This is a genomic window from Maridesulfovibrio bastinii DSM 16055, assembly GCF_000429985.1.
In the GTDB taxonomy this organism is placed as follows: domain Bacteria; phylum Desulfobacterota; class Desulfovibrionia; order Desulfovibrionales; family Desulfovibrionaceae; genus Maridesulfovibrio; species Maridesulfovibrio bastinii.
Map to the genome: position 1 here is coordinate 1,049 of NZ_KE387016.1, position 191,159 is coordinate 192,207.

Annotated in this window: 174 protein-coding genes, 4 tRNA genes, 1 pseudogene, 2 CRISPR repeat arrays and 1 riboswitch; of the genes and pseudogenes, 124 read left to right on the top strand and 55 right to left on the bottom strand. The window is 42.1% G+C overall.

Translation table 11 applies throughout. The features are described 5' to 3' along the window. The first annotated feature begins 1 nt into the window (after window position 1). Window positions 2-270: a CRISPR direct-repeat array (repeat unit 28 nt; unit sequence TTTCTAAGCTGCCTATCCGGCAGTGAAC). Between the two features lie 343 nt (window positions 271-613). The 8 genes from cmr1 (at window position 614) to cas1 (ending at window position 11,231) form a co-directional block, all read left to right on the top strand. After that, window positions 614-1,846, top strand: a complete 1,233-nt coding sequence (gene cmr1 / locus G496_RS0117420) for a type III-B CRISPR module RAMP protein Cmr1 (RefSeq protein WP_027180396.1) — start codon at window positions 614-616, stop codon at window positions 1,844-1,846. After that, window positions 1,843-3,627: a type III-B CRISPR-associated protein Cas10/Cmr2 gene (gene cas10, locus G496_RS0117425; protein ID WP_027180397.1), complete on the top strand. Its 1,785-nt coding sequence runs from the start codon at window positions 1,843-1,845 to the stop codon at window positions 3,625-3,627. The genes cmr1 and cas10 overlap by 4 nt, the downstream gene beginning before the upstream one ends. Continuing rightward, on the top strand, window positions 3,620-4,840 hold the full coding sequence (locus tag G496_RS0117430; RefSeq protein WP_027180398.1) for a type III-B CRISPR module-associated Cmr3 family protein: 1,221 nt from the start codon (window positions 3,620-3,622) through the stop codon (window positions 4,838-4,840). Before cas10 ends, G496_RS0117430 begins: the two co-directional genes overlap by 8 nt. A gap of 3 nt (window positions 4,841-4,843) precedes the next feature. Continuing rightward, complete coding sequence (gene cmr4, locus G496_RS0117435; RefSeq protein WP_027180399.1) at window positions 4,844-5,779, top strand: type III-B CRISPR module RAMP protein Cmr4; 936 nt, start codon at window positions 4,844-4,846, stop codon at window positions 5,777-5,779. Further along, window positions 5,772-6,170, top strand: coding sequence for a type III-B CRISPR module-associated protein Cmr5 (gene cmr5 / locus G496_RS0117440; RefSeq protein ID WP_027180400.1), 399 nt, complete (start codon window positions 5,772-5,774; stop codon window positions 6,168-6,170). The genes cmr4 and cmr5 overlap by 8 nt, the downstream gene beginning before the upstream one ends. 3 nt (window positions 6,171-6,173) lie before the next feature. Next, window positions 6,174-7,580, top strand: a complete 1,407-nt coding sequence (gene cmr6 / locus G496_RS0117445; protein WP_027180401.1) for a type III-B CRISPR module RAMP protein Cmr6 — start codon at window positions 6,174-6,176, stop codon at window positions 7,578-7,580. Between the two features lie 306 nt (window positions 7,581-7,886). Beyond that, a CRISPR array of direct repeats spans window positions 7,887-8,205; the repeat unit is 37 nt; unit sequence CTCAAAAGAGGTTTCCGATCTGGATCGGGTTTTGACA. Window positions 8,206-8,328: 123 nt separating this feature from the next. After that, window positions 8,329-8,607: a CRISPR-associated endonuclease Cas2 gene (cas2, locus tag G496_RS20240; RefSeq protein WP_034633809.1), complete on the top strand. Its 279-nt coding sequence runs from the start codon at window positions 8,329-8,331 to the stop codon at window positions 8,605-8,607. After that, a complete protein-coding gene (gene cas1 / locus G496_RS0117455; protein WP_027180402.1) occupies window positions 8,607-11,231 on the top strand; it encodes a CRISPR-associated endonuclease Cas1 in 2,625 nt (874 codons plus the stop codon). Before cas2 ends, cas1 begins: the two co-directional genes overlap by 1 nt. 612 nt (window positions 11,232-11,843) lie before the next feature. Here cas1 and G496_RS0117460 read toward each other — a convergent pair. The 4 genes from G496_RS0117460 to G496_RS0117475 all read right to left on the bottom strand — a co-directional run bounded on the left by G496_RS0117460 (window position 11,844) and on the right by G496_RS0117475 (window position 14,879). Continuing rightward, entirely contained in the window at window positions 11,844-12,314 is a 471-nt protein-coding gene (locus tag G496_RS0117460) for a hypothetical protein (RefSeq protein WP_156900696.1), read from the bottom strand. 213 nt (window positions 12,315-12,527) lie between these two features. Further along, entirely contained in the window at window positions 12,528-12,776 is a 249-nt protein-coding gene (locus G496_RS0117465) for a CRISPR-associated protein Csx3 (protein ID WP_027180404.1), read from the bottom strand. Between the two features lie 267 nt (window positions 12,777-13,043). Then, window positions 13,044-13,130, bottom strand: a tRNA-Leu gene (locus tag G496_RS0117470). Between the two features lie 54 nt (window positions 13,131-13,184). Beyond that, entirely contained in the window at window positions 13,185-14,879 is a 1,695-nt protein-coding gene (locus G496_RS0117475) for a YcaO-like family protein (protein ID WP_027180405.1), read from the bottom strand. A gap of 146 nt (window positions 14,880-15,025) precedes the next feature. Between G496_RS0117475 and G496_RS0117480 the strand changes: the two genes are divergently transcribed. Then, the gene (locus G496_RS0117480) at window positions 15,026-15,694 is read left to right on the top strand and encodes a TVP38/TMEM64 family protein (protein ID WP_027180406.1); all 669 of its coding nucleotides are present in this window, start codon (window positions 15,026-15,028) and stop codon (window positions 15,692-15,694) included. A 25-nt stretch (window positions 15,695-15,719) separates the two neighbouring features. Here G496_RS0117480 and G496_RS0117485 read toward each other — a convergent pair whose 3' ends face one another. From G496_RS0117485 to G496_RS0117495, 3 genes are read right to left on the bottom strand one after another with little or no spacing between them, the layout of a single operon-like run. Next, window positions 15,720-16,280 carry an arylesterase gene (locus tag G496_RS0117485; RefSeq protein WP_027180407.1) on the bottom strand — a complete coding sequence of 187 codons (561 nt, stop codon included), beginning with the start codon at window positions 16,278-16,280 and terminating at the stop codon, window positions 15,720-15,722. 3 nt (window positions 16,281-16,283) lie between these two features. Further along, window positions 16,284-16,817: a hypothetical protein gene (locus G496_RS0117490; protein WP_027180408.1), complete on the bottom strand. Its 534-nt coding sequence runs from the start codon at window positions 16,815-16,817 to the stop codon at window positions 16,284-16,286. An 18-nt stretch (window positions 16,818-16,835) separates the two neighbouring features. Further along, entirely contained in the window at window positions 16,836-17,453 is a 618-nt protein-coding gene (locus G496_RS0117495; protein WP_027180409.1) for a recombination-associated protein RdgC, read from the bottom strand. 255 nt (window positions 17,454-17,708) lie between these two features. On the opposite strand from G496_RS0117495, the gene G496_RS0117500 reads away from it, so the two are divergent. The 3 genes from G496_RS0117500 (at window position 17,709) to G496_RS20245 (ending at window position 18,941) form a co-directional block, all read left to right on the top strand. Further along, window positions 17,709-17,912, top strand: coding sequence for a hypothetical protein (locus G496_RS0117500; protein WP_027180410.1), 204 nt, complete (start codon window positions 17,709-17,711; stop codon window positions 17,910-17,912). 80 nt (window positions 17,913-17,992) lie between these two features. After that, window positions 17,993-18,364, top strand: coding sequence for a hypothetical protein (locus G496_RS0117505; RefSeq protein ID WP_027180411.1), 372 nt, complete (start codon window positions 17,993-17,995; stop codon window positions 18,362-18,364). A 163-nt stretch (window positions 18,365-18,527) separates the two neighbouring features. Continuing rightward, on the top strand, window positions 18,528-18,941 hold the full coding sequence (locus G496_RS20245) for a response regulator (RefSeq protein WP_051295136.1): 414 nt from the start codon (window positions 18,528-18,530) through the stop codon (window positions 18,939-18,941). 56 nt (window positions 18,942-18,997) lie between these two features. On the opposite strand, the gene G496_RS0117515 is transcribed toward G496_RS20245, so the two are convergent. Further along, window positions 18,998-19,966 (bottom strand): D-2-hydroxyacid dehydrogenase, encoded by a 969-nt coding sequence (locus tag G496_RS0117515; protein ID WP_027180412.1) that lies wholly within the window; start codon window positions 19,964-19,966, stop codon window positions 18,998-19,000. Window positions 19,967-20,049: 83 nt separating this feature from the next. Then, the gene (locus tag G496_RS20250; RefSeq protein WP_051295137.1) at window positions 20,050-20,574 is read right to left on the bottom strand and encodes a PilZ domain-containing protein; all 525 of its coding nucleotides are present in this window, start codon (window positions 20,572-20,574) and stop codon (window positions 20,050-20,052) included. Window positions 20,575-20,768: 194 nt separating this feature from the next. Here G496_RS20250 and G496_RS21315 point away from each other — a divergent pair, with 194 nt between their 5' ends. After that, window positions 20,769-20,912: a hypothetical protein gene (locus G496_RS21315; protein ID WP_169725777.1), complete on the top strand. Its 144-nt coding sequence runs from the start codon at window positions 20,769-20,771 to the stop codon at window positions 20,910-20,912. An 87-nt stretch (window positions 20,913-20,999) separates the two neighbouring features. Here the strand turns inward: G496_RS21315 and rfbA are convergent, their stop codons facing one another. Further along, window positions 21,000-21,875: a glucose-1-phosphate thymidylyltransferase RfbA gene (rfbA, locus tag G496_RS0117530; RefSeq protein ID WP_027180413.1), complete on the bottom strand. Its 876-nt coding sequence runs from the start codon at window positions 21,873-21,875 to the stop codon at window positions 21,000-21,002. Window positions 21,876-22,034: 159 nt separating this feature from the next. Here rfbA and G496_RS0117535 point away from each other — a divergent pair, with 159 nt between their 5' ends. From G496_RS0117535 to G496_RS0117555, 5 genes are all read left to right on the top strand, one after another. After that, window positions 22,035-22,736, top strand: coding sequence for a DUF1614 domain-containing protein (locus G496_RS0117535; RefSeq protein ID WP_034633813.1), 702 nt, complete (start codon window positions 22,035-22,037; stop codon window positions 22,734-22,736). Window positions 22,737-22,772: 36 nt separating this feature from the next. Continuing rightward, complete coding sequence (locus G496_RS0117540; RefSeq protein WP_027180415.1) at window positions 22,773-23,552, top strand: MogA/MoaB family molybdenum cofactor biosynthesis protein; 780 nt, start codon at window positions 22,773-22,775, stop codon at window positions 23,550-23,552. A gap of 114 nt (window positions 23,553-23,666) precedes the next feature. After that, on the top strand, window positions 23,667-25,079 hold the full coding sequence (locus tag G496_RS0117545) for a TolC family protein (protein WP_027180416.1): 1,413 nt from the start codon (window positions 23,667-23,669) through the stop codon (window positions 25,077-25,079). A 106-nt stretch (window positions 25,080-25,185) separates the two neighbouring features. Further along, on the top strand, window positions 25,186-25,404 hold the full coding sequence (locus G496_RS21650; protein WP_425411677.1) for a dual CXXC motif small (seleno)protein: 219 nt from the start codon (window positions 25,186-25,188) through the stop codon (window positions 25,402-25,404). Between the two features lie 11 nt (window positions 25,405-25,415). Then, on the top strand, window positions 25,416-26,336 hold the full coding sequence (locus G496_RS0117555) for a lytic murein transglycosylase (RefSeq protein ID WP_034633815.1): 921 nt from the start codon (window positions 25,416-25,418) through the stop codon (window positions 26,334-26,336). 9 nt (window positions 26,337-26,345) lie between these two features. Here the strand turns inward: G496_RS0117555 and G496_RS0117560 are convergent, their stop codons facing one another. Beyond that, a complete protein-coding gene (locus G496_RS0117560; protein WP_027180418.1) occupies window positions 26,346-27,455 on the bottom strand; it encodes a glycosyltransferase family 4 protein in 1,110 nt (369 codons plus the stop codon). A 72-nt stretch (window positions 27,456-27,527) separates the two neighbouring features. Between G496_RS0117560 and G496_RS20255 the strand changes: the two genes are divergently transcribed. Further along, window positions 27,528-28,433 (top strand): glycosyltransferase family 2 protein, encoded by a 906-nt coding sequence (locus G496_RS20255; RefSeq protein WP_051295138.1) that lies wholly within the window; start codon window positions 27,528-27,530, stop codon window positions 28,431-28,433. Window positions 28,434-28,528: 95 nt separating this feature from the next. On the opposite strand, the gene G496_RS0117570 is transcribed toward G496_RS20255, so the two are convergent. Further along, window positions 28,529-28,891 (bottom strand): molybdenum cofactor biosynthesis protein MoaE, encoded by a 363-nt coding sequence (locus G496_RS0117570; protein WP_027180419.1) that lies wholly within the window; start codon window positions 28,889-28,891, stop codon window positions 28,529-28,531. A 29-nt stretch (window positions 28,892-28,920) separates the two neighbouring features. Between G496_RS0117570 and G496_RS0117575 the strand changes: the two genes are divergently transcribed. The 3 genes from G496_RS0117575 to G496_RS0117585 all read left to right on the top strand — a co-directional run bounded on the left by G496_RS0117575 (window position 28,921) and on the right by G496_RS0117585 (window position 33,128). Further along, the gene (locus tag G496_RS0117575) at window positions 28,921-31,551 is read left to right on the top strand and encodes a tetratricopeptide repeat protein (RefSeq protein WP_027180420.1); all 2,631 of its coding nucleotides are present in this window, start codon (window positions 28,921-28,923) and stop codon (window positions 31,549-31,551) included. Window positions 31,552-31,593: 42 nt separating this feature from the next. Continuing rightward, window positions 31,594-32,025 carry an NUDIX domain-containing protein gene (locus G496_RS0117580; protein ID WP_027180421.1) on the top strand — a complete coding sequence of 144 codons (432 nt, stop codon included), beginning with the start codon at window positions 31,594-31,596 and terminating at the stop codon, window positions 32,023-32,025. 68 nt (window positions 32,026-32,093) lie between these two features. Next, window positions 32,094-33,128, top strand: a complete 1,035-nt coding sequence (locus G496_RS0117585; protein ID WP_027180422.1) for a VgrG-related protein — start codon at window positions 32,094-32,096, stop codon at window positions 33,126-33,128. On the opposite strand, the gene G496_RS0117590 is transcribed toward G496_RS0117585, so the two are convergent. Together G496_RS0117590 and dksA are read right to left on the bottom strand one after the other, a co-directional pair. Continuing rightward, complete coding sequence (locus tag G496_RS0117590; RefSeq protein WP_027180423.1) at window positions 33,129-34,640, bottom strand: NFACT RNA binding domain-containing protein; 1,512 nt, start codon at window positions 34,638-34,640, stop codon at window positions 33,129-33,131. It lies immediately after the preceding gene. A 19-nt stretch (window positions 34,641-34,659) separates the two neighbouring features. Beyond that, window positions 34,660-35,022, bottom strand: a complete 363-nt coding sequence (gene dksA, locus G496_RS0117595) for an RNA polymerase-binding protein DksA (RefSeq protein WP_027180424.1) — start codon at window positions 35,020-35,022, stop codon at window positions 34,660-34,662. Window positions 35,023-35,411: 389 nt separating this feature from the next. Between dksA and G496_RS0117600 the strand changes: the two genes are divergently transcribed. The 13 genes from G496_RS0117600 (at window position 35,412) to G496_RS0117660 (ending at window position 47,150) form a co-directional block, all read left to right on the top strand. After that, a tRNA-Gly gene (locus tag G496_RS0117600) sits at window positions 35,412-35,486 on the top strand. Window positions 35,487-35,493: 7 nt separating this feature from the next. Then, a tRNA-Cys gene (locus tag G496_RS0117605) sits at window positions 35,494-35,568 on the top strand. Window positions 35,569-35,573: 5 nt separating this feature from the next. Beyond that, window positions 35,574-35,648 (top strand) — tRNA-Gly (locus G496_RS0117610). Window positions 35,649-35,938: 290 nt separating this feature from the next. After that, window positions 35,939-36,772: a heterodisulfide reductase-related iron-sulfur binding cluster gene (locus G496_RS0117615; RefSeq protein ID WP_027180425.1), complete on the top strand. Its 834-nt coding sequence runs from the start codon at window positions 35,939-35,941 to the stop codon at window positions 36,770-36,772. A 263-nt stretch (window positions 36,773-37,035) separates the two neighbouring features. Then, window positions 37,036-37,758 carry a class I SAM-dependent methyltransferase gene (locus tag G496_RS0117620; RefSeq protein WP_027180426.1) on the top strand — a complete coding sequence of 241 codons (723 nt, stop codon included), beginning with the start codon at window positions 37,036-37,038 and terminating at the stop codon, window positions 37,756-37,758. After that, window positions 37,758-39,488, top strand: a complete 1,731-nt coding sequence (locus tag G496_RS0117625) for a YcaO-like family protein (protein ID WP_027180427.1) — start codon at window positions 37,758-37,760, stop codon at window positions 39,486-39,488. The genes G496_RS0117620 and G496_RS0117625 overlap by 1 nt, the downstream gene beginning before the upstream one ends. A gap of 193 nt (window positions 39,489-39,681) precedes the next feature. Next, the gene (locus tag G496_RS0117630) at window positions 39,682-39,999 is read left to right on the top strand and encodes a TusE/DsrC/DsvC family sulfur relay protein (RefSeq protein WP_027180428.1); all 318 of its coding nucleotides are present in this window, start codon (window positions 39,682-39,684) and stop codon (window positions 39,997-39,999) included. A gap of 185 nt (window positions 40,000-40,184) precedes the next feature. Continuing rightward, window positions 40,185-40,415, top strand: coding sequence for a 50S ribosomal protein L31 (gene rpmE, locus G496_RS0117635; RefSeq protein ID WP_027180429.1), 231 nt, complete (start codon window positions 40,185-40,187; stop codon window positions 40,413-40,415). A gap of 257 nt (window positions 40,416-40,672) precedes the next feature. Continuing rightward, window positions 40,673-41,578 carry a DUF1385 domain-containing protein gene (locus G496_RS0117640; protein ID WP_034633820.1) on the top strand — a complete coding sequence of 302 codons (906 nt, stop codon included), beginning with the start codon at window positions 40,673-40,675 and terminating at the stop codon, window positions 41,576-41,578. An 18-nt stretch (window positions 41,579-41,596) separates the two neighbouring features. After that, window positions 41,597-42,670, top strand: a complete 1,074-nt coding sequence (gene prfA, locus G496_RS0117645) for a peptide chain release factor 1 (protein WP_027180431.1) — start codon at window positions 41,597-41,599, stop codon at window positions 42,668-42,670. Between the two features lie 62 nt (window positions 42,671-42,732). Further along, window positions 42,733-43,587 carry a peptide chain release factor N(5)-glutamine methyltransferase gene (prmC, locus tag G496_RS0117650; RefSeq protein ID WP_034633822.1) on the top strand — a complete coding sequence of 285 codons (855 nt, stop codon included), beginning with the start codon at window positions 42,733-42,735 and terminating at the stop codon, window positions 43,585-43,587. A 172-nt stretch (window positions 43,588-43,759) separates the two neighbouring features. Further along, entirely contained in the window at window positions 43,760-44,683 is a 924-nt protein-coding gene (gene lpxC, locus G496_RS0117655) for a UDP-3-O-acyl-N-acetylglucosamine deacetylase (RefSeq protein ID WP_027180433.1), read from the top strand. 325 nt (window positions 44,684-45,008) lie between these two features. Beyond that, a complete protein-coding gene (locus tag G496_RS0117660) occupies window positions 45,009-47,150 on the top strand; it encodes a methyl-accepting chemotaxis protein (protein ID WP_027180434.1) in 2,142 nt (713 codons plus the stop codon). Between the two features lie 85 nt (window positions 47,151-47,235). On the opposite strand, the gene G496_RS0117665 is transcribed toward G496_RS0117660, so the two are convergent. The 14 genes from G496_RS0117665 to G496_RS0117730 form a co-directional block, all read right to left on the bottom strand. Continuing rightward, window positions 47,236-47,742 (bottom strand): response regulator, encoded by a 507-nt coding sequence (locus G496_RS0117665; RefSeq protein ID WP_027180435.1) that lies wholly within the window; start codon window positions 47,740-47,742, stop codon window positions 47,236-47,238. 168 nt (window positions 47,743-47,910) lie between these two features. Beyond that, window positions 47,911-48,738, bottom strand: coding sequence for a hypothetical protein (locus G496_RS0117670; RefSeq protein WP_027180436.1), 828 nt, complete (start codon window positions 48,736-48,738; stop codon window positions 47,911-47,913). A 5-nt stretch (window positions 48,739-48,743) separates the two neighbouring features. After that, window positions 48,744-49,154, bottom strand: a complete 411-nt coding sequence (locus G496_RS0117675; protein ID WP_027180437.1) for a hypothetical protein — start codon at window positions 49,152-49,154, stop codon at window positions 48,744-48,746. A 33-nt stretch (window positions 49,155-49,187) separates the two neighbouring features. Continuing rightward, entirely contained in the window at window positions 49,188-49,517 is a 330-nt protein-coding gene (locus tag G496_RS0117680) for a hypothetical protein (protein WP_027180438.1), read from the bottom strand. Between the two features lie 3 nt (window positions 49,518-49,520). Beyond that, entirely contained in the window at window positions 49,521-50,267 is a 747-nt protein-coding gene (locus G496_RS0117685; RefSeq protein ID WP_027180439.1) for a flagellar basal body-associated FliL family protein, read from the bottom strand. Between the two features lie 109 nt (window positions 50,268-50,376). Further along, the gene (locus G496_RS0117690; RefSeq protein WP_027180440.1) at window positions 50,377-50,760 is read right to left on the bottom strand and encodes a chemotaxis response regulator CheY; all 384 of its coding nucleotides are present in this window, start codon (window positions 50,758-50,760) and stop codon (window positions 50,377-50,379) included. Window positions 50,761-50,773: 13 nt separating this feature from the next. After that, a complete protein-coding gene (locus G496_RS0117695; protein WP_027180441.1) occupies window positions 50,774-51,562 on the bottom strand; it encodes a FliA/WhiG family RNA polymerase sigma factor in 789 nt (262 codons plus the stop codon). Next, a complete protein-coding gene (locus G496_RS0117700; protein WP_027180442.1) occupies window positions 51,504-52,331 on the bottom strand; it encodes a MinD/ParA family protein in 828 nt (275 codons plus the stop codon). Before G496_RS0117700 ends, G496_RS0117695 begins: the two co-directional genes overlap by 59 nt. 86 nt (window positions 52,332-52,417) lie before the next feature. After that, window positions 52,418-53,509 (bottom strand): flagellar biosynthesis protein FlhF, encoded by a 1,092-nt coding sequence (locus G496_RS0117705; RefSeq protein ID WP_027180443.1) that lies wholly within the window; start codon window positions 53,507-53,509, stop codon window positions 52,418-52,420. Between the two features lie 12 nt (window positions 53,510-53,521). Further along, a complete protein-coding gene (gene flhA / locus G496_RS0117710; RefSeq protein ID WP_027180444.1) occupies window positions 53,522-55,612 on the bottom strand; it encodes a flagellar biosynthesis protein FlhA in 2,091 nt (696 codons plus the stop codon). A gap of 54 nt (window positions 55,613-55,666) precedes the next feature. Then, window positions 55,667-56,728: a flagellar biosynthesis protein FlhB gene (flhB, locus tag G496_RS0117715; RefSeq protein WP_027180445.1), complete on the bottom strand. Its 1,062-nt coding sequence runs from the start codon at window positions 56,726-56,728 to the stop codon at window positions 55,667-55,669. Between the two features lie 9 nt (window positions 56,729-56,737). Further along, the gene (fliR, locus tag G496_RS0117720; RefSeq protein ID WP_027180446.1) at window positions 56,738-57,550 is read right to left on the bottom strand and encodes a flagellar biosynthetic protein FliR; all 813 of its coding nucleotides are present in this window, start codon (window positions 57,548-57,550) and stop codon (window positions 56,738-56,740) included. Window positions 57,551-57,747: 197 nt separating this feature from the next. Continuing rightward, a complete protein-coding gene (locus G496_RS0117725; protein ID WP_027180447.1) occupies window positions 57,748-58,653 on the bottom strand; it encodes a M23 family metallopeptidase in 906 nt (301 codons plus the stop codon). A 73-nt stretch (window positions 58,654-58,726) separates the two neighbouring features. Further along, a complete protein-coding gene (locus G496_RS0117730) occupies window positions 58,727-59,476 on the bottom strand; it encodes a tRNA lysidine(34) synthetase (RefSeq protein ID WP_027180448.1) in 750 nt (249 codons plus the stop codon). Window positions 59,477-59,729: 253 nt separating this feature from the next. On the opposite strand from G496_RS0117730, the gene G496_RS0117735 reads away from it, so the two are divergent. From G496_RS0117735 to moaC, 4 genes are read left to right on the top strand one after another with little or no spacing between them, the layout of a single operon-like run. Next, the gene (locus tag G496_RS0117735) at window positions 59,730-60,971 is read left to right on the top strand and encodes a DUF4340 domain-containing protein (RefSeq protein ID WP_051295139.1); all 1,242 of its coding nucleotides are present in this window, start codon (window positions 59,730-59,732) and stop codon (window positions 60,969-60,971) included. A 43-nt stretch (window positions 60,972-61,014) separates the two neighbouring features. After that, window positions 61,015-61,233, top strand: coding sequence for a DNA-directed RNA polymerase subunit omega (gene rpoZ, locus G496_RS0117740; protein ID WP_027180450.1), 219 nt, complete (start codon window positions 61,015-61,017; stop codon window positions 61,231-61,233). Between the two features lie 9 nt (window positions 61,234-61,242). Further along, entirely contained in the window at window positions 61,243-62,358 is a 1,116-nt protein-coding gene (gene dnaJ / locus G496_RS0117745) for a molecular chaperone DnaJ (protein ID WP_027180451.1), read from the top strand. A 2-nt stretch (window positions 62,359-62,360) separates the two neighbouring features. Beyond that, entirely contained in the window at window positions 62,361-62,840 is a 480-nt protein-coding gene (moaC, locus tag G496_RS0117750; protein ID WP_027180452.1) for a cyclic pyranopterin monophosphate synthase MoaC, read from the top strand. Between the two features lie 78 nt (window positions 62,841-62,918). Here moaC and G496_RS0117755 read toward each other — a convergent pair whose 3' ends face one another. Next, the gene (locus G496_RS0117755) at window positions 62,919-63,887 is read right to left on the bottom strand and encodes a UDP-glucuronic acid decarboxylase family protein (protein ID WP_027180453.1); all 969 of its coding nucleotides are present in this window, start codon (window positions 63,885-63,887) and stop codon (window positions 62,919-62,921) included. Window positions 63,888-64,038: 151 nt separating this feature from the next. On the opposite strand from G496_RS0117755, the gene G496_RS0117760 reads away from it, so the two are divergent. From G496_RS0117760 to G496_RS0117825, 14 genes are all read left to right on the top strand, one after another. Further along, window positions 64,039-65,370, top strand: a complete 1,332-nt coding sequence (locus G496_RS0117760; protein ID WP_027180454.1) for a two-component system response regulator — start codon at window positions 64,039-64,041, stop codon at window positions 65,368-65,370. A 627-nt stretch (window positions 65,371-65,997) separates the two neighbouring features. Beyond that, on the top strand, window positions 65,998-66,375 hold the full coding sequence (locus G496_RS0117765) for an NADH-quinone oxidoreductase subunit A (RefSeq protein WP_027180455.1): 378 nt from the start codon (window positions 65,998-66,000) through the stop codon (window positions 66,373-66,375). Beyond that, window positions 66,354-66,890 (top strand): NADH-quinone oxidoreductase subunit B, encoded by a 537-nt coding sequence (locus tag G496_RS0117770; protein ID WP_027180456.1) that lies wholly within the window; start codon window positions 66,354-66,356, stop codon window positions 66,888-66,890. The genes G496_RS0117765 and G496_RS0117770 overlap by 22 nt, the downstream gene beginning before the upstream one ends. Next, complete coding sequence (locus tag G496_RS0117775) at window positions 66,890-67,417, top strand: NADH-quinone oxidoreductase subunit C (protein WP_051295140.1); 528 nt, start codon at window positions 66,890-66,892, stop codon at window positions 67,415-67,417. Before G496_RS0117770 ends, G496_RS0117775 begins: the two co-directional genes overlap by 1 nt. Window positions 67,418-67,478: 61 nt before the next feature. After that, window positions 67,479-68,630 carry an NADH-quinone oxidoreductase subunit D gene (locus G496_RS0117780; protein ID WP_027180458.1) on the top strand — a complete coding sequence of 384 codons (1,152 nt, stop codon included), beginning with the start codon at window positions 67,479-67,481 and terminating at the stop codon, window positions 68,628-68,630. 19 nt (window positions 68,631-68,649) lie between these two features. Next, a complete protein-coding gene (nuoH, locus tag G496_RS0117785) occupies window positions 68,650-69,621 on the top strand; it encodes an NADH-quinone oxidoreductase subunit NuoH (RefSeq protein ID WP_027180459.1) in 972 nt (323 codons plus the stop codon). 12 nt (window positions 69,622-69,633) lie between these two features. Beyond that, the gene (locus tag G496_RS0117790; RefSeq protein ID WP_027180460.1) at window positions 69,634-70,191 is read left to right on the top strand and encodes a 4Fe-4S binding protein; all 558 of its coding nucleotides are present in this window, start codon (window positions 69,634-69,636) and stop codon (window positions 70,189-70,191) included. 2 nt (window positions 70,192-70,193) lie between these two features. Then, on the top strand, window positions 70,194-70,709 hold the full coding sequence (locus tag G496_RS0117795; protein WP_027180461.1) for an NADH-quinone oxidoreductase subunit J family protein: 516 nt from the start codon (window positions 70,194-70,196) through the stop codon (window positions 70,707-70,709). A gap of 7 nt (window positions 70,710-70,716) precedes the next feature. After that, the gene (gene nuoK, locus G496_RS0117800; RefSeq protein ID WP_034633859.1) at window positions 70,717-71,013 is read left to right on the top strand and encodes an NADH-quinone oxidoreductase subunit NuoK; all 297 of its coding nucleotides are present in this window, start codon (window positions 70,717-70,719) and stop codon (window positions 71,011-71,013) included. A gap of 4 nt (window positions 71,014-71,017) precedes the next feature. Then, the gene (locus tag G496_RS0117805; protein WP_027180463.1) at window positions 71,018-72,511 is read left to right on the top strand and encodes a monovalent cation/H+ antiporter subunit D family protein; all 1,494 of its coding nucleotides are present in this window, start codon (window positions 71,018-71,020) and stop codon (window positions 72,509-72,511) included. 11 nt (window positions 72,512-72,522) lie between these two features. Further along, entirely contained in the window at window positions 72,523-72,780 is a 258-nt protein-coding gene (locus G496_RS0117810; RefSeq protein ID WP_034633830.1) for a hypothetical protein, read from the top strand. Beyond that, complete coding sequence (locus tag G496_RS0117815) at window positions 72,773-74,545, top strand: Na(+)/H(+) antiporter subunit D (protein ID WP_027180465.1); 1,773 nt, start codon at window positions 72,773-72,775, stop codon at window positions 74,543-74,545. Before G496_RS0117810 ends, G496_RS0117815 begins: the two co-directional genes overlap by 8 nt. Before the next feature lie 15 nt (window positions 74,546-74,560). After that, window positions 74,561-76,099, top strand: coding sequence for a complex I subunit 4 family protein (locus G496_RS0117820; protein WP_027180466.1), 1,539 nt, complete (start codon window positions 74,561-74,563; stop codon window positions 76,097-76,099). A gap of 18 nt (window positions 76,100-76,117) precedes the next feature. Then, window positions 76,118-77,542, top strand: coding sequence for an NADH-quinone oxidoreductase subunit N (locus G496_RS0117825; protein WP_027180467.1), 1,425 nt, complete (start codon window positions 76,118-76,120; stop codon window positions 77,540-77,542). 351 nt (window positions 77,543-77,893) lie between these two features. Here the strand turns inward: G496_RS0117825 and G496_RS20765 are convergent, their stop codons facing one another. Further along, window positions 77,894-79,234, bottom strand: a complete 1,341-nt coding sequence (locus tag G496_RS20765) for a S1C family serine protease (RefSeq protein WP_051295141.1) — start codon at window positions 79,232-79,234, stop codon at window positions 77,894-77,896. A gap of 623 nt (window positions 79,235-79,857) precedes the next feature. Here G496_RS20765 and G496_RS0117835 point away from each other — a divergent pair. The 6 genes from G496_RS0117835 (at window position 79,858) to G496_RS0117860 (ending at window position 88,053) form a co-directional block, all read left to right on the top strand. Further along, window positions 79,858-80,838: an AAA family ATPase gene (locus G496_RS0117835; protein WP_027180468.1), complete on the top strand. Its 981-nt coding sequence runs from the start codon at window positions 79,858-79,860 to the stop codon at window positions 80,836-80,838. 4 nt (window positions 80,839-80,842) lie between these two features. Then, window positions 80,843-82,153, top strand: coding sequence for a vWA domain-containing protein (locus G496_RS0117840; protein WP_027180469.1), 1,311 nt, complete (start codon window positions 80,843-80,845; stop codon window positions 82,151-82,153). A 35-nt stretch (window positions 82,154-82,188) separates the two neighbouring features. Further along, window positions 82,189-82,647 (top strand): hypothetical protein, encoded by a 459-nt coding sequence (locus G496_RS0117845; protein WP_027180470.1) that lies wholly within the window; start codon window positions 82,189-82,191, stop codon window positions 82,645-82,647. Window positions 82,648-82,783: 136 nt separating this feature from the next. Further along, window positions 82,784-83,344, top strand: a complete 561-nt coding sequence (locus G496_RS0117850; RefSeq protein ID WP_027180471.1) for a type I restriction enzyme HsdR N-terminal domain-containing protein — start codon at window positions 82,784-82,786, stop codon at window positions 83,342-83,344. A gap of 327 nt (window positions 83,345-83,671) precedes the next feature. Continuing rightward, window positions 83,672-85,018 (top strand): NADP-specific glutamate dehydrogenase, encoded by a 1,347-nt coding sequence (gdhA, locus tag G496_RS0117855; protein WP_027180472.1) that lies wholly within the window; start codon window positions 83,672-83,674, stop codon window positions 85,016-85,018. A gap of 83 nt (window positions 85,019-85,101) precedes the next feature. Then, window positions 85,102-88,053, top strand: coding sequence for a PEP/pyruvate-binding domain-containing protein (locus G496_RS0117860; protein ID WP_245577951.1), 2,952 nt, complete (start codon window positions 85,102-85,104; stop codon window positions 88,051-88,053). 53 nt (window positions 88,054-88,106) lie between these two features. Here the strand turns inward: G496_RS0117860 and G496_RS0117865 are convergent, their stop codons facing one another. Together G496_RS0117865 and G496_RS20265 are read right to left on the bottom strand one after the other, a co-directional pair. After that, window positions 88,107-91,184, bottom strand: coding sequence for an efflux RND transporter permease subunit (locus tag G496_RS0117865; RefSeq protein WP_027180474.1), 3,078 nt, complete (start codon window positions 91,182-91,184; stop codon window positions 88,107-88,109). Then, on the bottom strand, window positions 91,181-92,335 hold the full coding sequence (locus G496_RS20265; RefSeq protein ID WP_051295142.1) for an efflux RND transporter periplasmic adaptor subunit: 1,155 nt from the start codon (window positions 92,333-92,335) through the stop codon (window positions 91,181-91,183). The genes G496_RS0117865 and G496_RS20265 overlap by 4 nt, the downstream gene beginning before the upstream one ends. A gap of 378 nt (window positions 92,336-92,713) precedes the next feature. Here G496_RS20265 and G496_RS0117880 point away from each other — a divergent pair, with 378 nt between their 5' ends. The 12 genes from G496_RS0117880 (at window position 92,714) to G496_RS0117935 (ending at window position 105,956) form a co-directional block, all read left to right on the top strand. Continuing rightward, window positions 92,714-94,516 carry a DegV family protein gene (locus G496_RS0117880; RefSeq protein ID WP_027180476.1) on the top strand — a complete coding sequence of 601 codons (1,803 nt, stop codon included), beginning with the start codon at window positions 92,714-92,716 and terminating at the stop codon, window positions 94,514-94,516. Window positions 94,517-95,048: 532 nt separating this feature from the next. Further along, complete coding sequence (locus G496_RS0117885; RefSeq protein ID WP_027180477.1) at window positions 95,049-95,777, top strand: amino acid ABC transporter ATP-binding protein; 729 nt, start codon at window positions 95,049-95,051, stop codon at window positions 95,775-95,777. A gap of 47 nt (window positions 95,778-95,824) precedes the next feature. After that, window positions 95,825-96,640, top strand: coding sequence for an ABC transporter substrate-binding protein (locus G496_RS0117890; RefSeq protein WP_027180478.1), 816 nt, complete (start codon window positions 95,825-95,827; stop codon window positions 96,638-96,640). A gap of 95 nt (window positions 96,641-96,735) precedes the next feature. Next, on the top strand, window positions 96,736-97,437 hold the full coding sequence (locus G496_RS0117895; RefSeq protein ID WP_027180479.1) for an amino acid ABC transporter permease: 702 nt from the start codon (window positions 96,736-96,738) through the stop codon (window positions 97,435-97,437). 12 nt (window positions 97,438-97,449) lie between these two features. Continuing rightward, window positions 97,450-98,145 carry an amino acid ABC transporter permease gene (locus G496_RS0117900; protein WP_027180480.1) on the top strand — a complete coding sequence of 232 codons (696 nt, stop codon included), beginning with the start codon at window positions 97,450-97,452 and terminating at the stop codon, window positions 98,143-98,145. Window positions 98,146-98,385: 240 nt separating this feature from the next. Beyond that, the gene (gene deoC / locus G496_RS0117905) at window positions 98,386-99,051 is read left to right on the top strand and encodes a deoxyribose-phosphate aldolase (RefSeq protein WP_027180481.1); all 666 of its coding nucleotides are present in this window, start codon (window positions 98,386-98,388) and stop codon (window positions 99,049-99,051) included. Then, a complete protein-coding gene (locus tag G496_RS0117910) occupies window positions 99,044-99,724 on the top strand; it encodes a precorrin-8X methylmutase (protein WP_027180482.1) in 681 nt (226 codons plus the stop codon). The genes deoC and G496_RS0117910 overlap by 8 nt, the downstream gene beginning before the upstream one ends. Window positions 99,725-99,870: 146 nt before the next feature. Further along, window positions 99,871-102,684: an EAL domain-containing protein gene (locus G496_RS0117915; RefSeq protein ID WP_051295143.1), complete on the top strand. Its 2,814-nt coding sequence runs from the start codon at window positions 99,871-99,873 to the stop codon at window positions 102,682-102,684. A 322-nt stretch (window positions 102,685-103,006) separates the two neighbouring features. Further along, complete coding sequence (locus tag G496_RS0117920; protein WP_027180484.1) at window positions 103,007-103,339, top strand: 4Fe-4S dicluster domain-containing protein; 333 nt, start codon at window positions 103,007-103,009, stop codon at window positions 103,337-103,339. A 5-nt stretch (window positions 103,340-103,344) separates the two neighbouring features. Next, window positions 103,345-104,496, top strand: a complete 1,152-nt coding sequence (locus G496_RS0117925; protein WP_027180485.1) for a 2-oxoacid:acceptor oxidoreductase subunit alpha — start codon at window positions 103,345-103,347, stop codon at window positions 104,494-104,496. A 2-nt stretch (window positions 104,497-104,498) separates the two neighbouring features. Further along, window positions 104,499-105,335 carry a 2-oxoacid:ferredoxin oxidoreductase subunit beta gene (locus G496_RS0117930; RefSeq protein WP_027180486.1) on the top strand — a complete coding sequence of 279 codons (837 nt, stop codon included), beginning with the start codon at window positions 104,499-104,501 and terminating at the stop codon, window positions 105,333-105,335. Continuing rightward, window positions 105,336-105,956, top strand: a complete 621-nt coding sequence (locus G496_RS0117935; protein WP_027180487.1) for a 2-oxoacid:acceptor oxidoreductase family protein — start codon at window positions 105,336-105,338, stop codon at window positions 105,954-105,956. Window positions 105,957-106,085: 129 nt separating this feature from the next. Here G496_RS0117935 and G496_RS20770 read toward each other — a convergent pair whose 3' ends face one another. The 5 genes from G496_RS20770 to G496_RS0117960 form a co-directional block, all read right to left on the bottom strand. Further along, the gene (locus G496_RS20770) at window positions 106,086-106,724 is read right to left on the bottom strand and encodes a hypothetical protein (protein ID WP_051295144.1); all 639 of its coding nucleotides are present in this window, start codon (window positions 106,722-106,724) and stop codon (window positions 106,086-106,088) included. Continuing rightward, window positions 106,702-108,270, bottom strand: coding sequence for a sigma-54-dependent Fis family transcriptional regulator (locus G496_RS0117945; RefSeq protein ID WP_027180488.1), 1,569 nt, complete (start codon window positions 108,268-108,270; stop codon window positions 106,702-106,704). The genes G496_RS20770 and G496_RS0117945 overlap by 23 nt, the downstream gene beginning before the upstream one ends. 202 nt (window positions 108,271-108,472) lie before the next feature. Next, window positions 108,473-109,060 carry an indolepyruvate oxidoreductase subunit beta gene (locus G496_RS0117950; RefSeq protein WP_027180489.1) on the bottom strand — a complete coding sequence of 196 codons (588 nt, stop codon included), beginning with the start codon at window positions 109,058-109,060 and terminating at the stop codon, window positions 108,473-108,475. After that, window positions 109,061-110,908, bottom strand: a complete 1,848-nt coding sequence (gene iorA / locus G496_RS0117955; RefSeq protein WP_027180490.1) for an indolepyruvate ferredoxin oxidoreductase subunit alpha — start codon at window positions 110,906-110,908, stop codon at window positions 109,061-109,063. Window positions 110,909-110,930: 22 nt separating this feature from the next. Next, window positions 110,931-111,581, bottom strand: a complete 651-nt coding sequence (locus G496_RS0117960) for a tetratricopeptide repeat protein (RefSeq protein WP_027180491.1) — start codon at window positions 111,579-111,581, stop codon at window positions 110,931-110,933. Between the two features lie 309 nt (window positions 111,582-111,890). Here G496_RS0117960 and G496_RS0117965 point away from each other — a divergent pair, with 309 nt between their 5' ends. Then, the gene (locus G496_RS0117965) at window positions 111,891-113,147 is read left to right on the top strand and encodes a glutamate-5-semialdehyde dehydrogenase (RefSeq protein WP_027180492.1); all 1,257 of its coding nucleotides are present in this window, start codon (window positions 111,891-111,893) and stop codon (window positions 113,145-113,147) included. 75 nt (window positions 113,148-113,222) lie between these two features. Beyond that, a complete protein-coding gene (gene nadD / locus G496_RS0117970) occupies window positions 113,223-113,879 on the top strand; it encodes a nicotinate (nicotinamide) nucleotide adenylyltransferase (RefSeq protein WP_027180493.1) in 657 nt (218 codons plus the stop codon). Between the two features lie 4 nt (window positions 113,880-113,883). On the opposite strand, the gene G496_RS0117975 is transcribed toward nadD, so the two are convergent. Next, complete coding sequence (locus tag G496_RS0117975; RefSeq protein ID WP_027180494.1) at window positions 113,884-114,894, bottom strand: glycosyltransferase family 9 protein; 1,011 nt, start codon at window positions 114,892-114,894, stop codon at window positions 113,884-113,886. A gap of 275 nt (window positions 114,895-115,169) precedes the next feature. Here G496_RS0117975 and G496_RS0117980 point away from each other — a divergent pair, with 275 nt between their 5' ends. The 23 genes and pseudogenes from G496_RS0117980 to corA all read left to right on the top strand — a co-directional run bounded on the left by G496_RS0117980 (window position 115,170) and on the right by corA (window position 138,028). Next, on the top strand, window positions 115,170-116,228 hold the full coding sequence (locus G496_RS0117980; protein WP_027180495.1) for a hemolysin family protein: 1,059 nt from the start codon (window positions 115,170-115,172) through the stop codon (window positions 116,226-116,228). 17 nt (window positions 116,229-116,245) lie between these two features. Beyond that, window positions 116,246-116,659 carry a cytochrome c maturation protein CcmE gene (locus G496_RS0117985; protein ID WP_027180496.1) on the top strand — a complete coding sequence of 138 codons (414 nt, stop codon included), beginning with the start codon at window positions 116,246-116,248 and terminating at the stop codon, window positions 116,657-116,659. An 85-nt stretch (window positions 116,660-116,744) separates the two neighbouring features. Further along, complete coding sequence (locus tag G496_RS0117990; RefSeq protein ID WP_027180497.1) at window positions 116,745-118,631, top strand: heme lyase CcmF/NrfE family subunit; 1,887 nt, start codon at window positions 116,745-116,747, stop codon at window positions 118,629-118,631. A gap of 11 nt (window positions 118,632-118,642) precedes the next feature. After that, window positions 118,643-119,323, top strand: a complete 681-nt coding sequence (locus G496_RS0117995) for an ABC transporter ATP-binding protein (RefSeq protein WP_027180498.1) — start codon at window positions 118,643-118,645, stop codon at window positions 119,321-119,323. After that, a complete protein-coding gene (locus G496_RS0118000) occupies window positions 119,317-119,994 on the top strand; it encodes a heme exporter protein CcmB (protein ID WP_027180499.1) in 678 nt (225 codons plus the stop codon). The genes G496_RS0117995 and G496_RS0118000 overlap by 7 nt, the downstream gene beginning before the upstream one ends. Before the next feature lie 52 nt (window positions 119,995-120,046). Beyond that, window positions 120,047-120,712, top strand: coding sequence for a cytochrome c biogenesis protein CcsA (ccsA, locus tag G496_RS0118005; RefSeq protein ID WP_027180500.1), 666 nt, complete (start codon window positions 120,047-120,049; stop codon window positions 120,710-120,712). 21 nt (window positions 120,713-120,733) lie between these two features. After that, the gene (locus G496_RS21005) at window positions 120,734-120,880 is read left to right on the top strand and encodes a CcmD family protein (protein WP_084407609.1); all 147 of its coding nucleotides are present in this window, start codon (window positions 120,734-120,736) and stop codon (window positions 120,878-120,880) included. Next, window positions 120,864-121,505, top strand: a complete 642-nt coding sequence (locus tag G496_RS0118015; RefSeq protein WP_051295145.1) for a tetratricopeptide repeat protein — start codon at window positions 120,864-120,866, stop codon at window positions 121,503-121,505. The genes G496_RS21005 and G496_RS0118015 overlap by 17 nt, the downstream gene beginning before the upstream one ends. Before the next feature lie 557 nt (window positions 121,506-122,062). Further along, window positions 122,063-123,259: a branched-chain amino acid ABC transporter substrate-binding protein gene (locus G496_RS0118025; protein ID WP_027180502.1), complete on the top strand. Its 1,197-nt coding sequence runs from the start codon at window positions 122,063-122,065 to the stop codon at window positions 123,257-123,259. 237 nt (window positions 123,260-123,496) lie between these two features. Then, window positions 123,497-124,399 (top strand): branched-chain amino acid ABC transporter permease, encoded by a 903-nt coding sequence (locus tag G496_RS0118030; protein WP_027180503.1) that lies wholly within the window; start codon window positions 123,497-123,499, stop codon window positions 124,397-124,399. Between the two features lie 58 nt (window positions 124,400-124,457). Further along, a complete protein-coding gene (locus tag G496_RS0118035) occupies window positions 124,458-125,681 on the top strand; it encodes an ABC transporter permease subunit (protein ID WP_027180504.1) in 1,224 nt (407 codons plus the stop codon). Then, window positions 125,674-126,474 carry an ABC transporter ATP-binding protein gene (locus G496_RS0118040; protein ID WP_027180505.1) on the top strand — a complete coding sequence of 267 codons (801 nt, stop codon included), beginning with the start codon at window positions 125,674-125,676 and terminating at the stop codon, window positions 126,472-126,474. Before G496_RS0118035 ends, G496_RS0118040 begins: the two co-directional genes overlap by 8 nt. Continuing rightward, window positions 126,467-127,174 (top strand): ABC transporter ATP-binding protein, encoded by a 708-nt coding sequence (locus G496_RS0118045; protein WP_027180506.1) that lies wholly within the window; start codon window positions 126,467-126,469, stop codon window positions 127,172-127,174. Before G496_RS0118040 ends, G496_RS0118045 begins: the two co-directional genes overlap by 8 nt. 285 nt (window positions 127,175-127,459) lie before the next feature. Then, complete coding sequence (gene guaB, locus G496_RS0118050) at window positions 127,460-128,917, top strand: IMP dehydrogenase (RefSeq protein WP_027180507.1); 1,458 nt, start codon at window positions 127,460-127,462, stop codon at window positions 128,915-128,917. Between the two features lie 15 nt (window positions 128,918-128,932). After that, entirely contained in the window at window positions 128,933-130,480 is a 1,548-nt protein-coding gene (gene guaA / locus G496_RS0118055) for a glutamine-hydrolyzing GMP synthase (RefSeq protein WP_027180508.1), read from the top strand. Window positions 130,481-130,635: 155 nt separating this feature from the next. Beyond that, a complete protein-coding gene (gene tatB, locus G496_RS21010; RefSeq protein ID WP_027180509.1) occupies window positions 130,636-131,067 on the top strand; it encodes a Sec-independent protein translocase protein TatB in 432 nt (143 codons plus the stop codon). A 167-nt stretch (window positions 131,068-131,234) separates the two neighbouring features. Beyond that, window positions 131,235-132,005 (top strand): annotated as a pseudogene (gene tatC / locus G496_RS0118065) (twin-arginine translocase subunit TatC); the annotation flags it as partial. Between the two features lie 240 nt (window positions 132,006-132,245). After that, window positions 132,246-132,833, top strand: a complete 588-nt coding sequence (gene hisB / locus G496_RS0118070; protein ID WP_027180511.1) for an imidazoleglycerol-phosphate dehydratase HisB — start codon at window positions 132,246-132,248, stop codon at window positions 132,831-132,833. Beyond that, on the top strand, window positions 132,833-133,489 hold the full coding sequence (locus G496_RS0118075) for a hypothetical protein (protein WP_027180512.1): 657 nt from the start codon (window positions 132,833-132,835) through the stop codon (window positions 133,487-133,489). Before hisB ends, G496_RS0118075 begins: the two co-directional genes overlap by 1 nt. After that, window positions 133,486-134,217, top strand: coding sequence for a 1-(5-phosphoribosyl)-5-[(5-phosphoribosylamino)methylideneamino]imidazole-4-carboxamide isomerase (gene hisA, locus G496_RS0118080; RefSeq protein ID WP_027180513.1), 732 nt, complete (start codon window positions 133,486-133,488; stop codon window positions 134,215-134,217). Before G496_RS0118075 ends, hisA begins: the two co-directional genes overlap by 4 nt. Before the next feature lie 9 nt (window positions 134,218-134,226). Then, complete coding sequence (locus G496_RS0118085; protein ID WP_027180514.1) at window positions 134,227-134,433, top strand: heavy-metal-associated domain-containing protein; 207 nt, start codon at window positions 134,227-134,229, stop codon at window positions 134,431-134,433. Between the two features lie 238 nt (window positions 134,434-134,671). Beyond that, on the top strand, window positions 134,672-136,945 hold the full coding sequence (locus G496_RS20780; RefSeq protein ID WP_051295146.1) for a mechanosensitive ion channel domain-containing protein: 2,274 nt from the start codon (window positions 134,672-134,674) through the stop codon (window positions 136,943-136,945). Between the two features lie 24 nt (window positions 136,946-136,969). Then, window positions 136,970-138,028 (top strand): magnesium/cobalt transporter CorA, encoded by a 1,059-nt coding sequence (gene corA / locus G496_RS0118095; protein ID WP_027180515.1) that lies wholly within the window; start codon window positions 136,970-136,972, stop codon window positions 138,026-138,028. Window positions 138,029-138,043: 15 nt separating this feature from the next. Here corA and G496_RS0118100 read toward each other — a convergent pair whose 3' ends face one another. The 7 genes from G496_RS0118100 to G496_RS0118130 all read right to left on the bottom strand — a co-directional run bounded on the left by G496_RS0118100 (window position 138,044) and on the right by G496_RS0118130 (window position 146,548). Then, entirely contained in the window at window positions 138,044-138,385 is a 342-nt protein-coding gene (locus G496_RS0118100) for a cupin domain-containing protein (RefSeq protein WP_027180516.1), read from the bottom strand. A gap of 128 nt (window positions 138,386-138,513) precedes the next feature. Further along, window positions 138,514-139,977, bottom strand: a complete 1,464-nt coding sequence (gatA, locus tag G496_RS0118105) for an Asp-tRNA(Asn)/Glu-tRNA(Gln) amidotransferase subunit GatA (RefSeq protein ID WP_027180517.1) — start codon at window positions 139,975-139,977, stop codon at window positions 138,514-138,516. 35 nt (window positions 139,978-140,012) lie between these two features. Next, window positions 140,013-140,297, bottom strand: coding sequence for an Asp-tRNA(Asn)/Glu-tRNA(Gln) amidotransferase subunit GatC (gene gatC / locus G496_RS0118110; RefSeq protein ID WP_027180518.1), 285 nt, complete (start codon window positions 140,295-140,297; stop codon window positions 140,013-140,015). Between the two features lie 87 nt (window positions 140,298-140,384). Further along, entirely contained in the window at window positions 140,385-142,406 is a 2,022-nt protein-coding gene (locus tag G496_RS0118115; protein ID WP_051295147.1) for a penicillin-binding protein activator, read from the bottom strand. 223 nt (window positions 142,407-142,629) lie between these two features. Next, entirely contained in the window at window positions 142,630-144,546 is a 1,917-nt protein-coding gene (gene dnaK, locus G496_RS0118120; RefSeq protein ID WP_027180520.1) for a molecular chaperone DnaK, read from the bottom strand. An 87-nt stretch (window positions 144,547-144,633) separates the two neighbouring features. Beyond that, window positions 144,634-145,203, bottom strand: coding sequence for a nucleotide exchange factor GrpE (gene grpE / locus G496_RS0118125; RefSeq protein WP_027180521.1), 570 nt, complete (start codon window positions 145,201-145,203; stop codon window positions 144,634-144,636). Between the two features lie 136 nt (window positions 145,204-145,339). Beyond that, on the bottom strand, window positions 145,340-146,548 hold the full coding sequence (locus tag G496_RS0118130) for an aminopeptidase (protein ID WP_051295148.1): 1,209 nt from the start codon (window positions 146,546-146,548) through the stop codon (window positions 145,340-145,342). A gap of 301 nt (window positions 146,549-146,849) precedes the next feature. Here G496_RS0118130 and G496_RS0118135 point away from each other — a divergent pair, with 301 nt between their 5' ends. Then, the gene (locus tag G496_RS0118135; protein WP_027180523.1) at window positions 146,850-147,083 is read left to right on the top strand and encodes a FeoA family protein; all 234 of its coding nucleotides are present in this window, start codon (window positions 146,850-146,852) and stop codon (window positions 147,081-147,083) included. Window positions 147,084-147,087: 4 nt separating this feature from the next. Next, window positions 147,088-149,271: a ferrous iron transport protein B gene (gene feoB, locus G496_RS0118140; protein WP_027180524.1), complete on the top strand. Its 2,184-nt coding sequence runs from the start codon at window positions 147,088-147,090 to the stop codon at window positions 149,269-149,271. A gap of 130 nt (window positions 149,272-149,401) precedes the next feature. On the opposite strand, the gene clpB is transcribed toward feoB, so the two are convergent. The 6 genes from clpB to coaE all read right to left on the bottom strand — a co-directional run bounded on the left by clpB (window position 149,402) and on the right by coaE (window position 158,285). Continuing rightward, window positions 149,402-152,008, bottom strand: coding sequence for an ATP-dependent chaperone ClpB (gene clpB / locus G496_RS0118145; protein WP_027180525.1), 2,607 nt, complete (start codon window positions 152,006-152,008; stop codon window positions 149,402-149,404). Window positions 152,009-152,166: 158 nt separating this feature from the next. After that, window positions 152,167-152,481, bottom strand: a complete 315-nt coding sequence (locus G496_RS0118150; protein ID WP_027180526.1) for a chaperone modulator CbpM — start codon at window positions 152,479-152,481, stop codon at window positions 152,167-152,169. 56 nt (window positions 152,482-152,537) lie between these two features. Further along, entirely contained in the window at window positions 152,538-153,533 is a 996-nt protein-coding gene (locus G496_RS0118155; RefSeq protein ID WP_027180527.1) for a DnaJ C-terminal domain-containing protein, read from the bottom strand. Between the two features lie 214 nt (window positions 153,534-153,747). Then, the gene (locus G496_RS0118160; RefSeq protein ID WP_027180528.1) at window positions 153,748-155,532 is read right to left on the bottom strand and encodes an SLC13 family permease; all 1,785 of its coding nucleotides are present in this window, start codon (window positions 155,530-155,532) and stop codon (window positions 153,748-153,750) included. Between the two features lie 11 nt (window positions 155,533-155,543). Then, complete coding sequence (locus G496_RS0118165; protein WP_027180529.1) at window positions 155,544-156,272, bottom strand: rhomboid family intramembrane serine protease; 729 nt, start codon at window positions 156,270-156,272, stop codon at window positions 155,544-155,546. A gap of 360 nt (window positions 156,273-156,632) precedes the next feature. Further along, window positions 156,633-158,285 carry a dephospho-CoA kinase gene (coaE, locus tag G496_RS0118170; RefSeq protein ID WP_027180530.1) on the bottom strand — a complete coding sequence of 551 codons (1,653 nt, stop codon included), beginning with the start codon at window positions 158,283-158,285 and terminating at the stop codon, window positions 156,633-156,635. Between the two features lie 196 nt (window positions 158,286-158,481). Between coaE and upp the strand changes: the two genes are divergently transcribed. From upp to cobI, 15 genes are all read left to right on the top strand, one after another. Then, on the top strand, window positions 158,482-159,108 hold the full coding sequence (upp, locus tag G496_RS0118175; RefSeq protein ID WP_027180531.1) for a uracil phosphoribosyltransferase: 627 nt from the start codon (window positions 158,482-158,484) through the stop codon (window positions 159,106-159,108). 38 nt (window positions 159,109-159,146) lie between these two features. Next, the gene (locus G496_RS0118180; protein ID WP_027180532.1) at window positions 159,147-160,385 is read left to right on the top strand and encodes a uracil-xanthine permease family protein; all 1,239 of its coding nucleotides are present in this window, start codon (window positions 159,147-159,149) and stop codon (window positions 160,383-160,385) included. Window positions 160,386-160,600: 215 nt separating this feature from the next. Further along, on the top strand, window positions 160,601-161,629 hold the full coding sequence (mnmA, locus tag G496_RS0118185; RefSeq protein WP_027180533.1) for a tRNA 2-thiouridine(34) synthase MnmA: 1,029 nt from the start codon (window positions 160,601-160,603) through the stop codon (window positions 161,627-161,629). A gap of 237 nt (window positions 161,630-161,866) precedes the next feature. After that, window positions 161,867-162,508, top strand: coding sequence for a phosphatidylserine decarboxylase family protein (locus G496_RS0118190; RefSeq protein ID WP_027180534.1), 642 nt, complete (start codon window positions 161,867-161,869; stop codon window positions 162,506-162,508). Window positions 162,509-162,581: 73 nt separating this feature from the next. Next, window positions 162,582-163,349 carry a CDP-diacylglycerol--serine O-phosphatidyltransferase gene (pssA, locus tag G496_RS0118195; protein ID WP_027180535.1) on the top strand — a complete coding sequence of 256 codons (768 nt, stop codon included), beginning with the start codon at window positions 162,582-162,584 and terminating at the stop codon, window positions 163,347-163,349. A gap of 142 nt (window positions 163,350-163,491) precedes the next feature. Further along, window positions 163,492-165,039 carry a 2-isopropylmalate synthase gene (locus G496_RS0118200; RefSeq protein ID WP_027180536.1) on the top strand — a complete coding sequence of 516 codons (1,548 nt, stop codon included), beginning with the start codon at window positions 163,492-163,494 and terminating at the stop codon, window positions 165,037-165,039. Beyond that, the gene (gene leuC / locus G496_RS0118205) at window positions 165,032-166,291 is read left to right on the top strand and encodes a 3-isopropylmalate dehydratase large subunit (protein WP_027180537.1); all 1,260 of its coding nucleotides are present in this window, start codon (window positions 165,032-165,034) and stop codon (window positions 166,289-166,291) included. The genes G496_RS0118200 and leuC overlap by 8 nt, the downstream gene beginning before the upstream one ends. A 64-nt stretch (window positions 166,292-166,355) precedes the next feature. Next, window positions 166,356-166,856 (top strand): 3-isopropylmalate dehydratase small subunit, encoded by a 501-nt coding sequence (locus G496_RS0118210; protein ID WP_027180538.1) that lies wholly within the window; start codon window positions 166,356-166,358, stop codon window positions 166,854-166,856. Between the two features lie 74 nt (window positions 166,857-166,930). Then, a complete protein-coding gene (gene leuB / locus G496_RS0118215) occupies window positions 166,931-167,998 on the top strand; it encodes a 3-isopropylmalate dehydrogenase (RefSeq protein ID WP_027180539.1) in 1,068 nt (355 codons plus the stop codon). 94 nt (window positions 167,999-168,092) lie between these two features. Then, complete coding sequence (locus G496_RS20280; protein ID WP_034633841.1) at window positions 168,093-169,463, top strand: MATE family efflux transporter; 1,371 nt, start codon at window positions 168,093-168,095, stop codon at window positions 169,461-169,463. A 29-nt stretch (window positions 169,464-169,492) separates the two neighbouring features. Beyond that, window positions 169,493-169,682: riboswitch (cobalamin riboswitch) on the top strand. Window positions 169,683-169,790: 108 nt separating this feature from the next. Then, window positions 169,791-170,690 carry a sirohydrochlorin cobaltochelatase gene (locus tag G496_RS0118225; RefSeq protein ID WP_051295149.1) on the top strand — a complete coding sequence of 300 codons (900 nt, stop codon included), beginning with the start codon at window positions 169,791-169,793 and terminating at the stop codon, window positions 170,688-170,690. Window positions 170,691-170,707: 17 nt separating this feature from the next. Beyond that, entirely contained in the window at window positions 170,708-171,766 is a 1,059-nt protein-coding gene (locus tag G496_RS0118230) for a FecCD family ABC transporter permease (protein ID WP_027180541.1), read from the top strand. Continuing rightward, window positions 171,766-172,584, top strand: coding sequence for an ABC transporter ATP-binding protein (locus tag G496_RS20285; protein ID WP_051295150.1), 819 nt, complete (start codon window positions 171,766-171,768; stop codon window positions 172,582-172,584). Before G496_RS0118230 ends, G496_RS20285 begins: the two co-directional genes overlap by 1 nt. Beyond that, the gene (locus tag G496_RS0118240) at window positions 172,466-173,383 is read left to right on the top strand and encodes an ABC transporter substrate-binding protein (RefSeq protein ID WP_245577952.1); all 918 of its coding nucleotides are present in this window, start codon (window positions 172,466-172,468) and stop codon (window positions 173,381-173,383) included. The genes G496_RS20285 and G496_RS0118240 overlap by 119 nt, the downstream gene beginning before the upstream one ends. Before the next feature lie 3 nt (window positions 173,384-173,386). Further along, window positions 173,387-174,097 carry a precorrin-2 C(20)-methyltransferase gene (cobI, locus tag G496_RS0118245; RefSeq protein ID WP_027180543.1) on the top strand — a complete coding sequence of 237 codons (711 nt, stop codon included), beginning with the start codon at window positions 173,387-173,389 and terminating at the stop codon, window positions 174,095-174,097. On the opposite strand, the gene G496_RS0118250 is transcribed toward cobI, so the two are convergent. Further along, window positions 174,094-174,366: a GIY-YIG nuclease family protein gene (locus tag G496_RS0118250; RefSeq protein ID WP_034633844.1), complete on the bottom strand. Its 273-nt coding sequence runs from the start codon at window positions 174,364-174,366 to the stop codon at window positions 174,094-174,096. The two genes, cobI and G496_RS0118250, sit on opposite strands and share 4 nt — an antisense overlap. Before the next feature lie 198 nt (window positions 174,367-174,564). Here G496_RS0118250 and G496_RS0118255 point away from each other — a divergent pair, with 198 nt between their 5' ends. From G496_RS0118255 to G496_RS0118275, 5 genes are all read left to right on the top strand, one after another. Next, the gene (locus G496_RS0118255; RefSeq protein WP_027180545.1) at window positions 174,565-176,562 is read left to right on the top strand and encodes an ABC-F family ATP-binding cassette domain-containing protein; all 1,998 of its coding nucleotides are present in this window, start codon (window positions 174,565-174,567) and stop codon (window positions 176,560-176,562) included. A 2-nt stretch (window positions 176,563-176,564) separates the two neighbouring features. Further along, on the top strand, window positions 176,565-176,969 hold the full coding sequence (locus tag G496_RS0118260; RefSeq protein ID WP_027180546.1) for a (deoxy)nucleoside triphosphate pyrophosphohydrolase: 405 nt from the start codon (window positions 176,565-176,567) through the stop codon (window positions 176,967-176,969). Between the two features lie 53 nt (window positions 176,970-177,022). Further along, on the top strand, window positions 177,023-177,895 hold the full coding sequence (gene metF, locus G496_RS0118265; protein ID WP_027180547.1) for a methylenetetrahydrofolate reductase [NAD(P)H]: 873 nt from the start codon (window positions 177,023-177,025) through the stop codon (window positions 177,893-177,895). A 52-nt stretch (window positions 177,896-177,947) separates the two neighbouring features. After that, on the top strand, window positions 177,948-178,976 hold the full coding sequence (locus tag G496_RS0118270; RefSeq protein ID WP_027180548.1) for an aspartate-semialdehyde dehydrogenase: 1,029 nt from the start codon (window positions 177,948-177,950) through the stop codon (window positions 178,974-178,976). Between the two features lie 201 nt (window positions 178,977-179,177). Further along, window positions 179,178-180,119 (top strand): aminotransferase class IV, encoded by a 942-nt coding sequence (locus G496_RS0118275; RefSeq protein ID WP_027180549.1) that lies wholly within the window; start codon window positions 179,178-179,180, stop codon window positions 180,117-180,119. Window positions 180,120-180,168: 49 nt separating this feature from the next. Here G496_RS0118275 and G496_RS0118280 read toward each other — a convergent pair whose 3' ends face one another. Then, window positions 180,169-180,822 carry a CatA-like O-acetyltransferase gene (locus G496_RS0118280; protein ID WP_027180550.1) on the bottom strand — a complete coding sequence of 218 codons (654 nt, stop codon included), beginning with the start codon at window positions 180,820-180,822 and terminating at the stop codon, window positions 180,169-180,171. A 101-nt stretch (window positions 180,823-180,923) separates the two neighbouring features. Between G496_RS0118280 and G496_RS0118285 the strand changes: the two genes are divergently transcribed. The 3 genes from G496_RS0118285 to G496_RS0118295 are packed head-to-tail and all read left to right on the top strand — an operon-like array spanning window position 180,924 to window position 184,534. Continuing rightward, entirely contained in the window at window positions 180,924-182,612 is a 1,689-nt protein-coding gene (locus G496_RS0118285) for a CgeB family protein (protein ID WP_027180551.1), read from the top strand. Next, window positions 182,609-184,255, top strand: a complete 1,647-nt coding sequence (locus G496_RS0118290; RefSeq protein ID WP_027180552.1) for a glycosyltransferase family 2 protein — start codon at window positions 182,609-182,611, stop codon at window positions 184,253-184,255. Before G496_RS0118285 ends, G496_RS0118290 begins: the two co-directional genes overlap by 4 nt. 48 nt (window positions 184,256-184,303) lie before the next feature. Further along, complete coding sequence (locus G496_RS0118295; protein WP_027180553.1) at window positions 184,304-184,534, top strand: YgdI/YgdR family lipoprotein; 231 nt, start codon at window positions 184,304-184,306, stop codon at window positions 184,532-184,534. Window positions 184,535-184,604: 70 nt separating this feature from the next. Here G496_RS0118295 and G496_RS0118300 read toward each other — a convergent pair whose 3' ends face one another. Continuing rightward, window positions 184,605-186,788 (bottom strand): glutamine synthetase III family protein, encoded by a 2,184-nt coding sequence (locus tag G496_RS0118300; RefSeq protein ID WP_027180554.1) that lies wholly within the window; start codon window positions 186,786-186,788, stop codon window positions 184,605-184,607. 611 nt (window positions 186,789-187,399) lie between these two features. Continuing rightward, entirely contained in the window at window positions 187,400-188,059 is a 660-nt protein-coding gene (locus G496_RS0118305) for a nitrite/sulfite reductase domain-containing protein (protein ID WP_027180555.1), read from the bottom strand. A 324-nt stretch (window positions 188,060-188,383) separates the two neighbouring features. Here G496_RS0118305 and glnH point away from each other — a divergent pair, with 324 nt between their 5' ends. From glnH to G496_RS0118320, 3 genes are all read left to right on the top strand, one after another. Then, window positions 188,384-189,130: a glutamine ABC transporter substrate-binding protein GlnH gene (gene glnH, locus G496_RS0118310; RefSeq protein ID WP_027180556.1), complete on the top strand. Its 747-nt coding sequence runs from the start codon at window positions 188,384-188,386 to the stop codon at window positions 189,128-189,130. 262 nt (window positions 189,131-189,392) lie between these two features. Further along, the gene (locus G496_RS0118315) at window positions 189,393-190,061 is read left to right on the top strand and encodes an amino acid ABC transporter permease (protein ID WP_027180557.1); all 669 of its coding nucleotides are present in this window, start codon (window positions 189,393-189,395) and stop codon (window positions 190,059-190,061) included. Between the two features lie 4 nt (window positions 190,062-190,065). Next, a complete protein-coding gene (locus G496_RS0118320) occupies window positions 190,066-190,791 on the top strand; it encodes an amino acid ABC transporter ATP-binding protein (protein ID WP_027180558.1) in 726 nt (241 codons plus the stop codon). The last annotated feature ends 368 nt before the right edge of the window (window positions 190,792-191,159 follow it).

The window sequence follows — 191,159 nt, forward strand, 5'->3', positions numbered from 1 at the left end:
ATTTCTAAGCTGCCTATCCGGCAGTGAACCTGTTGTCTGAAAGGTAATAGATTCATCTGCTTTTCTAAGCTGCCTATCCGGCAGTGAACTTGATTGGGAACTTAAAGAAAGGTTTAATAAAATTTCTAAGCTGCCTATCCGGCAGTGAACTGTCTGTGATTTTTCAATTATTAAAAACGGTTTTTCTAAGCTGCCTATCCGGCAGTGAACATACTCAGGGAGTTTAACAGATTCGATTCGGATTTCTAAGCTGCCTATCCGGCAGTGAACTAGAGTAGTTTATCTATTCTTCGTTAGAAATCAAAGGGTATGACCCAAATAGTAAAAAAAACCTTTTTTTACTATTTTTTATAACATACTTAATTTTATGATTTAATTTTAATGCTTAAAAAAAGGGTTAAAAGTATAAATTGAATATCGTCAATAGGCATTCTTTGGCCGTGAATAATCCCCTTAGCACTGGAATTCATATCAACTATTTAAAGTTAGTTTGTTAGTGCTGTGATTATTTACTCTCTTATAGAAATACTGGATATTTATAGTCCTCTGTTATATTGGAAATTATCTAGTCGACTTTAATGTGGTATTAACTCCTTCGAATTATGGAGGGATAATGAGAGATAGTTTTTTACAAAAATTACCTGGATTCAACTCTAAGTGCAGTAAAATAATCACAAAAGATTTTAAATTTGAATTGATCACACCTATGTTTGGTGGTGATGCTGAGTCATGGAAATTAAATTTGAATGCTCCTGTGCGTGCTCAGTCTATCAAGGGCCAGCTTAGGTTCTGGTGGCGGACGATGCAGAATGAGACTGATTCATCAAAGCTGCTTGAACTTGAAAATGCTTTGTGGGGCGGCACTACAGAGAAAAAAGGTAAAGAAGTTCGTTTGAAATCAAAGGTCCAAATTGCCATTTTTTTCTATAAGAAGCGTTACGAAGGCAAAAAAGCTATAGATTGCATTCCTAAATATGTCGCTTTTCCAGCAGAGCGGAGTAATACTGACGCTTTATGCATTACTGATTTAAATTTTAAATTGCGTATTTCCTACCCAAATTCTGCCGGAATAGAGAAAGATGTCCTTAAGACTCTGAAGCTCTGGACCCTATTTGGTGGCGTGGGAGCACGGACAAGGCGTGGATGTGGTTCATTATACTGTGAAGAATTGCTGAAAGGCTTCAAAGAAGCGCAAGATATTAATAATTTTATCAAGGAAATAGGTGGTGATCCAGCTCCAATCGAATATAGTAGACTGGCATGTTCATTATTAGCCGTTAATATTTCCAGTAATAGTACTACTTCAGCATGGGAAGAGATCATAAATAATTATAAAGATTTCAGGCAGGATCGACGGCTTAAAAATGGAAATAAGTTCGGCCGTTCATATTGGCCTGAACCTGACGCAATTCGTATTCTTACAAAAAGAAATTCTCCACTACATGCTCCAGCACATCCTGATAAAGTTTGGTTTCCACGGGCAGCCTTCGGATTACCAATAATTACCAAATTTAATCAGGATGGTAATGGTAAGGGGGATCCTGATGTGGTTGAACTTCATCCAAAAAATGCTCCACGCTGGCCTTCTCTTGTGATTATTAAGGTCATTAAGCTCTCATCTTGTATCTTAAAAGTTGTTTTGGTTTTAAATCAGGCTTTCCCAGATGGTTTAAAATTAGAATATTCAAATGATAATGATAGGAAAAAATGGCCAAAGATTAAAGCCATTCCATCAACTGCGCATCCTGACAATTACGTGAATAAAGTCATGAGAACGAACCATCCTTTAAATGGTGATTTTGTTTACAAGGCCCTCTTCGATGAACTTGGAGTTAATGAAATATGAGCGATACACTTTTACTCATCAGCATAGGTCCGGTGCAGGATTTTATTGCATCGGCTAGAAAACTTAGAGATTTGTGGGTTGGCTCCAGAATGTTGTCTGAATTTTCAAAAACTGTTGCCCGTACTTTAGCCGAAAATGGAGCCGATCTGATTTTTCCAGCACCGGAAAGAATGGAAGAATTAGTTAATGGTTCTGAACTTATTGTTGCTAATAAAATTTTGGTTTCTGTGAATAGCCCGGAAGAAGCAGACAGAATTCAGCAGGAGGCTCGCCAAGCCTGGCAGGCTCATTTCAATTCTTTGGGGGAAAGTACTCGCTCTGTGCTTGAGAGTGAATTTAATCAAATCTCGATAAATTTGAATGTGTTTGATGCTGAATTACGTGATTATGGTGAATTTTACGCCGCTTGGACACCAATTGCAGAATCTTATCAAGACGCACGAGCAAGAGTTGAGAGTTTGCTTGCAGCGAGAAAAAACTTCAGAGCATTTAAAGCTCCAGAATGGAATGGATTCAAAACACCTAAAAGCAGCTTGGATGGAATGCGTGAAAGCGTATTTATGGAAAAGCCTCATGAGATAATCGGTTTGCTTAAAAGAAATGAACATCTTGATGCTATCGGCTGCATTAAGCGTTTTGGCTTTTTGGCGAAAGGAGTTGAGAATAAATATTTTTCTGATCTCGCTGAAATGGCATTAATCCCATGGATTATTGGAGCGGAAAATGGAGATATTTCTCATATCGATTTAATTGAAAAATTTCAGAACTCATTCCCTGATAAAATAAAAGTATGCAGAGGTAAAAGATTAACTGTTGGAAATTTATCTCTGAATGTTGATGCAGAGAAGTTTTTCAGCGATCGCGCAAAACTTGATGAACTGTATGGTAATAATGCAAAAAATATCTGGGATTGTAGGGATGAGATGTTTAAAAAGTATGGCAAGCCATCCCCATACTCAGTAATTATGGTCGGCGACGGTGATCACATGGGGGAAATGATCAGGTCTATCCCTAATAAGGAGATGCATAAACAGTTCAGTAGAAAGTTAAGCAATTTTTCCAATAGCGTGGCCACCATTGTTGAGGAGGCAGGAGGTTCTCTTATCTATGCTGGTGGTGATGATATAATGTCCTATCTGCCATTGCACACAGCTGTAATGTGCGCCGATGAAATCAGAAAAAGATTTCACTCTGAGATGAAAAGTCTCTGTGAATCTATTGGTCTTAATGTAAATATAGCTGCCACATTTTCTATTGGACTGGCTATCGTGCATTATATGCATCCCCTTGATCTTGCACTTGAATTGGCTCGCAAAGCCGAATTTATAGCCAAGGAGTCAGGTAGAAACTCGTTGGCAGTGATTCAGAGCAAGAGAGCTGGGGCTGAAGTTATTGTACACGGAAAATGGGATGCTGATGGTGACCTGCCGGGAATAGCCGAGCGGTTAAAATATATTTGCAGCATGTATTCGTCCGAATCACAGTTATTACCTTCAAAATTAGGATACGATCTTAAGCGTGTAAAAATTGCTACAGGTGGAAACTCTGAAATGGAGTTCGCAGCTGTTGATGGTGATATTCGCCCCGAAAACGTTACAGCTGTCCTTGTTAGGCGTGTTTTCGACCAAAAGAATCAAGGTGACATTGAAAAAAATAAGCAGTTGAGAGAGTTGCTGATAGGTAGAAAAGATGTTGATCAATTATCAAATGAACTTGTCATAGGTCGATTAATCTCGCAGGCACAAATTATGGCAAAAGGTAAGGTGGCAGCTGATGAGTAGATATTGCATATCCAGTGATGATCTTATTATTTTGCGCGATGGTAGACCTTTTGGTGCGGCTGGAATTTTTGGTGGTAATTCTCTGGACTGGCCGTATCCGCAAACTCTTGCCGGTATGTGTCGCTCAGCTATAGGGCTAAATTGCTGTTCAGATTATTTTAGTCACAAAAGTAATTTAGAACAAATATTGAAGGTCAGTCTTGATAGAGTGCTTCCATTGCTATGCTCAGACCATGATGAGTTTCTGCTGCCGATTCCTGCCGATATTATTTTTTGCGGAGAGAAACAACGTCAGGCTCATGTTTTATCCTATAAGAGTATGGGAAAAGGTGAAGGTACTGACGTAAAATGTCCTCATTGGCTATATCCAACCATTGCGACAGAAGAGAAAGCCGCAACCAGACCGAAGTTTATGCGGCAGCAGTTTGCAAATGATTATCTCACAGGATCTTTAGGAATTTCTAAAGAAATTCATGATGAGGATGCAGATTTTGTCTCCGGGCCGATACTTGAAACACGCATACATACAGCTATTGATCCAAAGACTGGTTCTGCTGACGAAGGGAAACTTTTTGCGGAATCCGGTTTGTATCTAAAAGCTCCTAAGCATGGACATAGTTTTGATAGATTTGAAATTCTCCTGCCTTTTGGGGAGAACGAGCAAGGCATCCTTGGTGATATAAAAATCAGTTTTGATTTATCCGGACTCACCGAAGATATGGAGATGCCGGAATTTGCTTATCTTGGTGGTGAAAGGCGCAGAGTTTTAGTCGAAAAAGATTGTCCTCCTCAATTTCCGGAGCCGATTAAAACAGATGGGACAGATCGTTTCTTAAAATTGTTGCTTACTACTCATGGTGATTTTGGCTCATGGGCTCCACAATGGCTTGTTCCTGATGGGGACGAATCACGTTGTGATTGGGTTACAGAACCTAGAAGTGGTGTGAAATTAAGATTACGTTCTGCGGTTCTTTCCGGTTGGGCTCCGGTAAGCGGCTGGGATTATGCTAAATACTGTCAAAAAGCCTTTAAAAAATTGGTATGCCCCGGTTCAGTATATCTGGTGGAGCTGCAAGATTCCACACAGTCCGGTAAGTTCATCGATGCGATATGGGGTAAATCAATTTGTGAAGCTGAGTCTCAATCAGATAAAGACGGCTACGGACAGGTTCTTGTTGCTAAGGGTATGCACATTTCTGAAGTTAAGGAGTAGATAATGATAAATCTGACACTTGCGATTAAAACTTTATCTCCGCTTCACTGCGGTATAGGTACTGGCCTGAAAGACATTGATCTTCCTGTAGCACGCCACAAGGTAAGCGGACATCCTGTTATTCCCGGCTCAAGTATTAAAGGTGTGCTAAAGGATGAATACCTGAAAGGTCAGACAGCTAAAGAGATTGATGATCGCAGTGTTGTTCAGGCTATTTTCGGGGCAGAAGATTCAGGTAATATGTCTGCTTCGGCCATGTCTATTGAGGATGGAATTTTGATTGCGTTGCCTGCGCGTTCTTATTTTGGAACCTTTGCTTATCTTACCTCTCCATATACTCTGCAACAGTTTAAAAAGGCATTAGTTCGTTCCGGTGTAAAAAAAGGGCTTCCCTCGCTTCCCGCTGTGAGTGGAATTGATCCTGCCAAAAACAGTTACCGTGCTCTTTTGACCAAAGATTCACTTCTCGTAAGAAACGGCAATGTCCTGCTTGAGGAGATGGATCTGTCTGTAGAGGATGAGGGCAATGCTGATGAATGGGCAGCCTGCATTGCTGAATATTTCTGTGAATCAGAAGATGACAAGAAGGTTCTTATTAAACGTTTCGCTATTGTTGATGATAACGTTTTGAATTTTTTATGTGATACAGCTCTGCCCGTAGATGCCCGTATTCGTATTGAAGAGGAAACAGGTACCGTCGCCAATGGCGCACTTTGGTATGAGGAGAGCGTCCCGCCCGAATCCTTGTTCATGGCTGTCGCTGGAATGGATAAGTCATATAAAGACAAAGACAAGAAAACCTATTCTGACGATTACCTTTGCAATATTCTCACTGGCGATGAACAGGTAAAAGATCTGTACGTACAAATGGGTGGTAAAGCTACAACCGGTAAGGGCTTTGTGGCGGTACGTATAGGACGCGGAGGTTTAAATGCTTAAAAGCCAGAAGTATTCGGAATTTGTTTTCGAGGAAGTTAAGGCTGTTGTTGCTCAGGAAGGAGGTTCTCAGCAACAATATAAATCTCTGTGCCGCAGAGCTGGAGGTATTTTTAGAACTGTAGGTCTCCTGCAATTTATGGCTTTTATTGAAGCCAAAGGTACAAAGTATGGTTACTACCAAGATCTTGGCGAGCAGTTAAGGCGGGAACTTAAGAAATTAAAACTAGTTGATGATGATAACCGTGATCCATTTTTTGAGATTCTCCGTAAGGCACAATTGCCGGAATATATGCATATTTCACGCACTGTTCTTGAGCTTCTGCAATGGCATAAACGTCTTTCTGAGGTCATGATTTCCGGGCAATCTGATGATCATGATGAGGGAGAATAATATATGCAATTTCAAGCCCTAAGAGAAAAAGTTGTAAATTGTTTTGATGGTGACTGCCAAAATCTTGGACTTCTTATCAGTAAGTTGAATCTGGCTGTAGATAATTCTAATGATAATAAGCATGACTATAAGGACAAGGCTCTGGAGCAGATGGAGGGATTCTGTCTAGAAGATGAGTCCGCAAAAGCATACAAGACTGCTTTTCAGAGGTTGAAAAGTGCAGTCAATAAGCGCAAAGATTGTGAAATATTTGAAATTAAAACTTCTACCAGAGTTTTTTTAGGAACTGGAAATGCCAGTGTTTTCGAGTTTGGATTCAATCTGAATTATCCTTGGGGAGTGCCGTATATTTCAGGATCAACTTTGAAAGGGGCAGTCTCTTCATATCTTGCCCGTAGAGGCGGAGATGCATGGAAACGTTTTGATGCAGCCACCAAGAGTGAGGCTCAGGTGGAACTTTTTGGCGGCAGTATTAAAGGTGATAAAAAATCCTATAGCGGGTTGCTTACTTTTCATGATGCATGGATGTGCCCTTGGAGTTCAAGAAAAGATTATGGCGACTGGTTCGACAAAGAAGTTATAACGCCTCATTATCCTAACTATTACAATAAAAAGGTCGCTCCTACCGGCATGGAGAACGCCCCTACCGGCATGGAAAATCCTATCCCTATCCATGTGGCAGCGCTTTGTCCCGGTTTACGGTTTCAGGTTGTGATACAAGGTCCGGAAAAATACAGAGTTTTTGCTAAAGATGTGCTGGTGGAGCTTTTGGAAGTAGAAGGTGTCGGAGGCAAAACCGCTGTTGGATATGGTCGCTTTGAGTATGTGAAGAATGCGCAGGAACGCCGCGAAGAAATGCGCAAAAATATTCAGGCTGTTGAAACAAAAGAGGCATTGGTTGAACTGTATAAGGCTAATAAAAATGTGACCGAATTTGTTCCTCTTTTTGCTGAAAAATTGCGTGAGTATAAATTCGATTTTGAAATATCTGACATGTGGAAGTCTCTATATCCTTTGGATTATATTACAATTTTTATTAGGCATGATAAAATTAAAAATTTTAAGGACTTGAACAAAAGGTTTAGTAGTCTGGGAAGCAACATCTCGCACTGGAAGGAACGTTCCGGGGTGACTGAATTGTGTAAGTGTCCTGAAGGTCAGAAATTGTTTGACCTGATGCTTGAAAAATGGCCTGAAGATGTGGCTGCCGGCGCTGATAGCAAAGTAGTCAAGGCGTTGTCTTATAGCTGGAGTGATATTGCCTGTTCTTTTGATGATTTGCTGGAACGGATAGAATCAGGCCAAAATAACTGGCCTCCATTAAAGGATTTACAGCAATATATTGAAGGTGTTTTTTCAGGAGATGAGCTGGAACTTTTGTTGTGCGCCTTGGAGGAGAAAGGTTTTTAAATTAGTCCATAGCTATGCTGGTCTTAATTCTAACCTACATCTCTAAAGGATATAATTTTTTTACATGAGAGTTATGGTTTTGATAGCTGAGTGACTCCTCAACTTTATTTAACGTTTTTTTCTGTGGATAACTATTTAGACTGAATTATGCTGTTTCATAATTAATTGAAATAGCAATATAAAATAATAAAAAGTTGCGAGCTAAAACTACGTCCTTAAAAATGGTGTGGAAAAATGCTCACTCATTAGACGTAGCTGAAAATGGCTTTGCAAGGTGCTGAAAATTGGCTAAAAAAAAGTCGACCTCTCAAAAGAGGTTTCCGATCTGGATCGGGTTTTGACTGAGGCGCTCACCCAAGTGTTCAACTATGCCGTTCTCAAAAGAGGTTTCCGATCTGGATCGGGTTTTGACAAGAAGATGGTTAGGTAATCACCATTTTTACCCGACTCAAAAGAGGTTTCCGATCTGGATCGGGTTTTGACACCATTAAATATAACACAAAAACACCATTCCAGAACTCAAAAGAGGTTTCCGATCTGGATCGGGTTTTGACTTTTTCCATTGCCTATAGGATAGAATCACCAAAACTCAAAAGAGGTTTCCGATCTGGATCGGGTTTTGACACGGCATCTCCACACATCGAGTTCCATGTATGGAGATTTTGAAATTTGTGTTTGTGTGGGAACGGGAATGGAAAAAATGAATTTCCCCTTGACGGGATCACGAGTTGTGGGCAATTTTTGATTTATGACTAAAATCACACGCTACCTCGTAGCTTACGATATTTCCTGCAATAAGGAACGGTATAAAGTTTCCAAAGTTCTTGAAGGTTTCGGGTTCAGGATGCAGGAAAGCGTTTTTGAGTGTGATTTAAGTCCACGGCAAAAAGATAAGCTTGTTATTCAGCTTGAACAGCTTAATGTGGAAACAGGCTTTATTTCCATATATCTCCTCGGGAATCATAAGCCCAAAGATATTGGTAATGCTCCACCACGTTTTAATGAAAATTATGCTTTCGTTATATAATGACTTCAGATTTCAGTTCCTTCTACTCCCTTAACTGGCATAGTATTAAAATTTCTCTGACCAATACCCGTAATAAGTTTGCGAAACAGCATCCGCTATTTGTGCTGGATGCTATCTTTAAGTCTGCGCTTAGAAAATCAGGACAACGTGGTTTGAAATACTGCTTTCATCCGATTGGTAAGACTTTCGGGAACAGAATGCGTAAATCCTTTCGCTATGATGTTGAATTTATATTTCCTGAAGCTGAGCCACAGAATGTGGATGCATTTATTGATGGACTGACGGATCATCTTGCTGATCCAGAAAATAATTTTGAGCTTTGTCATGTAGGACAAGTATGCAATGAACAGCTTGCTGAAATTGAGAGTGTATCTCCTGTAAATGGAAGTATGAATGAAGTCTGCCTTGAGTTTCAGACTCCTTTTGCTTTTACTCCTGCTGATAAGACTCGAGGGTGGATGATTGATAAGGAGCGGTTTTTCAGTTCGTTGTGCAGACAGGTGAACAATCTTTTCGGATTGAATTTTGAACTGGAACCTGAATTTTTTGCGGAGGTGGAAGTTCATCCATATTACTGGGTCTACGAGCAATTCGGGCAAAAATCTAAAAGTGGCGCTGGAGTTAGATATATTAATGGGATGACCGGTCCTCTGTATTTAAAAGGGCGGCTGGAAAAGATTATGCCCTTGCTGCAGCTTTGCTCGCAGGTTCATGCCGGGCGCAGAGGAGCTACCGGGCTTGGTTTTTATTTGCTCAAAGCTGAAGTTCCGTATTTTGATGCGCTGTTGCGTGATGATTATTCATTAGGTGCCGCCGCCTCCAGACTAGACCGGGATAATGATTTTTCAGCCTCACTTGAAAGGGATTACGGTTCGATTGGAAATGCTGTTTTTGCAATGCGTGATCATATTTTAAATGGAGAGTTTCAGTGCTCCCCCGCAGCTCCTTTTGAAATCAACAAACCTCTCGGTGGCAGGAGGACTTTGGGGACGTTTTCCTCAGAGGATAGTCTGGCCCAAAAGCTGCTGCATCGGTTACTGTCACCTGTTTTGGATAGGATGTTTGAGCATTCATCTGTAGGCTTTCGTAAAGGTCGTTCCCGCGAAGATGCAAAGCGTATGATCCAGCAGGCTATTCGGCAAGGATGCCGCTATGTCTTTGAATCGGATATAGATTCATTTTTTGATGACATTGATAGGTCGACCATGCTCCGAAAGCTTCGTGGTGTTCTGCCGCAAGCAGATAAAATGACCTTTAGGGCTTTGGAGTCATGCATCAATGCCGGGCTTGAGAATGAAGTAGATAGTACAAAAGGGCTGGTTCAGGGCAGTTCATTATCACCACTGTTGTCAAATTTATATCTGGATAGCGTTGATGAACGTATGGATGAGCATGGTTACCGTTTTATACGCTATGCAGATGATTTTGTTGTCTTGGCCCATAGTGAAGATGAATGGCGTAAAGCCTGCGAAGATATGCAGGACTCATTAGAACCTCTTGGTTTGCAACTGAAAGAAGGTAAAACACATATCAGCTGCATTGATCCCGGATTTAAGTTTCTGGGTATAGAACTGGATAGCGATCTTGCCTGGGAAAATATTGAGCAGGCCCATTTAAAGAGGACTGTTTACGTCTGCAATCATTTCGCATCGCTGGGGGTTGATGTTGATTGCCTTGCCATCAGGAAGAGTGGAAGCGTTATTGCGCGGGTCCCCTTTGAGCGGACCAATGAAATAGTTGTTTACGGCAATAGTGCGGTTTCCACCAAGCTTATCCAGAAATGCAGCTATGAAAAAATACCCATAACATTCTGTACTCCTTCCGGTCACTACACCAATACCCTTTATCCGGAATCTAAAAATTTTCATGTCATTTCAGGGCAGCATCTGGCACGCCATAATTCGATGGTGCAAGTTGAAAGGGAACTGATTTGTAAAAGGTTAATAAGTGCTAAAATTAATAATTATATCAAATGGCTGTCCTCTCGTGAATTACATGAAGACGTGATCAGTAATCTGGAGTATTATTTAAAGCGAGTCTCGCAGGCGACAGCAAAAGAACACCTATTTGGAATTGAAGGAAATGCGGCAAAGGTCTGTTTTGCAGCTTTAAATGATCTTATCTTGGATGATTCTTTTAGAAGTGAGAACAGGATCAAACTCTCCAAGCCGGATAGATTGAATACGTTGCTGGACTGTTGTTATTCTCTGCTTTTTAACCGGATCAATTCTATGCTTCGAGTCCGGGGAATGAATCCTTATTTGGGAATTCTGCATAGTGATGAAAACAATTACGAGTCGCTGGTTGCAGATTTGCAGGAACCTTTTCGGGCGAGAATGGACAGGTTTGCCGTGCGGTTGTTGAACAAGAATATTATTACTGAAAAAGATTTTGAAAATGTAACACCGATTAAATTCAAGCTGTCAGGACGCAGTATGGGAAAGGTGCTTGAGCATTTTGAAAGGGAAATGTGTATCCGAATAGCAACTGAGTCCGGAACATTTGCACAGCTGGTAGATGCACAGGTGCAGAATTTGCGGAACTGGGTGTATGAACGTGACGATTTGAAATTCTTTCGCAGCGGAGAACGCAATCTTACTTTGGGTGAGGTTGAAATAATTTAATTTTTTATGCGGATAAAAAACTGAGCGTGCTCTCAACTTTTTTTTAGCGGGAATACTTTGGATAATGGTTTTATACGAATTTATCTTTTTTATAAGATTTTGAAATAATATTATAAAAAATAAAAAGTTGCGAGCTAAAACTACGTCCTTAAAAAAGGTGTGGAAAAGTGCTCACTCAGTAGACGTAGCTGAAAATGGCTTTGCAAGGTGCTGAAAATGGAGTAAAAAAAAGATGACCTCTCAAAAGAGGTTTCCGATCTGGATCGGGTTTTGACAGCCCAATTATATTGGAAACAAGGGGCTTTAACACTCAAAAGAGGTTTCCGATCTGGATCGGGTTTTGACACCTAGAGACTAGGGAGAATTATTTTGCTCTTTTTCTCAAAAGAGGTTTCCGATCTGGATCGGGTTTTGACGACTTTTTCAGTTAGTCCAGCGGCCTTGTTCTTCTCAAAAGAGGTTTCCGATCTGGATCGGGTTTTGACTTAAAGAAGTTTTACTAATGCAGCAATAGAGGCGGCTCAAAAGAGGTTTCCGATCTGGAAAATGACAATAAAAAAGGCTGTATGTTAATCTACATGCAGCCTTTTTTATTACTAATTATAGTTGATTTTATTTTTTGATATTTAAAGAATACCAATATTCATACTCACCTGCTGAATAGTGGTAGACATGGGTCAACATTCTGTTGGCTAAAAGGGAACCTATGTATGCATTGAGCGTTACCGGGCCACCATAAAAAAGATAGAGTACGTCAGGTGACTGGTTTTCAATTTCTTGGTATTCTTTGTCCAGAGCGCATAAAATATCGGACACATCTTTTTGCTCAATATTTCTACCTTTATTCCAATTGTAATGAAAGATCATTACGTCATCAATATTATCAAGATCCAACTTTGATTTGTTTTTATTAAAAGAGTTTAAAAGGTTGCTCTGTGAAAGCAGGTCGACAATAAAGGCTGCTCTGTGACGACCTTTATTTTTTTTAGCAATATTCATGCTGCGCCTCATTCTGGCCCGGCGCCCGTGGAAAAAATCGTAACCGGCAAACAATAGTACTGTAGTGGAGATTAAACCGGTCATTGCTCCTATATTGGAAGCAACAGTAAAGAAATTTTCATGGTATATTCCCATACCTACATAAAATATTAATAGATAAAACAGTGTAATGCACAATCCATAAATTAATATATCCCTCCAAATTGATGGCCAGCTGATAAAAGTATTATAGTAATAAATATACTTATTTTTGATCTTAGAAATAAATGAGTTACTGGAGTTCACCAAACTCTCCTCCTACCTTGGGTCATGATTAAAAATAGGCACAATTCCCGTCACCGGAGAGTCATAAGATAATGATCTAGCAAAACCGTGCAGGTGATGCGCAATGGATAAATACATCCAGATCGGCGCACGGCCAGTTAGTATTATATTGTTTCCTTTTCCAGCCATTTTTTCAGCTTCTTTGCAATATACTTTTATATCATCAAGCTTAGCTGTTTCATTAAACATCCTGCCGAGATCAATAATAATTTCATCATTCATAGGTTTATCCTTTTGAATGCGAACATATCTGAATCTTAATTGATTATGCAAGGATTAATAGGGACACTGCTGAGTGCGAGAGAAGTTGTTAAATTACTAGTAGTGTTATGTCTCGAGACAAGAATCAACTGCTGGAAATTTGATCATTAGGCCTTGCGCCCCTTTGTTTGGTGTAGACCCATTTTAAGTGGGGCAGAATAGGCTTTGCCATAGAAAAAGGGTTTACAACTAATCTTATGAAATAGTCGTAAACCCTTAAATTCTTCATGGTGCCCAGAGCGGGAATTGAACCCGCACAGCCCGAGGGCCGAGGGATTTTAAGTCCCTTGCGTCTGCCAGTTCCGCCATCCGGGCACGGAAGTCGACTTAATATACTGTTGAAGCTTTGCCGTCAACAGTCTTTAGCAATTAATTATTGCTTATCATCTCTAAATAGTTGCGATAGAGCCTTGGGCTGACTCTTGAGAATTTGTCCATATCAGAAACAATTTCCAATCCGGGAATAATAGCTCGGGTAACCGGAAACTCCAGATCTTTACGGGTAAGATCAGCGTAGTATGGTGACAAGCCATTGCTCAGCAGCAGATTTTCAAGAACCATAAGGTCGCCATTAGCTCCTCCAGTGGAGTAATCGGGAAGTTCTTCAAGCTTTCTGATTGGAAGGTCTTTAGGCCGGCGGGTTGTCGGTGGTCCGGGGTAAGGGTAGGGCGTTTCTGTCAGCGCTGAGAGCAATGCTTTTTTACCATTAAGATTACATCCTCCTCCTCTGTTAACATCACCAAGTCTCCCAACAGCGAAGCAGCGATAACAGGGGACTCCAAGCTCAGAAGTCATATCCTGAAACCAGACCTGAGTACCTGTGGTTTCCAGATCAAAGAGGAATTTATCTATTTCAGAATCGTTAGTGCTGATACGGAAACATTTGTTGATATCAAAAGGAACCGTCGCATCACTATCTCTTTCTAAAACTTCCAGAATTCCGCTCAGTCGAGCCTCTTCTACGGTATTGCCGGAAGCAAGACCGGTTGAGCTGAGTCCGCTGAAAAGGTTTTGTTCGTCCAGATTATTGAACAGAAAAACGTGCTGCACAGGAACAAGAGCATCTGTAAGCCCGTTCTGCTCACGTTTCTGGGCAGGCATCCACCACAGCGGCTGATCTTCGTAAGGAGCTTCAAGAGGTATTGTATCAGGATCAAGCGCTACGGCCTCTTTTGCTACTTCCGGATATGAGCCATGCACCAGCGGTTGTGGAGTTTTTCTATTCTGAATTCCTGTTTTAGCTATACTTGCGTATGAGCTTACTCTTTCAACAACTTCCATCGCACAGGATGTTCTGGCCTGCTCAAGGCTGAAACCTCGGCCATAGCTTGTTTGAAGCCCTCTAAGACTGTTATTGAATGATCCTGAATCCGTTCTGGTCTTGACCATCCAGTGCCGCAGTATTGAGTTGGGGCTGAGGCAGGCTTTGTGGCGCATTTCAGGACCGGCAAAAATATCCAGTGCTTCAAGCTTTGCAATTGCTTCGTTATATGTCTCTTCAAGAGGACGGCGCGTTAAAGGAGCTGGAAGAAGATTCTCTTTTTTCAGTGAGGCTCTGATCTCCTCAGCTGTATGGCTGATTTTTTGAAAAGCATCATCAGCAAATTCAGGTCTGGGACCAATCTCATTTTCAATCTGCAACGGGGCATGACATTCCATATTATTATTGAACATGGAAATCCATTTGTTATGGATTGGCTGATCTTTTAGTAAGTATGATCTTAAATGCAGGGTAGGGCTGAATCTGGAGAGCTCAGCTGCGTCAAAATCTTTTTCCATTATGGGAAGAAGTTTTTTTAGTCGCATGTGGGTAAGACATGCTTCAAACAGCAGAGCCGCGAGAACTTTTTTATCGTCATTACCTCTGGCTTCGTTAATCAGCTTTTCTATTTTGCGCTGACGGTGGTTGCCGAGCATTTCCAGCATGTGGCGGTGCATAAATTCGTCAAAAGGATGCTCTTCAAGATGCTGAAGAACTTCAGTAAAGCTGAGATTTGGTCCTGGTGCGGCAGCAAAGCAGCCTACGCCTGAGAGGGTATTCATTAGCTTTAATTCGTACTGCATTTATTGATCCCGTTTTTATTTTGTATTCTGTTGCTTAAATGTTGATATTTTAGAATATTAATGTTGCCCGTAGGTGATTATCAATTTTTATCAAGGCCGTAAGGTAGGATATTTAATTTATTAAGTGAAGAGATGAAGGCGTAAATATGAAAAATCATTTCGAGCACAAAGAAATAATAAACGCACTGCTATTCATGGCCGCTTTAGTTCTGTTTTCGTTTCTTGCAGGGAAATATGGTGAGAATCATCTGTCCGGTCTAGTCAGTTATGTTGATGGCTGGGGAACTCTTGCTCCGGTATTTTTTGTCTTATGCAATACCGTTGCATTGGTGCTGGTTGTTCCGCAGACCATTTTTACAATTGCCGCAGGGCTATTGTTTGGAACATTCAAGGGAATAATTATAAGCCTTGCAGGGATGGCTGCGGGAAGCTCTCTGGCTTTTTTGCTGGGACGAAAAATTTTGCGGGAGAGAATAATTACACGCTACAGCCGTTCTCATTATTTTACAAAAATTGAAGAATTGAGCCGTGACCACCCGTTAAAAATTCTGGCTCTCAGCAGGGTGGTTCCCATATTGCCTTACCCGGTAGTAAATTATTTATGGGCGGTAACGTCTGTGGGATATATCCCTTATATCCTGCTGAGTCTTTTGTGTATTTTACCTGAGACGGTTTTTCTGACAGCCGGTGGACATCTATTGCAGACAGGGCTTACCCGAGGCCGGGCTGATTGGACAATTGTACTTATCCTTCTCGGGGCAGGGGCTGTTGCAGGTTTTTTGATACTTAAAATGCGTAAAGAATTTGATGATTGATGACAAAGGTAAAGTGGATTTTAAATTACCTTTTATTTAAGCCTGTGAGCAGCTCTTCAAAGAGAGGATACAGGTTTTCAACCATAGCCCTGACGCCTTCTTCTGAAGGATGAACACCATCTGATAAGAGAAGATTCGGCTGGCCGTATAGTCCCTGCATCAGGTCCGGATGGAATGGTATTTTATATTTCCCGGCAACTCGTTCAAAAATTACTGTAAATTCTTTAGCAAAGGTTTTGGGAATAAAATCAAGAGGATTATACCCGAGCAGTAAAACGCTGCTTCCATTTTTTTGAAATGCTTCAATCATCCTGCCGAGATTTTCTTCAGTCTCAGCAGGATTCACGAATTGAAAACAGTCGTTAGCTCCGAATTCAATATAAACGGCATCAGGTGCGGTTGAAAGGACTTCGGGAAGCCGTAGAAGACCGTCTGCCGAAGTCTCTCCTGAAACACCGAAATTCAACATTTCTACATTATGTCCGCCTTCAAGCAGGCATCTTTCCAGATATGAAGGAAAAGAACTGTAAATAGGGAGCCCGTAACCTTCAGTCAGGCTGTCTCCAAAAGCTGCAAAACGAATCATTCATTATTCCTCAATACTTCTGAGCCAGCTTCTGAACTTAGAGACTTCATCTTTCCATTCCGGACTGATTCTCAACTTTATGAATTCAAGAAAAACCGCATCGAAAAGTGCGATACATTTTTCAATGAGGTATATTTTTTCTAAGAATTTACCGTCAGGATCATCACCTTCTTCAGTCTTCATTTCAACTTTAGGAGTTTTCAAACCGCTGAAGGTAAAGTCTTCGGCTTTAACCTGAGTCTGCCAGAGGTTTTCGTCTATCTCCATTTTGATCTGGGCACGGGTGACTTTTTTTCCTGTTTTCAGTCCCTGGAGAGCTTCAGACATATTTCCGCTTGCTGCGCTCACAGTTGCGGTGTCAACATTTTCTCCGTCGCCGCCCTGCACGGAAATACGATGCTCAAGGTAGAGCATGAATTTTTCGCCATCAGCAGTTTCGAACATACCGTTAACAATTTCGCTCTTGAACCAGAGCCATGTGAGGAAGTCCTGCCCAATCAGGGTATTTTCCCTTTCTGCCAGTAATAAAAGGTCCATTATATATGCTCCGGTCTGCTAACCGACGAAAATTGTCGGATCAAGTGATTCAAGTTTTTGAACTGCTTCTTCCCCAAGTTTATCCATAGCAAGGAAAAACGGAGTAAGCGGTTCCAGATTCAGCTGGAATGTATTGTCGAAATATTCTTCAAACATATCCATTATCTTTGCATTTGTTGTTGCAAGATAAAGCCTGTTTTCAGGAACATTCCAGACAACATCAAAAACAGCAGGAATCGGCAGGCTTCTGGCCCGGAGTTTCAGTGTTACCTGATCTTTAATTTCTCTTTTCCTATCACGGGAAATGAAATTTTTACCTTCTTTTTTGGCTTCGGCCATTTCATGGTTAAGAGCAATTTGAAGGTGTTTTTTAAGGACTGCAGGCTGAATTCTTCTGGTGTCCAGTCGCAGGGAAAAGGTAAAATACTGTCCTTTTTCCGGCGGTGATACACTCCATTTGTCATCAAGCATATCATCAAAGTTAACCCATCCGAATGAGCGTTCCTCGGCGGTGTGGTCAATATCCTTAAAAGCGAATTTGCTTAGCAGTTCGGGGATTTCCCTGATAAGTGAATCCGGAACTTCTTCCACAACCCTGTAGCGGGTGAGTCCGACACTGGCGGAGAGTATAGGCAAAGTGTTCTCCTTGAAAATAAGGTAACCGTTATATATTCAGTTTAGGATTGTTATCCATTTACGCAACTTTTAATGATCATGGGTAAATTCATTCTGCAAATATGTCCAGCCCAATGAAGCTTTGTAATTATCATAATCGCTGATTTTCGGTCTGTTAATTGCATAATATATTTTGACTCGGCAGATTATTGTTTCACAAGTAAATTTTTCAAGGAGGACCGGTCGCAACGGCTGCTTAACCGCGGGAGGTGCTAAATGGCACTTATCGAAATCAGAACTGACGGCAGATATCTTTCAATCGGTGATATACGCAGAAAAAAATTGTATACCAGCGGTTGCAACGAACCCTTCAAGGACAGATTCTGGTGTCCCCGTAAAAAGTGGTTTATGACCAGCCCCTGCCCCTTCATTAATAAAATTGAATGTGGAAATTATCGTTCTATGTGCGGTTCTATCTAACTGTTTTGTCAAACCTGCTTGATTTTATTTCTCTGGAGAAATAATGTTGTGTTAAAACTTAAGAAAAATGGAGAAATTACTTGCAGGAAAAATATTCTAAAATCGCAGACTGGCTTGATGCTAAAGCCGAAGCTGTAAGGGAAATTGAAGCTCAGGCTGAGAATGCTCTCTACACTGTTAAGGATGAAGAAAAATACCGCAGGCTCATGCGGGAGAAAACCATGCTTCTGTCTACGCTGGCAAAAGACGGAGCAGATTTCTGTAAGGAATCAGGATTTGAAAAAGTCGATAAGGTTTTAAAACGGCTTGAAAGGTTTTCTTCAAGCGCGTCTTCAGCTCTTGGTATAGACAGTGTCTTTTTTATGTCCGCACTGCTTTATCCTGAAGATTACAAAGATGGTGATCAAAATGATCTGGAGCTGTTTGCTGAGAAAGTCAGATCTTTTGGTTAAAAATAATAATGTTCAAAAAATCATCCTTTGATACTTTTCAAAGGATGATTTTTTAGTCTATTCTTGTGAAAGTATGGATTGCTTGTGTAATATTGAATTTAATTATATTAAAAATAATTATAGTTGCTAATGCTAAATGAAACACGTGTGACTGGGGTAAATTATGGGGTTATCTGAATCTGAAATACAAACTGATAATGTTCGCCCATTGAAAATTCTTTTGGCTGAAGACAGTGAAAATAATGTTTTGCTGGTTCAGCTTTTTTTGAAAAAGCTTCCTTATGAAATAGATGTCGCAAACGATGGTAAGGAGGCCGTGGATAAATTTTTAATGGGAAAATATGATCTGGTACTCATGGATATTGAGATGCCGGTTACAGACGGCTATCAGGCAACCGAACAGATTAGAAAATATGAAGCTGAGAACGGTAAAGAAAGAACCCCGATAATTGCTGTTACAGCCCACGTTATGGCTGAAAACAGGGAAAAAGCATATAAAAGCGGATGTGATTTATTTTTGACAAAACCTGTTAAAAAAGCGGATCTGATTTCAACTATTCAGGATTTTTGCAGTTAGGCTGCCATGTATAAATGATATCCCCGATACGGTTTTGCCAGCATCGGGGATATATTTTATTTTTTAGGTGAATTGACCACATTTTCAGGTGTGCCGGCTATAAATGCTTTAGCATTTTTAACCGCTATCGCAGTCAGCCTTTTTCTGGCTTCTATTGTAGCCCAGGCAATATGTGGAGTTATAATTGTATTTGGTGCTTTGAGAAGTGGATTGTCGGCAGGCATAGGCTCAACTTCAGCCACATCAAGACCGGCTCCAGCAATTATTTTGTCGGACAGTGCTTTAGCAAGGTCATGCTCATTTATAAGAGGTCCCCTTGCAGTATTGATTAAAATGGCCTCTGGCTTCATTTTTTTCAATAATGATTTGTCGATAAAATGACGGTTTTCAGCGGTCAGCGGGCAGTGCAGAGAGACAATGTCACTTTGGGCAAAAACATCTTCAAGGTCTGCAAAAGCAAAGGGTTCAAAATCAGGCATTGGTTTAGGTCTTGGAGCATACGCGAGAACATTCATTCCAAAAGCATTTCCAAGTCTGGCAACCTGATGACCGATATCCCCGAAACCGATTATGCCAAGAGTTTTGTCTTTCAATTCAAAGAGGGGGCTGTTCCAGAAGCAGAAATCCTGTGACTGTGCCCATTTTCCATTTTTGACGTCCTGATCGTGTTCTCCTACACGGCAATAAAATTCCAGAATAAGTGCAAAAACATGCTGCGAAACAGCCGGAGGAGAATAACCGGGCACGTTGGATACAACAATACCCATTTCATTAGCTGTTTGCAGATCAATTATATTGTATCCGGTTGCAAGAACACAAATAAATTTGAGCTGTGGAAGCTGTTTAAGAACTTCAGCCGAGAGAACCGCTTTATTTGCAAAAATTATGTCGGCATTTTTAGAACGCTCTACGATAAGATCTTCTGGTGTGCGGTCATAAACTTCCAGCTCTCCCAGACTTTCAAGAGATGTCCAGGGGTTGTCACCGGGATTGGTGGTGTAGCCGTCAAGAATAACGATTTTCATAAAAACCTCTCTAAGCTTAAAACATTATTGGAAAGAAAAATAAGTGGAGTATCAGATTAATCTAACTGTGGGCCGTAACTGAATTAGAGTTTGATAGGTTTCTTTTTTTCAAAGTCCTGTGCGGAGTGTACTGCTGTTTTTTTTCCGGAACCCGGCTTGATGGCTTTTTTTTGGGCAGCAAGGACTATTTTACTGAGAGTTACATCCTGCTTTTTATTCAGATCAATGAAGCTGCATCCGACTATATTTTTATTCTGGCGGACTACTTTTATTTTTACATTTTTAAGTACCGGTTTTCCAGACCAGAGCAGAACTGCCTCAATAATTGAGCCTATCTCAAATTCTCTGCTGCTGATAAAACCGACGCCATCTGCACAGATGTCCGATATTTTACATTTGACCCGAGGGTTGCGACAAACAATGTGCATATTTGAAACACTTACCCTGAATGACCTTCTTGTTGCCGCACTTTTATTTTCATTTTTTAAAGTCAGGGTGATGTGCTCTTCAGAATCCTTTCTTCCAAGCATACGGTCAAGCTTGCTCTTCAACTTGTCCAGAAAACCAGAATCTGATTTGGATTCTATATTGTGGTTGTCACTGGTCATAGTTATTGCCTGCCTGAGCTTATTATTGAATATAAAAATTGTATATTCTGTTACTTTTATATTAAATTTTTATCAGCACGTCAGAGTTTGTCAATAGTTAAAGTCAAACTATATCTTGACATTATTCAGGTTTGAAGGAATGAATAGAACGATTTTTTGTGAAACTGGGCGAAATTTTATGGAGGTTTGAGGGCATGATTAGTGAATTATTAACAGGCATGGGCCACAGCAGCACTGCTGGTTTTGTCGGTGTTTCTCTTATCGGTATTTATTTTGTATGGATGATCTGTATGGCTCTTTACAGAATCCAGCAGGGTAAGAACGAAGGCCATCACTAGACACCCCGATTATTCCCGTATTGTGTATGGGAATGTTTATTTTTTAGCGGCATCAGAATTGATGCCGCTTTTCTTTTATCTGCGCTTTTAAGCTGTTTCTTCTTTATATACTGCCATCAGATATTTGCCGTATTCATTTTTAAGCATATCCGAAGCCAGATTTTTTAGCTGCTCAGCGGTTATGTAACCCATTCTGAAGGCTATTTCTTCTATGCAGGCCAGCAGGAAGCCCTGTCTTTCCTGAATAGCTTCTACATATCCGGCAGAACGGAGCAGTGATTCATGGGTTCCCATATCAAGCCATGCATAGCCGCGGCCCATCAGTTCCACTTTCAGCTTGCCGCGTTTGAGATATTCCTTGTTGATATCTGTTATCTCAAGTTCACCACGGGCTGAGGGTTTAAGATTTTTGGCTATCTCTAAAACTGAATTATCATAAAAATACAAGCCTGTTACAGCGTATTTAGATTTAGGGGTCTCCGGCTTTTCTTCAATGCTTTTAACATTTTTATTTTTATCGAATTCAACAACACCATATCTTCTCGGGTCGCGTACCGCATAGGCAAAGACAATACCGCCTTGTTCGATTTTAGCCGAACGCTGGAGCATGGTGCTAAGATCCTGACCGTGAAATATATTATCGCCCAGAACAAGGCATACTGAGTCATCACCGATAAAATCTTCCCCGATGATAAAAGCCTCACCCAATCCTTTTGGTTCAGGCTGCACTCTGTATGAAAGATTTATTCCAAGCTGGGAACCGTCACCAAGAAGATCCTCGAAACGCGGCAGATCCTGAGGTGTGGATATAATTAAGATGTCTTTGATACCGGCAAGCATGAGTACTGAAAGAGGATAATAAATCATCGGCTTGTCATAAACAGGCAGTAACTGTTTGCTGACAACTCTAGTCAGCGGGTAAAGACGGGTTCCGGAGCCACCGGCAAGGATTATTCCTTTCATTATATATTCCTTATTGTTTTATTATTTAACAAACAACGCTTCATCTTCTTAGCTTTTTGAACTGACAGCTTCAATATTTTTTATTAGCGTGGGACTATCTCGGTTAAAAATTTTATTCAATGTTGAATTAACAGTTATCACGATAACTCAGGAGATAAAATGCGAGGACCTTTATTCAGTCTGCCTTCTGCAATGTTTCTGGGCATAATATTTTTTGTCCTGATATTATTTCTTTTTATCTTTGTACAGGTAGGTATAGTTACCGTTGCTTTTGCCAAGCTTGGATTGACCCCGTTTCAGGTTTTTGCATTGCTGATAGCAACGCTTTTGGGCAGTGGTATCAATATACCAGTATACCGCTCAGAGATGCTTGTACGCAATTTCAGTTCACGTAATTATTTTTTCAGACGCAGAGACCTTCTGGGTGCGGGTATAGAAGAGCCTGAACTCGTGCATCAGGTGGTAGCGGTTAATTTTGGAGGATGTATAATCCCGGTAGTGCTTTCTCTCTCTCTGCTTTCCAAAGTTGGATTTAATCCGGGAATGGTGCTTTGTCTTATTATTGTAAGTTTGGTCTGCTATAAATTATCAAGACCAGTATCCGGTGTGGGAATAGCTATTCCGGTGCTTATTCCACCATTGGTTACAGCTATTGCCGCTTTAATTTTTGTACCGTCAGCCATATCAGCCCATACCGCATATATTGCGGGCAGCCTCGGTACTCTTATCGGAGCGGACCTTATGCATCTGGCTTCCCCTTCGTCCCGCGGAATGATTGATGCCCCAGTGGTTTCAATCGGTGGAGCAGGGACTTTTGACGGAATTTTTATTACAGGAATACTTGCTGTTTTGCTGGCCTGATATTACCTGATACAAAAACTACTCTGGAGTTAAGACATGGTAAAAGTACGTTTTCCAGCTGATCTTAATTATGAAATAGGCGGCAGGGTTATTATCCGGTGTGATGGAGCGGATAAGACAGCTGCTGATTCTGTCATTGTGGAACAGCCCTGTGTAAATCTCAAGGCAGGCGAATGTTTCATCCGTGACGGAGTATGCTTCCTAAAAATTTTATCTTCAGGGTTTAATCCCGGTAAGCCTTCTTCATTTTATTGGGTGGCGGAAGTTGTCAGCAGTCTTCCACTTGGCATGAGCATTGATGTTGATATTGCAAAATCAGGACTCAGTGTAGCGTGGGTAACTTTAAGTGATAAAGGCTCACGCGGTGAACGTGAGGATAAAGCCGGACCGCTGATAGGTGATATGCTTGATTCGACTTTTGATACCTCGGTTGTTCATGGATTTATACTTCCTGATGACTACAATATGTTGCGGGCGCTGATAACACGTCTGGCCCTTACTGAAAGTTATGATCTGATCATTACAACCGGCGGAACAGGAGTCGGCCCGAGAGATGTTTCACCGGATGCGACTCTTGCTGTTATAGATAAGCGGCTGCCGGGTTTTGAAAGGGCTGTGACTGCTGCAAGTCTTGAAAAAACTCCGCATGCGATGATTTCCCGTGCAGTTGCCGGGGTACTGGGAGAAAGTATAATAATCAATTTACCGGGCAGTCCTAAAGCAGTGCGTGAAGGGCTTGAAGCTGTTATCCCGGCTCTTAAGCATGCTGTTGAAAAATTACGCGGGGATCAGTCTGATTGTGGGCAGCTTTTGTAATAAGCATGTAATCAATAATTAAATTTGCCCTTGATAACATTGGCAGTACACTCTATATATGAACAGGTTTGTTACAATCACTGAAGATAGAGTTCATCAATTTAGGAAATTCATATGAAATATAGTTATCTGGCTATTCTGCTGATGCTTGGTTTAATTTGTCTGCCCACAGTATCATCTGCACAAACTGCTTCCAATTCCACCGCTGACGTTTCTACAGTCAGTATTTCGAATGCGACAGCTCAAGTTCCTCAGGCGGTTACTCCTGATGAAGAGAAAGCTACACGCATTCTGACTTTGGAAAAATGTGTCCAGATAGGTCTCAGGCAGAATCCTACAATAGTTTCAGCCCGCAGACAGCTGTTGTCTTCAGATAGTAATGTAAAATCAGCCCGTGGTAATTTCGGGGCTTCAGTTGACATGAGCTATGGCTATCGTCACCAGAATAAACAGCCTAAGCTTATGGGAGTCAACTCGGATTATCAGGATAAATGGAGCATGGGTATAAATATTTCCCAGCCTATTTTTACCGGTTTCAACCTCCTTTCCAATTACCAGAAAGCTAAAATCCAGCGTGAGCAGGATGAAGCAAGGCTTTATCAGGCTGAACTGTCACTTATTCAGGAAATTCAGACTTCTTTTCTGACTCTGCTTCAGGGACGCATGGATGTTAAGAGTAAACAGGATTCTGTTGCCCGTCTTGAATCCCAGCTAAAAGTTATTGAAGCTTTTTATCAGGTTGGTCTTCGTCCTAGAGTAGACGTGCTTCAGGCAGAGGTCGAGCTGGCTTCAGCTCAGCAGGATTTGTTGAAATCGCAGAATGATGTTTCATCAAGGCATGCAAGGCTGAATACCCTTTTAAATCTGCCGATAGATGAGAACATCAACTATAGTGGAGAACTTACATATCTTCCGTTCTCCCGTTCGCTTGATGATTGCATCAGCACTGCGGATAAAGACCGCCCCGATTTACGCATTGCCAAAAAATCAATAAAAGTTGCTGAAGAAGATGTTGATATCTCAGAAAGTGACTATTATCCTCATGTCTCAGCAGATTTTGATTACAACCGGGCCGGCGGTGATCCTTTAACAGACACAAACAGGTACACTAAAAACCCGGAAAGCTGGTCAGCCGGCGCAACTGTAAACTGGAATGTTTTCAGCTGGGGAAGTACTTATTACGATGTTAAAAGAGCCAAAGAGCAGGTTAAGAAAATCAAAGCTGACTTTGAAAATACAAGATTGGAAGCTTCGTACGAAATAAAAGATAACCTTTTGAGCCTTAAGGCCGCTGCGGACCGTATCGGTGTAGGCAGAAAATCAGTTGAAGCCGGACGTGAAGGTTATAGAATGGCTATGGCCAGATATCAGGCTCAGGTCAGCACTAACAACGAAGTATTGAATGCTCAATCCAGATTGAGTGGTAGTGAGGCTGAATTAATTCAGGCTCTAGCCGACTATCAGGTTGCTTTAGCAAGGCTTTATGTTGCCATGGGCGTGAAAAATCCGTCATTGAAAACAAATTAGCTCTTGCGGCATTTTGAAGTTATGGCCGGAATCCTCACGGGAATCCGGCCTTTTCTTATTTATATAACATTAACATTTTCGGTGCATCCGGATAAACTTTATTGCTATGAAATATGATATGAACAGTTGCAGTTTCAGTCCTGCAAAAGAAACAACAATGATCTGTGAATCCTGTGGCGGGGAATTACTTGCTTCACGGGGTTGAGGAAAGGTTGATTTGCGCTGCAGGGTCTGCGGCAAGCATTATGAACTTAAGGAATATGCTGATAATATTGATGATGATTTTGAGGAGAGAATGGCAAACATACCGCTTAATAGGCTTTAGATGGAGGTCTTTTGCTAAAATCAGGATTGGTTAAAAATTCTTTTTTTCTGTTACTGATGACGATTGTTTTTGTGAATCCGGTAGCAGCTTCTGATGCCAGATGGAATATACTCAAGGATCGTCTTGTAACAGACGGGCTTAACAGAGAGTATGTGGATACTGTCTTTTCTGCGGCTTCTCTCAAGTTTGATTCTGGAGTCATGTCCAGAAAGATCGGAGCATTACTGACCAGGCGTAAAACTCCTCCGGCAGAACGCAAAGTAAAAGATGCCAGTTACGATAAACGTTATGTCGGACCTGTTCTTTTAGCTGGAGCCTATGCCTTTTTAAGAGAAAATTACTCATACTTACAGGAAATTGATAAGAAATATGGTGTCCAGCCAAGTGTTCTTGTCTCTTTGCTGCTTGTCGAAACAAGGCTGGGGTTTACGCTTGGCAAGAAACCGGCACTTAACAACCTTGCAAACATGGCTGCGGCTGATGATTTGAATCTGTTTTTTGATGACATTTCTCAGAAAAAATTATCAAAAAATGATATGGAATGGCTGCAAAAAAGGACCAAAGAAAAGTCGGACTGGGCTTACAGAGAACTTCTGGCTCTACTTCAATTTTCGCATGATAATTCCATAAACCCTGTTGAGATTCCGGGTTCAGCTTATGGAGCCTTCGGGATATGTCAATTTATGCCCACTACAGCGATAAGCTACGGAGTAGACGGAGATAATGACGGAAGAGTGGATCTTTTCAATAAGCCGGACGCCCTTGCAAGTATGGCTAATTTTCTAAAAAAGCATGGCTGGAATAACAACCTGAGCCGAAAGCGCAAACTGAAGGTTGTCTATCGCTATAACCACTCAACCTATTATGCGCGAACCATTCTGGAGGTTTCTGATCAGCTCGAAGGTGTAAGGGCAACTTTCGGACCTGAATAATCAGGCAGCTTATTTATCCTGTATTCCGGTATACAGAGTAAGGGTTCTGGTCAGAAAATCTTTGCCCGAAAGCTGGGACATAGTTTTTTTCTGCTTTTTTACAAGCTCTTCGGCAAGAGCCGGATCGTTGAGCACATCAAGCAGTTTTACGGTCATAGCCGGAACGTCACCGGGAGGTATCAATGCTGATTGAGGAACAAGATCAGGCATGACTCCTACTGTTGTTGAAATAAGAGGCCTGTCACAGGCCATTATTTCAAGAGCTGCTCTGGCAATGGTTTCAGACCATAAAGAAGCTATCACTCCTATATCCAGAGCTGAGATGCACGCTGAGACATCGGTGCATTTACCACTGATGGCGGTGATCTCTTTTACGTTGTTTTCTTCTATCCAGATGTCCACTTCCCGCTTACTTGTTGCCGTGGGATATCCAAGCAGCAAAAGTCTGATATCTTTATATCCGTAATCGTTGTATATTTTGCCAACAGCCTGAATAAGTTCCTTTTGGCCTTTTACCCTGTCAAAGCGTCCAAGCAAGCCTATGACGCTGTGCTGGTCCGTAAAGCCGAATTTTTCCCGGATTTCTTTTCGTCCATTTTCGGAGAAAGTGAATCGGGCATTATCAACTCCACCATGTATGAGCCAGACTCTGCTTTGGTCCAGTTTCATTTTTTCCAGAAAGTGTCCGGCCATACGCTTGTTGGTGGCAACAACAGCATCGGCAACTTTTGAATGCAGGTAGCGGTTGATTATATCGTTTTTAGGGAGACGCTGGTCTCCACGGGTTCTGACAAGTTTAAATCCCAGACGCAGTTTGCGCAAAATAGCCCACCAGAAGAAACTCTCTCCGCGGTGACAATTAACCACATCTGGCTTAAGATCTCTGACAAGTGAGAGCACTTGCGCGCAGGCTCGTGCAAGTTTAAACGGATGAGTGGTATTGAGATCAATAGTTTTTACATTGAGTCCCATTTCAAGAGCTTTGGCTTCCGTTTCTGTATCAGCCAGAGTTATTACCAGCACATCATGTCCGGCATCCTGTAACAACTGGCTCAGATATAGGGCATACCACGAAGTCGCATTGAACCAGCGGACATTGATAACCTGAAAAATTTTCATCCGTATAACCTTTCGGTTGCTAAAGTTTCTCTATATAAGTTTTGATTTTGATAACTACCTAACCAGGCAAATATGACAGTGAGTTCAGTTGAAGGCAAGAGTAAGATGAAGGTTTCAGTTATTATACCAGTTTACAATAGGGAAGAAATGGTAATCAATGCGGTTTCTTCTGTTCTTGATCAAAGTTTCAGTAATCTTGAATGCATAGTTTTTGATGATGGCTCAACTGATGCTTCCCGTGAAGCCGTCGATTCAATTTCAGATCCAAGATTGAAAGTCTTTTCCGGCGCTAACGGAGGCGTTTCCTCAGCAAGGAACAGAGCCATATCCAAAGCTGACGGCGAGTATATTGCTCTGCTGGATTCAGATGACACATGGTTGCCTGATAAATTGGATATTCAATTGGAATATATGGCTGAAAACGGATACGAGATAAGCCAGACCGATGAAGCATGGTTTAGGAATGGTAAAAAAGTAAAAAAAGGAAAACGTAATAGAAAGATTGAGGGTCGGATTTTTGACAATTCGTTGCAGACCTGCCTTATAAGCCCATCCTGTACTGTTTTCAGTAGAGAAATATGGGATAAATTCGGACCATTTGATGAACTTATGCCTGCTTATGAGGATTTTGATTTTTGGATAAATATTTGCAGGTATTATCCGATAGGACTTATTGACAAGGAACTGACTGTTAGAAATGGAGGGCGTGAGGATCAGCTTACATCCAAAGTATTGTTTCCGGATATCTACAGGATATATGCTCTGCTTAAACTTTTAAAAAAGACTGACCTTTCTGTTTCTGAATTTGAAGCAGTTAGTCAGGAGATTGAGCGTAAACTGGGTTACTTTTGCGGAGGGTGCTTCAAGAGAGGGCGTGATGAATATGCGCTTAAGGTTTCAGAGCTTGTTACTGAAATTAAAGAGAACCCTGAATCTGAACCTTCCGAGCTGCTGGAGTTTTTAAATTCTGATTTGTGATTAAAAATTTCAGTGCCGGGCTTTCCGGTTGATATAACGGGAAGCCCGGCACTGCGGTATGTGCTTTTACCATATTTTAATATATAAGTTTTATATTAAGCCATGATCTCTTTTTTGGAGAGTCCTTCTGACTTAATTTTGTCAAGTATCTGCGAGAGGCATTCTTTAACGTTTTCACGGATGTCTCCGGCAACAATGATGAACAGTGCGTCATCTCCGACTTTAAGGAGTCCGCCTATCGGTTCAACAACAATTTTATATATGCCGGGCATTTTTTCATATTCCTTACGGAATTGTTCGATCTTTTCATGGTCCACGGTTATTTCGACTGCTGTAACTTCGGCTTTTGTACCGCGTGACCAGCCACGGATTATCCCGTTATGAGTTAAGATCATACCGACATTTTTTGCAAATTCAGGATCTTGTTTCAACTCAGCTATTTTTTTTGAAATGTCCATAATATTCTCCCTCAAAAGGAGTTGAAGGTTTGTTTGAGATTGATACCTTATTAGAAAAATTTCCCACTGTCAGCCATTCACGAATGGTAAATAGAGGTTTCGGTCTGTGGGTGGTGTGGTCTGATTCCCTAGACGACTCTGTTTACAGGAGTCTGATGGATTTTGGTGGAATTTTGATGAGTGAAGACCGCAATGAAGCATTGTGGTATTATTTCACTGACGATGTTTTCAGAGTGCTGGCCAGACTCCAGATCTGGTCCAAGCTCAACCCTATGCCTGTTTTTTTTCAGGTCATCCCCCTTACTCTTCTGGTTGATTACAACCTTCATACTACCATAAAAATAGCTGATGAATTTTCCGGACAGTCGGTTAATACCGGTGATGATCTTGAAATTTATGTGCACCCGCAGTTTCAGGATACTGTGAAAAGCATACCGGGGCTTTCACTGGAGACAGCCAGACATCACAGCGGGCTTTCCAAATCAGGATGGATGCTGCTGGATGCGGATCAGGGGCTGGGATATGAATCCCTTCAGAGCTGGTATTTTGTAATAATTCCAGTAGGTAATCCTTCTGATAAAGAATTTATCAGGGGCTGGCGGGCATTCTTTTCGGAAATTCAGGTACTGTTGCAGCGTCTTGGACTGCAATACATGACTTCCGACCTCACCGTTATTTTTCCTATTTCTTCGCTGACTCTTTTAAAAACATATCTTAAGGATTTGTTGGTTCTTATTAAAAGAGTTCGCAACAATGAAGGTGAAGAGGTCTGCTACTGGCCGTCTGTAATGGCTCTTATTCCTGGAAAGGGGCTCAATTTTAACGATGAAATTCCCAGAAAAGCCAATCTGGACTGGGATAAACTTACTCCTGACAGCCCGCATCTTAAATATCGTGATGCATACCTTTTAGGAAAAGATTTTGTAATCAATGAAGTCCGTTTCGGATCCGATCAGGAAAGTCTTGATTCGTGGTGCATGGTCAGCCTTTCGCAGGAACATACTGAAACAGCAGGAGCTGGACTCGAAGTTACAATATCAAGACGCATAGCTGTCGGTGAAAATGATGAATGCTTTTATTGCGGGATGAAAAATCATCTTCCTGCGGAATGCCCGAGTAAATCTCTGGCTAATTACCGTGGAAAGATCTGGAAAAATCTTGCAGTAGTTGATGTTAAGGATTTTACCAGCGGTTTTCAGAATATTGATTTAAAGATCAGCTCAATGGATAATCCTCTTAAAGGGTTCAGTGACCTGCTTTTAAAGGGAAATGATCTTGAAAATATTTTGGTCCGGTCATTGTTCGCCATAAATGCGGTTGCCCAGCTCAGAATCTTGAAACTTGTCTGGAAGAGTAGGGGCAAGGACTGGCCCAAAGGAATTTTCACCAGCGGTCCGGAAGAAGGTGAATTTATATGGACTGCTGTAGATTTTTTGAAGAACGGTGATCTCGAAAATGCCGAATCTCTGGTGAAAAGGGCAATGCTTCGCTACAGCCGCAGTTATCAGCCGCGTTCTTTGATGGGCTTTATTTCTCTGGAACAGGGGGATGACCAGCAGGCTATGTTTTACTGGCAGGAAGCTGAAAGACTAAGTTATTCACCTTTGCAGCAGTCTTATCTGATGTTTTTACAGGGACGCCTGTTTGAAGTGACTGGCCAGCTTAATGAGGCCAGCACCATATATAAACGTATCGGCGGGACAAGTCCCAACTGGCTTGAACCGCAGTACAGGCGTTGTGTCTGTATGGTTAAAATGGGCTTTGCCGAGCAGGCCGTCGGATCCTTTGAAGACCTTATCCGGGAAGAACCTCTGTATTTCAACAGGATTCTAATTGACCCTGAAATGGATCGCGGAAGGATTGTGGTGCTTCAAGCTTTGAGTGATCTCTGGCGCGAGGCTGAAACCGAAGCTAAAGCGGTTGCCGAGGGCCTTGGAAAGCTCTCTTCGGATATTTCCCAGTGGTTTACTGAAGGTCATGAATTTGCGGACGAAGCTTCAAACTTCATGGAACGCATGGATCAACTGACAAAAGTAAACAACTATGTTGCTTTTCAGCAGTTGATTACCGGTGTTGCCAGACTAACTGATGAAATTGAGAAGCGCGTTGATTATGAAATCAGGGTCATCAATAAAAAGGTAGAAATTTATTTTGAAAGGTTGAAAGAAATTCAGGGTGAAGCCTCATGGTTCCCTTTTCCCAAACTTCTCACTGATTTTAATAAGGATTTCAACTATTGCGCAGAAAAAATCAACTGGATAAAGTCTCAGCATCTGAAAGTTGCTGAAACATTCAGGAAGACGCAGAAATATCTTGATGAAATAGATGACAGGCTTCAAAAATTGAAAAGTAGGCTTGTCACATTGAGGGTCGTACGTGACAGCACTCTTTTTGTAATGCTTCTCGGACGAACTTTTATCTGGCTGGAAGTAATATTTTTAGGGCTGGCCCTTTTATGTGTGCCTTTGCTTGCCTACTACGCCAAAAGCATGGGTTCTAATTTCATCATTGATATAATTATTCAGCAGAAGTGGGAATTTCAAAAAGGCCTTATCATAATTATGAGTATTCTGGCTCTGGCTTTGTCTGCTTTCAGGGCTGCCGTGGTTTTTGATAAAAGGAAAAAAGAGTTATTTGAACCTGCTGACAGTAAACGATGAATTTTTTTGTTCACAGATGCATCTTTTCGGGAGTTTTTTGAATTGAGTGAAAGAATAAATATAAAAATGGCAACCGGAATTTTTGTTTATTCCGGCAAAGTGTATATTCAAAAGAGGCTGGATAATGATCTCTGGGGTGGAAAGTGGGAATTTCCCGGAGGATCAATTGAAAAAGGTGAAATTGTCGAGCAGGCTCTGGCAAGAGAATACATAGAGGAAACCGGTGTCCCTGTTAAAATTTTAGGAGTTGCGCCGGGGATATGCTATTCCTTTGAAAACTATCATGTAGAAATGTTTTGCAGGTACTGCACCTTTTCAGGCGGGTATAAAAAGCCTGAAATGTATGAAGCCTCGGATGGTTTTTTTATCAATCCTTTTGAAATAAACGGGTTGCCGTTTGCCAGAGGGCATGCACTGTTAAAAGATATTCTTTTAAAATCTTCCGAATTTAAAGCGATACTTGGAAAATATTAGTTACCAAGTTGGTATGCTTTGTGCTTTATCCCCTGTTAAGAAGTCTATTTTCTGACAGGGGATTTATTATGAGCAATTATTTGAGTGCATTAACTAAAATAGTCGGCAATAGTGGAATTGACGGTTCCGGCGGAATCTCTTCCGGCTTTAGCGATCTCATCGGTAAAAATAATTTAAAATCCGGTGATAAATCTTTTGAGTCGGAGATGCTGCTGGCTCAGAAAATGTTTAATGATAGCTCTGACTCAAGCGGGCAGATGAATGTCGGAGGAATGGATACTTCGATAATGAATGATGCTTTGGTACTGGAAGCTCTTCAGGCTTTATCCAGTGTAAAGGGGCTCAATCTGTCAAGGCAGATTAAAGCTTATGGTACAGACTTCAGTGCTCTCAATCCTCAAACTTCAGCTGGCTTGAAAAAAACATTAGCAAATCAACCAGTCAGTAATCCTATCGATAGTTCAGAAAAATTAGGTGGACTGACTGCACACTTTGAATCCGGGTCGCAGGGCGTTGGTGCTATAGGCTATGACAGGGTTGGAGGAACTTCCTATGGAAAATATCAGATTGCTTCCAAAACCGGGGCAATGGATGATTTTATGGATTTTTTGAAAACCAAGGCTCCTGATCTTGCCAAAAGACTTGGAGCAAGCGGTCCATCAAATACAGGTAGTACCGGTGGCGGTATGCCTGAGGAATGGAAAAAAATATCTTCTGAGGACCCCGCAGGCTTTGAGGCGTTGCAGCACGATTTTATTAAAGCCAGCCATTATGATCCGGCTGCGAAAATAATTTTTGAAAAAACAGGCATTGATATTAATAAAATGCCGGAAGCAGTAAAAGAAGTTATCTGGAGTACGTCTGTTCAGCATGGTGCTACTGGTGCTGGAAGAATGATCGCTGATGCTGTTGAAAGTCTTGCTGAAAGTGCCAGAAGTCAGGGTTTTCCTTCAAACCTTGTTAAGGAAATTTACGGTGAGAGAAAAAGCCGGTTCGGGTCTTCAACAGAAGCGGTTCGCAACAGCGTTCAGGCAAGGCTTGATAAAGAGGAGAATCTCATTCTTTCCATGCTTAAAGACAATCCTCTTTCGAAAATGGTGTAATTACACTTTTCTGGTCAGTTTGCTGTCCAGTTCAGGGTCTATTTCAATATTAAGACGGGCGATTTCATTATCAACGGTTACAAGCCCGTGACTGGCACCTTTTATTTTTCTGATGTCTTTAACAAGCGCACAGATAACCTCAGCTTTACTGTCTGCTGAGCGATAACTTTTCAATGCTGCCAGTACCGCAGCTTCTTCAAGCGTTCTTTGAGGAACATCGTGACCCGGATGATCCCTCTTGAGGATTACATGCGATCCCGGACCGTCTGCGACATGAAACCAGTAGTCAAAGTTTGATGCAGCTTTACTTAGTATCTCATGGTTCGCTTTACTGTTTTTACCCCGGATAATTAAAAATCCATCTGAAGAAACGAAAAGAGAAGCAGCCATGCCTTTATATTTTTTAGGTATGGTTATTTTTTTATTCTGGCTGTCCTGCTGCTGTGGAAGCAGATTATTTTCAATAAGTTTTTCGTATTTTTCTTCAACTTCCTGCCTGCGCCTTTTCATATGAATAAAACCACGCTCGGCTTTAGCTGCCAGTTTAAACATTCTGGCCATATTTTCGGACGGAGTTAACCGTGGATCAAGATCAATAGAGACTTCTCCCTGCTCAGGATGGCTGACGGTTACTTTTTGCAGATCTTTGCTGTCTTTGAACCTGTATAGTTCATTTTGCAGAAGTTCGGCCTTTTGTTTCAGGGCTTGCAGGCCGGCAAGACGTTTTTCTTCATCTTCAATTCTTTTAATTGTCTTGCGATATTTTTTCCGGCCTGCTTTCAGAGCTTCGCTTTCACCTTTTTCTTCCTGCTGTTCGAGCAGAGGGAAAAGAATTCTCTCTCCGTATTTGGCCGAAGCTTCCATGGCACTGGTAAAGGAGGCACATTGCTGGCCTTCCTGCCATACTCTAGGCGGTCTTATGTTTCCACTGCCTTCCCGTGGAAGATAAAAGCTGCTCAGGTTGTTTTTCTTAAGTCTTGAGAGCAGCTCTTGAGCTTCGGTTCTTGAAATATAAGAAAAGTGTTTACGCAGAGGGGGGGATATCTGCGGGAACTGCTGCCAGATTTCAGGTTCCGATTCAATCTGCTCAAAAGCGGGCCATTGAGGTTCTATACCGAAATCTTCAGGCAGCTCACGTTTTAGTGAAACACCATTTTTCAGATCAAAAATTATGTAGTTGTAATTTTCTGAATTGCGGGCAGGAGAGAGAGTGAAGGCCAGTTTAAGATTAACCCAGTCAATCTGAGGTTCAAAAAGTCTTCTTCCGCAGAGCCTCTTTCTCAACCACATAATTTTAGCTGGCGGAGTTGAAGGATTGACCGGCTTCATTGCGGACATAAAAAACAGACCCGCCGATTTGGCGGGTCTGAAAAGCAGATACTTTCTGCCGTCATTTGCCTGAACAACAAAAGTCCATACATTTTCGGCAGGAGCAAAAACTTTCTCAACCCGGCGGCTTTCAAGGTGTGGACCTATTTCAGCTGCCAAAGCACGAAAGAAGTGTGCGTCCATAAGGAGTTATAACGGAGCCTTAGTCTCCGCGATTTTTTTCTTCGTCTTCCTGCTTACTTTTGCATGCTATACAAAGGGTTGTAACAGGACGCGCCTTGAGTCTGGCGATAGATATTTCGTCACCGCAGGAAACGCAGTAACCGAAATCACCATCATCAATGCGCTGAATGGCTTTTTGAATCTTTTTAATAAGCTTGCGCTCACGATCTCTGAGCCTCAGTGTAAAGGCTCTATCAGATTCAGCTGTAGCCCTGTCGGCAGGGTCAGCATAAACTTCGCCGGATTCAGTCATATCCTCAATGGTTTCCTGACCTTTCTGCAGGATATCATTGAGCATCTTGTTGAGAGATTCACGAAAGAACTCAAGTTCTTTTTGATTCATTTAATCCTCCCATGCGAGGTAGCTCACAGAATTGTTAAAATCAGTCGACCCCGTATCGGTTTAGAAAGAAAGTGGTTGTAGCCCATTCTTACATTGAAAGTAAAGCGTAAGTTATAAAATATAAAAATAATAAAAATTTCAAAATGTTTGACAAACAATTCTGTCTGTCATAAAAGCTTTCTCCGTCAGCACGAGCTGACTCTTTGAAAATTTGAAGCGTTTTTTTTGTCTGATTTAATGGAAAATTTTATTTGCTATGAGTTTAGATTCATGGCAGAGATAAAAGTCCATTTTGACAATGACTTTTCTAAAAATATTTTTGAAAAAAAATAAAAAAAGTTGTTGACAAATAAAAGCAGCAAACGTAAAAACTGCTTCGCTTTTCGTGAGCGGGAATAACTCAGTGGTAGAGTGCAACCTTGCCAAGGTTGAAGTCGCGGGTTCAAATCCCGTTTCCCGCTCCACGAATTTGGCGGCATAGCCAAGTGGTAAGGCAGAGGTCTGCAAAACCTCCATTCTCCGGTTCAAATCCGGATGCCGCCTCCAAATTCGCGGGAATAACTCAGTGGTAGAGTGCAACCTTGCCAAGGTTGAAGTCGCGGGTTCAAATCCCGTTTCCCGCTCCAGCGAATAGTAAGCCGATCCTTAATTGGGTCGGCTTTTTTGGTTTATATATTGAGTCTTATTTTATCATCTTCTTGGTGGTTGCCACTTTGAATTTCCCCATTATATTTTCTGTGCATTGTCACGGATGAATCGATCAAAAAGTATATATTGCTGCTGGAACTATCCGGATAGGGGGATGAAGGGAATGGACGTTGTTTCCTGCATCACATCTTTCTTTAGACCTCCGTATTTAATTTGATCGATATACACTTACTTAATCATTAGCTAATTATAATGAGGTCTTTTTTTGATGCCGAAACAGATCGCCTTTGCGCCTGAGAATGCTTTTGCCGACAAAATCGCTTCTGGCAGGCCCTTCGAAAAGCAGATTGAGGATATTGAGACTTATGGCAATCATGGCGCCAGCGATATTTTGCGAAATGATGTCCTCACTGCTCATGGGATATGCAATCCTAAAAAACGTGCGGCGAATGGTATAATTTTCGGATGCTACCGTCCATTTACAACTCCGTTTCTGTTGCAGGACTACATACGACTGCTGGATGTTTTAGGCGTTGATTATACCTGGCTGGAAAAAGAGTATTGCTGCGGTCTTCCTTTAGTAACTAAGAATCTTGAAAAGGGTCTGGCACAAGGTGCCAAGTTTATTCAAAAGAACAGGGAACTGGCGGCACAAAAGGGCGCAGATAAACTGTATTACTGCTGTGTCGGGTGTGCTTCCGCAGCCAGACAAGCATCTGCCGGTTCTGACGAGTGTCATGGATATATACTGGATTTGATTCTGGATAGTATAAAGCAACGGCAGACTAAGACTGTGTCGATGAAGTTGGGATATTTTGAAGGTTGCCATACTTATTACAAGGCACATTATCCTGATGCTGATCTCGATTGGCCTAGATACCGTAATGCCCTTGGTGAGTTGGATGGTATTTCTCTTGTGGATTTGTCCAACAAGCTGTGCTGCAAACGTTCGGCTGACAAAATTATTGGTTCGGCTCTTGAAAAAGGAGTGCAGGGAATCGTTTGTCCGTGCAACGGTTGTTATAAGGCTCTCAAGGCTTCCGCACAGGATAAACTAGACATTCTGACTTATCCTGAGGTGCTTTTGTCATATCTCGGTTAAGACCGGTAAAAATATCATGCTGGAACACCCTCACTTTTTCAGGTGGAAATTTATCACCCTAAATTCGATCCTTTTGAAATTGTAACTAAATTCCCTGAAAAGAATTATTTGTTTGCCGCAAGCAGTATTACTGCGGCCTGAGTTGACCGTTAAGGAGTAAATGATTATCCCTCAACGGCATGAGGTTTAGCTAAGACATACTTTAGAAGTATGAAATTTTAGACTATAAGAACAAGTATACTTATCCTGACAGGAGAATAATTGTGAAAGATATATCTGCCATTACCAGTGCCTGGTTTGACGAGCTTCTGGCTGAAGCCAGAAGAAAGTTCGGGGCAATCAGGTTTGAAAAGGTCAAAGTTGATAATGTTGAGCTGGAAGTTGCTCAGGTTGCTGATATGCCGGCATACCTTGATAAACTGGTAGATAAAGCACGCGGCGGCAAAACAATTGAACTGCCGTTGTGGGCTAAAATATGGCCTTCTTGTCTTATCCTCGGTTTTTATCTCATGAAAATTTCTCCGATCAAAGATGCCAGGGTTCTTGAAGTCGGTGCCGGATGCGGACTTGTAGGGATGATAGCAGCTAAAAGGGGACTTGATGTTGTCATGACTGACATTGAAGATGATTCCCTTCTTTTTTGCAGACTTAACGCTCTCCGTAACGGCCTTGAAGATAAAATCACTCTAAAAAAAGTTGATTTTACAACAGACAGGCTGGGTGAAAAATTTGATTATATAATAGGCTGTGAAGTCCTTTATCAGGAAGATACTTATAAGCCTTTTGCTGAATTTGTTCAGGCTCACCTGAAGGATGTTCCCGGCGCAGAAACCGTTCTTGCCATGGATCATAAAAGGACCGGAAGACTCTTTTTTGAGACGATTAAAGATAAATATAAAATTATGCGTCAGGAAGTTCCTTTTAAAAATCCTGAAAACGGAAGTCGCGATCTTATCGATTTATACAGACTCGGAGGCCGAAAATAATGCTGGAGCTTAAATCATGCCCCAAATCATTCACTAGAGATCAGGATAAAGCTGTTTCTCCTGAAGAGACTGTCAAAAAAGTTAAAAAGATACTTGCTGAAAAATGTGACGGCGTTCTTGAGTGCACCCGCAAGGTTGATACAGGGAGACTTGGAATACCTGTATTTATCAGTGAATGCGGAAGTGCCGCCAGAGCCATTATGCCTACCAGAAAGCAGATGGGAAAGGGAGCTTCAGCTATTCAGGCCGAAGCCTCTGCCGTTATGGAGCTGGTTGAGCGCTATAGTTTTTTTTCGTTCTGGAACAATCCTGAAAATTTTGTACCAGCTACATACAGCGAAGCGGAAGAGATGTGGCCGGGGCAGGTGATTCCCATTGAGAGAATTCTTCAGTCTGTCGGTGAAGAGATGGATATTGCCAAGGCCAGAGTCATTCTTGATCTTGTGCGCTGGATGTTCTGTCCTGTCCTTAATGTCAGCAGTGGGAAAACAGAATATGTTCCTCTGGACTGGTTCAGAATTCTGAACGAGTTCAATGGGTCTTCCGCAGGAAACACCAGTGAGGAATCAATCCTTCAGGGAGCTTGCGAACTGGTGGAAAGGCATGTTTGTGCTGTAATAGATAGAGAACGGCCGGAACTCCCGGTAATTGATCCTGCAACCTGTGGCGATGAAGTTCTTCTCCGCCTTTGCAAATGTTTTGCAGACAATGGTGTCCGTCTTATATTGAATGATTTTTCACTTGGTATGCCTGTTCCCACCGTTGCGGCTACAGCATGGGACCCCTCAACTTTTCCCGGTATGAGCGAAATCGTTTTCACTGCCGGAACCTCAGCTTCTCCTGAAAAAGCAGCTATAAGGGCTGTGACAGAAGTTGCGCAGCTTGCCGGTGATTTTGAGACAGGCAGAGTTTACGAAGCTTCCGGGCTGCCAAAGTTTACTGAGATTGAGCAGACCCGGTGGTTGAGCGAAGGTAAAACTATAGCTTTGTCCGACCTTCCTTCTGTTGAAGATGATGATATCCTGACTGAGCTGAAAGCACTTGCCTCAGGCTTGATGGATAAAGGATTCACTCTCTATAGTGTGGATATAACAAATCCTGATCTTGGTGTACCGGCCAACTATAGTTTTGTTCCGGGATTTCAGTTTAGGGAAAGGACCCCTTATGCCAGCCTTGGACTGTTTACCGGTAGAATTTTATCTGAAAAGACTTCCATTGATTTAGCTGGTGAAGGCCTTGATATAATCGCTGATATTTATGGAGAAAAGGCTTATTTTATCCCGTTTTTTGAAGGAATGCTTGCTCTGCGCAGTGGGGAAGCCGACAGCGCAGTAGGCTTTTTTGAGAAAGCGGAAAAACTCCAGCCGGCTGATGAGGAAAGGGCTCTGGCAGCTTTCTATGCAGCTTATTCCTTGTCTGTTCAGGAAAAATGGCCTGAAACTGTACCATTTCTGGACAGAGCCATTGAGCTTGACGATCAGGCCAAAGAATACTTCAATTTGAGGGGTGTTGCCAAATTTAAAAGCGGCAGCTACGAAATTGCGGCTGAAGATTTCAAGGCAGCTCTTGCTCTTGACAGTGGCTCGGCTTCGGATCTTGCAAATCTCGGATTATGTCTTAAATTTATGGGCAGAACCGATGAAGCCCGTGAGTATTTAGCAACGGCTCTTGATCTTGATCCTGCTCTTGATTATGCCCGCGCGCATCTTGAAAAACTTGAGCAAAACTAATTCTGTTCAGCGCGGTTATTGTGGGTATGTATTGACACAAACCCGTTGAGGTATTATTACTTCTCAACTATACGGATTTTTGCTGACAATACAAAATAGTTGTGAAACAGCGGATCGCTGTTTTTGGATATGGTAGGTCCGGAAAGGGCCTTTTGGCTGATAATACCTATATTGAATCCTAGGAGGATCTCAAATGGCACAGGTAGAATACGAAGGTAAATCCTTTGAAGTTGATGAAGACGGTTTCCTTTTGAAGTTTGAAGACTGGGCTCCTGAATGGGTTGACTACGTTAAAGACAGCGAAGGAATCAAAGAAATCAGCGACGAACATCAGAAAGTTCTCGACTTTCTGCAGGACTACTACAAGAAAAACGGTATCGCTCCTATGGTTCGTATCCTTTCCAAGGTTACTGGCTACAAGCTGAAACACATCTACGAACTTTTCCCCTCCGGACCCGGTAAGGGAGCTTGTAAGATGGCTGGTCTGCCCAAGCCCACCGGTTGTGTATAGCAATTGGCTTAAAGCAGATTTTACGGGCGAAACCATCCGGTTTCGCCCTTTTTATTGAAAAAAACAAAGTTCGTTTGTTATCCGGCAGCAACAAATTTTATTTGAACGGCAATAAAGCCTTGCAAATTGTTGACAGTGGGGATATAGGGCTTTGTTTCCACGGAAAACAAAGACAGGAGAACGTCATGAAAAAAGATATCCATCCCAAAGTTTACAAAGCAAAAATTCGCTGCCACTGCGGCTACGAAAGTGAAGCATATTCAACAAAGGGTGAAGAAGTAAGCGTAGAAATCTGCTCAAACTGCCATCCTTTTTACACCGGTAAACAGCGTTTTGTTGATACCGCCGGTCGTATCGATCGCTTCAAGAAAAAATATGCCGGATTTGACGCAAGCAGCAAAGCAAAAGGCAACTAGCCCGTTTTTCGCGGTCATGGCCGCTGGACATGCCTCTGTCCGTTTTCCGGGCGGAGGCATGTTGCTTTTTCGGCTGAATAAAGATTTATTCTTTTAAGCATTACAGGTGACTGTAATCTTTTTAGCGCAGCCGATCCCTTTTTATTCGTAAATGACTTGCCTGCTCCAATGTTTGTGACTAGTTTTCAAGCATGGAACATGTATCTAACCAGTCTGAAAAAAGAGGAAAACGGGTTTTGTTGAAGTCATCCCTTCTCATGTCCGCCGCCAAAACCGTTGGCGGTCAGGCCGTTATAGAGGGCGTTATGATGCGCTCTAAAAAAAATCTGGCCATAGCTGTTCGTCGTCCCAATGGAGAAATAGTTGTTGAAGAACGCCCGTGGTTCTCAATGACTCCCGCATTTCTTAACAAGCCTTTTATTCGAGGCTTTCCAATATTTCTGGAAACAATGGTCAACGGCGTAAAAGCGTTGAACTACTCCGCAACACAGGCCCTTGATGAAGAAGAGGATGGAGAACTCACCAGTTTTCATCTTATTCTTACCATGATTGTCGCTATCGGTGCTGCTCTGGGACTTTTTGTTGTCCTGCCGCATTTTTTCAGCATCGGCATGGAGTGGCTTGGCTTTTCCGGAGATGTTGACAGTTTCAGTTTTCATATCTGGGATGGCGCTTTTAAAATGGCGATGTTCATAGGCTATATTCTTTCAATTTCTTTTGTGCCTGATATCAAGAGAGTCTTTCAGTATCATGGAGCTGAGCACAAGGTTATATGGGCTTATGAATCCGGTAACGATCTGACACCGGGGTCTGCTAAAACTTTCAGTCGCCTTCATCCCCGCTGCGGAACAGCTTTTCTGCTGTTTGTTCTGGTCGTGAGTATTCTTCTTTTTACTATCTTTGTTCCGCTGATTGTTGAAATCTGGGCTCCTGAACATTTCATAGTAAAGCATCTCTATATTGTTGGAATCAAGCTCATTATGATGGCACCGATCAGTGCCATAGCCTATGAATTGATTAAGGCCGCAGGTAAAAATGTCGGCAATAGATTTTGTAAGGTTCTTTGTCTGCCCGGAATGGGTATGCAGTTGCTGACAACCAAAGAGCCTGACGAGCAGCAGCTTGAAGTGGCTATAGCCGCACTGAATCATGCTGTTCGCTAAGATGGAGGCTGTTAATATATGTTTGCGAAGTTAGAAGAGATAGAGCGTTCATTTCTGGATCTTGAGCAGGAGCTTAGTGATCCGGAAGTTTATAATAATCAGGAACGCTATAGAAAAGTCACTAAGACCCACTCAGAGCTTGATCCTATTGTTAAAGCTTTTCGTCAGTATAAGACTTTAAATTCTGATCTTGAAGATAATAAGGAACTGGCCAAGGATTCCGATCCTGAAATCCGTGAAATGGCTAAAGCTGAAATTGATGAAATCAAGGAACAGCTTCCCAAACTTGAAGATGAGCTTAAGATTTTACTTCTGCCCAAAGACCCGATGGATGAAAAGAATATCATTCTTGAAGTCCGGGCAGGAACAGGTGGAGAAGAAGCAGCCCTTTTTGCAGCAGATCTTTTCCGCATGTATACCCGCTATGCTGAAGTTAACCGCTGGAAAGTTGAAATTTTAAGTTCCAGTCCAACTGGAACAGGCGGTTTTAAAGAAATCATCGCTTCAATCAGTGGTGATCATATCTATAGTAAGATGAAGTATGAATCAGGAACACATAGAGTTCAGCGTGTTCCTGCTACTGAATCTCAGGGTAGAATTCATACCTCAGCTGTTACTGTTGCTATTATGCCTGAGGCTGAAGAAGTTGATGTGAACATACGCCCGGAAGATATCCGCGTGGATGTTTATCGTTCTTCAGGTCCGGGTGGGCAGAGTGTTAATACCACTGACTCGGCTATTAGAATAACCCATCTTGAAACCGGACTGGTTGTTACCTGTCAGGATGAAAAATCCCAGCATAAGAACAAGGCTAAAGCTCTAAAAGTTCTTATGTCCAGATTACTTCAGCTGGAGCAGGATAAACAGCATGCCGAGCTGGCCGAGGCCCGTAAAGCTCAGGTAGGTTCAGGTGACCGTTCTGAAAGAATCAGAACTTATAATTTCCCTCAGGGACGTGTGACCGACCACCGTATAAACCTTACTCTTTATAAGCTTGATGCTGTAATGGAAGGGGATGTCGGTGAAATAATTGATTCACTTATTAATTACTACCAGTCTGAAGCTTTGAAACAACAGGCTCAGGATGGTTAATTTCTGATCATAACATTTATTAAGGGGAGCAGAGCTGCTCCCCTTTTTTTTAATAAACGATAATGAATATACAAGAAATGATCAGGAAAGCGGCAGCGCTTCTTGAACAGGAAAATGTCGACTCACCGCAGCTTTCCGCAAGAATTCTGGCTCAAAAAGTCTTAGGACTTGATGCTCTAGGTCTGGTTATGGAAGCTAAAACAGCAGTCAGTGACCAGCATCTGGAAGAATATGAGAGTCTTGTCAGTAGAAGGGCGACCGGAGAACCCGCCGCTTATATTCTTGCTCAGCGCGAATTTTTCGGGCTGGATTTTGAAGTAAATCCCCATGTTCTGATTCCCCGTCCTGAAACAGAAGAGATGATCGAGCTTGTACAAAAGTATTACAGTGCAAATAGCAAAATAATGTTTGCTGATTTTGGTACAGGCTCCGGTATCATTTCTATAACTCTTGCATCTCTTTTTCAAAATTCACATGGGATCGGTCTTGATATAAGTCTGGGAGCATGTTCAACAGCTTTACGCAACTCCAGAAAACATAATGTTGATGGGCGGCTCCAATTTTTACAGGCCGATTTTACTACCGATGTTATCAAAAATGGAAGTCTTGATCTTGTTGTTGCAAATCCACCTTATCTGAGTCAGGCCGAGCTTGGCGAGATAAGCAGGGAAGTTTATGATTTTGAGCCGTGTGGAGCACTTGTCGGAGGTCCGCGCGGTGATGAGCTTATTAAGAGTTCTATACCTGTCATTGCCGGGCTTTTGAAAAAAAATGCGCTGGTATTTATGGAAATAGGCTACCTGCAGGGTGAAACTGTCAAAGATCTTTTTGAAAGTGCTGATGGCGCTTTTACCGATGTTTATATCCAAAAAGATATTTCCGGGCATGACCGCATCGCTGTTGCAAGAAAACGATGAATGGTTTCCCGAGGTTGCAAAAAAACAACAGCGAAGGTTTGTTTTGTTGTAAAAATACAACCTATTGAATTTTTGGGATAAAGATTATTTTAAAAATATGTCGTAATTTCAATATGTTAAATATCTATAGAAATGTGGCATGTTAATTGCTTTATTGGAAAGTGGAGGAACTATGCTACAAACTACAATTCGTAAAACTGTAAGATGCAAAGGTATTGGGCTGCACAGCGGCAAGCAGGTTGAAATGGTTCTGCGCCCCGCAGCTGAGGATACCGGTATTCTTTTTTCTTTACATACAGGATCAGGAAGTTCTTTTTTAACTCCTACCCCGGACCTTGTTGTTGCAACCAGCCTTGCCACGACTCTTGGGAATGGCGAAGATTCTGTTTCTACAGTTGAACATCTTCTGGCTTCAGTCAGAGGTATGGGAATTGACAATATACATGTTGAAGTACGCGGAAAAGAACTGCCTATAATGGATGGTAGTGCCGGTCCTTTTGTTTATCTTCTGCGTCAGGCCGGAATCAGAAATCAGGCTAAAGATCGTAAAGTCAAAGCTATCCGCAAGGAAATTACTTTTGAGCAGGATGGAAAATTTGTTAAAGCCACCCCATATAATGGCTTTGCGATTGACTATACAATAGAATTTGCTCATCCCCAGATTGGTCGTCAGAGACTCTCTCTTGATATTACTCCCGAAGTTTTTGGTGATAATCTTGCCAAAGCTAGAACTTTCGGATTTTTAAAAGAGGTTGAATATCTCCATGAGAATGGCCTTGCTCTTGGTGGATCGCTTGATAACGCTGTAGTTCTCGATGATTACGGCATTTTAAATAATGACGGACTCCGTTTTCAGGATGAATTTGTCCGCCATAAAATGCTTGATTTTGTAGGAGATATGGCTGTCCTTAATATGCCTCTTTACGGTAAATTTGAGGTGTTCGCTTCAGGACATGCCCTCAATAACGCTTTCTTAAAGTATGTTCTTTCGCAGGGCGAAGACTATATTGAAGAGCGCGTCCTCGGCAGCGGTACAGCTAAAGCAGCCAAAAAGGTTCACGAGCCTTCAGTTGGTGCAGTTCCGGTTCCAGCATAGTTTTTTAGTTTCCAGTTTATTCAAAAGCCCGTTTATTTATAAACGGGCTTTTTTTATGCATTTGTCCCGTCTTAATATGGTTTATATTAAATGAACTGCTTTTAGAAAAAAAGAATATACATAAAGAATAAAGCTGACTGATTATTCTCAGGTCCATGAATCTGGATTAACAGTGTTGAAAGATAGAATGGTTGTCTTTTTTGCTTTAAAATTTATTCGGATTTAATATTTGAGCTTCTTTTGTGTGACGGTGAAAGCAGGGAAGTCTTGACTGGTTTGCAGCAACAGGTGAGAATGCAGTTAATTGAAACATAAGGAGATTGTAATGTTCCGGTCATTAAATGCCAGAATTTCAACAATAGTTGCTGTAGTTGTCATCCTCTCATCACTTGCGACATTGTTTTTCATAGAAAACACCGTCCAGAATGATATGACTGCCGCTCAGGGAAAAACGGCGAGAAATATCATCAGGATGGCTATACTCAACCTGCAGGAAGGGCAGCAGGCTATGGCAAGATACAGAGTTCAAGCCATGAAAGACCGGAAGCAGGCTGTAAAAGATGCCCTAATGGTTTTTGAATCGCAGCTGGATAATTTATATGATCTGTATGAACAAGGTTCTATAACCAAAGATCAGGCAATACAAAGTGTTAGAAGTCTGGTTCATAATACCAGATATTTTAATAATGATTATTTCTTTGTTTACACTGAAGATATGGTCTCTGTCGCACACCCGGATAAAGGCATACAGGGTAGAGATGTAAGCGACATGACGGATGTTAAAGGTTACGCTTTTGGTAAAGGGATAAAACAGAAGGCTGCGGAAGGCAGAGGCTCTTACCTGACCATCTGGTGGAAAAGGCTTGGAAATGATGTCCCTATCCCTAAAATCCTGTATGTGAAGTCGTGCAAAAAATGGAACTGGATTATCGGTACCGGAACTTATGTTGATGATATTGAAGCTCAGATTGCAGCCAAGAGAACAAATTTTATCGAAGAGTTAAAAAAAGGTTTTGATAAAGTGAGGCTGGCTGAGTCAGGAAGACTTTTTATTTTTGACGATCAGAAAAATATAATTGTTCCACCTAAAGGATATAGTGCTAATTTTCAGAATAGAATTAATCTGACAACAGGGAACACTATTTTACACGACCTGCGTGAGACAGCCAAAAAGAATGAATGGAAACTGGACTATTCTGTAGCAGGAGCAAACCATGAAATTGATGAGAGGGTTTCCTATGTTAAGCATTTTAAACCTCTCGGATGGTATATCGCTTCTATAGTTCCCAAATGTGAAATTGAAGAGCCTGTTGAAAATCTGGTTAAAAAGCAGGCGGCCATCAGCCTGATTATTTTGATGGTTACACTGGCGTTGATTTATTACGCAATTAAAAAAATGTGTGAACCAATAAGGAATGTTTCAAAAATGGCCCGCCTTGTTGCTAAAGGCGATTTACGAAATGCCGGTATTTTTTTCAAAGAGGTGATGGTTAATACTTCATACATAACCAGAGCTGAAGCAGGACGTAAGATTTGTGAAATCAATACTGATAATAAACGCATAGACGAGATTGGGCAGTTGGTTATCTCGTTTCATGAAATGATAACAACTCTTAATTCTCTTGTCGGGCATGTTCAAAAATCCGGAGAAATGGTTACAGGCTCTGCTGTACAGATGGGGTCAGCCATAAATCAGCTTGAAATTACCGTTGAAGATCAGGCCACAGCCACTCAGGAACTTGGAAGTACTGCGCGGGAAATTTCTTCAACCGCCAATGAACTTGCCAGAACCATGAATGATTCAACCGAGGTTGCGATCAAAACAGCCGGGCTTGCGGCTAGAGGTTTTTCTGATTTAGAGGTCATGGCTGAGAATATGCAGAAAATGCGTGAAGCCTCGACAGAGATTTTTTCAAAGCTGTCAATAATCAACTCTAAGGCTGCTAATATCAGCACCGTAGTTACATCCATCTCTAAAATATCAGAGCAGATTAACCTTTTGTCCTTGAATGCCGCTATAGAAGCTGAAAAAGCCGGTGAGTTCGGTCAGGGGTTTTCTGTAGTAGCTAGGGAAATACGCAAATTAGCTGATCAGACCGCCATGTCTACACTCGATATTGAAAAGATTGTTGCGGAGATGACTTCCGCTGTCTCTGCTGGAGTTATGGGTATGGATAAGTTCAGGCAGCAGGTCGAATCAGGAGTTTCAAATGTTGAGGACCTTGGCAGGGGAATAGGTGAAGTTGTCCATCAGGTGCATTCCCTTAGTCCTCAGTTTGAAACAGTAAATGAAGGAATGCAGAATCAGAGTGATGGAGCCGCTCAGATAAGTAAAGCAATCTTGCAGTTAAGCGAGACTGCCGTACAAACCAGAGATTCGCTCGAAGAATTTATATCCATAACTGAAAAACTCACAGAGTCCGTTTCCGGGCTGGAAGCAGAAATATCTGTATTTAAAGTTGATTGATTTAAAATTATTTTTAGTAGCAAATTAAAAATGGCCTGAAGTTGATATCTTCAGGCCATTTTTTATTGGTTTTAATAAGTCGTGATTATTTTTGATGATGCTTGATTATGGTCCTTTCAAGGGCATCAAAATCAAGAGGTTTTGGAAGATAATCATCCATTCCTGATCTAAGGAAGCGCTCCCGGTCTCCGGGCAGGGCATAGGCTGTAATGGCTATGATAGGTACTTCCGGTTCAGTTGCTCCTGAGCCTGACGATCTTATTGTTGAAGTAGCTGTCAGACCATCCATAACCGGCATCTGAATATCCATAACTATGCAGTCAAACTGATTTTCCAGAACAGCTTCAACAGCTTTTCTGCCGTCCGGCACCCCGGTGATTGAATATCCTTTTTTATAAAGATATCTGGTTATTGCCAGCAGATTTATTCTATTATCTTCAACAACTAGAACTCTTATTCCGTTTTGTGGAGGTAAGTTGGCCTCTTTTGATGACGTTAATTTATTTTCAGAACTTCCCAAATTACTCTGGGTTGAAAGGAAAAGATAGAAGTCAGAGTTAGTGCCTTGATGGTTGATGTAAAGGTTCCTCATGGCTTACTCCTGCGAGCTTATATTTTAAGGCAAATTTTATGTCTAATTATCAATATAGTTATTTGTAGCATAAATAACAATGGCGTTTTTAATGAAAGTTTAAAAAATAGCTGCTAAAAATTTGATTTCTAATCTGACTATTTTAATTAATTGATAAAATATTTTTGATTATTTAGAAATAGAATTTATAAAATCAGGTAAAATACTACTGGACTCATTTGGCGATATTTTTTCGTAACCTATGAATTCAACAGTATTATTTTTTTTGAGCTGAGAAAAATTATTTGAATTTATCTGATTTGATGAAATTAATTTAAAAGCTGCTGTCTGTTTTTTATATAAAATTTTTAATCTGCTATTGCCTGTCTGACTGTGAGTAAAACAGAATATCCCTTCATAAAAATTATCTTCTCGATTTGAGCGTTCGGTAACATTTATGAGGGCTTCATGGTTGTAACCCTCAGGAATAAGCCACGGCATATAAAGCAGTATTGAATTGCCTTTGGAGAATGAATTGAGGCTGGTAACAGAGCGCAAGACGTTAAAGAATCTGTCTGTGTGATTGCTGTCTGACAACAAGAAATTGCAAAATTGGGTGTATGTCGGAAGTTTCGGCAAGTAGTTTTGTGAAAATATTCTAAGCGATTTAGATTCAAATTTGGCTCTTGCTGCAATAAAGTCTCCGGCCGCTTCCTGAGGCGTCATTGTTGAAAAATCGTTTCCAGAGTCTGCTGTAATTTCTTTGAGAATAATATCAGGATAAAGCTGCTCAACTATGAAAGTTAAAATATCTCCGACTGACGGGGTGGACTGAATCTTGGCAAGCAGCGAAAGGTTTTCAACTTCTATCCAACCGAAATTTTGTCTTTCCCATTTCAGCAGGGTTCCACGGAGCTTTTGTCCCACCCTATATCTATTTCTAAAAATAACAGATTTTTTATTGGAACTTCCATTTTTGTGCTGATTGGAATAGTTGCCATACCCAAATATTTTCATCGGAATCAACCGCCCTGATCAATAATAAGCTCAACCTCATCAAGAGTTAAACCTGTTCCTTTAGCCAATTGGGATGCAGATTTTCCTGCTCTGTGTCCTGTCAGTATTATTTGCCTTAAAAATTGTGGTGACTTGGAAAATTCTTGAGCCTGCTTGATTATTTTTTCAAGTTTAGCTGATTTTTCTTCCAGCTGTTTATCCAGAATTGACAGTTCCGCCTGTCGCTTTTCAAATGTGTTGACAAGTTCATTTTCCAACTGAGCATTGAAATGTAGTTTATTTATAAATTCCTGCTGTTTGCTTTGCAGCTCCATCAATAATGATTCAGACTTTTTAAGTCGTATAAAAAAAAGAATAACGACAGTGAGTAGAACAAGTTCAGTCAGTGATAGCAGTATCAGTAAAAGCGTAGTCATCAGGATATCCGTTTCTACGAGTGTAATTTATAATTAAATTTTGACATTGATTATATTGCCAGACCACGGTGAAGTCTTCACTGGAGGATCATCATCTTCCTTCTTTGATTTTTCTTTTCTCTCTTTTCTTTGATCCATGGAATGCTGCTGCGCAGCACCTTCTTTATGGTCCGATATAGCATTGCTGCCATCTTTTTTTTCAATTTTCTGAATCTGTTTTTGGGCGTTTTTATTTATTTCCTGATCATTAGGATTTATTACAAGCGCATTTTGCAGTTCCGATTTAACCAGCTCGGCATTAAATACCTTTTGAACATGAGTCATTTGCGAAATGACCAGAGGCATATCTACAGGTCCGGGCATGTGTTACCTCACAAGGTATTCTTCAAAAAGAATTTCATCAAATTGACCTGCTGCAATGTATTGATTGATGACCATCAGCAGATCTTTTTTCAAAGCTTCCCCATTTTTCTTATCGGATAAGAAATTTAAATCTTTATTTTTCATATAGTAATAGACCGCATCGCGAATGGTAACTTTTTTGCGGGCATATTCGGCAACAACAAGTTCATCCGTTGTTGTCAGTGAAAATCTGGCAACAAGAAAGCGTATCGCACCTTTTTTGTCTTTGTGGTCTATCCAGAAAGGCTTCATTCGTATGAGCGTAATACCAGGCTCTTCCGGTGGCGGTGGCGGGGCCTGCTTTTCAACTGGAGGCGGTGGCGGAGTTTCTTCCTCAAGCGGGGCTTCCTGCGGCGGAGGTGCAGGCTTTTCTTCAGGAGAATCAAATATGAATACTTTAACAGCTATAGCTGAAAGCAAAAGGATTATGACTCCGATCCCAATGAAGACAAATAACATTGTCTTGCTTTTTTTCTTTTGTGGAGATTCACCAAGAGAGGGAATATCTTCTGGTTCTTCTTCGGGAAGCTCTTCTTCCTCGTCCTCGTCTTCCAGAAAAGGGGCATCATCGAGGTCAAGATCAACCTTTTGAGCGGCTCTGCCCTGTGAAGCAGATCCACCACTTTCTTCAGTCGCCATTTCAGAACTTTCTTCTGCGGCTGTAGATTGATCTATTGTTTCATCAGATTCGTCTGCGGCGAGGAAAACCATAGGCGCAACCTTTTAATTTATGGTGTATTTGCAGGCAGAAAATGTCAGGTGCACCGTGTAAAAGGATTCAGGTCTGCCGGATTTTATCATTCCGGCAGACCTTATTTTTCTATTCAAAAATTTTATTGATTTTCTGGCCGAGTGTATCAGGAGTAAAAGGCTTTACAATGTAGTTGGATACTTTTGCCTGAACAGCTTCTATAATATTTTCCTGCTGAGCTTCCGCTGTAACCATAAGGAAGGGCAGATCTGAAAATTCTTCACTTGCTCTAACCTTGCGCAGAAGATCGATACCGGTCATCTGAGGCATATTCCAGTCTGATACGATAAACTGGATGCCATCATCTTTATTGAGCATTTCCCATGCGGTTGTTCCGTCATCTGCTTCAACAATATTAGTGAAGCCGATTTGTCTGAGGATGTTTTTTACAATACGCCGCATTGTTGCGAAATCATCGACAACCAGAACTTTCATAGAATAATCAATAGCCATTTATTTCTCCTTACTACTCCGGTTCGTATTGTTCCCGGAACATTTTTCTCAACTTTTGCAGGGCTTGTGAATGAAGCTGTGAAACTCGTCCTTCGGTTATTTCCATTACTTCGGAGGTTTCTTTCATATTTAGTTCCTCTCCGTAATATAAGGATAATACCAGTTTTTCGCGCGGCGTCAAACTTTCTATGAGGTCGGCAACCTTAAGAACGGTTTCCTGAAAAAGGGCTGACTCATAAGGCTCATTGTTAAAACCGCCATCTTTATTGCTGGAAAGATTATCACTGAATAAATCAAGGCTTACGCACATCTGGTTTTGCAGGGCTTCCAGACCCTGCTGAACTTCTTCAGCTGAAAATCCTGTAGCATTTTCAATCTGTTCCTGAGTTGGAGTCTGCCCAAGCTGATGCTCCAGCTCCCGTATCGTGCTTTCAATAGTCTTGACTTTCTGTCTGAGTCCTCTGGAAAACCAGTCCATGCGGCGCAGTTCGTCAAGCATTGCTCCCTTTATTCTGTTCTCGGAATAGGTTTCGAATTTAATACCGAGTTCAGGACGGAATTTCCCAAGTGATTCAACCAGACCGACACTTCCAGCGCTGATAAGTTCTCCAAGTTCGACGCTTTGAGGCAGCTTTGCCTTCATTCGCAAGGCAATAATACGTATCTTCGGAGAGTAATGCCTTACTATGGCTTCTCTCTCCGCTGGTGAAAAGTCTTCCCAGGCCGTGGTCCCTGATTCAAGATCAAGCCACGGATTGTTCCTGGAAGAGGAGTTTTTTCCAGAAGAACTTAATATTACCATCTAGCTCGGATGTTGGTTTCCATTTTGAAATTTTGTGCGCAGCTTCTTCAATCGCTTTGCCTGCCGGACAATCCGGATATAAGCTGCAGACCGGGGTCTGCTTTATTACAGCACTTCGCATATGCTGATCACGGGGGATAACCCCTACAAGGTCCAGTGAAATTCCGCTTAGGAAATGGTCACATGCTTTGTAAAGTTTGCTGAAAATCTCTTTTGCCGACTTCATGTCATTGGCCATATTGATAATGACCCGGAACTTATCTACTCCGTGATTGAGTTTCATAACTTTAATCAGGGCGTAGGCGTCTGTGAGAGATGTCGGCTCAGGTGTTACCACAAGCAACCGTTCCTGAACAGCAAGATTAAAGTAGAGCACGTTGTCATTGATGCCGGCACCGGTATCAACGATCAGGTAGTCCACTTCATCTTCAAGGTAATCCATAGCTTCAAGCAGGTCCAGTTTCTGACCGGTTGAGAGACTTACCATATCACCAACTCCGGATGAAGCAGGAAGTATGTCGAAACCGTAGGATGTTTTAAATAGTACATCCTTAAGTTTGCTGCCCTCATGGAAAAGATGGAACAGATTCAGGTCCGGTGCTATCCCCAGCAGAACATCTACATTAGCCAGTCCAAGGTCCGCGTCAAGGAGAACCACTTTTTTGCCCATCCTGCTTAAGTTATATGCAAGATTGACAGAAATATTGGTTTTGCCAACTCCCCCTTTACCGGAGGTGACTGAAAGGACCATAGGAAGATTGGTTGTCATCAGCATTACCCTGTATTATTTTAAGTCTTTATTACGTTGCTGTTTAAAATTATGCAACGTGTATTAATTATTTATTTTAACTGTTTTTACGCTGCGTTTCGTTTATGTCCGGGAAGCTGGTGTTTAAAAACAAGCCTCCAGAAATCTTTTTCGTCTGCTTCCACAATACTGTTGCGCAGTCCTGAGCCGAAAGACAGAGCGGAAACAGGTATTTCACATTCATGGGCCATATTTATAAGAGAACCGTAGTTGCATGATTCATCCAGCTTGGACCAGATAACACTCTCAAGTCTGGGGCAACTGTATTTTCTTATAAATACTCTGTATTGGGCCGGAGCGAAATAAGGATTCATAACCAGATGCACAGCCAGATCTTTGTTATCATCCAAGCCGTAAATGGCAAGCCATGTTTCAAGATCTGTGTCATTGCTGAGTCCTGGCAGATCAATAAAAATTCTGTCAAACGCCGGGCTTTCGCCGAGCAGGGCGATTACATCCTCCCGGGAGGCTATTTCCCTGAAACCAAGTCCTGAAAGGTCTGCATAATGTCTTAAAACCAGACGTCCTTTGCCCTGACCCTGATCTGCCGAAACAAGGCATATTCTGCTTTTGGGATTTTCTTTTTTTTCTTTTAAAGCCAGCCGGATTAAAGCTGAAGTTTTTCCTACTCCGTGCGGTCCTGCGAATGCGTGAAATTTATGGGGCCATTTTTTATGATTGAAAGGACATATTCTGGCAATTTTTTCGAGTGCCGGCAAAACCGCTTTGGTTTTGTCTCCGCAAAGTTCTCTGAAAAGTTTCAGAATTACTTTATCCGTAACACCTTCTTTTTCCAGATATTCCATTGCCAGACGCTGGCGGGGAGCAAGGAGAGAAAGGTTCATCTGCGGTTTCAGCAGGGCCATCATGTGATCTTTAATCTGATCCCATTCCCGGCTCCATTCTGGGATATTACTCATGGCAGCTCCAATGGTGTCATCTTTACTGCACTGATCAGCTGAGGTTTTTACTTCGGTGTCATTCTCAATATTATCCACAGCGACCATGATTTCATGGATCTTCCCGCCGGATTCTTCTACGCTCTTATTGCTGAGAATCACCGCACTGTCCCCGAATTCAGCTTTTATTTCTGAAAAAAGAGCAGCTGTACTTTTTCCCCTGAATGTCTTTACCCGCATAAGCTCACCTTTTTAAACTTCTACCATTCCGGCTGAGTAGATTCTAATGTCCGCAGGAATTTCAGCCTGAGATATTACAGGTATTGTAGGCAAGAAGCGTACCATCAGTTGGGCGATATGGCTCCTGAGCTGTGGAGGGCATAAAAGGACCGGCTGCCCGTCTGTTTCAAGAACATTTTCCGCCGTTTTATTGACAGATTGAATGAGCTGCTGTGCCGTGCCGGGGTCAAGAGCAAGGTATCCGCCGCCTTCAGCCGGGCGAACACCGTTGTTTAAGGTTGATTCAATATTTTGACCAAGGGTCATTATGGGCAGGCTTCCATCACTTGCAAGGTATGGCTTGATAATTGTCCTTCCCATGTGTGAGCGTACATATTCCGTGAGCTGCGCCGGATCTTTGATTGAAGCTCCATAATCTGACAGAGCCTCGACAATGGTGAGCATGTCACGAATGGATACATTTTCTTTGACCAGACTCTGAAGAACTTTCTGGACATTACCAAGTGACATGATTCCGGGAACAAGGTCTTCAACCGCTTTCGGAGCCCTTTTGGAAAGGTTGTCCAAAAGGTCCTGAGTTTCCTGTCTTCCAAGGAATTCATGCAGATTTCTGCGAAATACTTCGGTAAGATGTGTCGCAATAACTGTTGAGGGATCAACAACCGTATATCCTGCGAGCATTGCTTCTTCTTTCTGGGATTCCGGTACCCATACGGCAGGCAGGTTGAAGGCCGGTTCAACGGTTTCAACACCCTGAATTCTATGCTTGGCATCACCGGGGTCCATGGCCAGAAAATGATCTATAAGTATTTCAGCGGACGCAACAGCGTTACCTTTTATGAGCACTCTGTATTCACCGGGTTTGAGCTGAAGATTATCACGGAGATGCATTGAAGGAACAATTACACCCATATCAAGAGCAAACTGGCGGCGTATGGAACGGATTCTCGAAAGCAGATTGCCATTCTGGTCTTCATCAACAAGAGGAATCAGGCCGTAACCTACCTCAAGCTCAAGCTGATCAAGTGGCAGCAGGGATTGAACCTCTTCCGGGCTGTCCAGTGAAGGAGCCTCTCCGGATTTTTTGTCAGCTGCTTCATTCTCTGCATCTCCAGGCTGAATATCGCGGCCCATAAGGGAAAGCCCGTAAAGGAGAGCTGAAAGAGTGAAGAACGGGATTGTAGGCATACCGGGAACAATACCGAAAATTACAAGAATTCCTGAAACAAGTTTCAGTGCTCTTGAATTATGGGTCAACTGCCCGATAAATTCTTCACCCATCTTTGCTTCTGCAGCAGCGCGGGAAACAATGATACCGGCTGAAGTTGAAATAATCAGTGAAGGGATAGTGGAAACCAGACCATCACCGATTGTCAGCAGGGTGTAGGTCTGCGCGGCGTCCTGCCATGCCATTCCTTTTTGAAGGGTCCCGATGAGAATTCCGCCGATGATGTTGACGAAAGTAATAATGATACCGGCTTTAACATCTCCCTGTACAAACTTTCCAGCACCATCCATAGCTCCGTAGAAGTCAGCTTCCCGGCGTATGTCGGAACGCTGTTTCTGGGCTTCATCTTCATCTATAAGACCGGAGTTGAGGTCGGCTTCGATTGCCATCTGTTTACCGGGCATGGCATCAAGGGTAAATCTTGCGGCAACTTCAGCAATACGTGTTGTACCGGCAACGATAACTGTTTTGTTCAGGATGAATAGAATAAGAAATATGACTATACCGATAAGGTAGTTACCACCGACAACAAATTCACCAAAACTCTTAATAACGCTACCAGCGGCTGAGGTCCCTTCATCGCCATGAAGGAGAATTGCTCTTGTTGTCGCCACGTTCAGAGCAAGCCTCAAAAGAGTGGTGACCAGCAGGAGTGATGGAAAAATTGAAAATTCAAGAGGGGATATCATGAACATGGACGTAACGAGAATTACAAGTCCGAGAGAGATACTGACCGTCAGCATAAAGTCTATAAATAATGTCGGCAGAGGAATCAGCATAATAAAAAGGATAACTACAACTCCGCCGGCAAGGAGAAGGTCTCCGTGTTTGGAGAACTGAGAGTAATCGAGATTTATAGACTTGGCCTTGGACATAATTTTGACACCCCTTATTCAGGTCGTAATATTCTGTGACTTGGAAAAAACGTATCAGCGCTTGAATTTATTAAGTTTTGCCAGAATAGCGGCTACAGCCTGATACATTTCTTCCGGAATAATGTCACCGACTTCAACCTGTTTATACAAGGCCTGTGCCAAAGGCTTGTTTTCTCTGATGGGAACATTGTTTTCGCGGGCAATTTCTTTGATTTTTTCGGCCATTTTGTTTGTACCCTTTGCGAGAATCTGAGGGGCCGGGGCTAAGAGCGGGTCGTAGCGCAGAGCTATCGCATAATGAGTCGGGTTGGTTATTACCACATCCGCTTTTGGTACTTCAGCAATCATTCTTTGTTGAACCATAGCCATCATGCGCTGTTTCATCGCAGATTTAACTTTTTCATCACCTTCAGCCTGCTTACGTTCGTCTTTAACCTCATCTTTAGACATCTTGAGGTTTTCAGAATATTCATGGCGCATGTACCAGAGGTCTATCGCTGCGATGATTAGCATGGGCAGCATTGTGTACTTTATCATTTTATAGCCGACTTGAAGGACGTAGCTCGTGATTTCATGAGCATTTGCATAAAATAGTGGAATAAAATTATGCATTTCCTGTTTTATTACAATATAAGGAGCTATTGCGACCACGGCAGCCTGAAGAATGCTTTTTCCAAGTCTTACGAAGGTTTGAACGTCAAACAGAATCTTTTTTATTCCGTTGGTAATATTAAATATTTTACCAAATTTGGGCTTGAAGACTTTAGTTGTCCAAAGTTTTCCTACCTGAAGTCTGAGCGTAATAAATGAGACAAGGGCGATAAAAAGAAAAATAGGAAGAAGTAGAAGGGCAAGTTTCTCTGAACACCAGATAAAAAGAAGATATACTTTTTTCTGCGTTAACGGAGTTGAAAATCCTTTGGTGAAAAACCAGTGAAAAATTTCCTGAAATTGGTCATAATATATATTAATAACTACCTTAATAGCAATGACACCAGCAAGAAGGGTCATGGTTTTACCCATCTCCTGGCTTTTTGCGACATTCCCTTCGCCTCTTGCTTTTTTTATTCGTTTGGGTGTCGCTTTCTCGGTTTTACTAGGATCTTTTTCCGCCATATTTTTCTCCTAGCTTCCGGGAATTGTCCCTGAATGAATAGAAGGGCTGCCGGATTTTATCACGTTAAGCATATACTCGGGAATTCCTGCAACAAAACCGGAAACATGCATACCAAGTACCGTGAAGACCATACCGAGAAAAATAAGTCCTACAAGAATTTTTATCGGGAATCCGAGCATAAGCACGTTCATTTGCGGAGCCATTTTACCGATCAAAGCAAGTGCCAGGTCTATGACAAAAATAGAAGCAATAATAGGTGCTGCCACCTGAATTGCCAGAACAAACAGAGTCTCAGTTATATTCATTACCTGTGTATAAAGTGTTGGGCTTATAAGAAGCTCACCGGGCGGAATATACTCAAAAGTTTTAGCAATGCCGGATATCATGTATAGGTGTCCGTTAAGAGAGAGAAATATCAAAAGGGCGCACATATATAAAAAATGGGCGGTAACTGCTTCATTCGTTCCGGTTACCGGATCTAGAACATTTACCATGGAGAAGCCCATCTGGACTCCTATAAAGTTACCACCGGTTTGAATTGCGGCAAAAACTACAGTTATTACGATATTGAAAACAAGGCCGAGAATCAGCTCCCCAAGTATCATCAAAGCTATCTGGTATGGAGAAGCTGGCATTAGTGAACCGTCAAAAGATAATTGAGGCCAGACCGCAAGGGTTATTACCAGTGTTAGTGCAGCCTTTACCATATTGGGTATGGAAGAGCTTCCGAATACCGGCAGCAGAAACATAACTATACTCACCCTGAACAGAGTGAGATAGAAGCTGAGCAGATCAGATGGATTAAAATTGAAAAGCGTCATAATTTAATTTTTTTATTGTTTTCGCTAATCACTATGCAATTAAAGGGCCGACTTGTCTTCACTAATTTTGATTAACATCTGGCTTTCATATCGGCAAATATCAAAGGCCCTTCCGGATTAAATTTCCGAAAGGGCCTTGCTTTAAATTCTATTTATCCTGCTGTGCTGATTTGACTTAATGTCTGAATCCAAAGCAGTTAATTCAAAATATAGCGGAGCGGATTTACCGGAACTCCTCCAAGTCTTACTTCGTAGTGAACATGTGGTCCTGTTGATCTACCGGTGCTTCCGGCATATCCGATCAGCTCTCCACGAGTTACAACCTGTCCTTTTTTTACTCCAAGACGGCTCATGTGACCATATCTGGTAGTAACATTTGCTCCATGTCTTATTTTAATGCAGCGTCCATACCCGCCGTCAATGCCACTGAAAATAACTTTTCCCTTGGCCGGAGCATAAATGGCTGTTCCTATGGGGCATGAGATATCAAGGCCTTTATGGTATTCGCGTCTTCCGGTGAATGGTGAAGTTCTCCATCCAAATGGTGATGAAACCCAGCCTTCAACAGGCCAAATTGACGGAGTTGAATCCAGAACGTCCTGTTTTGAACGCATGGTATAAATTATCTGCTGCTGTCTTACTTCTTCGAGCCTTGCCTCAGTGTTCAGCTGCTCTAAAAATTCATGCATTTTTCTTACAAGCAGTTCCTGCCTGTATAGGGGCAGATAATTTTTAGAGAAATCAGCGTCTGTTGCTCCGCCTTTGGCGGTATCTTTTCCGGCAATACTCTGGTCGAGATTGATCATGACTCTGAGCTTTGAATCAAAATTTCGTACTCTATCAAGATCTTTGGAAATATTTTGCATTTTTTGCGATAGAGCCAGAATTTGGGTTTTCTGGTTCTGAACAGCATTTTCAGATTCAGAGAGCTGTCTTTCGAGTACAGAGTAATTTCTGTAGTAATTCCATAAATAAGCATTGCCTGCGGCAAGTCCTATAAAAAGAAGTGCCAATAAGCAAAAGGTACAGCCGTGAATTCTGAATTTACTGGCGTTTCCGTGAGGATCTCTGAAAACAACTATGTGATATCTTTTGAATAACATATTTTTGCTGGCTGATTTATCCGTGTTTTAAATTTGTAATATACCCAGCGATACTGAATAATTACTGAATTATCTATGTCGTTTTGATGTTTAAGTCAAGCTGCCAACGCTTTAAGGCGTTTATGATATTGTTCATTATTCGCGGATCTTTTTTCCATGAATCATAAACCCAGCTGTTTATGGTATTGCGCTTGGTTGTTCCATTTGAGGGGCAGTCGTTTGCCCATATTGGCAGGCCCCATTGTCTGGCAGCAGTTTTTATAAATTTCTTCTCAAGCATCAGAGCCGGCCTGATCATCTGCAATTTACCTTTAAAAAATGGTTCGTTTGCGGAAAGGCCGTCCACTCTCCCATTTTGCAGCATGTTCATAAAAAAAGTGGTAACAAGATCATCTGCATTGTGTCCCAGAGCAAGATGGGTAAGATTATATTGATCACAGAGTTCAAACAGTCTTTTTCTGCGCAACCTGCTGCAATAAAAGCATGCTGAATTTTTTCTGTTTTCAGGGCTGTGAGCGCGGGGGCCGAAATCTGTGAGCTCAATATGTGATGAAACTCCGTGTTCACTGCACCATGTTGAGAGGGGAATATGATTTTCCGGGTCGAATCCGGGATTTAAGTGCAATACCATTAATTCAATATTAAATGGCATAATAGCCTGTCTGATCAGCATGGTCCTGATCAGCACAAAGCTGTCAACGCCGCCTGAGACAGCGATTCCCACGCGTGAACCTTCCGAAACCATTTCGGTTTTCTGCATGAGCATCCCAATAGTTGAGACACATTTTTTTTGAGCGAAACTGAGTTTTCCCCATTTAGCCATTGAAACTGAATCCTGTGTAAGTATATATTCCTTTAAAAGTGTTTGTAAGATAGGCTTGCTTACAAAGCCTGCCGGGTTTCGGGACAATGCACTATTGTTGATTGACTCGCAAGCTAAGAATGGATATAATATACAATTGTCCTAAAGGCATAATTCTATTTAAAGGTTGCTATAATTGCTGAAGCACTTCGTTTTCTTTGTCTTTTTAGTCGCAGCCATTTGTGCGACCTTTTATTATGGTTCCCCCCGGACAGTGGGTAATCATCCGGACCCGGTATGGTCTGCCGCAGATACTAAAAAGATTGATCGTATTGATATTTATGTAAAAAAGAGTTGCGGATTCTCTCTTATCCGCAGTGCTTCCCATTGGAATGTTCTTATCCCGGGGTGGAAGGTTTCACCTTTTGCAGATTCAAAAAAAGTTAAAAATATTCTGGAGCTTCTGTCTACCGGCAGACCGCTTCATTATGTTGGCAGGATACGCAAGTCCGAACTATCTAAATACGGACTGGACCAACCGCGTATTGAAATAGTTACAGGGGGCGGACAGGTTCTTGATATTAAAATTGGCAAGGCTGTTCATTCCGGCGAAGGCTATTATGCTGTCAATTCTCTAAATAAAGATCAGCTTTTTCTTCTTGGAAAAAATTTTTCATCGCTTTACAGCGAAACTCCTAATTCTTTTTTTGATCTGCATCTTGTCAGGGGGAGTACTGAAGATGTCCGATCTGTGGGTATGAATATCGGGGAGACTTTTTCGTGGAAAATATCCAGAGATAATAAAAGTTCTGATTTTAAATTTCAGTTTCCGGCTTCATTCAGTGAAGATGTGAAAGTTTCATCGTCTGAATCAGACCTGCTGCTTCACTCTCTGATAGAAACCGGAGCTAAACTTCTGGTACAAAATTCCACCGGTAAAATTGAATCTCTGCTTCTTAGTGTTGATGTCGGTTTTAAAGATAATACCGTGCAGACGGTTCAGGTTTTCAGGACGGATAATGAAAAAAATCCGTTTATCGCCAATTCTACCGCTCAATATGGTAATTTCGTACTTGACAAAGGGCATGTAGATCAGTTGAAAAAGACGGCTTTCGACATGCGCAAGAGAAATATTTTATCCATTGAAACCGGCAAAGTCGGGTCAATGATAATAGAACAAGGAAATCAAACATTTAAAGCCTATAAGTCCGATGGCGTATGGAAGTCTCCCGCTCAGGATAAAAAACTTTTAGGCATTGACATGTCGTTATGGAGACTTAATGAATTAGAATTCGAGGCGGAATCGGTCAAAAGTCTTGGAGAAGAAGCCAGGCATGTGATGACCTGGAAGATAATGAACCGTTCCGGAGAAGAACTGGCAAAAGTTGAATTTCTCTCAGATCCGGGGCTGCCTGAGGGGCAGTGCTGGCTTTCTGTCGGAAACGGGACAGTTTATTATCCGGTTACCAATAAACTCCTTGAAGATTTGCAGGGACAGATTCCCCTTAGAAAATAACTCCGGAATAACTTCCGGATCCAACCGATGCTTTGGAGAACACATGGCACGCATTACAGTAGAAGATTGTCTGGCTAAAGTGGGAAATAGATTTCTTATTGTCCAAATGGCAATTAAGAGGGTTAAGCAGTATCGTGAAGGTTATACTCCTCTTGTTGAGTCCAAAAACAAGGAAGCTGTAACAGCTTTAAGGGAAATTGCTGCCAGCAAGGTTATTCCTGAAAGCTATCATACAAATACTTCCTCCAATTCAGATAACTAAGATTTAGTCATGTCCAAACGTTGTTATTATGAAGTCCTCGAGGTCAGTAGAGAAGCCTCTGAGGATGAAATCAAACGCGCCTACAGGAAAAAAGCGTTTCAGTTCCATCCTGACCGTAATCCCGGAGATGATGAAGCTGAAACCAATTTCAAAGAAGCTGCAGAAGCTTATGAAGTTTTAAGAGACCCCGAGAAAAGAAGCCTTTACGATCGTTTCGGGCACGAAGGCCTGAACAATAATGGCGGATTCGGCGGTTTTCAGTCTTCTGAGGATATCTTCGGTGCTTTTGGAGATATTTTTGGAGAGTTCTTTGGTTTTGGCCAAAGCCGTGGCGGACCGAGGGCAAGAGCTGGTTCCGATCTGCGCTATAATCTGGATATCTCGTTCAGAGAAGCTGCTAAGGGGACTGAAGTTGAACTCGATATTCCGCTGACTGACACTTGTGATGAGTGTGGAGGGACCGGGGCTGCTTCAGGGTCTTCTGTTGAAACCTGCCAGCATTGCCACGGAACCGGAACTGTTCATCAGAATCAGGGCTTTTTCAAAATAGCTGTATCCTGCCCGTCATGTCACGGTCGGGGACAGATTATCAAGGACCCCTGTAAAACCTGCCGCGGAAGGGGGACCGTCCGCAAGCAGAAGAGCCTCAGTGTGCGCATCCCTGCCGGAGTTGACAACGGCTCAAGACTTCGCCTCAGGGGTGAAGGTGAGGCCGGTGAAAACGGTGGACCGCACGGTGATCTCTATGTGGTGATTACCGTTAAGCCTGATGATGTCTTCAGACGTCAGGGACAGGACCTTGTCCTTACACAGGAAATCACTTTTGTTCAGGCTACGCTGGGCTGCAAATTAGAAATTCCCACTCTTGATGATCCTATTTCAATGGATATTCCTAAAGGAACTCAGAGCGGGGAAGTCTTTCAGCTTCGTGGTCTTGGTATGCCTTATCTCGGTGGCTCACATCATGGGGATCTTCTTGTGGAAGTTAAGGTCAAAACTCCGACCAAAATAACTTCACGTCAGGAAGAGCTTCTGAAAGAGTTTGAAAAGCTTGAAGATGAGAAGCCTATGAAAAAGGTTAAGAAAATTTGGAAAAAGGCTAAAGACAAAGTCATGGGAGATTAATAATGAGTTCCGGGTTTTCACATATAGATGCAGACGGCAATGCTGTCATGGTTGATGTTTCCGGAAAAGTGGACACTGTCCGTAAGGCTATTGCCAGAGGCATAGTCAAGGTTTCCGGTAAGACCATGGATCTTTTGTTGAGCAAGGCCCTTCCTAAAGGTGATGCTTTGAATACTGCAAAGATTGCAGGTATTCTTGCTGCAAAGGAAACCCATAATCTTATTCCGTTATGTCATCCTCTCCCATTGAGTTATGTTGACGTACGGTTTGAAGTTAAAAAAGAACTCAATATAATAGAAGTGGAAGCTGAAGCCAGAACTACAGGAAGAACCGGCGTTGAAATGGAAGCGCTGATAGCAGTTCAGATTGCAGCGGCAACTATTTACGACATGTGTAAAGCCGTTCAGAAAGATATTGTGATTTCAGATTGCCGCCTTGTTTATAAAGAGGGTGGTAAGTCAGGAGTTTTTTCTGTGGAATAGTTTTTGTCCGTATTTTGCTTAAATTATGAAGCCGGTCAACTTTTGTTGGCCGGCTTTTTTAGTGTTTGTATGATCGGGTTATTGATGATTATTTTTGATTCCTTTTGATAGAATTTTTTCAAAATATTCTATTGTCGGTTTCAGGCCTACTTCCAGTGGAGTAGAAGGTGTCCATTTCAATTTTCTCTTAGCCAGAGAAATATCAGGTTTACGCTGGCAGGGATCATTTTCCGGCAATGGATTATATTTAATTTTTGATGACGATCCCGTCATATCTTTAATGATTTCAGCAAGATTTTTTATGCTGAATTCTTTAGGGTTTCCAAGGTTGACCGGACCTATAAATTCATCCGGGCTGTCCATGGTCTTTACGAAAGCATCTATCAGGTCATCAACATAACAAAATGATCTTGTCTGTGATCCATCCCCGTATAATGTTATCGGCTCATTCTTAAGAGCCTGCACTATAAAGTTTGAAACAACACGACCATCATTCATGGCCATATTAGGGCCATATGTATTAAAAATACGAGCAACTTTAATTTTTAATCCGTGTTGGCGGTGATAATCGAAAAAAAGCGTTTCCGCACATCGTTTACCTTCATCATAGCAGGCTCTTAGGCCAATGGGATTGACATTACCCCAATATGATTCTTCCTGTGGATGTATTTTAGGGTCACCATACACTTCAGATGTTGAGGCCTGAAAAATTTTTGCCTTCACTCTTTTGGCAAGACCCAGCATGTTTATGGCACCATGAACTGAGGTTTTGGTGGTTTGCACCGGGTCAAATTGATAATGTATGGGGGAAGCAGGGCACGCAAGGTTGAAAATATTATCCGTTTCAACATATAGTGGAAAGGTAATATCATGGCGCATAATCTCAAAATAAGGATTATCCATAAGCTCAAGAATATTAGCTTTCATCCCGGTGTAATAGTTATCAATACATAAAACTTCATGTCCGAGATCCAGTAGTCTTTTGCAGAGGTGTGATCCCAGAAAACCGGCTCCGCCAGTAACGAGAAAATGCTGACCTTGATTCATTTATACTCCATTATATAAGCAACTATCATATATTACTTTCTTTACGTCCTTTTATGTGATAATTCAAGCGACGATGAATAATAAAGTGTTGTAGAGGTGTAATCTTTTTACGGTGGAGGAAAGCTCTTGCATAGAGTCTTTCGGGGTGATTATGTCGGAAAAACTAAAAATTCTGATTGTTGATGACAATCAGGTCAATCTGACCCTTTTGGAAAAATTGCTTGTCAATGAAGACGCACATATCTTTTTAACGTATAGTGGCTCGCAAGCCATTGAACTTGTTTCTGAAAATGATTTTGCTTTGATACTTCTCGATGTCCAGATGCCGGGTATGGATGGTTATGAAACAGCGCGGGAAATTAAAAAAAATCCTAACGGTAAACTGGTTCCGATAATATTTCTAACTGCGATTTATAAAGATCCTGAATATGCCAGAATGGGCTATGATGCCGGTGCTGTGGACTTTTTGACACAGCCCATCGATCCACCGACTCTACGAAGTAAAGTTGGTGTTTTTCTTGAGTTGAAGAGGCAGAAAGATCTTCTGGAACAGGAGATAAAACAGAGAAAAAGAACAGAACAGGCTTTGCGTGTTGCGGAAGAAAAATATCGAAATATTTTTTATAGAGCTGTTGAGGGAATTTTCCGCTCTACTCTTGAAGGAGTTTTCGTTGAAGCCAACCCAGCTTTTGCGCGTATTCTTGGTTTTGATTCTGTAGCTGAACTGGTTGAATATACGGCAGAAGGCGGGAGTTTTATGGACCCCGATGAAAGATCTTTTTATATTGAAAGATTAAAAAGGGATCGTAGTCTAAATGATTATGAAATACGGGCCACGACTAAAAACGGTACGAAAATATGGGTCTCTGAAAGTTCCAGACTATTTGAAGAAGACGGTGAGTTTTATATTGAAGGCGTAGTTGAGGACATAACCCAGAGAAAAATGTCTGAAATTCAGTTGCAGGAGAAAGCAACGGTTGATGCATTAACTGGCATCCCCAATCGATATTTATTTTTTGATCGACTTGAAAATTCAATTGAAAATGCAAAACGCTATAAGAATGAATTAGCTTTGCTGTTTATAGATCTGGATGATTTTAAATCTGTAAATGATGAGTATGGTCATCAAGCCGGGGATATTCTTCTTTCGAGTGTGGCTTGCCGACTGAAGACAAGGCTTCGTTCTTCAGACACCCTTGCCCGGCTTGGTGGGGATGAATTTTGTGTGCTGCTGGAAAGGCCCTTGGATAGAGAAAGCGTTGCTAAGGTTGCTCAGGATTTTATATCCTGCCTCACTGAACCATTTAGTTTTTTAGGTATAAAGTGCCAGATCGGAGCAACTATTGGTATCAGTCTTTTCCCAGAGGATGCCAGTAGTCCGCAGGATCTTGTACGAAAAGCTGACGAAGCTATGTACATGGTTAAAGGGGATAATAAAAGACGCTTTGCATTTTGTTATAACGGAGTCTGCAAAATGCTTTAGTTTTATTTTGCATATTTTCCTGATTCTAAGAGGGCAGTCCTGCAAAGGGGCTGTCCTTTTTTTGGGTCCAATGAAAATTGGGTAATCATTTTCCAAGAAAAAAGAGACAGATATCCGAATGATGTATAACTTATATCCATGTATATCTATCAAATTCATAGAAATTAATTTATGATAACCAAAACAACTAATATTTTACATAAATATTGTGAAAAAAAGAACTAATATGGTCGTTATAACCAATGACCTTTTTTTATAAAAATTATCTTAAAAATCGAACTTGATTCTAGGGAAATGGGACAAAACAATACAGTCAGCTATCGGGATAATAGTGACCCTAATTGTAAAACTAGAGTGGGTCATATTAGTATATCTACTTATATTATTGATATTTTATATGTGATAATTTTTTCACAAATATATATGCGTCAATTCAAAGTGCATATTAGTAGCCTGAGATGTTCTTGACACTAGTCAACCGCGGTGCAATAGACTCTAATAAAAATAGGCGGTTCACCTGTAATCTATTGAGGTTATAACAAACTTTGAAAAAGGTTGATCGCTTAAAAATTTTAAATAGTTATTTTTTTGTGTTATCTTTTTCAAAATAATAACTGTGAGGTGAAAATGGTTTTTACCTGGCTCCAGTTGGCAATCTTCCTTTTTCTTTTTGTCGGCCTCTTGTTTGCCGGTGGCCCGCTTTTGTTAGCCTGGGTTATAGCCCCGAGGGCAAAGGGCGGAGATATGGGGATGCCATTCGAATGTGGAATACGTCCTTATGGAAGTCCATGGACCAGATTTGGCGTGAACTACTATGTTTACGCTCTGCTGTTTCTGGCTTTCGATGTTGACGTACTTTATCTGTTCCCGGTTGCCGTCCAATACCCTCAGACCGAAGGTATGGGTGCTTTTTTCAAACTGTTGATTTTTGTCGCTGTGCTTGCTGCCGCGATAATTTATTTCTGGAGAAAAGGGGTATTTTCATGGCCGCGGAAGATTTCCTGACCGAGAACGGTCATCAGATTGGTGATGGACTTGTAAGGCTGGAACTGGCTGAGAATATTCTGGATGTCTGCCGTTCCATGTCAATCTGGCCCATGACTTTTGGGCTGGCTTGCTGTGCAATTGAAATGATGGCTGTTGGAATGGCCAGATTTGATATGGCGAGATACGGGGCAGAAGTCTTCCGTCCTTCCGCACGGCAAGCGGACCTTATGATTGTGGCGGGGACTGTAACTAAAAAAATGGCCCCAGCTGTAGTTAGATTGTACGAGCAGATGCCGGCCCCGAAATGGGTAATGGCTCTAGGTAACTGTGCTATTTCCGGAGGTCCATTCAAATTTAAAGGGCAGTACGGGATTGTTGAAGGAGTGGATCAGATTATCCCGGTGGATGTTTACGTCCCGGGTTGCCCTCCAAGGCCGGAAGGACTTCTTGAAGGCTTGTTTGAACTTCAGAGAAAGATAACCGGTAAACGCTGGTGGCCTGTGCCTGTATCTCTGGCAAAGGAGCTATCCTGATGAGCGATACATTTTTCAAATCTGTCACTCCGTTAATGGTCGAAAAAAGCGAATTCAGTAAAACCGGAATCGATTATTCAATTTTTCTGGATAGCAGCGATCTGACCAAAGCTGCTTCGGAGATGATGAAAAAAGATTTTTATCTGGAAGATGTAAGTGCCGCTGATTTTGCTGAGGGCTATCTGCTGACATACCATTTCAGTGGATATTCAAAAAGTGAGAGAATCGCTTTGCGAGTGGTTGCCGACCATGATTCTCCTGAGGTGCCAACTATTTCGACAGTTTTTCATGGGGCTGACTGGCACGAGCGGGAATGCTTCGATTTCTTTGGTATCAGATTTACTGATCATCCCAATTTAATTCCTCTGCTTCTTGACCCTGACGGAGCTAGTGCTGTGCTCTGCAAAGAAGAAAAGGACAGAAAGGAAATCGCCGACCTGATTATCTCGGGAGACATTGTCTTTAAGAGAGATGATTTCAGTCTATTGGATAAGTCTGAATCTGCTGATGAAAATGTTGAAGCATAGAATCTGACATACGGAGCAACTACCTGCGACCAGATAACGGTCCAAACAGGAAGAACAAAAGATGAACGCATTTCCCGATGGTGATTTTTATACCAGGCATTTTGAGAAGGGTTCTCAGGAAGGAACGCTGATACTCAATATGGGACCTCAGCATCCTTCAACTCATGGAGTATTGAGAGTCGTACTTGAGCTTGATGGAGAATATATTGTCAGGGCTGAACCTGTTCTTGGTTATCTCCATCGAATGCATGAGAAAATGGCTGAGGTTAAAACTATATCCCAGTTTATGCCGAACATGGGAAGAGTTGACTATCTGCATCCACTGGCATGGAACCATGCTTTCAGCTGTGCGGTTGAGAAACTCGGAGGAATAGAAGTTCCCGAGAGAGCCGAATTTATACGCGTAATTACTTCTGAGCTGAATAGAATTACATCCCATCTGGTCTGGTGGGGGGCCTATCTTCTGGATCTCGGTGCTTTTACACCGATCATGTATGCCTTTGATGACCGTGAAAAAATTATGGACCTTCTCATGGGACCGACCGGAGCCAGACTTACATACAGCTCCTTCAGATTCGGTGGAGTTGTCCATGATGTTGATGATTCTTTCTTAAAGGGATGTGCTGAGCTGATTCCATATTTGCGCAACAGACTGCCCATGTACAAGGCTCTGGTCACGGACAACATCATTCTTCGCAAGAGAATAGAAGATATTGGAATAATCGATAAGGATATGTGCCTGCGATACGGCGCAACCGGACCTGTTGTCAGGGGAGCCGGTGTAAAAACTGACGTCCGTATTACTGAACCATATTCAGTTTATGACAGGTTTGAGTGGGATGTTCCTGTTTACGACAAAGCTGACAGTATGGCCCGCTATCTTGTGAGAATCGATGAGATTGAGGAGAGCCTGAAGATTGTCGAGCAGGCTGTGAAGATGATTCCGGAAGGGGAGCACATAGTCAAAAAAGCTCCTAAGCCGACATGGAAAGCTCCTGCTGGAGAGGTTTATTGCGCTGTGGAAGGAGCAAGAGGCAAAATCGGAATACATATCATAAGTGACGGCGGTAAAAATCCTTACAGAATTAAATTGAGAGCTCCGGGTTTCAGTAATCTGAGCCTGTTCGCTGAGTGTGGAAAGGGCACTCTACTGGCCGATGCTGTAGCGATTCTCGGTAGTCTGGATATGGTTATTCCTGAAATCGACAGGTAAAAAATAAGGAACCTATGTTATGCCACAAATCCCGATAGAATTAATAAAGCTGGTAATAGCCGTGGTGGCCGTAGCCGCTTTTGTCGGACTTAACGCTTTGATACTTGTGTATCTGGAACGTAAAGTCGCCGGCCATATCCAAAGACGCCCGGGGCCCTTTGAAGTCGGTCCTCACGGATTGCTTCAGCCGCTTGCTGATGCTGCAAAGCTGATCGGAAAGCAGCTTTTCACTCCTGACGGAGCAGATAAGTGGCTTTTCTGGATAGCTCCTATTCTTGCTTTCCTACCGGTTCTTCTTCTTTTTCTTCCAATTCCGTTCGGTCCTGTTCTGACAGGAATGGACGTTAATCTTGGACTTTTGCTCATTCTTGCATTTTCCGGGTTCAACGTGCTTGCTCTTTGTCTCGCAGGATGGAGCTCACATAATAAATGGGGTCTCCTCGGTGCTGCCAGAGCTGTTTCTCAGTCTGTAGCCTATGAAATACCTCTTCTTCTTGCTGTTCTGGCAATAGCTTTTACCACCGGTTCTCTTAATTTAAGTGAAATCGTAGCAGAGCAGGGTGGTTGGCCGTGGCAGTGGAACATCATCGTTCAGCCTCTTGCATTTGTAATATATTTTATCAGTGCTCTCGGTGAAACAAACCGTGCTCCATTCGACCTTCCTGAAGCTGAAAGTGAACTTACTGCCGGTTTCCATACTGAATATTCAGGAATGGGATTTGGTCTATTTTTCCTTGCTGAATATGCGAATATGGTTGTGGTCTGTTCTGTTGCCGTGGCCCTATTCCTTGGAGGATGGCAAGGTCCATTTTTTGAAGGAACATGGTGGTTCTTGGCAAAGGTCTACATACTTCTTCTGGTCATGATCTGGTTTAGGTGGACCTATCCCAGAGTCCGTTTTGATCAGCTTTTGAATATCAACTGGAAATGGCTCATGCCTCTGGCGTTAATAAACCTGCTGGCAACCGCTCTCTTAACCAAGCTCGTATAGAAAGGTATTGTTATGTCTTGTTTCAAACAATTCTGGGATAATGTCTCCAGCCTGTGGAGTCTGATTGTCGGGCTGAAAATCACAGGCAAGTACAGCATTGATAAGCAGGTTACACTGCACTATCCGCGCGAAACTGTTCCTGATGAAGATCTGGAAAAATTTCGTGGACATATCGAGCTTGTCGGTAAGCCAAAATCTCCGGATAAGCCGAAGTGCATAGCGTGCATGATGTGTGTCACCGCCTGTCCCAGTAAATGTATAACTGTCGTCAAGGCCAAGGCTCCGAAACCTACCGATGAAGAGCTTAAAGCCATGAAGGAAGCCGAGGAACGCGGAGAAAAAGTCCAAAAGCCAAAAGCTCCGAAAGAACCTGCAAAATTTATCTGCGATTATTCGCTGTGCTCATTTTGCGGATCATGTGTCGAGAATTGTCCCGTAGGGTCTCTTCGTTACTCGGAAAATGTATATTTTGCCTCTACCGACCGAAATGCTTTCAAGATTGATCTTCTTGAAAGATTGAAAAAACAGGCTGGTTGCGGCGAAGCTGAAAACTCAAGCAGGGAAGACTGATTATGGAAATGTTGGCAAAGTTGGCATTTGTTGTCTACGCGGTCTTCGTTCTTGGAGGAGGATGCCTTGCAGTCGGCGCGCACAGTCTTGTTCGCGCTCTGGTCGGGCTAATCTGCTCGCTGCTTGGTGTAGCCGGAATGTATATGCTTCTGGCAGCACCGTTCATGGCTTTCATGCAGATCCTCATCTACGTCGGGGCCGTCTGTGTTCTTGTTTTTTTCGCGGTCATGCTAACCAGAGCGGATGCCGGGGGGGAAGAAGCCGGAGCCAGAAAACCGGTGAAAGCTTTTCTTTCTTCACTGGCTTTCATTTCGCCGGTTTTCATACTCGGTCTGGTTATTGTCAATTTTCAACCGGCCAGCAAAGCCATTCCGGTTGAAGTTCCATTGGCTGAACTCGGGCAGGGGCTTCTTGGAGACTACACTCTCGCTTTTGAGCTGATCTCAGTAGTTCTGCTTGCTGCCATGGCCGGTGCCGTTCTGCTTACTTTTGAAAAGAGAGGAGGGCACAGTGCTTAGTAATCTCATGATTTACCAGTTGATAGCTCTGAGCCTTCTCGGCATTGGATTATATGGGCTTGTCTGGCGCAAGAGCCTTGTTGGAATGCTCATTTCTGTTGAGTTGATGCTAAACGGAGCGGGGCTCTCAATTGTTGCCGCTTCACAGCTTACTGAAGCCGATGGTGCCTCCGGCCAGATCGCAACCCTTTTCGTTATGGGGCTGGCCGCTGCTGAAGCTACACTTGTGCTTGCCATTATCATTGTTGTTGCGAAACGTTTCAAAAGCACTGAGACAGACGCTGTTTCAAGGCTGAAGGGATAATTCCATGACACTTTCAACAGAATTCGTAACAAGTTCCCGGGTGCTGATTCCCCTTGCCATAACCATGGCGGCTCCATTTTTAATTTGGATTTTTAGGGCTAATGAAAACAGACGCGAGGCTGTTTCCATCTGGGCCGGAATCCTGACATTCATTTCTGTAGCTTCCATGATTCCGGCTGTTCTTGAGGGAACAATACGTAAATTTACCCTTTTTACTATCTTACCTGGTATTAATGTTTCTTTTGCGGCTGACGGGCTTTCCTTTGTTTTTGCTCTGGTTGCCTCACTCCTGTGGATATTCGCGACCAGTTACAACATAGGATATATGCGCAGCCTGAATGAACACGCTCAGACCAGATATTACTTCTGCTTTGCCGTCGCGATATTCGGTGCTCTCGGCGTGGCTTTTTCCGCAAACATTTTTACCCTCTATCTTTTTTATGAGGTTATTTCAGTCTTTACCTATCCTCTTGTCGCCCACCATCAGGATGATGAAGGATTTGCCGGAGCCAGAAAATACATGGTTTACCTTATGGGTACATCCAAATTGTTTTTCCTGCCGGCTATGGTGCTGACTTATGTTATTGCCGGAACACTCGATTTCCATCTCGGTGACATCTCGACCGGTATTTTCCCGGCTGATGCCGACCCGACACTGGTTACAATAACTTATGTTTTATACATAGCAGGTCTGGCTAAAGCCGCTTTGATGCCGTTTCATAACTGGCTGCCTTCGGCGATGGTCGCACCGACACCTGTTTCCGCGCTGCTTCATGCTGTGGCAGTTGTTAAGGCCGGTGTTTTCTCCGTTTCCAGAGTCATTCTTTCCGGATTTGGTGTTGATCTTATGAACCACTTGAATCTGGGTATCCCCACAGCTTATCTGGCGGCTTTCACCATTGTGGCGGCATCGCTCATCGCTTTAACCAAAGATGATATCAAGGCAAGACTGGCATATTCTACAGTCAGTCAGCTTTCATACATAATTATAGGTGTAGCGATGTTAACGCCTGAAGCTGTTCAGGGTGGACTGATGCATATTGCTCACCATGCGTTTTCTAAAATAACTCTGTTCTTTGCAGCCGGTGCAATTTTTGTTGCAACAGATCTCAGGAGTATCCGTAAAATGAACGGATTGGGACGCAAAATGCCATGGACATTCGGAGCTTTCGCCATAGCCAGTCTGTCTATGATTGGTGTGCCTCCGGTCTGCGGCTTTGCCACCAAATGGTATCTGGTTAAGGGAACATTGGCTATTGGACAGATTCCACTTTTGCTTGCTTTGCTGGCCAGTACGTTCCTTAATGCCGGCTATTTTGGTCCGGTTGTTTACAGGGCATTTTTTAAAGCTCCCGCAAAAGGTGTGGATATTGAAAGTTTTCATGAGGCCCCGGTCTGTATGGTTGTTCCTCTATTCACCACGGCCCTGATATCAGTTCTGCTTGGACTGTATCCGCAGACTTTCCTGAACTTTATTAACATCTTCGGTAAATTCTAGGAGCGTTGGTCATGAGTAACGGACTTGGAGACTGGTTTGAAACCCAGAGGACAAAAAACCGGGGTGCCTGGAGATTGTGTTTTTTCATCTTTCTGGCTGTACTGGTTGCGATCAACTTTGTAGTTCATCCGCACCATGCGGAATATCATTATGATATTTATCCGGGATTCTGGGAGATATTTGCTTTAGGCTTCACTGTTGGAATGGTTTTTCTTATGAAAATTATAATACAACCTTTTATTGTCGGACCGGAGGAAGATGATGACTAGCACCGGATTCCTGCATCCTGCCATAGCTTTTATAGCCTTAGCTCTGGCTCTGCCTTTTCTGAGAGGGAAATACTGGCGCTGGATGCTATTAATTCCTCCTATTCTGGCTATTTTTTCTGTACTTACGGTAACACTCGGAAACTATGGAATGATACCCTACCTTGGCAATGTCATGTTGCCCGGAAGAGTAGATAAACTGTCACTGGTTTTTGCAAATGTCTTTGCAATTCAATCTCTTGTGGGAATGATTTATTCATTTCATGTAAAAGAGAAAGCACATCACGCTGCTGCGGCTCTATATGTTGCCGGATCATTTGGATGTGTCTTTGCCGGTGACTATCTGACTTTGTTTGTTTTCTGGGAACTGATGGCCGTGGCTTCAACATTCCTGATCTGGCTGCATCGGACTAAAACTTCCACGGAAGCCGGATTCAGATATTTTATGTTCCATACCCTTGGCGGTTTGTTCCTCTTAGGTGGTCTGCTGCTCAGATATCATGAGCTTGGAACATTTGCTTTTGTGCCTGTAGATCCTAGCAATGCCCAGTATTATGACTGGTTCATACTTCTTGGATTCTGCGTTAACGCCGCTGTCGTTCCTCTGCACGCATGGTTACCAGATGCTTACCCCGAAGCTACAATTCCGGGCGCGGTCTTTATGTGTGCCTTTACCACCAAGACGGCTGTTTATGTTCTGGCCAGAGGTTTTGCAGGCTTTTATGTGCTTGCAGTGGTCGGTACAATCATGGCTGTCTACGGAGTGCTTTACGCTTCTATGGAAAACAACGCCCGCAGGATTCTATCCTACCACATTGTTTCACAGGTCGGATATATGGTTGCGGGAATAGGAATCGGTACAGCAATGTGTATGAACGGAGCTGTTGCCCATGCTTATGCCCATATTCTTTATAAGGGCCTGCTTTTCATGGGTGTTGGAACCGTCATGTATGCAGCCGGAAGTGCGGAGCTTGATAAGCTCGGTGGACTGGTTGGCAAACTTCCGTTCGTAATGCTCCTATATATGGTCGGCGCGGTCTCAATCTCCGGTATGCCGTTTTTCAACGGTTTTATCAGTAAGACGATGACTATTACCGGGGCTGCGGAATCACACCATACCCTGCTGGCCATAGGTCTTGAAATTGCAGCTGTAGGTACTTTCCTTTCAGTCGGCATCAAGCTTCCTTACTTTGCGTTCTGGAATAAGCCGGCCAGAAAAGACATCAAACTGAAAACCATTCCTAAAAATATGTATATTGCCATGGGAATTTCAGCAGCGCTTTGTTTTGCTCAGGGTGTTTATCCCCAGATGCTCTATAAATTACTGCCTTTCCCTGTTGAATATACACCATATACTCCATGGCACCTGTTGCAGGCCGCAATGCTTCTGGCTTTCACCGGACTCGGTTTCTGGCTGATGCGTAAAGTTATTGTACCTCATCATGGACGCAATCTTGATTTTGACAAGCTTTACCGCCTCATCGGTAATGGTTGTCTGTATCTGATCTGCCGTCCTATTGCCTGGGCTGATTCAATCTGGACAACCGTTTACAGGGTCATAGGTTTGAGAGCCCTTATGGATATTGCTGCCGGATCATCGTGGTTCGACCGCAAAGGAATTGACACTGTTGTGGATGGAACTGCCTATACGGTGAAAAACATAGGCCGTGCCGGAGCCAGAGTCCAGACTGGACGGATTCAGGACTACCTTGCGTTGGCCGTGTTTCTTGCCCTGTGTATTTACGGACTGGTTGCATACCTTGGATAAACTGGAGAAATCTCAATGCAAGAAGTATCTTATCCGGTTCTGACGAGCCTTATCTTTTTTCCGTTGATTGCGGCGATCGGACTGGCTTTCATTCGGAATGTGACTGCGGTTAGAGTTTATACACTGGCTGTTTCACTTGTTGAGCTTGTGATTTTCATTCCGACTATATTCGCTTTTAGACTGGGAACAGCAGATTTTCAATTTGTTGAACGTCTGCAATGGGTGCCTAAATGGGGCCTTGAGTACTATCTCGGTATGGACGGCATAAGTTTTCTTATGGTTGTGCTGACTGTTGTTGTACTGCCTCTTTGCGTGCTCTGCTCATGGACTTATATCAAAAGCAGAGAAAAGGAATTTCACTTCTGCCTGCTGTTTATGACCTCAGCCTGTGTCGGCGTTTTTACTTCCCTGGATCTAGTTCTGTTCTATGTTTTCTGGGAAGCAATGCTGGTTCCAATGTATCTGCTGATTGCTGTATGGGGCGGACCAGAAAAACGTTACGCTTCACTGAAGTTCTTTTTATATACCCTTGCTGGAAGTGCTTTGCTTCTGGTTGCCATCGTTGCCTTCAGGATCGCAGGCGGAACTTTTGCCATCCCGGAACTGATGGAAAAAACTTTTTCCTTCAATTTTCAATTCTGGGCTTTTCTGGCTCTTGCTCTGGCTTTTGCCATCAAGGTTCCTATGTTTCCGTTTCATACATGGCTCCCGGCAGCACATGTTCAGGCTCCTACAGCCGGGTCAGTCATTCTGGCCTCTGTGCTGCTTAAAATGGGAACCTACGGTTTTCTGCGCTTCAACCTTCCTCTGACTCCTGCTGCCAGCCATTATTTTGCGCCCATGATGATTGCTGTTTCAATAGCTTCCATCATTTATGGCGGTGTGGTTGCGCTGGGTCAAAGTGATATTAAAAAAGTTATTGCCTATTCTTCAGTCGGTCATATGGGATTCGTGACTCTTGGAATATTCCTCTTTAATCTTCGCGGATTTGAAGGAGCTTTATTCCAGATGCTTAATCACGGAATTACCACCGGTGGTCTGTTCATGTTGATTGGTGCTATTTATGAGCGCAGTCATAGTCGTGAAATGGGCGATAACCTGGGGCTTGGTAAATATATGCCGGCCTTTATGGGATTCTGGGGACTTTTTGCTCTGTCATCGTTCGGATTCCCGGGAACAAACAGTTTTGTCGGTGAATTACTGGTCTTTGTCGGTGCATTTGAAAAGAATCCCTGGATTGGAGCATGGATGGTTCCCGGCGCAATGGTAGCTGCGGCTTACATGCTTCGAGTTTCACTCAAGCTGGCATGGGGCAAACCTTCTACATGGAAAAAGCCATGGGGAGATCTTAATTACAGAGAATGGATTTACCTTGCTGTTCCTGCAGTTTTTGTACTTTACATCGGGCTTGCACCCGGATTCCTCTTCAAGGTTGTTGATTCTTCACTCACAAACCTTGAAAAGCATGTTCAGAGTAAGGCTCAAATTGTGAAAGCAGAGGGGCAGAAGCCTCTTGAAACTGCATGGAATTCCATCAGGAATATCGTCAAATAAAACACTGGAGATACAGACGTGACTTTCGATACTAGCCTGATTATTCCCGAATTGTTCCAACTGCTTATAATCGCGCTTCTTTTTATTCAAAGCGTGGGCAAAAGCTCTTGGGGACCAAAGGTTTCAGCATGGTTGCCATTTATGGCGGCTATCGGTGTTGTTCTGACTTTTACGTCTTTAAACAGCGAAGGGCTGATTTTCTGGAAAGCTTACAAGGTTGACGCTTTGTCACAGTTTTTCAAACTGGCAATTTCAGCAGGCTTTCTGGTTACAGTAATTAATGCTGTCAGACAGCCTACTTTAAGGAAAGACAAGACAACAGATTATTTCCTGTTTCTGGCCTTAAGTGCCTGGGGACTCATGCTGCTGTCATCTGCTGTAGAGCTTCTGACAATTTATCTTGCTTTGGAGCTTTCTTCTTACAGCCTGTATACCGTTATCGCCTTGAGAGGTGAGAGCAGACAGGCAGCTGAAGCAGGTATAAAGTATATTCTGTTCGGTGCTGTTGCCACAGCTTTAGCTTTATACGGATTTTCCTACATTCTGGCCGGAGTTCACACTACTTATCTGAGTGAGCTGATTAAGGCTGACTGGACATTCTCCGCTTCGCCGATGGCTGTAACAGGTATGGGACTCTTTCTTGCCGGAATGTTTTATAAACTTGCTTTGTTCCCATTTCATTTCTGGTGTCCTGATGTTTATCAGGGAGCAAGTAATGAAACTGCGGCTTTTGTGGCAACTCTTCCCAAACTTGGATCAGTTGTCATACTTGTGCGGCTGGCAGCCATGTTCAAACCCGGATATGATATAACAACCGTTATAGCTGTTCTCGGCGCACTTTCCATGACATTTGGTAACCTCGCAGCTTTGGCCCAGCGGGACGTTAAGCGTATCCTCGGATACTCCTCTGTTGCCCATGCCGGATATATTATGATTGGACTGGTTTCAGGCACCCCGGAAGGGCTTGCAGCATCCAGTTTTTATGCTCTGGCTTATGTGGCCATGAACCTCACCTGTTTCTGGGTGGTAAGCAGAGTTGCCAGTGATGGACGTAACCTTGATCTCGATGATTTAAATGGTCTGTACCGCCGTGCTCCGGCTCTGGCTTTTGCTCTGGCTGTCGGGGCGTTTGCTCTTGTCGGCCTTCCGCCTATGGCCGGATTTATGGGAAAACTCTTTCTTTTCTCGGCCGGATGGAATCATGGCTACAACTGGCTTGTTATCATTGCCGGTATCAATACAGCCATTTCAATTTATTACTATCTTGGTCTGGTTCGCCATGCTTATACCAAAGATGAAGCAGAGGATTTACCTCTGCCGGATACGACCGCTTTCAGTCTTGTCGGAGCCGGAGTTTTATCAATAGTTGTTCTTGCTCTTGGTATTCTTCCTGCTCAGACTTTTGACTTTGTTGTCGCAGCCGGAAGTTCAATTATACATTGATTGTAATTTGTAGAGACAACCTCATAAAAGCCCACAGAAGTCTGTTGTATCTCTAAGATACAGTAAACTTCACTCCTGCCGAAGCAGAACCGCCTTCCGTGCTTCGGTAACCAAAAGACCGGGATTCAGCTGTTTAACAGAGCTGATCCCGGTCTTTTAGTTTGTCGTTATATCCAATGACTAAAATGAAACTGTTTATAATATCTATTCAGGTTTACGTTTGAATAAATATGGTTTGCCTGGGAATCTTTTATTTACTTATTTGAGTACAATCTCACTGGTCAGTTTAGGAATTAGTACAAATAATAGTAATAGTTCAGGTTGAGTAGAGCCATTCTGATTAATCAAAGATTAATTCTTGATTTTAATGTTTAGAGCATTCAGTGCTGTTGAAATGGGGATGAAGAAATTCATTCCAATGGATGCTCCTGTATTCATAATACCTTTGCAGGATATTCCTATTACATTTCCATAAACATCTACCAGCGGTCCTCCACTGTTACCCGGTTGTATATCAACATCAGCCTGAATAAAATTTTCTTTACTTCTTATCTCATACCGCAGGGCACTGACAATTCCACTTGTGATAGATTTTTCATAATTGAGTGAAAGTGGTGTTCCTATGGCGTATACCCGTGAAGATGGTTTTGGAATGGATAAGTTTAGGGGGAGTGCTGCGGCACTGCTTAGAGGAACTTTGATTAAAGCCACATCACGAATTATATCTGATTTTAAAACCTTTCCCATCAGTTCAAATTTGCCCTCAATGCGGACTGGTACTTCTTTGGATTCTCCCACCACATGGGCATTGGTGAGGATGTACCCATTATCAGAGATCAGGAATCCGGAACCGTGTCCTCCACCATTTCTGACTGTTACCACGGCATTAGTAATTCTACTGGGGTCTTGATCTAAATTAGTGCTGAACAATTTTTGAGGTTTTATTAAAACGACATCCCCGATTGGTTTGAATTCTGTATAATTTAGATTGGTTTTTAAGAGCAGGTCGTGAAATTTTGGAGTTGCGGCTAAATTTTCAGCGGCATTATTAAAAGAATTCATTAATAACATTGCGTTTCCGTCATAAATACCATGAACAATTTTATTATATCCGGTTGTTGAAATTTTTAGCACGGAACTTTTTGTGATATTGGAGTAAACAGTCCATTCAACCTCAATATACATTTCTCCGCTTACTCTGTTCAAATGGTGTCCATCCCAGAGACTGTCTTCCTGACATATATTTGTTGTCAGTTTTTTTATTCTGGCAGCGACTCTATATTTAGCCTTGGCAAATTCTTTTTCTCTATCAAAAATAACGGATGGATTTCCAACTACATTGTATCCCTGATTGTTCATGACATCATAAAAGAAGTCTGCAAAATCATCATCTCTGCCACCAATAAGACGCTTACCCTCACCCCACTTCAGAGGTAATCCGTTTGGAAAATTGCAAAAGTTACCATCTTCTGAAAATCCAGCCGGTAACGCGCCGATAGATTCCCCTCGCTTGAGCGTTATTATAGCTTTTTCAAATGCTATAGGCTCAAACTGGCTTGCGGTTGTATTCTGTATTGCTGGAAGATTAGAATGGTCAGGTATTGGAACAGGTTTAACTCCGGGATTACAAGCAGTGCAAATCAGAATTAATAAAATAGACTCAAATAATATAAATGTACTGTTTTTTATCATGATCTTAGCTCTAACTTTGATTTATTATGAATTTGAATTACTGAATAAATTGATTCATTAAATTTAATTAGTTTAATAATCAATATGTAATGACTTAAATAACGCAATATTAATTATAATTTCCCGTATCTGAAATATATAATTGCATAAAATAAATAGTCTTTTATATTTACTAATATATATTAATTCGTAGTTTGTTAGAGTAGATTAGAGTTTACATAAAATTAGGTAAGTATCTCAGGTATGCTTAAAATTATATTACATTCATAATGTGTGTCTTACTTCCATTAAATCTTAATTAAGTCTTTACTGCTTAAATTGTATTATTGGGTTCAATGTTTTTAATGTCCGTTAGACAGTTCTATAATATTGCTGCTTTGTTTTTTGAGTTTTTCTGCGCCTCTATAGGCGTTCATCAATTCTTGGGTGAAAAGATTAAATATTATTCATATAAGTAGTTTTGATTGTCCCCGGTGTACTCTTTTTTTGAAGGTAATTTCAGATAACATATTGTAATAATATTAAATTCAATATTAATTCTATAAATTGACAATGAGAACGAATGTCAATATCAAGATAGAAGTTTTTCATTTTACAAATTTTATTGAAGAGAGGGGTATTCGATGAATCCAAAGCAGATAGTAAAATCTTTAAAAACCGTTATTAAAGCAAAGCAGCCGACATTTTTATGGGGACCTCCGGGAGTTGGCAAAAGTCAGGTCGTTAGACAGGCTGCCTCTGAATTATTATATGATCTTATAGACTTGAGGGCTATATTACTTGACCCCGTGGACTTACGAGGACTGCCTAAAATCAGTGGTAAAGTCGCAAGTTGGTGTTCCCCGTCTTTTCTTCCTTCAGAGGGTAGAGGGATTTTGTTTTTGGATGAGCTTAATGCTGCACCACCTTTGGTACAGGCAGCTTGTTATCAGCTGATTCTTGATAGAAAGATCGGTGAATATGAACTTCCCGATGGCTGGGTTGTGATTGCTGCGGGGAATAGGGATTCTGATAAGGCTGTAACTCATAAAATGCCCTCAGCTCTTGCAAACAGATTTGTTCATTTAGATTTTGAAGTAAGTATTGAAGACTGGCTTGAATGGGGACGCGAAAATAAAGTTTCAGAAGAGATTCTTGCTTTTATCCGATTCAGGCCAAATTTACTGCATGATTTTGATCCCCAAAGACAGGAAAAAGCCTTTCCTTCACCTAGATCATGGGAATTTGTTTCTAAAATGATTTCCGCAGGTCTTGATAATGAAATCGAATATGAACTGATTAAAGGTACGGTTGGAGAAGGCGCAGCAGCTGAATTTTGTGGCTTTTGCAGAATTTATAAAAACATACCTGATCCTGAAGATGTTTTAAATTCTCCTGAGGATGTGGCGATTCCTGATGATCCTGCAACTGTTTACGCTCTTTGCGAATCTGTCGCTTCAAAAGCTTCATCGGAACGGGCTGAGAATATCATGACATTTGCTTCGCGGCTTCCAGTTGAATTCGGTGTCCTCCTTGTTCGGAATGCTGTCCGTAAAGAAAGATCCATCGTCAAGAGTCAGGGGTTTGAGCGCTGGGCAACCGCGAACTCTGATATTCTGGTTTAGCATTATGGATTCTAATAGAAAGTTGATAATGGCCAGATCTGATCTGCTGTTGAAGCATCCATTCTTTGGGACTCTGGCTCTGCATCTTCCGTTACAGGAAGATAAAGCCTGCAACGGTGTTTGGACTGATGGAAATGTGCTGGCATACAATCCATTTTATATCGAAAAATTGAGTAAGCAGGAGTTGCAGGGGCTTGTCGCCCATACCGTTATGCATCCTGCCTGTCAGCATCATCTGCGCAGAAACGGCAGGGATGATAAATTATGGAATATGGCCTGTGACTATGCGATAAACTGGATTTTGCTTGAAGCAGGATTTGAGTTGCCGGAAGGTTTTCTTGATGATGAAAAGTTTAGAGGAAAAAAGGCCGAAGCCATTTACAGTGAATTGTCAGCAGAACTCGATTCCAAAGGAAATCCGGAGAATGCCGGGGATAAGGATGGCCCGAAAAGTATTGACGTAGATTATGAAGAAGGTCCGGCTAAGGGCTCAGAAAAAGGTTTGAATGATGAGTCTGAGGAAGATGAATCTGAAGGAGATGATGATTCCAGTCAGCCTGATAAAATGGAAAGCGATGCTGTAGAGTCTGATACCTCCGATGAAGGTGAAGAATCAGACAGTGAATCAGCTTACGAGGGAATTGGAGAAGTTCGCGATTCCCCCGATGATTCTTCAGGTGGTAATGAAACTCCAGCTATGGATTGGCATAGCACTCTTGTTCAGGCTCTTAACAAGGCCAGAGAATGCGGTGATTTACCCGGTGGATTTGATAGATTTATAGATTCAATGATTCCTCCAAAACTTGATTGGCGGGCGATTCTGGATAAATTTATCAGCAGCCGAGCAAAAAATGATTATTCGTGGATACCGCCCGGAAGAAGATATATCCATATGGATTTGTATCTGCCGTCATTATCGGCTGAGCTGCTTTCGGAAGTTGTTTTAGCTGTAGATACTTCCGGCAGTATAAGTGATAACGAGTTAAACTCTTTCAGTGCTGAAATTTCTGATATCCTTTCAAAATATGATACAACTCTGCGCGTTCTCTGGTGCGACATGAAGGTCGTTTCAGAGCAGGTTTTCAACCGTTTGGATCTCCCTTTAAAAATAGAAGCTAAAGGCGGTGGTGGAACAGATTTTCGTCCTCCTTTTGATTGGGTGGATGATAACAATATCAACCCATCGTGTTTGATATATTTTACCGATATGGAGTGTTCAAAATTTCCAGAATATACTCCAGATTATCCCGTTTTGTGGGTCCGCTCCGGTGGTGGGTTATTAGAACCTCCTTTTGGTGATCTTATTGATATTTAAATGTTTAACGATAAAAACTTTTCAGATGGTGATCTATGCTTATAAATTGGAAACTTACCAAAAAAAGAGGCAATTTCAGGCCGGTTTTGGAATATTCAATAAAATTGGAAGATTTTGAAAAAGAGTTGGCTGTTGATCAGGTTGTACTGGAATCACTGATTCCTGAACCGCCGGGATCGTGTTTTTCCAGCTGTCTGCCCGGGGAGTATGAAAGAGGGGATGGAGCATGTGGGGTCTATCGAATTTATACTCCTGATCATAAAAAAGCATTTGCAGAAGGAAAATTAGTTTTGCCATGGAGAGAGGATGGCAGCTTTCCGGAAATAGAAGAATCTTTTTTGCTATTGAGAGAAAATTTTGAAACTAAATTGAAGGAGGCTTACGACAGTTTGCCAATAGAGGAAACAGGTTCTCTGGAATTGTCAGCAAAGACAAGGAATTATCTTGCTTCCGGACTTATCTCAAAAAAAATTTTGGAATCTTCATTGTTGTGAACCGCAAACTATAAAAATTGTTTCCACCGGTATCCAATCCTCTTTGAATGCTTACTTTACTGACTCTAAATACAACTTGTTTGATTTTCATTTATTATTAGGTGAAACTGAGGTCTATAAAGTGCCGGAGGAAGCTATGCACGAGACAAGTTTAGGTGGAACAATCAGGGATTACCTGAGTGGTGAAGATATAGATGAAACTACTTATGAGGAGTTCAGGCAGGCTCTTGCAAAACTTCTCGTTGAAGAATTTGAGTACCCCAGAGAAAGCCTGAAGGCGAAAGTTGATCTGTGTTTTACTATTGATGGGGAAGAAATGTGCCGAACTATGGATCTTGTTGTTTATGACAAGGACAACAAGCCCGTTATGCTCGTTATGTTCTGTCCCGGAGATGTCGGCAGTTATGAGCGTGAAGCCGGATGCGCAGGTTGGCTTTTTGAGGGTGGACCGGTTCCTTTTGTAGTTATCTCAAATACCATGGAAGCTTATCTGATAGAGACAGAGTCGAGGAAGGTTATAGCTTCAGGAATGGATTCAATCCCGCATTACAATGACCTGTTGGAACGGGCTGCCAATTATAAATTTGATCCTGTACCGGAAGAAAAAGTAAACAGGCTCCAGAGAATTTTTTATACATATACCGGTTTTCTGCAGGGTACATGTTGCAGTGAATCATGCTCTTTACCTAAATTGTAATAGCACCACGTTTCAATAGTTAAAGTTTAATAAAGACTTTAAATGGCGGAATAAGACGTTATCGTTTTATTCCGCTATTTTTATTGGTAGTTTACAGATTTATATATTTTTTAAAATTTTTAATTACTTTGCAGTGGCTGTATAACTATTCAATATGGAAGAAAATTTTTCTAATTACAATTATGGATAAAAAATTAAAATCAAAATTATTTAATACAAGTGAGAGAGTTATGGACTAATTTATGTTTTTAATGGAATAATAGAAATTAATTTTTAGTAATCTGTACAGAGTATTATTTAAAATTAAAATTCAGGAGGCCCCACTATATGGATATTTATGAGCGTATCAAGAATAGAGATCCGAACGAAACTGAATTTCATCAGGCTGTTTTTGAGGTTGTTGAATCAATCAAACCTGTTCTTGAAATGCATCCTGAATTTAGAAGCGCCAATATCCTTGAAAGAATAGTGGAGCCGGAACGAGTGATCATGTTCAGAGTTCCATGGATGGATGATGGCGGCGATATTCATGTTAATCGTGGATTCAGAATTGAAATGAACAGTGCCATTGGTCCTTATAAAGGAGGGCTAAGATTTCATCCTTCCGTGAATCTGGGAATTTTAAAATTCCTTGCTTTTGAGCAGGTTTTTAAGAACGCGCTCACAACTCTTCCTATGGGAGGCGGAAAGGGGGGAGCTGATTTTGATCCAAAGGGTAAGAGTAATGAAGAGGTTCAGCGTTTTTGCCAGAGTTTTATGCTTGAGCTTGCAAGGCATATCGGCCCGAATACAGATGTTCCGGCCGGAGACATCGGTGTTGGAGCGCGAGAGATTGGTTATCTTTTTGGCATGTATAAAAAAATTAGTAACGAATTTACAGGAGTCCTAACTGGTAAAGGTTTGAACTGGGGAGGAAGCCTCATACGTCCTGAAGCTACCGGATATGGCTCAGTATATTTTGCTGCTGAGATGCTTAATGCCCGCGGAGAGACTCTTGAAGGCAGGAGATGTCTGATTTCAGGATCAGGAAATGTCGCCCAGTATACTATGGAAAAATTAATTGAGCTGGGTGGAATCCCGGTGACTTTTTCTGATTCAAACGGTTATATTTATGATGAGAAAGGTGTTGATCGAGAAAAGCTTGATTTTCTGATGGAACTTAAAAATATCCGTCGGGGAAGGGTGCGTGAATACGCTGAAAAATATTCTGAAGCTGTTTATACTCCGGTTGACCCTGATCTAAAATATAATCCGTTATGGGATCATGCGGCACATTGCGCTTTTCCCAGTGCCACCCAGAATGAAATTAACGGAATTGATGCCGGAAACCTTGTTAAAAACGGTATTCTAGTTGTTTCGGAAGGGGCGAACATGCCGACTACCCCTGAAGGAATGAATATTTTCTTTGATAGCGGGATTCTATACGGTCCTGCCAAAGCTGCTAATGCCGGCGGGGTTTCTGTTTCCGGTCTGGAAATGAGTCAGAACAGTATGCGGCTGGGATGGCCTGCTGAGGAAGTGGATAGCCGATTAAAGATGATAATGAAAAATATTCATAAAACCTGCCTTGATACAGCTGAATATTATGGAACTCCATTTAACTACGTGAACGGTGCAAACATAGCTGGATTTGTAAAAGTGGCTCAGGCGATGCTTGATCAGGGGCTGGTATAGTTTTGGTTTAAGGAGTCCCGGTCTGGTGCTGTTTTTGGGGTTATGAATGATTTTTAATACATTATGACGAAGATTCAAAAGATGTGATCGATATTATGGAAGAAGGTGACTTGAGCTCCACGGAAGAAAGAAAATTCAGCCTCTATCATGACCTGATGCAGATTAAGGTCATGAATATTTTGTTGATCTCCAGCCCTTATGATGCCTGGGTAATGGAAGAGGACTGCAAAATTTCAGAGCGAATTGTGAGCGAGTACAGAGGGCTTAATCTGAGCAGCCCGCCACGGTTAACATGGGTTTCATCTGTAGATGAAGCTATGGCGATGCTTGACTCTCAAAATTTTGAACTGGTCATAATTATGCCTCATCAGTACCGGATTGAAGCTGCTGAAACCGGTAAAATTATTAAGGCTAAGATTCCAGATATTCCCGTGGTTCTGCTTTCGCACAGGGAACTTAGAAATCCCGGAGAGGGTATGCCTGAAGGACTTGATAATATTTTTATCTGGTCCGGTGATGCTGAACTGCTTGTGGCTTTGGTAAAGAATCTCGAAGATGCCCTTAATGTAAGGCATGACACTGCAAAAGTAGGGATTCGAGTTATTATTGTTGTGGAGGATTCAGCACGCTATCTGTCATCTTTTCTGCCTATTTTATACAAAGAGCTGGTGCGGCAGACACAAGCCGTACTGGAAGAAGGGCTGAACGCGGAACACCGCTTATTGACCATGCGTGCACGGCCCAAAATTCTAACTGCCGGAACGTATGAAGAAGCGCTTAAAATTTATCATGAATATGAGTCCTATGTTTTGGGTATTATATCTGATGTGCGCTTTCCTAAAAATGGGGTTTTAAATGAAAATGCCGGGTTGGAGCTTCTGGAAAAAGTCAATTCAGACCGCTCTGATATACCTTTGTTATTAGCCAGTAATGAACCTGAAAATATGGAAAAGGCCAGAACGGTCAATGCCTATTTTGTTGACAAAAATTCACCGGATATGCTTGTTGAGGTCCGAAATTTTGTTCTCGACCATCTTGGCTTCGGTGATTTTATTTTCAGAACTCCAGATGGTCAGGAAATCTCGCGGGCCGGTAGCCTTTATTCCCTTGAAAAAATGCTTGGCAGTATAGAGGATGATGTTTTCTTGGATCACTGCCGAAATAATGATTTTTCAAGATGGTTCTACGCCAGAACAGAGATAGAACTCGCAAATCAGGTCAGGCCGCTGCGTGATTACGATTTCTCTGATCCTGAAACCCATCGTGAACATATCATTTCATTAATCAGAAACAGGCGCATGCAACGCCAGCAGGGGGTGATTGTCTCATTTAATCCCAGAGACTTTGATCCTGAGACTGATTTTTTGAAAATAGGTTCCGGGTCAATTGGTGGAAAAGCCCGTGGACTTGCGTTTATAGGTTCCCTGCTTGAGCGTAACAGCTGGGTGCATGAAAAATATACGGATATCCGGATTACCGCACCAAAGACTTTAACCATAGCTACTTCCGGCTTCGATGATTTCATCGACATGAACGGGCTGAAGTTTTTAGCCAAAACGGATTTAACAGATGCTGAAGTTTTAGATGTTGTTGAGGAGGCTATTTTTCCCGGATGGATAGAGGCTCAGCTGTGGGCATATCTGCATGAAATTCATTATCCTTTGTCCGTTAGGTCTTCGAGTTTATTGGAAGATGCCCAATATCAGGCCTATGCCGGATTATACAGTACCTACATGATTCCCAATGACCATCCTGACCTTGAAGTCCGGTTGGGGCAGCTTGTTGAGGCGGTTAAAATGGTCTGGGCCTCGACTTTTTTTAATGCTCCAAAATCTTTTTCCCGCAGGGTCAACCAGAGGACCGATGAAGAGAAAATGGGAGTGGTTGTTCAACAACTTTGCGGGCAGCAATATAAGGATTATTATTTCCCGGCTTTTTCGGGCGTAGGACAGTCTTACAATTACTATCCTTTCGGGAGGATGAAACCGGAACATGGGGTTGCTTCCATTGCTATGGGGATAGGAAAGTCTGTGGTGGATGGTGAACAGTGCCTGCGCTTTTCTCCGGGGCTACCTAAAATTCTACCACAATGTCCAACTGTAGAGGATTCAATCAGAAATACTCAGACCAGATTTTACGCTCTTAAAATGTCCGGGAGTGAAAAAGTAAAAATTCATACCGGGAGTAATCTTGAACAATTGGATATTGCAGATTTTACCGAAACTCTTCCGGTTAGAAAACTAGCCTCAACATATATAGCGGAAGAAGGGCGTATCCGGGATACTGCTTCCTTGCCGGGACCTAAAATTATGCTTTTTGCTCCCGTCCTTGTTCACAAAGTAATTCCTCTGGCAAATGTTTTAAAAGATATTCTTAGTATTGCGGAAAAAGGAATGGGCGGTCCTGTTGAAATCGAGTTCAGTGTTAATATGTTTGAGGATGCAAAGCCGGTTATGACTCTGTTGCAGCTTCGCCCTATGAGTGCAAGAGCTGATCTGGGTAAAATTACAATATCTGCAGAAGATATAAACAAAGCTGTCTGTGTCTCTTCTCATTCACTTGGCAATGCCGTTAAGCAGGATATTTATGATATTGTCTTTGTGCGGATGGAAAATTTTGAAGTTTCAGCAACCAGAGAAATTGCCCGTGACATATCCGCTATAAACAGCAGACTTTTTAAAGCAGACCGGAAATATATTTTAATTGGTCCCGGTCGCTGGGGATCAGCTGATCCGTGGCTTGGGGTACCGGTTGAATGGAATGACATTTCAGCTGTTTCAGTTATTGTCGAGGTTGCCAGTGAAAGTTTGAGAGTTGAACCCTCACAGGGTTCCCACTTTTTCCATAATATAACGACTCTCGGAATAAACTATATGATGGTCCTTGAGAGTGAAGGCAACATGATAGACTGGGATTGGCTTACTTCCGCGTATGTGGTTGATCAGACTCAATATGTTACACATGTGAGAGTCGAAAAAAATCTAATCGTAAAAATTGACGGCCGGTCTTCAAAAGGAATTATCCGTCCTTCATGATTCGATGTCGCTGCCAGCCTGATTTGATATCTCTACTGGACTCGCTGTGGATGTCATTCTTCCGGGATTCCCATAAGTTCTCTTTTAGCCTGACCTTTTTTCCTGATCCATGACTGTAGTGAGTCCATATAAGTATAAAAAACAGGGGTCAGATAAAGGGTTACAATCTGCGATAAAATCAGTCCGCCGACAATCGCCAGTCCCATGGGCTGTCTTGCCTGTGCTCCGGCTCCTAATCCGAGCGCAATGGGCATTGCTCCTGCAATTGCCGCGATGGTTGTCATCATGATCGGCCTAAATCTTTCAAGCGATCCGTGTATAGCCGCTTCAGAAGGGCTGAGGTTTCCTTCTTTTTCTGCTTCCAAAGCAAAATCTACAACCATGATAGCGTTTTTCTTAACTATACCTATGAGCATGATTATGCCAACTATCCCGAACAGATCGAGATCTTTGCCGAAAACTGTAAGGGTTATCAGACCGCCTATTGCCGCAGAGGGGAGTCCTGAAATTATGGTTATGGGATGTATATAGCTTTCATACAATATGCCTAAAATCATGAAGATAATAAAAACTGCGACTATCAGCAGGAAATACACACTCCCCATTGATTTCTGAAATTCGTCAGCCGTTCCTTCAAAACTTGAAACAACCGTATCAGGAAGTTCTTCTTCCGCCAGTTTGTTTATTGCTGTTGTGGCATCACTTAAAGAAAACCCCGGAGCAATATTAAAGGAGTATGTTACCGAAGGGAGCATGCCTGTATGGTTGACCTGCATCGGGCCCGGTTTTTCTTCAAAAGAGGCGATTGTATCCAGACGGATAAGTTTTCCATTCTTATTCGGTATATACAGGCTCATCAGATTTCTTGGATCACGTTTGTGGAAAGGAAGAACCTCTAATATTACCCAGTACTGGTCGGTATCTCCATAGATTGTGGACACTTTTCTTTCGGAGTAGGCGGAGTTGAGAGTATTCTCAATATCGTGCGCCGTGACGCCGTAATATGAAGCTTTATCTCTGTCTATTTTTATCCAGAATTCCGGGTTGCTGCTCATTAAATCTGAATTTATTCCTGTAAGGAATGGAACGCTGTGCAGGGACGCTTCAAATTTAGGGGCTACCGAGAAGAGTTCATACTGGTCAGGAGCTTGAATTGTGTATTGATAAAGGTTTTTTGTTGATTTTGCGGTTAGCCTGATCATCGGTGGATTTTGAATCCAGCACATTATTCCCGGATAGTTATTCAGCTTCATCATGAGCGATCTTGAAACTTCATCAGCAGTCATTTCCCTTTCATCAGGAGGGACAAGCATCGGGAAAAGATATCCCTGATTCAGGTTGGGAATGCCTGCGACAGTGACAAATGTTCTGATATTTTCATCTTCAGCAAGGATCGGTTCAAGGGCTTTGATATGGTCTTTCATTGATTCGTATGAAATTCCCTGTCTGGCCTGAGCAAAACCCTGACAATAGCTCATATCATCGGTAGGAAGGAATCCTTTGGGAATGATAATGAAAAAATGTATTGTTGCTACAAGTATCAATCCCGCCGCAAGCATTGTCATTCCACGGTGACGCATGACAAAATGAAGCGACTTGTCATATTGTCTTAAAATAAAGTCAAAAAACGGGTCTGATTCTGAAAGCTTACTTCCTGGTTTAAGCATTCTGCTGGCAAGCATGGCTGTCATTGTCAGTGATATTATTCCCGAAGCGATAATTGCCACCGTGATAGTCATGGCAAATTCATGAAGAATTCTGCCTATAATCCCGCTCATATACATTAGAGGAATGAAAACGACAGCAAGAGAAAGAGTCATGGATATAATTGTGAAGGTTATCTGTCTTGACCCGTCAAGTGCTGCCTGAAAAGGTTTTTTCCCCATTTCAAGATGTCTTACGATGTTTTCAATCATTACAACCGCATCATCAACTACAAATCCCACTGACAAAGTCAAAGCCAGCAGCGAAAGCGTGTCGAGTGAGTATCCGAGCATAAACATCATGGCGAAGGTGAAGACAATTGATACGGGAATGGCAATAGAGGCAATAAGAGTTGCCGATATATTTTTAAGAAAAATAAAAATTACACTGACCACAAAAATGATAGCCAGCAAAAGAGTTTCCTGAACGTCGTAAACCGCTGCGGAAATTGGTGTTGAGCGGTCATACAGGACTTTCATATTTATACTTGCCGGTATCTGTTTACGTATGGTCGGCAGCATATCTATAATTTTTTTACATAATGATATGGTATTTGAGCCGGGTTGTTTTTTGATGGCAAGAATGATTGCCCTTTTACCGTCAATCCATGAACCGGATTTGTCTGATTTCTGAGAGTTTATTACCGTTCCAACGTCTGAAAGCCTGATTGTTCTGCCATCTTCAGATTTAAAAATCATGGGCAGATATTCTTCAGCTGATTTCAACTGTCCGGTTGATTCAACGGTCATTGATTCCAGACTGTTATCCAGTGTACCCACAGGCTCTTTGACGTTCTGTCCGGCAAGAGCTTTTCGAATAGTATCAATATCAATTCCTCTTGCAGCAAGCGTTTCCGGGTTCACTCTGACCCTGACTGCAAGTTTTGCTTCTCCGTATACCTGAACTTTTGAAACTCCGTTAACCATGGAGATGGTATCCGTCAGAAATGTCGTGGCATATTCATTCACTTTATAAATAGGCATGGAATCAGACCAGAGCGCCATATAAAGCACCGGATCATCAGCCGGATTGACTTTTTCATAATACGGAGGCTGAGGAAGATCTGAAGGCAGGTTGCCGCTTGCTCTTGAAATAGCGGCCTGTGTGTCTGAAGACGCTCCGTCAATATCACGGTCAAGATCAAATTGCAGAGTGACTTGTGTTGATCCCAGAGAATTGACAGAACTCATGCTGCGCAGACCGGGAATAGACGTAAATTCTTTTTCCAGCGGAGTGGCTACCGATGAAGCCATTGTAGATGGGCTTGCCCCCGGTAGTGAGGCTGTGACCAGAAGTGTCGGGAATTCTACATCAGGCAGGTAACTTACCGGAAGTTTGAAATATCCCATAATTCCAAAAAAAAGCATGGCAATAACCAGAAGAGAGGTCATCACCGGACGGCGGATAAATCTTTCAGTTATATTCATTGATTACCGGCCTTGTCATTCTGGGATGCATGAACTCTGTATGAAGCTCCGTGATAAAGTCTCAGCTGGCCGTCAGTGACTATTGTCTCTCCACCGCTTAATCCTTTGCTTATAATATCAATTTTGCCTGATCTGCGTTCAATTATGACCGGTTGTTGTGCAACGGTCCCGTTTTTAAGAGCCACCCAGACAAAGTCTCCTTCTGGCCCTTTGCAGGATGCTTCCATAGGTATCTGGACTGCTTCAGTCCCATATAATTTAAGCCTTATATTTACATAGTTACCGGGCCACAGCTTTCTGTTTTTGTTTTGAAAGGTTGCCTGCATCCAGATTGTTCCGGTTTCTTCGTCAACCATATTATCAATAAATGTCAGTTTTCCGGTTTCAGGAAGGTCTTCACCTTCGGAAATGGCCAGAACTTCTAGGGTTGAATTGTGTGAATATTTTTGAACTTTTCCTAAATATTTTTGTGGCAGATAGAAGTTTACGGCAATGGGAGAAATTCTGTTTATTACGACCAGTCTGTCTTTATTTTCTTCGATGAGATTTCCCGTTGTCTGGTAGACATAACCGCATAAACCGTTGAGCGGAGATTTTATAAAGCAGTAGTTTAAATCATTTTCGGCATTTTTTAGTTTTGCTCTTGTTACGGCAATGCTGTCTCTGGCAGTATTCATGTCCAGTCTTTTTTGTTCATACTGGTCTTCGCTGACTACTTTTCTTCTTACCAGATCTTTGTATCGCTTATAATCTCGCAGGGCTTTTTCATATTTTGTTATATCTGAAGTCAGTTCAGCCTTTAACTGTCTGATGCCTGCTTCATATTCCGTAGGGTCAATTGTAAATAGATGCTCCCCTTTTTCAACTATATCTCCATTGCTGATATAAACTTTACTGAGATATCCGGTAATTCGTGAACGCACTGTTATGGAGTCAACAGGTTGGACAGTCCCTATTGCTGTCAGATAATAGGGAGTATATTTTTTTAAAGCTTTCGCAATAGTGACAGGGGCTGGCGGTCTTTGGGATGAGGTTTCGGGTTTATTTGAACATCCTGTAATAAAGGCCATTACTAATGCTGTCAGCAAAAGAAGGTAAAGTGAGATGTTCCGTTTCATTAAGATTATTTTCAACTGACTTTTAGGGTACATTTTATGATCCTTTTAATAAAATAAGTCGATATAGTTATTTTGAATATATCATAATATTTTTTTTTAAAAGGCCGAAGTTCTATTTTTTTTGCCTGCATTTGTAACATTAAAAAATAAAATTAGCCTATTAATTTTCTTGCGTTTATGTTCTTTTATGTGCATTTATTTGTGGATTTGTAACATGGATGTAATTTTACTAGAATGGACTTTCGGTGCGGATGTTTTTAATAGTCATATATTTCAATATGATGACTTCTGCGTTCGGTACGGATTGTTCGGAAGTGATGCTTTACATGCCGGTCATTTGGATACGAGGGGCCATGACCGCATAAAATTGTTTAAAACTCCTAGAACAAATTCAATTGGACAAAAATAAAAATGGAAAGCTTAAATTCTTCAAGAATCAGTTATCTTGACGGGGTTAGATTTAAACGGGTGGTTGTGGCAGCAGCTGGAAGGCTGATTGAGAATTCGCCGCATCTTGATTCGATTAATGTCTTTCCTGTTCCTGATGGAGATACCGGAGCAAATATGGCTGGAACAATGAAAAATATTGTTCACAGCACCGGAGACTCTCTTGAACGTTCCATAGAAAAAATGAGTGCAATAATAGCAGAATCCGCTCTTGATGGAGCTCGTGGAAATTCCGGAGCTATTTTAGCCCAGTTTTTGTGCGGCTTTGCAGAGGGTGTAAAAAATCTGCGTAAAATATCAATGGAAGATTTTGCTTCAGCAGCAAGCCTTGCTGCCAAGCGTTCAACCGAAGCTATTTCCGATCCCAGAGAAGGAACAATCCTCAGTGTCATTAAAGAGTGGGCTTCACATCTTAAAGACAACTGTAAAAGTTATCAGGATTTTCCCGAGTTATTATATGATTCACTTGAGCATGCCAGAGGGTCGGTGAAATCAACAACAGAGAAGCTGGCTGACCTTAAGGCGGCCGGAGTTGTTGATGCCGGGGCGCTTGGTTTTGTTTATCTCCTTGAAGGTATTGTTGATTTTCTTGAAAATGGAAAAATAGCCAAGAAGAATATTGATATTTTTGGTAAAGCTGAACCCATGGGGGTTGCACAGGCCAGAGTTGCTGTGGACAGCCTCGAATTCAGATTCTGCACAGAGTATCTTCTTAAAGGACAGGATATCGACCGTAAGGCTATCCGTAAGGCCGTTTCAGGAATGGGGGACAGTTTAATTGTCGCCGGGCTTCCTGAATGTGTTAAAGTGCATATACATACCAATGAACCGGACAAAGTTGGTGAGATTCTTTCTTCTTATGGCCGTATCGATAAGAAAAAAGTTGACGACATGCTTGTTCAGCACAGAAGAATTCTTGCTGATACCAGAACTGTAGGTATTGTCAGCGACAGCACCTGCGACCTTCCAAAAGAAATTCTTGATGAATATGATATTCGTATTGCTCCCCTGAGACTGACTCTTGATGATAAAGAATATATCGATCAGGTTGATATCACTTCAGGAGAATTTTACGAAAAGCTTGTTACTTCTGATAAGGCTCTGACATCTCAGCCAGTTCCCGGTGACATGAAGCGCGTTTATTCAAGCGTTGCCTCAGACTATGACAGCGTTGTTTCCGTGCATATTGCCGGAGCTCTTAGTGGGACATGCCGGGCCGCCCAGACAGCTGTAAGCGGAGTTGAAAATATTGAGATTGTGGACGGAGCAAATGTTACTGTCGCTTTAGGGCTGATTGTTTTAGAAGCTGCAAAGGCTGCTAAAAAAGGATTGTCCATGGCGGAAGTTGCCCGTGTTGCTAAAAAAGCCGCAGAAAATGTAACTATATATGTTGCCTTGGATACTCTGGAGTATGTTGTCAAAGGCGGCAGAATGAGCAAAGGACAGGGGCTTGCCGCTAAAATCTTAAACATAAAGCCAATCATAACTTTTGATCATGAAGGACGCGTTTCTACAGTAGCCAAAGTTATCGGCCGTGAAAGGCAAAAGAGAACTTTGATAAATCTGGTTCGTGAACGTGTTTATGGGCATGCCAATCTGCGCTATGCAGTAGCACATGCCGCAGCTCCTGAAGTTGCTGCCGATTTTTCCAAAGTTCTCCATAAAGAATTTGGTGCTTCTCCGGAATTTATATCCGAAGCTTCTCCGGCAATTGGCATACATAGTGGCCCTAGAGCTTTTGCCATTGCCGTACTTACAGACGATTAGATCATAAATTTAATTGTTTTTAATAGTATTGCTGCCGGGACCCGCAAGGGTTCCGGCTTTTTTTACATAATTGTTTTATTCTTGTTTAGCTAGAAATTCTATTTAAACAAAGGTAATTTAGTTATGCTGGGCACTATTACCGTCTAATGCTTTAAAAAGAGTATTGTGCAATTTTTGAAAGACAGTCTCTGGGCCTGATATCTAATGCCAAATTAAAATTTTAAAATTTAAATAGATTTTTTTATTCGCCTTTATTTATGATACAAGAGTAGTGTGATTGTTTTATATGCAGATTTTAAAAACCTGTAATTTTACGTTTTCATTAAAATGTTTTCATTAATTGAACAAAATTGGAAAATTCCTTGTTATTCTTGACTTTTTCAGTTTTTTGGCTATGAAAAGATATCTTTTTATGTATTTGGTCTAAAATCCTAAAAACAGCTCTGCTTTTGGTTAATTATTTAATGATATTTATAGGCAGGACGCTATTGCCCGTAATCCGCATCAGGGTATTGAGTTGGAGTTTGCTAATATGCCGATGATCGAAATTAAAAATCTTCATAAATGGTATGGCGATTTTCATGTTCTTAAAGGTCTGAATGACCATGTTGATAAGGGTGAAGTGCTTGTTATCTGTGGTCCGAGCGGATCAGGTAAGAGTACTTTTATCCGTTGTATCAACAGATTGGAAGGATATCAGAAAGGTGAAATCCTGTTTAATGGTAAAGACATACTTGATCCCAGTATGAACATTAACGATTTACGGGCTGAAATCGGTATCGTTTTTCAGCAGTTCAATCTGTATCCTCATCTTACCGTGCTCAAAAATGTTACTTTGGCACCTACAAAGGTTAAAAATGTTCCTAGAGCCGAAGCGGAAGAGACCGCTTTGTATCTTCTGGAACGGGTAGGCATACACGATCAGGCACATAAGTATCCTGCAGAATTATCAGGCGGACAGCAGCAGAGGGTTGCTATTGCAAGGGCTCTTGCTATGAAACCTAAAGCAATGCTTTTTGATGAGCCTACATCAGCCCTTGATCCTGAAATGATTAATGAGGTTCTTAACGTAATGAAGGACCTTGCGCGTGAAGGAATGACCATGCTTTGCGTAACCCATGAAATGGGATTTGCAAGAGAAGTTGCGGACCGGGTTATTTTTATGGATGCCGGTGAAGTTGTTGAGCAGTCATCTCCTGAAGAATTTTTCAAAAATCCTAAGAGTGAACGAACTAAAAAGTTCCTAAATGAAATTTTATAGCTGATTTTTCGGCTTTAAATAAACCACTAAATGAGCAGGAGGATTTGATGAGAAAATTATCAATGATGGTTGCACTGGTTTTGGCATTTGTGCTTTGCGCTTCAATGTCTTTTGCCGACCGGTTGCAGGATATCAAGGATCGCGGAGTTTTGATCTGCGGTGTTAAGGATGCGGTTGTTCCATTTGGTTTTGTTGATGAGAAGACTAATGAGCTTGTTGGTTTTGATATTGATGTATGCAAATACATCGCAGGCAAACTGGGTGTTAAGGCCGATTTCAAACCTGTAACCTCCGCAACTCGTATTCCTATGGTTGCTCAGGGTTCCATTGATATCGCAGCTGCTTCTATGACTCATAAAATCGCTCGTGATGAAACTATTGACTTTTCCATTACCTACTTCATGGACGGTCAGAAAATTCTTGTTAAAAAAGATTCCGGAATTAAATCTGTAGCTGATCTCGATGGTAAAAAAGTCGGAACAGCAAAAGGTTCAACTTCTGAACAGAATATTCTTGCTTCACAGCCTAACTGCAGGGTCCTCTCCTTTGAAGGTTATCCCCAGTCTTTCCTCGCTCTCAAGCAGGGTAAGGTTAAAGCTGTTACCACAGATTCAACTATCCTCCTCGGACTTAAAAACTCCGACCCCAATCCTGATCAGTGGGAAATCGTAGGTGATTTTATTTCTCCTGAACCTTACGGAATCGGACTGCCTGAAAATGAATCAAATCTTCGTGACGCAATCAATATTGCTCTCATGGATATGTGGCGTTCCGGTGAGTATGTAAAAACTTACAATAAATGGTTCGGAGCTGACACCAAATACAATCTTCCCCTTACCTGGAAGATGGAATTGTGGCCCTAGGTCCTGAGTCCGAAGTTGTTTTCAGTATATTGAATTGAAAAGGGTAACTCCTCTTTTTTAAGAGGAGTTACCCCTGAAAAAAGCGGGTTGAAGCCTTGAATTATCAGTTTAATTGGGATTTGGTTCTGTCAGGAAAGTATGCTGACTGGATTGTAGACGGAGTCATCCTTACCTTAAAAATTTCTGCTATTTCTATTGTTCTCGCTCTTATTTTGGGAACTCTAGTAGCTGTAATGCGCATGTCAAAGGCCAAGCCGCTTGAATGGCTGAGCTTTGCTTATATCGAGTTTTTCCGTAATACCCCTTTACTTGTCCAGATTTTCTTCTGGTATTTCGGTTCATACTCGGTTTTACCAGATTTCGTGAATACATGGCTGTATGATCATGACTTTGAATTTGCTGCAGGCGTAATCTCGCTTACTGTTTATTCTTCTGCCTTTTTTGCAGAAGAGATCAGGGCCGGTATCTATTCCATACCTAAAAACCAATTGGAAGCATCAAGGGCAACCGGTCTAAGTTTTATGCAGGCTTACTGGTATGTAATTCTTCCACAGGCTTTTAGAATTATCATTCCTCCGCTTATTTCCCAATCTCTCAACCTGATTAAAAACTCCTCACTTGTAATGACTATCGGAGTTATGGAGCTGACCTATATGGCCCGTCAGATCGAGTCATATACGTTCCACGGTTTTGAAGCATTTACAGTCGCAACAGTTATCTATCTGATCATATCCCTTGTGACTTCGTTCTGCATCAATATGTACAATAAGCATTTCTTGCTGCAAATAAAATACTAGGAGTGGACTTCCGTGCAATGGGATGTAGTTTGGAATAACTTTGATTACTTTCTTTGGGGAGCTTTTCCCAACGGCCCTATCGGGGGACTTGCCGCCAGTATTATTCTGGCGGTTCTCGGTATTTTCGGAGCGTTCTGGATAGGACTTGCCGCAGGTCTTATGAGACTTTCACGCAATAAGCTCACCAAGGCTGTTGCTGTTATTTATATTGAAGTCATAAGGGGTGTTCCTCTCCTTATGCTTATCTTCTGGTTTTATTTTCTGGCTCCGGTTGTTCTTGGCGAATCTTTACCTGAATTCAACTGTGCGCTTATAGCTTTTATTATCTTTACAGGAGCTTACATTGCTGAAATTGTTAAGGCAGGTGTTGTAGCTCTTCCTAAAGGTCAGATGGAAGCTGCCCGCGGTTCCGGTCTGTCACATTATCAGGCCATGCGTTATGTCATTTTACCGCAGGCTTTGAGAAATATGATCCCTTCATTCGTCAATCAGTTCGTATCACTTACAAAAGATACATCTCTGGCTTATATCATCGGTGTTAATGAACTTACGCGTACTGCAACACAGGTAAATAATAGAACTTTGTCTTCGCCTACGGAAATTTTTATAACGATTGCAGTTCTTTATTTTATAGTTTGTTATGCTCTCACAATGACCAGCCGTAGAATGGAAAAACATCTTGCACGATATCAGGCCAGAGACAGATAAGAGGTTGCTGGCGGAAAATTATAAAAAAAATTGTATCTGAATTAAAATACAATTTTCAGATTGCAGGATTCAACAGGCTTATTGCCTGTTGAATCCTGCTTTTTTGTGTAAAAATATTTTAATAAATTTTATTTATCATTTTTACGGATTCTTTTGACTCAAATTTTTTCGTGTAATAATGTGGTATGAAGTGGAATTTACATCTCTTCAATAACCTTTAGCCAACGTTTGAGGTGTTTCATGGAAATTATTAAAGATCTTTCATCTTACATGGATCATACTTTTCTTAAACAAACTGCGACAGCTGAAGACATTTCAAGAATTTGTGACGAAGCGGTTAAATTCGGTTTTGCCACAGTCTGTGTTAATCCATGTCACGTCAAACAAGCTGCTAAAATTTTAGGTAATGAAAATATTGGAGTTTGCTCAGTCATCGGTTTTCCTCTTGGCAGTTCTCAGACCGAGGTAAAAATGGTCGAAGCCATGCGTGCCGTGGAAAATGGAGCTGATGAGCTTGATATGGTTGTAAATATCGGTGCATTGAAGGAAGGTGATCTCAACCTTTTTTTGAAGGATATTTTTTTAACGGTTCAGGGTGCGGGAAGTGTTCCGGTAAAAGCCATTATCGAAACAGGCTGTCTAACTGATGAAGAAAAGAAAACAGCGTGCAAACTTGCCGTTACTGCCGGAGCTTCTTATGTTAAAACCTGTACCGGATTTGGTCCCGGCAAAGCAGAGGTTTCGGATATAAAACTTATGCGTGAGACAGTCGGTCCTGATATCGGTGTCAAAGCAAGTGGCGGTATTAAAACCTATAAACAGGCAATAGCCCTGATAGAAGCTGGCGCCAGCCGTATTGGTGCCTCGGCTTCCATAGATATAGTTAAGGGGATAAGGAATGACTGATGGTGTTGAGTTGTTAAGAGTTGTAAAACCTTCAGATATAGAAAAAAAATCTTTTGAAATTATTGATTCTGAGGTCCCTGATCCCAAACCTTTTTCCGGTATTGAATGGCAGATTGTCAGACGGATGATCCACACAACAGCTGATTTTGAGCTGGTTGATCTCGTGAGATTTCATCCTGAAGCTGTTTCCGCCGGCTTAAATGCTCTTAGAAATGGTTGTTCTGTGGTTACGGATACAGAGATGGCCCGGTGCGGTATCCCCATGCGCAGAATGACTCCTTTGAATTGCAGTGTTGCATGCTTTATGAATGATCCTGATGTGATAAAGAGGGCTCAAAGAGAATCGATAACCAGAGCGGTCGCCGCATTGGATCTGGCTGCCGCCAGTAATACTCCGGCAATTTATGTAATCGGAAATGCACCAACTGCTCTGATAAGACTTGTAGAAAGAATTAAAGATGATCCACATTTTTCACCTTCTCTTGTCATTGGCATGCCGGTAGGTTTTGTTAATGCTGCTGAATCTAAAAAGTTATTACTTATGCAGAGTAAAATTCCATACATTTCAGTTGAAGGTAGGAAAGGCGGGTCTGCTATGGCTGCCTGTGTCGTGAATGCTCTAGCGGAAGTTGTTTTAAAAGAGAGGGGGCTGAGCGGAAATATCAGTTGCTGATTTATAATACGCTTTTTTTAAAAGTCCTGACATATACTATCTTTTATTATTTAGCTGTTGTATTGGTATATATGTATAATTTTTATTATACTTATACACTGGCTTGAACATAATTTTACTGAAAATGAAGATGTGGGGCTTTAAATATGGAAGAAGGCAAAAGGCCTGGAAAGATCTTTTCTCATAGAAGCAGGAAACAGGGACGGTCTATATCCAAAGATCTTTCGCTGTATCTTGTGATTGCCCTTGCAATAATTATGGGAGTTGTCTCGGGTTATGAATATTTTGGCCGTTCGCAGATGATTCGTAGAGATCTTAGGGAAACGGCAGATAACTATATTTATAATCTTACTCAGGCCGTATCAGCACCCGTCTGGAATTTTGATCTACCTTCCCTGAAAAAAATGTGTGACGCCTACACAACGAATGGAAATTTTGCATTTTTAAAAATTACCGATAATTCCGGCAAGATGCTGTATTCTTTTGTTCGTCCGGTTTCCAACGATAATTTTGTTGAGCGGTCAAAAGATATAGTAATGGGAACTGAGAAAATAGGTAAGGTTCGTTTCGGCCTTTCAACTATTGAATATGAGCGCACACTGAATTGGATTCTTTTCATCTCTGGCCTGACCTTTCTTGTCAGTGTTTTTACCATCTACATAATCACCGATAGACTGCTTGCAGGATTTATCAGAAAGCCTTTACTTGATCTGCTCGAAGGAATGGACCGTGTTGCTCTGGGCGATTTTTCCTTTAGATTTGAAAAATTAAAATATCGTGAACTTGCTGAAATAGCAGATAGATTTAATAGAATGAGTTCAGAAGTCTCAAGCCGTGAAAAAAGGCTTGAAGAAGTTAACAAGGCTCTTGTTCTTGAAGTAGGCGAAAGGCGGAAGGCTTCTGAATCTCTATTGAAAAGTGAAAAAAAATATCGCGCCCTCGTTGAAACCACTTCCGAGGGATTCATGATGATTAACGACAATCATGATTTAATGGATGTGAATCCTGCTTTTTGCAGAATGCTCGGTTACAGCAGAGGTGAAATACTGGGCAGTCCTCTTTCCGCGGTGATAGGATCTTCGGCTGCATACTCTCTGGTAAAACATGCCAGAAGCGATAGTGAATTTGAGCTTTCGGTAAATACAAAGAAAGGCCAGCCTATTGATATTTATATACATGCCGCCAAATTATTTGAATCTGAAAGTGTTGAACTTACTTTTGCCTTTATTACAGATATTTCAGAATATAAGAAACTTGCGGAAGCTCTGAAAGCCTCTGAAGAGGAGTACAGAACTATCGCTGAAAATACGTATGACTGGGAAATGTGGATTCACTGTAATAGTTCTGTAAGATATGTCAGTCCGTCATGCGAGAGAATTTCAGGCTATAAAGTTGAGGATTTTATTTCCGGTAATATTAAGGTGCTTGAAATATTGCATCCTGATGACCGTCATTTGTGGGAGCAATTTTTATCTGACCCTGATTCGCAGCAGGAAAATCTGGACCTGCGGCTGTTTAAAAAAGACGGACTTATGTGCTGGGTCTCTCTGGCCGGACATGAGGTCTTTGATTCTGATGAAGAGTCACTGGGTATAAGACTCACATTAAGAGATATTACCAAGCGTAAATTTATGGAGAAGCAGCTTCATTATGAAGCTCTGCATGATCCTCTTACAGGGCTTGCCAATCGCAATTTGTGTCTGGACAGAATTATTCATTCACTGGAACGTGCGGCAAGACGAGATGATTATCATTTTGCGGTCGTTTTTATGGATTTGGACAGGTTTAAGGTTGTTAATGACAGCCTTGGACATTCAGTTGGAGATAAACTGCTTATAGAGGTTTCCAAAAAACTGCTGAGTGAAATTAGAGAACTTGATACTGTTTCAAGATTTGGCGGGGATGAGTTTGTAATCCTGCTTGAGGAACTTGGTGAACCTGACGAGGCTGTGAAAATTATAGATCGCCTTGATGCTAAATTAAAGGAACCGATGATCTTGGAAGGGCATACTCTTTCACTTGAAGCAAGTTATGGTGTTGTTCTTGATCCTGCTGGACATGGTGAGCCAGATAAAATTTTGCAAAATGCCAATATAGCAATGCATCAGGCCAAAGACAGTGAAAGTAGTAAAATCAAGGTCTTTAATCCTGAGATGCTTGATCAGGCCAGATTGGCAATGACCATGCAAAATGATCTTAAAAATAGTATTGAAAACAATGATTTTTATCTGGTTTATCAACCCGTTTACTCGTTATTGGAAAATAAAATTGTTGGCTTTGAAGCTCTTGTCCGCTGGGAGCATCCTGAAAAAGGCCTCATCATGCCCGGTGAGTTTATTCCTGTTTCTGAGGAAAGCAGAACCATAATTGAATTGGGGAAATGGATAATAAACAGGGCCTGCGAACAGACAAGTCAGCTCATATCTAATTATAAGAATGCTGAAGATATTGTAATATCGGTAAATGTTTCTGCAAAGCAGTTCACTGATCCCGATCTTCTTAAAATTGTATTAGCTGCATTGAATGCAAATAAACTTTCTTCAGCAAATATAAAAATAGATATCACTGAAACAGCTATAATGGAGCGGCATGACCTTGCCGTTGAAATTCTGGACAAACTTAATTCTGCCGGTGTCAAAGTTTCTATAGATGACTTTGGAACAGGATATTCTTCCATGAGCAACCTACAGTCCTTTCCTTTGGAACAATTGAAGATTGATTTGAGTTTTGTCAGTCAGATAGACCAATCCACTGAAAATATGGAAATTGTCAGAGCTATTGTAAATCTTGCCCATAATCTGGGACTAAATGTTGTGGCTGAAGGAATTGAAAATGAACAGCAGCAGAATATTTTAATGGGCCTTGGATGTGAATACGGGCAGGGGTATTATTATTCCAGACCTGTATCTTTTGATGCTGTTGAAAATTATTTCAGGACAGGAGTGTTGGAAGAAAAGTGAGATTGTACTTCTTCATGAGGTGTTATTTTCCGGGGCAACTATTGAAAAGTTGTCCCGGTTTTGTTTATTATAGAAAGATTTAGATTTTTATAAATCGAAGATAATTTCATGAATATAGAAAAATAAGAATTTTTGAAGCCAATATTGCTATCCATTATGAATTAAATTTGATTTTGCGGCTATATTAACGAACTATTATTGCAAGTACCTGTTGTACATGTTAATTAAAAAGCTAATTTAGAATTTTATAACTAATTGAGGAATATCCGTTTTTGCAGAAGCAGAACGGGGATTTGTTTCACTATTAAACCTGGAACAGGTTATGAGTGTTAAACGAAAGGGGAAAAGTAAGGTCACTATTTTTCCGGACTGGTGTAAAGGGTGCGGAATTTGCGCAGCATTCTGTCCTTCTAAAGTCATGGAACTAAGTGAGCAGGGGAAGGCTGTAGTAGTCAGAGAAGAGGAGTGTGTGCATTGCGGATTCTGCGAACTGCACTGTCCTGATTTTGCCATAATGGTCCAGCCAAAGGAAGATAAGGAGGAGATTAATCCTAAATTATCCACAAATAAGTCTTTGGATAATAAGGAGCAGTCTTCATCTGCAACGGAATCATCTTCAGGTACCAGTTCGTCTCAGGTCAAGGAGGATAATTAGCAGTTATGCCTAGAACAAAAAGAGTCAAACGCAAAGAAATTTTTGCTCTTGGGAATGAAGCCGTAGCGGAAGGGGCATTACTGGCCGGCTGTTCTTTTTATGCCGGGTATCCCATTACTCCTTCTTCAGAAATTATGGAAATTATGGCTCAGCGTCTTCCTTCGATAAAGCAAGGGTGTTTTGTCCAGATGGAAGATGAAATCGGCGGTCTGGGTGCGGTTATCGGAGCTTCACTTGCGGGTAGAAAAGCAATGACAGCCACTTCAGGGCCTGGAATATCTCTCATGCAGGAGCATATAGGCTATGGGTGTATAACGGAAACACCACTTGTAATCGTTAATGTTATGCGCGGAGGTCCCAGTACCGGCCTGCCCACCTCTCCGGCTCAGGGTGATGTCCAGCAGGCACGCTGGGGTACACATGGTGATCATTCAATTATAGTTCTTTCAGCTTCAAATGTTCAGGAGTGTCTGAACATGACAATTGAAGCTTTTAATCTGGCTGAAAAATACAGAACTCCTGTAATTCTGCTACTTGATGAAATAACCGCGCATACCCGTGAAAAAATAGAAATCCCCAATCCTGATGAATATGAAGTTTTTAATAGGATTGTGCCGACAATGCCTCCTGAATGGTACAAACCTTATGAAGAAACTGTGCGAGGCGTTCCGCCTATGCCGGCCATAGGTTCTGGATATCGCTTTCATGTCACCGGTCTTACCCATGATGTGAACGGCTTCCCTACTTCCCGCTCTGATGAAGTCAGAGAATTAAATGAAAGGTTGTTCCGTAAAATTGATCAATTTTTACATGATGTTCAGATTGTTGAAGAAATTTCCACAGAAGATGTCGACGTTGCCGTAATCGCTTACGGTTGTGTGGCTCGTTCGGCCGAACTTGCGGTAAAACAGGCCCGCGATGTGGGCGTTAAAGCCGGGCTGTTAAAATTATCTACTCTTTTCCCTTATCCCAGAAAGGCGACAGAAAAAGTAATGTCACGGGCCAAAACCATTATTGTTCCAGAAATGAATATGGGGCAGATATCCCGTGAAGTAAAAAGAGTGAATAACGGGCAGGTAAGTGTGAGGACCATTAATAAAGTCGATGGTCAGATAATTACTCCTGCCGAAATATTTAAAGTCATAACACGGGTGTAGCCATGAATGAAATTCAAGGAACTCAACTCATACATAAATATTTGAGGCACAATAAAAAGTTTCCTCACGTTTTTTGTCCCGGATGTGGGCATGGTATTGTACTGGGATCATTGGTCCGGAGTATTGATGCTTTGGGTCTTGCCAAAGATGACGTCTGTATCGTTGCCGGAATTGGTTGCTCAGGCAGGCTCGCTGTCTATGTTGATTTTAATACCGTTCATACAACACATGGCCGTGCTTTGACTTTTGCTACCGGGATTAAGATGGCAAGGCCGGAAATGAATGTGATAGTTGTTATGGGTGATGGCGACTCCATGGCCATCGGTGGGAACCATCTGATACATGCGGCAAGACGAAATATCGGTGTGACCGCTCTCATACTTAATAACAATATTTATGGGATGACAGGAGGGCAGTGTTCACCGACAACCCCTTCGGGTTCATTCTCAATGACAAGTCCTTATGGACAGATGGAGCAGAGCTTTGATTGCGTGGAATTATGCCGGGCAGCAAAGGCAAACTATGTTGCCAGAGGCTCTGTTTTTCACGTCAATGAGCTGGATAAGATGGTAACTGAAGCTATTTCCAATCCGGGTTTCGGGGTTGTTGAAATTATGACTCCGTGTTTCACTCAGTTCGGCCGTAAAAATAAGTATAAATCTCCCGTTGAAATGTTTAACTATCTTAAAAAGAATGTAATTTCTCAGGAACGCTATAATGATTTGAGTGAGAGTGATAGAGATGGAAAGATTCCGTCAGGTGTCTTCGTTAAAAAATCAGAGCCGGGCATTGAAGAGAAATATTATGCCATGGCCCGTCAGGTACAGGAGGGCATTTAAATGAAACCTCAGGAGCTTGACAGATTCGAAGTGCGATTATCAGGACTTGGCGGACAAGGTATTCTGACACTCGGAAAGGTTATGGGGTCAGGTCTTGCTTTAGGTCATGGCTATAACGTGACCCAGACACAGAGTTACGGCCCTGAAGCCAGAGGAGGAGCAAGCCGCTCTGATCTGGTAGTGAGTTCGCAACAGATTAGTTATCCTAAAGCTGAGTCTGTAGATCTGCTTATCGCCCTGAGTCAGGAAGCCTGCAATATGTATTACAGGAATCTTAAAACCGGTGGACTGCTGGTTGTTGAATCGGACCTTGTTAAACAGCCGCCGGTAAATATGTATCTTGGATTGCCTTTTACGGCTCTGGCTAAAGAAAAAATAGGTCTTGTGCAAACAATGAACACTATAGTTCTTGGTGCAGTGACATATCTTCTGCCCTTTGCAAAGCAGGCCACAATGAAAAATAATCTTGAAAAAATACTGCCTGAAAAAATCCGGGCTATAAATGTTAAAGCTTTCAACCTCGGTTTCAGGGAAGCGAAAAAGAAATTTGGTGATCCGGAAACTCTATGGAAAAAGTGGGTAATACAGCCTGATCATTCTGATGACGAGGATTCTATCTGATAATGATTGTATTGTAGGGTCAGTGTAATTGCTGACTGTAAGAATTACTAATGCAGACTCTTTCATGGCTTACACAAAAGAGTCTGCATTTTTTATATGCTATAGATAATTATTGTGACCTAGAAAATATTATTTTTCTTTTGATTGAGAATTAGAAGCTGCCAGGTCAGTTTGTTTAAACTTAATTATCTCATCAGAATTTTTGTTGAATTCTGCAATCTCTTCGAGCTGATTCTCGGTAAGTTTTTCAGGGTTCCAATTTTTACAAAGTTCTTCAGGATCTCTTGAATTACTTCTGACTTTAGTGGCCAGTACACTTTCTGGACTGGTCTTTATGATCGTTGTGCGGACCAGATGGCAATCTGTATATGATGTGTAACAGGTTGAGTTTGCACCTGCATTGAGGCATTTGCCAGTGGATACGGTATTCCATTCACCTATCTGTGGTGTCCAGATTTTCGCTGATCTGTTGTAAAATATTTTGATGTCGAGGGTAGAGTTCTGTCCTGAAAATTGAAAACTGAGTTGCTTTACACCTAGAAAATTGTGTCTGGTTGAGCCTTGATAATCAAAGTGGGGGGATATTACTAGGGTCGCATTTCCGGGGACATAAGCTTTGTCTAAAGCAATGCTGTTTGTCGCACTCACATACCCGTTTGAACAGGAACTGCAACAGAACATGAAGAGTAAAAGAAACACTGCAGCCGTATAAATATCAATACTGCTGCAGTGTTTTCTAATTGGTCTATTTAATTTTCTTTTTGCCACCGGCGTATTTCTTGACGTCGATATTATATTTTTTAACTTTATAGTTAACAATCCTGTAGCTGACACGTAAATCTCTCGCAGCCTGAAGCATGTTTCCTCTGGCTTTTTTCAGTGCATCCACCAGAAGTTCCTGCTCGAATTTAGCAACGGACTCACCGAATGAGAGGTTGGTATCTGTTGCTGTACTTTCAGCTGTCTGAAGTGTCGGAGGAAGGTGATATGTCCTTATGACTTCTTCCTCGCAGACAAGGACGGCTCTTTCAATGCAGTTTTTGAGTTCTCTGACGTTTCCTGGCCAGTGATACTGTGTGAACAGATCAATAGCAGGACTGGATATCCTTTTGATATCCTTTGAGTATTCCTTTGAAAATGATTCAAGGAAAAGTTCTGCCAAAGGTAGAATATCTTCTCTGCGTTCCCTTAATGGCGGTATAAAGATAGGGAAAACATTGATTCTATAAAAAAGGTCTTCGCGAAAACGGCCCTGTCTCAGCAGATCTTCCAAAGGCTGATGAGTTGCGCAGATCATTCTTACGTCAACTGTAATCGGCTGTTCTGAGCCAACTCTCTGGATTTCTTTTTCCTGAATAGCTCTTAAAACTTTTGCCTGAGCATCAAGTGATAATTCACCGATTTCATCAAGGAAAAGCGTTCCGTTGTTGGCTACTTCAAAAAGACCGCGTTTATTCTGATATGCTCCTGTGAAAGCACCTTTCTGATGTCCGAAAAGTTCACTTTCAACCAGTTCGGCAGGAAGGGCCGCGCAGTTCAGCTTGATAAGCGGGCGTTCCCTTCTCGGGCTGCATGCGTGTATGGCTTCTGCCAGCAGTTCCTTACCCGTTCCTGATTCTCCGCGTAGAAGAGCCGTGGCTCTGCTGGGACCGACCTGACGGGACTGCCTTAAAACCTGCCGCATACTTTTTGATGTTGCAACAAAGTCTGACGGCGGTGGAATTTCCGGAATTCCGGCCATAATTCCCTGACTCAGAGCCTGAGCCTGAATGGCCATTTCTTCCTGAAGGCGGGCGACCTGACTTGCTATTACTGCTGCAACAACTTCAAGAAACTGGCAGTGAATAGCAAGATCGTCCTTGGGAAGAATGGGGGAGTCAACGCTCAAAGTTCCAAGAACTTCCCCGTTGTCCAGTCCAACACTGTTGATCGGGACACATATAAACGAATGTGTTTTGAGCTCTTCTTCGGAACGTCCGAACGCCTTGTTGAGAAATTCAGTATTGTCGTACATTCTTGGAATTACGACTGCCTTGCCAGATGAGAAAACCTGCCCGACAACACCTTTTCCCGGAGAATAAGTTACATGGTCCGCTTTTGAAGGGCTGTATGTAATGGATAATTTGAGTTTTTCAGAATCGGGGTCCATGATAGCCAGAAAAGCGCGGACGAATTGCAGATCTCCTGCAAGAATCCTGAGCAGATCATTAAGACTCTGCTCAAGCTCATTCTGGGGAGCTATTGCATCCAGAATTTTACTAAGAGTCTTTAAATAAACATTTTCAGTTTTTTCCGGCAATCCATTAATTGTCATATGATGATTCTCGTGCCGACATGCTGATTACTTTCATTCATCTTTACCGTTACTTTGAATTTATGCTTGTGTAAACGGTGTATGCGGCTTTTACTTGTTACTAAATTTTCATCCTGATCTGTGAAAATTTAAAATTTTACAAAAGATATTTAAATCGTCAGATAAAGCGGCAACCGGAGTAACCGGCTGCCGCATTTTTTAACTAGCTGACAGATTCAACTCCAAGTTCAAGGGCCTTGAGGTTGATTTCTGCAATTTTGGGTTTCATTGCCTTTTTGATGGTTTCAGAAAGCTGTTCCGGTGTGAGAGGAATAGCTTTTGTAGCGCAAAGAGCACCAAGAAGGGCAATATTTCCGCTTTGAACAGCTCCGGCTTTAATGCCCAGCTCCTGACAATGAATGTAGTAGCTTTTGTCCGCGCATTCATTGATTTTAGCCTGAATAGCTTCAAGGGATGGAGCTTCAGCCTTTCCTGTAGAAGCACTTAAAGGCGGGATGCTGTCAATGCTTGAAAGCACTGTTCCACCGGGCTTGAGATACGGCAGAGCTCTGAGAGTTTCGAGAGGCTCGAATCCTAACAGTATATCTGCTTCACCGTGTCCGATTTTAGGTGATTTCAGGCCGATAAGAAGAGCTGATTCAACAACTCCGCCGCGCTGGGCCATGCCGTGGATTTCGCCAGCAGTTACATCCAGACCAGCGTCCAGAACAGCTTGAGCCAGAAGATTGGTCGCAGTCAGTGTTCCCTGACCTCCGACGCCTGTCATAAATATACGTAAACGTGCAGTCATTTAGCTGCTCCTTTTACGGGCTTTGATGTCTTTTGTTACCTGTAGACAAACCATGCATCCTGAGCACAGAATCTCATTTATTCTGATTCCGTTTTCATTTTTTTCAAAAGCAGGGCAGGCCAGTTCTTCCATGCAGCGTTCAACCTCTTCACTCTGTTTTTCAACGTATGCGGTCTGAACCGGTTTCTTTTTAAGAGTGCGTCTGGCGAACAGAGGACATGGATCTTTAGCAATAAGAACCCTTACTCCAGTCATTTCCTTTAGCTCTTCAAGAGCTTTTAAGGTTGCTTTCTGGTTAAGCGGATGCACTGTGCGAATCTGTGATACCCCACAGCCCTTGATTACGGCTTCGATATCAACTTTGGATTCGTTAGGTCCAAGAGCACTGACGTCAACGCCGGGGTGGGGCTGGTGGCCGGTCATAGCGGTTGTGCTGTTATCCAGAACTACAAGCAGTATGTCATGCCTGTTATAAACCGCATTTACCAGTCCGGTTATTCCGGAATGGAAAAAGGTTGAGTCACCTATGAAGCCGACAACAGTCTGTCCGGCTGCTTTGGCTGCTCCTGAACCGGCTGATACGGATGATCCCATGCAAAGCAGGAAGTCTGCTGCGGCCAGCGGGGGAACAATGCCGAGAGTATAACATCCTATGTCGGATGAATAAACTGCATCCTCTCCGAAAACTTTTTTTACAGCAAAATAGCTTGCCCTGTGAGGACAACCTGCACAGAGGTTCGGAGGCCTGACAGGAAGATTTTCATCAGTTCCACAGCTTTTGAATTCAGGTATGCTTCTGCCTGTAACATCACAAAGAGCCTCGGTTACACAGCGGGTGGAGTATTCTCCGTTGTAACCGAGATATTTACAGTCGTCCTTGCCGATGATTTCAGTCTTTATGCCGTTTTTCTGGGCAATGATTCTGATTTCATTTTCAATGAACGGTTCCAGTTCTTCCAGAACCAGAACTTTGTCGACTGATGAAATAAAGTCTGCAAGTTTTTTACGCGGCAACGGGAATGTAAATCCAAGCTCAAGAATTTTGACTTCGGATTCAAGCCCTGTGTCTGCAAGGGCATCGGCGAGGTAAGCTCTGCTGATACCTGATGCGATAACGCCTATCTTACCGTTACCTGAGATTTTATTGTAAACCGATTCTTCTGAGAGAGCCTCAAGTTTTTCCAGACGTTCAAGGAGTCTTACATGCATCTGTCTTGAAAATGCAGGAATCGGTACGAATCTGGAAGGGTTCTTTTTAAAACCGGAAGCCTTTCCAAGATCTTTTAATGAACCGAATTCCACAGGTCCGCGAAGATGGTTGATCCTTGTAGTTGTTCTCAGGATGAAGGGAGTTTCAAGCTCGCGTGACATTCTAAGGGCATCACGCGTCATATCTTTAGCTTCCTGCGCCGTACCCGGCTCAAAACATGGAATACCGGAAATTCTTGAATAATAGCGATTATCCTGCTCGTTCTGGCTGGAGTGGCAGCCGGGATCATCAGCAGAAAGAAGAACCAGTCCGCCTGGGGTTCCGGTATAGGACAGAGTCATCAAGGGGTCGGCAGCAACATTGACTCCAACGTGTTTCATCGTTGTAAGGGTCATTGCGCCGGCCAGAGCGGCTCCGCCACCAACTTCCAAAGCTACTTTTTCGTTAACGGAGTACTCAAAGTAATACTTACCATCTGGTGAGAGTCGAAAGAATGTGTCCGGAACCTCTGAAGAAGGTGTTCCGGGGTAACAGGTTACAACCTGAATACCTGCTTCAAGTGCTCCGCGGACGATTGCCTCGTTGCCCAGAAGAAGGTGTGTGCTGCCTTCGTTATCGGCAAGAAGTGGATGGGGCATCTTATCTAGCTCCTTATTAAAATTAATGCTTGGCTTTGAGTTCGGCAACCTTGCTTTCGTAGTACATGCGCTCAGTAGGGTTGTCTGTCATCAGTGCCTGATAAGCTTGAATGGCAAGTTCATTATTTCCGGACATTACAGCCGCGGAAGCAAGGAGCCTGTTGATGGTAGCCTTGTAGGTTTCGCCTGTCTTGGACTGCAGGCCCTGCAAAAGTGAAATTGCTTCATCAGGTTTATCACCGAGGATCAGGCTTTTAGCCTGACCGATAACTGCAATACTGGAAAAGGTATCCTTTTTAGCGGCAATATCTTTCCATGCGGCTGCGGCTTTATCAAACTGGCTGGCATCCATGTATGCTCTGGCGAGAGCCAGATCAACAGAGTTTTTCATTTCACTGGGAGCTTCAGTCTGAAATTTTTCAAGCTGTTTAATCTGATCAGCACCGTGGTACTGAATCATGATGGCTCCCAGCTGGCTTGCGGCCTGATCCAGGGCTTTCTGCTGAGAATGCTGCATGATGGCATACCCGGCGGCGATAATGATAATTGCCGCAACTATTCCGAGGATTAACTTGGCGTTTTCCAGCAGAAAATTCAGAAAAGGATGGATGCTGTCAGGTACAGAGTCCTGAAACTGTCCCAGTAATTCGTTTGTGGAATTTTGTTGTTCCATCTAAAGGCTAGCCTCCGGTATCTTGATGATTTTGTACAAAGTAGAGAAAGGGTGTATAAAGGAGTCTGACAAAAAGGTCAAAACCGGAGTACAAAAATATCCTTATTGAAATGTCATATTTTTCAAGAAGATGTTTAAAAATATAACGAAAAAAATAAAAAAAATTACCTTTAGTCAGTAGGTTGAAGTGGATATCCTTATATCTGGATAAATCAGAGTTGACTTTTTTGACATTTACGGTAGCCAGAACTGATGATTTGGAAATCAGAAGATTTTACAGGAAAGTAATATATAGAGAGGACTCGGAAAATGAATTTGTCTGAACAGATGCTTGAAATTGCCAAAAAAGGCAGAAAAGCCGCTCGCGCGCTTTCATGCGCTGAAGGTGTCGATAGAGATGCCGCTATTCTTGAGCTTGCTTCGATATTAGAGGAAGAAAAAGATTTTATTTTTGCTGAAAATAAAAAAGATCTGGCCGCAGCTAAAGAACGCGGTCTTGATGACGCCAGACTTCAGCGTCTTGAAATAACTCCAGCTGTTCTTGAATATATGATAAATGGATGCCGCGAAGTAGCTGCTCAGACAGACCCTGTCGGCGAAATTGAAAATATGGAAAAGCGTCCGAACGGACTTATGGTCGGACGGATGAGGATTCCCCTTGGCGTTATTCTCATGATATATGAATCACGCCCGAATGTTACAGTTGATGCAGCCGTGCTTTGTCTTAAAGCCGGTAATGCAATTATCCTGAGAGGTGGTTCTGAGGCAATTTATTCCAACATTGCTCTGGCCTCTTTGCTGCATAAGGCTCTGGACAGGGCCGGTCTTCCTGTTGACGCGGCTCAGGTTATTGACACAACTGATCGGGAGGCGGTGTCTAGCCTTCTTAAACTTGAAGCATTTATTGATGTTGCCATACCCAGAGGTGGCGAAGGACTTATCAGAGCTGTTGTTGAGCAGGCCACTATGCCTGTATTGAAGCACTACAAAGGTGTCTGCCATATATTTGTGGACAGCTCCGCAGATATCAGCAAAGCCGTTGACGTTGTAAAAAATGCCAAGGTCCAGAAGCCCGGTGTATGCAATGCTCTTGAATGCCTTCTGGTTCATGAAGATATTGCTCCTGAATTTCTTCCCGCCCTGAGAGATCTTATAGGGGATAAAGTTAAATTCAAGGCTTGCCCTAAGTCCATAAAGTATCTTGGTGAATCAGCTGAACCAGCAGGAGTGGAAGATTGGGGATATGAATTTCTTGATTTGATACTCGCTGTTAAAGTTGTTTCATCACAGGATGAAGCTGAGGATCATATTGCAAAGTACGGTTCCAATCACAGTGAAGTTATACTGACTGAAAATCATTCGCATGCAATGAAATTCATTAAAGAAGTTGATGCTTCAATGGTTGGAGTCAATGCCTCGACAAGATTCAATGATGGCGGGCAGCTCGGGCTGGGTGCCGAGATAGGAATCTCCACTTCAAAGCTGCATTCTTATGGAGCTATGGGAGCCAGAGAGCTTACAAGTACGAAATTTGTAGTTCTCGGAGAGTGGCACGTTCGCAACTGACAGATGTCTTGATTTTAATATTAAGAGGCGAAGGATTTATTTCCTTCGCCTGTTTTTTATATGGAAGGTAAGCGCATGAAGTTAGGTCTGTTCGGGGGCAGTTTCAATCCTGTTCATAATACTCATATTGATGTTGCAAAAGCTGTTGCTGAAAAACTGTCTCTTGATAAAGTCCTGCTGGTTCCAGCCGGAGCCCCATATCATAAGAAAACCGAATCCATGCTTTCTGCGGACATTCGCTATAATCTTGTCAGGGCTGCTGTTGAGCAGGATGCAGTTCTAGGAGTTAGCGATCTTGACCTGATTTCAGATGTTCCGACCTACACGGTGGATACCTTAAAAAGGGCAGGGGTCAGATATCCTGATTCTGAATTGTTTTTTCTGATGGGGCAGGATTCTTTTGAGACTCTGCATTTATGGAGAGAGTGGAATCTGCTGGGTGAGATGGCGAATCTGGTTGTAATTAGCCGTGGAGATGATCCTGATGCAATGAAGCCCATTGTTGACAGACTTTTTCCCGATGCCGTTTCTCTTGGTAATGGTGTTTTTAAATTCAAGTCCGGGTATAAGCTGTATATTATTGATGATCTGGATTTCAAAATCAGTGCTACTCAGGTCAGAAAAGAATGGCTTAGCGGTGGTGACTGCTCCTGTCTGCTTCCCCCGGCAGTTTTGGATATGATGAATTCTATTGACGGAAAAATAAGTCAGAGCTGGGAATCAGACTGCTGACTTCCTATTTATTTCTAAAAACAGTTTTGATTGCCTCGACTACTTCCTGTGTTTCTATAGAGCACAGGCACTCACGTCCCTTTTTACAGGAATTTTTACCGTGCAAAGAGCATGGTCTACATGGAAGATCCTTCTCCAGCACCACATCATTTTTTCTGCAGGGATAAAATCCCCACGCCTTTGATGTTGGGCCGAAGATGCTCACAACAGGAGTGCTGACGCCGGAAGCCAGATGCATTGGTCCGGAATCTCCGGTAACCAGAACCCCGGCATATTTTAATATTGCACATGTCTGTCTCAGAGACAGCATATTGGTAAAATCAGCAGCAGTTCCGGGGAGTAAAGTATTCCGGTCTTTTCCTATTACTGCCCACTCTATATTTTCATTTTCCAACTCGGAAATTAAATCTTTCCATTTTTCCTGAGGCCATGTTTTATCCGGATGGGTTGCATAAGGATGCAGAGCTGTAAAACCGGGTTTTAGACCGGCTTTAACAATATAGTCTTTTGCTTGTTCCAGCTCATTTTCAGTAAGATATATTTCCGGTAACAGCTCTTCCCGTTTGGGAGCTTTTTTCTCTACAGCAAGAGCGTAACGCTGGGGCACGTTTGTTTCACAAAGTTTTTTTTCTATAAATTTGCACGAGCTGAGGTTGAATAATCTTCTTTTAAATCCATATTTGCTATACTCAAAAGCATTCCCTTTCCAGCGTAATTTCAAAATGGAGGAGCGCAGGGTTTTATGCAGATCTATTAAATCCAGACCGGAGTATTCAGCTGAAATCTGTCCGGCCTTTTTCAGCCATGCCAGATCGCCCATATCCTGTTTTTCAAGTGCTATGATTTCTTCTATGAAAGGGTTGTTTTCCAGTATGGAAGCATTTTCAATCTTGGTTATTACAGTAAATTTCCATCCGTACTTACGAGCCCAATAGCCAAGTACCCCTGTGGTCAGGACAACATCGCCGAGGGCACTCAGTCTGAAAATTATTTTGTGTTTGTCTGGATTTTTCATTTCGAGGGCATTTTAGACAGGAGTCTTGAAAGGTCAATATAAAATTATAATTGAGAATTATTATTGATAATTTTCAAAAAATATATATTCTGGTAAAGCTTAAATTGAGGATTCCATAGTATACTCTTCTTGTGTATTTTCAATATTGTGCTTAAATTGAAGTTTCAATTTGCGGCGGGTGGTCCTCTGAAGGGCTGATTGCTTAGCAGTAATTACTCTGCTAGCTTTAGTAATCTTTAATTTTATTAAATCTGTATAATCAAAAAAAATAAATAATGTTCGAGTTAGTTCTAGCCGTTGTCATGGCGACGCTTATATCAGCTTTTTGTTCTGTCAGTGAAGCTGTGTTTTATTCCTTTTCATGGAGTCGAATTGAAAAACTGACTAAAGCAGGCAGCAAAGCAGGAAAAATTTTAGGTCTGCTTCGTTCAAATATAGAAAAACCCATTACTGCAATCTTGACTTTAAACACCGTGGCTAATACTGCCGGAGCTTCAATCGCCGGCGCAGCCTGGACCTCGGTTTACGGTGCGGATACTTTACCGTGGTTTGCAATGGGATTTACTATAATTATTTTAATTTTTTCTGAAATATTACCGAAAACCATCGGTGTTGAATATAATGAGAAGCTTGGACCTGTCCTTGCCTCACCAATAAAATGGATGGTTGTTGTTTTTTCACCTGTAATATGGGTGTGCGGTTTTATGGCCCGCTCCGTCAGCAGCGGGAACAGTGAACCCAAAACAACAGAGGAAGATATTCGGGCAATTGTGAGCCTGACCAGAAAATCCGGAGCTATCAAACCTTATGAAGCCCTCTCAATAGCTAACATCCTTTCGTTGGATGATAAGGTTGTAGATCAGATTATGACTCCGAGGACTGTGGTCTTCTCTTTGCCTGTTGATATGACGGTAGGTGAGGCACATGCCAAATACAGTGCCTGGCCTCATAGCCGTATCCCCGTTTATGAGGGAGACGATCCTGAAGATGTTGTCGGAGTTATTTACAGACGCTCTGTGTTTGAAGCTCTGGCCGACGGCCTTCATGACGTGACTCTGGCCGACCTGATGAATCCGGTGCGTTTTGTACTTGATAACATCAGTCTGGACAGGTTGCTTGTGAAGTTTCTTGAAAGTCGTATGCACCTGTTTGTTGTGCTTGACGAGTATGGAGGCATGGCCGGTGTGGTAACTCTTGAGGATGTAATGGAAGAAATACTGGGCAGCGAAATCGTAGACGAAACCGATCAGGTTGTGGATATGAGAGAGCTTGCCAGAATACGGAGACAGGAACTTCTTGCCTGCCAGACAGGTGATAAGAAGGAAAAGTCTTGATATGGAGATAATAACGCATGGCCGGTAAAAGCGGAAAAGGAGTATATATAGCAGCATTACTGCTCTTTCTGGGCGGTTTTGGATGGTTGCTTTATTCCGGACTGTCTCAGGACAGTGTCTACTTTTTAAATGTGTCCGAAGCTCTGGCTATGGATCAGGCTCAATTGAAACAGGCCCGCCTTTTTGGAAAGGTCGGCCCCAAAGATATAAGTCGGCATAACGGCGGCCTTGGGGTTACCTTTGATCTTATTGACCAGCAGAATGAGTCAAAATTGATCCGGGTTGATTATAAGGGTGCTGTTCCCGATGCTTTTAAAGCTGGAGCTGAAGTAATTGTTGAAGGTAATTTTTTAGAAAATTTTTCCTTCAAGGCCAATTCGCTTATAACCAAGTGTCCGTCCAAATATAAAAAAGAAAATCGTACCGGTTGAAAATTAACCGGCGAATGATTTTTAAAAATTAGTCTGACGGCTACTTTAAATACAAAATTATTTATCCTTTGCGGAGTAATATTATATGCATTTGACAGCAAATCTGTTGCTGCTCGCCGCCTTGCTGTTTGCATTAGGGGCGGGGGGTTATGGATGTCTGGCTCTTTTTACAGGCAGAAAGAATACTCTTGATTTTCTGGAAAAAGCCAATCTGGCAATCGCAGGATTGATTACAATTGCCAGCATCATCCTGACTATTGCGCTGGTTAACCGGGATTATTCATTTAAATATGTTTATGACCATGTAGATAACCTGTTGCCCTTATTTTACACCATCACAGGTTTCTGGGCCGGAGCAGAAGGTTCCCTGCTGTTCTGGATACTTTCAATAAGTATTATGGGTGTAATTTTTGCCAGACTGCCCGGATTCAGACAATATTCCAGCGAGACCCGCCTATATTACTGGGTCTTTTTTATGGTTATTCAGGCCTTTTTCCTGTTAATTCTGACAAACTGGAGCAATCCTTTTCTGGAACTTGTCCCTATCCCGAGCAATGGACGAGGCCTGAATCCGCTGCTGAGAAATCCTGGAATGATTTTTCATCCTCCTTTGCTTTTCCTTGGTTATGCAGGCTTTACAAGTCCTGCCGCCATCGCTCTTGCCTCGTTTATTTCAGGAGAAGACCGCTCATGGGTTAAAATCTGTCGTAACTGGAATATCACAGCATGGATATTTCTTACCGCAGGCATCATTCTTGGTGGATGGTGGTCCTACATGGAACTTGGATGGGGCGGCTACTGGGCATGGGATCCAGTTGAGAATGCTTCACTGATTCCGTGGCTTTCAGCAACGGCTTTCATGCATACAGCTGTAATTGAGTCCAGAAGGAATGCTCTGGGTAGAACCAACATTTTCCTTATGAGTCTGACATTTATGCTGAGCATTTTTGCAACATACCTTGTAAGAAGCGGCGTTATCCAATCACTTCACGCTTTTGGTGAAGGTGGAGTCGGACTGCCGCTCTGCATTTTCATGTTAGGCGGAATTGCTGTTGTCGCTTATGTCATTCTTATTGGAAGTAAAAAAGATACCAGAATGTTATCCGGACTTGGAAGCAGGCAGGGAATGCTTGTTGTTGCTGCATGGGTACTTATCGCTCTGGGACTGGTCGTAGGTCTTGGAACCATGTGGCCGGTTATAAGTAAGATGTGGACATCGAGTCCTGTCGGTCTGGATGCCAAGTTCTATAACCGTGTCTGTCTGCCGCTGTTCTCACTGCTCATACTTATCTTTGCAATCTGCCCATGGCTTGACTGGAAAGAGGGTATTCATGACAAAAGAGGATTATCGATTGTCTTTGTAGCTTTTCTTGCTGCTCTGGGAATAAACTATGCAGCAGGACTGCATAATATCCTCGCCCTTGTCACTGCTTCAGCTGCGATAGCTTCTCTTGTGGGAATTGTTGCTTTATTTGTATTCAAACCACAAATGCGCAGAGTCAGTTCGACCGTCGGCGTTTATGGTATCCATATAGGTCTTGCACTTGTTTTTCTTGGTATAGCGTGGTCAGGACCAAATCAGACAACTGTGGAAGCTGTCCTCAAAAAGGGTGAGAGCACTCAGGTTGGAACCTATACTTTAACCTATCTTCGTTCCAATGAATCTCAAAATATGGCTATGGCCAGTGTCATGGCTGTTCTTGAGGTTAAAGAAAACGGTAAACAGGTTGGCATTCTTGCACCTGAAAGACGTATTTATAGCGGATATCCGCAACCATTTGCTGAAGTTTCAGTTCTTCCGGGATTGATTGATGAGCTCTACGGGGTTCTTCTAAGCTATCAGCCTGATGGGACAGCTACTATAAAAGTCAGTGTAAATCCGTTGATTAACTGGATGTGGATAGGCGGGACTCTAATGTGTCTGTTTGGTTTTATTGCGTTCAGAAAAACAATTATCAAACCTGAAGAGTAAGGCCGGAAATTATGCCTGACTCCTCTAATACAGTTCTAACGGTCCGTAAGGCAGCCAAATTCTTTGGCACACGCCTTGTTTTTAAAGGCGTGAGCTGTGATGTAAAAGCTGGTCAGATATTATTGGTTGTTGGCAGAAACGGTGCCGGAAAAACGACGCTGCTCAAGATTATGGCTGGTCTTTCCAGACCTTCTTCAGGAAGTGTTGAAATGTTTACAGCTCCTGAAAAGTCAGCATACCTTGGGCATGCAACCTTTTTGTATCCGCGTCTTTCGGCAGTTGCCAATCTGAAATTCTGGGCGTCAATGTATGGATTGTCCCCATCAAATGACGTTCTTATGGGATTACTTAAACGGGTTGGACTTGAGAGGGCAGCAGAAGAAAAAGCAGGATCTTTTTCTCGTGGAATGGCTCAGCGTTTAAATCTGGCGCGGGTTTTTTTGATAAATCCTGATCTTATTTTTCTGGATGAACCGGGAACTGGGCTTGATCAGTCTTCACTGAAGCTTCTTCGTGATGAAATCGTTGGATTTCGTGATCGAGGCTCGGCAGTGGTGTGGATAAGCCATGATGTCAGACTGGATTGCGGTCTTGCCGACATGGTACTGGGATTATCTTCGAAAAAGCAGGGCTATTTCGGTCCTTCTTCAGAGTTTGATCCCTCCCTTATCCTTGGAGTGGACGCATGTTAAAGCGCTCATTCGCCATAGCCGGTAAAGACCTGTCGCTTTCAATCGGTGGAGGGCAGGGCCTTACTCAGGCCATATTGCTTGGCTTGCTGTTGATATTTGTATTCAGTCTTTCAAGACCCGCAGGACAGCTGATTGAACCTCAGGCCGCTTCGGCTATTTTCTGGCTGGCTTCATCCTTCGGACTTGTACTTGTTTTTAATACTCTGTTTTCCATAGAGGAATCCAATGAGGCCAGGCTGGGGCTTTTATCCTCACCTGTTCCGCCTCATTCTATCTGGCTTGGGAAAGGAATTGCAGGATTTGGACTGCTGCTGTGCTCGCAACTGGTATTTTTACCGGCCACAGTTGTTTTTCTCGGACAGGATATAAAGGGATCTTTTTCCATTTTTGTGCTGGCATTGTTTGCCGCAGACTGGGGACTTGTTTCACTGGGAGCCCTTCTTGGAGCTATTTCTCAGGGGCAGGCCGCAAGGGAATCCCTCTTGTCCGTCATTCTTTTTCCGCTTCTTCTGCCAATTCTTCTTGGGGCTATAACCATAATGACTTCGGTTTTTTCCGGAGACGTCTCTATGGATCAGTCTTCGTGGATAGGTGTAATTCTGGCTTCGGATGCTCTCTTTAGCGGTGCCGGAATAATCCTCTTTCCATTTGTATACAGTGGTGAACAATAGGTGGAAATCTAATCTGATTTAGATTCCGGTTTTGATAAACGGAGTAATATAGATGGTTGTCAGAATTCTGGCTGTTTTAAGCGCAATAGCTCTTTGCATTGGTCAATATATGATCTGGATGTATGCGCCATTGGAAATGGTTATGGGTATCGTCCAGAAGATTTTTTATATGCATATGCCTCTTGCTGCACTGGCAATGCTCAGCTTTTTCGTGGTATTTGCCGCAAGTGTTGCTTATCTGCTTAAAAGGAATGACCGTTTTGACCGTATGGCCGGAGCCGCAGCCGAGCTGGGAGTTGTTTTCAGCGGACTTGCTCTTATTACCGGTTCCATCTGGGGACGTGCTGCATGGAATGTCTGGTGGACATGGGACCCGAGACTGACGACCACTCTTATTATGTGGTTCGTATATGCAGCATATTTAGTACTCAGGTCTGCCCCCATGTCAGGAGACAGAAGGGCTTTGGTTTGTTCCGTGCTTGGAATTGTCTCATTTGTCGATGTCCCTCTCGTTTTTTATTCGGCCCGTTTGTGGAGAAGTGTACACCCCAATGTACTTGGTGCAAAAGGAGGTGGCATGGAGCCTGAAATGCTACAGACTCTTTTATGCAATCTCATAGCATTCGCTCTTCTCTGGCTTACGCTTTTAATTATCAGATATCGCCAGTTGAATCATTCGGCAAAGCTTGATTCCATGGTGGTATGGGATGATGAATAACAGAAGTTTCAGGAGTCTTTAATGACCAATCAGATATATCTCATGGTAGCGAACGTTGCTGTCTGGATCGGGATTGCAGGATATGTAGCCTTTCTCGGTCTGAAAAGCGTTTCTATAGAACGCAGAATAAACCAGATGGAGCAGCTCGAAAATGACAGTGAAGAATAAAGTAAAATCAGGAGGCGACGTGCCGGGAACAAAAACTTTCAGCATGTCTTCTAAACAGAAGGTTCTTGTCGGAGTTCTCGGACTGGCTTTATTGATTATGTTTGTTTCATCTTTTTATTACCGGATGAGTCATCCCGGAAACAGGGTGGAATTCAGACAGCAGGAATCATCCGGTATGGGTGGCGGCATGTCTGCCTCTACTGGCGAAAGTATGAAAAATATCCGTAAGTTGATGGATAAGTTGGACAAAAATCCTCAGGATAAAGAAGTCCTCCTCAATCTTGCCGACTCTTTTATGATGATAAGATCCTATGACAGAGCCAGAAAGTTTTTTGAACGTGCTCTTGCCATAGATTCTAAGAATATACACGCTCTTATGGGGCTTGGTATGTGCTATTATCAGAGTGAGGATTTTGATAAGGCCATTAATTCTTTTGGAAAATTGCTGGAAATTAATCCCAATGATCCTATGGCCCACTATAATATCGGAATAATACAGAAATATTATACTCACGATCATGAGAAAGCCAAAGTTCATTTCAATGCGGTGATCTCCAGTCCTGATTCAGAGGAAGACCTTAAAGCTCAGGCTCGTGAAGAATTGAAATCTGATGATAAACAATAGTTGAACCGTAACTATAAGATTACCTTTGGCCGGACCCTTTATGGGGCCGGCCTTTTTTTTAATATTATGATTGGATAATTTTACAAAATAAAATTAAATACAGTACACTGGCAGGTTGGATTTATATATTATTTACAGAAAAAAATTAAATGTTTTTCAAAATTTTGTTTGAACAATAGTGCATAAGTTATGTATTAAAGTTCAAATTTGTAGTTTCGGACAGGAAAATGTTGATTTATTCTTCATTTTTAATATATTCAAAAAAGTAAAATACAATATTGTATTTTTTAGAACTTATTGACATATATACTTTTGTTTAGATAATTATCTGAATATTCATCAGGGTTTCTATACTCTGCTCGAAGTAATGATCTTCAGTTGTTGCAGTGAGCGTTAAAGAGTGGAAATGATACAGTATCAACTTGCTAAGTGGGAGGATTTTGTTGATAAATGGCTGATTCGCGTTCTTCTGATAGCCATGCTCTGCATGCCCTGATGAAACACGAATTTATGGACCGGGTTTTACCTGAAATTTTTCGTAGTTAAGGAGTTAGAGGATGAAACGATCTTTAGTATTATTGGTAGTAGTATTGATGTTTTCCATTGGCCTTATGGGCTGCAGTCAGGAAAAGAAAGAGCAGACCCCTGCTAAAAAAGAAACAGCAGAAAAAACAGTAGAAAAAACAGAAGCAGCTCCTGCCGGCGGGGAGATAATTCTCGGCGTTCCCGGCGCTCATAGTGGAGACCTTGCTTCTTACGGACTTCCGACTGTTGCCGCAGCTGAACTTGTTGCAAAAAGTTATAATGACAAGGGTGGAGTTAACGGCATGAAAGTTGTGGTTGCACCTCAGGATGACCAGTGCAAACCTGAGCTTGCCACAAACGCAGCTTTCAAACTTGTTTCTGATAAGGTCACAATTGTTCTTGGCCATATCTGCTCAGGTGCGACAAAAGCAGCATTGCCTATCTACAAAGAAGCCAACATTGTCTGCCTTTCTCCTTCAGCAACTAACCCTCCTCTTACCCAGAGTGGTGACTACCCCAACTTCTTCAGAACCATTGCTTCTGACGATGCTCAGGCAGCACTTGCCGCGAAATTTGCAATGGAAGACCTTCATCTGAAAAAAATCGCCGTTATTCATGATAAAGGTGACTATGGTAAAGGTTTTGCCGAATTCGCCAAAAAATTTGTTGAAGAAGCAAAAGATCACGAAGTCATTCTTTTTGAGGGCATCACTCCCGGCGCAGTTGATTACTCCGCAGTTGTTCAGAAAATTAAATCTTCCGGTGCTGATGGTGTAATCTTTGGTGGATATCATCCCGAAGCTTCCAAGATTATAATGCAGATGCGCAAGAAGACTCTCGATATTCCATTTATCTCTGATGACGGTGTAAAAGCACAGACTTTTATCGACACAGCCGGTGCTGCTGCTGAAGGTGTTTATGCAACAGGACCCCGTGATATTACCGCTAATCCTCTTTATGCTGTAGCACATCAGGGTTTTCTCGATACACATGAAGGTAAAGAGCCCGGTGCATTCTACTACGAAGCATACTCCGGAGCTATCGCTCTGTTGAATGCAATCGAAAAGGCCGGTTCCACCGATTACGATAAAATTGTTGATGCCCTGCACAATAATCTTGTCGAAACTCCTGTTGGAAAGATTAAATTCGATTCAAAGGGTGATGCAATCGGCGTTGGCTTCTCCGTATATCAGGTTCACGACGGCCAGTATGTAGAAGTAAAAAAATAGGCTCAAGTACTACAGATAACATTTGACATCCGGGGACAGGCGTATGCTTGTCCCCTCGGATTGTTAAAGGAATCTGGTTGATATTATGGAATTTTTTACCGACGTGTTTTCGGTTCGTCCGTGGATAAATGGGGTGGCGCTGGAAAAACATTTTATGTTTTTTTAAAGGGGATCAAATTTTTTGATGTCCGTTTCCCATTTTGATGTTCGACCGGATTTATGAAGATGGAAAAATAAATGGACTACTTTTTCGAGCTTTTCCTTAGCGGCCTGACAAGAGGCAGTATTTATGCACTGATAGCACTCGGTTACACTATGGTTTACGGTATTATCGAGCTGATCAATTTTGCCCATGGTGAAATATATATGATTGGCGCGTTTGTCGGGCTTGTAGTGGCTGGAGTTCTTACCAGTTTTGGCTTTCCTGCATTTTCTATTCTGATTCTGGCAACTATTGCTGCGATTGTGTGGGCAGCTTCGTATGGATATACTATTGAAAAAATAGCTTATAAGCCATTGCGTAACGCTCCGAGATTATCACCGCTCATTTCAGCAATCGGAATGTCTATTTTTCTACAGAACTATGTAATGCTTTCCCAGACTTCAGAATTTGTGTCTTTCCCTAAACTTATTCCGGATTTCAAATTTTTGAAGGGATATGAGGGAATGATAGGTTCAACAGATCTGCTGATAATTATTGTTACTGCAATAGTTATGATTGCCTTGAATCTGTTCATCAAGTTCACAAAAATGGGTAAGGCCATGCGTGCAACTGCCCAGAATAGAAAAATGGCAATGCTGGTTGGAATTAATGTGAACATGGTTATTTCCGCCACTTTTATCATTGGTTCAAGCCTTGCTGCTATTGGTGGAGTGCTTATCGCCTCCCACATAGGACAGATAAATTTTTATATAGGCTTCATTGCCGGAATCAAGGCTTTTACTGCGGCTGTTCTTGGAGGTATCGGTTCAGTTCCCGGTGCCATGCTCGGCGGTCTCATTCTCGGCTGGACCGAAAGTTTCTGTACCGGTTATGTTTCCAGTGACTATGAAGATGTTTTCGCTTTTGCGCTTCTTGTCCTGATTCTTATTTTCAGACCTTCCGGATTGCTTGGTAAGGCACCGACACAAAAAGTGTAATTTCCCGGAAATCAGTCAGAATAAGATTTTAATCATAATATGTAAGGATCGGATAAATATGGCAGCCATAAAAAAATCAGTTATTATTTCTCTATGGTTTATGTTCCTGACTCTTCCCATAATGGGCGTTTATGTGAATAGTCTGGAAAATACTGTTACCTGGCATCTGGATAGAATAGGATATGTAGGTATCGGAGTTTTTTTCTTTTCATTTGTCTGGCGTTTTTTAATGCAAAAGCGCGAGCAGGGGCAAAAAGAGGAAGAAGAGAACGGTGAAGTCAAACTTAATTTGATAAGTAGACTGGCAGGAAATCGGGCGTTTTATATTCCGTTTATACTTGCTGTTGCCGTCTTTGCTCTTGCTTTTCCACACATTTTTTCAATGTACCAGACCAATATCATGATTTCAGCCCTTGTTTATGTTGTTCTGGGGCTGGGGCTTAATATTGTTGTCGGTCTTGCAGGGCTTCTGGACCTTGGATATGTGGCCTTCTATGCGGTGGGTGCTTATGCTTATGCTTTGATGAATATGTATTGGGGTGTAAGTTTCTGGGCAGCACTGCCTATAGGAGCTTTGCTCGGAGCTTTCTGTGGTATCCTTCTTGGTTTCCCTGTTTTGAGGCTTCGTGGAGACTATCTGGCCATCGTAACACTTGGATTCGGGGAAATTATAAGACTCGTTCTTGAGAACTGGGGTGAATTTACTCAGGGCCCCAGCGGAATAGCAAACATTCCCCGTCCTGACTTTTTTGGCCTTGCTTCAGGACTGACCAGTTCCATTCTTTTTATGTACTACCTGATGTTGATCATGGTTATAGTGACAATTTTTATTGTCAACAGATTGAAAAATTCAAGAATAGGGCGAGCATGGCAGGCCTTGCGCGAAGACGAAATAGCATGTCAGGCCATGGGTATTGATAAAGTGAAAACCAAACTTACAGCTTTTGCTCTTGGTGCTACCTGGGCAGGACTTGTAGGTGTTGTTTTTGCTGCCAAGACTTCGTTTGTAAATCCTGCAAGTTTTACATTTCTCGAATCGGCCATTATTTTGTCAATTGTTGTCCTTGGTGGCATGGGGTCTATTCTGGGTGTGATTCTGGGAGCTTTAATTCTGATCCTGCTGCCGGAATATCTCAGGGCTTTTTCCGAATACCGTATGCTTGTTTTCGGTGCGACGATGACCCTTGTAATGGTTTTCAGACCACAGGGGCTTATTCGTGACGTTCGGCGAAAAATTAATATCAAGGCAGTCCAAAAGGCTTTAGGCGGCTCTAATGAATAAAGAAAGACGCACTGTTTTAGACGTTAAAAAAGTATGTATGGATTTCGGTGGGCTGCGGGCTCTCGATGATGTGAATCTTAATGTAATGGAGAATGAAATTGTTGCACTTATTGGCCCTAACGGAGCTGGCAAGACAACATTCTTCAACTGTATAACAGGAATTTACAATCCTACAGAAGGCGAAGTTCTGGTTGAGCCGAAAGCTGGTAAGATCAAGAAAGTTAACGGAATGAAACCAAACCATGTTACTGAACTTGGTATGGCCAGAACGTTTCAGAATATCAGACTTTTTCCTTCAATGAGTGTTTTGGAAAACGTTATGATCGGCTGCCATTGCAGAACCAAGGCCACTTTTATTGGAGCAATTCTGCGTGGTCCCCGTACTAGAAGGGAAGAGCAGAAGACCATTCTCAAAAGCTATGATCTCCTTAAGGAAGTCGGGCTGGAACAGTTTTCGGATGAACTTGCCAGTAATCTTCCGTATGGAGCCCAGCGCAGGCTGGAGATAGCAAGGGCGCTTGCTACGGATCCTTTCCTCCTTCTGCTTGACGAGCCTGCTGCCGGTATGAATCCATATGAGACTGCGGAACTAAAGGAACTCATCCTTGAAATTAAAGAAAGACACAATGTTTCAGTATTGCTCATTGAGCATGATATGAAAATGGTAATGAGCCTTTCTGACAGGATTTTTGTTCTTGAATACGGCTGTGAAATTGCTCATGGAACCCCGCGTGAAGTAAGTGAAAACCCGGCGGTTATTAAAGCTTATCTCGGGGAGGACGAAGATGCTTGAGCTTAAAGGTATTAATACATACTACGGAAATATTCAGGCATTGCGTAATGTTGATATTACAATAAATGTCGGTGAAATAATCACCCTTATCGGGGCTAATGGAGCCGGTAAAACAACTACGCTTATGTCCGTGAGTGGTGTTGTTCCACCAAGATCAGGAGAGATTCTTTTTGAAGGAAAGAAGCTCAATGGTTGCAGTCCTGAGAAAATAGTAAAAATGGGAATATGTCAGGTTCCGGAAGGGCGCCTTATTTTTCCTGAACTAACTATTATGGAAAACCTTGATATGGGGGCTTTTCTGCGGGAGGATCCGGCAGGAATAAAAGACGATATTGAGATGGTTTTTTCTCTTTTTCCGATTCTTAAAGAACGCCGCAGGCAGGAGGGCGGAACTCTTTCAGGAGGTGAGCAGCAGATGCTCGCAATCTCAAGAGCTTTGATGGCCAGACCACGTTTACTTCTGCTTGATGAGCCTTCTCTTGGTCTTGCTCCACTTATTATTAAGCAGATATTTGAAATAATAAAAAAAATTAACGAAGAAAACGGTACAACTGTTTTTCTGGTTGAGCAAAATGCAAACTTGGCTTTGAAGACTGCTCATCGAGGGTATGTTATGGAAAATGGGGAGATTACGCTTTCTGATACAAGCGAAAATCTTCTGAGTAATGAAGATGTAAAAAAAGCTTATCTAGGACTTTAGAGTTGACAAAAATCGGCCCCGCATATACGCGGGGCCATCTGCTTTTAAAAGTTTTTAAACTGCAGTTGAACAAAGGGAAGAAAAGTATATAATCAGAATATGAACTTGTTCGTTTCCCTTTCTCCGGTTCGTTCCAAATTTCGACCGGTATAAACCGTTTGCCATCTTGGGCATTCCTCTAGTATATCCGGCTGTAACAGGGCGGCGGAGGTTGTGGAGAAATCATTATCTTTATGGTTTCTCTGTTCTTTTATTTAAGTTTCTAAATTATTATGCGAGGGCAAAATGGAAAAGGTAGTTTGTCAGGCTCTTACTTTTGACGATGTACTACTGCTGCCTGCTTATTCGGAAGTTCTTCCGGATAAAGTTGATGTGTCTACTAAATTGACCGAAGAAATTACTCTTAAAATTCCTTTGTTGAGCGCAGCTATGGATACCGTAACAGAGTCGGGTATGGCTGTCTCAATGGCCCGTCATGGCGGTGCCGGCGTTATTCACAAAAATATGAGCGTTCGTGATCAGGTCCGCGAAGTTCAGAGAGTGAAAAAATCTGAAAGCGGAATGGTCACCGATCCTATCGTTGTTCATCCTGAAGATACTGTCGGAAAAGCCCTTAATCTGATGTCGGAGTTCAAAATTTCCGGTTTTCCGGTTGTAAAGGGTGAACATCTTGTCGGAATTATTACAAACCGCGATGTTCGTTTCGTCACCGATGTCAACACTCCTGTTTCAGAAGTAATGACCAGCCGCAATCTTGTTACTGTTTCTGAAGGAATTTCCACAGATGAAGCAAAGCGTCATCTGCATCAGAACAGGATTGAAAAACTGCTGGTTGTTGATGATGAGAACAGACTCGTAGGACTGATCACAATCAAGGATATTGATAAAGTAAAAAAATATCCTCAGGCTGCAAAAGATTCTTACGGCAGATTGCGTTGCGGAGCAGCCATCGGCGTAGGGCACGATATGATGGAGCGTTCTACTGCTCTTCTCGGAGCCGGAGCTGATTTTCTTGTTCTTGATTCTGCTCATGGCCACTCAAAAGGAATCCTCGATTCCATAAAAGAATTGCGCTCATGTTTCCCTGATGCCCAGATTATTGGTGGTAATATTGCCACCTATGATGGCGCTCAGGCCCTTATTGATGCCGGTGTTAATGCTGTTAAGGTCGGTATCGGACCCGGTTCAATATGCACAACCAGAGTTGTTGCCGGAGTTGGTGTTCCTCAGGTTACTGCTATTATGGAAGCAACCCGTGCATGCCATGAGCAGGGAATCGGAGTTATTGCCGATGGTGGAATTAAATTCTCCGGAGATGTAGTAAAAGCTCTGGTTGCCGGTGCTGATACGGTTATGATGGGCTCCATGTTCGCCGGAACTGATGAAAGTCCGGGAGAAACAGTTCTCTATCAGGGTCGCAGCTACAAACTTTACCGTGGAATGGGATCTATTGATGCCATGAAGCAGGGCAGTTCTGATCGTTATTTCCAGAAAAAGACCAATAAGCTTGTTCCTGAAGGTATTGTCGGTCGTGTTCCTTACAAGGGACCTGTTTCCGAAAGTATTTATCAGATGATTGGTGGTCTTCGCTCAGGTATGGGTTATGTTGGTTGCGGTACAATCAAGGAACTTCAGGATAAAGCCCAGTTCTCCCAGATGTCTCCCGCAGGACTCAAAGAAAGCCATGTCCATGACGTAATTATAACTAAGGAAGCTCCTAACTATAGAGTTGATTCCTACTAACGAGGACTATAATCAATGCAGCATAACAATTCAGTAGTAATTCTGGATTTTGGATCACAGTTCACACAGCTTATTGCACGCAGAATACGTGAGGCTGGTGTATATTCCGAAATTCATCCATGCACTACCGATCCGGAAGTAATTAAAAAAATTAATCCGGGAGCACTGATCCTTTCAGGCGGACCTGCTTCAGTTTTGGCTGAAGATTCTCCGTCTCTTGATCCTGCGTTTCTTGATATGGATATACCCATTCTGGGAATCTGCTATGGAATGCAGCTCCTGACTCATATCCTCGGCGGTAATGTTATTGCTGCTGAAGACCGTGAATATGGCCGGGCTGAGTTCCGCGCTACCGGAGATTGCCCGCTTTGGCAGGGTATCGAAGGAATGGAGAATAATACTGTCTGGATGAGTCATGGTGATCGCGTAAAGTCAATACCTGAAGGTTTTATCGCATGTGGTGAAACTGACAGTATCGAGTTTGCCGCAATGGCTAATGATGAGCGCGGAATATACGCTCTCCAGTTCCATCCTGAAGTTGCCCATACTGAAAATGGAACAATGATGATTTCCAATTTCCTTTTCAAGATTGCCAAACTTGAGTCGACATGGTCCATGTCCTCTTTTGTTGACAATTGCATTAAGGAAATGCGCGAAAAGATTGGTGACAATAAGGTTGTTCTCGGCCTTTCCGGTGGAATTGATTCCACTGTTGTTGCTGTTCTGCTCAATAAAGCAATCGGTAAAAATCTGCATTGCATCTTCGTTGATAACGGCCTGCTGCGCATGAACGAGCGTCAGGAAGTTATCGGTTTTCTTGAAGAAAACTTTGATCTTAATGTTAAATGTGTTGATGCTACCGACCTTTTTATGGATAAACTCAATGGCATTGAAGACCCTGAAAAGAAACGTAAGATAATCGGTTATACTTTTATCGATGTTTTCAATGAAGAGGCTAAAAGCCTTGAGGATGTGAAATACCTCGGTCAGGGAACTCTCTATCCTGATGTTATTGAATCCGTATCTTTTAAAGGTCCCTCAGCCGTTATTAAATCTCATCATAATGTCGGCGGTCTTCCTGAGGAAATGGATCTTGAACTTGTTGAGCCTCTGCGCGAGCTTTTTAAAGATGAAGTTCGCAAGGTTGCTTATGAACTTGGTCTTCCCGAGCATATCATCTGGAGACATCCTTTCCCCGGACCGGGCCTCGCGATCAGAATTCTTGGCGAGATTACTGATGAACGCCTCGAAATTCTTCGCAAAGCTGACAAGATTGTCCAAAATGAACTTATGGCTTCCGGTTGGTACAGCAAAGTATGGCAGGGATTTGCCGTATTGCTGCCATTAAAGACCGTAGGTGTAATGGGTGATGGAAGAACTTACGAACACGTTATTGCTCTTAGAATTGTAGACAGCATTGATGCGATGACAGCAGACTGGTCCAGAATTCCTCCTGAAATTCTGGCTAAGATGTCAAACCGGATTATCAATGAGGTCAGAGGAGTGAATAGAGTTGTTCTCGATATCTCTTCAAAGCCACCGAGCACAATCGAATGGGAATAAAAATACCTTGTTTTTAGGCATGGATAAAGCTTAAGAAATTGTATACAAGGATTCAGTTAATTCATTCAAAGCCTATGCGGGATTATTTGGAAATCCCGCATAGGCTCTGGTTTCTTCACAGGACCATTGCCGGTCGCAGATAATAAGGATATTTTATGTTCGGTATCGGATCAACTGAGCTTATCATAATTTTGGTGGTTGCCCTGATAGTAATTGGACCTCAGAAACTTCCTGACCTTATGCGCACTCTGGGTAAGGGACTTTCTGAATTCAGGAATATGTCCAACGATGTAAAACGTACTCTTGATCAGGAAATTGCTACTGCTGACGAAGATCGTCGCAAGCAGGAAGTTGCTGCCATGGAGGAAAAAAGACGTAAGGAAGAGCAGGAGCTGGCTGCCAAAAAAAGTGAAACTCTTGAAGAAGAGACTGCCTCTGAAACATCCACTGAAGCTTCAACAGAAGAAGCTGAAAAGAAGTCCGTTAAAGTGGAGGAACCTGTTGCTGAAAAGGTAGCAGAGACTGAGAGTAAAGCCGCTGAGGGTTCTGTAGATGATTCTGCAAAGTCAGAAGGGGATAAAGCATGAGTAGTTCCGGTAGAGAAGTTCGTGACGGTGAAGAACCGGTAGATGAGACAAGCAACGAACTTCCTTCTGAAACCGAATTAAATGAAAACCTTCCTGCCAGCGAGAGCAGCACTGGGCAGCAGCATGAGCCGGAGGGTGAATCTTCAGACGAAGAAGATGAAGGTGCAATGACATTTCTTGAGCATCTTCAGGAGTTGAGAAAACGCGCAGTTAAAATTCTTTTGGCCTGTCTGGTCGGTTTTATTGCGTGTTATTCTTTTTCAAAGCCTTTATTCTATCTTTTGATGAGACCTCTTGTTGAGGTCCTGCCACAAAATTCCACTCTTATTTTTACCTCACTACCGGAAGCATTTTTTACTTATTTGAAAGTTTCTTTTGTTGCCGGAGTATTTGTTGTCAGTCCTTATATCTTCTCACAAATATGGGGTTTTATTGCTCCGGGGCTATATGACCATGAAAAGAAATGGATGATTCCACTTGCTTTTCTTTCCGCATTTTTCTTTGTCGGCGGAGCTTTATTTGGATATTATATTGTATTCCCTTATGGTTTTGAATTTTTTATGGGTTTTACGGATGAATTTATCCGTCCCATGCCGACACTTAGGGAGTATCTGGCGTTTTCTTTGAAACTTCTTTTTGCTTTCGGCGTTATTTTCGAACTGCCACTTTTTATTTTCTTTCTTTCCAGATTGGGGATTGTCACCCACAAATGGCTTCGGGCAAAAAGAAAATATGCCATCCTTGTCTGCTTTATTGTTTCAGCTATTCTGACACCTCCTGATGTTGTTACCCAGACACTGATGGCAGGACCGCTGATTTTCCTGTATGAGCTTGGTATATGGGTTGCTTATTTCTTTGGAAAAGAGAAGAGGGTGAAAACTCCCCCGGATGATCCTGACGACCCTGACAATGGATCAGGACCGGGAAGTTCAAATGATTCTGAAGAATTAAATGATCTTGAATCATCTGATGATGCAAATAATCTCAAAAAAGAATCAGCTTCTGAAAGTTCAGTTGATGAATCTGAGATTGATGATTCGACAGATAATTCTGAAGAGAGTGATGAAAAGAAGAAGAAAAAAAGCAGCGATTCTGATAAAGCAGCGAATGAATCAGGGTATGATGAAGATCTTATTGAAATGTAATTTTAGTTCAGAGTGTTAGGGCGACGGGAGAGTATTTTGTCCAGAACAGCTTCTATAAGCAGAACAACAAAAGAAACAGACATTGCAATATCACTTTGTCTGGACGGTAACGGCGAAGTTGAAATTTCAACAGGAATAGGTTTTGCCGATCATATGCTGACCCTGATGAGCTTCTGGGCTGGATTTGATCTTCAGTTGACCTGTAAAGGTGACCTTGAAATAGATTCTCACCATACGCTTGAAGATATTGCTCTCGTTCTTGGGCAGACATTGCTTGAAGCTATGGGTGACCGTAAAGGAATAAACCGGATAGGTTTTGCCAAGGTGCCTATGGATGAATCTCTGGTTGAGGTTGTAATAGACCTTTCCGGACGGGCATACCTTGTTTATGATGATGAACTTCTGCCATCAATAATTGCCGGTGATGAAAAAGATGTCTGGCGTGAATTTTTTAAATCTCTGGCATTCAAGGCTGGGATGAACCTTCATATTAACTATGAATATGGCCGTAATGGTCACCATCTCCTTGAAGCCGCCTTCAAGGCTTTAGGGCTTGCATTGCGTAATGCTCTGTCAGTTGAAAGGCAGGGGGTAACCAGTACGAAAGGGAGTCTGGACTAATGAAGCGTTTATTCTTGTATATACTTGCCGCAGTCGGCACACTTATGATTCTTGGCGGATGCCAGACTAAAAGTGATCTTGTAAAGCTGCCTAGGCCTGTTGGAAAACTTGCTGTAGCCGGTTTTACAAATCCTATGTTCAACTATGAACTCCTTGCAGGATATCTTGCCCATGAAGGGCATCCTGTTGATAAGAAAGTTATAAATGAACTTGATCAAAAGCTGGTGCACACCCTCTCTAAACATGGAGTTACAGGGTTTGCCAGACCTGCCATAACAAAGCAGTGCCAGGAAATTGAAGTTTTTGAAAATATGGGCTCTCAGCGCGAGGCTGCTTACAGCTATTGGATTAATGTTGGAAAATGCATGTCTGCTGACTATCTGCTGGTTCCGCAGGTCCTTTTCTGGCAGCCGCATCGTGGTATGAAGAAGCCTAATTACAATGTTCAGCCTGCATCGGTTGTAATTGATCTTTACTTAATAGACGTTAACAATAAGCGCATCGTCCGTAGAATTCATTTTGATGAAACACAGACACCTCTTACGGAAAACATGTTGGATGCCGGCAAGTTTTTCAAGCGTGGAGGTAAATGGGTTTCGGCAATGGAGCTTGCTGACGAGGCACTTGAGAGCGGACTTATGGAGCTTGGTTTATGATTGTTTTTCCTGCTGTTGATATTAAAGATGGACAATGCGTCCGTTTGGTTCAGGGACAGGCTGATGAAGTGACTGTCTTTTCAAGTGATCCTGTTGCTCAGGCAAATATCTGGGCCGGACAGGGAGCAGAGTACCTGCATGTAATTGATCTTGACGGCGCTTTCAGCGGGATGCCTAAAAATTATGAGCTTATTAAAGATATTTGCTCAGAACTCAACATACCTGTTCAACTTGGCGGAGGAATCCGTGATATTGAAACAGCTTCCAGATATTTTGAAGCCGGAGTTGAAAGGCTTATTATAGGCACTATGGCTCTTGAAGATGAAAAAACATTTGCTGAACTCTGCAAAAAATTCCCCGGACGTGTAGGTGTTTCACTTGATGCTGTCGCCGGACAGTTGAAGTCGCGTGGCTGGGTTGAAGATGCTGGAATTTCTGTTTTTGATATCATTCCAAGAATTGAAGAGGCTGGTGCCGCTTTTATAATTTATACAGATATCAGCAGAGATGGAATGCAGACCGGAGTTAATGTTCGGGCCTTGGCTGATCTTTGTGGTAAAACCAAACTGCCTGTCATTGCCGCCGGAGGTGTTGCAACTCTGGATGATGTTAAAAATTTATATCCATTGACTTCAAAGGGACTTGAAGGCGCTATATCCGGTAAAGCTATTTATACCGGTTCGCTTGACTTTGCCGAAGCTGTTAAATGGATTAAAGAACAGAGCTAGGAGGTTTTTATGAAAACTGTTGAAGTAAATGGTATGTCCTGCCAGCATTGCGCAAAATCTGTTACCGATGCTCTTTCCAAGATTGACGGAATTTCTAATGTTGTTGTCGATCTTGAAAAAAAATGTGCTACTTATGAAGATTCCAAGGATGTAGATTCTGAAGAAATTCGTAAGGTCATTTCTAAAATTGGATTTGAGCCCGGAAAGGTTAGTTAATTCAAAATTAGTTTAAGTATTCTTTCCAGATGATCTGACATGAGTGGATCATCACTAGGATTTTTAGGGACTCGTTTTATAAACGAGTCCTTTTTTTGTGTTTTATGTAGAATCATGCTTGCTGATAGCCACTTAGTATGCCAATCTTTTTTTAGATTAAATAGTTTGCTGTTAATTGAATCTAATGTGTTTTAATTAAATTATATAAAAAATCAGTCTGTTAAACGGATCAAACTGTATGAAAAAAATATTTTTATTCCTGTTGTTAGCCTGTTGTATAGCGCAACCCGTCTATTCTCAGGATGACAATAATTCAGAGCAGTTGGGCTCAATTGCTACTCGCCTCGATAATTATGATACGATTATAGCTGAGCAGGAAGCTACATATAATATCAATCAGGGGAACTATGAAAGAGCGCAAAAGCTTATTTCAGACCTAGCTTCTGAATATGAAGATATTCTTCTTGATCAGAGTGTTTCCGGAGGCTCACCCATTGAAATAAGGCAACGTCAAGTCAGGCTTTTTATTTTAAAAAGTAAAATAGACCGTGTATTGGATGGTCTAAAGAGTGATCTGGCTGAGAATGAATCAATTATCGAAATTTTAAGTACTTATAATTTTAGGGCATCCCTGCTGCCAAAGAATTCTCCCAAAGAACTTTTGGATGAGATTACCAAAAGGAGACGTGAAACAGCAGCTCTGAAGAAGCGTGCTGCGGATCAGGATTACAGAATCAGCAGGCTGATCAAAGGGTATGAAAAAATAAGAGACCGGGTAATTGATCAGGATTCCAAAGGAGCTACAGAACTTTACCGGCGGTGGAAGGACTATCTGGTTGTAGGTAAAGATTCTATCTTTTCCAGTGATTTCTGGTATCGGCCAATGTCCTCTGAAAAATGGGTCATAACTCGCCTTAAGAGTCTTAAAACTTATTTTTCACTTTATGTGGATAATGCCATTGTGCATTTGAGTGTCTTCGCTGCTCTGTTTTTTATTACGGTGCTCTTTGGGCGATTCATTCTGCTGAAAATTGCTTTGCATAAAACTTCTATGGAGCATTTTACAAAGAATGAGAAAAGAGATTTTGGCCTATTTTGTCTAGGAGCTTCGCTCTACACGTCTACTGCCTTTGTTTTCCCATATTCAATGGGCTCACTTATGGTTTTGGGAACAGCAATAGCCGGGTTTGGTCTGCTGAGAACTTCAAATTATATTGAAACAGATTTCATGCAGATCAAGAAACCGCAGCTTAGCAAGTTTGCATTTCTTTTTGCTATAAGCGGCATGGTTATCAGTTTGAATATGGCCGAAAAAACACTGACACTTGTGTATATTCTGGCGACACTTGTATTCCTTGCTCGTGAAATTATTGAGTGTAAGAAAAAAAATATTCGAAATACTTTTCTATTGTCACCATCAGGATGGATTTTTTGTGCTCTGACTCTCATTTCTATTTCAGGGTATGGAAGGTTATCAGCTCTGCTGGGTCTTATCATTTCACTCACTATTTTTGTTTATGCCTTAGGCACGTTATGGAGTTCTGTTTTTGTCCTTAAGTCCGGTGATACCCAGCAGATATTTAAAGGTTTTGTACGAAGTCTTGCCATCCCGATAGGATGGGGTGTCGCTGTCTTTTTCGGATATCTATGGATAGCCAGCTTTATAGGCCACAGTGTCATGGCTCATTTTTTCCAATGGAAAATAGGTTGGGAAAAATATTCAATATCAATCGGAACCATTACACTCGTCATTTTGATTTTCTTTTTGACACAGTTGAGCATATCCGCATTTAAAGTTTCCATGGATATGATCGGATCAAGATGGCCAAGAGGCCGGCGCGGAGCTATACCTTCACTGCAATCACTGTTTACCTATGCCATCTGGTCAATTTTTGCTCTGGTCGGATTAAAGATGGTTGGACTTGATCTCACTAGCATTGCGGTTGTAGCTGGTGGTCTTAGTGTTGGTATCGGTTTTGGAATGCAGAATATTTTTAATAACTTTGTAAGTGGTCTTATTCTGCTTTTCGGAAGATCAATCCAGCAGGGTGATATCATTCAGCTTGGTGAAACATGGTGTACAGTTCGCAAAATCAACATACGAACCACAATTGTTGAAACATTTGAAAGCGCATTGATTATTATTCCGAATTCTGAATTGATCGCCACACAGGTAATCAACTGGACTAGAAATAATCCATCTCTCAGGAGAGATATTGTTGTTGGTGCTGCGTATGGATCTAATACAAGAAAAGTTGAAGAAGTCCTCTTGCGTGTGGCAAAAAATAATCCGCATATCCTGACATGGCCCAGACCGTATGTTTATTTCAGTGAATTCGGCGCCAGTAGTCTTGATTTTGTTTTGCGTGTCTGGATTGATGACATTGATAATTCTATTACGGTGCAGTCTGACATTCGTCATTCCATTGATGAAGAATTCCGCAAAGAAGATATTGAAATAGCCTTCCCCCAACTTGATGTGCATATTAAGGATGGGAATAAAATAGAATAGTTTTATTTATAAGGTGGTATTGTCATGGCTCGATTTATCAAAAATATGGATACTGTTCTCGGGAATCCTCCTGGGTCTTTAGTCTTTTTAGGTAAACAACGGGTTGAGAATATTAAAATTTCTACTATCGAGTATGATGTTGAGAATGTTAGAGAATATATTGATGATATAAATTTGGATTTTAATTCCCAGCAACGCGGGGTCAAATGGATTAATGTTGACGGTATTCATGATACTGAAGAAGTCAGCCGGATAGGCAAGGCTTTTAACCTGTCTCCACTTGTGCTGGAAGATATTTTGAACACTTCTCAAAGGCCCAAGCTTGAAGAGTTGGATGAATCAGTTTTTATTTCATTAAAAATGCTCTATTTCAGTGAAGATAAGAGAACTGTCACCGCCGAACAAATGAGCATGGTTTTTGGAAATAATTTTGTTTTAACTTTTCAGGAACGACCGGGTGATGTTTTCGGCTCTGTCCGGTTGCGTATAAGAAAGGGGAGAGGGCGCATAAGAAAAATGGGTGAAGACTATCTGGCATACTCTTTACTCGATGCTATATTTGAGAATTACATCAGGATGATTGAGTTTATCGGTGAACAGATTGAATCACTTGAAGAACATGTTCTTGTCGCGGATGATCCTGATGTGCTGGAAAAGATAAGTTATTATAGAAGAGAGCTGCGTTATATCCGTAAAGTCGTCCGTCCCGCCAGAGAAATCGTGAGTTCCTTTTTAAGACTTGATGATGATTATGTTTCTGATGAAATTAAACCATTTTTGAGAGATCTGGCGGAACTTTCAGATCAGGCAATGGAAGCTGTAGAAGTGTATAGGGAAATGCTTTCTGATTACCTCGGAATTTATAATTCAGCGGTGAGCAACAGACTGAATGAGGTTATGAAGGTTCTGACCGTTTTTTCGACAATATTTATCCCTGTGACCTTTTTGGCCGGTGTCTATGGCATGAATTTCGATTTTATACCGGAACTCAAATTACAATATGCTTATCCTCTATTCTGGGTTGTAGTTGTCTGCGTTGTACTTGTAATGTTGAAATTTTATCGCAATAAAAAATGGATTTAGGCTTATATCCATTTTTTATTTCACAAGCAGTAGCAACATTTTAAATTTTTCGCTGGCTTCAAGGGCATGTGGTATTCCTGCCGGCATAACTATAGATTCTCCTGAACTGAGCACATAATCTTTATCATCAATAGTTATTGTGGCCTGACCTTCAAAAATCTGTACCAGCGCATCTCCCGGAGCAGAGTGGCCGCTAAGACCTTCTCCCTTATCAAAAGCGAATAATGTTATGGTCACAGATTGATTTTGGCTTATGGTCCTACTTACCACCTGTCCTTCCTGATACTGAACCAGCTTTGCGAGTTTTACTATTTCAGAATGAGGAATATTTTTTATTGAAGATATTTTCTCAAGCATACACTTCTCCTTAGAGTATTAATGCTTTAATAATATCTTGCTGAACTTATTGTTGCAAGCAGATAAATAAAAATCCCCTGCACAAAATATGGGCAGGGGATTTCATCTATTTTATATAATGATGTTTTTTATAGTTCAGGCATAGGCATTTCAGGAAGATTTTTTTCAAGTATGTTTGCAGCCTGAAGCATAGTGCTTTCATCAAAAGCAGGAGCCATGATCTGAAGCCCTACAGGCATGCCAGATTCTTTTCCAAGACCTACAGGCAGGCTCATTCCCGGAAGCCCGGCAAGGTTTAATGAAATTGTGAAAATATCCATCAGATACATCTGGAGAGGGTCGGAGGTAAAATCTCCAACCGGAAATGCAGTTGTGGGGCATGCGGGACCGAGAATCAGATCACATGATTCAAAGGCCTTTTCAAAGTCCTGACGCAGAATTCTTCTAATCTGGGCAGCCTTTTTATAATATGCATCGTAATATCCGGCAGACAAAACATAGGTTCCTATGATTATGCGCCTTTGAACTTCATCTCCAAAAGCCTCGGTACGGGATTTTGTATAAAGGTCAATAAGCTCATCTGCTTCTTTATTGCGATAGCCATAACGGATGCCGTCAAAGCGGGAGAGGTTGGAGCTGGCTTCAGCCATTGCTATTATGTAGTAAGTAGCGATGGCGTATTCGGTCATGGAAAGTTTGACCGGAACAGTTTTAGCTCCGAGTTCTTCAGCTTTTTTAATAGCAGCTTTACAGGCTTCGGAAACCTCTTCACTCAAGCCTTCTCCCCAGTATTCCTCAGGCAATCCCAGAGTTAAACCGGAAAGGTCGGTACGTTTTTTAAGTTCTGCTACAAAGTCGGGAACATCACATTCAACTGAAGTTGAATCACGTTTATCGTGTCCGGAGATTACATTTAAAATTCTAGCGGAATCTTCAACGGTTCTTGTCATTGGACCGATCTGATCGAGTGAGGAACCGTATGCTATCATACCATAGCGTGATACTCTGCCATAAGTAGGTTTAACTCCTACAATACCGCAGAATGATGCCGGAAGACGAATAGAACCTCCGGTGTCTGTTCCAAGGGCTGCAAAAGCCTGACCAGCTGCAACTGTAGCTCCTGAGCCACCACTTGATCCTCCCGGAACACGGTCTGTATTCCATGGGTTGCGTGTGGTTTTGTAGGCAGAGTTTTCAGTGGTAGACCCCATTGCAAATTCGTCCATGTTGGCTTTAGCCAGAATTATAGCTCCGGCTTCTTTCAGCTTTGTTATAGCCGTTGCATCATAAAATGGGGTAAAGTCTTCTAATATTTTGGAGCCGCAGGTAGTTTTGATATTCTTTGTAGCCAGAACATCCTTTATAATGACAGGCACTCCCCATAAAGGTTTACTCTTATCGGGACCCTGAGCATCCATTTCCGCAGCCTGTTTTAATGCTTCATCTCTATTTTGAGCAAGAAGGGCTTCAATTGCAGGTTCTGTGCTGTCAATTCTTTCCAGGCATGATTTAACCGCATCAGTTACAGTTATTTCACCACTGGCTATGAGTTCGCTTATTTCAGTAAGGGATTTTTCGTATAGTCTGGACATATCTATTTCCACTGTAGATTTATTTTTTATTCGGTTTAGACGATTCTAGGGACAACAAAATACTGGCCGTCAGTATCAGGGGCATTTGAGAGAACTTCATCTCTAGTATGATCTTTTTTCACTTCGTCTTTCCGCATAACCGTACAGTGTTCGACAGGGCTGTACATTGGTTCAATCTCACTCGTGTCGATTTCATTCAGTTTGTCCATATAGGTAAGAATATCGTGAAGCTGTCCGGAAAACAGTTCAACTTTATCTTCCGGCAGATCAAGGCGGGCCAATTTGGCAACGCGGGCAACTTCTTCCCTGCTGAGTTTCATCTCACTCATTGAAAACTCCTTTAAAAGAGGCTGTGAGCCTTTATTTGCTTTGTTCCGAACAGCAGAGTGAACGGATAAATTTTTTTGCTAGTTATTGTCCTGATTCTGTTTCTTCCATGCTTTAATGCGCATTTCATGGTGTGCTCTGGCTTTAATCAGAGTCTTTTTAATCGATTCAGAATCAACTTTGGATTTACCGTCTTCACGGGGACGGAACAGGAAAAGTTTCTGTTCCGCAATTCCATTTGAATCCCATCTGATGGGTGCCAGACTGAAATCCATATTTTGTGCAGCCATAATCCGTGAATTAATTGTTTCCGGTGTCCAGTCTGAAGGAATTGCTCCAAGTTTGCTGGAGAATCTTACAAAGTCATAACCAAGGGCCACCCAGAAATCGGGAATTCCGAGTCCTTCTTCGTTCATGACATTTTTAAGTTTGACGGCTCCGCCACTTTCAGGCCACCAGGCACCCGGACAAACTGCAAGCCGGAAGTTGTTAGCTTCAATTCCACGCGAGGTATTCAAAGCCTGACTCCACAATTCCGGTCCCAGAAAGACAAGAGTGTCGGCTTCATGGAAAAAGAAGTGGGGAATCATAAGCTGGGCCTGTCTCCATGTATCAGGAATGAAAACCGCACCGAAGTCAGTATCTGGAAGAGGTGCATCTGCATCGAGCCCATTAGCCTTGTTGCGGGCTTCTTTTTCAGGAACCTTAACCAGCTTGGCTACAATTTTACCCCATGCCGGTATATCATTCGGTGGATAACTCATCATCCCCGTAACTTTGGCTCCATGCTGGATAGCCTTTTTCCAGAATTCACTGGACATTTGTCTGCCGAATTTTTCTTTAGGATAAAGAATTGCCAGATTCTTAATGCCGAGATCGTCAATAGCGAGATCAAGGGTTGCTTTAATCTGATCATCTGGGCTTGAGAAAAATCTCCAGGCATCCATTCCTTCCTGCAGATCTCCGGCCTTGGCAAGAAAGGCAAAAGTAGCTTTCTTTTTATATTCCTGACTTGCTTCAAGCTCTTTGAAGGCTGTAACGCTTATTGGTCCGCCTATGACGTTGTACCATGCCGGAAGTTCATCAAGGTGTTTGAGCCAGTTTTTATCTTCTGTATTGATGACTTTGACATCTACGTCCATTCCGGCTTTTGTCAGTTCCCATTGCGCTGCTCCAGCTCCCCGGACAATTTTCCAGCCGTACTCCTGAAATCTTCCTGAAATCGGAAGAATTAAAGCTAGTCCTATTCTGGGGACACCGTATTCTTTTTCAAGACCTGATATAATATTTATCAGCGGAGTTTTGTCGGCAAATTGACCTTCGTCAACTATAGAGGTCATTGTCCTCCATGATGCTGGCCAGTAATCAGACATTGAAGACTGTCTTCTGGCTTTCTCAAAGGTGATCAGGTCATAAGGAAATTTAAGACCATTGTCACTTGTCACATTCTCACTGATTATATTCAGGTTATCCTTATCGCTTTTTTCAAGGTATGATCTGAACCAGTTTTCAAGTTCAGAGCGGTTATTCTGGTTGGGAGCAATGGTGTAGAGTCTTTCCAGAATCGGCAGGGCCTTATCTTTAGGGGCTATACCACTGAGACGTTTTCCTGCTTTGGATCTGATTGCCCATGGTCTGGAGTTGTTTTCCATGTTTTTTTCAAGATACGATTGCAGAAAAGGTATTTCATTCAGCTTATATAAAGTTTTGAAATAGAAATCCTGCCATTCCGGATCATTGTAGACATCAGTGTCCAGTTTTGCCCATTTTTCAAGACTTTCACGGGCAGAGTGGTAATGTTCTGAATTAAATGAGCTGATAGCAAGTCTGCGTGTGGATGGCAGAATATATTGTGTAGGGATATCCCTTCTTTGCAGCAGCCGGCTGTAAAAGAGTTCGCTGGAGACGTAATCTTTTTTATTCCATGATTTGTCTGCTTCGGTAACGAGGGCATTTGTAGAAAGCATATTTGCCGATTCCACGGACATGACAGGTTTTTTGGAAAAACCGGAACAGGCCCCTAGTCCCCCAAGAATTACAAATGCCAGAGCAGCTGTAAGAAGGCGCACCTGAATTGAACATATTTTATGATGAGATTTCATTTTTTGATTATCCATGCACAGTATTTGGCTCATGAATTGTAAACAGTCAATTGCTTTACCCTAGAAAAGCGATTCTTTCCGAAACAATAATTTTTTCAATCCTTAGATAAATAAAAATCCGGCCTGCTTCAAGCAGGCCGGATTAAGCTATACTGACTGAACTGTCATGGCAAGAGCACCTGTTAATAAATCAGGAGACTGAAAAGGTGCTCACAGTCTTTTTTTAGTTTTTAACTTCTGTGAAGTCTGCATCAACAACATCATCATCACCATTCTGTGCATTTGAAGCTCCAGCTTCTCCTGCTTCAGGACCTGCGCCCTGGGCGCCGGCATTCTGACCGTTGTTGGCATAAAGCTGTTCTGCCAGTTTATGTGATGCCTGAGCCAGACTGTCTGTTGCGGTCTTAATAGCTTCAGGATCTTCTGATTCAAGGACCTTTTTAAGGTCTTCAATCTTTGCTTCAATATCACTCTTAAGAGCTGCATCGACATTTTCGCCAACTTCACCAAGAGATTTCTCTGTGGTGTAGATCAGTGAATCTGCCTGATTTCTTGCTTCAATAAGAGCCTGTTTCTTTTTATCTTCTTCGGCGTTGGATTCTGCATCCTTAACCATTTTTTCAATTTCTTCTTCGGACAAACCACTGGAAGCAGTGATACGGATTGACTGTTCCTTACCGGTTCCGGTGTCTTTAGCGGAAACGTTTACAATTCCGTTGGCATCGATATCAAAGGTAACTTCGATCTGCGGTACACCGCGAGGTGCCGGAGGAAGACCTGTGAGTTCGAAACGGCCGAGAGTCATGTTATCCTGTGCCATGGGGCGTTCACCCTGCATAACATGGATGGAAACTGACGGCTGGTTGTCTGCGGCAGTTGTAAAGACCTGACTCTTGCGGGTCGGGATGGTGGTGTTGCGCTCGATAAGCTGAGTGAATACACCGCCCATTGTTTCAATTCCGAGAGACAGAGGTGTAACATCAAGCAGGAGAACGTCTTTAACATCACCAGCCAGAATACCACCCTGAATGGCTGCACCCATAGCAACAACTTCATCCGGGTTTACAGAACGGTTGGGTTCTTTGCCGAAGAGTTCCTGCACTTTCTGCTGTACCAGAGGCATACGTGTCATACCACCGACGAGGATAACTTCGTCAATGTCGGAAGCAGAGAGGCCTGCATCTTTAAGAGCTTTCTGACAAGGCTCTTTGGTACGGTCAACAAGGTCTGAAACCAGTTTTTCAAGTTTAGCACGGCTCAGTTTAACCATAAGGTGTTTGGGGCCGTTCTGGTCTGCTGTGATGAAGGGCAGGTTGACTTCTGTTTCCATTGAACTTGAAAGTTCTTTTTTAGCCTTTTCGCCTGCTTCTTTCAGTCTCTGAAGGGCCATGCGGTCCTTGGAGAGGTCAATGCTGTTTTCACGCTTGAACTCATCAACAAGATACTGAATTACGCGGTTGTCGAAATCTTCACCACCAAGGAAGGTGTCTCCGTTGGTTGCACGAACTTCAACAACATTGTCGCCTACTTCAAGGATAGAGATATCGAAAGTACCGCCACCGAGGTCGAATACAGCGATTTTTTCATTTGCTTTTTTGTCAAAACCGTAAGCAAGTGAAGCGGCTGTAGGCTCGTTGATGATACGTTTTACTTCGAGTCCGGCAATACGTCCGGCATCTTTTGTGGCCTGACGCTGGGAGTCGTTGAAGTATGCAGGAACTGTAATAACAGCTTCTGTAACATCTTCTCCAAGGTAGGTTTCAGCATCTTTTTTAAGTTTCTGCAGGATAATAGCGGAAACTTCTGAAGGGCTGTATTTCTTACCTTCAATTTCAACCCAGGCATCTCCGCCTTTTCCGTCTACCACATTGTAGGGGCAGTGTTCTTCCCATTTCTTAACTTCGGGAGAATCAACTTTGCGGCCCATCAGACGCTTGATTGCGAAAATTGTTTTTTCAGGGTTTGTTACAGCCTGACGCTTTGCTATTTCACCGACAAGGCGTTCTTTATCTGTGAAACCGACAACGGATGGAGTTGTACGACCACCTTCCGGGTTGCTGACACATTTCGGATCCTTACCTTCCATAACATAGACGCAGGAGTTGGTAGTTCCGAGGTCAATTCCTATAATTTTACTCATATATTCAGTCCTCCTGATATTAAATTCTAAATCTGTTAGTTTTGAATTAATATCCATTCCCCGATTGTAAAGAGGGGAATAAATTTATTATGATAATTTGTTCACCAGAACTTTAGCCGGTCTGATAACGCGTCCTTTAAGTACATATCCACACTGCATGACCTGTGCGACAGCATTATCCGGGATATCTGCCTGTTGTGCCATTCCCATGGCTTCATGAAAATTGGGATCAAACTCGTCACCGGCTTTTCCCACAGGCTCAAGACCATGTTTTCCAAGAGCATCAAGGAAAATTTTTCTGGTCATTTCCACACCGGTAACAAAATCTTTGCATTGATCAAGATTTTTTGAATGCGCCAGAGCCAGATCCAGATTGTCAAGAACAGGGAGAAGGTCTGAAATGACCTTTTCTGTTGCAAATTTTTTAAGCTCGTCAGTTTCTCTTGCAAGTCTCTTTTTCAGATTCTCGCTTTCAGCCATTGCACGCAGTCTTTCATCACGGGCTTCTCCCATGACATCACATTTCGAACATACATGCTCAAGGCATAGAGCTTTAATTTCCTCTTCATCCAGAAAGTGCTCGGAATCTTTTTGTTCCGCGCTCTCTTTCTGCTCCTGTACAGTCTCATTATCTTTAAAATCTTTCTGTTCAGACATGGGTTCTCCGAAGTCATGAATTAGCGGCCTGCGAAAACTTTTTGCTTCACCAGACCGCCGTAATTGAACAAATAAACATCGCTTTCGGTCTGTCAACTGCTAAATGTGCATCAAAATACAAAAAAAGTGGAGTAAATTAAAAGGCAAAGCTTCCACCCTCATAAATAATCTTTTTTCGGCCATCGGCAAGAGTTGCAGTAACAGTTTTATTCTCAGTATTAACAAGGTCCCAGTGTATCCCGGATGAATTGAAGCCTAGATAATCTTTTAATTCCGGGGTCAAAGTCTCCTGCGGGCCAGAAAAACTTTTTAGTAGTGATTGGCCTAAAGCAATGTGACAGTTTCCAAATTCTCCACCAAAATTTTCATCCAATAATGTAGATGCCATATAATGGGATATCCGTGAAATGCGCTTGTCAGTGAGTGAAAATTCTCCAATGCGTCTTGCTCCGGAATCCATCCGCAGCTGGTCAAGGAGGAATTTTTCTCCGCCCATGGCTTTTGCTCTGACAACGACACCCTGATTGAACTCCAGCTGTATCCCGTAAATGGTCCTGTCCATATTTATAGAAGGAAGATCTGCCAGATATTTTCCCTGCATAGTCCTGTAATCCGGGGAAATGTAAACTTCGCATCCGGGAATATTATCACCGAGAGTTCCGAGCCATTTTCTGTTTTTCCCGGGTGAGAATGTGAAATCGCAGTATTCTGATTCAACATGGATTCTGCTGATATCAAGTGAAGTTAATTCTGCAGCAGTTTCGCTGGTCTGTCTGGATATTTTAATCCATTCTTTTGCCGGATAGGGCATATTAAGGTAACAGGCCCTGATGAAGAGTTCTTTATAACGCTCAAAGCTCAAGCCGGAACTTGCAGCCAGATCTTCTGTGGGGAATATACATTCAGTCCAGCCCAGAGCTCCTGCCTGCTTACGTTTGTTAATCAGGTTGTCCAGCTTAAGTGATGATTTTCTGTTTTCATTGATTGTTAGCGGATTTACTCTGGATAAGGCCCCCATATCAACAGGCGCATGGATGCGTATAACACCCTTAGCCTCTTCATAAAGTTGTAGTTTTCCGGGGATTTCATAGGTCAGCTGCCCATAGCTGGAATTTATGTATAGTTCAGCTTTCATATTGGTCGTCAGTACGGCCTCCAGCACAGGGTGCAGATGGGCGTCAATAAGCTGGGCATATAATATTTCAGCCAGTCTTTCAGCGGCACTGTCATATTTAATAATGATGATATCTTTATTTTTAAGTGGAGTTTTCCGGTTATGTCTCACAGCCCACAAAAGAATTTCGGCATAATTGGTCAAATCATCTGAGGATATTGCTTGGCTCATAATTATTAGGTGAAGTTTTGAGGGTAAATTTAATATTTAAAGGTGAAAGACACAGATAGGCATTAATCTTGATATGAACAGTAGCAGGATAGATAAAATTTATTGAAAATTAAAGGTGGCAAAGCATACTTCCACTGAATGTAATCATCTGTAGTTGTAACATAATGATTTTTGAAAAAATTTTATAATTGATATTGACTTTCAATCTTCTGTATGAAAAGTAAGAGAACGAATTCAGCCGGAATACAAATTGGCGTCATTTTGATATCGGGTTTCAATTTCAAGTAAACAGAGGGAAGTTATGTCGATTTCATTAAGGTCTATGAGAAAGGATCAACAGGGTAAGATTGTTGCTGTTTCAGCAAGCGGTCAATTGGGGAGGCGTATCAGGGACATGGGTCTTGTTCCCGGTACAGAGTTTAAGGTTGTCGGGCGTGCTCCGCTTCAGGATCCTGTGGCCCTCAGAATGAAAGGTTTTACCCTTACTCTCAGAAACAACGAAGCAGATTTTATTACTGTTGAAACCGAGGATTGATTATATGAGCAAAGAACTTTTTGTAGCTGTTTCCGGACAGCCAAACTGCGGTAAGAGCACTATGTTCAATGCTCTTACCGGAGCCACCGCGAGAGTCGGAAACTACCCGGGGATAACTGTTGATAGGGCTGAAGGGTACTACCGCAAGAATGATGACAATATTCATCTTGTAGACCTGCCGGGCACTTATTCACTGACCTCTTATTCAATGGAAGAGGTTGTAGCAAGAAACGTCATTGTTGATGAAAAACCCGACGTTGTAATCAACATGCTTGATGCTACGTCACTTGAAAGAAGCCTTTATCTGGCAATTCAGTTCATGGAGATCGGAGTTCCTGTTGTTCTCGGCCTGAACATGATGGATGAAGTTAAGAAGAAAGGGATAAGAATTAATTCTCAAAAACTTTCAGAGCTTCTTGGTGTTCCGGTTGTCGAATGCATCGCCAGAAAGGGCGTTGGCAAAGACAAACTTATGGAAGAAGTCAAAAAGGTTTCCGAAGAGCGCAAGGGACTTTGGAAGCCGGTGAATATTTCTTATGGTCATGATCTTGACCCGGTAATTGAAGAAATGAAGGAGCTGATAGTTGAGCACTCCTTTATGACTGACAGGTATGATCCGCATTGGCTTGCTGTAAAATATCTTGAAGAAGATGAAATTATTATAGCAAACGGTCGAGAATTAGGATCAATCTCAAGTCAGCTTGAAGATAAAGTTCATGAAATAGCAGCACACATCAAAAAAACCAAAGATACATATCCTGAAGCCGTGCTTGCTGACTACAGATACGGTTTTATTAATTCTATTTTAAAACAGGGTGTTATAAGCCGTGAAGATAATCTTCGCTTTGATCATTCTGATAAAATAGATATGGTCCTTACACAAAAATTTCTTGGTCCGATCATAATGCTCTGCGTTATGTTCGCAATGTTCTATATTACCTTTAATCTTGGTGCTTATCCACAGGGATGGGTTGAAGACGGATTCGGATGGCTGTCTTCAACTGTAAGCGGACTTTTGCCCGATGGTTTGCTGAAATCACTGATAGTCTCCGGAGTCATTGATGGTGTCGGTGCAGTTATGGGCTTTACACCGTTGATTCTGATTATGTTCGCCATGCTGGTCTTTCTTGAAGACCTTGGATACATGGCCCGAGTTGCTTATATGGTTGACCGTGTTTTCAGGATGTTCGGCTTACACGGTATGTCTATCATGCCTATGATTATGGCCGGTGGTCTTCCCGGAGGTTGCGCAGTTCCCGGAGTTATGAGTTGCAGAACTCTCAGAAGTCCTAAAGAGCGTATTGCAACTATACTCACAGCACCTTTCATGGTCTGCGGAGCCAAGACTACTGCCTACATATTAATAATCGGTGCTTTCTTCCCTGAAAATCCCACAACAGCGATGTTCGGTCTGGTTGTGCTTTCATGGGCTCTTGCTCTTATTGCTGCAAGATTACTTCGCTGGACAGCTCTTAAAGGTGAATCCACTCCGTTTGTAATGGAACTCCCACCTTATAGAATCCCGACACTCCATGGTGTTGCTGTACATACCTGGGATAGAGTCTGGCAGTATATCAAAAAAGCCGGTACCGTTATTCTTGCTATCTCCATCATCATGTGGGCGCTTATGACTTTCCCTCAGCTGCCTGCAGAACGTGTGGCTCAGTTTGATCAGCAGCGCCAGACTATTGAACAGCAGAGCATGGACTGGACCGGAACCAAAGATGAAATTAATGATAAACTCAGTGAAGCATTAAGCGAAGTGGATTTCGCTGAAAGTCAGGCTACATTGCAGAATTCTTACGCAGGAAAAATAAGCGATGCGATTTCTCCGGTAACAAATCTGGCAGGCTTCCCATGGCAGGCAAATATCTCCTTTATAGGTGCATTTGCAGCGAAAGAAGTATTTGTTTCTACAATGTCTACAGCATACTCACTGGGTGAAGAAGATCCTGAAGAAGCAACTCCGCTTCAGGCCAAGCTGGCAGCTGATCCGGCATGGACTCCGGCAGTTATCTGGTCGGTCATAGTCTTTATGATGGTCTATGTTCCCTGCATGGTCACGGTTGCTGTCATTATAAGAGAAACGAACTGGAAATGGGGAATGTTCTCTGTTTTTGGATCGATGGGATTCGGGTATATTCTCTCCGTTTTAATCTATCAGATCGGAACGGCGCTAGGATATTGACGATATAAAAATTAGATTCAACAAAGCCCGGTTCAGTTAAGCTGAACCGGGCTTTGTTATTCGTACTGAATAAAAAAAGAGCCCCTGCAGTCTCCTGCAGAGGCTCAACCAACTTATATAACTACAATTATCAGGATAGAAAAACGAGACCGTTTTCATCGGCATCAATTTTAACAGTATCACCTTCCTTAAGGCTGCCACTGATAATTTCTTTAGCCATTGCCGTTTCAAGGTTGGTCTGCAGAAAACGGCGAAGAGGCCGTGCTCCATAAACCGGATCATAAGCAGCATGAGCAATAAAGCTTTTAGCTTTGTCGGTAATATCAATTGACATTTTGCGATCTTCAAGACGTTTGCGGAGATTGTTGAGCTGAAGGTCAACAATCTGCTTAAGCTCATCTTCCAGCAAAGGTTTAAAGAGAACTGTTTCATCAACCCTGTTCAGGAATTCCGGTCTGAAGTGTCCCCTGAGAACAGAGAATACCTGATCTTCAATTCCGGGATTGAAATCTCCGTTTTTATTGATACCATCCAGAAGAATATCCGATCCCAGATTGGACGTCATAATTATGATTGTGTTTTTACAATCTACAGTCCGGCCCTGACTATCAGTAATTCTTCCGTCATCAAGAATCTGTAGCAGTACGTTGAAAACGTCAGTATGTGCTTTTTCGATTTCATCGAAAAGTACTACAGAATACGGTTTTCTGCGTATGGCTTCTGTCAGCTGACCGCCTTCATCATAACCTATGTATCCCGGAGGGGCTCCGATAAGTCTGGCGACAGCATGTTTTTCCATATATTCGGACATATCAATGCGGACAATGTTGTCTTCAGTGTCAAAGAGTGACTCCGCAAGTGCTTTGCAAAGTTCAGTTTTACCGACTCCTGTAGGACCAAGGAAGATAAATGAACCTATCGGACGGGAAGGGTCCTTTAATCCTGCTCTTGCCCTCAAGACAGCTTCGGAAACAGCTCTGACAGCATTATCCTGTCCAATTACTCTGCTATGCAGAATTTCCTGCAATTTAAGAAGTTTTTCTTTTTCACCTTCAAGCAGTCTGTTTACAGGAATACCCGTCCAGCGGGAAATTATATCGGCAACATCATCCGGGCCGACTTCTTCCTTCAACATTCTGACTTCACTACCATCATCGCCTTCAATTTCACTTTCAATTTCAGAAAGCTGTTTTTCAAGCTGGAGCAGGGTGGAGTAGCGTAGTTCAGCCGCACGGTTGTAGTCGAGCTTACGCTCGGCTTCGTCAGCTTCAATTTTAGTCTGCTCAATTCGGGCTTTCAAATCCCGTACTGATTCAATGGAACTTTTTTCTCTTTCCCACTGCTCAAGAAGTTCGGATTGCTTAACCTTGTAGTCACTGAGCATATCTTCAAGTTTTGCCAGTCTTTCCCGTGAGGCCAGATCATTTTCACGTCTCAAAGCTTCACGTTCTATTTCTGCCTGAAGAATCTGTCTGCTGATCTTATCCAGTTCGTACGGCTGTGAATCTATTTCAGTTCTGATCATTGCCGCAGCTTCATCGATAAGGTCGATCGCTTTATCAGGGAGCTGACGATCAGTTATGTACCTGTGCGAGAGAGTCGAAGCCTCGACAATCGCTCTGTCGCTGATCCTTACTCCATGGTGGACCTCAAATTTTTCTTTAAGGCCGCGGAGTATGGAGATAGTATCTTCAACAGTCGGTTCCTCGACCAGTACCGTCTGGAATCTGCGTTCCAGAGCCGGATCTTTTTCAATATGCTTTCTGTATTCGTCAGTTGTGGTGGCACCGATACAATGGAGTTCTCCTCTTGCCAGCATTGGCTTAAGCAGGTTTCCTGCATCCATGGCACCATCAGTACGTCCGGCTCCGACGATAGTATGGATTTCATCAATAAAGATGATGATTCGTCCGTCTGATTCCTGAACTTCTTTGAGAACGGCCTTGAGTCTCTCTTCAAATTCTCCACGGTATTTAGCTCCTGCAATCAGAGCACCCATATCGAGCATGAAGATTGTTTTATCCTTAAGGCCTTCGGGAACATCCTGTTTGACTATCCGCTGGGCAAGACCTTCAATTATTGCCGTTTTACCGACTCCAGCTTCACCGATAAGGACAGGGTTGTTCTTGGTTCTTCTTGAAAGAATTCTGACCACACGTCTTATTTCGGCATCACGACCGATAACAGGGTCAAGCTTACCTTTTTTAGCTTCATCAACCAGATCTCGACCATATTTTTTAAGTGCGTCATAGGTTGCTTCAGGGTTATCATTAGTAACACGCTGATTGCCGCGAATCGAAGTCATGGCTTCAAGAACTTTGTCTTTGGTAAGGTTAAAATCACTATTGACCCTGCCTACACCAGAGCTTGAAGGCTCGTTCATAAGTGCGAGAAAAAGATGTTCAACACTTATAAATTCGTCTTTCATACGGCTGGCGATTTTTTCAGCTTCAGCCATGGCTCTGTTTAGCCGTGGGGTTACGTAGACCTGACCTGGCTGGGCTCCCGGTCCGCTTACACTTGGAAGTTTTTTTATCTGTTCCAGTACTGCTTTGTGATAGGCAGAGGGATCAATTCCTGATTTTTCGAGAATTTTAGAAACTATACCCCCTTCCTGCTCGATAAGTGCAAGAAGAAGATGTTCAGCATCAATCTGCTGCTGTCCGTTGTTTATTGCAATTGATTGTGCTGCGCCAATGGCTTCGTTGGTCTTTTGAGTGAATTTATTCGGATCCATATATGTTTGTCTCCTATATTAACTTGTCCTGACTGAGACATAAGACCGCCGTTGACGTATCCCCAGTAATTCAGGGGGATTTTCCTGCTTCTAATTCCATTTTGCAGGATAATGGGAGGGCTGTTGAGTCAGTCATGGATTTACTTGCAATTTTAAATCTAAATAAGTCTGCGCATTTCGCTAAGCCGCACTTCCAGCTGCTCTATGCGTTCCAGAAGATCTACAATAATAGAGCCTCCGGCAGCTGAAATTTCAAGATCACGACACAGTCTTGCCAGCTTTTTCAGCCGGTAAAGGTCTTTTGAACCAAAGAGAAAATCTCCATCCCCGGTCTTAACAGGGGATATCCATTCATACTCTATCAGTTCCAGCAGGGTGTTTCCTTTAATACCGGTCATATCCAGTATCTGGGTGAACGCCAGCCTTGTAGAACGTATTGGTAGAGACTCTTTATCGTTTTCTTTCAAGTACATCAGCTATACCTCATCTTGCGGTTTTACTGCGGACTTAGCTTATAATAATGTTACATTCAGAATTTTCTAGGGTTGAAGTTTGCTGTTTCTGCAATCTTGTTCCAGAGTTCTTTCATCTTATCGTCTTCGGCTTTGGGGACCTGAATCATTATTCTGATAAACTGGTCTCCCTTACGGCTTCCACTTCCGAGGCCGCGGCCCTTTACTCTGAGCTTTTTGCCACTTCCAATCCCTGCCGGGATATTCATCTCAATCCTTCCATCAAGGGTAGGAACCTGAATTTTAGCTCCGAGGGCAGCTTCCCAGGGTGCCAGCGGCAGATCAAGAACAACATTGTTATCTTCCACTTTGAAGATGGAGTGTGGTGCTATTCTTACTTTTAAGTACAGATCACCACGCGGTCCGTCATTTGGTCCCGGAGAACCCTGACCTGAAAGTCTTATTTTCTGTCCATCTTTAATTCCTGCCGGAACATTAATGTTCAGATTTTTGGACTGGATCATCGGATTTCCACCGGGTCCTGTCGCTCTCTCCTGAACCGTGATGGATTTTGATCCACCTTTGTAAGCCTCTTCAAGAGTCAGTGAAATTGTTGTTTCAGAGTCGGAACCTCTTCTTGGTCCCTGATTGAAGCCGCCGAACTGGTCCTGAAATCCTCCTCCTGAGAATCTTGAACCCTGAGCTCCACCTCCGAATCCTCCTCCGAAAATAGTTTCGAAGAAGTCACTGAATCCTCCTCCAGAGAATCCTCCGGCTCCACCTCCACCGAAACCTGAAAAATTCATGTTCTCATAGCCCGGCGGCGGTTGGAAATTCTGACCATGCTCCCAGTCGGAACCGAACTGATCATAAAGCTTACGCTTTTTAGGATCTTTAAGAACCTCGTAAGCTTCATTAATTTCTTTGAATTTGGTTTCAGCTTCAGGGTTATCCGGGTTTAGATCCGGATGGTGTTTACGGGCCAGTTTTTTAAATGCCTTGGCAATTTCCTCTTTAGAGGCCGACCTGGAAACTCCGAGAAGTTTGTAATAATCTTTATATTCAACGCTCATTCCAGAGTAACTCCTTAATTTGTTTAAGCAGCCATAGACTCGCTTTACTGTATCAAAATAAATCAGCGTTTAATCAAGTCAAGCGGAATGATTGAATTTCAATTGAATATTTCAAGGCGTGAGTCCGTTTTTTATAGCTTCAGTTGTTATTTTTACTACGCTCATACTCTGGATTTCCGGCATAATTTTTTAAGCCGAGGATGACAAAGCCGCATTAGTAAAAGAGGGTGACAAAAGTTGTGGTGACTATGAGAAAAATTATTGTCATGGGTGTACCGGATTTTATGTAGTCTTTGGCTGTGTAATGCCCGGGTCCCATATAAAGGGCGTTAACCTGATGAGTCGGTAATACGAATGAGTTGGATGCGGTCAAAGCTACCATGAGAGCAGCAGCTCTGGGATCAGCACCGGAATTCTGGGCCATATCCATCATAAGTGGAATAAGCAGAACAGCCGCACCTACATTTGAAATTATAAGTGTGAAAATTGTAGTTATTACGCCTACTATCAGATAAAAAATTGCCGGTGGCGGAGAACCTGTAAATTGCATCAGGTATTTTCCAATCCATGGAGCTGTTCCGGTAGTCTGCATTGCCGCTCCAAGCGGAATTAACCCGCCAAGGAGGAAAACAGTTCTCCAGTCAACGCTTCTGTACGCATCGTCAACATCTATGACTTTTAGCAGAATCATGCTTATCGCACCGGTCATGAGGCATACGGATAACTCAAGATTGCTGAAAGCTACCAGACCGGAAGTCAGTATGAAGGAAAAAAGAGCTCTGGCGGCAAGATCGTACCTTGGAACTTCGTGATCCAGAGATTGTACATAAAGTATATCCTGCTTTGACAGCATCCTTTGAAAAGTTTCCCATGTTCCGTGTAGAAGGAGTGAATCTCCGGTACGAAGTACAGTGTCCACAAAGCCGCTGGATTTGGTTTTATTTCCTCGTGTAAAGGAAAGTACCGTCATCAGGTGGTCGTGACGGAATCTTATATCACCAATAGTTTTGCCTATAAGTTTTGATTGCTGTGGTATCAGACCTTCAACCACTCCTGATTGTTCCTGTGACATTTTTTCAGCGAAGATTTTTAATTCCGGTCTTTTTTTGAATCCATGAATCTGTTCCAGAAGATATATTTTTTGAAGGGAACCGTAGGCTGCAATTACTGTATCGGGCTTGATGAACATAGATCTGTCTGGAGGAAAAACCATATCACGCCCTGATTTTGAAGCCATTGCAACCGTATGGACATTGAACGCTTCACAAAGGTCCATTACGGTTGTGTCTTCAAATTCTGATGGAACTTCCAGCTCATAAAGTTCTCCGAGTTCAGGGTAAAGAGCCATCAGGTTGAAGTCATGTTTTTTTGTTTCGGGATTATCAGGCAGAACAAACTTTCCGGCAAAAATAAAATACAATATTCCGCATGTGACAAGGCTCAAGCCGATTGGCATTACACTGAACAAATTAAACGGTTTTAAATTGTATGGTTCAAGAAGGTCGTTAAGCATAATCAGCGGGCTTGAACCTACAAGAGTAACCGTACCGCCAAGAATTGCAGAAAATGCGACCGGCATGAGAATTTTTGAAATAGGGATACCTGATTTTCTTGAAACTCTGCGTATTGCAGGTAGAAAAAGTGCTGCGGCACCTGTGTTCTGCATGAAACTTGAAATGATTGCCACTGTTGCCGCAATGAAAATGATTATTCTGTTCTTGCTTTTGCCGGCTGCTTTTATAAGTGGAGTCATTAAACGGTTTATTATTCCGGACCTGTCCAAACCTCGGCCGATAATAAGGACAGCAATAATTGATATGACCGCATTTGAGGAAAACCCCATAAAGGTTTCAGTGCCTTTAAGTATTCCGGTTAAGGGCAGAGCCACCATTACGCCCATTGCAACAATATCAACTCTTAAAATATCTGCGATGAAGAAAAATATTGTAACAGCCACAAGAATGAGAATTGTAATCATGTCCGGTGTCAGCTCAGCCATTTAAAATCCCCTTAGCTTACCTTTTTCTCATAACGTTTGTTCTCTGGAATGTAGCAGTACTTACAGTTCTTTTTATCAGCAAAAAGATTAATCAGTAATGCTCCGGCGAGAAATCCTCCTATGTGTGCTCCCCATGCAACTCCCTGTGAAGCTCCGGAAAGAGAATCAAATATACCTGAAAAAATTTGAATGACAAACCAAACAGCAAGGAAAAGTCCTACCGGAAGATTTATGAAATAGGGGATTATTATAATAGGGAATAAAGTCAGAATTTTAGCATGCGGATAAAGAACAAGATAGCCGCCCATTATACCGGCGATGGCTCCGGATGCTCCTATGACCGGGACACTTGAATCAGAGTTGAAAATAATTTGGACTAAAGCTGCTATCACCCCGCATAATATATAGAAGATGAGAAACTTTAGGTGCCCGGTTGCGTCTTCAACATTATCAGCGAAAATCCACAGGGTCCAAATATTGAAAATAAGATGCAGCCATCCTCCATGTAGAAACATATAGCTAAATAATGGAAGAATGATCTGTCCCGGATATCCTGCTGCCGCGGCCCATTCAGGGAAAAAATATCTGGCCGGAACAACACCGAAAATATGGAAAAGAGCTGAGCGGATTTGTGTGGAGAGAGATATTTCAAAGAGGAAGACTATAATATTCAGGGCAATTATCAATCTTAGAACTATCGGCGTCAATTCTCCGGGAATATTGTCTTTAACGGGGATCATCTATCCTCAGCAGGGTTATTATTTATAGTTGTGAAATGAATTTATATTATCTGACAATAATTCCTTCTGATAAGTGCTGTAAAGCTTAATTGAAAATACGCTGGGAATATAAAAAAGGATCCCCGCCTGGGGGAGGCGGAGATCCTGCTACAGTTCTTCTATGGAGGTTCACTCTTCAACATGTTTCCGGGGCGGGGTTGTGGTGTAAGGAGAATCCTCTTTTTTAAAATAGGCTTTCACCTTAATTATTTATTATGTGTTCATTCTCTCTTTTTACCACTTAATCCATCGCCTCAGATCTATTTATAAAATAATGTCTCATGCCTGACAGTCAAGTCTACAGAAAATATTTATCGTATTTTAGTCATACTGCTGCGGGGCAAAAAATAATTTTATCTGTTCCTTGAAGTTTGTTCTTTTTTCTAAAATTATTTTATTTATTTCATTTACAGCTTTTCTGGTTTCTTCTGACAATTCGTCTATTCCGCTATAATTATTTATTATAACGTCACTGGATTGAAGTTTAGAATTCTGGTCCCATTGCCATGAATCCAGAGTTGCAAGCATTTGGGGTGAAATTTTTCTTTTTTTTCTGAGTTCACCGGTTCTCTTTTCTTCCGGGCAGTTAACCCCTACGATCAGATCAACATAACCTTTTTTGTGCCACCCGCCTTCAAGAAGTAGAGGTATTTCAGCCACAGCAAAATCGGACGTGGAGTTGGATTTAAAAAATTCATTCATTTCATGAAGCACAATGGGATGGACTATATCCATAATTTCTTTACGTAAAAGATCTTCACCACACATTGCTTCAAATAAAACTTTTTTATCGACAGCCCCTGTTTCAGGATTGATGTAAGTTGAGCCGAATCGTTGTTTGATTAATTCTGTTCCGTCTCCGTCTTCCTGATAAGATTTTGCAACGGATTCATCTGCGCTGAAAACAGGTACGCCCATATTTTTGAATATTCCTAGAACAGTGGACTTTCCACTTCCCGGCATGCCGATCAGACCTATTCTTAATGTTCTGGTGTTAAGAGCCTCAAGGACTTTTATAAAATCTTCAGGAGGTGCTGATGTAAAATGCATTGGTTCTTCTGTTTCAGGATGGGTAAAGCTGATATCGAAGGCATGCAGCATTTGACTTGTTGCCAGTTTACCAATTTCAGGCAGATTCTCCATCATAACGGAATGCTGCTGAGCACCATAAACAAGATCTCCTACAAGCGGATGGCCGATATGAGCCATGTGTACTCTTATCTGATGGGTTCTGCCTGTATAGATGCGGACTTTGACCAGAGAGGCTGAATTGTCGCTGGATGTCCATAGAACTTCATATTTACTGCGGGCTTCACGTCCGCCTTTAGCTGTAACAGCCATTCTTGTTTTTATTGAAGGGTGTCTCCCGATCGGGTCTTCAATTTCTCCGAAAGGTCTGTCCGGCTTTCCGTGAATTATTGCAAGATAGGTTTTAGAAACTTCCCGCGATGCAAAATCTTCTGCAAGGCGGATGCGGCTGTGTTCATGCCTTGCAACGACTATCAGCCCGGAGGTATCTTTATCCAGACGATGAACAATTCCGGGGCGCCATTCATGCATCTTTTTTATTTCTGGAAAATAAGAAATCATCCTGTGAACAAGTGTACCTGTCATGCAGCTTGGAGCAGGATGAGTGGTTAACCCTGCTTCTTTATTAATGACTACCAGATCATCATCTTTATAAACTATTTCAAGCGGGCCTTTTTCTGGAATGAGTTCGGCGTTAATGATTTCACCTTTGAAGGTTACAGTTTCGTCTCCATCAAGTTTAGTGTTCGGTTTTTTACAGGGAGCACCATTGATCTGGGCATTACCTTTTTTTATCCATTCTTTTACTTTTTCTCTGGAGATACCTTCATCTTCAAGTCTGGAGCTAAGAAATTTATCCAGTCTTACATTTCTGTCTTCAATGTCGGCCTGTAATTCCCATTCCGGAATATTCGTATTCTCTTTTTCATTATAATCTTCAGTCATTAACAGCTCCCGTATATTTATTATTGTATTTTAATTTTATTCTGGTTTATCATTATGTGAAGGTGTAAAAAAACAGCGTATATTTTTAATAATTAAATCTTTGCTTGACCATGGAGTTCATGGCATATAGAAACACGAAGTTTTGTCGTTTGAACACCTGTTATTTAACCTGTAAAACTTAGTTAAGGAGGCCATGGTGGCGGTAAATGTGGTAAACCATCCTTTGGTTAGACACAAGCTCGGTATACTTCGTCAAAACGGAATAAGCACAAGCCGTTTTCGTGATCTTGCAACAGAAATTTCAAGACTTCTCACATACGAAGCAACTAAAGATCTGGCAACCGAAAGATACACTATAGAGGGTTGGGCCGGAGAAGTCGAAGTTGACATGATCAAAGGTAAAAAAATTACGGTGGTACCGATTCTCAGAGCCGGCCTTGGAATGATGGACGGTGTTCTTGATATGGTTCCGGGTGCTAAAGTAAGCGTTGTAGGTTTCTACCGCAACGAAGAAACCCTGAAACCTGTTCAGTATTATGTTAAGCTTGCAAAAAATATTGAAGAACGCATCGCTATCATTCTTGACCCCATGCTTGCGACTGGCGGAACCCTGCTTGCAACAATCGAGCTTTTGAAAGAAGCCGGATGCAAAAATATCAAGGGACTTTTCCTTGTTGCAGCTCCTGAAGGCATTGAGAAAATAACTTCACTCCATCCCGATGTGGATATCTATACAGCATCTGTAGATGAAAAACTTAATGATGTAGGTTATATCCTTCCTGGTCTCGGTGATGCTGGCGATAAAATTTTTGGCACCAAATAAGGTGCCTTTTTTTTGTCCAACTTTTTAATGGGGGAAAAATGAGTATTTCCGATACCGAATATCAGTTTAGAGCCAAAGATTTTTTCATTGGTGCCCAGATGCTGTTTGTGGCTTTTGGTGCATTGGTTCTTGTGCCTCTGCTTACAGGATTGAATCCTAACGTAGCCCTTTTGACAGCCGGGCTTGGAACTTTATTGTTTCAGGTTGTTACGCGCGGCAGGGTCCCTATTTTTCTTGCTTCTTCTTTTGCCTTCATAGCTCCTATTATCTACGGTGTTCAGACTTGGGGAGTTCCTTCAACCATGTGCGGTTTGTTCGCCGCTGGCCTTTTTTATGTTGCTCTCAGCTTTTTTATTCGCTGGAAGGGCGTTGGAATTGTCAGAAAAATTCTTCCTCCTATAGTTACCGGACCGGTAATTATGGTTATCGGACTGATACTGGCTCCTAATGCTGTTAATATGGCCATGGGTAAAACAGGTGATGGCAGTGCGGTTCTGGTTGCTGAACACTCAGCTCTGATTATTTCCATGATTTCACTTGCAGTGACAGTTATTGTTTCACTTATGGGCAAGGGATGGCTTAAACTCATTCCCATTTTGTGCGGAATTGTAGCAGGATATATAGTTTCTCTTTTTATGGGACTTGTCAGTTTTACAAAAATAGCTGAAGCCGCATGGTTCTCGGTTCCTAATTTTACCTTCCCGCAATGGAACCTTGACGCTGTTCTTTTCATTGTCCCGGTTGCCATTGCCCCCGCAATCGAGCATTTCGGTGATATTCTAGCCATCAGTTCAGTTACAGGTAAGGACTACCTTAAAGATCCCGGCATTCAGAACACCATGCTCGGTGATGGTCTGGCAACCTCTTTGGCAGCTCTTCTGGGTGGACCTCCGAATACAACCTATTCGGAAGTTACCGGCGCAGTTGCATTGGTGAAGGCTTTTAATCCTGCCATTATGACCTGGGCTGCTATTGTTGCTATTCTTCTGGCTTTTGTCGGCAAAGTTGGTGTGTTCCTGCAGACTATTCCAGTTCCTGTAATGGGCGGAATCATGGTTCTTCTTTTTGGAGCTATTATGGTTGTAGGTATGAATACACTAGTCAGTGCCGGTGAAAATCTTATGGAGCCAAGAAATCTGGCCGTTGTAGCTTTGATTATTATTTTTGGTGTAGGCGGAATGGCTGTTCCCATCGGGTCTTTCCATCTTGGTGGAATAGGCCTTGCCGGTATGCTTGGGGTTATTTTAAACCTTGTCTTGCCAAAGAGCGAAGAATAGATAAAAAACACGAAAATATTTATATTTAATGGTATGGTAGTTGCCCGAAGACCTGAAATAAGGGTTTTCGGGCCATTTTATTTGAATGAGAGACTTTGTTACGGGGATTTATGGAAATGATTAATGTTCAGACCTCTATCAATAAAGAAGAGTCAGGCTTCAGAGATTTGAAGTTTGACCGGCTTGTTGATTCTGTAAAAGGGCGCAGAGTTGCTATGGCCGTCAGTGGCGGAGCAGACAGTCTGCTTTCTTTGGTCTTACTTAAAGAAAGCGGAGCTGAAGTTGTAGCTGTGCATGGCGTTTTCATCAGTTCGGAACATTCTGAAAAAGCTGTTTCAGGATTAAGCCGCAGATGCGCTGAACTGGATGTTGAATTTCATAGTCTTGATCTTGTCTCCGACTTCAACCAGATGGTGGTTGAACCCTTTGTAACGGATTATCTCATTGGCAAAACACCAAATCCCTGCGCTAGATGTAATCCGGCAATAAAATTCGGGAAAATTTTTGCTGCCTGTGAAAAATATGGGGCTTCCATGCTTGGCACAGGTCATTATGTGCGTATCGCTGAACATTCTGATTTTGGAAAGGTTCTTGTCCGCGGTGCTGACAGTGGAAAAGATCAGAGCTACTTTCTATCACTGGTCCCATCTGAAAAGCTTCATAAAGCTGTATTCCCGTTAGGAGGGATGAGTAAAAAAGCCGTGTATGAAGAATTGGAAAAACGTGAAATCGAGATTCCGCTTCCTTCCGAAAGTCAGGAAATATGTTTTGTTCCGGATGATGATTATCGCCTTTTTCTGCAAAATAAGGGAGTGCAGCTACCTGAAGGTGGAAAAATCATTTTAAGTGACGGCAGGCAGGTTGGCAGACATGAGGGGCTTTGGAGGTATACTCAGGGACAGAGAAAAGGGCTTGGAATTGCATGGAGTGAACCTTTGTATGTTCTTGATAAAGAAGTGAATGAGAACACACTTGTAGTAGGAACAAGAAACGAATTGGATTCGTACGGTTGTACCGCATCAGGGGCAAACATTCTGGTTGACCACGAGCTTTGGCCTGCAGAAGTATTATTACAGACAAGGTATAGACAAAAGGCTAAGCCGGCAAAAGTTGTTGTTGACGGTGAGTTTTTAAAATTTGAATTTTTGGAACCGCATACAAGGCCTACTCCCGGTCAGATTGCAGCCGTATATTCTAATGATGGTGCTGTTCTCGCTGGGGGAGTTATTGAAAAAGAGTCTTAGTGCAACCAGCTTGTAGTCCATGGTCTTGTCTCTTAATTTACTCTCATGAATCCTTAATTTTACACACTCATTGGAACTATCTCAATCTGTTCGTTATCTTGAGTGAGTTTGAATTTAGTAATCAAGTTGACCTTTTAAAATATGACAGCTATAGCTAAAACTCAGTTTTGTGTCGTTATATAATAAGTAATATGCTTGGTCTTTTTAGCTGTTAAATATAATTATAAGGTAGGATATATGCGTAAACCATCAGTTGGAGTAAGCCTGGAAGGGCTTCCTTACATTTTTCTAAGTGCTTTTACCACTCTGTGTTTTGCTATACTTGACTGTTGGTTCATGACCATTCTGCTTCTTGCTCTGACGGCTTTTGTAGCCCATTTTTTCAGAGATCCTGAAAGAGTTCAGCCCGAAGATGCCGATGCGGTTGTTTCCCCGGCTGACGGAAAAATTATAAAAGTCGAAATGATGAATGACCCGCTTACCGGTGAATCCCGTCAGGCTATCTGCATTTTTATGAATGTTTTTAATGTGCATGTTAATAGAATGCCTGTATCTGGTAAGATTGACAGAATCAGATATATCCCCGGAAAATATTTCAATGCGTCTTTTGATAAAGCCAGCACTGATAATGAACGCAATGTCGTTGAAATTATTGGCAAAGGAAACCAGAGATTTACCATGGTTCAGATTGCAGGTCTTATTGCCAGAAGAATTGTCTGCTGGGCTGAAAAGGGTGACCGCCTGAAAAGAGCTGACCGTTATGGTCTTATTAAGTTCGGTTCTCGGGTTGACCTTTATCTTCCGGAAGGCTATGAACCCACAGTTCATATCGGTGACAAAGTTATCGCCGGTGAAACTGCTATCGCAGAAAAGCGTTGATTTCTTGAAAACTATTTTGTAGTTCAAAGAACAGAACGATTTTTTTAGTTAAACAAATAATTCGAGATTAATGATGGCTAGGGAAAAGAAATTGCCGAAACATAAGGGCGTCTACATATTGCCCAACCTGCTTACCACAGCAAGCCTCTTTTGCGGCTTTCTGGGGATGACGTGGGCTGTTGAAGGCAAATTCGAAATGTGTGCTGTTGCAATTTTTGTCAGCGCCCTGTTCGACGGTTTGGATGGTAAGGTTGCGAGATTGACCGGCACCAGCAGTGAGTTTGGAATTCAACTTGACTCACTTGCTGATCTTGTTGCTTTCGGTGTCACTCCCGCATTTATGATATATCAGTGGAAATTGCATGAGTTCGGCAGACTTGGATTGTTAGCTGCATTTCTGCTCATAGCCTGTGGAGCATTGCGTCTTGCCCGCTTTAATGTTCAGACATCAATTACTCCCAAATCATTTTTTATAGGCCTGCCTATCCCTGCCGGTGGATGTACACTGGCTTCTCTCGTATTGTTTGAGCCTTTCATTTCCGGCCATGTGATTCATGGTGCAATTCCTGTCTTCAGTCTTATTCTGGTATACTGTCTGTCTTTTATGATGGTCAGTACCGTTCGCTACTATTCCTTCAAAGATATCGGAATGTTCAAAGCTCATCCTTTCAGCTCTATGGTTACCGCGATTGTTATTTTCGTGCTGGTTGCCTCTCAGCCTAAATTTTTAGGTTTCATTATTTTTGCGAGCTATCTCATTTCCGGTCCTATCTACACCGTATTCTTTCTTGCCCGCCGGAGCTCCAAGCTACTAGGCAAGTCCTCCAAAGAACTTATGTAATTTCGGCAGAAATCCCTGCCGGGGTTTCATGTCAGTTTTTTTGGAGGACGGTAATACTTCCGTTCCTGTCGTTTCACCACATTCTTTTTTTAATGACATAAACTGGGCTTAACGCTCAGTTGGAAAATATGGAGATATTATAATGTCTGACAAAGTCTATATTTTTGATACTACCCTGAGAGACGGAGAACAGTCACCCGGCGCAACAATGAACATCAGCGAAAAGATTAATATGGCCCGTCAGCTGGAGAAGCTGGGAGTTGATATTATTGAAGCCGGTTTTCCCGCTGCCAGTAATGGTGATTTTGAGGCTGTAAAAACTATTGCCCAGTCAGTGGATAACATTCAGGTTGCAGGACTCTCAAGAGCTGTTTTGTCTGATATTGACCGTGCATGGGAAGCTGTGCGTTATGCTAAAAATCCGAGGATTCATACTTTCATAGCTACTTCGGATATTCACATGAAGCATAAATTCAACAAGGAACCTGATGAAATTCTTGAAATGGCCCGCAAGGCTGTTCGTCATGCTGCTTCATTAACTCCGAATGTAGAATTTTCAGCTGAGGATGCCTCCCGTTCACGCTGGGATTTTCTGGTTAGTGTTGTTGAAGCTGTGATTGATGAAGGTGCAACAACTATCAATATTCCTGATACTGTCGGTTATGCCCAGCCTGGAGAATTCGGTGAGCTGATACGCTATCTGATAAAAAATGTTTCCAACAGCTCAAAAGCTATCTTCAGTGTCCATTGTCATAATGATTTGGGATTGGGAGTAGCAAATACTCTCGAAGCTATTAAAGCAGGAGCAAGACAGGCAGAAGTCACTCTTTGCGGAATAGGTGAAAGAGCCGGTAACGCAGCTTTGGAAGAAGTTGTGATGGCTTTGCATACCAGAAAGGATTATTATGATATTGATACATCTGTTCATACTGAGCAGTTGTTCCCGTCATGCCGAAGACTCTCAAGCACCATCGGTCAGCCGCTGTCTCCATATAAAGCCATAGTCGGCGCAAATGCTTTTGCCCATGAATCAGGAATTCATCAGGATGGCATGATTAAAAATCGTCAGACTTATGAAATCATGACTCCTGAATCCATTGGTAAAAAAGGAACTTCAATTGTTATCGGTAAACATTCCGGTCGTAATGCCCTTGGTACAAAATTGAAAGAGATGGGGTATGATCTGAATGACGAGCAGATCGCTGACGTATTTGATGCTGTAAAATCCTTAGCTGATAAAAAAGAAGATATTTACGATGAGGACGTTGAAGCATTGGTACTGGAAGTAGCTTATAGAATCCATGATCTTTTCAAAGTTAAGGATTTAAGTGTCTTTTCAGGAACTTCCGGAGTTCCGCCTCATGCTGCTGTTATTCTGCAGGATTTCCGAAACGATGAAAGTAATCCGGTTGAGATAAAGGATGTCGGTTTTGGTGAAGGGCCTATCAATGCGGTCTTTTCCACAATCAACAGTCTGGTTGGTATTGAACCGGAACTCGGTTTGTATTCGGTTAATGCTGTTACAGGCGGAGCAGATGCTCAAGGCGCAGTAACAGTTCATATTTCTGAAAATGGTTTGAAATCTATCGGCCGTGGTTCTGATGAAGACATTATTGTCGCCAGTGCCAAGGCCTACATCAACGCAATTAACAGGCTCGAACGTATTAAACAGGAGAAAAAGAATGCCTAAAACTTTAGCTGAAAAAATCCTTCAGGCGCATACTGATGAAGAAGTGCGCGAGCCGGGACAGATAGTTCGTTGTGAAGTTTCCATGGTTCTTGCTAACGACATTACAGCTCCACTGGCGATTAAATCATTCAACGCCATGGGTGCTGATAATGTTTTTAACAAAGACCGTGTGTCCCTTGTCTGTGACCATTTCACCCCCAATAAGGATATTGATTCCGCAGAACAGGTGAAGGTTGTACGTGAATTTGCTAAAGCCAAAGAGATTACCAACTATTATGAAGGCGGCGAAGTAGGCGTTGAACATGCACTTCTTCCTGAGCGTGGTCTTGTAGGTCCTTCCGATATTGTTGTCGGAGCAGACAGCCATACCTGTACCTATGGCGGACTCGGAGCTTTTGCTACCGGAATGGGATCAACTGATATCGCCGGAGCTATGGCTCTTGGCGAGACATGGTTTAAAATTCCACCTACCATTAAGGTAGAGCTTACCGGTACCCCTGAAAAATTTGTCGGAGCAAAAGATTATATCCTCAAATTGATCGGTGAAATCGGTGTTTCAGGTGCTTTATACAAAGCTCTTGAATTTTGTGGACCGGTTGTTGATGACCTGTCTGTTGAAGGCCGTATGACTATAGCCAATATGGCTATTGAAGCAGGCGGTAAAGTCGGTCTGTTCCCGGTTGATGCAAAAACTCTTGAATATTGTAAAGCTGCTGGCCGTACTGGTGACAGCGAGCTTACTGCTGACGAAGGTGCAACATACGAGCGCATTGTAAAAATTGATGTGACCGGTATGAAACCCCAGATTGCATGTCCTCATCTGCCTGAAAATGTAAAGCCTGTTGATGAAGTTAAGGATGTTGTAATCAATCAGTCTGTAATAGGATCATGTACAAACGGCAGAATTTCAGATCTGCGTGAAGCTGCTGCGGTTCTTAAAGGACATAAAGTTGATAAAAACGTTCGTCTGATCATTCTTCCTGCAACTCCGTCTATCTGGAAGCAGGCTCTTAAAGAAGGACTTCTTGAAATATTTATGGATGCCGGAGCTATTGTCGGACCAGCAACATGCGGTCCCTGCCTCGGTGGTCATATGGGTATTCTTGCTGGTGGTGAAAAGTCCATTTCAACTACCAACCGTAACTTCAAAGGACGTATGGGTAGCCTTGAAAGTGAAGTTTATCTTTCCGGTCCTGCTGTTGCTGCGGCCAGTGCCATTGCAGGAAAGATTATTGATCCTTCCTCCATATAATGAAGTTTTTAGCTCATAACGCATAAATATATTTGAGAAAGGGAAATTCCCTTAGGAGAAACAAATGACTATCAAAGGAAATGTCCATAAAGTCGGGGCTCATATTGATACCGATGCTATAATTCCCGCCCGTTTTCTGGTCACTACCGATCCTGAAGAGCTTGGTGCCAACTGCATGGAAGGTCTTGAGCACGGCTGGATTAAAAGAGTAAAGAAAAATGATATTATGGTCGCTGACGAAAACTTCGGTTGCGGCTCATCTCGTGAACATGCTCCTATTTCAATCCTCGGAGCAGGCATACCAGTTGTTGTAGCTCACAGCTTTGCCCGTATTTTTTATCGTAATGGATTTAATATGGGACTGATCCTTCTCGAAGTTGGAGATAACGTTTCAAAAATTTCCGATGGTGACGAGCTTGAAGTTGATGCCGATAAAGGTGAAATCAAAAATATTACCACTGGTGAAACAATAACCTGTAATCCTGTTCCTCCTTTCATGAAGGAAATTTTGAATTCAGGTGGACTTGTTGAATATGTAAAAAAACGCCTTTCAGAGCGTAATTAATATTATATCCCTGATGAAATCTGTTCAGGGGCAGCTTAGACTTTTTAGTCTACAATTTTAATGAGGAAAAATTTATGAAAATTTGTGTAATGCCCGGTGATGGAATCGGCCCGGAGATAGTTGAGCAGGGTTTGAATGTCCTGAACGTTATCGGCGAGAAATTCGGCCATACTTTTGAAACTGAGGAAGTTCTGATTGGTGGCGCAGCTATCGACGCCAAGGGTGTTCCTCTTCCTGATGAGACCGTGGAAGCCTGTAAGGCTGCTGATGCTGTTCTGCTTGGCGCAGTAGGCGGACCGAAATGGGATACCATTGATCCCTCCATTCGTCCCGAACGCGGACTGCTCGGCATCCGCAAGGCTCTCGGACTTTTTGCCAACCTGCGTCCTGCATCTCTTTTCCCTCAGCTCAAGGATGCCTGCTTTTTACGTCCTGACATCGTTGAAAAGGGTATTGACGTAATGGTTGTTCGTGAGCTTACCGGCGGTATCTACTTTGGTGAACCCAAAGGCGAAGGTGAGAAAGACGGTCAGAAATACGGCTTCAATACAATGGTTTATTATGAAGAAGAAATCAGACGTATTGCCAAGATCGCTTTTGAAACAGCTCGCAAGCGTAAAAAACGTGTTTGCTCTGTTGATAAGGCTAATGTTTTGGACGTTTCCCGTGTATGGCGCGCTATAGTCATTGAAGTTTCCAAAGAATACCCTGACGTTGAACTTACTCATCTTTATGTTGATAATGCTGCAATGCAGCTCGTTCGTGATCCTTCACAGTTTGATGTTATCGTAACCGGAAACCTTTTCGGTGACATACTTTCTGATGAAGCTTCCGTTATTACAGGATCAATCGGAATGCTGCCTTCAGCTTCTGTTGGCGCTGCAAATCCCGGTATTTTTGAACCTATCCATGGATCAGCTCCTGATATTGCAGGGGAAGATAAAGCTAATCCTCTGGCAACAATACTCTCCATTGCAATGATGCTTCGCTATGCGTTTAATCTTGATAAAGAAGCAGAATGCATTGAAGCTGCTGTAGAAAAAACTCTCAGCTCCGGATTGAGAACCGGAGATATTATGGATGAAGGTGGAACCCTTGTTGGCTGCAAGGCCATGGGTGAAGCTGTTATTAAAAATCTTTAATATCATCTAATTATTTAATTCTGCAGCCGTATGCCTGTCCTAAGGCATGCGGCTGTTTTTTTAAACTTTTCTGTAAATGAGCTTGGACATATAAATGGAAGATACAGCAAAAAATCAACACCACGCTTTTGAAAGCCATCCACACAAGACATTATTTACCCTTGCTATACCTGTTTTATTCTCCCTTGTAGCGGAGCCTGTAACTGGTTTGGTAGATACGGCTTTTATCTCTAGGCTCGGGGCACAGCCAATGGCTGCTCTCGGGATAGGCACGATGGTTTTTTCATCTGTTTTCTGGATTTTTGGTTTTTTGGGTATCGGTACTCAGACTGAAGTCTCGCATTCCCTTGGCAAAGGGGATGAAGTAAGAGCCTCTTCACTGTGCTGGCTTGCAGTTGGATTGGGACTTGTGCTTGGCTTTTTACTTATCGCCGTGCTTTACCCTATGCTTGGTATTATTGCCGAAGGAATGGGGGGCACTGGTGACGTCCTGCAATATGCACAAGAATATATGCGCTATAGACTGCTTGGTGCCCCTGCAATTCTGGTTACACTTTCCTGTTTTGGGGCTCTGAGAGGCTATCAGGAAATGCAGACCCCTCTTTGGATAGCCGTAGGTTTAAATGCTGTTAATATCTGTCTGGACTGGCTTCTTGTTTTCGGGCACGGACCTTTTCCGGAAATGGGAGTGGCCGGAGCTTCTCTTGCCAGTTCAATCAGCCAGTGGTTCGGCGCAGCAGGGGCTCTGATAATTATAAAGAGAAGATTCGGGTTAAATTTAAATTTTGGAATTAAAGATATTCGCAGACTTTTTGTGATAGGCGGAGACCTTTTTATAAGAACTGGAAGTGTCTGCGTTTTTCTATTGTTCTGTACTCGTGTGGCCACGAGGGCAGGGGCTGATGCCGGAGCGGCTCATCAGGCTATCAGACAGTTTTTCGTTTTTCTGGCTCTTTTTCTGGATTCTTTTGCTATTTCAGGCCAAAGCCTGGTCGGTTATTTTATAGGTTGCTCAGATATTTTTCATGCTCGCAAAGTTGCTTCACTGGTATGCTTCTGGAGCTTCATAACTGGAATTTTTCTGATGATTGCCATGATTCTTGGAGAAAATACTGTAATCTGGATTCTGGTTCCTAAAGAAGCTGTAAAAGTTTTTATTCCTGCATGGCTTGCTGTATCCCTTTTGCAACCGATTAATTCTTTGTCTTTTGCAACTGATGGCATCCATCTGGGAACAGGTGATTTTTCTTATTTACGGAACAGTATGTTTACTGCCGTTTTGATAAGTGTGGCAGCTATCTTTTTAGTTGAAAGGCTGGAACCTGAAAATATGCTTTTATGGATTTGGATAATTTCCGGGATCTGGACATCTCTTCGGGCTCTTTTCGGTATGATTCGAATCTGGCCGGGGATAGGTCGTGCCCCGCTAAAAAGTGAGAATCAACCGACTGTAGCAACAAATTAATTTCGTTGACATCGTTTCATAAAGAGTTCTATCAATTTTTCACCTGAGGTGCTTTGGCGAGCTTAATAGGGAACCCGGTTAAAATCCGGGACGGACCCGCCGCCGTAAGTCCTTATAAATCTTTCCCCTTTTTAAGAAAGAGTGTCACTGGATTTTTTATCCGGGAAGGCCGGGAAAGATGGGACAAGTCGGAAGACCTGCCTCGGGATGGCTACAACATAGTTTACACAGTAACGGGGCTTTTACCGTGTAAAAGGGCAGGTCAGAATTTTATTTATTGGCGTGCACCACCCCTATTATAAGCCCCCGAAATGTCAGGAGACTGCTATGCAGCGCTGTTTTGGGGAAAAATCCTATTCAATTCCCGCTCTAATTTTACTCATACTGATTCTTTCCGTAGGTACCGCTTTTGCCGGTCATGCTCGACCCGAAAAAAAAGGAATTCTTCTTGTTGCTTTCGGTTCATCTGTTGATTCTGCACAGATTTCATTCAAAGAGATTGATAAGAAAGTTAAAGCTGAGTTCCCGGGAGTTCCTGTCCATTGGGCTTTCACGTCTTCTATTATCCGTCACAAGCTGGCTAAAACTGAGAATAGAAATATAGACTCTCCATCGATTGCGCTGTCAAAAATGATGGATGAGGGTTTTACCGATGTAGCCGTTCAATCACTGCACACAATTCCAGGTGAAGAATATGAAGGTCTGCTGAAAACAGCAGAAGCTTTTGAAGGTATGCCTAAAGGAATGAAAAAAATTACTGTAGGCAGACCCCTTCTTTATAATGATGGTGATGTAAAAAAAGCTGTTGATGCCCTGATAGCTTCCTTTCCAAAGGGAATAAGAGCACAGGATTCAATTGTACTGATGGGACATGGTACACCGAGTCCGGCTAATATTTATTATCCTGCAATTCAATATTATTTGAATCTTAAAGGTTCCAATATGTTTGTTGGAACCGTTGAGGGATTCCCTTCTCTTGAAAATGTTATGGATAAGCTGCCTTCACCCAAAAAGGGTAAAGTGTATCTGCTGCCTTTCATGTCTGTAGCCGGAGATCATGCCCATAATGATATGGCTGGCAATGAAGACGACTCATGGAAATCCATCCTCACCAAGGCCGGATATGACTGCGTTCCTGTAATGAAAGGAACTGCTGAATATCCTGCTGTTGCAGAACTCTGGATTATGCATCTGAAAGACGCATTTAATGCGTTAAGCCATAAGTAAATTATACAGGCGGTATGATGAGGAATTACGGAAACAGGGTCGAAGCGGCAGCAGTTGGTCTGCTGATTGCTGGTACATGTTTCTCACTTGTCGCCGCCTGTTTTTTTGGTCCGTACGATATCTCCGTTATACAGGTTTTAAACGTGCTTGCGGACCAGCTTGGCTTTGTAAATTCAACCAGAATTGATAGCGCTGTAAGGTTTGTCGTCATTGATCTGCGTTTTGGCAGAATTTGTCTGGCTTTTTTGTGTGGCTCATCGTTATCAATGGCCGGAGTTGTTTATCAGGGGGTTTTAAGAAATCCTCTTGCAGATCCATTTACTCTTGGAGTCAGCAGCGGTGCTGCTTTTGGCGCTTCTCTAGCTATTTTTTTAGGTTCGATCCCATTGCTTTCATTTCTGTGGAACTGTCTGGGCTCATTGTTTCTTCCGCTGGCAGCGCTTGCCGGGGCTTTAGTTGCTCTTACTGCTGTTCTTTCTCTTGGAAGCATAGGAGGTCGGATCAGCCGCGAGACTATCGTTTTAGCCGGGATAATTGTTTCAACCTTTCTGGCTGCTTTGATTTCTCTGCTTAAATCTCTGGATGAAGATTCTGTCAGCAGTATTGTGTTCTGGATAATGGGCAGTTTTCAGGGACGCGGATGGGAGCATGTCTATCTGTTGTTACCATACGCGGCTGTTGGATTTCTGCTTGTTTTTTTCTATTCGCGCGAGCTGGATATTCTGTCTCTCGGTGATAATGAAGCGTGTCATCTCGGAGTGAATGTTACCAGATCGCGACTTGTACTGTTGCTTGGAGCAAGTCTTGTTACCGGAGCTGCGGTTGCTGTTTCCGGAGTAATCGGGTTTATAGGTCTGGTTGTTCCCCATCTGGTCAGGATGTTGTTCGGCTCCAGACACAGACCATTACTAATATTATCTTCACTGCTTGGAGGTCTTCTTCTTGTCTGGTCTGATGTACTGGCCAGAACAATTCTTTCCGGGGGTGAAGAACTTCCTGTAGGTGTTGTCACAGCTATGCTTGGAGGTCCTTTTTTCTGTCTTATTCTCAGAGCATATAAAAAGGTGCATTTGTGATGATAAGCATGGAAAAAGTTTATTCAGGATATGGCGAGAGAGACATCCTCAAGGACATAAATCTTGATTTCAGAAAAGGGGAAATGGTTGCTGTTCTGGGGCCAAATGGAAGTGGTAAAACAACACTTGTTTCAACCATATCCGGTATCCTTTCTCCAAGCCTTGGTTCGGTTAAAATTTTAAATAGATCTGCAAGAGAATATTCACGAAAAGATTTAGCCAGAATAATGGCAGTTATCCCCCAGCGAGTTGAATTATCTTTTGATATAACTGTAAGGGATATGGTTTTAATGGGTCGGTATGCTTACACTGGATGGTTTTCCGGCTACGGCAATGAAGATTACAGTAAATGTTTTGAAGCAATGGAAAAAACATCTGTTGCTCATTTGGCCGACCGAAGTATTAAAGTCCTTTCTGGTGGAGAGTTTCAGCGCGTACTTATCGCAAGGGCTGTTGCTCAGGCCACTTCAATGATGATTCTTGATGAAGCAGCTTCGGGAATTGATGTTTCCGGTAAAATAGAGATTTTTAACTTGTTGCGCTTACTGGCTTCAGGTGGAACTGGAATAATAAGTGTTATCCATGATTTAAATCTTGCATCAGTTTATTTTGATCGGCTTATTTTTTTTAAAAATGGTCAGGTTGTCCTTGATGGAAAACCTTCTGAGATCATTACTGAGGAGAATATTGCTTATGTCTATGATGCCGATGTCAGGATTGTTAAGCATCCTGAACTTGGGCTTCCGCAAGTGCTTTTTAATCCTGCTGCTGTCGATACTGTGTGCAGGAACAGCAAATGCAGGAATAAAGATAGTTGATGATTTTGGCAGGACGGTTGAGATTCAACATCCCGCCGAAAAGATAATAGCCTTATACGGCTCTTTTAATGAAATTATTTATGCAATGGGGCAGGGAAACAGGTTAATTGCGAGAACCGCTGCGGATAATTATCCCTCACAGATTCTTAAACTTCCTTCAATCGGTACCCACATGAGGCCGAATGTTGAACTCATAACCTCCCTTAAGCCTGACCTTATTCTACAAATGGCAGGTCGTCCCAAAGCGTTGACCGTACTTGATCCATTGGAAAAATTTGGTATTCCGTGCGCTGTTTTTAAAGTGTCTTCGTTTGCTGATCTTTTCAGTGTAATAAAGCGGCTTGGGGTTTTAACCGGATCTGAGTCCGGAGCCTCAGATTTAATAGAAAATATGAAAGGACGTTTATCGGCTGTTCGTTCAAAGATTGAATCCGGCAGTCAGCCAACTGTTTTTTTTGAAATACGTTACCCTAATCTTCTGGGAGCTGGTAACGCCTCTATTGTTAACGATATTATCAATAAATCAGGTGGAATAAATTGTATTAAAGCAAATAAAAAAATAAGTCGTATCGGTGAGGAAGAGCTTATGAAGCTTAATCCTGATGTTTATATATATCAAAAAGGACGCATGAATCCTTCTCCGGTTTCTCCAGCTAAAAGAAAGCTGTTCAGCATGCTTGGTGCAGTAAAAAATAATCGAATTTATGAAGTGGATGAATCTGTTTTTTCGCGTCCGGGACCTCGAAATGTTGATGCTGTGGAAATCCTGTCCGAAATTCTCAGTAGTAAAGGTAATTAAAGAATGAATAAATATGGTAAATTGTATGGAATAGGTGTCGGACCGGGTGATCCCGAGCTTCTGACAGTTAAAGCAGTAAAGATACTTGCCGCGGTGGATGTTGTTCTTGCCGCAGCTTCAACTAAAAATGAATATTCACGGTCGCTTGATATTGCCATGCAGTATATTGGTGGTAATTGTGAAATTATAAAGGTCAGCTATCCAATGACCAGAGATAAAAAAATACTGGATAGAGCCTGGGAAGAGAATGCCGATTTGGCAGCAGAATTCCTTAAGAGTGGTAAGAATGTGGCCTTTCTCACTTTGGGTGATCCACTCATATATTCAACTTTTGGATATATGCTACGGACTATTTCAAAAAGTTATCCCCAATTTGATGTTGAAATCATACCGGGAATAACTTCGTATCAGGCTGCCGCGGCTGAAACCGGGACTATCCTTGTTGAATCCGGTCAGAATCTACTGCTCACTTCAGGGGTTGCAGATGAAGCAAAATTTAAACAGAGTATGGAGCAGAGTGACAACGTTGTTATTCTTAAAGCTTACAGAAACTTTGTTGAACTTCGTGGTGCGGTGATGGCTTTAAGTGATAAATATAATTCAAAGTTTATCAGCAGATTAGGTCTTGATGGGGAGCAGATATTTGATGATATTTCAGCTGTACCGGAAAAGACTCATTATCTTTCATTAATGCTGTTGACCGCAGCTTCTTAAATTGTTGCCATAAGTTTTTTAGACTCCTGCTCAAGGAAGTCTTTTTTTTGCGAAGCCGGCCTTTGTTTGGTAAGATTTTCCAGACGACAGGCCGCGCTTCTATCTGGAACTTCCATTACCGTTTCAAATATAACAGGTCTTCGCGGAGAGGTGTACTTAGCCCCTTTCCCTGAATTATGTTCCTTTAATCTTCTTTGAGGATCTGTGGTTATTCCGCAATAAAGAGAGTTATCAGAGCATCGCAGCAGATAGACATACCATTTGGTCATATCAATTATCCTACAATTAAATTTGAGAACGGTCAAAATACCCATTTGTTACGGGCAGGAAAATAATTATTTTTATTAATTATTATTACCTTGTCATTTGCTAAAAATTGATGGTTCCTATTTCACTTGCATTCATGCCGTCTTGATTATACTTTCGCCTGCTCAAAGAGTTTTTTATTTTTCAAAAAGAGGTTTTTTATGTCCCGCATAACAGTCCAATCTGTCAGCAAGTCCTATAACGGAGAGGATTTGTTTGAAGATTTATCATTTGAAGTTTCCTCCGGAATGCGGGTTGCTGTTACAGGTCCCAATGGCTGTGGTAAATCTACTTTATTGAAGCTCATAGCCGGTCGGATTGAACCGGATGGTGGTTCTGTTTCTTTTTCTCAGGGGGCCAGACTTGGTTATGTAGCTCAGGAACTTGGTGAGGATGATCTATGCAGAGGTCTGTTGAGCTGGGTTCTCGCTGCACTTCCTTCATGGAATAAAATCTGGGAAGACTGGGATAAGGCAGCCGAAACAAATGATATCGCCCTGATGGAACGTTTGTCTAACAGGCAGCATGAGCTTGAAATACAATTCGGTTACAACCCTGAGCATAAAGCCAGAACTATTTTAACCGGTCTGGGCTTTTCTGAAGAATCTTTATTATGCAAGCTTCAGGAACTAAGCGGTGGCTGGCGCGAGAGAGCCAAGCTGGCAAGAGTTTTGTTACAGGGAGCAGACCTGTTGCTGCTTGATGAACCGACAAACCATCTTGATCTTGAAGCTGTTGAATGGTTGGAAAGTTATCTTTTGAGTTTTAGAGGTGCCGTAGTTTATGTGGCCCATGATAGAGTCTTTTTAGACAGAGTCGGAACCCATGTCCTGTTTTTAGGTTCAGGACGTCCGGTGCTTCGCAGAGGTTCATTCACGGAATATCTTGAGTGGCAGGCTGAAAATGCGATGCAGCGTAGTCGTGAAGCAGCTAAGCTTTCTGCTAGAATTGAAAATGAATACAGCTATATCCGCCGATTCAGAGTAAAAGCAAGAAAAGCTGCTCAGGCTCAGTCTAAACTTAAGAAGGTTGAAAAGCTTGAGGAAGAACTAAGTCGATTGCAGGATGAAGCCAGTCTGAACAGATCCGGGCGAAGCTTAAATTTTCGTCTTCCCCCGACTTCACGAGGTGATAAGGCTGCGATTAATGTTGTTGATTTGGAATTTTCTTATGACGGCAAGCCTCCTTCAATCTGGCCTAAATTAAGCTTTCAACTGTTCCGAGGACGTAAAATAGCTCTTGCAGCTCCAAATGGAGCTGGAAAATCTACCTTGCTTAAAGTTGTGATAGGTGAGCTTGAAGCTTTTTCCGGGAGTGCTAAAATAGGTCCAAACACGACTATGGCCTATTTCAGCCAGCACCAGAGCGATATTTTGAGAACTGATTCAACGGTAATCAGTGAAATAAGAAGGTTAAGCGACCCCAAGACCACTGACGAGCAGTTAAAAAGCGTTCTAGGGCTTTTTCTGCTGGGAGAAGGATATTTTGAAAGGCCTGTTTCAGCTCTTTCTGGTGGAGAAAAAAACAGACTTGTCCTTTCAAGCCTTTTTCTTTCCAGAGCTAATCTGCTTATTCTGGACGAACCAACCAACCATTTAGATCTGGAAAGCCGTGAGGGGCTGGTTAAAGCCCTGAATGATTATGACGGAACTTTATTTTTTGTAGCGCATGACAGATATCTGCTAAGTGAAGTTGCAGAAGAAATCTGGGCTTTAACTGACAGTGGTATAAGAAGTTTTCATTCATTTGCTGAGTACGATGAATACCGTAAGGCAAAAAATAAGCAGGCTGACAGTTCAACTGAAGGTGAAAAGCAACCGGTAGCTGTAAAAGAAGAAAAACGCAGGCTTACCAAAGAAGATAAGCGTAAGCAGGCTGAAATAAGGAACAAACTTTACAAAGAGCTTAAACCCAAAACTGAAAAATATTCTAAACTTGAGTCTGAGCTTGAAAAAGTACTTGAAGATCAGTCTGAAATGGAGGAAAAGCTTAACGACCCCTCCCTCTATGAAAACCCTGCATCGGCTCTGGAGCTTAATTCAAAGTACACAGAGGCAAGCAGTTGGGCTGAATCATTGATGGAACAGATGGCTGTTCTTGAAGATGAAATCTCAGCTTTGGAAGCTAAAAAGGCGGAACTTCTTGAGGGTGGAGATTGATTATGTCTCAAGAGAAACCCATTGAAGTTGTTGCAGGAATTATATGGAGAGATGACCTTTTCCTTTCAGCGGAGCGGCCGGTTGGCAAAGATTATGCTGGTTGGTGGGAATTCCCCGGTGGCAAAGTTGAACCGGGTGAGACTCTTGGAGAAGCTCTTGTCAGGGAACTTCAGGAAGAATTGGGCATAACAGCCTCTAAATTTGAATTATGGCTTGAAAAGATAGTAGAATATCCTGAATATACTGTCAGATTGCATTTTTTTGATGTCTGGAAATTTGAAGGTGAAGTTTCTTCATGTGAAGGACAGAAGTTTGACTGGTTCAAAATTTCAGACTCTCCATCTGTCAGGTTTCTTCCGGTTAATAATGAGATTTTGAGACTTTTGCGAAATAGGGAAAGTCGGTAATATCTCCAGTTGTTGAAGTTTATTTATAGTGTAATGTTTTATGGAGATAGCTAATGAAAATAGCCGATATAATTAATAAAGATAAGCCTTTTATCTCGCTTGAATTTTTCCCTCCAAAAGATAGAGGATCATGGCCGTCTTTTTTTGAAGTTGTAGACAGGCTGAAAGTTTTAAATCCTCTTTTTGCTTCGGTTACTTATGGGGCCGGCGGAGGCACTCAGGACAATTCTCTGGATATTGTAAAAATTTTAAAGTCAGAAAAGGGGATTGAGCCGTTAGCCCATCTTACAAGTGTAGGTGCTGACGAAGGTAAAATCGGGTCTTTTTTAGACAGTCTTAGTGAAGCAGGGGTGCAAAATGTGCTTGCTTTACGTGGAGATCCCCCTAAAAACGTCGAAGGATTTGACTTTAACAAACAAAGCTTTAAACATGCTTCTGATCTGGTGACTTTCATCAAAAACAGGCATCCTGAATTATGCGTAGCTGTAGCAGGATACCCTGAAGCCCATGTGGAATCTCCTTCAATCAAAGAAGATTTTAAATGGATGAAATATAAAATTGAAGAAGGCGGCGATTTTATTATTACCCAGCTGTTTTTTGATAACAGGGTATATTTTGACTTCGTGGACAGACTTTCCGGGATGAACATAAATGTTCCGGTAATTCCCGGTATACTTCCAATTATGAGTCTTAAATCAGCTAAATTCATTCTTTCACTGTGTGGTGCTGCCATACCCGGTAAATTTTTAAGCTCTCTAGAAAAGGCTTATGAAGAAGGCGGGGATGAAGCCGTATACAGGCTTGGTATAGATTACGCTAAGAAGCAGGCGAAGGAGTTGCTTGAAAAAGGAGTTCCGGGAGTACATCTATACACGCTTAATAAAGCTGAAGCCTGTCTGGAAATCGGTCATAGTCTCGGCTTCTAAAAGATTCCGTATGGCCTGTGTTTATTATTGGTAACAAACTTGGAGGTTAACGATGAGTACCAAGAATCCCAGAGTTGCAGTTGTTGGTGCAACCGGAGCTGTGGGGCGTGAAATGCTCAGCATTCTTGAGCAGAGAAATTTTCCGGCATCTGAAATTGTACCTTTTGCTTCTTCACGTTCTGTAGGGATAAAACTGCCCTTTGCCGGTGAAGAACTTACCGTTGTCGAACTTAAAGAAGATTCTTTTAAAGGGTTCGACCTTGCTCTTTTTTCAGCTGGCGGCGGCACCTCCACAAAGTTTGCGCCTCTGGCTGCTGAACAGGGATGCGTAGTTGTAGATAACTCCAGTGCATGGCGCATGGACCCTAAAAAGCCGCTTGTTGTTCCTGAAGTCAATCCTCAGGATCTTGACTGGCATGATGGTATCATAGCCAATCCGAACTGCTCTACAATTCAGATGGTTGTTGCTTTGCAGCCTATTCATAAAGCTGCAAAGATTAAACGTATTGTGGTTTCTACATATCAGGCTGTTTCTGGATCAGGGCAGAAAGCTATAAATGAGCTTGAAACTCAGGTGAGCAGACTTTTTAATGGAAAAAGCATTGTACCGGATGTTTACCCACATCAGATTGCTTTTAACTGCCTGCCTCAGATCGACGTCTTTCTTGACAATGGTTACACCAAAGAAGAAATGAAAATGGTTAACGAAACTGTTAAGATTATGGGCGATGAAAGTATAAAAGTTACCGCCACAACAGTACGTGTTCCAGTTTTTTATGCTCATTCAGAAGCAGTAAATATTGAAACTGAGAAAAAACTTACACCGGAAGAATGCAGAAATATTCTTGCTGGAGCTCCGGGAATAACTGTTGCCGATTATCCCGAAAAAAGTCTTTATCCTATGGCTATCGAAGCTACTGGTGAGGACGATGTTTTTGTTGGAAGAATTCGTGAGGACTTTACGGTTGATAACGGCCTCAATATGTGGATTGTTTCCGATAACATTCGCAAGGGTGCAGCTCTTAATACCATCCAGATAGCTGAAACTCTGATTGAACGCGATCTTTTAAGGGTTCCTTAAGACTTAAAAGTTCGGACTTTCTCATTTAAAATATAAGCGGGATTCAAGGGTATTTAACTGCTCTTGAATTCCGCTTTTTGCTTTGTGAAGCAGCAGTTGGTTTAGTTTTATCTTTCTTCAATTGTCATTGCACAAAAATGGTTGTAGGTAATATCACATCTTTAAACTTGAATATTTTAAGTTTTTTATGGAGAAATGATTGTGATTAAAAAAGTCGGACGCGAAGAATATATTGATGGAATGCTCACAGCCATGCGTGCTGGAACTGAAAAAGTATGTGCTTTTTATGAACATAGAGTCGGGATGATTTGTACTGACCCCAAAGTTCTGCTGATGCCTTGGGATGATCATCTTGTTCATCGTGGTGATGGGGTTTTTGAAACAATGAAGTTTGTTAATGGCAAACTTTATCAGCTTGATCCTCATGTCAGGCGAATGAAAAGGTCAGCTAAATCTATTTATTTAGAGCCGCCATGCAGCTGGGATGAATTAAAAGAGATTATTATTGAAGTCTCCAGAGCTTCAGAGTGCGAATCAGGTCTTGTAAGAGTCCTGCTGGGGCGCGGCTGTGGAGGATTCGGTATATCTACTCAGGAATGCCCTGTTTCAAGCCTTTATGTCGTTGTTTACAATTTGAAACCAAAACCTGACGAATGGTATGAAAAAGGAATCACGGCATTTAAAACCTCAATTCCGGCAAAGCAGTCATATTTGGCAACAATTAAGACCATCGACTATCTTCCCAATGTATTGATGAAGCGTGAGGCTGAGGAAAAAGGTTTTGATTTTCCTTTCTGCTTTGATCACATGGGATTTCTTGCTGAGGGCGCAACCGAAAATGTGTGTATTGTTGAACCTTCGGGGACTATACATGTCCCGCAGTTTACCAATGCACTTGCAGGGACTACTTTGCTGAGGGCCTTGGAGCTTATTTCCGGTGAAGTGGATATTGACTACCGTGCAATATCAGAAGAGGAAGTCTTGCTTGCAAAAGAGGTTATTGTATGCGGAACGACTCTGGATGCTGTTTCTGTTGTAAGATACAACACCAAGCCGATTCATGATGTCCGCCCCGGTCCGGTAAGTAAGAGAATGAGAGAGCTTCTTAAAGAAGATATAGCTAAGAACGGATATAAACTTTAAATTTAATCAGGCTTGAATCCCGCTCCAAAAATATGGAGCGGGATTCTTTTTAAAGATTAAAATATTTTTGAGGTGTGCTGCATAATTTATTCATTCCATCAAAAAAATAAGCAAGGTGCTGACCATCGACAAAGCAATGCAGGACTTCAACAGATACCGGCATTTTTTTATGACCATTTTCCTCAAATATTTCCCCAAAAAGAATTCTGGGGATAGAATCCCGCTTAGGATTTCCCCAAGGATTGCATGCGCTTGTAAAGCTGATGCCCGGAAGAATGCTGAAGTAAAAGAAATTCTGGCCAGCTCCTCCTTCAGGTTTTAGAGTCGGATTTTTATCAGCATCAAGTCTGGCTTTTTCAATCGCTTTTCTTGTTACTTCAAAATCATCATCATACTCGGCAACACAATTTGCATGAAGAGTCCGTCCTTGAGGAATGTAAGTAAAGCCAAGATTGATATTTTCAAATAGTACAGGGCCGCCCTCAACAATGCGCATCCTCATTTCATCTATTGTATTTGCAGCCCGTGCTGCACAATAATAAATAAGATCGGAGAGCCTTGGCGCTGAAGGAATACTTTTTTTTATTTCTGTTATTCCAGTAACATCCACGTTTGCGCAGACACTGTAATTAGGGTGGTCCAGTGTTTTGAAAAAATTAAAATGTTCAGCTCTATCCCATTTATTTATATCTATTTTTTTCATAAGTTCTTTTCAATGTTTTGTGAGGTTTGATTCTTTGTAAATGGCTGATAAAAAAGTATTGCAGCTTGTAACTTTATATAATTTTAGCATACAAAATTACGATGATAAACACACCTTATACTGCTGAAGCTGTTTATGATGACAGCAAGAGTATTTCTGACATCAGGATCAATATAGCTGGTAAAGTCTGGCACATGTGGGGACGAAACGGCTATGACCGTGAAATTCTTTTGTCTGAAAAAGCAGCTAAAGGGAAATTGCCGGTTATGCTTGGGGCCGGGCTTGGATATTGTCTTGAAAAGCTTTCTAAAAAAGGTCCTGTCGCGGTTATAGATAAGAATAATTTGATTGGAGATATTGTCTCCTCAGAATTTAAAGGGAATGCTGATAACGTTTATCTGATTGCTGAAAATGAAGCTGCGCTAGCAATTCAAAAACTTAGGGAATGGCAACAGGTGAATGGAAATCTTGATTTGGAAATTTTAAAGATTCCCGTCTACCTGCGATTGGATAAAGAATTTTATGGCAGTATACTGAATTCTTTAACAGCTAAATCTGAAACGGATTTTTGGTCTGCTGTTAATTATCCAAAATTTAATCACAAATCTCCTCGAATCCTGTTTCTGGATCGAAAATATTTTCTTATAAATGAGATTAAGTCTGCACTGACGCGTAACAATATAAAATTCAGGTGTCTTGATGTTGGAAATAGTGATACGGTCCGTAATGGTTTTGTTGAAGATCTATTAAGTATTGTTGTAGAGTTTAAGCCTGATTTTGTTCTGACGGTCAATCATTTTGGTATAGACAGGGAGGGGCGGCTTACAGAACTTCTGCATAAACTTAATCTTCCGCTGGCATCATGGTTCGTGGATAATCCTTACCTGATTTTATACAGGTATGATAAGGTTTGTTCTGATAAAACAGCTATCTTTACTTATGATGCCGGAAATTTGGAGATAATGCGGGATAGAGGCTTCAGCAATGTTTTTTATCTGCCTCTGGCTACTGACATTTACAGATTTAAACCGGGGTGTGCCGGAGCTAATGCATGGAAGTCAGACATCTCTTTTCTGGGAAATTCAATGGTCGCAGCTGTATCCAGATATACCGATATGGCGGATTTACCGACCAAGCTCCATAGCAGCGTAAAAAAAATTGCTGCTGAGTTTAAAGAATCCGAAGATTTGTCAGTCTCGCAGTTTCTTAAAAGGTGTTATCCTGCATTGCTGCAAAACATGAATCTGCTGCCGACTGATGAGCAGAAACTGGCTTATGAGGCCCTGATTACCTGGGAAGCGACAAGACTTTATCGTTTGAACTGTATTAAAGGTATTCTTGATTTTAATCCTTTGATAGTAGGAGATCAGGGGTGGAATCAGTTACTCGCAGATAAAAAAGGATGGAGATACCTTGAATCAATAGATTATTATGCAGATCTTCCTGGTTTTTATCCGCAATCCAAAATAAATTTTAATTGTACCAGCAGGCAGATGAAAGGAGCTGTAAACCAAAGAGTGTTTGATGTCCCTGCTTGTGGCGCTTTTGTTTTAACAGACTATAGAGAACAGGTTGAGAATCTTTTTGAGCCCGGAGTTGAGATTATAACTTACAGAGATAGATCTGAAATAAAAGAACTTACAGCAAAATATCTAAAGGATAAAAATCTCCGTGAATCTGTAAGTAAAGCTGCTCGTAAGCGCATTTTATCTGAACATACTTACGAGAACAGGCTTTCTGACTTGATTGATAAGATGCGAAGGACTTTTGGAGGAGGGAATTATTTATGACCGGTTCATTCTGGAATCTTCTTGATTCTGCAAGTAGGTACAGGCTGTTAGTTTCAGGACATGGCAAGCAGCATCTTTTGGAAACAGCGTCCAGAATACTCTCGCTTGCCGGAACCGGTGGAGATAAGGGGCAGCTTCTGGATATAGGAATAGATGTTATGCTCACCGCTTGGGAAGACAGTCCCTTTGACGGACAGCTTGCTGCAAATTTGTTGAATATTAATAGTCGCCTATCCTTTCTGCCCGATATCTATAAATTAATTATGGAAATTGTAGTTTCAAATTACAATATTCCAGCTAATATAAATTATTTTCAGAAACTTGCTGCGGAAAAAGATACCGAAAAATTAATATCATATCTTGAAAAACAGCTTGAAAATGATTCTGGTAATTTTTTCTGGTTGGGTCATTATCTGGATATAACTTTGTTTGCCGGGCAATTTGAGACGCCGTCAATTCTTGATGAGATGGCTTTGCCCGAGATAATGAAACCTGTTGTGAATAAGTATAAAGGCGATTTTGCTTTTTGCAGTGCTGATTTTGAAAAATCTATTGATATATGGTCGGACGCCAAAAGAAAGAGTATTCCCGGTCAGACTCTGCTACGAATTGCAGAGGCTTTGTTCAGAACAGGGAAATTTGAAGAGGCCAGACGTATATGGCGTGAAAGAATGACTACCCGGCCGTGGCAGGTCAATACATGGTTGAGTGCATATGACCGTATTATGACTCCGACTCCAGAGAACTCAGCTATCGAGGGACGTATTGCTCTTTGCTTGTACACTTATAATAAAGCTGATGATCTTGAATTTGCCTTGAAGTCTGTAGCAGAATCACCATTGGAAAATTTGAAAATTGTTGCTCTTAGTAACGGTTGTACAGATTCTACCTCATCAGTTTTATCCGCGTGGAAAGAAAAGCTTGGTAATAGACTTGAGATAGTCGGGCTTCCTGTAAATGTAGGTGCTCCTGCTGCCAGAAACTGGCTAAAACACCATCCAGCAATAGGAAGTTGTGATTATGTTGCCTATCTTGATGATGACGCTGTATTGCCGGAAAATTGGCAGGGCTTAATGGCTGATGCCATAGCCAAATATCCTGACGCAGGCGTATGGGGCTGTAAAGTTGCTGACTTTGGTCGTGAAGAGATCATCCAGCATGCAGATATTCATTTACGCGAATCTTTCGAGGTTAAAGATAACCTGCTTCAGGGATTTTCGTTTTCATATTTCGAGTCTTTTAACCAGGATATGGATTATGGTCAGTATGATTATTGTCGTCCATGTACTTCGGTTACAGGCTGTTTTCATTTGTTCAGGCGTGATGTTTTAGAATTTAGTGATGATTTTGATCTACGCTTTTCTCCTTCTCAATATGATGATTTTGATCACGATTTAAGTTTGCAGAAAAAAGGGCAGCAGGTTGTTTATAATGGCTTGCTTAAAGTTTTGCATAGAAGAAGGTCTGGAAATTCTGTTAAGTTAAGCAGAGAGGCCAGAGGAGCTGGCGCAGGTAATGTTATGAAGCTTGAAGCTAAATATTCAGCCAGAACAATAGAAGAAATAATTGAAAATGATATTAACAACCTTGAATCAGATTTTTCCGAGAAATCTGTAAAACTTGCATCTTTTCTTGATTCTTAAAATGGAAGAATGAATTGGATTGTAATTTTTAACCAAAGGGGCGTTTATATGAAAAGAATTATTTTTATCAGCTTACTGATCATTTCTTTTTGCTTATTAGCCGGATGCGGTAGCAGTCGCTATTCCGTAGTAAAAAAAGATGGTACTTCCGTAATTAGCGTTGGTGAACCTGATTTTTCAGAAGAATCTTCAAGTTATTCATTCAAGGACCCTGATGGGAACAAGGTGATTTTGAACAGAGAGGAAGTTCAGGAAATTAAAGAAATGAAAGAGAAATAGATTCAATTTATTCTGCAATAAAAAAGCCCGCCTCCTTTTGGAAGCGGGCTTTTGCATTACGTGTCTATAACTATTTGATGAAGAGCATTTCCTGATAACTTGGCAGAGGCCAGAGGTCGTCAGCAACAACTTCTTCAAGAGCATCTGCGTATTCACGAACTTTGCCCATTGCAGGGAGAAGGGTGTAGCAGAGGTATTTTGCTTCTTCAAGAGCGTCAGCAAAATCTTCTTTTGCAAGGATGCTTTCAAGCTCTGTCAGGCTTGTCTGGAGACCTCTGAGTTTGGCAGTCACGTCATCGAGAGTCAGTGATACGCTGTCTTTGCCAATGGCTTTAAGATTAGCGCAGGTCTGTGCCAGTTCATTCTGATAGCGAACAGCTGCGGGGAAGATCTGGGTTGTACCCATTTTGATGCAGACAGCAGCTTCAGTGCGCAGTGTCTGGCTGTACTGTTCAAGGTAGATTTCACGACGGCTGTCGAGTTCACGTTCAGTGAAAACTTCATACTTTGTGAAAAGTTCAATAACTTCAGGATCGTTAAGAACAGGAAGAGCTTCAGCAGAGTTGCGGAGGTTGGGAAGACCGCGTTTTTCAGCTTCTTTATGCCATTCTTCAGAGTAACCGTCACCGTTGAATACAACAGCCTCATGTTCTTTCATGATATCACGGATAACCTGTTCTACTGCATCGTGAAGTTTCTTGCAGTCGCCACCGGTAATTTCTTCAATTTTAGTAGCGCAGTAATCAAGTGATTCAGCTACCATTGTGTTAAGAGCAACCTGAGGTCCGGCAATAGACATGTTGGAACCAACAGCTCTGAACTCGAAACGGTTACCGGTGAAAGCAAACGGGCTTGTGCGGTTTCTATCGCCGGCATCGCGAGGCAGAGGAGGAATTGTGTCTACACCGATTTTCAGATTTTCTTTGCACTTGCTTTCTGAAACTTTACCTTCCTTAATCTGATTAAGAATACTGGTCAGCTGGTCTCCAAGGTATACAGAAAGAATAGCCGGCGGTGCTTCGTTAGCTCCAAGACGATGGTCGTTACCTGCAGAAGCAACTACGGCGCGCAGAAGTTTACCATATTTATGGACTGCACGAATTGTTGCTGCGCAAACGAGCAGGAACTGAGCATTTTCATGAGGAGTATCACCTGGATCATAGAGAGAACCAAGAGAAGGAGTACTCAGAGAATAGTTGAGGTGCTTACCGGAACCGTTGATTCCTGCGAAAGGTTTTTCGTGGAGCAGGCAGGCCATACCATGTTTTTTGGCAACTGTTTTAAGAGTTGTCATAACCATCTGGTTATGGTCGGTTGCAAGGTTTGACTGCTCATAAAGAGGAGCAATTTCAAACTGTCCGGGAGCAACTTCGTTATGACGGGTCTTGATGGGTACACCAAGTTTGTACAATTCATGTTCAACGTCCATCATGAAAGAAAGGACGCGGCGGGGAATTGCTCCAAAGTAGTGATCGTCAAATTCCTGTCCTTTAGCCGGTTTTGAACCGAAAACGGTTCTTCCGGAAACGAGCAGGTCAGGGCGGGAGAAGAAGAAGTTGCGGTCAATAAGGAAGTATTCCTGTTCAGGTCCGGCATTGGAAACAACCAGTTCGCCATTGTCATTACCGAAAAGTTTGAGAATACGCTGAGCCTGCTTGTTCATTGCCTGACTGGATCTCATAAGAGGAGTCTTTTTATCAAGAGCCTCACCTGTCCAGGAAACAAAGCAGGTTGGAATGCAGAGGAAAGTTCCGTTGGGGTTTTCAAGGATATAAGCCGGATTGGTTACGTCCCATGCTGTGTATCCACGAGCTTCAAAAGTTGTTCTTATGCCACCGTTAGGGAAGCTGGAAGCATCAGGCTCACCCTGAATAAGGAGTTTTCCGGAAAATTCAGCAATTGCGCCACCTTCACCATCAGGGCTCAGGAAACCATCATGTTTTTCAGCTGTAAGTCCGGTAAGAGGGTAAAATACATGAGTATAGTGGGTAGCTCCTTTGGAAACAGCCCATTCTTTCATTGCTGCTGCAACGTAGTCAGCTACTGCAGGATCAAGCTTGGTACCATGTTTGATGGTCTTTTTGATGGATTTGAAGATATCCTTTGGCAGCATTTTGCGCATAACTTTTTCACTGAAAACATTGCTGCCGAAAACTTCGGTGGGAGGGGTTTCGGTGAAATTCAGGGGCGCGGTAGTACGCTTGTAATTGTTTACCGCATTGATTGCGTTCTGACGGGACTGGTAACCACTCATTTAAATCTCCTTGGGACTATTTAATTTGATCTCCATACAGTGTGGAGATGTTTTTACGTTCTACAAAACCTGTCGAGACATAAGCAGTGACCGTGCCTAATATGATAAAATCATATTTATTCAGCTAGTTATCTGCCTATGGACGTCAGCCTGCTTAGTAAAGGTTTACTTTTTTGTAAACGATTTGAGTCCTGCAAAAACCAAAATTACTTTTTTGTAATCACTAAAAAAAGTAATCGAAGTATCAACTTCTAATTTGTGACTTTTTTGTAAAAGTTCTAAATTGTTCTGTCAAGCATATCCCTAACATTAGAGTGATGCAACTATATATTCTTAACTCTCTGGAAAATATTATTTTTTTATGATAATTGGCAAAAGTGACTAATTAAATTAACAAAGGCCGGGAATTACAGCATCCTGAAGTTCTGTTAAAATTAAGCCGTGATAGAAAAGCTTATACGAATTAATTTGAAGTGATGTTCATAAATGTATTCAAAATGATAAATTTATCAAAATTGTTAAAATAATGTAAAATGAAATAAGTGAAATTAATTTTATAAAATTAATTTCACTTATTTCTTTGCCATAAAAATGGCTCATGAGCTAATTTATTAAAGAACAGCTTCCTTTATTGCCTCGATACCTACACGTTCACAGAATCTGGCTGACCGTTCACGTTTGCGGGCATTTTCTTTATAGTATGCCAGAATTTTGCGTACGGTTTCTTTTGCCTCATCTCTTGTGAGTGATGCAGCAATCTGATCCCCGATCCTAGCTTTGTTGCCGGCGTTGCCTCCAAAATAGACATCATAACCTTTTTTAGTTCCGACAACTCCAACATCACGAAGTTTGGACTCGGCGCAACACATTGGGCATCCTGAAACAGCTATTTTTACTTTGGCAGGATAGTCTTCTCCAAGAAATTCCTCTTCAAGTTCTCCGCCGAGTCCAAGGGAATCCTGTACTCCAAGCTTACAGACAGAAGTTCCAGGGCATGCCTGAACATAATGAACACAAAGTTCTGTTGCGCGGCCAATATTTCTTCCGAGCTCGTCCCACACTTCATCAACTTTATTTTCCGGGATTCCAACAAGTGCAATACGCTGTCCTGAGGTAATTTTGATGATGGGAATATCCCACTTTTTAACAACCTCAAGCAGACTTTCGAGGAATTCAGGTGTGAGCATTCCCATGGGAGTTCTCGGGACAATTGCATAAGTAGTCTTATCCCTTTGCAGAATGGCTCCATCGAGTTCTGGTTTATTTTCCATGTTTGTTCTCCTTTATTAATTGTATTGATTTCAAATTAAAAATTATAGCTCAGATTTTTCTGCCCCGTATAACAAACTCATTTTTAAAAAGTTCGCAAGGCCCAAATTTGTAGTATCGTCAATCATAACACTCTAATTTGATTATAAATAATAGTAGTGTTTAATAGTGAAACCCGTTCGCTGTTTTCTTGAAAAAAAAGGATGTTTAGTGTAATAAAATTCTGTTTTATGTAATGTTGTTGGGGAAAGATTTTTTTATTCTTAAATTTGTCTTAAATCATGACAATTTTTTATCCTAAACAGAATCTAATAGTTGGAGGTTTTATGAAAAGATTTTTAGCTGTAATCGCTGCAGCAGTGGTCCTTTTTTCTACTGTGGGTATGGCTTCTGCCGATGCTATTACTGTTGCTTGTGACACAAGCTTTCCGCCGTTTGAATTCAAGGATCCTGCAACCGGTACACATACTGGTTTTGATGTTGAATTGTGGCAGGCTATTGCACAGGAAATCGGTATTGAATACAATCTCCAGCCCATGGATTTTAATGGTATTATCCCGGGACTTCAGTCTAACCAGCTTGATGTTGGTATAGCAGGTATTACCATTAAGCCTTCACGTGAAGAAGTTGTTGATTTTTCAGATCCTTATTATAATGCCGGACTCCTTATTCTTGTTAAATCCGACAATGATAAGATAAAAGATATTAAAGACCTCAAAGGTAAAGTAGTTTCCACTAAGCTTGGAACAACTTCCGCCGACTTTGTTAAGCAGAATGCACACGCTGCTGATGTAAAACTTTTCCCTAATAATGACGCAATGTTCATGGAACTCATGAGCGGCGGAGCTGATGCTGTAATGTTTGACTCTCCGGTCGTTTCCAATTTTATCCGCAAGGCTGGAAAAGGTCAGGTTAAAGTTGTTGGTCCTATCTATCAGGGACAGTCATACGGTATCGCTTTTCCTAAAGGAAGCAAGCTGGTTGCAAAAGTTAATGCAGCTCTTAAAACCCTCCGTGAAAACGGCACCTACCGTGATCTTTATGTAAAATGGTTTGGTACAGAGCCTAAATAAAAGTTTTATTTAACATGAATTCTTACGGGGGCGGCTTTATATGGCTGCCCCCGACTTTTGTTTAATTAAAACCGGGAACATTCTCATACGACCTTCAGCTATTTTTCGAAGTTCCCTCTAGCGCCGGAAAGAACTCCTATCAATTTATTTCATAATTTTTAAATAGGTAATCCCGGCATTCGTTTCAGGCTGTATTTAATACATAATAAATATTTCCGAATGATACTTCTGGATCATTTTAACTCCATAAGGATTAATTAAAATGGCGTTTAATTTTGACCCCTCTGTTTTTATAGAAACATTTCCAATGTTGATGCGCGGCTTACGCCTGACATTGGAAATTACTGTTGGAGGTTTGTTCCTCGGCTTTATACTTGGTTCTCTTTCCGGGCTTATGAAAATATCAAAGTCTCTGTTTTTCAGAAAGCTGGCCGGGGTTTATGTAGAGAGTATTCGCGGCACTCCAATGCTGGTGCAGGCCATGTTTCTATATTACGGAGTTCCCATGGCTGTAGGAATAAGAATTCCGCCATTAACAGCCGGTATAATTATTATTGCGGTTAATTCAGGTGCCTATATTGCTGAAATTGTCCGCGGTGCCGTTCAATCCATCAATACCGGGCAGATGGAAGCTGGAAGGTCTATCGGTCTTACTCGTACTCAGACAATGATATATGTTATCTGGCCTCAGGCTTTAAAGCGTATGATTCCTCCTTTGGGAAACCAGTTTATAATCAGTTTGAAGGATACTTCTTTACTTATGGTTATAGGCGTTGGTGAACTAATGAGGACAGGTCAGGAGATAACTTCCGTCAACTTTAGAGCCTTTGAGGTTTATTTGGCCGTAGCGGTCGTTTATCTGGCTATGACTCTTACTATTTCAGCCCTTATGAAAAGACTAGAAAAGAAATTAAATGTAGGACAGAGGTAAAGTTGTGATCCAGATTAAAAATTTATATAAAAAATTTGGTAATTTTGAGGTCATCAAAGGGATAGACCTGCATGTCCGTTCCGGTGAGGTTGTCTGTATTATAGGTCCTTCTGGATCGGGAAAATCTACTGTACTGCGTTGCATTAATAAGCTTGAAGTTCCTTCGGACGGACAAATTATAGTAGATGGACATGATATAATGTCTACTAAGACTGATATAAATATGGTCAGAACAGAAGCTGGAATGGTTTTTCAGCAGTTCAATTTGTTTCCACATATGACGGTTTTAAAGAATGTAACTCTAGGCCCCTTGAAGGTTCGTAAAATGAAGCCAGCTGAGGCTAATGAAATGGGGCTGGAACTGCTTGATAAAGTCGGTCTTAAGGATAAAGCAATGAATTATCCTGAACAGTTGTCCGGCGGTCAGAAACAGCGTGTCGCGATAGCCAGATCTCTGGCTCTTCAGCCTAAAGTTATTTTGTTTGATGAGCCGACATCTGCTCTTGATCCTGAACTGGTAGGTGAGGTTCTGGAGGTTATGAAGCAGCTTGCAAAAGAGGGAATGACTATGATTGTTGTCACTCATGAGATGGGGTTTGCCCGTGAAGTTGCTGATCGACTTATTTTTATCGATCAGGGAATTATCATGGAAGAAGGTGAACCAAATGAAGTTTTTGCAGCACCCAAAAATCCTAGATTGAAAGAATTCTTAAGCAAAGTTGTTCATTAATTTTTCTCTTAGCAGAAAAGCAGCCCGTAATATTCTATATTGCGGGCTTTTCTTATGCGGCACGTTGTCAAGCACCCCGCTAATTCTGATTTTATATTTTCGTAGGCCGCATTCATCCCTCACCTTGCGGTGCAATTAATTGATATTCCTTTTCTTATTCGTGCTCAGCGGCACCAAGTACCGATTCGGTACCAAATCAATTTAGGATCGCCATTTTTATTTCGTTGTCAAAGCAACCAAAAGCCCCTCGCGATCCGTTATACTGCCTTAGTTGGAATACTGAGTTTCCAAAGTAAAGCAGCAAGTTTTCGAGCAAGTGCAGCAATTGCCTTTTGGGGCACTCCATGCTTGCTCAAGATTCTGTTGTA

What these genes read in the sequence shown, in the direction of transcription:
- cmr1 (WP_027180396.1), top strand. Translation starts at nt 614, where the DNA reads ATGAGAGATAGTTTTTTACAAAAATTACCTGGATTCAACTCTAAGTGC.
- cas10 (WP_027180397.1), top strand. Translation starts at nt 1,843, where the DNA reads ATGAGCGATACACTTTTACTCATCAGCATAGGTCCGGTGCAGGATTTT.
- G496_RS0117430 (WP_027180398.1), top strand. Translation starts at nt 3,620, where the DNA reads ATGAGTAGATATTGCATATCCAGTGATGATCTTATTATTTTGCGCGAT.
- cmr4 (WP_027180399.1), top strand. Translation starts at nt 4,844, where the DNA reads ATGATAAATCTGACACTTGCGATTAAAACTTTATCTCCGCTTCACTGC.
- cmr5 (WP_027180400.1), top strand. Translation starts at nt 5,772, where the DNA reads ATGCTTAAAAGCCAGAAGTATTCGGAATTTGTTTTCGAGGAAGTTAAG.
- cmr6 (WP_027180401.1), top strand. Translation starts at nt 6,174, where the DNA reads ATGCAATTTCAAGCCCTAAGAGAAAAAGTTGTAAATTGTTTTGATGGT.
- cas2 (WP_034633809.1), top strand. Translation starts at nt 8,329, where the DNA reads ATGACTAAAATCACACGCTACCTCGTAGCTTACGATATTTCCTGCAAT.
- cas1 (WP_027180402.1), top strand. Translation starts at nt 8,607, where the DNA reads ATGACTTCAGATTTCAGTTCCTTCTACTCCCTTAACTGGCATAGTATT.
- G496_RS0117460 (WP_156900696.1), bottom strand. Translation starts at nt 12,314, where the DNA reads ATGACCGGTTTAATCTCCACTACAGTACTATTGTTTGCCGGTTACGAT.
- G496_RS0117465 (WP_027180404.1), bottom strand. Translation starts at nt 12,776, where the DNA reads ATGAATGATGAAATTATTATTGATCTCGGCAGGATGTTTAATGAAACA.
- G496_RS0117475 (WP_027180405.1), bottom strand. Translation starts at nt 14,879, where the DNA reads ATGCAGTACGAATTAAAGCTAATGAATACCCTCTCAGGCGTAGGCTGC.
- G496_RS0117480 (WP_027180406.1), top strand. Translation starts at nt 15,026, where the DNA reads ATGAAAAATCATTTCGAGCACAAAGAAATAATAAACGCACTGCTATTC.
- G496_RS0117485 (WP_027180407.1), bottom strand. Translation starts at nt 16,280, where the DNA reads ATGATTCGTTTTGCAGCTTTTGGAGACAGCCTGACTGAAGGTTACGGG.
- G496_RS0117490 (WP_027180408.1), bottom strand. Translation starts at nt 16,817, where the DNA reads ATGGACCTTTTATTACTGGCAGAAAGGGAAAATACCCTGATTGGGCAG.
- G496_RS0117500 (WP_027180410.1), top strand. Translation starts at nt 17,709, where the DNA reads ATGGCACTTATCGAAATCAGAACTGACGGCAGATATCTTTCAATCGGT.
- G496_RS20245 (WP_051295136.1), top strand. Translation starts at nt 18,528, where the DNA reads ATGGGGTTATCTGAATCTGAAATACAAACTGATAATGTTCGCCCATTG.
- G496_RS0117515 (WP_027180412.1), bottom strand. Translation starts at nt 19,966, where the DNA reads ATGAAAATCGTTATTCTTGACGGCTACACCACCAATCCCGGTGACAAC.
- G496_RS20250 (WP_051295137.1), bottom strand. Translation starts at nt 20,574, where the DNA reads ATGACCAGTGACAACCACAATATAGAATCCAAATCAGATTCTGGTTTT.
- G496_RS21315 (WP_169725777.1), top strand. Translation starts at nt 20,769, where the DNA reads ATGATTAGTGAATTATTAACAGGCATGGGCCACAGCAGCACTGCTGGT.
- rfbA (WP_027180413.1), bottom strand. Translation starts at nt 21,875, where the DNA reads ATGAAAGGAATAATCCTTGCCGGTGGCTCCGGAACCCGTCTTTACCCG.
- G496_RS0117535 (WP_034633813.1), top strand. Translation starts at nt 22,035, where the DNA reads ATGCGAGGACCTTTATTCAGTCTGCCTTCTGCAATGTTTCTGGGCATA.
- G496_RS0117540 (WP_027180415.1), top strand. Translation starts at nt 22,773, where the DNA reads ATGGTAAAAGTACGTTTTCCAGCTGATCTTAATTATGAAATAGGCGGC.
- G496_RS0117545 (WP_027180416.1), top strand. Translation starts at nt 23,667, where the DNA reads ATGAAATATAGTTATCTGGCTATTCTGCTGATGCTTGGTTTAATTTGT.
- G496_RS0117560 (WP_027180418.1), bottom strand. Translation starts at nt 27,455, where the DNA reads ATGAAAATTTTTCAGGTTATCAATGTCCGCTGGTTCAATGCGACTTCG.
- G496_RS20255 (WP_051295138.1), top strand. Translation starts at nt 27,528, where the DNA reads ATGACAGTGAGTTCAGTTGAAGGCAAGAGTAAGATGAAGGTTTCAGTT.
- G496_RS0117570 (WP_027180419.1), bottom strand. Translation starts at nt 28,891, where the DNA reads ATGGACATTTCAAAAAAAATAGCTGAGTTGAAACAAGATCCTGAATTT.
- G496_RS0117585 (WP_027180422.1), top strand. Translation starts at nt 32,094, where the DNA reads ATGAGCAATTATTTGAGTGCATTAACTAAAATAGTCGGCAATAGTGGA.
- G496_RS0117590 (WP_027180423.1), bottom strand. Translation starts at nt 34,640, where the DNA reads ATGGACGCACACTTCTTTCGTGCTTTGGCAGCTGAAATAGGTCCACAC.
- dksA (WP_027180424.1), bottom strand. Translation starts at nt 35,022, where the DNA reads ATGAATCAAAAAGAACTTGAGTTCTTTCGTGAATCTCTCAACAAGATG.
- G496_RS0117615 (WP_027180425.1), top strand. Translation starts at nt 35,939, where the DNA reads ATGCCGAAACAGATCGCCTTTGCGCCTGAGAATGCTTTTGCCGACAAA.
- G496_RS0117625 (WP_027180427.1), top strand. Translation starts at nt 37,758, where the DNA reads ATGCTGGAGCTTAAATCATGCCCCAAATCATTCACTAGAGATCAGGAT.
- G496_RS0117630 (WP_027180428.1), top strand. Translation starts at nt 39,682, where the DNA reads ATGGCACAGGTAGAATACGAAGGTAAATCCTTTGAAGTTGATGAAGAC.
- rpmE (WP_027180429.1), top strand. Translation starts at nt 40,185, where the DNA reads ATGAAAAAAGATATCCATCCCAAAGTTTACAAAGCAAAAATTCGCTGC.
- G496_RS0117640 (WP_034633820.1), top strand. Translation starts at nt 40,673, where the DNA reads ATGTCCGCCGCCAAAACCGTTGGCGGTCAGGCCGTTATAGAGGGCGTT.
- prfA (WP_027180431.1), top strand. Translation starts at nt 41,597, where the DNA reads ATGTTTGCGAAGTTAGAAGAGATAGAGCGTTCATTTCTGGATCTTGAG.
- prmC (WP_034633822.1), top strand. Translation starts at nt 42,733, where the DNA reads ATGAATATACAAGAAATGATCAGGAAAGCGGCAGCGCTTCTTGAACAG.
- lpxC (WP_027180433.1), top strand. Translation starts at nt 43,760, where the DNA reads ATGCTACAAACTACAATTCGTAAAACTGTAAGATGCAAAGGTATTGGG.
- G496_RS0117660 (WP_027180434.1), top strand. Translation starts at nt 45,009, where the DNA reads ATGTTCCGGTCATTAAATGCCAGAATTTCAACAATAGTTGCTGTAGTT.
- G496_RS0117665 (WP_027180435.1), bottom strand. Translation starts at nt 47,742, where the DNA reads ATGAGGAACCTTTACATCAACCATCAAGGCACTAACTCTGACTTCTAT.
- G496_RS0117670 (WP_027180436.1), bottom strand. Translation starts at nt 48,738, where the DNA reads ATGAAAATATTTGGGTATGGCAACTATTCCAATCAGCACAAAAATGGA.
- G496_RS0117675 (WP_027180437.1), bottom strand. Translation starts at nt 49,154, where the DNA reads ATGACTACGCTTTTACTGATACTGCTATCACTGACTGAACTTGTTCTA.
- G496_RS0117680 (WP_027180438.1), bottom strand. Translation starts at nt 49,517, where the DNA reads ATGCCCGGACCTGTAGATATGCCTCTGGTCATTTCGCAAATGACTCAT.
- G496_RS0117685 (WP_027180439.1), bottom strand. Translation starts at nt 50,267, where the DNA reads ATGGTTTTCCTCGCCGCAGACGAATCTGATGAAACAATAGATCAATCT.
- G496_RS0117690 (WP_027180440.1), bottom strand. Translation starts at nt 50,760, where the DNA reads ATGGCTATTGATTATTCTATGAAAGTTCTGGTTGTCGATGATTTCGCA.
- G496_RS0117695 (WP_027180441.1), bottom strand. Translation starts at nt 51,562, where the DNA reads ATGGTAATATTAAGTTCTTCTGGAAAAAACTCCTCTTCCAGGAACAAT.
- G496_RS0117700 (WP_027180442.1), bottom strand. Translation starts at nt 52,331, where the DNA reads ATGACAACCAATCTTCCTATGGTCCTTTCAGTCACCTCCGGTAAAGGG.
- G496_RS0117705 (WP_027180443.1), bottom strand. Translation starts at nt 53,509, where the DNA reads ATGCGGGTAAAGACATTCAGGGGAAAAAGTACAGCTGCTCTTTTTTCA.
- flhA (WP_027180444.1), bottom strand. Translation starts at nt 55,612, where the DNA reads ATGTCCAAGGCCAAGTCTATAAATCTCGATTACTCTCAGTTCTCCAAA.
- flhB (WP_027180445.1), bottom strand. Translation starts at nt 56,728, where the DNA reads ATGGCGGAAAAAGATCCTAGTAAAACCGAGAAAGCGACACCCAAACGA.
- fliR (WP_027180446.1), bottom strand. Translation starts at nt 57,550, where the DNA reads ATGACGCTTTTCAATTTTAATCCATCTGATCTGCTCAGCTTCTATCTC.
- G496_RS0117725 (WP_027180447.1), bottom strand. Translation starts at nt 58,653, where the DNA reads ATGTTATTCAAAAGATATCACATAGTTGTTTTCAGAGATCCTCACGGA.
- G496_RS0117730 (WP_027180448.1), bottom strand. Translation starts at nt 59,476, where the DNA reads ATGGCTAAATGGGGAAAACTCAGTTTCGCTCAAAAAAAATGTGTCTCA.
- rpoZ (WP_027180450.1), top strand. Translation starts at nt 61,015, where the DNA reads ATGGCACGCATTACAGTAGAAGATTGTCTGGCTAAAGTGGGAAATAGA.
- dnaJ (WP_027180451.1), top strand. Translation starts at nt 61,243, where the DNA reads ATGTCCAAACGTTGTTATTATGAAGTCCTCGAGGTCAGTAGAGAAGCC.
- moaC (WP_027180452.1), top strand. Translation starts at nt 62,361, where the DNA reads ATGAGTTCCGGGTTTTCACATATAGATGCAGACGGCAATGCTGTCATG.
- G496_RS0117755 (WP_027180453.1), bottom strand. Translation starts at nt 63,887, where the DNA reads ATGAATCAAGGTCAGCATTTTCTCGTTACTGGCGGAGCCGGTTTTCTG.
- G496_RS0117760 (WP_027180454.1), top strand. Translation starts at nt 64,039, where the DNA reads ATGTCGGAAAAACTAAAAATTCTGATTGTTGATGACAATCAGGTCAAT.
- G496_RS0117765 (WP_027180455.1), top strand. Translation starts at nt 65,998, where the DNA reads ATGGTTTTTACCTGGCTCCAGTTGGCAATCTTCCTTTTTCTTTTTGTC.
- G496_RS0117770 (WP_027180456.1), top strand. Translation starts at nt 66,354, where the DNA reads ATGGCCGCGGAAGATTTCCTGACCGAGAACGGTCATCAGATTGGTGAT.
- G496_RS0117775 (WP_051295140.1), top strand. Translation starts at nt 66,890, where the DNA reads ATGAGCGATACATTTTTCAAATCTGTCACTCCGTTAATGGTCGAAAAA.
- G496_RS0117780 (WP_027180458.1), top strand. Translation starts at nt 67,479, where the DNA reads ATGAACGCATTTCCCGATGGTGATTTTTATACCAGGCATTTTGAGAAG.
- nuoH (WP_027180459.1), top strand. Translation starts at nt 68,650, where the DNA reads ATGCCACAAATCCCGATAGAATTAATAAAGCTGGTAATAGCCGTGGTG.
- G496_RS0117790 (WP_027180460.1), top strand. Translation starts at nt 69,634, where the DNA reads ATGTCTTGTTTCAAACAATTCTGGGATAATGTCTCCAGCCTGTGGAGT.
- G496_RS0117795 (WP_027180461.1), top strand. Translation starts at nt 70,194, where the DNA reads ATGGAAATGTTGGCAAAGTTGGCATTTGTTGTCTACGCGGTCTTCGTT.
- nuoK (WP_034633859.1), top strand. Translation starts at nt 70,717, where the DNA reads ATGATTTACCAGTTGATAGCTCTGAGCCTTCTCGGCATTGGATTATAT.
- G496_RS0117805 (WP_027180463.1), top strand. Translation starts at nt 71,018, where the DNA reads ATGACACTTTCAACAGAATTCGTAACAAGTTCCCGGGTGCTGATTCCC.
- G496_RS0117810 (WP_034633830.1), top strand. Translation starts at nt 72,523, where the DNA reads ATGAGTAACGGACTTGGAGACTGGTTTGAAACCCAGAGGACAAAAAAC.
- G496_RS0117815 (WP_027180465.1), top strand. Translation starts at nt 72,773, where the DNA reads ATGACTAGCACCGGATTCCTGCATCCTGCCATAGCTTTTATAGCCTTA.
- G496_RS0117820 (WP_027180466.1), top strand. Translation starts at nt 74,561, where the DNA reads ATGCAAGAAGTATCTTATCCGGTTCTGACGAGCCTTATCTTTTTTCCG.
- G496_RS20765 (WP_051295141.1), bottom strand. Translation starts at nt 79,234, where the DNA reads ATGATAAAAAACAGTACATTTATATTATTTGAGTCTATTTTATTAATT.
- G496_RS0117835 (WP_027180468.1), top strand. Translation starts at nt 79,858, where the DNA reads ATGAATCCAAAGCAGATAGTAAAATCTTTAAAAACCGTTATTAAAGCA.
- G496_RS0117840 (WP_027180469.1), top strand. Translation starts at nt 80,843, where the DNA reads ATGGATTCTAATAGAAAGTTGATAATGGCCAGATCTGATCTGCTGTTG.
- G496_RS0117845 (WP_027180470.1), top strand. Translation starts at nt 82,189, where the DNA reads ATGCTTATAAATTGGAAACTTACCAAAAAAAGAGGCAATTTCAGGCCG.
- G496_RS0117850 (WP_027180471.1), top strand. Translation starts at nt 82,784, where the DNA reads ATGCACGAGACAAGTTTAGGTGGAACAATCAGGGATTACCTGAGTGGT.
- gdhA (WP_027180472.1), top strand. Translation starts at nt 83,672, where the DNA reads ATGGATATTTATGAGCGTATCAAGAATAGAGATCCGAACGAAACTGAA.
- G496_RS0117865 (WP_027180474.1), bottom strand. Translation starts at nt 91,184, where the DNA reads ATGAATATAACTGAAAGATTTATCCGCCGTCCGGTGATGACCTCTCTT.
- G496_RS20265 (WP_051295142.1), bottom strand. Translation starts at nt 92,335, where the DNA reads ATGTACCCTAAAAGTCAGTTGAAAATAATCTTAATGAAACGGAACATC.
- G496_RS0117880 (WP_027180476.1), top strand. Translation starts at nt 92,714, where the DNA reads ATGGAAAGCTTAAATTCTTCAAGAATCAGTTATCTTGACGGGGTTAGA.
- G496_RS0117885 (WP_027180477.1), top strand. Translation starts at nt 95,049, where the DNA reads ATGCCGATGATCGAAATTAAAAATCTTCATAAATGGTATGGCGATTTT.
- G496_RS0117890 (WP_027180478.1), top strand. Translation starts at nt 95,825, where the DNA reads ATGAGAAAATTATCAATGATGGTTGCACTGGTTTTGGCATTTGTGCTT.
- deoC (WP_027180481.1), top strand. Translation starts at nt 98,386, where the DNA reads ATGGAAATTATTAAAGATCTTTCATCTTACATGGATCATACTTTTCTT.
- G496_RS0117910 (WP_027180482.1), top strand. Translation starts at nt 99,044, where the DNA reads ATGACTGATGGTGTTGAGTTGTTAAGAGTTGTAAAACCTTCAGATATA.
- G496_RS0117915 (WP_051295143.1), top strand. Translation starts at nt 99,871, where the DNA reads ATGGAAGAAGGCAAAAGGCCTGGAAAGATCTTTTCTCATAGAAGCAGG.
- G496_RS0117920 (WP_027180484.1), top strand. Translation starts at nt 103,007, where the DNA reads ATGAGTGTTAAACGAAAGGGGAAAAGTAAGGTCACTATTTTTCCGGAC.
- G496_RS0117925 (WP_027180485.1), top strand. Translation starts at nt 103,345, where the DNA reads ATGCCTAGAACAAAAAGAGTCAAACGCAAAGAAATTTTTGCTCTTGGG.
- G496_RS0117930 (WP_027180486.1), top strand. Translation starts at nt 104,499, where the DNA reads ATGAATGAAATTCAAGGAACTCAACTCATACATAAATATTTGAGGCAC.
- G496_RS0117935 (WP_027180487.1), top strand. Translation starts at nt 105,336, where the DNA reads ATGAAACCTCAGGAGCTTGACAGATTCGAAGTGCGATTATCAGGACTT.
- G496_RS0117945 (WP_027180488.1), bottom strand. Translation starts at nt 108,270, where the DNA reads ATGACAATTAATGGATTGCCGGAAAAAACTGAAAATGTTTATTTAAAG.
- G496_RS0117950 (WP_027180489.1), bottom strand. Translation starts at nt 109,060, where the DNA reads ATGACTGCACGTTTACGTATATTTATGACAGGCGTCGGAGGTCAGGGA.
- iorA (WP_027180490.1), bottom strand. Translation starts at nt 110,908, where the DNA reads ATGCCCCATCCACTTCTTGCCGATAACGAAGGCAGCACACACCTTCTT.
- G496_RS0117960 (WP_027180491.1), bottom strand. Translation starts at nt 111,581, where the DNA reads ATGGAACAACAAAATTCCACAAACGAATTACTGGGACAGTTTCAGGAC.
- G496_RS0117965 (WP_027180492.1), top strand. Translation starts at nt 111,891, where the DNA reads ATGAATTTGTCTGAACAGATGCTTGAAATTGCCAAAAAAGGCAGAAAA.
- nadD (WP_027180493.1), top strand. Translation starts at nt 113,223, where the DNA reads ATGAAGTTAGGTCTGTTCGGGGGCAGTTTCAATCCTGTTCATAATACT.
- G496_RS0117975 (WP_027180494.1), bottom strand. Translation starts at nt 114,894, where the DNA reads ATGAAAAATCCAGACAAACACAAAATAATTTTCAGACTGAGTGCCCTC.
- G496_RS0117980 (WP_027180495.1), top strand. Translation starts at nt 115,170, where the DNA reads ATGTTCGAGTTAGTTCTAGCCGTTGTCATGGCGACGCTTATATCAGCT.
- G496_RS0117985 (WP_027180496.1), top strand. Translation starts at nt 116,246, where the DNA reads ATGGCCGGTAAAAGCGGAAAAGGAGTATATATAGCAGCATTACTGCTC.
- G496_RS0117990 (WP_027180497.1), top strand. Translation starts at nt 116,745, where the DNA reads ATGCATTTGACAGCAAATCTGTTGCTGCTCGCCGCCTTGCTGTTTGCA.
- G496_RS0117995 (WP_027180498.1), top strand. Translation starts at nt 118,643, where the DNA reads ATGCCTGACTCCTCTAATACAGTTCTAACGGTCCGTAAGGCAGCCAAA.
- G496_RS0118000 (WP_027180499.1), top strand. Translation starts at nt 119,317, where the DNA reads ATGTTAAAGCGCTCATTCGCCATAGCCGGTAAAGACCTGTCGCTTTCA.
- ccsA (WP_027180500.1), top strand. Translation starts at nt 120,047, where the DNA reads ATGGTTGTCAGAATTCTGGCTGTTTTAAGCGCAATAGCTCTTTGCATT.
- G496_RS21005 (WP_084407609.1), top strand. Translation starts at nt 120,734, where the DNA reads ATGACCAATCAGATATATCTCATGGTAGCGAACGTTGCTGTCTGGATC.
- G496_RS0118015 (WP_051295145.1), top strand. Translation starts at nt 120,864, where the DNA reads ATGACAGTGAAGAATAAAGTAAAATCAGGAGGCGACGTGCCGGGAACA.
- G496_RS0118025 (WP_027180502.1), top strand. Translation starts at nt 122,063, where the DNA reads ATGAAACGATCTTTAGTATTATTGGTAGTAGTATTGATGTTTTCCATT.
- G496_RS0118030 (WP_027180503.1), top strand. Translation starts at nt 123,497, where the DNA reads ATGGACTACTTTTTCGAGCTTTTCCTTAGCGGCCTGACAAGAGGCAGT.
- G496_RS0118035 (WP_027180504.1), top strand. Translation starts at nt 124,458, where the DNA reads ATGGCAGCCATAAAAAAATCAGTTATTATTTCTCTATGGTTTATGTTC.
- G496_RS0118040 (WP_027180505.1), top strand. Translation starts at nt 125,674, where the DNA reads ATGAATAAAGAAAGACGCACTGTTTTAGACGTTAAAAAAGTATGTATG.
- G496_RS0118045 (WP_027180506.1), top strand. Translation starts at nt 126,467, where the DNA reads ATGCTTGAGCTTAAAGGTATTAATACATACTACGGAAATATTCAGGCA.
- guaB (WP_027180507.1), top strand. Translation starts at nt 127,460, where the DNA reads ATGGAAAAGGTAGTTTGTCAGGCTCTTACTTTTGACGATGTACTACTG.
- guaA (WP_027180508.1), top strand. Translation starts at nt 128,933, where the DNA reads ATGCAGCATAACAATTCAGTAGTAATTCTGGATTTTGGATCACAGTTC.
- tatB (WP_027180509.1), top strand. Translation starts at nt 130,636, where the DNA reads ATGTTCGGTATCGGATCAACTGAGCTTATCATAATTTTGGTGGTTGCC.
- G496_RS0118075 (WP_027180512.1), top strand. Translation starts at nt 132,833, where the DNA reads ATGAAGCGTTTATTCTTGTATATACTTGCCGCAGTCGGCACACTTATG.
- hisA (WP_027180513.1), top strand. Translation starts at nt 133,486, where the DNA reads ATGATTGTTTTTCCTGCTGTTGATATTAAAGATGGACAATGCGTCCGT.
- G496_RS0118085 (WP_027180514.1), top strand. Translation starts at nt 134,227, where the DNA reads ATGAAAACTGTTGAAGTAAATGGTATGTCCTGCCAGCATTGCGCAAAA.
- G496_RS20780 (WP_051295146.1), top strand. Translation starts at nt 134,672, where the DNA reads ATGAAAAAAATATTTTTATTCCTGTTGTTAGCCTGTTGTATAGCGCAA.
- corA (WP_027180515.1), top strand. Translation starts at nt 136,970, where the DNA reads ATGGCTCGATTTATCAAAAATATGGATACTGTTCTCGGGAATCCTCCT.
- G496_RS0118100 (WP_027180516.1), bottom strand. Translation starts at nt 138,385, where the DNA reads ATGCTTGAGAAAATATCTTCAATAAAAAATATTCCTCATTCTGAAATA.
- gatA (WP_027180517.1), bottom strand. Translation starts at nt 139,977, where the DNA reads ATGTCCAGACTATACGAAAAATCCCTTACTGAAATAAGCGAACTCATA.
- gatC (WP_027180518.1), bottom strand. Translation starts at nt 140,297, where the DNA reads ATGAAACTCAGCAGGGAAGAAGTTGCCCGCGTTGCCAAATTGGCCCGC.
- G496_RS0118115 (WP_051295147.1), bottom strand. Translation starts at nt 142,406, where the DNA reads ATGAAATCTCATCATAAAATATGTTCAATTCAGGTGCGCCTTCTTACA.
- dnaK (WP_027180520.1), bottom strand. Translation starts at nt 144,546, where the DNA reads ATGAGTAAAATTATAGGAATTGACCTCGGAACTACCAACTCCTGCGTC.
- grpE (WP_027180521.1), bottom strand. Translation starts at nt 145,203, where the DNA reads ATGTCTGAACAGAAAGATTTTAAAGATAATGAGACTGTACAGGAGCAG.
- G496_RS0118130 (WP_051295148.1), bottom strand. Translation starts at nt 146,548, where the DNA reads ATGAGCCAAGCAATATCCTCAGATGATTTGACCAATTATGCCGAAATT.
- G496_RS0118135 (WP_027180523.1), top strand. Translation starts at nt 146,850, where the DNA reads ATGTCGATTTCATTAAGGTCTATGAGAAAGGATCAACAGGGTAAGATT.
- feoB (WP_027180524.1), top strand. Translation starts at nt 147,088, where the DNA reads ATGAGCAAAGAACTTTTTGTAGCTGTTTCCGGACAGCCAAACTGCGGT.
- clpB (WP_027180525.1), bottom strand. Translation starts at nt 152,008, where the DNA reads ATGGATCCGAATAAATTCACTCAAAAGACCAACGAAGCCATTGGCGCA.
- G496_RS0118150 (WP_027180526.1), bottom strand. Translation starts at nt 152,481, where the DNA reads ATGTACTTGAAAGAAAACGATAAAGAGTCTCTACCAATACGTTCTACA.
- G496_RS0118155 (WP_027180527.1), bottom strand. Translation starts at nt 153,533, where the DNA reads ATGAGCGTTGAATATAAAGATTATTACAAACTTCTCGGAGTTTCCAGG.
- G496_RS0118160 (WP_027180528.1), bottom strand. Translation starts at nt 155,532, where the DNA reads ATGGCTGAGCTGACACCGGACATGATTACAATTCTCATTCTTGTGGCT.
- G496_RS0118165 (WP_027180529.1), bottom strand. Translation starts at nt 156,272, where the DNA reads ATGATCCCCGTTAAAGACAATATTCCCGGAGAATTGACGCCGATAGTT.
- coaE (WP_027180530.1), bottom strand. Translation starts at nt 158,285, where the DNA reads ATGACTGAAGATTATAATGAAAAAGAGAATACGAATATTCCGGAATGG.
- G496_RS0118180 (WP_027180532.1), top strand. Translation starts at nt 159,147, where the DNA reads ATGAGTATTTCCGATACCGAATATCAGTTTAGAGCCAAAGATTTTTTC.
- mnmA (WP_027180533.1), top strand. Translation starts at nt 160,601, where the DNA reads ATGGCCGTCAGTGGCGGAGCAGACAGTCTGCTTTCTTTGGTCTTACTT.
- G496_RS0118190 (WP_027180534.1), top strand. Translation starts at nt 161,867, where the DNA reads ATGCGTAAACCATCAGTTGGAGTAAGCCTGGAAGGGCTTCCTTACATT.
- pssA (WP_027180535.1), top strand. Translation starts at nt 162,582, where the DNA reads ATGGCTAGGGAAAAGAAATTGCCGAAACATAAGGGCGTCTACATATTG.
- G496_RS0118200 (WP_027180536.1), top strand. Translation starts at nt 163,492, where the DNA reads ATGTCTGACAAAGTCTATATTTTTGATACTACCCTGAGAGACGGAGAA.
- leuC (WP_027180537.1), top strand. Translation starts at nt 165,032, where the DNA reads ATGCCTAAAACTTTAGCTGAAAAAATCCTTCAGGCGCATACTGATGAA.
- G496_RS0118210 (WP_027180538.1), top strand. Translation starts at nt 166,356, where the DNA reads ATGACTATCAAAGGAAATGTCCATAAAGTCGGGGCTCATATTGATACC.
- leuB (WP_027180539.1), top strand. Translation starts at nt 166,931, where the DNA reads ATGAAAATTTGTGTAATGCCCGGTGATGGAATCGGCCCGGAGATAGTT.
- G496_RS20280 (WP_034633841.1), top strand. Translation starts at nt 168,093, where the DNA reads ATGGAAGATACAGCAAAAAATCAACACCACGCTTTTGAAAGCCATCCA.
- G496_RS0118225 (WP_051295149.1), top strand. Translation starts at nt 169,791, where the DNA reads ATGCAGCGCTGTTTTGGGGAAAAATCCTATTCAATTCCCGCTCTAATT.
- G496_RS0118230 (WP_027180541.1), top strand. Translation starts at nt 170,708, where the DNA reads ATGAGGAATTACGGAAACAGGGTCGAAGCGGCAGCAGTTGGTCTGCTG.
- G496_RS20285 (WP_051295150.1), top strand. Translation starts at nt 171,766, where the DNA reads ATGATAAGCATGGAAAAAGTTTATTCAGGATATGGCGAGAGAGACATC.
- G496_RS0118240 (WP_245577952.1), top strand. Translation starts at nt 172,466, where the DNA reads ATGATGCCGATGTCAGGATTGTTAAGCATCCTGAACTTGGGCTTCCGC.
- cobI (WP_027180543.1), top strand. Translation starts at nt 173,387, where the DNA reads ATGAATAAATATGGTAAATTGTATGGAATAGGTGTCGGACCGGGTGAT.
- G496_RS0118250 (WP_034633844.1), bottom strand. Translation starts at nt 174,366, where the DNA reads ATGACCAAATGGTATGTCTATCTGCTGCGATGCTCTGATAACTCTCTT.
- G496_RS0118255 (WP_027180545.1), top strand. Translation starts at nt 174,565, where the DNA reads ATGTCCCGCATAACAGTCCAATCTGTCAGCAAGTCCTATAACGGAGAG.
- G496_RS0118260 (WP_027180546.1), top strand. Translation starts at nt 176,565, where the DNA reads ATGTCTCAAGAGAAACCCATTGAAGTTGTTGCAGGAATTATATGGAGA.
- metF (WP_027180547.1), top strand. Translation starts at nt 177,023, where the DNA reads ATGAAAATAGCCGATATAATTAATAAAGATAAGCCTTTTATCTCGCTT.
- G496_RS0118270 (WP_027180548.1), top strand. Translation starts at nt 177,948, where the DNA reads ATGAGTACCAAGAATCCCAGAGTTGCAGTTGTTGGTGCAACCGGAGCT.
- G496_RS0118280 (WP_027180550.1), bottom strand. Translation starts at nt 180,822, where the DNA reads ATGAAAAAAATAGATATAAATAAATGGGATAGAGCTGAACATTTTAAT.
- G496_RS0118285 (WP_027180551.1), top strand. Translation starts at nt 180,924, where the DNA reads ATGATAAACACACCTTATACTGCTGAAGCTGTTTATGATGACAGCAAG.
- G496_RS0118290 (WP_027180552.1), top strand. Translation starts at nt 182,609, where the DNA reads ATGACCGGTTCATTCTGGAATCTTCTTGATTCTGCAAGTAGGTACAGG.
- G496_RS0118295 (WP_027180553.1), top strand. Translation starts at nt 184,304, where the DNA reads ATGAAAAGAATTATTTTTATCAGCTTACTGATCATTTCTTTTTGCTTA.
- G496_RS0118300 (WP_027180554.1), bottom strand. Translation starts at nt 186,788, where the DNA reads ATGAGTGGTTACCAGTCCCGTCAGAACGCAATCAATGCGGTAAACAAT.
- G496_RS0118305 (WP_027180555.1), bottom strand. Translation starts at nt 188,059, where the DNA reads ATGGAAAATAAACCAGAACTCGATGGAGCCATTCTGCAAAGGGATAAG.
- glnH (WP_027180556.1), top strand. Translation starts at nt 188,384, where the DNA reads ATGAAAAGATTTTTAGCTGTAATCGCTGCAGCAGTGGTCCTTTTTTCT.
- G496_RS0118315 (WP_027180557.1), top strand. Translation starts at nt 189,393, where the DNA reads ATGGCGTTTAATTTTGACCCCTCTGTTTTTATAGAAACATTTCCAATG.